Source organism: Roseovarius sp. E0-M6, assembly GCF_037083845.1.
In the GTDB taxonomy this organism is placed as follows: domain Bacteria; phylum Pseudomonadota; class Alphaproteobacteria; order Rhodobacterales; family Rhodobacteraceae; genus Roseovarius.
Window position 1 is genome coordinate 170,648 of sequence record NZ_JBAPLA010000003.1, and the last position, 187,273, is coordinate 357,920.

The window sequence follows — 187,273 nt, forward strand, 5'->3', positions numbered from 1 at the left end:
GGCGAGGGGCTTGCGCTTGGAGGGCGGTTGCCGAAGGGCATGGGCGCGGATCGAATCGTGGCGTTTCTGGGTGTTCCTGCCGCTACGGCGGACACGGAGCAATCGGCGGTCGCCAATCCCGAACTTGAAGGTGTTTTGACCCGCCTCAAAGGTTGGCTGCCCGAGATGGACCGCATGGAGCTGAAGAACGGTGAAAATGGATTGTCTCTTGTGGTCGAATTGCTACCGGGGACCGATGAACCGCTGATCGCCGAGGCGCTTGGCGATCTCGATATACACAGCCTGACACTCCGGACCAGTGGACGGGAGGTGCCCGAAGGTGCGCGCCGCACCAATGCCGCGACCGGGCTGGAGGAGATATTCGTCGCGGGCTACTGGCTTCCCGATCTCCGGTTCGAGGCCACGATCGCCACTTGTGACAAACAGGCGGGCGATGTGCTTGGGGCGAACCGGATCAATTTTCTGACCGGATCGGCGCGGCTTGGGCCGAAATCCATGCGGGCGATCAACGCGATGGCGGCGGTAATTCGCACCTGCACGCAAAAGGCGGGGTTGAGGGCGTTGCTGGGTGGACATACCGACAATACCGGCGATGACGGCCGCAACATGCTTCTGAGCCTCGAGCGGGCCGAGGCCGTGCGCGACGAGCTGGTGGCGCGCGGTGTGCCACGTACCGCGCTCAGTGCCGAAGGCTACGGGGCGTCTCGGCCCATCGCGGATAACGAGATCGAGGCTGGCCGCGCCGCGAACCGGCGCACAACAATCGAGTGGTCGCAATAACCAAGTCGCGCAAACCGCGCAGGAAAGGAACGGACAATGTTCAAGGAATGGGGTTTCCTGATCAGCGAGATGATGGCGCTTTTGATCCTTGCCGCCCTTATCGGTCTGTTGGCCGGATGGATCATCTGGGGCCGGCGCAAACCGGATGATCACGGGCAGGGCGCTGTGGCGCGGCTGAGTGGCGATCTTGAGGCGTGCCGCGTCTCCAACCGCGAGAAGGACCGTAAGATTGATGAACTGGAGCGCAAGCTTCAGAGCAGCACCACAAAGATCATGTCCGCCGCCGCCGCTCTGGTCGAAGGCGAGGAGATCGAATTCGACGACACCACCGACCAAGAGGCGGGCGGGGCGACAGAGGGCACCAAGCCCGAAACCCTTAGCGCGCCGCGCGAAGAGGGGCCCGATGATCTCAAGAAAATCCGTGGTATCGGCCCCAAGCTCGAGGCGTTGTGCCACCGGCTCGGCTTTTATCATTTCGATCAGATCGCGGGCTGGAGTGACGACGAGATCGCTTGGGTTGATGCCAACCTCGTAGGGTTCAAGGGGCGTGTCACACGCGACGACTGGGTCGCGCAGGCACGGCATCTGGCCGAGGGCGGTGAAACAGACTTCTCCAAGCGGGTCGACGAAGGTGACATTTACTGACGCCGCGTCAGGCTTGGAGTGAGATCTTACTCGTGGGCCTTATGGCTTTCGGCAAAAGCGGCCTGTTGGTCCGGAGTGGCCTCGGTCTGATAGGTCGATTTCCACTCATCCATGCTCATGCCATAGAAAATTTCGCGCGCTTCCATCTTGTCCATGTCGATGCCGCGGGCGTTCGCCGCCTCCTGATACCAGCGACTCAGGCAATTGCGGCAGAACCCGGTGAGGTTCATCATGTCGATGTTCTGCACATCCGTCCGGTCTTCCATCAGGTGCTGACGCAGGCGGCGAAAGGCCGCCGCTTCGAGTTCCATGCGGGTCTGTTCATCCATGTCCGGCTGCTCCTTTGTCTTGCTGGTTACAACATGCGCTTGAGGTAGGGTTGGTTCAAGTCCGTGAGGCGAACCGTCAGGCTTCCGACATCCGGGAGATGGTGCAAGAGAGTGTCGAGGATCATCTGTGCAAGCTCCTCTCGTGTGGCGTCGTCCCGTCCGGGCAGCAGCAAGAGCGTGGCGTGAGCAAAGCTTTGCGGCTCGACCCCGATACGAGACGCGGTCGCGGTGATGGTGCGGACACGCACGGTGTCCGGTCCGCTGACCGAAGGGTGGTCGGCAAAGGCCTGCCAAAGCCTGTCGCAGAGCCCTTGCAGATCGTGGCTTTGGTTCAGCCCGGCGGAATGTTCGATGACGATATGCGGCATGGCTTGGCTTCCTGATTTCTGGAGCAATAGCACCGTATCGGCACCGGAGGTGCAATCGCAATCTGGTGGAACGGCTGTCTGCTACACCCCGGCGGCCTGTGCGGCCTCTTCAAGCAGGGGCGCAAGCCGTCGGGCCCAAGCGATCTGATCGCTGTCGTTCGAGATCAGATCGTTGCGCACCTCGATCAAGGTGTTGGGGCGCTGATAGGCGAGGGCATGACGCGCGATGGCGTCGCCGGGAAGGTGCCCGGTGTAGGGCTCATTGTCGCCGACACAAAGATCGCTCTCTTGCCTCAGCCGCACCAGAAGGGGCCGGGCAAGGCGTGTGTCCGTCGCATAGAGCACGCCCACATGCCACGGGCGTTCAGGGCGACCGCGGAATTGCCGTGTGAAACTGTGAACCGAGAGGATGATCGTATCCGCGCGCCGGGCCGCAAGACGGGCCAGCGCCGAATGGTAAGGCCGGTAAAGCGTATTGAGCCGCATGTCGCGGTCTGTGGTGTCGAGATGCCTGTTTGCCGGAATGACCGTGCCGTCATAGAGCTTCATCACAAGGGTGGGATCGTCTTCCCCCCGGTTCGGGTCAATGACGAGACGTGAGAAATCCGCGGATATGACAGGCCCATCTAGTGCCTTGCCAAGCGCGCGGGCCAGTCCGAGCGCGCCCACGTCATAAGCTATATGGCGCGCCATGTCCTCGGCGGCGAGGCCAAGATCGCCACCGTTGACAAAAGACGGAACCGCGTTTGTCGCATGGTCACAGGTCACGAGCCAGCGCGACGGCCGGTCCGACCCGTCGATATGATAGGGTTGGTAGGTCATGAAATTCTCGTCCTTGACCCTGATCTATTGTGTGCGAGACAGAAGCGCAACAAATGGTCCCCCCGTAGCCGAGGGGCGCAAGAGGGACTCGCATTTCGTTAGCGTTAACGCTATCACGGATGAAAAAGGGAAAGGCGCGTATGAGACGACATCGCAACGTCAAGATCGTGGCAACGTTAGGCCCGGCATCCGAAACCTACGACATGATCCGCGCCCTGCACGAGGCCGGCGCGGATGTGTTTCGCCTTAACATGAGCCACGGCGACCACGACGGTATCCGCGAGAAACATCGCATCATCCGTCAGGTTGAACGCGATCTGGAAAGCCCGATCGCGATCCTTGCCGATTTGCAGGGTCCGAAGCTTCGGGTGGGCGTGTTTGCGAATGGCGAGGAAGAGCTTGAGGCCGGCGCGACCTTCCGCATGGATCTTGATCCTGCCGAGGGAAACTCCGAGCGGGTCTGTCTGCCGCACCCCGAGATTTTTCAGGCGCTTGAGCCGGGTGCGGGGCTTTTGGTCAATGACGGGAAGATTCGTCTCAAGGTGCGCGATTGCGGTGAGGATTTCGCCGAATGCGACGTCGTGACCGGCGGCACGATCTCCAACCGCAAGGGCGTGAACGTTCCCGATGTCGAACTTCCGCTTGCGGCGCTATCGGAGAAGGATCGCAAGGATCTTGAGTTCGTGTGCCAATTGGGGATCGACTGGCTCGCGCTGAGCTTTGTGCAGCGGCCCGAGGATGTGATCGAGGCCCGCGAACTTGCCGCGGGGCGGGCCGCGATCCTGTCGAAGATCGAGAAACCTTCGGCCGTGTCGCGATTCTCCGGCATTCTCGCGGCGTCGGACGGAATCATGGTCGCGCGCGGCGATCTGGGTGTCGAGCTTCCGGTTCAGAATGTCCCGCCGATCCAGAAACGCCTTGTGCGGAACTGCCGGGCGGCGGCCAAGCCGGTGATCGTGGCCACGCAGATGCTCGAGTCCATGATCGAAAGTCCGATGCCGACCCGGGCCGAGGTCAGCGACGTGGCAACCGCGATCTACGAAGGTGCCGACGCGATCATGCTTTCGGCGGAATCCGCGGCAGGCGATTACCCCATCGAAGCGGTGACCACGATGGACAACGTGGCCCGCGAGGTCGAGAACGATCCGACCTATACCCAAATTATCGAAGCCAGCCGCCGCGCACAGCGCAACACGGTGGCCGACGGGATTGTCGCCGCCGCGCGTGAGATTGCGGAAACCACGGATATCAAGGCGATCTGTTGTTTCACGCAAAGCGGGACGACCGCTTTGTTGACCGCGCGTGAGCGACCGCGTGTGCCGATTATCGCGATGACATCGCTGCGGGGCACGGCACGGCAACTCGCGCTGAGCTGGGGTGTGAACTGTGTGATGACCGAGGAGCTGACGCGCTTCAAGATGGCGGTGGTGCATGCCGCCCGCGCCGCGCGCAGTCAGGGTTATGCCAGCGCGCTTGATCAGATCGTGGTAACGGCGGGCGTGCCGTTCAACGTTCCGGGCACGACGAATATCCTGCGCGTCGCCCCGTGTCAGGAAAGTTTGATATATTCCACAGACCCGGGTTAAATAGGCGCTACCACCAAAGCGTTTCGTCTTTAACCTGAGGCATCAGCGAAAGGCGAAACCTGAGCAACGCCTGAATGTCGCGCTGCGTTTCGTGAAAATCTGTGACACAGGTTTTTAGCGAAACGTGTTAGCCAATGCGAAGGGGACCGCATGCTGAATACGGATATCGCCATCGTGACCGGGCTGGTGCTTTTGGTTCTGTCCATTCCCGCGATCTTTTCCGCCTTTTCCGAAGGGCGTGCGCCCCGGGTCGCCGCCGTGGTGATGATCGCGGGCGGGAGCCTTGTCGTTTGGGCCTTTAGCCAGAAACCGGGTGGCTTTGACCTTGCCGAAATCCCCAACGCCATCGTGCGGGTCGTGGCGATGTTCGTGAACTGAGCCAAGGGGCGGGCACCGGCGGTTTTCCCTTGCACCGGACCCCGCCTGCGCCTATACGGCGGCTCTCATCCGCGCGGCCGGCCAATGTGGCATGCCGAGTCGTGCGCAATACGACCGACCAGATGAAGGAGCCGGAAATGCCCAAGATGAAGACAAAGTCGAGCTGCAAGAAGCGGTTCAAGGTGACGGCCTCGGGCCGGATCAAGGCCGGACAGGCGGGCAAGCGCCACGGCATGATCAAACGCAGCAACAAGTTCATTCGTGACGCCCGCGGCACGACCATCCTGTCCAAGGCTGATGAGCAGATCATTAAGCCTATGATGCCCTATTCGCGCTGAGGAGGATGTAAGAGATGTCTCGAGTCAAAAGCGGAACAGTCACCCACGCCCGTCACAAGAAGATCGTCAAGGCCGCCAAAGGCTACTATGGCCGTCGCAAGAACACCTTCAAGGTGGCGACCCAAGCCGTCGACAAGGCGAACCAATACGCCACGCGCGACCGCAAGAATCGCAAGCGCAATTTCCGCGCGCTGTGGATTCAGCGGATCAATGCCGCAGTGCGCAGCCACGACGAATCGCTGACCTATTCGCGGTTCATTAACGGCCTGTCGCTCGCCGGGATCGAAGTGGACCGCAAGGTTCTGGCCGATCTTGCCGTGCACGAGCCCGCAGCGTTCGGCGCGATCGTCGATCAGGCGAAATCGGCGCTTCCGGCCTGAGAGCCAGCGCAGTAAGTTTTGAAAGGTCCGGTCGGTTCGCCGTCCGGGCCTTTTTCGTGCGAGAGCCAAGAGCGCGGTGTGACGCATGCGCCGGTGCGGGGCGAAACTCTCGGGCGTGGTGGGAAATGGTGCTGCTTGAAAGAGAGAACTTGAACTCTCTTTTCGAGACACTGCAAGAGTGGGAACGCCATCTCGCGTATTTAGACCTTGACGGTCTGGAGCGCGACCATGACGAAACTGACACATAAATTCAATAACTTAGAGGGATACGCCCCTCCTGCTGAAAAACCGGATACCAAAAAACCGACGCCGTTTTCGCTGCGCCTGAGCTTCGATGAGCGGGCGCGGCTTGAGCAGGATGCCTCCGGCATGGCGCTCGGGGCGTATATTCGTGACCGCCTGTTCGGCGACGATGCTGCGCCGCGTCAGACGCGCGGGCATTTTCCGGTCAAGGATTATGCCGCGCTTGGACGGGTTCTGGCGGCGCTTGGCCAGTCGCGGCTTTCGAATAACCTCAATCAGCTCGCCAAGGCGGTGAACACAGGCTCGCTGCCCGTCACGCCGGAGACCGAAACCGATCTGCGGCAGGCATGCAAGGATGTGCAGGCGATGCGGCGCGATCTGCTGATCGCGCTCGGCCTGCACGAGACGGGATCAGCCTCCAAAGCTGGACCGGAGCTGAGACCATGATCCTCAAGGCCAAAGAACGCGGCGGCGGGGCGCAGCTCGCCCGTTACCTGCTTTCGATGCGGGACAACGATCATGTTGAGTTGCACGAGGTTCGCGGCTTCGTCGGCGATGACCTGCTGTCCGCCTTCCGCGAAGTCGATGCCATCGCCAAAGGCACGCGCTGCGAGAACTATCTGTTCTCGACCAGCCTGAACCCACCTGGCGGCGAAACCGTCACAACCTCCGATTTCGAGAGTGCCGCCGATGAGGTCGAGCGCAAACTCGGGCTCAACGGCCAACCCCGCGCCATTGTCTTCCATGAGAAAGACGGGCGGCGGCACGCGCATGTTGTCTGGTCGCGCATTGATGCCGACCGGATGCGGGCGATCAACCTGCCGCACTACAAGATGCGCCTGCGGGACGTGTCGCGCGATCTGTTCCGCAGCCATGGCTGGGAAATGCCGAAGGGCCTGCGTGACTGGCAGGAGCGCGATCCGCTTGGCTACACGCGCGAGGAATGGCAGCAAGCGCGGCGCGTTGGGCTCGATCCCAAACACATAAAGGCACTGTTTCAGGAAAGCTGGAACCGCTCGGATTCCGGCACAGCTTTTGCCCAAGCGCTCAAGGAACGCGGCTTCATGCTCGCGCGCGGTGATCGGCGTGGCTTTGTCGCTGTCGATTATCGCGGTGAAGTCTACGCGGTCGCGCGGCGAGCGGGCGTGAAGACGAAGGATGTGGCAGCACGTCTCGGCGATCCCGAAGCCTTTCCTTCGGTCGATGAAGTCCGCACCTATGTCGCAGCCCGCATGTCGGAACGGATCAAGGGTTTCATCCGGCAAGCGGAACTGGAAGCCGGACAGGGCCGCAAGGCGCTGGAAGCCGAACGCTCCGAACTGGCCAATCGGCACCGACAGGCGCGGCAAGCGCAGAAAGACGCGCAGGAAAAGCGCTGGATCGCCGAAACCAATGCGCGGGCGGCACGGCTGCCGCGCGGGATTTCCGGCCTCTGGCAGCGTCTGACCGGCAAGTACAGCAAGATCAAGGAGCGCAATGAGCGCGAAGCCTGGGCCGCGCTCGTGCGCGACCGCGCCGAACGTGACAGCCTGATCGCCAGCCAGCTCGACGAGCGCCGCGCGCTGCAAGAGCGGATTCGGGAACAGCGCGAACGGCAGCAGGCCGATCTGCTCCTGCTGCGCGAGGATGTCGTCCGCTATCAGGATATGGCCCTGCCGGAGCGCGAGCCGCAACGGCGCGAGCCCGATCCCGATCCCGAACGCGAAGACCGCAAGCGGCAGCGTCGCCGCGACCGAGGGCGGGATCGCGGATTTGAACGATAGAGAAAAGAAAGGAAAAACAATGGATGAGTTCATCTGCATTGTCTTCGTGCCGCGCCGTGTCCTGACGCTGTACGAGGCTGTTTACGCGTATCCGAAAGATGTGTGCGATATGGCCGAAGAGGACATACGGCTTGCCGATGAGGCAAGTGAAAGCGAGCACTACGACGCGCAGGACTTCATGTACATGTATGAAAATCAGGACATGTGCGGGGCGATCAAAGTCATCGTCGTCGATGATCCATCACTCGACCGCTTGCAATGCGTATTTCCCGAAAATTTGAACTGAAACGCCGCCCTCGATGAAGGGCGGCGTTCAGGATGGGTTGGCGGCATCAAACGGTTGCCGCGCCCTCGCACTGGTACAGGACGTCATGACCGAGGGGGCCGCAGTCGCGCCAGCGTTCGTCATGGATCGATGTCTCTTTTGCGATCTGGATGGCGGCGTCCTCGTCGTCGGCCTCGATGATGATGTTGTGCACGATATATTCGCCGCGTGAGATGATGTAGCGTGGCATGGCCTTTTCCTTTCCTTGCATGATTTGAGTGAGAAGCGGGGCGCGCTCATGCGCGCCCGTTTTCCTCTTTGTTCTGGTGATCCGGCCCGTCGAGGGGCTGGCGCAGGACTATGCGGCCATTGATCGGCACCGTTTCGAGCTGGAGGGTGTAGCCCTTGTCGTCTTTGTGCCGCCAGGCCGCTCCGACCTTGTTCCAGTACGATTTCTCGCCCTTGTCGATGACGTGCCAGGCCAGAAAGTTCGGCGCGTTGTACTGCGGGGTTTCAGATTTTTTCTGTGTGCGTGCCATGATGGTTCTCCTTTGGTTTGTGGTTGGCTCGTTACGCCATTCCGCAAGACCGGACGAAGAAGGCACGGCGTCATTTCCAACACGGTCCGGCTCTGCCGGAGTGGTGCGGGCAGGATATTGATGGCGGGCCGCGTGCGGTCAGGAAGTCAGGCGTTCCCAAAAACGAGCCGACCGCGATCCAAAGAGCGTTCATCGCACGGGCATCACATGAGCTGAGACCCAAGCGATCAAGGTGCTCCCTCTTTCCTCTGGCGACCGTCCTGCGGTGCTTCCGAGAATTCAGTTCTGGCAGAAAGGGCCACACTCGGCGGCCAAGGCTATAAGCCTGCTCCACTGCGTTGCGCCCTCCAACGATGTTTGGCGGTGTCCGCGCGGGCCGCTCCCTGCGTCGTCCTGATCCCGAAAAGACCTGGATAGGCCGGGTCTCGAAGAGGAAAAGGAGGATCACATGATCACGCTTCTCACCATGCAAGAGCTGCACGGCTTGACCGCTCAGGAACTCGGCGAACTGCATCAACTTTTTTCGATGCTGCTGATCGAAACCGAACCGGATACGCCGGACCGCCGCAACATCCTGGCGACACTCGAAAATATCGAACGCGCCATGGGCCATCAGGCCAGACCGGCGGCGCGGTCGCGCTGCAAGCCCTGACGTGCCGCGCAGCCCGCCAGCGGCGGGCTGCGCTCTGGCGGGCGTTCAAAGTGGCCAAGAAACCGGCCACAGAACCGGCCATTATGACGGCCATAAACTTGCTGACATGCAATCTAAACGCATGCTATGATTGAGAAACATGAACCGTGGAAGCTGCCATGAAAGCGGCCAAAATCGAGGATACATGACGCTACGGGATGATAAAGAGACGATAGGCTTGTTCGAGCCGCTGATGGTCAGCGAAGGCTCTCCGCACAGGGGCGAACTCAATGATCTTGCTCTCGATTTGGCCGCGCGCGCCGCTGCCTTCCGCAGCAGCCTGCCCGATCAGGTTGCAGCGGCGCTGGCCACGCTCATCCGATCCATGAATTGCTATTACAGCAATCTGATCGAAGGCCACAACACGCACCCTGTCGATATCGAGCGCGCCCTGCATGACGATTACAGCGCCGATCCCGAAAAGCGCGACCTCCAACTCGAAGCCAAGGCGCATATTGCCGTCCAGAAATGGATCGATGACGGCGGACTGACGGAGCCGCCAACATCACCGGCGATGATCAGCGAGATTCACCGGCGGTTCTGTGAATTGCTGCCCGAAGACCTGCTCTATGTAGAAATGCCGAGTACCGGCGAACGCATCCGCGTTGTGGCAGGCGAACTCAGGAAACGGGATGTGGTGGTAGGCCGCCACGTCGCGATCAGTCCAGGCGCGGTTCCGCGCTTCCTTGACCGTCTTGATCAAGCCTACCGCAAAGCGGGCCGAATCGAGGCGATCCTCGCATCGGCGTGCGCGCATCACCGGCTGTTGTGGGTTCACCCGTTTCTGGATGGCAACGGGCGCGTCGCGCGCCTCATGTCCTATGCCATGCTGCGCGATTCTCTGAACACCGGCGGGCTCTGGTCGGTCGCGCGCGGCCTTGCCCGCAATGAAGCGGCCTACAAGAAGCACTTGCAGGCCTGCGACGAGCCAAGGCGCGGCGACCGTGACGGGCGCGGCACGCTCAGCGAAGCGGCGCTCGCATCCTTCGCCAAATTCTTCCTGCAAACCTGCATCGATCAGGTTGAATTCATGGAAGGTCTGATGAAGCCGGACCGACTGCGTGACCGGATCATGATTTGGGCGGAAGAAGAAATCCGTGGCGGGCGGCTCCCCCCGAAATCCGACGCGGTTTTGCGCGCGATCCTTTATGAAGGCGAGCTCCCGCGCGGCGCGGTGGCCGACATTCTGGGCGCGAGCGACCGAACGGCGCGGCGCGTAACCTCGGCGCTGATCGAAGCGGGCGCGCTGACATCGGAAAGCTCGCGCGCGCCCTTGGTTCTGGCATTTCCGGCAACGCTTGCGGGGCGCTGGATGCCTGGCTTATTCCCCGAACAGTGAGCACCTGCCTGTTCATCATCTGATATGCGGAAATGCCAAATTTGCCTATCAATAGATAGGCAGTTCGCGGCTGGCCTCGCGGCCAGCCGCGAAATTTTTCCACCGCTAGAACAGCGATAGCTGCGCGCCGTTCCAGCCGGTTTGCGCGGCCTCGTGGTCGAGCCATGCCGTGACAAAGGCCACCGCGCCGCCGTAGTCGGCGACATGGCCGCAGGGCAGAAAATTCGATCGGTAGCCGGTTTCGGTGACGGGAAGCGGCAGGCGGCCTACGCTGCGCAGCTCGACATGATCGCTCATGCCGAATTTTTCCGGCGTGAAGGTGATCTCGATATCGATTCCGCGCCATGTGATGTTGTGCTTTTCCATGGGTCAGCCCTCCTTGCGGGCAGAGCCGCCGCTTACGCGGCGACTCCTTCCTGCTGCTCGGGTTCCTCGATGACCGGCTGCAAGCCGTGCAGGAAATCCGCTGCACGCTGCGCATGGGCGGCGGCGCTGAAAATCGCCCGCTTGTCATCGCGCAGCACCTTGAGCCAGCTCTGGATATAGGCGGCATGATCGGTGCCAGGCTCCGGCGTCAGGCTCAGATCGGCACAAAGGAACGCTGCGCCCAGCTCGGCGACCAGCTCTTCGCGGGCGTAGCCTTCATCGCCCCACCGCTTGCGCCCGAATTCACGATCAAGGCGGCTTTCGTGCTTCGTCCAGTGGGTCAGCTCGTGCGCCAAGGTCGCATAGTAGGCTTCAGGGCTGCGGAAGCTCTCGAAATGCGGCATCTGCACATGATCTGTCCCGCCGTTATAATAAGCCCTGTTCCCGCCGCTGCGGATATCCGCGCCCGTGGCGGCAAAGAATTCCTCGGCATGGTCGATCCGCTGCGCGGGATCGATGACAGGCTCGGGCTTGGTGTAGAAGTGCTCGGGCAGCCCTTCGATCTGCTCGACGTTAAAGACGCTGTAGCCCTTCATGAAGGGGATTTTGCGCTCTTCCTCGCTGCCGTCGTCCTGCTCTTCGGTCTTGGTGATGGTGTTGGCATAAACGACCAGATTGCCGCGCTCGCCCTTGCGCACATGCGCGCCCAGTTCCTTGGCTTGGCGGTAGGTCATCCAGAACGGCGACAGATAGCCGCCTTCCATGGCCGCGCCCCAGAGCATCAGGACGTTGATTCCGTTATAGGGCATGCCGTTATGGCGCAGCGGCTTGATGATCCGCCCGTCCATGTTTCCGGCTGACCATGGCTTGTGCCATGTCAGCTCGCCTTGCTCCAGATCGGCAATGATCTTGTCTGTAACTTTCTGGTAAATGTCCTGTTTCATTGGCTTTTCCTCCTTTTTCCTAAGCCGGTTGCACATGCAACCGGACTAGGCCCGCGCCAATGAGCGGGGGGAGACCGTCCAGACCGCAGACAGCGGTGGGGGATCACCCGTCCTGCACAAGCGAAGCGCGGAAGGATGGGGAGACCGCTGACTGCGCCCGCAGCAAATGCGAAGGGCTTGGTCTTGACGGAGGACGGGGCCGCAGGCCCCAAACAAAAGAGGAAAGTCAGCCCGCCAGGGCTGGCATCAGATCAGCGCAAGGGATGGAAGCCGAATGGCCGAGACCGCCACAGGCGGGCTCGGTTCACGACAGCCCGACCCGACGGGGTGCGCCACGAAGATGGGCATAAATCTCCGTTATCATTGAAAAATCATATACCGTAGGTATCATGAAGCGGTAGAGCAGAAAGGTATTATCGTGAAAGCAGGCCCCGTTACCGTCAGACAACTTCTTGAAAACCGCCAGCGATTTTGCGTGCCGATTTATCAGCGCCACTACGTTTGGACGCGGGATAAGCAGTGGGAGCCATTTTGGAATGATGTGCGCACAAAAGCCATTGAGCGCCTTAACGGTCGGGAGCGTCGCTTTTCACACTTTATGGGCGCGGTTGTACTAGAAGCGCGTGGCTCTGCCTCTTCACGCCAGGTGACATCTTTTCAGGTTGTTGATGGCCAGCAAAGGCTAACCACTTTTCAGCTCTATCTCGCTGCGGCCAGAGACTACGTGTCACATCCCGCGTGATTGTATGGTCGTTTCTTGAAGAGCCCTGGTTTCTGCCGATGCCAGTCCTTAAGGGCGTCGATGGGCGTTCGGCCTTTCAGCACGGATTGCGGGAGCTGGCCGTTGTAGAGGCGGACGTAGCGCAGGATCGTCTGTTCGAGATCCTCGCCTGATCGGAAGCGGTGGCTTTGCAGGACATTCTCGATCCGGCCGTTGAAGCGCTCGACCATGCCGTTCGTCTGCGGCCGCATCGGCGGCGCGAGGCGGTGCTCGATCCCGAGATCGGCGCAGAGGCGGTCGAAGTCGTGATTGCCGGTGGCAGCACGCTTGCGCAGGCCGAACAGCCGGTCGGTGAACTCCTTGCCATTGTCCGTGAGAACACGGGTGATCTTCATCGGCGCGGCGCGCTCGAGGTCCCGCAGAAAGCGCCGCGCGTTGGCCGCCGTCTTCGCCGGGTAGATCCGGACGAAAACCCAGCGGGTGGCGCGATCGATCGCCACGAAGAGGTAGCGACGCCGCTCCTCGTCGGCCATCTGCGGCAGGTATTTCACGTCGATGTGGATGTAGCCGGGCTCGTAGGCCTTGAAGGCCTTGTGTGTCGGCTTCGGCGCCTTCGGCTTCAGGTCCTGTAAGGATAAGACGAAGAGGAAGAACCGATGAACATTCTCGAACTCAAAAAACACTGGATCGATGGCGAGCCGTGCCTCCAGACACGCGGGAACAGCGCGCGCATCAAAGCGGCGCACCGGCTGCCATCGAGCGGATACGAGATGCGAATTTCTATCTGGCTGATTGCCGTCTTTCTGGCTGCGGTCACGCTGATCACGCATTACGCGCCGGAGCGCGCCGCCGAACCGGATGAAAACTTCCTTCTGGCGCAAGCGGCCTTTGTCGTGATGGCGCTCTCGAACGCCTTCGACGCGCTGGCGGCAGTCGCACGTGCCGATGTGACGAACGTGCCGCTCGAAAACCTGCGTGGCTGGTTGTTCGCGCTCTACTGGATCGGCGGTGCGATCCTCGTCCTGGAACTCGGCCTGTTCGATCTGTTCACATGGCTGGTCAATCGCGAGCACGTCACGATCATCATCGACGAAGACGATGATGAGGTCAGCGTCCGGCACAGCGTCTTTCGCTCGAAGTTTGTGGCGCGATCTGCCGTCGAAGACGTGCTGATCCTGCCCAATCACCGCAGGGGCCATGATGTGATGATCCAGCACGAAGGCGGTCTGCTCCGTGTTGCCAGTGTCTACGGCGATCTGACGCGGCCCACGCTGATCAAGCGCAGCATTGAACGCGCGCTCTACGCGCGCGGATCAATTCAGAGCGAGGCGGACTGGCGCGGACTCAGACGGAGAGAAACGGGCTAGGTCGCGCTCAATGCGGCTTTGCAGCAAGGAAATAACCCGCCTCTTTTTGCGGAAATCCCGAAAAATCGGGTAAAATAAAAAGAGGTGTTGGAATGAAGAACTTAGATCGGAGAGACCGATGAAATACGATACCGGTGCCAACAACACCTCAACAATATTCGAAGCCTTTTCGGCTTCGGCGCGCCCGACGCTTACCGTCGATGTCGCCAGATATCAGGCATATCTGGACGGGTCAGACCTGACGCCGGAACAGAAGGAAGAGGTTCTACAAGCCGTTTGGAGCATCGTGATGACGTTCGTCGAGCTCGGCTACGGCGTCCACCCGCTGCAAGAAGCCTGTGGAAAAGATGACGAGGCGGAAAGTCCGTCTCCCGCTCGGGCCTTCGATAAGGTAATATCGGAGGATCACAACACAGATAAACCCTTTGAGAAGCCTGATCCGCCAGGCAAGCCGGAGGCTAAATGACTCATAAAAACAATCATAAAGAGGATATGCGCGCCGTCATCTACTGCCGCGTGTCCAGCACGCGGCAGAAAACCGAAGGCGGCGGGCTCGACAGTCAGGAGCACCGCTGCCGCCAGTACGCGGCGGCGCAAGGCTACGATGTCGAAGCCGTGTTCCCCGACGATGCCTCCGGCGGCGGCGATTTCATCAAGCGGCCAGGCATGGTCGCGCTGCTGAGTTTTCTCGATGCGCAGCCGGACAAGAAATACGTGGTCATATTCGATGACCTCAAGCGCTTCGCGCGAGATACGGAGTTTCACATCAAGCTGCGCCGCGAGTTTCTTACACGCGGCGCAAAGATCGAATGCCTGAATTTCAAGCTCGACGATACGCCGGAAGGCAAATTCGTCGAGACAATCTTTGCCGCGCAAGGCGAGCTTGAGCGCGAGCAGAACCGGCGGCAGGTGATTCAGAAAATGCTGGCGCGCGTGGAGAAAGGCTATTGGGTCTTTCATGCCCCTGTGGGGTATCGGTACGCATCGGACCGCACACACGGCAAACTGCTTGTGCGGGACGAGCCGCTTGCCTCTATCGTTCAGGAAGCGCTGGAGGGATTTGCCAACGGACGCTTTAATTCGCAAGCCGAGGTAAAGCGTTTTTTGGAGGCAAAGCCTGAGTTCCCCAAGGATTTACCAAACGGTGAAATCCGCTTCTGGAAGATCACAAAAATACTCACCCGTTCGACGTATGCGGGCTATATCGAGGTTCCCAAATGGAACGTGGGCCTGCGCAAGGGGCATCATGAGCCGCTTATCAGTTGGGACACGTTCGAGCGCATACAGGAAAACCTCAAGGAAGGCGCACGGCCAGCGGCCCGCAAGGATATCAACGCTGATTTCCCGCTGCGCGGCTTCGTGGCGTGCGATGACTGCGGCATGCCGATGACGGCTGCCTGGTCGAAGGGCTGCCGCCGTCACTACCCCTATTATCTCTGCGACACGCGCGGCTGCCCGTCGAAGCGGAAATCCATCGCGCGCGCCAAGATCGAGGACGGGTTCGCCGAGATTCTGAGAAATCTACAGCCGAGCCGCGAACTTTTCGAGCTCGCGAGGGCGATGTTCAAGGATGCCTGGAACATGCGCATGACCGAGGCTGAAAGCACCAAGAGGGCGCTGGAGAAGCAATGCAAGGACGCTGAGGCGCAGATCGAGGGTCTGCTTGACCGGATCGTCGATGCGTCAAGCCCTACGGTCGTGACGGCCTATGAGAAGCGCATTGCCAAGCTGGAACGGGAGAAGATCAGACTCGCTGATCGCGCCAGCCAAATCCTGCCGCCGAAGGGAAGGTTTGAAGAGTTTATCGAACTATCGCTCGAATTTCTGGCAAGGCCTTGGAATATCTACGAAAATGGAAGCCTGACCATGAAGCAAACGGTGCTTCGTTTGGCTTTTCCTGAGCCCCTGCGATACTCACGGGAAAACGGTTATCGAACTATAGAAACCGCCTTTCCCTTCAAGGTGTTAGCGGGAATCTGTAACCAAAAAAGCGAGATGGTGCTGCTGGGGAGGATTGAACTCCCGACCTCACCCTTACCAAGGGTGCGCTCTACCACTGAGCTACAGCAGCACGGGTGGTGCGGCTGATAGCCCCAAACACCGACCCGCGCAACCCTAATCTGGACCCCTTTTCACACCTGCTGTAGAGAGGATGGCATGAACGTCCGGAACGAAAAAAATACCAAGGGCCCTGTGGCCAAAACCCGTGAGGACAGGCTCAAGGCCGCGCTCAAGGCAAACCTTGCGCGGCGCAAGGCGCAGGCCCGGGCACGGTCCGGACCGACCAAAACGAACGAGCAGAAAAAAGGTTGAACGAATGGACAGTATCGTGGTGACGGGCAACGGCCCGCTGTCGGGGGAAATACCGATCGCAGGAGCCAAGAACGCGTGCCTCGCGCTCATGCCTGCAACGCTTCTGAGCGAGGAGCCGCTGACGCTCACCAATGCGCCGCGCCTGTCGGATATCAAGACGATGGCCGAATTGCTGCGCTCGCTCGGGGCCGAGGTCACGACGATGCAGGACGGGCAGGTTTTGGCCATGTCGAGCCATGATCTCGATAATCATGTCGCCGACTATGACATCGTGCGCAAGATGCGTGCCTCGAACCTTGTTCTGGGGCCCATGCTGGCGCGGTTGGGTCATGCGGTCGTGTCGCTTCCGGGGGGCTGTGCGATCGGTGCGCGCCCCATGGATCTGCATATTCACGGGCTGGAAAAGCTGGGCGCCGAGATCGACCTGCGGGACGGCTATTTGCATGCCAAGGCGCCGGGCGGGCTCAAGGGTGCTGATATCGAGTTCAATTTCGCGTCGGTCGGAGCGACGGAAAATGTGATGATGGCCGCGACGCTGGCCCGTGGCACGACGGTTCTGCGCAATGCCGCACGTGAGCCCGAGATCGTGGACCTTGCCGACTGCCTGCGCAAGATGGGCGCCCGCATCGACGGCGACGGCACAAGTGAGATCAAGATAGACGGGGTCGAGCGGCTTCATGGCGCGACGCATCCCGTGGTCGCGGACCGGATCGAGCTTGGAACCTATATGCTGGCGCCGGCGATCTGCGGGGGTGAGGTTGAATGCCTTGGCGGGCGCCGCGACCTGCTCAATGCGTTCTGCGACAAGCTTGAAGCCGCCGGGGTGGAGGTGACGGAAACCGCCCGGGGCCTGAAGGTGGCACGAAAGAATGGCCGCATTCAAGCGGTTGATGTCACGACCGAGCCTTTCCCGGGCTTTCCCACCGATCTTCAGGCGCAGTTCATGGCGCTCATGTGCACCGCCGAGGGCACGAGTGTTCTGGAAGAAAAGATTTTCGAGAACCGTTTCATGCACGCCCCGGAATTGACCCGGATGGGAGCCGATATAGATGTTCAGGGAGGCACCGCACAGGTGTCGGGGGTTGAGCGGCTCAAGGGGGCGCCGGTGATGGCGACCGACCTGAGGGCGAGTGTGTCGCTGATACTGGCCGGGCTGGCGGCGGAGGGCGACACAGTTGTAAACCGTGTTTACCACCTTGACCGTGGATATGAACGGGTGGAGGAAAAGCTGCGCGCGGTGGGGGCCAAGATCGAAAGGGTGACGGGCTCATGAGCGAACAGGACGCCAAATTCGAGGAAGGGCGCGAGGCGCCGCTGAACCTTGGGGCTTGGGACGCCGATGACCTCAAGGTGCTGTCGGCATTGGCCCAAGACGCGGTTTTCCCGGTCAGCGAGATGAGCTGGCGCGCGGGTGAACGGCGTTTCGCACTTCTTATCAACCGGTTCCGCTGGGAGGATGCAGGCCGGTCGCGGCATGCGCCCGAGCGTGTGCAATCGGTTCTGGTGGTCGAAAATGTCTTGGGTGTGTCGAGCCATGGGATAGACCGGCAGGACAAGGATTTGATCCTGTCTCTTCTTTCCGTGACCTTCGAGCCGGGAGAGGACGGAACCGGCCATGTGAGTCTGACGCTGGCGGGTGATGGCGCCATCCGGCTGTCGGTTGAGGCGCTGGAGGTCAATCTGCGCGATGTGACCCGGCCCTATGCGGCCCCGTCACGCAAGATCCCGGATCATGGTGCGTGATGCGGGTGACTTTGGATATTTAAAGCAAGAAGAAAGATCGGGATGCCAGTATTTCTTGATGCCGGGGCGGCCGGGTTCGAGGCGGAGTTTGCCGCGCTTCTAACCTCGAAGCGTGAAGATTCAGTAGATGTGAACGATGCGGTGACGGCGATCATCGCGGATGTCCGGGCGCGCGGCGACGCGGCGTTGATCGAGTTGACCGAGCGGTTTGACCGTATGTCGCTAGCGCCCGAGGGTTTGCGGTTTTCCGAGGCGGAGATTGACGCTTTGGTGGCGCAAGTGCCAGCGGAGGAGCGCGCGGCGCTGGAATTGGCCGCTGAGCGCATCCGCGCCTATCACGCGCGCCAGATGCCCGAGAACGCGAGCTGGACCGATGAAACCGGGGCCAGGCTGGGCTGGCGCTGGGGCCCGGTGGGGGCGGCTGGGCTTTATGTGCCCGGCGGGCTGGCCTCGTACCCGTCCTCGGTCTTGATGAACGCGATCCCGGCCAAGGTGGCAGGTGTCGCACGTCTTGCCATGACGGTGCCGACGCCTGATGGCGAGGCCAACCCTTTGGTTCTTCTGGCGGCGCGTCTTGCGGGCGTGGACGAGGTGTATCGGGTTGGCGGCGCTCAGGCGGTGGCCGCGCTTGCCTATGGCACCGAGAGCATCGCGCCGGTGGACAAGATCACCGGACCCGGAAACGCCTATGTCGCAGCGGCCAAGCGGCAGGTCTTTGGCAAGGTGGGGATCGACATGATCGCAGGCCCATCCGAGATTCTTGTCATCGCGGACAACACTGCGGACCCCGATTGGGTTGCGCTCGATATGTTGAGCCAGGCTGAGCATGATGAAAGCGCCCAGTCGATCCTGATCACCGATGACGCGGCCATGGCCGAGGCCGTGACGAACGCGATCGAACGGCACCTTCAAACACTGGAGCGGCGCGACATCGCGGGCCGGAGCTGGCGGGATTTCGGGGCGGTCATCACCGTCCCCGACCTCGTGACCGCTGTGCATCTGTCTGACCGGATCGCGCCCGAGCATCTTGAGCTTTGCGTGGCAGAGGCCGATGCCCTCGCCGAAAAGATCACCCACGCCGGCGCGATCTTTGTCGGGTCGTGGACACCCGAGGCGATCGGGGATTACGTGGGCGGGCCGAACCATGTGTTGCCCACCGCGCGCTCGGCGCGGTTTTCCTCGGGGCTCAATGTGCTCGATTTTCTCAAGCGCACGACGCTTGCCCGCATGACGCCCGAAGCGCTGCGCGCCATAGGGCCTGCGGCCGAGACATTGGCGCGGTCCGAAGGTCTCGGGGCACATGGGCTTAGCGTGCGGGCACGTCTCGAGAGATTGAACGAATGAGCGCGGCAGGCATCGTGGGCATTGCCCCGCCCGCCCCGCTGCGCTAGGCACGGATCAATCAAGTTGCGAGACCCGATATGAGCCGGATTAGCCATATAGAGCTGGACGATTCCAACCTGCCGCCGCCCACGCCCGAGATCGAGCAGGAGCGCAAGGTCGCTATGTATGACCTGATGGAGGAAAACACCTTCGTTCTGCCCGAGCGTGAGGGGCGCGAGGTGCCCGAAGGCCCCTATCATCTGGGCTTGTCGATCCGGGACAAGCGGCTTGTCTTTGACGTCAAGAGCGAGGATGCAAGCCCCGCCGCCGAATTTCACCTGTCGCTGAGCCCCTTCCGACAGGTCGTCAAGGATTACTGGGCGATTTGCGAAAGCTATTTCGACGCGGTCAAGAACCTTGCCCCGGCGCAGATCGAAACCATCGACATGGCGCGGCGCGGTATCCACAACGAGGGCGCCCGTGTGCTCGAGGAGCGGCTCGAAGGTAAGGCTGAGATCGATAACGACACGGCCCGACGCCTGTTCACCCTTATCTGTGTCCTGCATTTCGGAGGCTGACCGGATGGCCGAGGACCTGCCGCAATCAGTGCTCTTCTGCTGTGATCACAACGCGGTACGGTCGCCGATGGCCGAAGGCATCATGAAACGGCTTTATGGCACCGGCACCTATGTTCAGTCGGCAGGGGTCAAAAGCGATCTGGACATCGACGGGTTTTCCATCGCCGTGTGCGAGGAAATCGGGGTCGAGCTGTCGCGTCACCGCGTCCGCAGTTTCGACGAGATGGAGCAGTGGGGCGACGATCTTGGGTCTTTCGACGTTGTGGTCGCGCTTAGTCCGGCAAGCCAGCGGCGCGCGCTGGAGCTGACACGCTGGTATCATCTCGACGTGATCTATTGGCCGATCATGGACCCCACAGGCCTTGGCGAAGGGCGCGAAGCCAAGCTGGCCGCCTATCGCCAGACCCGTGACCAAATCATCAAACACCTTACCGACCGGTGGGGAGAGCCGCAGGAGCCGCTATGAGCGAGACCGTCAAAGCCTATTTCGCCGCCTTCAATCGTGGTGACATCGAGGGTATGCTCGACTGTCTGTCCGAGGATGTGGCCCATCACGTCAACGAAGGCGAAGTGCGCATGGGCAAGGAAAAGTTTCGGGCGTTTTGCGCGCATATGAGCCGAACTTACCGAGAAGAGCTGACCGATATGGTGATTTTCGAGGCCGAAAGTGGCACGCGCGCGGCGGCGGAATTCATTGTCAACGGCACCTATCTTGAGACCGACGAAGGGCTGCCCGAGGCGCGCGGACAGAATTATCGCTTGCCTGCCGGGTCATTCTTTTCGCTTGAAAACGGCAAGATCACCCGCGTCGTGACCTATTACAACCTTGCGGATTGGCTTCGGCAGGTGTCATGATCCGGGTTGAGCGACTTGAAGGTGAGGCGCTGTCGGCGGCGCTTGGTGATGTTGCTCGCCTGCGTATCGAGGTGTTTCGCAAATGGCCGTATCTATATGACGGGGACGCGGAATACGAGGCACGCTATCTTCAGACCTATCGCGACAGCGCGGATGCGATCCTTGTCGGCGCGTTTGACGGTGCGCGGCTTGTGGGCGCGTCTACCGGCACGCCAATGGAGGATCACGCCGATGATTTCGCGGCGGCCTTTGCAGGTCAGGATATTCCCCTCAGCGATATTTTCTACTGCGCAGAGAGTGTGCTTTTGCCTGAATACCGGGGTCAGGGGCTTGGCCATGCTTTCTTTGACGCGCGCGAGGCGCATGCCCGCGATCTGGGACGGACATATTCGGCGTTTTGCGGCGTCGTGCGCCCTATGGATCACCCGCTGAGACCGGAGGGATACCGCCCGCTTGATGCGTTCTGGCGCAAGCGTGGTTACACACCGGTCGAGGGTGCCGTGGCGCAGTTTCGGTGGAAAGACATAGATCAGTCGCACGAGACCGATCATACACTGCAATTCTGGATGCGCCGCTTGTGAGGGTGTCAGCAATGCCGCCCAGATCTTGGGCCTGAGTGTGAGCCTGTCAGATATGCGAAATCAATGAGTTCGAGCGGGCCGCGCGAATTTGAGTGCGCGCGTGCGACGCCTGAAATGCTTTAACGGCAATAGGCGCCGCTGCGATAGCGGGCGGTGTCGAAATGAAAATGATCAAGATGATGTCTGTCGGCCTTGGGACCGAGGACCGTGCCGAACGGCCCACAGGCGGTGCGGTGCATGTCGCGCATCATTTTCCCGTAGGTGCGGCTGTTCCAATGTTTGAGCACGGAAACTTCGGTGCCGTCACGTAGATAGAGGCCAGAGATGTCTATGGCGCGCCCCTTGCCATGCTCTGACAGTTTCGCCCCGCGTCTGTTGTTGCGGGTGCGGCAGGAATAATGAGCGGCCACCTTGATCTTGGCCACGCCGCCGCCATGTCGTCCGACCGAAGGCTTGAGGCCGGCATCCACCCAATGTTTCAACCGCTTGGCGGTATTGCAGTCCATGACAGACTGTTTGCTGAGGGCCACGCCGCTGACCGAGCGGATGCTGACGGCGTTTTCAATCCCGCAGCCGTTGATATGGCCGGTGACGCGGCCAACCGGTTTGCCCTGAATGGCAAGATCGCCGCAGACTGCGCCCTTTTTGCGGGTTTGTCTGATGATGCGAGCTTCCTTGGTGACCTTGCCCGAGCGGAGAAGCGGACGCAGCGATTTGAAAAGCCCGCCGCCTCCTGTGCTGCTGGCTTGGGGTTTCGAAGCCGCGCCGGGCCGGTCGAGATTGGCGGGGCGGGCCGCCTCGGTGTTACGGGCACTTGCGGTGGTCTGTGTCGCTGGGGCCTGGGCCGTCTTTTGGGTTACCTGCGTGGTGGTGGCATCTTTGCGCCTGACCGGTCGCGCGTGGGGGCGCAAGCTGATGACCTTGGTGGTCGCTGTGCCGATAGCTTGGGTGGCGGCGGGCCGGGGCACAGGGCGCAGGGACGTATCGGGCGCCTTGGCGAGGGCCGGGAGGGCCGCCACGAGCCCCGCACACAGAAGCAGCGCGCGCATCACCGCTTGCCTCGGGGGGCGCGGCCGAAGTCGGGCGCATCGGTGTCCTGCCCGGCCTCAATGATGCCGCGGCGGATCGCGCGGGTATGAGTGAAATACTCGTGGAGGTGATCCCCGTCACCGGTGCGGATCGCGCGTTGCAGCGCGAAAAGCTCTTCGGTGAAGCGACCCAGGATTTCGAGGGTCGCTTCCTTGTTGGTCAGGAAGACATCGCGCCACATTGTCGGATCGCTCGCGGCGATACGCGTGAAATCCCTGAACCCTGCTGCCGAATACTTGATCACTTCGCTATCCGTAACCCGCCGCAGATCATCCGCGACGCCCACCATCGTGTAGGCGATAAGGTGCGGTGTATGGGACGTGACCGCAAGCACGAGGTCGTGGTGATCGGCATCCATCCGCTCGGTGTTTGATCCAAGCGCCTTCCAGAAGGCTTCGAGCCGGGTGACCGCGTCTTCATCGCTGTCGGGTTCGGGCACGATAAGACACCAGCGATTGTCGAAGAGTTCGGCAAAGCCCGAGCCGGGCCCTGATTGCTCGGTTCCGGCAAGCGGGTGCGCGGGCACGAAATGAACGCCGTCAGGAATATGCGGAGCCACAGCGTCGATCACGGCGCGTTTGACCGATCCGACATCGCTTACGGTGGCGCCGGGTTTCAGAACGGGTGAAATATCGGCGGCCACGTCACCCATCGCGCAGACGGGGACGCAAAGCACCACGAGGTCGGCACCTTCGCAGGCTTCACGCGCGCTTTCGCAGACACGATCGCACAGGCCGATCTCGCGCGCGATGGCGCGTGTTTCGTCCGAGCGGGCGAAGCCCGTCACCTCACCTGCGATGCCCGCGCGCTTGATTGCCCAGAACATCGACGACGCGATGAGGCCCAGCCCGATCAGCGCCACCCTGTCATAGATGACGCTCATCCCACCGCCCCCATGAATTTGCCGATGGCGTGGGCCACCCGACGGCAACTTGCCTCGTCTCCCACGGTGATGCGCAGGCAATGGGGCAGCTTGTAGCCGCCGACCCGCCGCACGATGATCCCTTCGGATTTCAGATGCTCGTCGCAGGCTTCGGCCTGTGATTGGCGGGCAAAGCGCGCCAGTATGAAATTCGCGGTGGAAGTGTCCGACGGCACGCCATGTTCGGCCAGTGCCTCGGCCAACCACGCGCGCAGGCGGGTGTTGTCCGTGCGGCATTTGTCGGCCCAGTCGGTGTCAAGCACCGCAACCTCGGCGGCGGCAAGGGCCGGTGTGCCAAGGTTGAAAGGACCGCGCACGCGGTTCAGCACGTCGATCACGTGCGATGGACCATAGCCCCAGCCGATACGCAGGCCACCCAGACCGTAAAGCTTGGAGAAGGTGCGCGTCATGATCACGTTCTCGCGCCGGTCAACGAGGGACGCGCCACCGTCGTAGCCCTCGACGTATTCTGCATAAGCGCCATCCAGAACCAGAAGCACATGGGGCGGCAGCGCCTCGGCCAGTCTCGCGACTTCGCCCTCACCGATCATGGTCCCGGTGGGGTTGTTGGGATTGGCGATGAACACAAGGCGTGTGGTATCGGTTACGGCCTCGAGGATCGCATCGACATCGGTCACGCGTTCGCGCTCGGGCACCTCGACGGGTGTGGCGCCCGCCGCAAGCGCGCTGATGCGATACATGGCAAATCCGTGCTCGGTATGGATCACCTCGGTGCCCGGACCGGCATAGGCCTGACAGAGAAAGGCGATCACTTCGTCGCTGCCGGCGCCACAGATGATCCGTTTGGGATCGAGGTGATGCACCTTGGCGATGGCCGTGCGCAGCGAAGAATGATCGGAAGACGGGTAGCGGTGCAGATCATAGACCGCCTTGGCATAGGCATCGCGGGCCTTGTCGCTGGGTCCGAAGGGGTTCTCATTCGAGCTGAGCTTTACGGCGTTCGCGATGCCCGCGACATGGCTGGCGCCACCTTCGTATAGCGCGATCTCCATGATGCCCGGTTGTGGCGTGATCTGTGTCATGTCCAATCCCCCTCGGGGTGTTCTAAAGCGTTTCGCGAAAAACCTGAATCACAAAATTTTCGCGAAACGCGGCGCGACATTCAGGCGTTGAACGCGTTTCGCCTTTCTCTGATGTCTCAGGTTAAAGGCGAAGCACTTTAGTGGCACATTGGGCCTGTGCGAAAGCCCGAGTGCGCGTTCTGCCATGCCGGACCGCAAGAAAAAGGGCCGCGGCGGTTTTCCGTCGCGGCCCTCGGCAGAACAGCCTCGTGGGCTTAGTTCTGCGCGTAGAATTCGATGACGAGGTTCGGTTCCATCATCACCGGATAGGGTACATCGCTCAGGCCCGGTGTGCGGACGAATGTGGCCGTCATCTTGGAATGATCGGCATCGATATAATCGGGCACATCACGCTCGGGCAGCTGCGTGGCCTCAAGGATCGACGCCATCTGCTTGGAGCGGTCGCGCACCTCGATCACGTCACCCTCTTTCACGCGGTAGGAGGGGATGTTCACGATCTGGCCGTTCACGCGCACGTGCTTGTGGTTCACGAACTGGCGTGCGGCAAAGACGGTCGCCACGAACTTTGCGCGATAGACCACGGCGTCGAGGCGGCGCTCGAGCAGACCGATGAGGTTTTCACCGGTGTCACCCGTCACACGCTCGGCCTCGGCATAGATGCGGCGGAACTGTTTCTCGGTCAGGTCGCCGTAATAGCCCTTGAGTTTCTGCTTGGCGCGCAGTTGCAGGCCGAAATCCGACATCTTGGCCTTGCGGCGTGCGCCGTGCTGGCCGGGGCCACTTTCGCGGCGGTTTACGGGGGATTTGGGGCGGCCCCAGATGTTTTCGCCCATCCGGCGGTCGATCTTGTATTTGGCAGCGGTGCGTTTCGTCACGGCTGATCTCCTTCGTTCAGGTTTCGAAGGGCGTTGTCCTCTCTACCGGATTTTGCCGGAGCGACAGGGTTCCCCTTGCGGGGTCCACCAACACCAATGAAGCCGCGCTTATACAGGCAAAAGGGGCCGAGTCAACACCCGGCCCTCGCTTTGATTTCAAGATATTGCCCCGCGGGTCAGGCCGCCTCGTGCGCCCAGATCGCAGCCTCGGAATTGGACAGGCAGCGGCGGGCGAAACTGCCATATGTCTGGGGTTCGTATTCCAGCGCCGGAAAGCGCGAGAGAAGCCTTTGCCGATCCTCCTCGGCCAGCGTTGAAAACGCGGCTGATGCGGGGTGGAAGCTTTCGGTTTCCACGCCATTGGCCCAGATCACCTGATGGCGGGGCAGCAGGAGATGGATATAAGTCACCTCACGCACCGCCAGATCGACGGCGATCGTGTCCTTGTTGACAAGATCCTTGGCCGAGACCAGCACCTCGTCGGTGTTAAAGAGGGCGCGTGCCACGTCGCCCTGAACCAGCATCCGATGTTCCGGGCTGACCAGAAGCTCTTCGTCGGGGCGTTCGATGCCAAGCGCACCGGCCCGGACGCGAATTGGCCGCAGTTTGGGCATCGCAAAAAGCCGTGCGCCGGTCATGCGGCGGCTTCCGATCCACTGAATTTCGTCGTTGCCGTTATCCTTGGTGTTGACGCGGTCGCCTTCGCGCAGTTCCTCGACAAGGCGCGGTCCGTCCGGCGTTTCGATGCGGGTGCCCGGAGTGAAACATATGACGCCGCCTGTGGCAGGGCCGGTGGAGGGGGCGTGCACATTGTCCAGACTATGATGCACGACCCACATTTCGCGGTCCCTCGGAGGCATCTCGTCGTGGAACATCAAGAGCGGGGGCGAGCCGTTGCCCACTTCGATCACGGTGATCGTATAGCTTTGCGCCCCATCGGTCACGACGAAGCCGTGATCGAGCAGTGGCTCTTCTATCGCTATGTCCGAAATTCCTTTTTTGCCGGTCAGGGCCGCGCCCACAAGTTGCCTGACCATCCGGGCCGCGCGCATGCGCGTGCCCACACCATTGTCTGCCTTTTCCAGTCGCAAGACTGTGTTCGGTCCATCCACCCGCACGGTTTCCCCGTGCCAGGCCCATGTTGCCCCAACTGCAATCGTGCCGAGTCCTTCTGCCGGGAACCCGTCCACATCCGTCTGCGACCAAGATATGACAAACGTGCCTCGAAAGCCCGTTTTCATGCCTGCTCTATCCTGCCGTTTATTCTTTTTATGTGCGAAGGTTACCAGACGCTCTTCATTCTGCAAGCGTCGTGGTCAAGTGCAATTTTCAAAATTTAAGATTGATGCGCAGAGAACCCACTATCTGATTGTCGCGCTGCCCCTTGAATTCTTTGCCAAGCCAAGTGAGGCCATAGAAAAACCGATGACCCTTGCGGGTTTGATGGTGCAGGCCTGCCCGCATCCGGGACCGCCAGTCGGTAAGCTGCAAACCCCGGTCGGAGGGAAGGAATTCGCTGTGGGTGACCTTGGCGACGTCTCCGCCAATGACGAACCCGGCGCCATGCCCTTCGGTGAAGGTGGTGCGATAGCGATGCCCGGTCACGGGATCGCGCACCAGAAGTTCGTTCTGGCCCGTGCGTCCGAAACTGAAATCCGCGCCCACACGCACGAAGGTTTCGACCCCGGCGCGCCCCTCGACATAAGGGCGAAGCGTGGCGGTGGATCCGCCAAATCGCAGAACCTGGCCCATCTCGGCAACGACTGTCGGATTGATGTCGTCACCAATTTGCCCGGCGCGGGTCTGCGATGTCACATCGAAACCGCCCAGAACCGAATGAAGCCCGTCCTGAAAATCATCAAGACCCGTCTGCGGCCCGGTGAAGACAAGGTCACCGCCAAGCGCGAATTCGGTCGCGCCCTTGCGGTGATGGGTGTGCAGCCCGATTGAGAGCGTCCCGGCAAAGGGGCGGTCGCCCGGAGCGGGAAAGCTCAGGTTCTCGGGCGCGATTATTTCGCCGTTGATGCGCAGTTCGAGGATTTGGCCGAACCGTTCGGGCAATGCGCCCGTCCATTCCGGCCCCCAGACATGGCTTGCAGCGAGCGAGCCGGTGCGCCAGCGGTCGCGCCTGTCGAATAACAGATCGTTCGTGACGAGGCGGCCATAGCCAAGGTTTACCCGGTCTTGGGCGGCGACGCTCTGCGATGAAAGAAGAGTGACCGTCAGAACGGCGGCGAGAAGGCGATGCATGTAGTCCAGATTCCCTGCGAAAGCGCCCCCCGGCACGGAAGGGATACCAAGTGAATCCGACGCAATTCCAGCCCGCACATGGCCGAAATGCGAAATTTCCGAGGGCAGCGATGCTTTTTTGACACCGTCAGGGGCGCAGGATCGGCCCCGGTTCGGTCTGGGTGAGAACTTCTGCCCCGTCCGGTCCCAGAAGCACGGTGTTGGAGACAAAGAAGTTGCCGCGCCCGGTTTCAGTGAACCACGACATGAGGTGAAAGCACATGCCTTCGGTCATTACCAGATCGGAATCATGCCGCAGGCCGGTCACGCGCGGCCCGCCTGTCCAACTTGGTGGAAAGCCGATCCCCACGAGATAACCGCAATGATGGCGGCGGTAATGCGACAGGCCGGCGGCGTCGACCACATCCTGCCACCCCTGATAGACGTCCCGCGCCAGCGCGCCGGGGCGCAGTGCGCCCAGAGCACCCGCGAAAGCGGATTTGCTCAGTTCGGCCATGGCCGCATCGTCATCGCGGATTGATCCAATAGTGACGAGTCGCCCCATCGGCGCATTATACCGAGCGACGCATCCTGCCACCTCAAGGAAAACCGCCCCGGTATGGGTGCCGGTGCCCCAGCTTGTGTGTTCTTCGGCCATGCGCCATGCGGGCCGAATGAAAGGTCCGAACCCCGGAGGTGTGCCGCCCGCGCGGGTCATGGCGGCAAGGCATTCGGCGGCGACATCCGTCTCTTGCGCGCCGTCGTGGATTGCCGCGATGGCGGCCTGTGTTCCGGCGTCGGAGGCGCGCGCGGCCGCGCGCATCAGTGTTTGTTCCGCCGGAGATTTCACCAGACGGAGTGCATCGACCAGCCCCGAGGCATCCACCCATGAGGCGACGGGCAGTTGCGACAAGAGGGCGGCACCCAGAGCATAAGAGAACCCCGAAGACGCGCCTTCATAGCCAATCTGATCACGCAAGAGGGTCTGACCGAAATGCCGGACCATCGCCTCAACCACGGTTTCGGAATCGCTATGGCCGACGAAATGGGCGTTGCGCACCTGATTGGCGATGGCCACCTGCTCCATCGCGCGGGTAAAAAGCACCGGTTCGCCCTCTTGCGGAATGGCGAGGACATGTGGCGCGAAATATCCCCAGTGATCGAGACCGCAGAGGTAAAAGATATTTTCCGGCGCACTCAGAAACAGGAGATCGAGCCCATGGGCGGCCATATCCTGTCGCACAGCGGTAAGGCGTGCCGCGAGTTCGGCGTCGGTGAAAGGGTTGGAATGCATGTCTTGACCCGCGAATGACGGCTGTTGACCGTGACCCTGCACGCAGACATCCCCCCTGCCAAGAGTTTTCATCGCATCAGCGCAGCCGCAGGACAGGTGCAGTGGCAATGGGGGCGGGGCCCAGCCAGATACGGCCACCACGCAGTGTCAGCGGTACATCGAGCGTGTTGGGATTGCCCGCAAGCTGCGAAAGCATGCCCAGCCCGTCCCCGATCGGCCCGACAAGGCGTTCGGGCAGGGCGCCCGAATTGCGCGCCAGTTCAAGAATATCACGCCAGTTTCGGGCCTTGACCATCACTTCGCCGGTGGGAATGCCCTGTGCGTCGACAGCGACTGTGCCTGCAAGCGCAAGGCGCAACGAGCCCCATGTCGCCTCGGCGGACTTGATCTCGATCCAGCGCGGCTGGGGGCGCGAGTCTTCTATGGCAGACATATCCCATGGTTTGTCGAAAAGAACGGTCATGTCCACGCGCACCGCGCCCAGCGTGTCCGGTAGGCGGCCCTTGGGATCAAGCTTGCGCTGCCAGTCGGCACCGGGTTCGAGACCTTGTGCCGAAAGCCCGAGGCGATAGCGCGGGGCGTCTTCGATCGGTGTCTGCTCGGCGGCGAGCGACAGGGCGCTGATGCGGGTCGTCGCCCCGGTCTCGACGTCTGTTATGGCCAGCGCGTCGGCTGTCAGGCTGAGCACGTCGAGCGCGAGATCGGTTTGCGGTTCCACCTTGAGGCTGGCGCGCATGTCTTCACTTGAAATGTCGTATTTGGCTTCTGGCGTGGCGATCCGCTGTGTTTCGGGCCAAACTGCGATGACGTGGTTGGGCCGATAGCTGAGTGCCAGAACCTGAAACATCGGCGCGGTCCAGGCCAGCCCGGTTTCGGGATCGGCAAGGTGCAGATCTTCGAATCCCGCATCGAAGCGGCTTGGAAAGCCGCGCACGCGCATATCGCTGTAATCTGCGACCCAGCCTTCGGCGCGGCGTTCCTCGAACCACGTTTCAAAGCTTGTTTCGGCGGCTTCGGAGCCGATGAACCAATAGCCGCCCCAAAGAAGCGCGCCGATAATCAGAACCGAGAATATGAATCTCATTGGGGTGCCCCTTTTACCGCCTGCCGTGATCGTGTTTATAGGGCCCCGACGGCAAGGAACAGGGGCGAAGGGGGCAAGAATTTGACGATGTGGGTGTTCGGCTATGGATCGCTGGTATGGAATCCCGGTTTCGACATCGAGGAACGGGTGATCGCCACGCTGCCGGGGTATGAGCGGAGTTTCTGCATGCGCTCGGTCCACCATCGGGGCACCGACGAAACCCCCGGCCTCGTGCTTGCGCTGGACGCCCACCGGACGGAATTCTGCGTGGGTGTCGGATTGCGCGTCGCCGAGACGAACGAGGCCGACGTGCTTGCCTATCTGCGCGAACGCGAGCTGGTCTCGTCGGCCTATCTTGAGAAGGTGCTGCCGCTTGATCTTCATGACGGGCGGCAAGTCGAGGCGGTGACCTACGTGGTGGATGCCAAACATGAACAATATTGCGGCGGCGTGGCGTTGGAAGAGCAGGCGCGCATCATCGCCAAGGCGGTTGGCGGGCGTGGTCCGAACACCGAATATCTTTACAACACCGTCGCGCATCTGGTCGAACTTGGAATCCGCGACCCGGACCTTGAGTGGCTTGTTGAACGCGTGAAGCAGATCGCGGCATAAGCCCTTTCAATGCATGTCGCTTGCGCGTAGTCTGCGCGCAATGAATAACCGTGTCGGGAGCGTCCAGATGGACCAGCCGGACCGCGAGGTCGAGCCGCAGTTTTCAACACCCGTCCGGCAGATCGTGCTGATGCTGATCGTGCTGGGCCTGACGGGATTCGGTGCCTTCGTGGCGCTGCCCCGAGTGCTGCCTGTGTTTCAGGCCAATCCGTTCCTCAACGGCTTTATCATTTTCGTCTTTTTCATCGGGGTCGTGGCCTGTTTCTGGCAGGTGTTTCAGCTTATCGGCTCGGTCCGGTGGATCGAAGATTTCGCGGCCCAGCGGCCGGGCCATGAGGTTGTGAAAGCACCACAGCTTCTGGCCCCGCTGGCCAGCCTGCTCCGGCAGCGGAGCGCGCGGCGGATGCAGATCGCCCAAAGCTCGGCCCGGTCGATCCTCGATTCGGTTGCGCAACGCATCGACGAGGTGCGCGAGATCACGCGCTATATCGTCAACATGCTGATCTTTCTTGGCCTTTTGGGCACGTTCTATGGCCTTGCCACGACCGTTCCCGCGGTGGTCGACACGATCCGCAGCCTTGCCCCGCAAGAGGGAGAAGGCGGCGTCGAGGTGTTCAACCGGCTTATGACAGGGCTCGAGGCGCAGCTTGGCGGGATGGGTGTGGCGTTTGCCTCGTCGCTTCTGGGGCTTGCCGGATCGCTTGTGGTGGGTCTTTTGGAACTGTTCGCAAGCCATGGGCAAAACAGGTTCTACCGCGAGCTTGAGGAATGGATGTCCACGATCACCCGCGTGGGTTTCGCCGGCGGCGAGGGTGAGGGAACGGCCGAACAGAACATGCTGGGCGGCATGGCCGACATCATGACCGAGCAGATGGAATCGCTTGGTCAAATGCTGACGCAATCCGACGTGAGCCGCGCCATGGTGGATGAGAAGCTTGGCACGCTGGCCGACGCGGTGGAACGACTGACCGACCGTCTGAGTGATGGACGCCCCGAGACAGAGGCGCTCATGCGGGTGGCGGAAGGGCAGCAAGCCCTTATCGAACGGCTCGATGTGCAGGCCGGGGAAATCGGTGGCGCGGGGCTTGATGCCGAAAGCCGGATGCGGCTGCGGTCGATTGATGTGCAGATGCTTCGCATCCTCGAGGAAATCAGCGCGGGCCGGCAGGAAACGATGACGGAGTTGCGCACCGATCTGAACGCGCTCATGCGGATGCTGGGTGATCGGCGCGGCGTGATGCGCGAGGGGGGAGGCCCGCAGGATGTGCCGCGCGGGCCGGAGCGGTAGCCATGGCGCTTTCGCGGCGAACCGGACAAAGGTTTCAGGCGTCGATCTGGCCGGGCTTCGTGGATGCGATGACCGGGCTTCTGCTTGTTCTCATGTTCGTGCTGACGATCTTCATGGTGGTGCAGTTCGTGTTGCGCGAGACGATCACGGGTCAGGCCAGCCGGCTTGATGAGCTGTCCAACGAAATCGCCGCGCTGAGCCAGGCGCTGGGTCTGGAGCAGGATCGCAACGCGACCCTGACGGAGCGGGTGGGCGCGCTTACCACCACGTTGAGCGATGCGCGCGAGAAGCAGGAGGCACAGGCCAACCGGATTGCACTTCTTGAGGGGGAGCGCAACGCGCAGGCCGAGGCGCTTGAGGCCGCGTCGGCGCGGATCGCCAGCTTTGAGGATCAGGTTGCGAGCCTTCTGGCAGAGCGTGAGAGCAACCTTGGCACGATCGCCGAACTGGAGGACACGCGCGAAACGCTGATGAGTGAGCAGGAGCAACTGCAACTGGCGCTGGCGGGGCTTCGCGACGAGGTGGATGAACAGGCCGAGGCCGCGCGCCTGGCTGCTGCAAAGCGCGAGGCGCTTGAGGCGCTCGTGGCGGATCTGCGTGCGGACAATGCCGAGGCACAGGACGCACAACAGGCCCTGACGGAACAGGTCGATGCGCTTGAGACCGACCTGAGCGAGGAAGAGGCGTTGCGCCTGGCCGAGATGGCGGCGGCGGAAGCGTTGCGCGACAAGCTTGCCAATGCGCAAAGCGAGTTGAGCGCCATGACGCTCGCGCTTGAGCAGGAGCGAAAGCGTGCCGAAGAGACGCTGACCCTTTTGGCCGCCGCAGAAACGGCGCGCGACGATCTGGATGATCAGCTTTTGTCCGCATTGCTGGCCACCGAAGAGCGCGAGGCGCGCATTTCGGCGCTTCAGGCCGACCTCGAGGCGGCGGACGCACGGGTTGAGACACTTGAGCAAGCAAGCGCGGGGCGCGAGGTGTTGCGCGAAGACCTGCAAGCCGCGCTTGCTGCTGTGGAAGAGCGTGACGCGGCCATCGAAGCCCTGCGCGCCAAGTTGTCGGACGCCGAGAGCAGCTATTCGGAAACGCTTGATACGCAAGCGCAGCTTGAGGCCGAGATCGAAGCGTTGCGCGGCGAGTTGAGCCGTGCGCGTGGTGATCTGGACAGCCGGGATTCGACCATTGCCGCCTTGCGTGAAAGCTTGGCCGAAGCCGAGACCGGTTATTCCGAGACGCTGGACGAGCAATCACAGCTCAGGGCGGAACTGGACAGTCTGCGCAATGCGCTGGTCGAGCGTGAAGACGAACTGGCTTCGGTGAAGGCCCGTCTGGCCGAGGCGCTGGCGTCGGCGGAGCAACTGAGCATGTCGGAAGACGAGGTTCGTGATGCGCTCAAGGCCGCACTGGCGGCCAAGCTCGCGGCGGAACAGGAGGCCGAGACGCGCATGAGCGAGGCCGAGGAGCGCGCGGCCCTTCTGAGCAAGGCCCGCGAGGCCCTGGCCGAACAGGAGGCGATGACCGAGGAGGCACAGCGAGAGCAGGCCCTTCTCAATCAGCAGGTCAGGGCGCTGCGAGAGCAACTGGGCGAGTTGCAGGCGCTTTTGGATGATGCGGTCGCGCGGGAGGCCGCTTCGGACGTTCAGCTCGATTCCCTGGGTAAGGATCTTAACGTGGCGCTGGCGCGGCTTGCATCCGAGGAGAAAAAGCGCCGCGAGTTGCAGGAGGAAAAGGCCGCTCTTGCCGAAGAGAAGGCGGCCCTTGCCGAGGAAAAAGCCGAGCTTCTGGAAGAGCAGGCCAAGGATCTTGAAAGATACCGTTCGGAATTCTTCGGGCGTTTGCGCGATCTTCTGGACACTCAGGAAGGTATCAGGATCGAGGGCGACCGCTTTGTCTTTTCTTCCGAAGTGCTCTTTGCTCCCGGTCAGGCGACGCTGTCGAACGCAGGCAAGAACGAGATCGCCAAGGTGGCCGAAATCCTGCGCAACGTGGCGGATGAAATTCCGCCCGAGATCGATTGGGTGATCCGGGTCGACGGACATACCGACGATGTGCCCATTCGCAATTCATCCGAGTTCGAGGACAACTGGGAATTGAGCCAAGCACGTGCCCTGTCGGTCGTGCGCTACATGATCAATTTCCTTGGTATTCCGCCTGAACGCCTGTCGGCCAACGGGTTTGGGCAGTATCAGCCGGTCAACACCGCAGACACGGCTGCGGCGCGGGCACAGAACCGGCGGATCGAGCTTAAACTTACCGAAAAGTAACGCGTTTCGCCCCGCGTGAAAAAGATCGCAACATGTGCAATGACATAAGCGATTACCTGCGCGCGGGTTGCTCAAGACGCTTTCGGTTTTCACCGTCTCGCGCTACCATTCCATCGAGGCACAGGTCACGAGGAAGGGCCAGGGCATGAGATATTATCGTATAGTCGGCGCCGCAGTGGGCGCCATTCTGAGTTGCGCGACCCCGGCATCGGCGCAGGCCACCCCGCAAGCTGTCGACAGTTCGCTGCGACCCACGGCACGGCCCGTCACTGACGCCGAAACCGTCAGTCGGTCAGGGGTGACACTTGTTTCGCTTTCGGCGGTGCGGCCCGTGCTGCGCCCCGCCAATACGGTCGCGGCAGGCATGGCGGTCGAGGCATCGGTCAGCAATCAAGGCTTTGCCAACTGGATCAGGGGGTTTCGGGGCCGCGCCCTTTCGACGGGTATTTCGGCCCGCACCTTCGACCGTGCGTTTCGGGGTATTCAATACAATACAAGCGTGGTTCGAAAGGACCGCAACCAATCGGAGTTCACCAAGCAGATATGGGAGTATCTGGATTTTGCCGTCTCGCCCAGCAGGGTGACCAACGGACGCAAAATGGTGCGCAAATATGGTCGAACGCTGAATCGTATCGAGGCGCATTACGGTGTCGACAAGGAGGTCGTGACGGCGATCTGGGGCATGGAAAGTGCCTATGGCGCGCGTCGTGGCGACACCCCCCTGATCGAGGCTCTGGCAACGCTGGCTTATGATGGGCGGCGCGGTCGGTTCTTTGAAAAACAGCTGGTCGCCGCGCTCAAGATCCTGGAGGCGGGTGATGTGGCGCCGCGTTCGATGACCGGGTCATGGGCCGGGGCGATGGGACATACGCAGTTCATCCCTACGTCGTATCTTGCTTATGCGGTGGATTTCACCGGCGATGGCAAGCGCGATATCTGGTCTGAGAACCCGACCGATGCGCTGGCGTCGACCGCCGCGTATCTCAAGCGGTTCGGCTGGCGCAAAGGTCAGCCTTGGGGGGTCGAAGTGTTGCTTCCGGCCGGGTTCAACAACGCGCGCGCAACCCGAAAACTGCGCCAGAATCCGGCGGCCTGGGCCGCCGAGGGTGTGGTGGGGATCGACGGGCGCCCGGTGCCGAATTTCGGACCTGGCTCGATCCTGTTGCCTGCGGGCACACAGGGTGCGGCCTTCATGATCTTCCATAATTTCGGGGTGATCGAACGCTATAACAAGGCGGATGCCTATGTGATCGGCGTGGGCCACCTTGCGGACCGGATCAAGGGCGGGCCACCGATTCAGGCAAGCTGGCCACGGCAATACGAGTCAACAAGCGATCGGGAAAAGAAGGAAATTCAACTCCTTCTGAAGCGTAAGGGGTTCGGCGTCACCACGGTCGATGGCGTCGTCGGGCCCGAGACGACCCAAGCCATTCGCGCCTATCAGAAGTCGCGTGGCCTGACGCGGGATGGATATCCGTCCAAGCAGTTGCTGAAGGATTTGCGCCGGCGCTGAACACGGCCCCGGCGCAGTCTATCACGCAGTCTGTCACACCGAACTGCCTGCGCACAAACCTTCCAGAACAGCCTCTTCCGCAGTGCGGGGCGCGAGGCAATCACCGATACCGGTGACATCGAAGGATGCGCCGTCAAGCGCGTCGAGAAGGCCGCTGCTGGCGTCCTGCCCATGGGCGGCGACGAGCGTGTCGATGCCTTCGAAAATCATCGGCTCACCGCTGGCGACATGCTGAAGATAAACGGTGTCGCCGTCGGCACCATAAAGCCGAGCATAAGGCACCACGGTGACACCAAGCCGCGTGGCCCGGGCAAGCATCGTGTCACGCACGTAGGATTGCAGCGCCTCGCCCGCCATGGTGCCGGTCACCGCCAGTGTCACCGAGCGGCCCTCGGAGGCGAGTTGTTCGGCAAGGCCGAGCCCTGTCCAGTCGCCGCGCCAGTCGGAGATCAGCACCGATCCGCCCACATTCGCCGCGCCGCGCAACACCTGCCATGCGGTCAGAAAATGGGTGCTGTCGTCGATTTCGGCAGTGGGAACACGCGGGGTGCCGCCAGTGGCGACGATCACCGCATCGGGGGCCATTGCGGTCAGCGTTTCGAGGGTTGCTTCGGTGTTGAGCCGCACCTCGACGCCCGCGCACTCCATCTCGTGCGAGAGGTTGGTGATGATGCCGCCGAATTCGGCGCGGCCAGGAAGAAGCTGTGCCAGAAGCGCCTGACCGCCAAGCTGTGATCCGGCCTCGAGCAAGGTCACTTCGTGACCCCGCGCCGCCGCGACCGCCGCAGCCTTCATCCCGCCGGGGCCGCCGCCCACGACGACAACCCGGCGCGGCGTCTGGGCGGGATCAAGCGCGCCATATCGAAGTTCGCGCCCGGTTTCGGGGTGCTGAATGCAGGAAATCGGCACGCCCTTGTGAAAATGGCCGATGCAGGCCTGATTGCACGCGATGCATGCGCGGATATCGTCAAGTCGCCCCTCGCTGGCCTTGGCGGGCATGGCCGGGTCACAAATAAGCGCGCGGGTCATGCCGCACATATCGGCCTCACCCCGGGCGAGCACGGCTTCGGCATCCTGCGGTTGATTGATGCGCCCAGTAAGGATGACAGGCAGGTCCGTGGCCTCCTTGACGCGCTGTGAGAAGCTTCGGGGATAGCCCGGCTCGAAATACATGGGCGGTGCGATGTGGATCGCGCCACCGATCGTCGCCGAAGTCCCGGCGGCAATACTGACATAATCGAGGTAAGGCGCCGCGCGGGTGATCACCCTGAGAACCTCGCCTGCGTCCATGCCCGTCTCGTCATGTTCTTCGCCGGTGGTGCGCAGGCCCACGACGAAGCCCTGTCCCGTGGCCGCGCGGACGGCATCGAGCACTTCAAGCAGGAAGCGCGCGCGCCCGTCGAGATCACCGCCATAGTCGTCCGAGCGAAGATTGACCTCGGGATTCAGGAACTGGGCGGGCAGATATCCGTGGCTTGCCACGATTTCGACCCCGTCGAGCCCGGCCTCCTGCATTCTGCGGGCGGCATCGGCATAGCCTGACACGAATTCGTTAATCATCTTCACCGACAGCGCACGGGGCATCGTATGGAACCGTTCACTGGGTACGGCCGAGGGGGCATAGGCCACAGGCAAGGTGCCGTCGGAGGTCTCCATGATCTCGCGGCCGGGGTGGAAAAGCTGGGCCACGATGCGCGCGCCATGGTCATGGACTGTGTCGGCCAAGCGGCGGAAACCGGGAATGCAGTCATCATCGGTGCCCATGAGCACATGGCTGGTGTAACGGGCGGAATCGTGGATACCCGTGACCTGGCTGACGATAAGCCCGACGCCGCCCTTGGCCCGCGCGGCGTGATAGGCGATGAGTGCATCGCTCACGTGACCGTCATGCGCGAGAACAGTGTCGTGGCCGGTCGAGACGATCCGGTTGCGAATCTCGATACCGCCCAGTTGGAGAGGCTGCATGAGGCGGGCGGGTGCCGCAGGGGCGGCGCTGGCGTGATCTGGCGTTGTCATCCGGCGAGGTTAACCAGAGGAGCGCGGAAACTGGAAGCCCCTGCCGCAGGTGCGCCGGCAGAAGGCGGCCAAGATAATGAAAATTATTGGAAAAACTTCGCCACGCAGGGGCCGCCGGCAAAGCAGGTATGCGCTTGTTCAAGCTGTTCCGCCGTTGGATCGGCAAAGCCGTCACCGCCACAGGGCCCTAGGGTGAATCGAAACTCCCCTTCCGTGTTTCGGGCAAGGAACGCAAGATAGTCCGTGCCTGTCTTGGCCCCCGCGCACCACGGCCCCGCGCAGCGAAGATCGAGTGTCAGATCCGTGGCGAAGTCACGCGTAAACCCCTTATTTCCAAGGGATTTACCAACGAAATGCGCCGGAATTTCCGTGCTTTGCGGGGTGCTGGCCTGATTGGCGGGATCAACCGTTGGAACCAAGCCCTGATCAAAGCTGAGGGTGCCGTGTACGACCACATAGCGGGTGTCTTGGGCGTCGAGACGTTGATACGTGTCGGTGACGCTGTGAGGCAGACAGGACAGGCCCGCAACCGGTGTCGCCACGAGGCCCAAAGCGGTGATTATACACAGGTTTTTCAGGATCATAGCTTGGCTGCGAAATCTTCGAGGACATGGGCATACACCTCGCGTTTGAAGGGAACGATCGCGTCAATGAGATGCTCCGGTGCCAACCACTTCCAAGCTGAAAATTCCGGGTGATCGGTGGCGATGTTCACATCCGCATCTGCGCCCCGAAATCGCATGAGAAACCATGTCTGCTCTTGCCCGCGAAAACGCCCTTTCCAGAGTTTCGGCACAAGGTCATGTGGTAGATCATAGCGCACGGTTTCGCGGGTTTGTGCCTCGATATCAACGAGATGAGCGGTGATGCCGGTTTCTTCCCAAAGCTCCCGAAGGGCGGCGTCTCGGGCGGTTTCACCGGGATCAACGCCACCTTGCGGCATCTGCCAGGCGTTGGCTTGATTGTCGAGCCGTTGACCCACAAAGACATGACCGTCCGTGTTGGCGAGCATGACGCCAACACAGGGACGATAGGGCAGGCGGGCGATATCTTCGGGGGTCATGGCGATCCTCGGGTCGGGTGCGGCACTGTCCTGGCCAGAGATAGGCGTTTTGCGCCGTGTGATCCAGAGGCAGCGCGGCGTGGCAGGTCGGTGCTGAGTGCCGAAAGAAGGCCCACCGCGACGAATCAGCCATTAACGCCAGTAAAACAAGGGAAACGGCGTGTCGGCATCCACGTCGGCATTCACGTCGGTATTACGTCGGTGCGAAATGTCAGGCAGATGCAGGGTAACGGGGCGCGCGGTGCTTTAATGGGCAGCAAGGCTGTCCCGTTACGCGAAAATCTGTGGTCCGGGTTTTTCGCGAAACGGCTAAAGAGATGACCGAGCCTGAAATGCCACCGACCCGGCGGGGGGCGGTGGCATGCCTGATCGTTACTTGATCTCGTTCAGGGCGGAGAGACCGCGCAGAACGTCGATGGCATAAGCCAATTGGTAGTCTTCGTCGCGCAGCTTGGCCGCCTCTTCGGCGCGCTCGCGATCTTCTTCGATCTGGCGGATCTCATCCTCGGTCAGGCTGTCATTGTCGAGGCTCCCGCGGAGGTCGGACTCCGAGCGCAAAGGGCGCAGCGGGCTCTCGCCTTCGTCCTCATCCTCTTCTTCGGTGCGGCGCGGTTGCGGCACGAGAATGTCCGGAGAAACACCAAGCGCCTGAATCGAGCGGCCCGAGGGCGTGTAGTAGCGTGCGGTGGTGAGGCGCATCGCCCCGTCGCCCCGCAGCGGCATTACCGTCTGGACCGAGCCTTTGCCAAAGCTTTTGGTGCCCACGACCACGGCGCGCCGGTGATCCTGAAGTGCGCCTGCGACGATTTCGGAGGCCGAGGCCGAGCCACCGTTGATCAGAACGACAACGGGTTTGCCATCGGCCAGATCGCCGGGGCTGGCATTGAAGCGTTCACCATCCTGAGGATCGCGGCCACGGGTCGAGACGATTTCGCCCGCATCGAGAAAGGCATCGGACACCTTGATCGCCTGGGTCAGAAGGCCGCCCGGATTGTTGCGCAGGTCGAGCACGACGCCATTGACCGCATCCCAGCCACCAGCCGCTTCGACCTGTTCCTCGAGCCCTTCCTTGAGGTTGGGGAAGGTGTTGTCGTTGAAGGTGGTAACGCGCAGCACGACGGTGTTCTGTTCGGTGCGGGCGCGCACGGCGGTCAGTTCGATCGTGTCGCGGATGATCGAGACATCGAACGGGTCTTCGCCCTCGCGCACGACGGTGACGATGATCTCGGAGCCGACGGGGCCGCGCATGAGATCCACCGCCTCGTTGAGGGTGAGGCCCAGAACGCTTTCGCCATCGACATGCGTGATGAAATCACCGGCTTCGATGCCTGCGTTGTCGGCGGGGGTGCCGTCGATGGGTGAGACGACCTTGACGAAGCCTTCTTCCTGCGTGACCTCGATGCCGAGGCCGCCGAACTCACCGCGGGTTTGTTCCTGCATCGCGGCGGCGTCATCCGGGGGCAGATAGCTTGAGTGCGGGTCGAGCGACGTGAGCATGCCGTTGATCGCGGCTTCGATCAGTTCGCCCTCGTCCACGTCCTCGACATATTGGACGCGGATGCGTTCGAAAATGTCGCCGAAAAGGTCGAGCTGTTCGTAGACATTGGTGTTCTTTTCGGCCTCTTGGGCCAGAAGCGGGGCGGCAACCTGTGTGGTCACGACCACCCCGGCCAGTGTTCCGGCCATGGCGGCCATCAGGAATTTCTTCATCGCGCACTCATCCTTTGTCTGTTCTGAACCAGTTTTCGGGGTCCACCGGTTCGTTCTGCTCTCGTATTTCAATATAAAGCGTTTCGGACCATTCTGAACCCGTCTGTCCATCCGTGCCCGGCAAAATTCCGTCGGCATCTGCACCGGTCCCGCCCATAAGCCCGACAGGGCTACCGCCGGGGAGGACCTCTCCGGCCTCACCATAGACCACATCGAGCCCGGCCAAAACCAGGAGAAGCCCGGCTTGTGGTTCAAGAATTGCCACGTTTCCGTAATCGAGAAGCGGCCCGGCATAGCGCAGCGTGGCTGCGGTGGGCGTCGTGACGAGGGCGTTTGGCGGCGTGGCGACAATTAGGCCCGGGCGGGTGATGCCGGCGGCGTCGGCCTCGCCTGCGCGGCGCAGGATGCGGCCTTGCACGGGGAGGTTCAGCGCGCCCTTGCGGTCGGAGATGTCAGGAAGCGAGCCGGGCACTTCGCCGACCGCGATCTGGCTGAGGCCCGAGGCAAACCCTTCGAGCGATTCGGTTCCGGCGATGAGCAGGGCGGTCTTGACCGGGTCTTCGGAAAAGCGGCGCGGCAGATCGGTGCGGTCGGCGATGGCCTGACTGAGTTCGATGCGGGCAGTTTGGGCACCGCTCAGGCCGTCGCGCAGGGTTTGGGCCGCGCTTTCCTGAAGGGCGCGCAGCACCGCGAGATCCGAGAGCTTGGCGCGCAGGGAGTCGATCTCGGAGTTGAGGGCCGGGGTCACATCGGCGAGGATCATGCCCGACCGCGCGGTGCCCAAAGGGCCGGAGGGATGCAGAAGCAGCACCGGCGAAGGCGCACTGGCCATGGATTGAAGGATGCCGAGAAGTTGGCTGATTTCGGCCTCGGAGGCGGCCAGATCACGCGACAAAGCCTGTTCGCGCACGGATGCCCGGCGCAGGCCGTCGCGCATCGCCTCAAGCCCGTCTTCGTAGGCGCGTACGGTTTCGGTCAGGGCCTTGACCCGATTGCGCGCGCCGTCGGCCTTGTCGAGCGCCCGCGAGGCGTTTTCGAGCGCCAGCGCGGCTTTGCGCGCAGCCTCGGCGGCGTCGGTCGCCTGAGCGTGGGCGGGTGTCGTCGCGAGGAACAGCAGCGCGCAGAGCGACAGCAAAGCGGCTTGCGAAAAACCTGTGACACAGATTTGCGCGGCCCGCTTTATGAGTGTTCCGCGCCTCATGACAGCAGGCTGTTCCCTGTCATCTCGGGCGGCTGGTCGAGCCCCATGAGCGCCAGCACGGTCGGTGCCAGATCAGCAAGCCGCCCGGAGCGGAGCGTTGCGCCGGGCGGTCCGCCCGTGAGGATCACCGGAACGGGGTTGGTGGTGTGGGCCGTGTGGGGCAGGCCGGTGTCGGGATGTGTCATCACTTCGCAATTGCCGTGATCGGCGGTCACGATCATCGCGCCGCCCGCCGCCTCGAGCGCCGTAAGCGCGCGCCCCAGCCCCCGATCGACCGCGGCACACGCGGTGATCGCGGCATCAAGATCGCCCGTATGGCCGACCATGTCGGGGTTGGCATAATTCACCACGATGAAATCGTAGCCGTCGTCGATGGCCCCCACAAGGTGATCAGTGACCTCATCCGCCGACATTTCGGGGCGCAGGTCATAGGTGGCCACGTGCGGGGATGGGGCCATGTAGCGGTCTTCGCCCGCCACGGGACGTTCACGCCCGCCATTGAGGAAGAAGGTCACATGGGGGTATTTTTCGGTTTCGGCGATGTGGAATTGCCGCAGACCGTGTGCGGCGATCCATTGCGACAGGGTGTTTTCCGGCGCCTCATCGGGAAAGATGCAGTCCATATAGGCGGTGTGGCGGCGCGAATATTCGGTAAAGCCCGAGACGATGGCGAAGCGTGGTCGGGGCCCGGTTTCGAAGTCGTCGAACTCGGGGTCGGCGAAACTGGCGAGGATTTCGCGCGCGCGGTCCGCGCGGAAGTTAAGGCACAGGATGCCGTCGCCGTCCTGCATGCCACGATAATCGCCCAGAACACGGGGTTTGATGAACTCGTCGGTGCGGCCCTTGCCATAGGCGTTGGCGATGGCCTCGGCGGCGGTTTCAGCGGTATAGCCGCGCGCGTTCACGAGGGCGTCGAAAGCGAGGCTGACACGGTCCCAGCGGTTGTCACGGTCCATGGCGTAATAGCGCCCCGAGACGGTTGCGATGAACGCGCCTTCGGGCAGGGAGCGGCGCAATTCCTCGAGATAGGTTTCGGCCGAGATCTGTGCCACGTCGCGCCCGTCGGTGAAGGCATGGATGGCCACGGGCACGCCCTGCGCGGTGAGCGCCTCGGCGGTGACGATCATGTGGTCGAGATGGCTGTGGACACCGCCATCCGAGAGCACGCCCAGAAGATGCGCCGTGCCGCCCGATGCCTTTAGACTGTCGATGAAGCGCAGAATGCCCGGTAGCGAGCCGAAGGCCCCGGTTTCGATGGCCCGGTCGATGCGGCGCAAATCCATTTCCACGACGCGGCCTGCGCCGATATTCATGTGGCCCACCTCGGAATTGCCCATCTGCCCGGCGGGCAGGCCCACGTCATGCCCATGAGTGAGCAGCGTGGCGTTGGGGCAGGAGGCCATGAGCCGGTCGAAATTCGGCGTTTCGGCAAGGAATGGCGCGTTCGCCTCGGTCCGGTCGGAGAGACCCCAGCCGTCGAGGATACACAGCACAACGGGTTTGGGGGTGGTCATTCGCGATTCCTGCCTCGTGGTTTTGTGGCCCTTCTACAGTGTCATGCGGGTGGGGTGAACCGCGTTAACGGTAACGATACCGTAACGGTGCGGGAAAGACGCGTCCTGCGCAGGGCCTGCGATCAAGGAGGGCATCACACACGATGATAAGGAGATCCGGCGAGGATTGATGCGGCGCGATAAAGCTGTTCGGCAAGCATCACGCGCGCTAGCATGTGGGGCCAGACCATCGCGCCGAACGAGAGTTTGAAATCGGCGCGGTCGCGCAGTGCCGGGGCGAGCCCGTCGGCGCCGCCAATCACGAAGGCCACATCGCCGCGCGCGGCATCGCGCCACCCGGCGAGGCGGTCGGAAAATTGCGGAGACGTCAGAAGTTTGCCGCGTTCATCAAGTGCGACGATGACGGCACCTGTGGGGAGCGCGCGCTCCAGAAGCGCGGCTTCGGCTGTCATGCCGCCGCCCTTCTTGTCCTCAACCTCAAGCAGGTTTGATGGGCCGAGGCCCAAGGCCCGCCCGGTGCGGTCGAACCGGGTGAGATAGTCGTCGATCAGTGCGCGTTCAGGGCCGGAGCGAAGCCGGCCCACAGCGCAGATATGCACGCGCATCCCGCGTCAGGACGCGGATGCGGGCTGTTTGTCCGCCGGGAGCCACATTTTTTCGAGTTGATAGAACTCGCGCACTTCGGGGCGGAACACGTGAACGATCACGTCACCGGTGTCGATCAGCACCCAGTCGCCTGTATCCTTGCCCTCGACCCGCGCCGCGACCGACAGGTCCGACTTGAGCCGCGCGACAAGCTTTTCTGCGATGGCCGAGACCTGCCGCGAGGAACGCCCCGAGCAAATGACCATGTAATCGCCGATGGCCGATTTGCCGCGCAGGTCCACCTGCACGATATCCTCGGCCTTGTCGTCGGAGAGTGAGGAAAGAATGCGCGCAAGCTGAGTGTCGCTGTCCGCCTTGTTGCGGGCCGGCATCTCGGCGCGGTTTGGCGCGGCAGGGGCCGCTTGGGTCGTCATGGACAGAGCAGTGTCCTCCTTGGTTGGGCACCTGTCAAAGCCCCGGTGCCGGGCCTGAGTCGAAGGTAGCCACTGGCGCGTGTCATTTCAATGAATGGCTGCGGAGGTGGCGCAGTTTTGCGCAATCTGTGTCACAGCGGTATGTCAGTCGGTGGGAAGGTCCGGCGCCCTGTCGCCCGTTGCGGAATTGAGGTGGCGCACTTCGCGTTGAGGGAAGGGGATAGAAATATTGTTTTCTTGGAACGCGTCCCACAGCGCGAGATACACATTGCCGCGAATATTGGTGAGTCCGCCGGTCGGATCGGTGATCCAGAACCGCAGGATGTAATCCACGGAACTGTCGCCAAAGCCGACGATGTGACAGACGGCGGGTTTCGAGGTCAGAACCCTGTCCACCCCCTTGGCCGCGTCGATCGCGATGCGCCGCACCTCGTGCGGGTCGTCGCCATAGGCGACGCCAAAGAAGATATCCAGCCGGACAAAATCGTTGGAATGGGACCAGTTGACCACCTGACCGGTGATCAGATCCTCGTTCGGAATGAGGTATTCCTTGCCGTCGCGCGTGGTGATCGACACATAGCGCGCCCCAAGCGAATTGATCCAGCCGAACGTGTCGCCGATGGATATCACGTCACCCGGCTTGATCGATTTGTCCAGCAGGATGATCACCCCCGAGACGAGGTTCGACACGACCTTTTGCAGGCCGAAGCCGAGGCCCACGCCGATGGCGCCCGACAACACCGCAAGCCCCGTGAGATCGACCCCGACCGCGCGCAGCCCGATGAAGAAGGCCGCGCCATAAAGCAGGATTTGCAACACCTTGAGCACAAGTTCCTGCATCGAGGGCGATATGTCTTTGTTGCGGCGGATGCGGGCGGATGTGCCCCGGGAAACCACACGCGCAAGGAAGATCAGCAGGCCGATGATCACGAGGCCCTGAAACACCGTCCATAGCGAAAAGCGCGTTTCTCCGAAGGTGATCGCGGCACTGTCGAGGAGATCGCGCGCCTCGTCAGTGAGATTGAGGATCATCAGCGTCGCCCATGTCCAGCCCACGTAACGCACCATTTTGCGAAGGAAGGGGTTCGCGATGAGCCGGGTGAGAATGGCGATCACCAGCCATACCAAGGCGAGGCTTCCCGCGATGGCGAGCAGGTAGGAGCGGCTTGGCCACGTCACCTCGCGCATGATCCAGACCACGGACCATGTTATCAGCACCACGAAAATAAGCCGCAGTCGGCGGTGCAGGATCACAAGAACGCGGATGCGCCATTTGGGCCAGCCCGCGCGCGTGCGCATCCAAGCGTGCAAGCGCGGCCCGAGCAGGTGGCGCAGAAGATGCGCGACACCGAATATGCCGACGAAAATCACGAGCTGATAGACGTTCCAGGGGCGCATCAGCCCCTCGACGAGGTTTTGCGCCTCGCTCCAGAGTGTGAACGCGATCTCTTGGGCGTTTTGCGCCAGATTTTCGGGGTTTACCGCTTCGGTGATGTCGATTGCATCTTCTTCCATGGGGTCAAGAGTGCACCGGGGTGCCGGGAACCGCAAGCCTTGGACGGGTGGACAAGCGCCGGAGATTGCGCTGTGCTTGGCGGCGCAAGCCGAAAGGAAACAGGCCCATGACCACAGCCCTTGTCACCCACGATGCCGCCATGCACCACGTCAATCCCGCGGGCCACCCCGAGCAGGTGGCGCGGATATCCCATGTCCTTTCTGCACTTGAGGGTAAGGATATGCTCAGGGTTCGGGCGCCGTTGGCCGCCGAAGATGATCTTCTACGCGTTCATCCGCGCGCGCATCTTGAGGCGCTGAGGTCGGCGGCCCCGACCGAAGGCTTTGCTCAGATCGACGGGGATACGTTTATGTCGCCCGGCACACTCGAGGCCGCGACACGAGCGGTGGGCGGCGCGGTGCAGGCGGTAGACATGATAATTGCGGAAGAGGTGCGCAATGCGTTCATCGCGATGCGCCCGCCGGGGCATCACGCGGAACGCGAAACCGCGATGGGCTTTTGCTATTTCGGAACGGTGGCGGCGGCGGTGAGGCATGCGCTGAATCATCATGGGCTTGAGCGCGTGGCGGTGGTGGATTTCGACGTGCATCACGGGAACGGCACACAGGACCTTCTGGAGGAGGATGCGCGGGTGTTCTTCGCCTCGTCCCACCAAAGCCCGCTTTTCCCCGGCACCGGGGCCGCGGATGACACCGGCCCGCACGGCACGGTGATGAACGTGCCGCTTTCATCGGGCACGGCAGGGCAGGAGTTCCGCCAGCTTTGGGACCGCGAGATTTTGCCTGCGGTGGCGGCGCATGACCCCGAGATGATTTTCATCTCGGCGGGGTTCGATGCGCACCGCGATGATCCGCTGGCCTCGCTCAACCTGACGGAGGCGGATTTTGCATGGGTGACAGAGGCGATCTGTGAGTTGGCAAGCACGCAGTGCGCCGGGCGCGTGATGTCGAGCCTTGAAGGGGGCTATGACCTTGATGCGTTGGGCCGGAGTGTGGCCGCCCATGCGGACGCGCTCATCTCGGCGGGTGCCAAAACAGGATGATCCAAGTCAGTGGCGTGGGCCGGGGCGCGCGGAGTTTTGATGGTTTTTTGCCGAATAAATTATTCTGAGTAAAAAAGTCAGATTGACTTATCTGATAAAATAAATCAGAAATTGAGTCGTCAAGCCAAACCGCCGTTGCGCGGATCAGCCCGACCCGAAATTGACCAGAGCGCGCAGATCTTTCTGGGCTGCGCCGATCAAGGGGACGTCAGATGGGATGCCACCGCGCTGACCGATTGGAGACGCTGGCCTGTGCCTTCGAAGAGGCGCCCGTGTGCCTTGCGCTCGAGCAGGTGCTCGACCGTCTCGACGCTCCGCAGCGACAAAGGGATGTCCACGCCATGATGATCAAGCAGAACACCACGCCGCCTGTCGAAAGCTATCCGGTTTACAAGGCGACGGACCTGACCGAGGGCCGCGATCAGGCCCGGATTCAGCTTGGCGATCAGCTTTATACCCTGCGCATCACCCGCGCGGGCAAACTTATCCTCACCAAGTAAAAACCAGCGTGCGAAGGCCACTCAAATGATTGTCTGCCATTGTCAGAACATCACCAGCGGCGAGATTAACGCCGCAATAGACTGGATGCGGGCGGCGGATAGCGCCGCCCTCATAACGCCGGGCCGCATCTATCACGCGCTTGGCAAGCAAGCGGATTGTGGCGGATGCATGCCCCTTTTTCTGGCCACCATGCGCAAGAATGTTAATCTGGAAGTTCCAATGGATTTGCGCGGCCTTCGGGCGGCGCCTACACAGGAAAACCAATATGCAAGGCGACAAGAAAGTCATTGAATACCTGAACCGCGCATTGCGTAGCGAGCTTACCGCGATCAGCCAGTATTGGACCCATTACAAGCTTCAGGAGGATTGGGGCCTTGGCCACATGGCCAAGAAAAGCCGCGAGGAAAGCATCGAAGAGATGAACCACGCCGACAAGCTGATCGAGCGGATCATCTTCCTTGAGGGGCATCCGAACCTGCAAAAGCTCGATCCGCTACGCATCGGACAGACGCCCAAGGAAACGCTGGAATGCGATCTGGCCGCCGAGATGGAGGCCCGCGCGCTCTATACCGAGGCGCGCGAATACTGCGAGAGCGTCAGCGACCACACGTCAAAGGACCTGTTCGACCAGCTTCTTTATGATGAGGAGGGGCATATCGACTTTCTCGAGACGCAGCTCGACCTCATGGAGCGGCTGGGCGAACAGAACTACGCGCTGGCCAACGTCACGAAGATGGACGAGGGCGAGTAGACCTGCCGACGGCTTGTTGCCGGATGCGCCGCGATCAGGACGCGCCCGTCGCGTTCTCGGCAATCATGGCGATCATTTCGAACATCACCGCAGCAGCGGTCAGGGCCGTAATGTTGTTGGGGCTGTCCTTGGTCGGCATCATGCAGACCACGTCGCCGCCCACGATGTTGAGCCCGCGAGCAGCGCGAAGGATGCCCACCGCCTCGTCGATGTCGAACCCTTTCTCGCCGGGTTCCAGATTGGACACGGCGGGGGCCACTGTGGGATCGAGGCAGTCGAGATCAAAGGTGATGTAGACCGGCCTGCCGCCCAAAACGTCGCGCGTTTGCGCCACCACATCGGCGAGGCCGCGCTTGCGGAATTCCTTCATCGTGACGACGTTATAGCCGTAATCGTAGGAGGGTTGCAGCCAGTCGAGGCTGCGCGGATGGCCACGCAGACCGATCTGCATCGAGCGTGTCGGATCCACCTGCCCCTGATCGGCGAGGTAGGCGCCCCAATGGGCTGCGGATTTCTCGGCCCCGAGGAAGTGATCGACCTTGGTGAACACATCTGTGTGGGCATCAAGGTGCAGGAAACTCACGGGTTCGCCGCCTGCGATCTTGCCGCCGCCGAGGGCCTGAACGATGCCGCCGGTGATTGAATGATCGCCGCCGATCGACACGGGCCGTGCGCCCGCCGCGTCGATTTCGCGATAGAATTCGGTGATCCGCGCGATGCAATCCTCGTTGTCATTGGCCCGAGGGAAGGGCACGTCGCCCACATCCGCGATTTTGGCGGTGTTCCATGGGTCGATCTGAAAGTCCATATGCACGCGCCGTTGCACCGCCGAGACGTGGCGCAGGGCCCGAGGGCCCAGATGCTGATCACGCTCGGTGGTGCCGTTGCCGGTGGAATGGGGGACGCCGACAAGGGCGATGTCCTGTCCTTCGGCGTCTGTGTGGGGCGCGCGGAACATGGTGGGAATGCCCCACCAATACAGATTGTCCATCATGGATTTCTGATAGGGGTCGGTCATGTTGGCCTCCTCTCGCCGCTGGATTCGTCACTTGATTTGAATGTGAACTTCACGATGACGCAAGAGGCCCGGCGCGATCAGAGCGCGCCGGGGCCAGAGCGATCAGTCTTTCTGATCCTCGCGGCGGAAGGCGCCCTGCACGATCCGGTCCATCACCATGGCGAGGAACAGGATGGCGAAGCCGGCAAGCAGGCCCGGCCCCTTGGCCGCATATTGCAGCGCCTCGAGGATTTCCTTGCCAAGGCCGCCGCCCCCGATGAGCGAGATGATCACGACCATCGAGAGGCACATGAGGATCGTCTGGTTCACGCCGGTCATGATCGACGGTAGCGCGAGGGGGATTTCCACGTCTTTGAGAAGTTGCCAGCGCGACGCGCCGAAGGCGACCGCGGCCTCCTTGATGCTGTCGGGCACGCCGCGCATGCCGAGCGCGGTCAGGCGGATCACCGGCGGCATGCCAAAGATGATCGTGGCGAGGATGCCCGGCGGGTTTCCGGTTCCGAAGAAGGCGATGACCGGGATGAGGTAGACGAAGGCTGGCAATGTCTGCATCAGGTCCAGCACCGGTTCGGCGGCCTTGTAGGCGCGGCGCGATTTGCCGAACCAGATACCCAGCGGAATGCCGATCACCACGCACAGGATCACAGCGGCCCCGACAAGGGCCACGGTCTCCATTGCGACAGCCCAGTAGCCCAGAACGGCGACATAGGCCATCGATGCGATGGTGAAGATCGCCACGCGCGGCCCGGCGGCGCGCCATGCGGTCACCGCGATCACCAGCATCACCACCGGCCAGGGCGAGCCGTTGAGCGCGAGTGTGAGCGCATCGAGCACGCCACGGACGCCGGCGACAATGCCGTCGAACACGTCACCCCCTGCGGCGGCCGCGGCGTCGATGCGGTTTTCCATCCACGAGGCAAGCACAGAGAAGATCGTGCCGTTGCCTTCGCCCATGATAAGCTCGGACACGCGGTTTTCAGGGAAGGCATCCAGCAGCGGGAGTGAGCCGCTCACGGTGAATTTATAGACGATGAGCGGGCCGATCAGCGCTGTCAGAATCGCGCCAAGCACCGTGTTGCGCGTGGTGCGGCCGTTTTCAGTGGTCTCGGGGTCAATACGCCAGTTGGAATATTGTTTTTCGTAAATCCGGTTGCCATAAAGCCCCTGGATCACCTTGAATGCGGCAAGCATGATCAGCCCGGTAATCATGATCCCCATCGCTTCGGCCTGTGCCGCCTGTGCCTTTTGCATAGTGCCTTCGGCGGCCTTGCCGATATTCTCGGCCAGCTTGGTGAAGCGGTCCACGTCGGCCTGTTCGGTGGCCTCGGTCGCGCGCTGCATCAGTTCATCGGCGCGGTCCTGTTGCCGGGCGGCCCGGTCCATCAGGTCGGCGCCCGGATTGCCCCATGCCCCGCGTCCGATCTGAACCCAGGCGATGATTTCGAGGATCAGAAAAGCCCAGAACATGCCCCAGATGGCCCGGCTCGCGGCCCAGAACGGTCCGAGGATCGCGGCCCACATGTTGAAGGTGCGTGGCACAAGGCCGGTTGTGTCATGTATCTTGTGGAACGCCTGAACGTAATAGTCGCCATTCGGCCCCGCGAAATCGCGAATCGAGGCGTCGAGCGTCACTTGGTCCACCTCGATATCCGATGCCGCGGTGACTTTCATTTCCGTGGATGGATCACTCATCTTTGCCCCCCTGAATGCCGCGGAGCAGGCGCGCCTTGTCGACAACCCCTACATCCTGACCGTTTTCCGTGATGATCACCGGTGAATAGGTGCCCACCGACAGGTCGATCAACTGATCGAGATCGGCGTTTTCATCGGCCCGTGGCGCATCGTCGAGCGACCGGTCGTCTTTGGCGCGGAACGCGTCGATCGGCTCCATGATCGAATGCGCCTTGACCAGTTTGAGTTTCGAGATGCCCTGAACGAATTCGCGCACGTAATCATCGGCCGGTTCCATGACGATCTGTTCGGGTGTACCGATCTGAACGATCACCCCGTCCTTCATGATCGCGATGCGATGGCCGATGCGAATCGCCTCGTCGAGGTCATGGGTGATGAAGAGCGTGGTCTTCTTGAGTTGCGCCACGAGCGCCTTGAACTGATCCTGCAATTGCAGGCGAATAAGAGGGTCCAGCGCCGAGAAGGGCTCGTCCATCAGGAGGATTTCGGGGTCGGAGGCAAGCGCGCGGGCGATGCCCACACGCTGTTGCATGCCGCCCGAAAGCTCTTTGGGCAGGCGGTCCTCATAGCCGGTGAGGTCGACAAGGCCGAGGGCGTGATCCGATACAGCCCAGCGTTTCGATTTTGAGACCTTACGGATTTCGAGAGGGTAGCCGACATTGTCGCGAACCGACCGATGCGGCATCAGCGCCATATGCTGAAAGACCATCCCGATCTGTTGCGCGCGGATGCGACGTAGTTCGGTCTCGGAGATCGCCGACACGTCCTGACCCAGAATTTCGATCGAGCCCGCCGTGGGTTCGATCAGGCGGTTCACGTGGCGCACAAGGGTCGATTTACCGGACCCTGACAATCCCATGATACAGAAGATTTCACCTCTCGGCACCTCGAAGCTGGCGCCTTGGACGCCCACAACGCAGCCAAAGCGCGAGAGCACTTCGGGCTTGCCGATCCCTTCCTCCTTGACGGCGGCCATGGCCTCTTTGGCGCGTTCGCCAAAGATTTTCCAGACATCCGTAAGCTTGACGACTGTTTCGCTCATACCTGTCCCTTATGATTCAAATCAGGCCGCCGGAACGCCCGGCGGCCTGCGGTCAGTCCCAATTTCGCGGTGTGCGGCTCAATCGGTCAGCCATCCTAGAACCTGATCTTCGTTGACCGCCACCCATTCGCGGGCGTATGCAAGTGGCTCTTGCTTGTCGATCACGAGAGCATGGGTCATCGCGGACACGGTTTCGGTGTCGAGGTCCACATTGCCAAGCATGCGCGCAACTTCCGGGTAGTCCTGTTCAAGCGACTTGGCGAAATGCACATGCAGATAGGCCAGATCCCAGGCGCTTCCGGCGTCGGACTTCTCGAGCCAGTCGGGATCATCGGTAGGCTGAACCACCTTCCATGCCGTCGCATAATGCTCGGGCTCTTTGAGAATCTGCATATCATGCAGCGCGAATACATAGTGCGGCGTGTAGCAGAAGCCCGCCCACGGGTCGCCTGCCTTGATCGCGTTGTCGAGATTGGCATAGGCCACGGTTTCGTCGATCTCGGTCAGGTCCATGGTCTGATCGTAGCCATAGGATTTGGCACGGATCTTCTCGACCACGGTCGACGCCCAGCCGGGGGCTCCGATCCACAATTCGCCCTGACCGTCGCCGTTGCTGTCAAAGAGGGCGGCAACATCGGGGTTGGTCAGATCTTCGATTGTGGTGATGCCATGTTCGTCCGCCGTGGCCTGATCCACGCACATGCCCTGAAACGACTCGACGCCATTGGGGTTCATGACGACCGTCCCTTTGTCCTTGACGAAGGTGTCATGCAGGTTCTGTTGATTGGGCATCCAGACTTCGGGGTGGACGTGCATCGATCCGCTGTCCATCGCTTCGAAGACGATGGGATTTGTGCCGTTCTGAAGCTCGACCTCGAGACCAAGATTGTCCTCGATGGCCACTTTCATGATATGGGCCGTTGCGTTCACCGAAGGCCAGTTCGGCACGCCGATCACGATGTCCGCAGCCATTGCGGGCGCGGCAAGCGCCATGGCTGTACCGGTCATCAATGCGGTAAGTTTCTTCATTTCGTTCTCCCGTTGGTGTTTTGACATACCGGTTCGGAGACCCTGACCGGGCGTCCTTCCGGATCCTGTTCGTTTTCTGGTCTGGTTTTGCTCCGGTCCCAGTCTGTGGCAATCATACTATTGCGACGCGGCGATCTTGCGCTGACGTTAAGACAAGCACAGTATCATTGCGCCTCGCAAGTCTCTCAGGTCGAGAATTAAGTGAAAAGCGAAATGTTTCGCACGTAAAATGCGATATTTTCGAATTGTTAAAGCGGCTCTTCACTCTTTCCGAACGAAATGGGCAAAGGGTGGTCGGAGAGCGCAGACTCAGGGCGAAGCCGCTTTGCCCGCCGCGCTGATCGTGTTGACGAGTGCATCGAACCAGTTCCAGTTCGCTGCGGCGGTGTCGTTCACGATGAGGTTCTTTTTGCGAAGAAAGACTGGCCCGTTGAGCACATGCAGCGCGCCACTTTGAACATACGTATCCGCCAGCGCGCGCGGCAGATACGCCGATCCGCCGCGGTCCAAAAGGAATTGCAGCGCCCACCACGAGCTGTCGAAGCTGATCCGTGCGATCCCCGCGTCATGGTAAGCTTCGCCGTGCTGTCGGCGGTATTCTTCGCCGTGATCAACAAAGACATAGAGGGGATCGCCATCGATTGCCGCATCGGGCCGGTCTGAATAAAGGACCAGTTCTTCCGGGGGGAGGGGGTGGATCGTCTGATTGCCGCGCAGGATGGCATCATAGGTCAGGATCACGTCGACCTGCCCGGACGCGAGCCAATTTTCGAGATCGCGCCCGCTGCCCTGAAGCACGGAAACGGCCATGTCCGGGTGCCCCGAGACGACCCCGTCAAAAAATGCACGGCCCGGGCCGTGCCAAAGTTCGCGGTCGCATCCGAAGGTGCAGACCGAACTGAGCCCCGCCGGGAGCGCCGTTTCATATTGCGCTTGCCGCCAGAGGCCGGTCATGATCCGCGCATACCGCAAAAGCTTGGTGCCCGCAGGGGTCAATGTGATCCCCGATTTCTGTCGATTGAGAAGAATCTGGCCCAACGCCTCTTCCAGCGTTTTGAGCCGGGCGGTGACGGTGGATTGCGTCACGTGAAGCTTTTGCGAGGCGCGCACGAGGCTCCCGGTTTCGACAATCGCGATAAATGTGCGCAGGGATGTAATATTCATTCACTCACCATATTCGGGTTTTTCGAACTTTTAGCGCAAAACAATTCGTTTTCAAGAATTGTAATTCTGTGACAGCTTGCCCTGGATGGCAGGCGAGATTTCAGCATCAGGGAGACCACTCATGACACATTCTTATCAGATGCTAATCGATGGCGCGTGGGTCGACGCCTCGGATGGGGGGCAGTTCGAAACCCGCAATCCCGCCACCAATGAAATCTGGGCCAAAGTGCCCGAAGCGACCGCCGAGGACGTGGACCGTGCAGTGCGCGCCGCACATGAGGCTTATCTGAATGGCCCATGGTCGCGCCTGTCTGCGACACAGCGCGGCCATTGTTTGCGGCGTCTTGCCGATCTGTTGGCCGAACATTCCGAAAGGCTGGGCGCGATCGAGACACGTGATACCGGCAAACTTTTCGCGGAAACCCGGTGGCAAGCGAAATACATCAGCGAATTCTTTCATTTCTACGCCGGTGCGGCAGACAAGATCCATGGTGAAACGCTTCCCATAGACAAGCCCGACATGTTCGTGTTCACCAACCGCGAGCCGCTGGGCGTGATTGCCGCGGTGGTTCCCTGGAACTCCCAGCTATTTCTGTCAGCGGTGAAAATCGGACCTGCCCTTGCGGCTGGCAACTCGGTGGTTCTGAAGCTTTCGGAACACGCGCCGGCGGTGATCCTTGAATTCGGTAAACTCATCGCCGAGGCGGGCATTCCCGACGGGGTGGTCAACCTTGTCACCGGGCATGGCGAACCGTGCGGCAAGACGCTCACGTCGCATCCGCTGGTGGCGCGCATCTCGTTCACGGGTGGGCCGGTTGCGGCGCGGCATGTGCTGATGAATTCGACCAGCAATTTCGCCGAAGTCAGTCTTGAGCTGGGCGGCAAATCGCCCTTCATTGTCTTTGACGATGCCGATATCGAAAGCGCGGTCAATGGGTCGGTATCGGGCATTTTCGCGGCTTCCGGACAAAGCTGTGTGGCGGGGTCGCGTCTGATCGTGCACGAGGATGTCGCGGACGCCTTTCTTGAGCGCATGACCGAGATCGCCGGGTCGGTGAAGATTGGCGACCCAATGGCCGAGGAGACGCAGATGGGCCCGCTCTGTACCGTGGGTCAGATCGAAAACATCGAGGCCAACGTGGCCCGCGCAGTCGCAGAAGGCGGCACGGTGCTGTGCGGTGGCAAGCGTGCCGAGGGCGCGGGCAGCGACATGTTCTATGAACCGACGATCATTGATTGTCCGCGCCCGGACCTGACCATCGTCGACACCGAGCTTTTCGGTCCGGTTTTGAGTGTGCTGCGCTTTCGCACCGAGGAGGAGGCACTGCGGCTTGCCAATGATACCGAGCATGGGCTTGCCGCTGGCATCTTCACCCGTGACAGCGCCCGCGCCCTTAGGATGAGCCGGGCAGTGCGCGCCGGCATCGTCTGGGTCAACACCTATCGTGCGGTGTCACCCATCGCCGAATTCGGCGGCATGAAAAACTCGGGCTATGGCCGCGAGAGCGGTTTCCAAGCGGTTTACGACTACACCCGGCCCAAGACCGTGTGGATGAATACGTCTTCGGACCCGCTGGGTAGCCAGTTCGTGTCCCGTTGAGCCAAAGGAGGATAACATGAAATTTCATATTGCGATCAATCTGGAACGCATGAGCGCCGAGACCGACATGAAGGTGGTGCGCGATCATACGCTTGAAATGGTGCAAATGGCCGAAGAGGCGGGGTTCGAGATTGCCTGGGCCGCAGAACATCACGCACTTGAGATGACGATCGCGCCGAACCCTTTCCAGATTCTGACATGGTGGGGTGAACACACGGAGACGATCCGCCTTGGCATCGGCGTGGTCAACGCCGCATATTGGCATCCCATCAACCTTGCCGGTGAGGCCGCGATGCTTGACCTGCTGAGCGATGGACGACTGGAATTCGGGATCGGCTCGGGGGCTTATCAGCGCGAATTCGACCGGATGAAGCCCGGTCTCGATCAAAGGGACAGCTGGCGCTACATGCAAGAAATGCTGCCCGTGGTGCAGGCGCTCTGGAAGGGCGACTATGCTCATGAGGGTGAGTTCTGGCAGTTCCCGACCGCCACGTCATGCCCCAAGCCTGTGCAGGACGAGGTGCCCATATGGGTCGCGGCACGGGCGCCCATCACGTTCGACTATGCTGTCGAGCATGGTTGCAACATCATGAGCTGGCCCCTGACCATGCCGATGGCCGAGGCCGAGACCTATCGCCAGCGTCTTGACGCTGCAATCGCCAAGCACGGCAAGGGGTATGACGGCACGTGGTCGCTGATGCGGCACACAGCCGTCTATGACAACGAAGACGACCGGAAGGCCGCGATGGACAGTATTCGCGGTGTGCTCGCGCAGTTCGGCAACCTGATGATGAAGTCGGGCGAGGTGGTGAACGGCTTCCCCGAGCCGGTGCCGCTCGAGAGTCTTGAGGGGAACGCGCGGGTCGATCCTCAGATGCTTGAGGAGAACCTGATGTTCGGAGATCCCGACACGGTGATCGAAAAGCTGAAGAGCTACGAGGCGCTGGGTGTCGATGCCTTCATCTATTACGCGTCCATGGGAATGGACATGGAGCAGCAAAAACGCTCGCTGCAACTCTTCATAGACCGGGTCATGCCCGCATTCGCCGAAAAGGAGCTGGTTCATGCCGGTTGAAATCCGCCGCACGCTGACGCTTGTTCAGACCACGCACAAGGAAGGCTGGAAAGAGGTCGCCGAACCCACAACATTGGTGACGGCGATGGCGATCATCGCGAACCCGTGGTTTGGCCGCGGCCATGTCGAGGACATGTCGCCCGAGATCAGGGAGCAGGGGCCGGTTCTTGGCAAAATGCTGACCGAGATGCTGCTGACCGTGACGGGTGACCGGCTTGAGGGATGCGGCAAGGCCAGCGTGGTGGGCATGGGCGGTGAGATCGAACATGCGCAGGCGCTCACGCACACACTGTGGTTCGGAAATCAGTTCCGCGAGGCGATCAACGCCAAGTCCTATCTTGCCTTCACCAACACGCGCGGCGCGGCGGGCACATCGATGATGATCCCGCTGATGGACAAGGACGATGGCGGACGGCGCTCGCATTATCAGACGATCCACACCACCGTGCCGGATGCGCCCGCCGATGACGAGATCATCGTGGCGCTGGGGGCGTCGATCGGCGGGCATCCCAACCACCGGATCGGAGATCGGTATACCGATCTCGAGGAGATGGGGCGCGATGTGGACAACCCGGCAGGAGTATAAAGCGATGCGGAGGGTTTCCGACGCTCGGGCAACCGGCATTCGGTCGGGGGCAGGTGTCCCATGCCGATGAGCGAGACAGGCACCGCCTATGATCTTGCCGGGCCGGACGGGGCGCCGGTGGTGGTGCTGATCCACGGGCTGGGGCTCACTCGTCAGAGCACATGGGATGAGATCGCGCCAGTGCTGGCGCGGCGGTTTCGCGTGCTGAGCTACGATCTGCCGGGGCATGGCGAAAGCGCGTTGCCCGAGGGCGAGGTCAGCCTGAGCACGCTTGCCGCGCAGCTTGTCGCGCTGATGGACGAGTTGGGGATCGGGCGTGCCGCCTTGGTGGGGTTTTCTCTGGGCGGGATGATCAACCGGCGCGTGGCGATGGACCATCCTGACCGGGTGAGCGCGCTGGCCATCCTCAATTCGCCGCATGAGCGCGGCGAGGCGCAGCAGCGCCTTGTGGAGGAGCGCGCGCGCGCCACGGACGAGGGCGGACCGGCGGCAACCATCGACGCGACGCTGGAACGCTGGTTCACCGATGGATTCCGCCGCGATCATCCCCGAACGGTGGCGGCGGTGCGCGAGGTCGTTCTGGCCAATGATCACCGGAATTATGCCCGCCACCGTCAGGTGCTGGCCGAGGGCGTGGTCGAACTGATCCGGCCAAACCCGCCGCTGAGCCATCCCGCGCTGGTGATGACCTGCGAGCATGACAGCGGATCAACCCCGGCCATGAGCTGGGGCATCGCGGGCGAGATGACCGAGGCCGACGTGGTGATCGTGCCGGACCTTCAGCATCTGGGCCTGATCGAACAGCCGGAGCTTTTCTCGGGGCCGGTGACGGATTTCCTGCAACGGGTGACATAGACGGGCCGCCCGCGCATTGGACCGGGCTCTGCGGCAAGGAACAAACCCCGGGCGGTGCCCGGGAGAGGTATGAGACGACTGAACAAGGGACGCGCAATATGACAAAGAAGATGACAGGCGGACAGGCGGCGGTCGAGGCATTGAGGGCAGAGGGGACATCGCATGTTTTCGGCCTGATCGGCTCGGCCACGATGGAAATGTTCGATGCGCTTTACGATGCGGAGGATATCAATTTCATCGGTGTCCATGATGAGCGGACCGGCACCCACATGGCCGACGGCTTTGCGAGGATGAGCGGCGAGGCGGGGGTGATCCTTGCCGGACAGAACGGGCCCGGCGTGACCAACCTCGTCACCGGACTGGCGCAGGCGCGCGCGGCCTATTCGCCGGTCGTGGCCATTGGCGGTGCGCTGGCCTCGGGGCATCGCTATCGTGACGCGTTTCAGGAGGTCGATCAGGACGCGCTTTTCCGGCCGGTCACCAAGAAAACATGGACCGCGACGGGGGCGGACCGCGTGCCCGAGATGTTCCGCGAGGCCTTCCGCGAGGCGATGGCGCCACGGCGCGGGCCGGTGATGCTGAACCTGCCGCGCGACGTGCTTGCCGCCGAGGCGGAGTATGAGCCGTTGCAAACCCGCGATCAGTATCGCCCCTACGTGGCGCCGGGTGCTGCGCCGCAGGCCGTAGCGCAGGCTGCCGACATGCTGAGCAAGGCGCGTCAGCCAGTGATCATCGCGGGCGGCGGCATCAAGAATACCGATGGCGCAGGACCCTGCCTTTCGCTGGCCGAGGCGCTGAACTGTCCGGTGGTCACCTCGCCCGGCCATGGTGACGCGCTGCCGTTCGATCATCCGCTTAACGCGGGCCAGATGGGGCCGCGCGGCAATATCGTGGCCTCGCGGCTGGTGAAGGAGGCCGATGTCATCCTTGCGCTGGGCACGCGGGTGGGCTTCAACGCCACCTTCTACAGCTATGACAACATCAACCGCGATGCGCAGATCATCCATGTCGAGCTTGAGCCGACGGCGATCGGGCGATATTTCCCTGCCGCGCTTGGCGTTCTGGCGGATGCGCCTACCGCCGCCACCCAGATCCGAGAGGCCGTGGAGCGGATCAACGACCGGGCCGTTGCCGATGCGTGGACAGAAGGCTTCAAATCCGAGCGCGCGGCCTATCTGGCGAAACGCGACGCGGAGGCGCAGGTGGACGCGATGCCGATCCATCCATCGGGTCTTTTCAAGACGTTGCGCGACGTGATGCCTCGTGATGCCGCGGTGACGATGGATGCGGGCACGCTTTGTCTTCAGGCGACCGATGCGCTGAACTACTACCATCCGCGCAGCCTGTTCACGCCGCTGGATTTCGGGCTTGTCGGGTTCTCGTTCGCCGCCGGTCTGGGCGTGAAACTGGCCGCGCCGGACCGTCCGGTGATCAGCCTGATGGGCGATGGCGGCTTCGGCATGACCGTGTCCGAGCTTTCGACGGCGGTGGACTATGGCATCAACACCGTCACGGTGGTGATGAACAACCGCTGTTGGGGCGCCGAGAAAGCCTATCAGCGTGACTTCTTCGGTGAGCGGTATATCGGGGCCAACATCTCTAGCCCGCCGTTCGACAAGCTGGCCGAGCTTTACGGGGCCAAGGGCTATAAGGCGACGACGCTTGATGAGATGGCGCAGGCCATTGAGGATGCGCTGGACTGTGGCAAGCCTGCCGTGATCGACACTGACGTTGATCCGGCGGCGCTCTATTCCTTCCGCAGAGACAGCTTCAAGCACAGGGGAGGATAAGCGATGAGCCCCGCATCCTGGCCATCACCGGTCTTGTGAAAAAGCCGGTTGACCGCCGCGAACGCAACTTCCCGAAGGAGGTCACATGACCGAAAAGACCTATCCCGCCACCGAGGCACAGCGCGAGACCGATGACTGGAACCCGATGTGGGATGCGCTGGCCGAGACCGATCCCGATTATCTCGAAGCGTTTCTGGCGTTTCGCGCCGTGCCCCAGAAACAGGGGCCGCTGCCGCAGAAGACCAAGGAGTTGATATTCATCGCGATCAATGCGGCCACCACGCATCTCTGGGGGCCCGGCGTGCGGCGCCATATCCAGAACGCGTTACGCGAAAGCGCAACCCGCGAAGAAATCATGGAAGTTCTGCAACTCACCTCGATCATCGGTATTCACTCCATCGCGCTTGGTATGCCGATCCTCAACGAGGAAGTGGAAAAGTTCGAGGGCTGAACCGGGTCTGTGCGACCTTGCCGTTCGTCGCGTTCGCGTGCCAATCTGCGCTGCGCAGGGTGAGGGCGAAAGACATGCAGATACAACAGATTGAAACGGTCGTGATCAACGGCAAGATCGCGACGATGCAGGCGCCGGGGCAATTCGCGCAAGCCATGGCCATCGCTCAGGGGCGTATCGTGGCGATGGGCACAACCGACGAAATCCGCGCTTTTGCCCCGGCTGCGCGGGTGATCGACTGTGGCGGGCGCACTGTCATTCCGGGCTTTATCGACAGCCATTGCCACCCGGATATGCACGGCGCACGACTTGGCCGATGGGTTGATCTGGGTGAGGAAGAATTCACCCGTGACACGCTTTTGACCCGGATCGCGCGCGACATCGGAAATCAGCCTGCGGAAAAGTGGTTTGTTGGCTTCGGCTATGACGATACGCGGATGGGCGGCTATCCGACGTTAACCGAGTTGGATGCCGCAGCACCCGCGAACCCGGTCTTCCTTTATCGTCGTGACGGACATCTGGGGATTGCAAACAGTGCCGCGATGGCGGCGACGGGATATACCGAGGACAGCCCCGACCCGGATTTTGGTAAGCTCGATCGTGATCCTGTGACCGGGGCGCTTACCGGGCTTTTGCGGGAAACGGCGGCGCATGCGGTCGTGAACGTCATTCAGGACAGCTACACGCCCGATCAGTTTGCCAGCGGCCTTGTTCAGGTTCTTGACCGGTTCGCGAGCTATGGCATCACCTCGGTTCATAACTCTCTGGCGTCGACCAACGGGATTGTCGCCTATCAGAAAATGCGCGAGGCGGGCGATCTCGCGTTGCGGGTAGGGCTTTTGGCCTCGGGGCGTGAGGATGATCTTATTGCGGCGATTATCCGTGCCGGTTGGCGCACGGGTATGGGTGATGAATGGTTGCGCCTGACGGGTGTCGAATGGTGCCCGGATTGCAGCACATCGGGGCGCACGGCGGCCTATTACACGCCCTATGTCGGCCAGAAGGTGCTGGGAGAGCCCGCGGACAACCGGGGTATGCTTCTCTATGAACAGGATGATTTCAACGCGCGGGTCTCGCAGGCCCATGCCGCCGGCCTTCTGGTGGGGGCCGATGGGGTCGGGGACCGGGGCATCGACTTTGTCCTAGATGGGTTTCAGGCCGCACTGGAGGCGCATCCGCGTGCGGATCATCGGATGCGGGTCGAACATTGTTGTAACGTGACGCCCTCCATACTCAAGCGTCTGGTGGAGATGCGGGTGATCTGCTCATCGGCGACCGGGTTCGCCTATGATCTGGGCGATGCCTATATCGCCAATCGCGGCGCCGAGGCGATGCGCCACATGTGGCCGCACCGCGACATGATCGACGCAGGCGTCATCGCGCCGGGCCATTCCGACACGCCCGTGTGCCATCCCAACCCGATGCGCGGCATCCACGCCATGGTCAATCGTGTCACATCAAGCGGGGCCAGCCTTGATGCCTCGCAGGCGGTCACGGTTCACGAGGCGCTTGAGGCCTATACCACGCTGGGCGCTTTTGCAGGGCGTGAGGAGCATCTCAAGGGGCGTCTCCTTCCCGGGATGCTGGCCGATTTCGCGGTGCTTGATCGCGATATATTCACTTGCCCCGCTGCCGACCTTTACGCGGTCGGGGTCACATCCACCTATGTTGGCGGGGCTGCCGTGCATGGCGGGCTTTGAGGCGCGGGGGGCCTGCGCCCTCCGTGTCACTCCTCGATATCGGTGAATTCGTAGTTCAGCCTTTTCATGACCTGCTCGTAATTCCACAACAGCTTGGATTGTTTGTTCGCTCCCATCCAGATCGAGGCGACGGCATAGCTGTAGGCATCCTGTTCCGGTAATTCAGACAAGCGCATGCCTTTCTTGACGTATGAGGCGATACGAGTGCCTTCGACCTGTTCGGCCGCCACTTCGATTTCGGCGCGTGAGGGCGCGCGCGATACGGTCGCGTCATTGAAGAACACACGATAGAAGAATTCCGCCGCCACATTCTCGGGCCCTTCACCGCTGGGCATGTCCGGCGCGCGGCCAAGGCCCACATCCACGGTAATCTGTTGGTGGCTCACCCCATCGACCATTTCGAACAGGTCGCAATGCGACTGGGCGATGCGGGTGTTGATCTCAAGCAGCCAGATCTTGTTTTGCACCTCGTCCCAGTAAAATTCGATATTGAAGCCCGCATTGTCGTAGCCGATATGCGCCATGACCTTTTTGGTGATCTCGTTCATGGTCTCTTGCACCCGGCGTGGCAGGGTGGAAGGGTAGAGGTAGTAGAAAAAGCTGAGCACTTGTGGATAGCGGATTGAATCCACCGTGCCGTAGGGCACGACCTCGCCATCCTTCACATAGCCCTCGACCGTGCATTGGCGTCCGCCGATGACCTGTTCGGCCATGCAGTAATGACCCTCGATCGCCTTGATGTCGTCGGGCAGATCGGCCTGATCAAGCACGTAGTTGAAGGGTTCGGAAATCTGGCTGATCTCGGCGCGGAAGGCGGCGATCGCATAGTCGAAATCCTCGGGGCTATCGATGCGAAAGCCGAGACGCGAGCCCGAGGATTTGATCGGTTTCACGAAGAACGGAAAGCGCAGATCGGCCTCACCAATCCTTGAGAGCGCATCGTCATCAAACGGGTCAAAAGCGGTGAATTTCGGGACATGTTCGGGGATCACCTCGGCCATGACCTTGCGCGACCAGTATTTATGCTCGCATTTCAACAAGCTTTCGAGGGAGGCGTTGCGTGTTCCGTATTTCTTGCAAAGAAGCGGCAACATGGTGGAAACCGGGAAATCGATATAGCCCACGATCGCGTCGATGGAGCCATCGAAGGCGTCAAGCGTCGCCTCGGCGTCCCTGAGCATGGCGGGAATATCGAATTCCTGCGTCTCCGAGACTTCCTCGGGGGTCAGCAGCGGGTGGAACGCGACGTCTTCGCATCCCCTGAGCCGCGTCAGACGTTCTGCGTTAAGGTCATTCAATCCGACAACGAAAATGTTCTTGGTCATGAGCCGATCCTAACTTTTCAGGTCGATTTGTTGGTTTTGTGGTGTAGGTCGCGCGTGTTCGCCGGATCAGGCTTTGGCCAAATCCGCCTGCACCGGGAAGCTGCGGCCCTTCAGTCGCTCGGTCGCGCCAGCGATGTCATCCACGAGCAGCAGGAGAAAATCACCGGGCTGCGCATCCTTGATCGCCTGTGCCACGGCCTCTTCCTCGTTCATGATGGTTTTGACGTCGCAGCCGTCACCGCCTGACGCGGCCCCCTCCTGAATCAGCTTGGCGGTCTCGCCTTCCTTGCGGCCGCGCGCGTCGGATTCGTAGACGTAAACGACGTCGCACATCCGGGCCAACTGTGCCCCGAGCGCAGCGAGGTCTTCGTCCCGCCGGTTGCCCGGTGCGGTGGCGACACCGATTTTGCGCTGTTGTCCCAACCCTTGCACAAGCGGTTCCAACGCCTTGAGCGCGGGAACGTTGTGACCGTAGTCGATCAGGCATTTGACGCCATCGGCCTCGAAATAGTTGGTTCGGCCCGGCATCTGTGCCGGCGTCGGGTGGAAACTCAGAAGCCCCGCGCGAATATCGTCGATCTCGATTCCATGGGCGAGGGCGACCGCCGTGGCGGCCATTGCGTTCTCAACATTGAAGGGCGCGTGCCCTTCGAATGAAATCGGCACATCATTCACATCGACCACGTCGACAACGACCTTGCCGCGCAGGAGGACGATCCGCCCGTTCTTGACGGTCACGACCATGCGCTTTTCGCTCAGGTGATCCTGAAGGGCGGGGGTGTCGGCATTCATGGTGAAATAGATGATCTCACCGCGGGCCCAATAGGTACCCTGATCCATCACGAGGGGGTCATCGGCGTTGAGAACGCAGTATCCCCCCTCTCTCTTGACGGCATCGACCACCACGGTCTTGCAGCGTGCCAGTTCATCCAGCGTGTGAATGTCACGCTCGCCCAGATGATCGGAGGCGATATTGAGAAGAACACCCACATCGCATTCATCAAAGCCAAGGCCCCGGCGCATGATGCCGCCGCGCGCGACTTCGAGCACGGCATGCTCGACCGTTGGTTCGCGCAGCACGGCCTGAGCCGCCGCCGGCCCGGAATAGTCGCCGCGCAGGATCACATGATTGTCGATCTCCACCGTGCCGGTGCAGCCCATGCCCACAGAATAGCCCGACTGCCGCAGGATATGCGTCGTCAGGCGCGTTGTCGTGGTCTTGCCGTTGGTACCGGTGATCGCGGTGATCGGGATGCGGCCATTGTCGGTCGGGTCGGGGAACAACATATCGACCACATGCTCGCCCACCGGCCTTGGGGTGCCGTGGGTGGGTGCCATGTGCATCCGGAACCCCGGACCGGCGTTAACTTCGACCACGCCCGCCGATTGCTGATCGAGCGGCTTGGTCAGCGTCTCGGCCAGCAGGTCGATTCCGATCACGTCCAGCCCCACGTGACGCGCGATCCGCTCCATCGCGAAGCGGATATCGGGATGCACCTCGTCGGTCAGATCGGTTGCTGTCCCGCCGGTCGAGATATTGGCCGTGGACTTGAGAAAGACCATCTCACCTTCGGGCGGCACAGAATCGAGAGTAAGCCCCGCCTGTTCGAGCATGCGGTTGGTTTGTTCATCAACATGGATTTGGGTCAGAAGGTTTTCGTGACCGACGCCGCGCCGAGGATCTTCGTTCGCCTTGTCGATGAGACTCTGGATGGTCGATTTGCCATCACCGGTGACATGCGCGGGGCGGCGGCGCGCGGCCGCGACAAGCTTACCGCCAACGACGAGAATCCGGTGATCTTCACCCTTGATATAACTTTCGACGATCACTGCGCCGGAGTCGTCGCGCACCCGGGCCAAAGCCGCGTCATATCCTGATTTCAGATCTTCCGACGTGGCGATGTTGGTGGTCACACCCCGCCCGTGATTGCCGGCCAGCGGCTTGGTCACGACCGGCCAGCCGATCCACTCGGCGGCCTGCGTCACCTCGTCCCAAGAATAGCATGTGTAACCTTGCGGCACTGCGATACCCGCATCGCCCAGTATCTGTTTGGTCCAGTCTTTGTCATCGGCGATGGAGTGGCCGATAATGCCGGATTTGTCTGTCACAGTGGCCTGAAAGCGACGTTGTTTCACACCATGTCCCAGCTGGGTGTAACTGGTGCCTTCGGTCAGGTTGTTCCACGGAATGTTGCGCGCCTTGGCAGCGTCGACGATTGATCCGGTTGACGGGCCGAGCGCATTGGCGTCGCGGACTTCTTTCAGGTGCTCGACGATCGGACCTAGGTCGACGTAATCACCGTCATAGAGCTTTTGCACGATCTCGACCGCAGCTTCGCCTGCCGCAAGGCCGGTCGCCTCGTCGCGGTAGCGGTAGACAACATGGTAGATGCCCTTTTCATAGCTGTCCACGGTCTTGCCGTAGCCCACCGAGAGCCCGACCATGTTTTGCAGTTCGATGGCCACGTGTTCGACCATGTGGCCCGCATAGGTGCCGTTTTGCACCCGTTGCAAGAACCCTCCGGGCTCTCCGACCGAGCAGCGATGCTCGTGAATGGTCGGGATCACGGCTTCTAGTTTTTCGGCGATTCCAGGGACTTTGTCACTCGGTCGGTCTTCAAGTTCCGCGATGTCGAGCCGCATGTAGATGGCTTGGTAACGGCTATAATAGTTCGGCCCGCGCAGTGCACGGTGCTCAAGTATACGCATTCCTTTGCTCCAGGCTGTTCGCCCTGAGCTCGTTGCGTCCCAGGACACGCCGGTCCGACAAACAGTATTGGTTCCCGTCGACCAGCGCATGCATAACGACGTTGTGGGCGCTTACCGCCTCGCCGTCTGCAAGTTCGAATACATTGGAACCGGTCATGCCGGAACTGTCAACGAGGATAACGTGTCCGGGCCCGAAAGCGTAAATTGTGTCGTCTTCGAAGAGAACCGCGGCATCTTCGCCAAGCCCAACGCCAAGATATTCGGGATTTGTTGCGCCGACTTCCATCAGACGAGAGAATCGTCCGCGCTCAAGAAAGTGCGTGTCGATGATCACCCCCTCGATCAGACCGAAACCCGCCGTCATCTTGACCGCGCCCTTGCGCAGCGAATCCGTCGCGTGTCCGCCATAGACCATCGTGGTGGACTGACAGGCCGCGCCGGCGCTCGTTCCGGCGATGACCGCGCCCTCCTCGTGGCGTTTGCGGATCGCGGTCAGCGCCTCGGAGCCGCCAAAGATACTTGTCAGGCGCATCTGATCGCCGCCGGAGATAAAAATCACATCGCTTTGCGAAATCATCTTCAGCATCTCAGCGTCTATGACGTCTTCCCGATTCCGGATGCGGATGTGCTTGACCTTACCGGCGCCCAGACGGTCGAAGACGTCCTTATACTCGGCGAATACATCGTCGGGGATGCTGCTGGCGGTCGTGATGACCCCGACGCGCGGGGTTTCAATTCCGCTGAACTCCATAACCCGGCGCAAGATGGCGCTGTCCGACACTTTGTCTTCGGCGCCGCCGATGGCAATCAACTTGCCAATTGGCTTGGGTTGAATGAGCATATTCATAGAGCTTCTCCGAGCGTCAGTGATGCAAACTACATATTGTGGAAGCTATCATGTGGTAAACAAGATTGTTAGCGGCTCGACACTGACAATTCAGCAATGGTATCGCAACGTCACACTTGGCTGCCATGGACAACGCGCGCCTTGGCCGATCGTCGGTAGCCCCCCAGACTTCAGAAAAGGGACACCCAATGGCGGACGGATTCGTTTTGGCGATACATGGGGGCGCAGGGGTCAAGCCGCGCCCCGATATGACCGATAAGCAGGAGGCCGCGTACCATTCCGCATTGGCGCGCGTTCTCGACGCAGGCAAAGAGGTGCTTGCTTCGGACGGCTCCGCGCTTGATGCCGTTTCCGCAGCCGTCACCATGCTGGAAAATGAACCGCTCTTCAACGCGGGGTATGGCGCGGTGTTTACGCGTGAGGGCACGCATGAAATGGACGCGGCGATCATGGATGGCTGCACCCGTGCGGCCGGGGCCGTTGCTGGCATCTCCGGGGTTCGCAATCCCGTGCATCTGGCCCGGGCCGTGATGGAACGGACCGACCACGTGATGATGATCGGAGAGGGCGCTTTGAGCATTGCGCGCGACGCCGGCCTCGCCTTTGAGGATGACGCGTATTTCTTCACGCAGGAGCGGTGGGACAGCCTTCAGGATACCTTGCGGATGGAGGCGGAAGGGCGGCTTGACGATGATCCGTCGCGTCGCCATGGCACGGTGGGTGCGGTGGCGCGCGACCGCGCAGGAAACCTTGCCGCCGCCACCTCAACCGGCGGTATGACGGCCAAGCGATCGGGACGGGTTGGCGACAGTCCGATCATCGGAGCCGGCACACTTGCCGACAATGCGACCTGTGCCATCTCGGCTACTGGCGACGGTGAGGCATTTATCCGACTGTCCGTCGCCCAAGAGATTGCGGCGCGGATGCGTCTTGCCGGGCTATCGCTCGATGAGGCCGCCAGTCAGGTCGTTATGAACGATCTGACCGAAATCGGTGGCACAGGCGGGCTTGTCGCTGTGGGGCGGGACGGCTCCGTCGCGCTGCCTTTCAATTGCGAAGGCATGTATCGTGGCTGGAGTGTCGAAGGCCATGAGACAAAGACGGCAATCTACTGAAAGCGTCCGGGAAGCCGAATGCAGAAGATCAGGTAGACCGTGCAGGGCGACACGGGGTCAGGGTGAATGCCGATGCTAATAGGCTAAAGGGAACGCGGACTGCTGGCCTTTGGTGTTGAGGCGTGGCCCAGCTTACATCCGGTGGGTCAGCCGCCGTGTGTAAGATGACTGCTTTGCTATTGTGCCTCGCTGACCTAAGATTACACCCAAGCCCTGTGCCGGAACAGGGCATATGATCGGATTGGCAACCACATGTCCATTTGGAAGCAGCTTCTGGTAATCGCCGTGCTGGCGGGGCTGGGCTATGGCGGATACGAGGGGTATCAACGTTACGTTGTCGCCACCTCTCCGCAGGCAGACAATAGCGGCCGCCCCGCGGCGCGGCCCGGAACCGTGGAAATGACCGCGGCAGAAGTTCGGACATTGAGCGAAACCATCGAAGCCGTCGGAACGACCCGCGCGCGTCAATCCATCGAGATAGTCCCCGAAGCCAGCGGTAGGATCGAGGATATTAACTTTGCGCCCGGACAGCATGTCGAGCAAGGCGCAATCCTTGTTCAGCTTGACGATACCATCGCCCGGGCCGACATGACCGAGGCCAAGGCCAGACTTCTGGAGCGCAACCGGATGCTTGAGCGCATGACGCAGCTTCGGGGGTCCAACGCGGTGTCCGAAGCCGGTCTGGAAGAGGCCACGGCCCGGCTCGCCGAAGCGCAAGCGCAGCTTGACCGTGCCGATCAGCGGCTTGACGTGCGGACCATTCGAGCGCCGTTTGCTGGCGTGGTCGGGTTGTCCGAGGTCGATCAAGGAGCCCGGGTGACCGCGGGCACGCTGATTACCCGGCTCGACGATCTTTCCGAGGTTGAAGTGGAGTTCTCACTTCCCGAAACTCTGTTCGCCGAGGTCAGGATCGGCCAGAAAATCACCGCGAGCAGCGTCGCCTTTCCGGGGCGGCAGTTCGAGGGCCGGATAGAGGCGGTCGACAGTCGTATAGATCCAATCAGCAGAGCGTTCCGCACACGCGCGATTATTCCAAACCCGGATGGCACGTTGCCGGCGGGCATGTTTCTTTCGCTGGACCTGACTCTTTCGCAGACCGATCGCATCGTAGTGCCGGACGAGGCCATCATTTTTCAGGCCGCCGAAACCTATGTCTTCACTGTCGAAGAGGGCAAGGCACGGCGCGTCGTCGTGAGAACCGGTCAGCGTCAGAACGGCTTTGTCGCCATTATGGACGGCCTGAACAAAGGTGACGAGGTCATTGTTCGGGGGCTGCACCGGGTGCGCGATGGTGGCGCGGTCGAACCTCTGGAGAGCCCTGATACGTCATCCGCGGACGCGGAGAGCGGATCATGACACTTTCAGACATTTCGGTCCGCCGCCCTGTTCTGGCGGCGGTGGCGAGCTTGCTGTTGATCGTTTTCGGCATCACGGCACTGAAGAATATTCCGGTCCGCGAACTGCCGGATGTCGATAATGCGGTGGTCACGATTACGACCACATATCGCGGTGCGGCGCCCGAGGTGATCGACACGGATATCACCGAAACCGTCGAAGGGGCGGTCGCCTCGATTTCAGGTGTCCGTTCGATCAGTTCGGAAAGCCGGCAGGGCCGGTCGCGTGTCACCATAGAATTCGAGGCCGGTCGCGATGTGGACGTGGCGGCCAACGACGTGCGCGATGCGGTGGGACGCGTGCGCGACGACCTGCCCGAGGAAGCCGATTCACCGGAGGTCGAGAAAAGCGATGCCGATGCCGACCCGGTGATGCGCCTCGCGGTTGTGTCCGACCGGATGACCACGGCCGAAATCTCAGACTACCTTGATCGGTTCATCGTCGATCGTTTGGCCACGCTCGATGGGGTTGCCAACCTGCGTATCTATGGCGAACGCGCCTTCGCGGTGCGTATCTGGCTTGACCGCCGGGCGCTGGCCGCCCGCAAGCTGACCGTGGCCGATATCCAGAGCGCGCTTCAGCGAAACAATGTCGAATTGCCAGCCGGGGAGGTGACGTCGACCAACCGGCAATTGACCGTGCGGCTTAATAGCCGACTCAAGAGTGTCGAGGATTTCCGGGAAGTCGTTCTCGACCGGGTGGCTGGATTTCCTGTCAGGCTGGGTGACGTGGCGCGGGTCGAGCCCGGGGTGGCGGAGGAGACCACCGTCGTGCGCAGCGACGGGCGCGATGCCGTGGGTATGGCGGTGCAGCGGCAAAGCCAATCGAACACCTTGCAAATTTCCCAGGCCGTGCGTGCGGAGGTCGCCAAGATCACCCCGACCCTGCCCGAGGGGATGGAGCTTTTGATCAGTTCGGACGACGCGCTTTTCGTCGGAGCCTCGATCCGTGAGGTGGTCACGGCCTTGCTGATCTCGCTGGGATTGGTGGTTTGGGTGATCCTTGTTTTCCTGCGCTCGTTTCGTGCGACACTTATTCCGACCATCACCATACCGGTTTCGCTTATCGGTGCGTTCGTGTTGATCGGCGCTTGGGGCTTTTCGCTCAATACGCTCACGCTGTTGGCGCTGCTCCTTGCCATCGGGCTTGTCGTGGATGATGCCATCGTGGTGCTGGAAAACATTCAGCGTCGGATTGAAAATGGCGAAACCCCGCTTGTTGCCGCGCTGAAGGGCGCGCGGCAGGTGACGTTCGCGGTCTTGGCCACCTCGGTCACGCTGATTGCGGTCTTTGTGCCGCTTTCATTTATGCCCGGACAGGTCGGCCGGCTGTTCATCGAATTTGGCTGGGTCATGGCGGGCACGGTTGCGATTTCCACTTTCGTCGCGCTGACCGCCTGTCCGGCGCTTGCCTCGAAGGTCTTGAGCAAGGGCAGTGGCACCGTGCCCGAAGACACCGATAGCCCGCGTGGTCCGGTCCAGCGCGGCTATGCCGCCCTGCTGCACAAGGCCCTGCGGATGCCGGTCGTCGTGCTTGCAATCGGCATCGTGGTAACCGGTAGCGCCGCGTTTTTCTATTCCTCGCTGCCGCGTGAACTGGCCCCCCGCGAAGACCGCGGAGTGGCCTTTGTTCCACTGACAGCGCCTCAGGGAAGCACGGTGGAATATACGGACCGTTCCGCGCAGCAGGTCGAAGCGCTGCTCAAACCGTTGCGCGACGAGGGGGTCATCGAAACCGTCTTTACCTTCACTGGCTGGGGCAACCGGGCCTGGCGGTCCTTCGTCGTCTTCAGGCTTGCCCCATGGGAGGACCGCACGATGAGCGCGAATGAGGTCGCTCGTTGGGTTGCGCCGAAAATGAACCAGGTGACGATCGCGCGGGGATTTCCGATCACGCCTGCCGGACTGGGCTTGCGGGGCAACTCGACACCGGTTCGTGTCGTTGTGAGTGGCCCTGATTTCGATAGCGTCAAGGATTGGTCCATTGCCCTTCTCGACCGGGCCGACGGTATCGAGGGGCTGGTGAATCCCGAAATCAATTTCGAACAGAATCTGCCACAGCTCGAGGTTCGCATAGATCGCGAACGCGCCGATGATCTTGGAATCTCGATCGAGACAATCGCCTCGACGATGCAAGCGATGCTCGCCTCGCGGCAGGTCACCACCTTCGTCAGCCGTGGTCGCGAATATCCGGTCATTCTTCAGGCCGAAGAACGCGACCGGCGGTCGGCCTCGGATATCGACAACATCTATATCCGCTCAAGCGACAGCGACACGCTCGTGCCTCTGGGCGCGCTGGTTTCAATGCAGGAAAACGCCGCCGCTCCTTCGCTGCGCCGGTTCGACCGTTTGCCCTCGATCCAACTCTCGGGGGCGCTTGCTCCGGGCGCCGATCTCGGGTCTGTTCTGGGTCAGCTCGAGGATATGGCGACGGAAATCATACCGGCAGCCGGTAAGCTTGGCTACGAGGGCCAATCGCGGACGTTCAAGGATACTTCGGCCGGGGCCAACGCAGTTTTCGCCATGGCGCTTTTGATTGTTTTTCTGGTGCTTGCCGCACAATTCGAAAGCTTCATGCATCCGGTCATCATCCTGTTGACCGTGCCCGCAGGGGTCGCGGGAGCGATCTATGCCATGGCCGCGGCGGGGCTTTCGCTCAATGTTTACAGCCAGATCGGGATCATTCTGTTGATAGGGCTGGTGGCCAAGAACGGCATCTTGATTGTCGAGTTCGCCAACCAATTGCGCGACGAGGGAAAATCGGTGCGTGATGCGGTGATCCTTGCCTCTGTGCTGCGGCTACGCCCGATCCTGATGACGGTGCTGTCAACAATGCTCGGGGCCCTGCCGCTTGTGTTGGCCACGGGTGCGGGTGCCGAAAGCCGTTATGCGATAGGTATGGTGATCATTGCCGGCCTTGCCATGTCCGCAAGTCTGATGCTGGTCGTGACGCCGGTCCTTTATGATCTTCTCGCCCGGTTCACCAAACCGCGTGGCGCGGTCGAAATGGCGCTTGAGCGTGAACTGAACATGGCCAAGTGAGCGCGGCCATGGCGCACCCCATGTGTTGGGCCAGGGCTGAGATTTGTCAAAGGTAAGGCATGACGCCGCCAGTCATCATGCCAAGCCTTTGAGCCCTAGCGTGTTGAGGGCGCTTGGTCATGATCCTGTCACGGCTTTGATGCGGGCATTTTCATGTAAAAGACGAAGCGGTTGGTTTCCTCGATTTTCGTATATCGGTTGAGAATATTGGGCCAGGCGGGATCTTCTGCCATGAAGTCGGCCCAGGAGAACCCCGGCGTGTCGATATAACCAGTGCTAAGGTCGAAGACGAGCAGGTCGGGACGGGCCCCAGCTATGTCCGCGATGTTGTCCGTACGGTTCATTGCTGCGATGGCTTGGAGCCGGGCACAGCTGTCGGGTGCGCGGGTGCAATCTGTAACGGCAAGGCGGTTCATGGCCCCGGGCACGAGCCAGTTCGTTGGGTAGCGGCTTACCCATCTGGCGCCGCTCGCGATGGCTGCGGATGGACCGGCGTAAACGTGGGAACTCAGCACCATCAGGCTGTCCACCTTGCCTTGCTCCTGTGCCACCCGGGCGATCTCCTGCGCGGGATAGTTTCGGTAGAAGCCCCGTTCGATGTTCATGCCGATCAGCCCGGCAACGACGATCAAGGCGGCAATCGCGGCGGAATTGGGCCGCGTGCTTCTGAGGATCACGAAATAGCAGGCGATGATCGCAAAGGCGCGAAAGGGAAGGGCATGATAACTGAAGCCGGTTCCCTGAATGACATAAGAACTCAGCCCAGCCAGCGCCACGACGGCGAACAAGGCGGCGTCCTGCCACTGACGCAGACCGCCTAAGGCCGCCACAACCACGGCCAGCGCCACCAGTATCAGCTCGACACGGATCGAGTGAAGCACGCTATCGAAGGGCGCGCCATAGGCACCATAGACCTCCTGTGCGACAGGCACGATATGCGAGAGGTAGGACGGGTGCAGCAGCGCGACGAACCCGACATAACTGAGCCCGACCGCCAGAAAGGTCAGGTTGCTCGCCGAAATGAACGGCCGCAGCGACCGTTGACGCACCGCTAGCAGCACCGTCACCATTAGCGGGAACAGCACGAAATGCGGTTTGAGACAGATCCCCAATGCGGCCACCATCGCGCGGCTGATCCGCCGTTTGAGTGGTGCCAGGGTCGCGGCCAACTCGCCCAGCAACCAAGGCAGGGTAAGGATAATCATCACATGCTCGCGCTGACCAAAATGTTTGAGTGCGGGCATAGCCAACGCCGCGGCCAAACCCCCTATCAAGAGCAGGCGACGGGAGGTTGAGAAGCCAAGCTCGTCGCGCGCGATTACGCTGCACCATTGGAGGATCAGGAAGATCAGAAGCGCCAGAGCCAGATATTCACCGTTGCTGTCGCTGATCCCGAACAAATCGGCGAGCCCTATTGCGGGCAAGGTGAAATAGAAATTGAGCGGCGGATTTACTTCAACGAGACCGGTATAAAGCGCGGCACCGCCGAGCCATTCACGCGTGGCAACCAGATACCAAGCGGTGTCGTGATTGATCATTCGCCCCCAAAACAGCGCCAGAATGCCAAGCGCCAGCGCCCCGGACACCCCCACCCCCAGCCAATCTGTCTGCTCCGGTTTCGCCGTCGCTTCGAAAACCCAGAACTTGAGCGCCACATAGGTCGTCACGGGCACCAGAACCGCGACAGCCGCTATGGCAGGGCCAAAACCCAACTCCAGTCTGGTATCAATCAGAAAGACTGCGCCGCTACTTATCGTAAGCCCGACAAGTGCGACGATCACGAAACGCAGAAACTGAAACCCCGGATTCAGCGATACGCGGAATGTGCAATGCGCATGGCCTATATAAGAGAAAAGAAGCGCACTGGCGAAGCCTGCGAAATTTGCCTGAAGTGGGGGTGTTCCCAAGACGCCATGCATCAGCATCGCGATGACGACATGCACAAGGGTGGCCACACCGCCAACACCAACAAAGCGGATGAGCTGTCCGAGCATGAGCGGGTTAGGCCTTTTCGAGAACTGCGGCGAGCGACAGGCCGAATGGCATGCGCACATGGCCGAGCAGATGACGCTCGAAGCCGAAGACACGGGTCAGCACCGCATTTACCCACGCGGGAGGCAAGCGGTCGTCGGGCACCTTGCTTCTCGTCAATTTCTTGACGGCACGCGCGGCCACTGCCAGCGGAAAGAGGAACGTGTTGAAATAGCTGCTATGGCTGACTTTCAACCCGGCTTTCTTGGCTGCTTCGGAAAGACTTGCGCGTGTGTAGCGCCGGAAATGGTGGTGACGCTCGTCATGTGTCGACCAAAGCAGAGGGAAGGCAGGAACGGTCACGATTATCTTGCCGCCCTCACCAAGGCGTTCAGACAGGGCGGCAAGGGACGCCTCGTCAGCCTCGACATGTTCGAGCACGTCGAACAAGCCAATAAGATCATATCTCTGGTTGCCGAAGGGCACGTCTTCGGGCAGAGCGCCAAAACGGATATCGAGCCCCGACTTACCTTTTGCCGCATGCCGTGCGCCATCGTCGAATTCGAACGCGTCGACATTGCCGAAATCGCTCAGCATCGCAAGGTTGCCGCCGCTGCCGCAACCGGCTTCGAGGATCGCGGCATCGGTTTTGCCCGCCAATACCGGCTTAAGAAGCGAGGCGATGATCGCCCGGCGTGCGGTGAACCACCAATGTCGGGATTCGAGTTCGTTCATGCGGTCATAAACACTGCGTTCCATCTCAGACCTCCGTTTCGGTCGAGGGGTGCAGCGAGCGGATGATATAGACCGGCCGCTGACGCACTTCGGTATAAATGCGTCCGATATATTCGCCGATGATGCCCAGAGCGAACATGTTCATGCCGCCGAACACGAGGATCAGGATCAGGGTTGACGCATAGCCCGGGACATCGACACCGAACAAAAGTGTGTTGCCGAGGATTACGGCGGAATAGGCCAGCGACACAAGCGCCATGAAGATGCCGAAATAAGTCCAGATCCGAAGCGGCACCGTGGTAGACGCGAAGATGCCGTCAAGGGCGAGCTTCCAGAGTTTCCAGTAGGACCAACGGGTTTCGCCTGCGGCCCGGGCCGGACGTTCATAGGTGATTTCCTCGGCCTCGAATCCGACCCAAGAGAACAGCGCCTTGTTGAACCGCGACCGTTCACCAAGCTGGCAGATCGCTTGCACGACCTCGCGGTCGAACAGGCGGAAATCCCCTACGCCCCGGGGGATCGGCTGTTCGGCGAGGGTGTTGAACACACGATAAAAAGCATTTGCGGTGGCCTTTTTCAGCCAACTGTCGCCGGGGCGCCGAGCACGGCACGCGTTGACCACTTTGGCCCCGTCACGCCAGCGCGCGATCATCTCAACGATCACTTCGGGTGGATCCTGCAGATCGACATCGAGCGGGATAACCGCCGCGCCCTTTGCGTGGCACATACCGGCGTAAAGCGCGGCTTCCTTGCCGAAATTGCGTGACAGATTGATCAGTGAGATATCGCTGCGGCACGACGCGGCGGACAGGATCAGCCTTTCGGTGGCGTCACGGCTTCCGTCGTTGACGAACAGGATGTCAAACTTGACCCCGGTTGCGATGCCGTTGACGACCGGGCTCACCTTGTCGAGGAACGGCTGAATGCTCTCTTCTTCGTTATAGACGGGAACAATCAAGGTAACCGTGCGTGTGGAGCAAGAGCCAGGAGTCGCCTTTTGCTCTTCCGAGAACGGGATGATGTTATTCAAGCTCATTGTAATGGGCCATTCTAATCCTTGGTTCAGTCATGACCTGTATTGAAGGTTTCTCGAATGGCGAAATTATGGCCTGCACGGAACGATCATAAGTTAAATCACATACAAACCGACAATTCAGGCCACTCCAAAGGCAGTTACCACGCCTGTTTGTAACGTCAGTGTTGTGCCGTCGAAATGAAAGCCAAAGTGTTGCTCGGTCGGGTTTGCGCGGATGTTTCGGGTCGGGGCGAAACGCCCTACTCATCCCGCTCAGGATGCCAGTATCGCTGCATCATCAGATAAGTGAAGGACGCGGACCACGTGATCGCAAGGAAACCGTTCAGGGATTCGATCCCGGCGAGCAGGCGCAACAGACCTTTGGGATAGACGTCTCCCACCCCGAGGGTCGTGTAGCTGGTGATCGAGAAGTAGAAGAAGTCGAGCACCCCCTCCACGAACTCGCCCTCGATGCTTCCAAAGCCGGGGCGTTCATGCAGAGCCGCAAAGGCGATGGCATAGAGGCCGATCTCAACAAGGTGCGCGGCGAGGCAGGCAAGGATGACGACCAGAACGCCCTGTCGCGGCCGGATGGGCAAATGCCGGATGAGGCGACCCGTCATGCGCAACACTTCATAGTGAACCAAGACAGTTGTGCAGATCAGCAGTGTTCCAACCACAAGGATGATCAGTATGTTCATTCCGCTTCAACCTTCCGGGGCAATTTTCAACTCAGGTTTATCCATGGCGCTTGTGGCACAGGGTGCCTTGCCGTCCCTGCATTGGCAATCGCGCGAGGCAGTTGGCGGGGGATTGATTTGTTCGCAGGCGATATTGTGCGCTCCGAGGTTGGATGAATTGCGCTTTTGACCGGCAGGCGGCGCAGCTCGTGATCAACCCCGTTTCGTTTTGCCGAACATCTCATCCCCGAATAAAGGCATTTTGCAACCACGGCGACCGCCACCATTCATCGCGTAGCGTGTGCATTTATTTCGCGTCCAACGCCCGTGACCCTTCGGCGTTCCGCGCACCGATAAGGCGGTTTGAGCCCAAACATCCCTGAAGAGCCAAGCTGACCCTCGCGCGGGGTGGGCTTGTCAAAGCGGGGGAAGGATGGCAGTCATCTCCACACTTACCTTCCCGGGGATAACGAAACCATGCGTGCCGGACTTATCCTGCTTTGTCTGGCTTATGTGCTGAGTCAGTTCTTTCGTGCATTCCTCGCGGTTTTGGGGGAGGCGCTGGAGCGTGATGTGGGCGCGGGACCCGGCGATCTGGCGCTTGCCTCGGGGCTGTGGTTCGCTGTCTTTGCCGCGATGCAGCCTTTTGTGGGCTGGGCGCTTGACAGGGTGGGCCCGCGACGCACGGCGTCGACCCTTCTACTGCTGGGCGGGGGCGGCGGCGCCGCGCTTTTTGCCGTGGCGGCGACCCCGGTGCATGTCAGCGTTGCCATGGCGCTGATCGGGGTGGGGTGTTCGCCGGTGTTGATGGCGGCCTATTACATCATCGCGCGGCAGTTCGGGCCGGCGCAGTTCGCCACGTTGGCCGCTGTGATGCTGGGTGTCGGGTCACTGGGAAACCTTGTGGCATCCTGGCCAATGGCGTGGGCCACCGAGACGTTCGGCTGGCGCATCGCGCTTGGCGGGTTGTCGGTGATATCGGTGGCATGCGCTCTTGGCATCTGGATCGTGGTGCGCGACCCCGAGAAAGTGACCGACGGCACACGCGGGTCGATCCTCGATCTGTTGCGGATGCGCGCGCTTTGGCCGATTTTTGCGTTGATGTTCGTGGCATACGCGCCCACGGCGGCAATCCGGGGGCTGTGGATCGGGCCTTACCTGTCGGACGTTCACGGCCTGAGCACGGTCCAGATTGGGCAGGCAACGCTGGCGATGGGGGTGGCGATGATCGCGGGAACCTTCATAATAGGGCCGTTGGACCGGGTTTTCGGCACGCAGAAATGGGTGTGTTTCGGCGCCAATCTGGCCTGTGGTCTGTTGTGCTTGATTCTGGCGCTGAGCGTTGGGGCGGGGGCTGGGCTTTCGATCGTTCTATGCGCGTTGATCGGGCTGTCGGGCGCATCGTTTCCGGTCGTGATCGCACATGCGCGAAGCTTCATCTCGCCGGCGCTGGCGGGGCGGGGGGTGACGCTGATGAACCTGTTCGGGATCGGCGGTGCGGGCCTGATCCAGTTCGGAACGGCGCCACTTCATGTGGCGGTGCAGGCGGATTACAGCACGCAAGGAGCCTATGCCGCGCTTTTCGCCTTTTTCGGAATCATCGCCCTGACCGGCACGCTGATCTATCTCTGGAGTGGTGACCACGCCCGGTGATCGGCCCCCTTTCCTCTGCCTCCCGATAGGGGTATGAGGCGCGCAACCAACCCCTAGCAAGCGGGAGTGAACAAAATGGGTTACAAGGTCGTCATCGCAGGCGCCACGGGCAACGTGGGTCGTGAAATGCTCAACATTCTGGCGGAACGCGAGTTCCCGGTCGATGAGATCGTGGCGCTTGCCAGCCGCAGGTCTCTCGGGTCCGAGGTAAGCTTTGGCGACCAGACGTTGAAGACCAAGGATCTTGATACGTTCGACTTTACCGGGTGGGATATCGCGCTTTTCGCCATCGGATCGGAGGCGACACAGAAATATGCGCCTCTCGCTGCGAAAGCGGGCTGTGTGGTGATCGATAACTCGTCGCTCTATCGCTACGACCCTGACGTGCCGCTTGTCGTGCCCGAGTGCAACCCCGAGGCGGTCGAGGGCTATGCCAAGAAAAACATCATCGCGAATCCCAATTGTTCCACCGCGCAGATGGTTGTCGCGCTCAAGCCGTTGCATGACCGTGCCCGGATCAAGCGGGTGGTCGTGAGCACCTATCAGTCGGTCAGCGGTGCGGGCAAGGAGGGGATGGACGAGCTTTGGGATCAGACCAAGGCCGTTTACAATCCGACTTCGGAAGTGCCGCCCTCGAAGTTCCCGAAAGACATCGCCTTCAACGTCATTCCACATATAGACGTCTTCATGGAAGACGGCTCGACCAAGGAAGAGTGGAAGATGGTGGTCGAGACCAAGAAGATCGTGGACCCCGCGATCAAAGTCACGGCAACCTGTGTGAGGGTGCCGGTGTTTGTGGGCCATTCCGAGGCAATCAATATCGAGTTCGAGGAGTTCCTCGATGAGGACGAGGCCCGCGACATCCTGCGCGAAAGCCCCGGTATCATGGTGATCGACAAGCGTGAGACGGGTGGCTACGTGACGCCCAAGGAATGCGTCGGAGATTTCGCCACCTTCATCAGCCGCATTCGTCAGGATCCGACCATCGAAAACGGGCTGAACCTGTGGTGCGTCAGTGACAACCTCCGCAAGGGCGCCGCGCTTAACGCCGTGCAGATCGCCGAGACACTGGGTAAGCGGGTTTTGAAGAAGGGGTGAGGCGCGCAACCGCGGCCTTGATTCCCGCGCTTGGCTAGATCTGATTGTCGGTAAAGGCGTTCAAGACGCCATGCCGCTCGGTGCCCTGCCGTTTTCGGCCCAGTCCCGCCCGCATAGGGTGAAAACGGGCAGGATGCTGCGTATGCGGTGCGGCGCGCTTGCATATCGCGCGGGTAGCGCGAAACAATACAGGTGATAGTTCATGGAGGATTTCACATGCGCGCTTTGCCTGCACTCTTGGCCGTTTTTCCCACGCTTCTCTGGGCCGAAGACATTCCGCTGGCGTCCGATGTCAACGCCGTTACCCTTTATCCGCAAGGTGGAAGAGTGGAGCGTCAGGCCGCGTTCGAGATACCGACGGGGCAGCATGATCTGATCCTGCTTGATCTGCCGCGCAACACCGATCTGAGTTCGGTGCGGGTGTCGGTGAATGGCGCGACATTGGGTGCGGTTACGGCGCGGCGCGATTATGTGCCGCCGCGCGACGAAACGAAATCGGCCGAGATCGAAGCCGCCGAGGCGCGGGTTGAGCGGTTGGAGGGCGAATTACGCGATGCAAAGAGCGAAATACGTCGCATTCGTCTTGCTCAGGAAGCCGCGGAGGCGCGGGTCGCGTTCTTGTCCGCGCTGGGTGAGGGCGATGGCGTCGCGCAGATGGACGTCGCCGCGCTGCGGGATCTGTCGCAGATGATCGGAGAGGAGACACTTGCCGCCAAGGAAGCCGCGCACGAAGCGACGCTTCGGGCGGACGCCGCCGAGCGCGACCTCAAGGACATACGGGAAGACTTGCAGAAAGCGCGCGAGGCGCTGGCGGCGCTTGTGCCTCAGGACACGCCGCGCGCCATGCTTGCCGTGTCCGTCAGCACGCCGGAGCCGGCCACCGGCGAGGTGACACTAAGCTACAGTGTCGCGCAGGCGGCTTGGTCGCCTGTCTATGACATGCGGCTTGAACGGGAGAGCGGCGCGCTCGGTATCGAGCGTGGCGCATTCATTTCGCAGTCGACGGGCGAGAATTGGGAGAATGTCGCGCTGACCCTTTCGACGGTGCGCCCATCCGAACAAACCGCCCCGTCGCAGGTGCATCCGTGGCGACGTTGGATTGAGGACGAGCAGAAGGCCAAGCGCGCGGAGAGCTATGGGTCGGTCAGTGACGTGCAATTGGAGCCATCCTATTCCGAAGAGCGCAAGGCAAGCGCCGCCGAGCCGATGCCCGTCATTCAGGCGGATGCGCGCTATGATGGGCTGTCGGTGACTTACAGTTATCCCGAGCGGATTTCGCTGGCTTCGGACGCGGACCGGGTGCGTATCGCACTTGGCCAGCTTGAGACAGAGACCGAAATCTATGCCCGTGCCGTGCCGCTGGCGGATCGCACGGCCTTCCTTATGGCGGATATGACGAATGAGACTGGTGAGCTCATTCTGCCGGGCGAGGTGATGAAATATCTGGGCGAGCGGTTCGTGGGGCGTGGTTTTACTGATCTTGTACCGGTGGGGGCCGAGACGGATATCGCCTTTGGACCGATCGAGGGGCTGCGCCTCAAGCGACAGGTCGAGGAGCGCCAAGAAGGTGATCGGGGTGTGATCAGCCGATCAAACGACCTGAATGAAAAAGTGCGGATCGAGGTGGAGAATCTGACGGGCCGTGATTGGCCTGTGCGGCTGACTGATCGGGTGCCCTATTCCGAGCAGGAGGGCCTTGAGATCGAATGGGACGCCGACCCCATGCCCGATACACGCGATGTCGAGGGAGAGCGCGGCATACTGGAATGGCGGTTCGATGTGGCTGCGGGCGCGACGCGGGTGATAACGCTTGAACAATGGCTGGAGTGGCCGGAAGGCAAGGTCTTGCGTTAGGGCCTTGGGGCCCGCGCGATCCATGGCTGACCTGGCGCACGCGGAGAAAGCCGTGGGAGGTTCCGCCGGACGGAGACTGCGTTAGAACCGTTCGGCGCGCAGCACTTCGCAATCAGTGACACAGACCACGCCGATATGCCGCTCGACCACCGTGAAAGCCGCGTCGAGCAGCGTGTCAAGCCGGTCGGGCCGGATGATGCAAATGACCTGCACCATGCCGCTGGCGCGGCTGACCTGCCCGGCGCGGCTCCATTCCCCAGAGCGACCCGACCCACCCAGCACGGGCAGGATGGTATATCCCGTGACCCCCGCGTCGCTGAGGGCGGTGGTAAGGCGGGACTCCATGACCTTTTCAATGGTGATTTCGACGCGCTTGGCAAGGTGGGTCTGCATAGGTCAGCCTCCGGTCGCGGATACGGCGAGCGCAAGGTAAAGCGGGATGCCGATGGTGAGGTTGAAAGGAAACGTCACGCCGAGCGAGAGCGTGAGATAGATCGATGGATTGGCCTCGGGGAGGGCCACGCGCATGGCTGCCGGAACGGCGATATAGCTGGCCGAGGCGGCAAGGGTCATGAGCAGGAGCGCACCGCCGGTCGAAAGGCCAAGCACGAGTGCGCAGGCCAGCCCCGCAAAGCTTCCCAGACACGGCATCAGGATGCCGAAGGCAATGGCGCCCGGTCCCAGTGCCTCGCGCCCCTGCCGCATACCGCGCCCCGCAACAAGGCCCATGTCGAGCAGGAAAAGGCAGAGCACGCCCTTGAAAGGCGCGACGATGAAGGCATCGATCTCGGCAAGACCCTCGGGGCCGGTGATCCAGCCGATGAGAAACGCCCCCACCAACAGCACGATAGAGCCGTTGAGCAGGATTTCATGCCAGAGGTCCGCGCCCATGCTCCGCCCGTCCGAGCCGCGCGAAACGAGCCAGAGCGCCGATAGGATGGCGGGCGCTTCCATCGCGGCGGCCACGGCGACCATGTAACCTTCGGATGCGATGCCGCGACTTTCCAGGATCGAGGTGGCGGCAACGAAGGTCACGATGGAGATTGAGCCGTAATGCCCGGCGACAGCCGCGGCGTCGAGCGTGCTCATCCGGGACATCAAGCGCAGAAGCGCGAAGGCGAGGAACGGCAGCAGTGCCGAAAGCGCGATGCCGGCGAGCAGAGAAAAGCCGAGCCGGGCGTCAATGCCGTGATCGGCCACGCTGACCCCGCCTTTGAAGCCGATGGCGAAAAGCAGGTAGATCGAAAGCCCCTTGGCCACGGCCTCGGGTATCGAAAGGTCGGACCGGGCGAGCGCGGCGGCCAGCCCAAGAGCGAAAGAAAGCACAATCGGCGAGACGATGTTGGAGGCCGCGAGGGCAAGAATTTCGGGCATGGTGGGATCGTTTCTGTGATGGTGTCAGACGGGGCTGAAGTTTTTGTTTTCGGCGCTGTAATGCTGAACCTGACCTTCGCCGATATCGAGCCAGATACCGTGCAGAGTAAGCCGGCCGGATTCGACTTCGGAGGCGACGAACGGGAAGGTCATCAGGTTTCCGAGTGAGACAAGCACCGCTTCTTTTTCGAGGGCGCGGGCCTGTTCGTCGACCCCGTCGATGTCCTTCACGCGGGAATAGGCGGGGCGTAGGATATCCATCCAACGGCCCACGAAGCTGGTTTTCTCCTCAAGCGCCGGGGCGTTGCCCGAGCACATGTCAAGGCACCCTTTGACGCCCCCGCAACTGGAGTGCCCCATGACGATCACGTGCGCCACCTTGAGCGCGGTTACCGCGTATTCGATCGCGGCGGAGGTGCCGTGCTGACCGCCATCGGTTTCGTAGGGGGGCACGAGGTTGGCGATGTTGCGGTGAATGAAGAATTCCCCCTGATCGGCCCCAAAGATGGATGTCACCTGCACGCGGCTGTCACAACAGGAGATGATCATCGCGCGCGGATGCTGCCCCTCTTCGGCAAGGCGGCGATACCAGCTTTGATTGTCGGAATAACTGGTCGCCTTCCAGCCATGATAGCGCTGAACGAGATAGGAGGGCAGGGGACGGGCGTTTTGCATCGGGCCTCTCCGGGGCTGATTTCGTGAAGACGTGGCTGTGAATAGACGGAATTCGCCAAGAATTCGAGAGAGAATCTGGAGACGCCGCAACCTTTTGGGAACATGCCTGCGCGATGATGCCGCTTGCTTCCGGGGGTAAAACAAACGGGTGAGAGACGTGGAACAGGTAACAATGCTCAAGCAGAACGAGGTCGTGCATCTCGATTCCGATCAGCTTGAAAAATTATTCGAACAATTGGGCGAGGCGGGGGCCGAGGATGTGGTGTGCCGCGCGCTTGAGGAACTGGCGGTGCGGTTGACACATGCCGAGCGATGCTGGCGGGAGGGGGGGCATGGGGACATGCGAAAATCGACCCGCAGCCTCGTCGCCATTGCCGAACAGATCGGGATGAACACGCTGGCGCGGGTTGCGATGGATGTGATCGTTTGTGTGGACCGGGGTGATCAGATTGCCGTGGCCGCGACCCTGACGCGGTTGATCAGGATCGGCGAACGCTCACTGAGCGAAATCTGGGATTTGCAGGACCTTACACTCTGAACGACGGGCATTTCGCCTTTGGGCTTGCAGCCAGCGAACGCGTGGATAGGCTGCGATCCATCAGTCCTGTCCCGAAAGGCCCGGCCCATGCCTCCGAATTTCGCTTCGCCAGATTCCAATGCCATTCCCGTACACGTGATTGAGGCCAATGCGCTGAAGTCGTGGTGCGACGGGCAGGAGGATCGCGTCGCGGCATGGGTCAAGAGCGCGGGTTTCAAGGCCGGACTCGGTGCGATGCTGATGATCCCCGACGAGGACGGAGCGCTTTTGATGGTGCTGGCCGGATATGGAGATGCGCACGCGCGCCAGCGTGGGCGTTTTCACCTTGCGCAGGTGGCGGCAGCCCTTCCCGAAGGGACCTACAGCCTTGAGGGGTTGGATGCGACGCTTCGGGCCGAAGAGGCATTGGGCTGGCTTCTGGCCGGTTATGCCTTTGACAGATACGCCGAGCAATCGCGCGCGACGGCCCGGCTGACGCCGCCAGAGGGTGTCGATATCGCTCGGGTCGAGGCGATGGCAGCGGGTGAGATGCTCACCCGCGATCTGATCAACACGCCGGCCGAGGATATGGGGCCAAACGCGCTCGAGGCCGCGTGCCGCGACCTTGCACAGGCGCATGGAGCCGATATCGCGGTGACAGCGGGCGATGATCTTATGACCGAGAATTTCCCGCTTATTCATACGGTTGGACGCGCCTCGGACGAGGCGCCGCGCTTGATCGACATGAGCTGGGGTGACGAGGGCCCGCGCCTGACGCTGGTGGGTAAGGGAGTTTGCTTTGATACCGGGGGCCTGAATCTCAAGCCCGGAAGCTCGATGGGGCTGATGAAAAAGGACATGGGCGGGGCCGCCACAGTGCTGGGGCTTGCGCAGATGATCATGGCGTTGGGTCTGAAACTCAGGCTGCGGGTGCTGATCCCAGCGGTCGAAAACGCGGTGGCGGGCAATGCCTTTCGTCCCGGGGATATTTTCACGTCGCGAAAGGGCCTGAGTGTCGAAATCAATAACACTGACGCCGAGGGGCGGCTTGTGCTGGCGGATGCGCTGAGCCTTGGAGAAGAGGACGCCCCCGACCTGATGGTGTCGATGGCGACGCTGACCGGCGCGGCGCGTGTCGCGCTTGGCCCGGATATTGCGCCTTACTACACCGATGCCGATGCCGATGCCGCGGCGTTGGAACAGGCGTCGCGCGCGGTGGCCGATCCGGTCTGGCGGCTTCCGTTTCACGCGCCTTATGAGGCGATGATCGAGCCGGGCATCGCCGATCTGGACAACGCGCCCAAGGGCGGGTTCGCCGGATCTATCACCGCCGCGCTTTTCCTGCGGCGGTTTGCCGGTGAAGCGCGCTATATGCATTTCGATATCTACGGCTGGACCCCGAGCGCGGCACCGGCGCGGCCCAAAGGCGGCGTGGGGATGGGCGCGCGGGCCCTTTTGATGGCGTTGCCCGGGCTGCTGAACCTTTGATGGACACGCGGATCACTCCCTTCAACGGACAGGTCGCACATGTGTCATTGCGCGGCCAGGTGGACGCCAAGACATTCACCGAGGGGACGCCCGCCATGGTGGTGGCCGAGGTGGCCGATCTCGTCTCGGAACCGCTGAATGGCGGCCTGTTGCGGCAGCTGGTTCTGGGGGAGCGGATGACCGTGCTTGATCAGCGCGATGGGCATGCCTTTGTGATGGCCGACCGGGATGGATATGTCGGCTGGATCGGAACCTTCAATATAGAAGAAGCGCCGTGCGAAGACGCGACGCACGTGGTTTCGGCACAGGCCACGCATCAATATGGCACGCCGGATATCAAGAGCGCGCGCAGGTCATGGGATGTCTCGATCGGGTCGCGCCTGCGCGTAGTGCGGCAGGTGGGAGCGTTTTGCGCGGTAACGTGGCCCGTCCTGTCGGCTCTGGTCGATGCCGAGGACGCGCCAAACTGCTATGTGCCGACCGTGCATCTGCGCCCTCTGGACGTCCTCGAAACCGATCCGGTCACGGTGGCCGAACGGCTGTTCCATGTACCCTATCTCTGGGGTGGCAATTCGGCCCGGGGGATCGACTGTTCGGGGCTCGTGCAGTTGGGGTGCCTGATGTGCGGCATTCCCTGTCCCGGGGACAGCGACATGCAGGAGTCCGCGCTTGGGACTGACCTTCCTGAGGATGCGCCGCTTATGCGAGGTGATCTTTTGTTCTGGCAGGGGCATGTGGGCTGGGTGGCCGGGCCCGACCTTCTGTTGCATGCGAATGCGCATCACATGGCCGTCGCGTATGAACCTTTGACAGAGGCGATCAATAGGATCGAGGCGCAGGGCGATGGCCCGGTGACATCTAGAAAACGTCTGGGAGGACTGAAATGAGCGACGAATTTTTTCACCCCGTGTCGGGCTTTGATCTTCCGCGTTTCGCGGGTGTGCCGACCTTCATGCGCCTGCCGCATGTGCCGCAGGGCCATGACCGGTGGGGCGACGTTCAGATCGGCCTGATCGGCGTGCCGTGGGACAGCGGCACGACGAACCGCCCCGGCCCGCGACATGGCCCGCGGCAGCTTCGCGATGCCTCTACCATGATGCGCGCCCAACACGCGGTGAGCGGGGTTCGCCCGTTCGAGCGCGCGCGCTGTGCCGATCTGGGTGATGTGGGACCGAACCCGGCCGATATCATGGACAGCATGGAGCGGATCACCGCCTTTTATGACGATGTTGTCGCAGAAGGTATCCTGCCACTGACAGCGGGAGGCGATCATCTGACCTCTCTGCCTGTGCTGCGGTCAGTGGCCAAAAACGGGCCCGTCGGAATGATCCATTTCGACAGCCACACGGACCTGTTTCACAGTTATTTTGGTGGCACGATGTACACGCATGGCACGCCGTTTCGGCGGGCGGTCGAGGAAGGGCTGCTTGATCCCAAGCGCGTCGTGCAAATCGGTCTGCGCGGGACAATGTACGACACCGAGGACCGAGATTTTGCCAAGGCGAACGGTATCCGCCTGATCCTGATCGAAGAATTTCATGCCCGCGGGGTCGAGGATGTCATGGCCGAAGCGCGCGAGATCGCAGGAGATGGCGATACTTACGTGAGTTATGACATCGACTTTGTCGATCCGACCTTTGCCCCGGGCACCGGCACACCCGAAGTGGGTGGGCCCAATTCCTATCAGGCGTTGCAGGTCTGCCGCGAATTGGAGGGTGTCAAGATTGTCGGTGCCGACATGGTCGAAGTGTCACCGCCTTTCGACGCGAGCGGCGGCACGGCGTTTCTTGGCGTATCTGTGATGTTTGAAATCCTGTGCATCATGGCGGCGCAAGTGTCGGAGCGCGCGGGTTAATCCGGGTTTCGCCCGGTATAGATCACGAGCCGCGCGGGAACCGCAATCCCCGCATCGCTGCGGTAGCCTTCAAGCGCCGTGGCGATAGCTTTGGTGATGGCGCGGCGATCCTCGTCCGTGCCGCCCTTTTCGGCAAGAGTGCGTGACGCGGGCCCAAGAGTGGCGGCGAAATCCGCTGCGTCTTGGACGTCTTGTGGCGGGATGAGATCGACTTCGACCGGGGTGCCTGCCACGTCGCTCCATCCGGCGCGCGACAGGACGCCGGTGACCCGCTCAATATCTTTGAAGGCGGTCGGACCGGGGGCGTTCTCGGGAAGTGGAGAGGGTCGTCCAAGCCGGTCGATCGCGGCCATGAACGGGATTTGGAACCACGGGTTCGCGGGCATCCCCTGCCAGCAGATCATCGCAAGGCGCGCGCCGGGCCGTGCCGCGCGGCGCAGGTTTGCAAAGGCCGCGACCGGATCATCGAAAAACATGACACCAAACCGCGAAAACAGCAGATCATATTGCCGCGTGAACTCATACGACTGTGCATCTGCGTGTAGAAAATCGACATTCGCTGCGGTGACGCGCTCACGCGCAAGCGCAAGAAGTGTGGATGAGATGTCGATCGCTGTGACGTGTCCGTGTGCGTCCACCATCTCCGAAAGGCGCGCGGTGCTTGCGCCCGTCCCGCAGCCAATGTCGAGGACATCTTCGCCTCTGCCGGGCCGGGCCGCGCTGAGCGCCGCGTCAAGCACGTTCGCCATGAGCGTGTCGAGCGCATCCTTGTGCGTCACCCATTTGCGGCCCGCCTCGGATTGCCAGTAGTCGGCCTGCTCGGTGTTTACGATGGACATGAGCGCCCTTTCATTCAACCGCCCTAATGAGCTTGCGTTCAAGCACGCGGAGCACTGATTTGAGATCGTGACCGCGTTTGAGGATGCGCCCATCCATACCAAGCACAGCATATTGTCCCTGCTTGCCGCGCAGTTTGGGGCGTTTTTCGATCCGGTAAAGCGGGTTTTCAGCGGAGCGTCTAAAGACCGAGAACACCGCCACCTCACGGAGGCAGGAGATGCCGTAATCGCGCCATTCGCCTGCCGCCACCATGCGACCGTAGAGCGACAGGATCACCGACAATTCGGTGCGGTGAAAGGCGACCTGCTCATCGCCGCCCGGTCCCGGAACGGGGCTGTGAGACTGAAATGTCATGGCGTCAGATTTGCGGCAAACGGATTGTTTGGCAAGGGAAATCGGTGTCAGGCCACCTTGGCCGGTGGTGGCGTCTCAAGCCGCGCCTTGCGTCGTGTCAATGCCAGCCCGGTCCAAATGCCTAGACCGGTCAGCGCATAGGCCGCGAGAATGGTCTGCATCTGGGGATAGCTCAGGCTCCCGGTGCCCGAGCCGTAGCCGGAGGCGAGATAGAGCGAGACAGCAAAGAGAATGCGCGCAAAGAAGCTTTGTAGCGAAATGTATGTCGCACGCGAGGCGCTGGCGAGGGCGGGCTGAATACGGGCGAGGATGAAAGGTTTGGACAATGCGTCGGGCACCATTCGCAGGAAAAGAAGCGCGATCACGATCGGCGCGTTCGACAGTGCCAGCGCCCCGGTGAGAGCGATCTGCATCCCGAAGGCCAGAAGCAGCATCGACCCGAGACTGAGCCGTTCCCGAAGGGATGGTGCGAGGAGCGACATCAAGAGCGAAAGGCACATCATCAGCGTCGTGACAATGCCGCTCACAAATGGCGCGTCGGCGTCAAGGTCGCGTGCGGCAAGTGCCTCTTCGATGAAGGGCTGGCCGAATACGAACGGGATATGGCTGAATCCGTACATGACGATGCTGAGTACAAAGAGCCAACGCAAGGCGGGTTGAGCGAAGGTTGCGCGAAGCGTGTCGAGACGCGCCAGTTCGGCCCCTTCGGGAAAATCGGTCATATCGAGGTCGGGATCGTGAAAGCGCAGAACGATGAAGAACATCGCCGCGAAGGCCAACGCGCTGGCATAGAAAGGCAAGACCGGAGCGATCAAGGCTATAGACCCGCCGAGTACCGCCGAGGTTGCCAGAGCTACGAAGGAAAAGCGCCATGCGCGCAGTTCCTGACGTTCGACTTCATCCGCGCGTCCCGACGCGTGGAGGGATTCGTAGAGCAGCGCCGTATCCGTGCCCGAGGCAAAGGCCATCCCGGCCCCCAGAAGCGCCTGCGCCAGCGCGAAAGCGGCAAAACTATCGCCAAAGGCGATGAGCAGCATGGATGCAAAACTGAAAGCACCCGACGCCAGAAGCGTGACGCGCCGCCCGAGCCGGTCAGACATGTAGCCAGACGGCACTTCGAGCGCGGTGGTCGCCACATCGTAGATCGCATATAGCAAGATCGCCTCGGCCGCCGAGAGCCGCGACTGAAAGAAGAGAAACCACATCGCTTGCCAGAAAAGCAGGTTCTGGCAGAGCTTGAACCACGGGTAGAGCGCCACGGTGCGCACAGCCGGGTGGGGGGCCTCGGGGGTGTCGGTCACGGGGTCGGTGCTGCCTGTCTTGCGATCTGGGTGGCGTCCGGTTTGTCCGCCGAGCCTAGACCGTTTTACCCAGAAGCGGAAACCCGGTTTTGTCGGCCACTGCGGAATGACCGAAAAGCGGGATCAGCGCAGTACCGCCCCGAGGGCCATGGCTCCGGCGGCCTGCACCGGGTCGATGACGGCAATGCCTAGGTGATCCTCGAGGGCGGCGCGGCGTGGGGCAAAGCCCGCGCAGCCCAGAACGAGCGCCCCGGCACCGCGGGCCCTCAGGGATTCTCCGAGTTTCAGAGTCGCATCAAAGACTTCATCATCATGGCCCGTCGCCTCGGCCGAGACGTTATCGAGCGGCAATTCGCCCGCAAGCCTTGCTTCGACGCCCATCTGGCGAATGCGCAGCCGGTGGCGCGCGACCGACGCAGGCCCAAGCGCCACGATGCCGAAGAGATCGGCGCGCGCCATCGCGGTCAGGATGCCCGCCTCCATGAGGCCAAGCACCGGCTGTGTCACCCGAGAGCGCAAAAGATCGAGACCGGGATCGGAGAAACAGGCAGTAACATAGGCGGCGCAATCGGGCCGCGCGCAGGCTGCTGCGGCCACATCGAGCGCGGCTTGTGCGACATCCGTGGCGCTGGCGATGGTGGCCGGTCCGGCCTCGATCCGGGTTGCTTCGAATGTTGGGCCATGGGCCAACGCAAGGGGCGCAAGCGCGTCGGTGATACCTTGGGTTACGGCGCGTGACGAGTTGGGGTTGATAAACAGAATAGGTCCGGTCATTCCCCGGCCTCAGCACGCATGAGAGATGTTTCCTTGACCGGGATTCCAGCCCTCCCCGAGAGGTTTACCCGATCGCGTGCGACAAAGCGGCCCTGTCCCGGTTTGGCGTGTAGCGTTCCATCGGCGACGATCACCTCGCCACGTGTCATCATCAATTCGGGCACGCCGGTCAACTCAAGCCCCTCGAACGGGGTATAATCCATGTTGTCGTGCTGATCGGCCAATGTAACGGTGCGCGTCGCTTCGGGGTTCCAGATCGCGATATCGGCATCCATGCCGGGGGCGATCCGGCCTTTCTTGGTCATGCCGAAAATGCGCGCTGCGTTGGCTGAACTCAGTGCCGCGAAATCCTCGAGCGAGATCCGCCCCTTAATGACGCCCTCGGAAAAAAGCCATGGCAGGCGGGCGGCGATGCCGGGCATGCCGTTGGCGATCTTGGGATAGGGGGCATCCGCGCCGTGCATCAGCTTTCCTGTCTCGTCAAAACGGTAGGGCGCATGGTCGGAACTCACGCTATCGAAAGTGCCCGCGCGGATGTGCCGCCAAAGCGCCTCTTGGGTGTCGTGATCGCGCACGGGGGGCGAACAGATGTATTTCGCGCCCTCCATGCCGGGGCGGTCGAGATCGTCACGGGTGAGCGCAAGGTATTGGGGGCACGTCTCGGCAAAGAGCTTTGCTCCTTCGAGCCGCGCTTTCTGAACGAGTTCGGCGCCCCCCTCGGTCGAGACGTGAACGATGAAGAGCGGCGCATCGGTGAGCCGGGCAAGCGAAATGGCACGGTTGATCGCCTCTTCCTCGGCCAGTTCGGGGCGGGAAATGGCGTGATACTTGGGCGCGGTCATGCCACGCGCCGCAAGCTTGGCGTTCATCCATTTGACCATGTCGTTGTTTTCGGCATGGACCATCGTGAGGGCGCCATTTTCGCGGGCCACGTCGAGAATGCTAAGCATTCCGGCATCGCCAAGGTTCATGAGGTCGTAGGTCATGAACACCTTGAGCGATGTGATCCCGCGCGCAAAGGCTGTGGGCAGGCCGCGTGTCAGCACGTCTTCGGTGGGGTCCGAGACGATGAGGTGGTAGGAGTAGTCAATGACCGAGCTTTTCGACCGCTCATCATAGGTGGCGATCACATTTTCGATGCTTTGTCCGCGGTGTTGGGCCGCGAAAGGCACAAAGCAGGTGTTTCCGCCGAAGGCTGCGGAGATCGAGCCGGAGCGGTAATCGTCGGCTGACATGACACCCGCAGAGCTTTCTTGTGCGATATGTGCATGTGCTTCGATTCCACCGGGCATGACGAGCCGCCCGCCCGCGTCGATCCGGCGCCCGCCGCCTTCGAGCCTCTCGGCGAGCGCGGCGATGCGACCCTCGGTGATACCGAGGTCGCCGTGAAACGTGCCGCCGGGTGTGACGATCGTGCCGTCGTGAATGACCGTGTCGAATATCATGATACGGTGTCCCTGTTGAGATCGCGTGCCTTGAGATCGCGAGCATCCTGCATCTGATACCAGCGTGCAAGCATGTCCGCGCCCATCGGTGCAAGTGGGCGGAAGGGCACGGGAGAGAAGGGTAGATCGTCGAAGGCTGTGCCCGCCTGTGCCTCACCAAGCATCCGTCGGGCGAGCTTGGTGCCGAAGTATAAGCTTCGCGTTACACCCGAACCGCAGTAACCGCCCGCCATCCAAACACCGTCATGGTGCCCCAGATGCGGGGAATGGTCTTTGGTATAGGCGATCTGACCCGACCACACATGTGAAAAGGGCGAGCCGTGTAGCTGTGGGAAGACCCGAGTTATGGCGTGCCGGAAGGCTTTTTGCCGTGCTTCGAGAGGCATCCCGCCCGCCCCGAACCGCCCCCCGAAGATAAAGGATCTGCCGTCCGGTGTGGGCCGATACCACATGAAGACGCGCCCGGTTTCGCCGTGCATCCGCAACTTGGGAGAAAGCTCCGCCATCAGCCCGGGAGAGAGGGGGCCGATGGCGGAGGCGCCGGTTTCAATGGGTACGATCCGGCGGCTAAGGGCGCGTGTGCGCCCGTCCGAGTATCCGTTGGTGGCGAGCACGATCTCGCGGGCGGTGAGCGTGCCAAGATCGGTTCGAAGGCTGAGGCCCGTGGCTTCGCGATTTATGCCCGTCACGGCGCAAGGGGCGAAAATGGTGACACCTGCGTCAAGCGCGCGGCGCGTCAGTCCGGCCACCAGCTTGCGAGGGTGTACTCCGCCGTCACGGTGATAAACGTTGCCGCCGCAATAGAAATCGCTTCCGATTTCGGTGTGCTGATCGGCGGCGGGCACGACATGGCAGGGCAGGTTTATATTTTTTGACAACCAATCGCATTCGTGGGCCGATGCTTCGTACTGAGCGGGTGTGCGCGCGCCGCGAAATCGGCCTGTGAGGTGCAGGTCACAGTCGATCTGTTCGGAGGTGACAAAGTCCTCGAGATGGTCGAGCGCGTGCAACCCTTCGCGCAGGATATCCTTGGCGCGGTCTTCGCCATATGCCTTTCTGAGGCCGGTGATGCCAAGCTTGTGCAGGCCCGGACCGATCATACCGCCATTGCGCGACGAGGCGCCGTATCCCAGAGATGCGGCCTCGAACAGGGCAACCTTCCGGCCCCCGCGCGCCAGATGAAGCGCGACAGAGAGGCCGGTGAACCCACCGCCGACCACGGCGACATCGACGCGGTCGGGAAGATCGGGCGTGCCGGGAGCTGGTGGTTGAACGGAATGGTCGTGCCAATAGATACGTTCGCCTGGAAAGGGCATTGTGATGAGTTTCCTTAGCGGAGTGTCCAGTTGTCGGCGTTGTGCGCGGTTGGAAAGCGCGCTTCGAGGCCAAGTTCGGAAATGCGCTCGACGCTTGCCTCGAACAAGGTGCGCGAGACCGGCATACGGTCCGGCGTCAGCGCCACGCAGCGTAATGTCTCTTCGCGGTCGCTGTAAGCAGTGAACAGATTTCGGAGATCCTGCACCGCATCCGTGTCAGAGATATCAATGCGCAGATCATAGGCGTCGATGCCGTGCTCACCCGTGACGCGCAATGCCGAAGACCGGAGCGGGCCCAGCACTTCGCCACCGGCATCGCGGCCTGCCTCGAGCGCGCGCATCAGTTTTTCCGCGAGGGGCGCATTCGGGGCGGCATCGAACGCCGCGGACATGCGGGCCGGCACATCGTCATTGTCGAGGATGTTGCCAAGCGCCAGACAGTTCTGGCCGGCGCTGTGGGCATAGATCGAATACATCCGTCTGCCGTGATAGGCCGCCGCCCGGCCACGCGCATCCAGAACTCCGATTTGCCGCCAATCGATATGTTCGGTCGAGGCGCAGACGCGGGCGAGAACATCCTGTGCCGCTTCTCCCTTTTGCAGGAGAGACAGGCCGAAATCTCCAAGCCGGCTGTCGGTGCGGTGTTGCGACAGCATCGCGCCCTTGCCATGGGCGAGCCGCACACAGCGATTGCCGACAGCAAGGTCCGAGGTGGTGATCGCGGCGCCGAAAGCTCCGGTGCGCGCGCAGCGTCCGATGATCGAGAATGTCACGGTGATAGCTCCTTTGCTGTCAGACGGTGTCGCGGGTTGGCAGGGGAACGCCCGGCTCGCCCTTGGCGAAACGATCCCACATGGCATCGGTAGCCGCCTGACCTTCGGCCACGGTTGCCGCCTCGTCCATTGTTGTAAGCTGGCGGTCGCGCATGAGAAAGCGACCGGCGACCATCGTGTCGGTAACAAGGCCGGGATGACCGTAGTGGACCAGATTGGACACGGCCGACAGGCGGGGCGCCATGGCCGGTGTGGCAAGATCGAAGACCGCGAGATCGGCACACATGCCCGGCGCGATATGGCCGATGCCGTCGTGATCGAGCGCGCGGGCCGCATTGACCGTCACATAGTTGAACACGTCCGGCGGCGCCGGGCTGACCGCGCGGCCATAGGCGCCGCGATGCAGGACGAGCGCGGTTTTCATGGCGTGGAACATGTCCTCGGTCATGTTGTCCGTGCCAAGCGAGATGGGAATCCCGTTGTCGAGGATCGCGCGCATCGGAAGCGGGTGCGGGCCCTTGGCCGACATCGAGGCCGGGCAATGCACGAGGCGTGTGCCGGTCTCGGCGAGGGTTTCGACATCGCGTTCGGTGCAGAATGTCCAGTGAACCGCCAGAAGATCCTCGCCCAGGAAGTCGTTCCGCGCGAGGTATTCGGTCGAGGTGCAGCCGTGCAGCTTCTCGACCTGTTCTTTTTCCGAGATGATCTGACTGAGGTGAACGGTGCGGCGCAGGCCGTGGCGGTGCGCAAGGTCATTCAACTGGCCCAGCATCCAGGGGCTGCAATTGTCGGGGGCGTGTGCGGCGATCATCACGCGAACGCGGTCATCCTCGGTTCCGTGAAACCGTTCGATCAGGTCGCGGGTGCGGGTGAGAAAAGTCTCGCCCCAGTCGCGGTCAAAGCGGTAGGTGCCGCGCCCGACCTCGGTCGTGACGGCATCCGCACAGCTTTCGGCCAGCCAGAGCCGCAGGCCGGTTCCGATCATCGCGGGCGCGTAATCGGCCACATGGCGCAGGGGGTCCACCATCGTGGTGGTTCCCGAGCGGATGGCCTCGGCGCAGGCGAGGCGGGCAATGGCCGACCGCTCGGCAGGTTCGAGAAGGTAGGAGGCGGGGACCATGTACTGATAGACAAGGTTGCCCTCGATGTCCTCGACAGTGCCGCGCAGCACCAGCAGAACCGCATGTGTGTGGCTGTTGATGAGGCCCGGGCTGATGAGACGGTCTGTCATGTCCACCGGCTCGAATGTCTCGAACTCGGAGCCTTCGACCTGTTCACGAATGGCCACGATGCGACCATTTTCGACGGCGATGTCGCCTTTGCGCAGGGTTGGCACGCCACTTTCATGGGCGATATGCAGCCCGTTCCTGAGAAGATAGCGGTCGTTCATGCCCGAAGAGCCCGATTGCGGAAAATGGCAATAGCGGTCGCAACGAGGGTCAGCAGTACGAGCATTGTGGCCACCGATGCGATGGTCGGATCGATACTTTCCTGAATGCCTTCCCAGATTTTCTTGGGCAGGGTCGAGACGTTGCGCACAGTGATGAAGAGCACGCCCACGATTTCATCGAAACTTACGATAAAGGCGAAGATCGCACCGGTGATCATGCCCGGATAGGCTGCTGGCATAACCACTTGCCAAGAGGTTTGCCAGACCGAGGCGCCGAGGCTTCGGGCGGCCTGAGGGATGCGGCGATCGAGATTGGCAAGCGCGGCGAAGACCGAAATCGAGACATAGGGCAAGGCCAGAAGCGTATGCGCGAGAATGACCCCGCCATGCGTGTCGATCAGCCCGAGCGTCACCCAGAACCTGTAGAACCCGAGCGATTGCACCACGGGCGGCACGAGGATCGGGGTGATGAGAATCCAGCGCGCGACTGTCGAGGCGCGGTTCGATAGATACCAGCAGCCGATGGCGAATGTCGTGCCGAGGGCCGTGGCGCAAGCGGCCACCACGAGGCCAACCCAGATGCTTGTCCACGTCGCTGCGAGCCAGCGCGGATCTTTGAAATACGCGGCGTAGTGCTGAAGCGAGAGTTCTTCCTTAGGCAGCCCGATGTAGCTCGTGTCGGTGAGCGACACTGGGATGACGACAAGGATCGGCAACAGCAGGAAGGCCAGCACCATCCATGCAAGCGTCATGAAGAAAATACGGAAAGCGGAGGTGCGCATCAGTTTCTCTCCAGAAGGGCGCTGCGCAGGTTCACGAAGCGCGCGGCGACGAGGATTACAAGGGCCGTCAGGACCAATAGAGCGACCGAGAGCGCCGAGCCGAGACCCCAATTCAGGAACTCCTGAATCTGGTAGGTGATGTATTCCGAGATCATCAGAACGCGGCCACCACCAAGCAGGGCGGGCGTGATGTAGAAACCCAGAGACAGCACGAATACGAGAAGGGCACCGGACATGACGCCGGGCAGAGTCTGAGGGAAGTAGACCTTCCTGAACGCGGTCAGTTCGCTTGCCCCGAGGCCACGGGCCGCATCGACATAGGCGGGGGATATGCCGCGCATGTTGGCCATGATCGGCAGAACGGCAAAAGGCAGCATGACGTGGATCATCGCGAGAATAACGCCGAATTCATTGTGCATGAGCTTGAGTGGTGCGTCGATGATCCCTGCGCCGCGCAACGTGTCATTTACGATGCCCGAGCGACCGAGCAACACGATCCAGCTGAACGAGCGGATAAGAACGGAGACCCAGAATGGCAGCAGCACAAGGGCAACCATCAACGGTTTGACCCGCCGGGCGAAGTTCGAGATGACATAGGCCACCGAGTAACCCAGAATGAGGCAACCTATCGTGGTCAGGAGGGCGATGCGGAAGGTGATCACGAAACTTGTTGTGACCGCGCTCGACTCGAACATGCGCGTGTAGTTGTCCAGCCCAAGCGCCGGTTCGGTCACGGAAATCTGCCAAATGCCTATAAGCGGCCAGATGTAGAAGACGATCATGATGGCCAGTGCGGGCAGCACCAGAAACCAGTATCTCCAGGTGTCGGACAAGCGTGGCATGTCACCTCCGGGTGGAACAAACAGGGCGGAAATGTCCGGCGACCGAGCGGAAACCCGGTCGCCAGTCAAGGTGGCCGATCAGTTGATCAAGGCGTCCACATACATCTCTTCTGCGCGAATCTGGTTCTTGGCATACCATTCGTCGTTGTAGAAGATTTGCTGGGCAAGGTTCTCGGGGCTCGACGGGTTGTATTTCTGAAGCTCGGCGGGCACCAGTTCGGCCGCTTGCGGGTTGGCCGGGCCCGACCCGATCATCTCGAGCCACTGAACCTGAAGCTCGGGGTCTTGCGCGTGAGCGATGAATTTCATCGCTTCGTCACTGCCGGCGGGATTGTTGTTGGGCACGACCCAAACGCCCGGTGCGATCACGCCGCCTTTGAAGCTGACCTCGAAGCTGCCGTCTTCCATCTGTTCGCGGAGCAGGTGGGCACGTGTCGACCAGATGTTGCCGATGGCAACTTCTTCCTGAAGGAAGAGGTTCTGGCTCGCACTGCCCGAGCCCCAGACGATGATGTTCTCGCGAAGCTGGCGGAACTTGTCGATGCCCGCCTTGAGGCCGTCCTCGGTGTTCAGCACGTCATAGACCTCCTCGGGGGCGACGCCCTGTGCCATGGTGGCGGACTCAAGCATGCCGCGCACTGATTTGCGGAAGGTGCGCATGCCGGGGAAATCCTTGGTGTTCCAGACATCTTCCCACGATTGTGGCGCGTTGCCGCCCAGAAGCTTGGGGTTCGAGGCCATCACGTAGGAATAGACGTAATTGCCCACGCCGTGGCTATAGGCGGCTTGATCGAGCACTTTGGATTTATCTACAATATCGTAGTTGATGGGCTGAATGACGCCCTGTTCCGTCAGGATAAGGGCCGTGCCCATACCGCTGTCGCACACGTCCCAGACAACTGCACCGCTTTCGACCATCGCGCGGATTTTGCCGCCGGAGGGGCCCGAGCCGTCAACCGTGACGGGGATGCCGGTTTCCTTCGTATAGGTATCGGCCATAACTTCCTGAAGCACTTCGGACGCGCGCCCGCCCCAGTTTACGACGACGATTTCGTTGGCTTGTGCCATCGCCTTGCTGCCAAGGGCGGGCAGGATGCCGAGTGCGGCCATCGCCGATAGGAAGCCGCGGCGCGTCAACCGGCCTTCGCGATATTTGTGGGCTGCGATCTCGGCCATGTCGGCCTTGACCTCGTGGTCGGTGGTGTCTTGAAAGTCAGTCATTTTCTTCGCTCCTCCTTGCGGGATTTGAGGCCGGGTGCCATGATTTCACGGCCATGAAGACGTGAGCCCGCAGGCTCACGCCGATCTTGTGTCAGGGTCGAGAACGACACAGGCGTCTCGGTCCCAGCCGATGCTGACCGGCAGGCCGGCCCGGGGTGTGACGCCCGTTTTCCATGTGGGTTGCGACACCATGAGCGTGCCCAGCGTTTCCTGATCGACGAGCACCTGACAGCGTTCGCCAAGATAGCTGACTTGCCGCACGGTCGCGGCAAGCATTTCCTGCCCCGGTTCGGCGAGACGGATGCGTTCGGGGCGCAAGGCCAGCTCAAGCGTGTCCTCGGGGCGTTTTGCCTCGGGGAGCGCGACCGGAAACTCCGCGGTGCCGATCGTACAAGTGGCCGCATCTCGGTTTTGATCCTTTACCGGTAGGGTCATGAAATTTGACTTGCCGAGGAAATCCGCGACGAACCGTGTGCGCGGCTTGTTATAAAGATTTTCGGGCCGACCTTCCTGCTGAATGCGGCCATCTCGCAGGATGACCACGCGGTCCGACATCGAGAGCGCCTCGTCCTGATCGTGGGTGACATAGATGAACGTGACACCGAGCCGGTCATGCAGAGATTTCAACTCCCATTGCAGATCGGCGCGCAGTTTCTTGTCCAATGCCGAGAGCGGCTCATCGAGCAAAAGAACCTGCGGCTCAAACGAGAGGGCGCGAGCCAGCGCAATGCGCTGTTGTTGACCGCCGGAAAGCTGGGTTGGCATCCGGTCCGCGAACTCCTCCATCTGAACCAGCGCGAGACATTCGGCGACGCGCGTGGCGATCTCGGATTTCGGACGTTTGCGCACCTTGAGCGGGAACGCGATATTGTCGCGCACGCTCATCGTCGGGAACAGTGCGTAGCCTTGAAAAACCATGCCGAAGTCGCGATGTTCGGGGGGTTCTGAGGAAATGTCGCGACCACGCAGATTGATCCGTCCCTCGGTAAGCGGGGCGAACCCGGCGATGGCCGACAGCAACGTCGTTTTGCCCGAACCCGAGGGGCCGAGCAGTGTCAGAAACTCGCCATCCTCAACGTCGAGCTGCACATCGTCGAGCGCCCGGACATCGGCATAGCGTTTTGTTGCGTTGCGAATCGTAAGTATAGGATCGGACATTTTGGCGCGTCAGTCTCATTGATAGCGGGAGGCGCAAAAGTGGCGCCGGTTCCCTATGGAAAGCACAGCCGATCACCTGCCTGAAATAAAAAACAGGCCCATATGAATAATTTCAAATTATATTCAGGGGTGATGCGTGGCCCCAGGCAATTGAAGCCTCTCGGAGACAAAGGCGCGAAAGAATTGCTGAAATTCGAGCGTGACCTTCGAAGTCGGGAAGAGATTCGATGTCGCCGAGTGCGCCTCGATGGGAAGTGATGTATCGAGTGGCCGTACCGCGATCTCGTCCATGTCGTTGCCTGCGAGAACGAAACTGTCCACCAAGGCCACGCCGAGGCCGTGGCGCACCAGCTCAAGCGCGGCGATGGTATGGCGAACTTCAAACGAATAACGTCTTTCAAGCCCTTGGGCCGAAAAGGCGGCGTCGATCATCCGGCCCATCGGCGTTTCCGCCGAGTAGGACACGTGGGAAACGTGGTTGAGGTCGGCCAGACGGACGCGATCAGCCAAAGCCAGTTCGTGATCGCGCGGACAGATGCAGACCAGTGCGCCTTGTGCAATGGGTCGCACTGCAAGGGCGGAGTGTCGAAGTTGGCTGATGGTCAGTCCAAGTTCGACCTGCCCGCTGACCAGCCGGTTTGCGATCTGATCGGTGTGACCCAGATCAACTGAGATGCGCAATTTGGGCCGGTTTTTCGTAAAGGCGGCAAGGACGCGGGGCAGGATGATCTGGCCAAGTGACGGGGTTGCGGCCACACTGAGACGACCAATCTGACCGCCGCGAATCTCGTCTATGATGGTCGAGATGCGGTTCTGCTGCATAAAGAGGTGCTGAGCCTCCTGCGCGATATGACGCGCCTCGGGCGTGGGCACAAGCCGCCCATGTTCGCGCTGAAACAGGGGGAAACCGACGAGGGATTCGATATGCCGGATCATGTTGCTTACGGCGGGCTGGCTGACCGAAAGCAGTTCGGCGGCCTTGGCAGTGGTGCCAAGTTCAATCACAGCACACATGACTTCAAGTTGTCGCGCGTTGATCAAGTGGATAACCTATCATTATTGAGGTGGCTGAAAAATTTATTTCACACTGATAGAGGCGCTGTCTAGCAATTTAAGAAACGAGCCATCAGGAGACGATTATGCCACGACGCGAGGTTTTCGCCGTTGCCCAGCTTGGGCCCATTCATCTGGCGGATACGAAGGATGCGGTGGTCGCGCGATTGATCGAAATGCTGCGTGAGGCAAAGGGGCGTGGTGCGGGATGGGTCACGTTTCCCGAACTGGCACTGACCACATTTTTCCCCCGCTATCTGTATGACGCCCCCGAGGACTACGATGTCTTTTTTGAAGAGGGTCTGCCATCACCCGCCATGGTGCCGCTCTTTGAGGAGGCGCGGCAGTTGGGCGTAGGGTTTTACCTTGGATATGCCGAAAAGGTCGAACAGGACGGACGCACCCGGCGGTTCAATACTTCGGTGCTTGTCGGTCCGGATGGTAAAATCCTTGGGCAATACCGCAAGATCCATCTGCCGGGCACGAAAGAGCCGATCGGCGACCCGGAGTTCGAGCACCTTGAGAAACGCTATTTCGAGGTCGGTGACCTTGGCTTTCCCACCTTCGCGACACCATCGGGCCGGGTCGGCATGTGCATCTGTAATGATCGCCGTTGGCCGGAAACCTTTCGCGTGATGGCCCTTCAAGGGGCCGAGATTTTCATGCTCGGCTACAACACACCCACGCGTAACATCCATCACGCCGAGCCCGCGCACCTACGCGAGTTCCATCACAGTTTGAGCCTTCAGTCAGCGGCGTATCAGAACGCATCATGGGTCATGGCGGCGGCAAAATGCGGCGCTGAGGACGGTTTTGCGATGATCGGCGGATCAATGATCGTGGCGCCGACCGGTGAGGTGGTCACTCGGGCCACCTCCGAGGAGGACGAGGTGATCACCTATGACTGCGATCTTGATCTGGGCGCTTATCTGCGGCGTACGGTGTTCGATTTCGCCCGCCATCGCCGGATTGAGCACTACGGGCTGATCACGCAGCAGACCGGAATCGAGGTGCCGAAATGACCTATTCACTGGCAGGGCGATGTCCTGAGACAGGGCAGATCGGCTATGCCGTGGCGACATCATCGGTCTGTGTGGGCGCGCGCGTCGGAACGGTAACGTCCGAGTGTGTGATCTTCTCGCAGGCGCGCACCGATCCGCGCCTTCACGAGGTAGGGCTGCGCGCGTGGCCCGGTGCCGCCGGGGATGCGCAGACCGTAGTGGATGCCATGTGTGCGGCCGCGACAGCGCCGCACTGGCGTCAGTTGGGCGTTTTACCCGCCGAAGGTGCGGCGGCGCACCATACGGGTGCGTCTTGTTTGTCACATTGTGGTGCCGAAACGGGCGCGCATTCGCTTGCGCTTGGCAACTTTCTGGGCAGCGATCGGGTTCTTGGTGCGATGATCGAAAGGTTCGAGAAGGCCGGCGGGTCATTGGCCGAGCGCCTGTTGGCCGGGATGCGTGCCGGAGAGTCGGCAGGGAGCGAGAAAGAGCCCCTGCAATCCGCCGCGCTGGTGGTGATGGGGGCGAAAAACCTTAGGGACGTTGATCTACGAGTCGATTTCGACGCTGATCCGCTGTCTGCTATGGGGGGTCTTTTGGCCGACTGGCTTCCAAAGGCTGCGGCCTATCGCGTCCGTGCGCTCGATCCCGATAATGCGCCCTCATCGGCTGAGGTCGAAAGCCGCTAGGATGCATGTGTCAGCCGCACCAGATGCGGGTGATCACGCCATCCTCATCAATATCGATATTGAGCCGGTCAGGCCGGTGATCCATCGTCACCGCGCTGTTTGGCGGGATAATACGCACCGGCCGGTCGGGATCTGTGAAATCATGAGCCTCATGCGGGGTTCCGACGGCGGAGTGATAGCCCGCCGCGTCGCAGCTGTCTTTGGCCTCCACGGCATCCTCCTCACTGGGTTGGCAGGCCGGGGCGATTGTGAGAGCGACAATTGCCGCGACGATCATGCGCATGGGCACCTCCGGGAACATATCCGGGCAGAGATTGAACCGGGTGGAACGAATTGCAACCACACGCGCGATGCGCATTGAAACCGCGCGATATTTCGCCCAAAGTCGGCATGTCGAAAACAAGGGAGGGATGCAGGATGCGCACAAGAGCCGCCGTGGCCGTTGAGGCCGGGAAACCGATGGAAATCATGGAAGTGAACCTCGAAGGCCCGAAGGCCGGTGAGGTTTTGGTCGAGATCAAGGCGACGGGCCTTTGCCACACTGACGACTTTACCCTTTCGGGGGCGGACCCGGAGGGTGCGTTTCCCGCGATCCTGGGCCATGAGGGCGCAGGTGTCGTGGTCGAGCTGGGCGAGGGGGTCACCTCGCTTGAGGTCGGGGATCATGTCATCCCCCTCTACACGCCCGAATGCCGCGAGTGTGAATACTGCCTCAACCCCAAGACCAACCTGTGTCAGGCGGTTCGCTCTACGCAAGGTCAAGGCGTGATGCCCGACGGCACGAGCAGGTTTTCGATGCTCGATGGCACGCCGATCTTGCATTACATGGGGTGCTCGACTTTTTCCAATCACACGGTCCTTCCCGAAATTGCGCTGGCAAAGGTGCGCAAGGACGCGCCCTTTGACAAGATTTGCTACATTGGTTGCGGGGTCACCACCGGAATCGGCGCGGTGATCAACACTGCCAAGGTCGAAATCGGCAGCCGCGCCATCGTGTTCGGGTTGGGGGGTATCGGCCTCAATGTCATTCAGGGTCTGCGGCTTGCTGGCGCGGATCAGATCGTGGGGGTCGACCTCAATCCCGGAAAGAAAGAGATGGCCGACAGGTTCGGTATGACGGATTTTGTCAACCCCGACGACGTCGATGGCGATCTGGTGGCGCATCTGGTCGAACTGACTGGTGGTGGCGCGGACTATACCTTCGATGCGACAGGCAACGTGGGCGTTATGCGCACCGCACTTGAGGCCGCCCATAAGGGTTGGGGAGAGAGCGTCATCATCGGCGTGGCCCCGGCGGGCGCCGAAATCAGCACGCGTCCCTTTCAGCTTGTCACTGGCCGGGTCTGGCGGGGGACCGCATTCGGTGGGGCACGTGGGCGCACGGATGTTCCGAAGATCGTTGACTGGTACATGGACGGCAAGATCGACATCGATCCGATGATCACCCACACCATGCCGTTGGACGATATCAACAAGGGGTTTGACCTCATGCATTCGGGCGAAAGCATCCGGTCGGTCGTCCTGTATTAAGCATCACACAGCGCTGGGCGAAACGCCCGGTCCGAGGGAAGCCGCACACGCATTGTGCGGCTTTTCGCGTTGATGGGAAGGAAGCAGGCCATATGTTGGCCCCAAGGAACAAAACGAACCAAGGAGACGCAGCATGAGCGAAGACACATACGAACCACCCAAGGTCTGGACATGGGACAAGGAAAACGGAGGCGCCTTCGCTTCGACCAATCGGCCCATCGCGGGACCAACCCATGACAAGGACTTGCCGGTAGGTGAGCACCCCTTTCAGCTTTATTCGCTCGCGACGCCCAACGGTGTGAAGGTGAACGTGATGTTCGAGGAGCTTCTGTCAGCGGGTTTTGATGCCGAGTATGACGCGTGGCTTATCGATATCGGGGAGGGCGATCAGGTTGGCAGCGGCTTTGTCGATATCAATCCCAACTCCAAGATTCCCGCCATGGTGGATCGTAGCGGCCCCGAGCCGGTGCGGGTCTTTGAAAGCGGTTCGATTCTGATGCATCTGGCCGAGAAATTCGGTGCGTTCCTGCCCGCAAGCGGCGCGGCTCGGACCGAGGTTATCAACTGGCTCATGTGGCAGATGGGCAGCGCGCCCTATCTTGGTGGCGGGTTCGGGCATTTCTATGCCTATGCGCCCGAGAAATACGAATATCCGATCAATCGTTTCGCCATGGAGGCCAAGCGTCAGCTTGACGTGCTGGACCGCGAACTGGCCGACAAGGAGTGGATCGCGGGGGATGAGTATTCGATCGCCGACATGGCGATCTGGCCCTGGTATGGCAATCTTGCGCTGGGGCGTGCCTATGGCGAAGCGGCGACGTTCCTGAGCACGCATGAATACGAGAATGTGATGGCCTGGGCCAAGCGGATCGACGCGCGTCCAGCAGTGGCGCGCGGGCGCATGGTCAACCGTTCCTTTGGGGAACCCGAAAAACAGCTGCGTGAACGGCACGCGGCGTCGGATTTTGACACCAAGACCCAAGACAAAATCGGCGGCGACGACTGAACCCGGGCTGCTGTGCGGAGGGCATGGGCAGAATGCGCCTTTCGTCCCGCCGCGCGTTGAGGCATTGTCAGCGCAAAAGGAGTTGCCCATGTCCGACAATGCCCCGCTTCTCGCTGTGCTGATAGATGCCGACAACACGTCGCCCAAATGGACGCAGGCCATCTTTGACGAGATCGCAGGGATGGGAGAGGCGTCGGTCCGACGGTGTTACGGCGATTTCTCTTCTCAGCAGATGAGCGGCTGGAACCGCGTTCAGGCCGAGTTCGGCCTTGTCCCGCATCATTCGCCCGCCAACACCGTGGGTAAGAACGCCAGCGACATCGCGCTTGTCATTGACGCGATGGACCTGATGCATTCGAGCCGTTTCAACGGGTTTGTCCTTGTCTCCTCGGACAGCGATTTCACCCGCCTAGCCAGTCGGTTGCGGGAACAGGGGCTCAATGTTTTCGGGATCGGCGCGCGCAAGACGCCCGAAGCTTTCCGCAAGGCGTGCAAGCGGTTCATCTATCTGGAAAACCTTAGTGGCGCGCCCGAAACCGAAACCAAGGCCGCCGGTAAGAACTTGAACGAAGCCCGTGATCTTCTGTTCAAGGCGATGGACAGTCTCGATCAGGATGGGGACTGGTATGCGCTGGGCCGCCTTGGTCAGCAGGTCACCGCCGCGACCCCCGATTTCGACACGCGCAGCTATGGTCACAAGAAGCTGAGTGACCTCGTTGCGGCGATCAAGGTTCTGGAAACCAAACGCGAGAACAACCAACTGATGGTGCGCCGCAGGGATTAAGGCGCGCGTGACGGGGTCTGTGCCCGTCTTTTGGGTATCGGAAACCAGAAAGAAGCCGTTACCTGTGCAGCTTCTTTCCGGTACTGGCGCGTTTCGCGAAGAACCTGAGACATAGTTCTTCTTGAAGCGCTTTAAACTACCCTGAAAAGCAGTGCCTCTCGGTGGTCCAGATCAGTTCAGAAGCCCTGCGTGTCGCAGGGCGTCATCCACGAGGGATTTCGTCCCGTCGGTAAGCGGCAAGAGCGGCGTGCGCACCTCATCCGAGCAAAGACCAAGACGGGACATTGCGTATTTCGCGCCGCAAAGCCCCGGTTCGGTAAAGATCGCCTGATGTAGCGGCATGAGCCGGTCTTGGATCTCAAGTGCCTCGGCATAGTCGCCGCGCAGGGTTGCCTCCTGCAACTCCGCACAGAGCTTTGGCGCAGCATTCGCCGTGACCGAAATGCAGCCAATACCGCCTTGCGCATTGAAGCCGTGCGCGGTGGCGTCTTCGCCTGAAATCTGCACAAAGTCCTTGCCGCAGGTGATCCGTTGCGCACAGACCCGTGCGAGATCGCCGGTGGCATCCTTGACGCCGATGATGCGCGGCAGCTTTGCCAGCTCACCCATGGTCACGGGTAACATATCAACAACCGAGCGGCCGGGGATATTATAGATCACGATGGGCAGGTCGCAGGCGTCGTGCAATGTCTTGAAATGGGCATAAAGCCCCGCCTGTGTCGGTTTGTTGTAATACGGCGTCACGACGAGCGCGGCATCCGCGCCCACCGATTTCGCATGTTCCATAAAACGCAGAGATTCGGCGGTGTTATTGCTTCCGGCACCGGCAATGACGGGAATGCGCCCTGCCACCGCTTCGACCACCACTCTGACAACCTCTTCGTGCTCTTCATGGCTGAGAGTGGAGCTTTCGCCGGTTGTGCCAACCGGAACGAGCCCATGGCTACCTTGGTCGACATGCCAGTCAACGAGGTGTTTGAGCGTATCAATATCCGGCGCGCCGTTCTTGAACGGCGTGACCAGGGCAGGTAGTGAACCTTTTAGCATGACACGCTCCTTTCATTTGTCATGGCGGGCGGAGGGCCCGGTGGTGGATGCGCCCCGCCCGGCGGGATGCCGCCCATGCCCGAAAGACGGAGAATGGACGCACGCCGAGTGTGCGCATAGGCTGCGCCCGTCTATCATGTGCCGGGCCACAAAATGCAAGCTGTGAAACGAGTGATACTTGGTGTTTTCCTGACCATAGCAGCCCCTGTGGCTGTGCCGGCGCAGGACACCAAGGAGATAAGGCCACGCCCACTTGTCAGCGCATTGGAAGCGATGCGTGCCGGCCGATGGGATCGCGCGTCGGCGCTCGCGGCGCGCGCCGGGCCGGTGGCCGAAACGTTGATCGACTGGCACCGGCTGCGCGCCGGATTGGGCAGCCCGCAGGAGGTTCTGGAATTTCTCGAAGAGCATGGCGATTGGCCGGGGCTTGACCGTCTTCGCGCGAATGCCGAGCCCGCTTTCGAAGAGGCGACTGATGCCGAGGTTCTCACCTTTTTTAGGGGATGGCGCCCGGAGACGGGCGAAGGGGCACTTCGTCTGGCCCACGCTTTGATGGCGGTGGGCCAAACAGGCGAGGCACAGGCCGGATTGGTTCTGGCGTGGCGCACGCTTGATCTGACCACTCAGGAACATGATAAATTCCTTGCTCGCCATGGGGACTTGCTGAAACCGCATCATGGCGCGCGGCTTGACATGGCACAGTGGCGCGGGCTCAAAGATGCCGCGCTCATGCGGCAGCTTGTTCCCGAAGATCAACAGGCGCTGGCCGATCTGCGAGACGCGGTCAAGGCGGGCGAGGATGGTCTTGTGGCGAAACTCGAAGCATTGCCCGAGGCGCTTCGTGCGGATCCGCTTTTGTCGTTCCGGCGGTTTGAGCGGCTGATCGACGGGAACGATTACGAGAATGCAATCGCCTTGATGATAGCGCAAAGCCGAACCGACGTAGGCTTGGGTCTGCCCGAGCGGTGGTCGAACTGGCGGCGCATTCTGACGCGGCGTATGATGCGCGAGGACGAGTACGAGATCGCCTATGAGCTGGCGGCGCTGCACGGGCTGATCGGGGGCGGGGCCTTTGCCGATCTTGAGTGGCTCGCGGGGTATATCGCGCTGAGCCATCTCGACGAGCCTGAGCTGGCGCGGGATCATTTCCAGCGCCTGAGCGCGGCGGTCCGGTCGCCTATCTCGCGCGGGCGGGCAGGTTACTGGGTCGGGCGGGCGCAGGAGGCATTGGGCGATCCGGACGCAGTCCAGGTGGCCTATGAGGAGGCTGCGGAACACGCGACAAGCTTTTATGGCATACTTGCCGCGGAACGGGCCGGAATTGCGCTTCCCGATACGTTGGCCGGGGCCGAGGACTATTCTGACTGGCGTCAGGCCGACTTCGCCAACGGAGATCTCTTCAAGGCCGGCCAACTGGCGCGCGCGGCGGGGCAATCATGGCTGGCCGAACAGTTTTTCACCCATCTGGCCGAGGGTCTGGACCGAAACGGCGTCGGGCAGCTTGGTCAGGCGCTCGCGGATATGGGGGAACCGCATTTGCAGGTGATGGTCGGCAAGCGCGCGGCGCGGGACACGGTTGTCGCCGAGGCGCCCTATTACGCACTGCATCCGATGAAGGACATGGACCTTCCGATCAATATGGAGATGGCGCTGGCCATTGCACGTCGCGAGAGCGAATTTGATCACCTTGTCCGCAGTGGTGCCGGGGCCGAAGGGCTGATGCAGCTCATGCCCGGGACGGGACGAGAGGTAGCCGGTCGCACGGGCACCGAGTATAGCCGGCTCAAGGTGCAGACCGACTGGCGCTACAATGCCGAACTGGGGTCGGCGTATCTTGCACAGATGGCCGAACGGTTCGGCGGAAACGTGGTGCTGGTGTCGGTGGCCTATAACGCGGGGCCGCATCGCGCGGAGCGTTGGATCGAGCAGTTCGGCGATCCGCGTGCCCCGGACGTCGATGTAGTGGACTGGATCGAACAAATCCCGTTCCGTGAGACGCGAAATTATGTGCAGCGTGTGACCGAGAGCCTGCCCGTTTATCGCGCCCGGTTGGGGCACAGGCCACACCCGCAGCCGTTCACCGACGAGTTGAAGGGGGCGAGTCTCACGTCTGGGCTCAAGGGCATCGACTGACCTTGAGGTAACGGCGGGATGTTGCGCAAGCTATCAAGCTGGTCTTCGGGGTCGAAATGTTAACACCTTGGCAGGCAGCCAACGAGATAAGAGGAGGTCTTTGATGATCGTGAGACATTTGGGCGATGTTCTGGGCACGGATGCGCATGTCAAGGGCGAGGCGTTCGAGAGCCGACGGATGCTTTTGGCGCAGGATGGCGTGGGGTACTCGTTGCACGATACTCAGGTGCGCGAGGGAACCGAACAGCGTTTGCATTACAAGAACCACGTTGAAAGCAATTACGTCACCGCCGGCGAAGGAGAGGTGGAGAACCTCGTAACCGGTGAGGTGTTTCCCCTTGGGCCCGGGTCACTTTACGTTCTGGACCGCAACGAGCCGCATCTTTTGCGTGCATTGCGCGGTGATATGCGGATCGTTTGCGTCTTCACTCCCGCACTGACGGGTCGCGAAGTGCATGATGCCGACGGAAGCTATGGCTTGCCTGACGACGTCAGCGAGAGATAGCGCGCGGCGGCAAGGCCGGCACGCCGTCCTGTGGCCAAGCAGGCGGTCAGAAGGTAACCGCCTGTTGGCGCCTCCCAGTCAAGCATCTCGCCCGCAGCGAAAGTGCCGGGGCGGGTGCGAAGCATGAGGTTTTTGTCCAGTGCATCGAAGCGCAGCCCGCCAGCCGTCGATATAGCCTCGTCAAGCGGGCGAGGGCCGTCGTGAGAGATTGGCAGGGCCTTGAGCAGCGGTGCGAGATCATCGGGTAAAGGGCGTGCGCATTCCATCAAAAGCGCGATTTTTGCAGGATCAAGGCGCAGGGTCTTGCGGAGATGGTTGCTGAGGCTCGTCTTGCCGCGAGGCCGCGAAAGACGCTGGCGTATGGTCTCTTCATCGAGATCAGGCAGAAGATCAAGGTTGAGCGGAGCTCCACCGCGCAGCGCAGCAGAGACCGCGTAGATGCCGCCGCCTTCTATGCCATGGCTTGAGATCACGATCTCGCCACGCGATCTGGTGGCCCCAGCAAGGAGGGCCAACCCCTTGATCGGCGTGCCTAAATGGCGGTGCATATGATCGGACCACGCAACACGAAACCCCATGTTGGCTGGCTTGAAGGGCGCAACCTGTTCCGGCAGATAAGCCGCCCATGCCCCGTCTGAGCCGAGCCGTGACCAACTGGCTCCGCCGCAGGCCAGAACCGTCACAGCCGGTTCAACGCACACAATACCCTCGGGCGTGTCAAACCGGCAGGTTGCACCCTCAAAGCCGGTCCAGCGCCAACGGGTAAGGAGCGTCACCCCCTGATCCGCAAGTCGCGCGAGCCAGGCGCGCAGCAGTGGAGACGCCTTCATCGCCTTGGGAAACACGCGCCCGGTGGAGCCGGTAAAGAGCGGCTGACCCAACCCTTCGGCCCATTCCGTCACAGCCTTCGGCCCGAATTCGTCTAGGCTTTGACCAAGGGCATCGCGGGCGCCGCCATAAGCCGCGAGAAAATCTGAAAGAGGTTCTGCCTTGGTCAGGTTCAGTCCGGACTTGCCCGCCATAAGCAGCTTGCGCGCAGGCGAGGGCATGGCTTCGGCCACTGTCACGGCATGACCGGCCTGCGACAGCATATCCGCCGCCATGAGGCCCGCAGGCCCGGCCCCGATGACAAGCGCTTGGGTCATGCGGCGGGGGGCAGCCCCTTGTGATGCACGACGCGCTGCGGGAAGGGTATCTCGATGTCGTGTTCCTTGAGAGCGTTCCATATGGCGAAGAGCACCTGCGGGGTGAAGCGGTTCTTACCGTCATCTATGCCATTGACCCAGAATTCCACCGCGAATTCCACCCCGCTGTCGCCAAAGGCGCGCAACTCGCAATCCGGGCGGTCGGGCTCCTGCAGGACGAAGGGTAATTTGGCCACCGCCTCTTCGATGAGTGCCGGGACAATGTTGATATCCGTGTCGTACGAGACTGAAAACGGCGCCTCATAGCGGTTCGCGCTGCCCTGATCGGAATAGTTGACGACGCGGGTGGTGATGAAATCCTCGTTCGGGACAACGATCCAGCGGCCATCGAAAGTTTCCAGGATCATGGCGCGCGCCGTGGTCTTAACGATGGTTCCGGCCTCGCCATTGTCCAGTTCGACATAGTCACCCACGGTCGCCTGACCTTCCAGAAGCAGGATGACACCCGAGATGAAATTCGAGGCGATCTTTTGCAGACCAAAGCCGAGACCGACGCCAATTGCCCCACCAAGCACCGCGAGGGAGGTGAGCGAAATTCCGAGGATGTTCATCAGCACGAGGAAGGCCGCACCGAAGATCACGATCTCGGCCACCTTGGCGGCCAGTTGGCGGGTGGCCGGGCGCATCTCCTCTTGCGACTGGATATAGCTCGTCGATCTTTCATTGGACCAGCGCCCGAGCCAGAATATGAGACCGCCCGCCACTATTGCCCGCAGCAGCCAGAGAAGGTCGAAGGACATGTTTCCCAGCGGGATCACAGTGGCCTCAAGCCGTTCGGAAACCGGGCCGATGAGCCCCACCGCATAGAGAGCGGCGATAGGGATCAGGACATAATTCCCGAGCAGTTTCAGAAACGGTTCGGTGAAGATGTCACGAACGAGAATACGCACCGCGAGGAACAAGAACACGCGCTTGCCGAAGGCAATCACAGCACCAGACCCGAAGAGCGAACGTGTGACACCTTCGCCCAGCCCGGTAAACACATAGGCAAGAAGCGGCAGTAGCAAGGGCAAGAAGATCAATACGAAATTCCGCAGGCGCGCCACGACGTTGGTCTGATCCGGGGGCGGGGCCAAAAGCCGGGTCAGCGGTCCGCGCAGCCTGCGGCTGATCACCAGAGCCAGAAGATAGGCCGCGAGCAAAAGCGCGAATTGGGTCCAGGCCGCGGGGCTGAGCAGCCACCCCTCGGCCACCTCCCACCCTTGTTTTGCGTAAACTATGGCTTGGCGCACGATCTCCGGCTGGTTTTCCATGCTAAATTCCTTGTCGTTGACCTCACCGCCGGGGAGGCATCGAAACCTGCGCAATTGGCTGCGTTGCGCATTCCGGTTTTCGCGCTGTCGGCGGGTTGAGATAAATCTTTATGTCGGTCTCAAATGTCCTATCTGCCTCTCATGCCCGCAAGATGCCCGGTGATCAAGTGAGCGACGCGCAAAACCCGAATTGTCCCTTGTGCGGGCGGCCCATTACGCCCGAGGCGCGTCAAAGCCTGCACCATCTTGTGCCCAAGCTCAAAGGCGGGAAAGGTGGCCCGGTCGTGCGCCTGCATCAGATTTGCCATAACGAGATCCACGCGACCCTGACCGAAGCCGAGCTTGCGCGGGATTATGACACACCCGAGAAACTCAGGGCGCATCCCCGTTTGGCAAGATTCATACGTTGGGTGGTCAAGCGCCCGCCGGAGTTTCATTCGAAGACGCCGGGGCGGCGACGCGCGCGGTAGATCGGGTCAAGCCGCGTGGCCGTGTCGCGCGTTTTGGCCAAGTGGAGCATCCCAAGACTGTCACCGGCGCGACAGCATTGCGAGACGTATAAGCGTCCGTTCCACAAGCGGCATGTCCGGGGCGGAACGCCCTGCCGAGCGCAAGGTGAGGTCAGTTTCAAAAAGTAGCGACAACGCCTGTTCGAGCCGGACCGCCCCCCAGCCCTGTGCCTGTCTTTGCATGCGGTCACGCCGTGGCCCGAAGACGGGGGGGCGCACCCGCGCGATCCCCTGAGAGGGGCCGCCGGGATCGGAGGCCGCCGCGTAAAGCGTGCGGAAGTGTCGTGTCGCGGCGATGCAAAGGCCCACCGGTTGTACCCCTTGCGCGCGCAGCCGTTTCATCACCGGGCCGATTTCGCCGGTGCGGCCCTCGGCCACGATGTTGAGCACATCGTCAAGCTCGGCCTCGGTGGAGGCGGGGGCGCATTGAGCGATATCTTCTGAGGAAAGCGGTGTGTCGTCGCCAAGCTTATAGAGCGCGACTTTCGTAAGGGTCTGACGAAAGTCCCCCGGATCAAGCGTGCGGGCGAGCGCGGTGAGATCGACCATGGCATCGCCCGAGATGTCGCTGAGGCCGGATTTCTTCAGCTCAGCCTCGATTTCCGAGCGTGAGGGCGGATCGTCGTAGATCGCGGTGGCATAGGCGTTGGGATGGTTTTCGAACGCCTTGCGAATCTTGGACGCGGGTTTGAGTTGTCCGGCGGTGACGACAATCTGAGCGTCGCCCTCGCGCCAGTCATCGAGCGCATTAAGGATGGCCGGGGCGGCGGTGTCTGTTGCGTCCTCGACGAAAGCCACGCGCGGTCCGGGAAAGAAGCCTTGCGCCTTGATGGCATCCAGAAGGGCGGCGGGGGATTTGCGCAGATCCGACGCGGGCAGGCGGGTAAGGCGCATCTCCTCTTCGCCGGCGGGCCCGATCAGGGCAGCAATCACTTCCTGACGGCGGAGCGCCACACGCATCGTATCGGCGCCGTAGATCAACAGGCCGGTGCGGCCCGACTCGGGCCGGGCGAAATAGCCGGGCGCGTCGCGCGGCGACAGCTTCATGAGGCCGGAGGCGTCAGCGCGGCGGTGAGGCGCGTGGTCACATCGTTCGCAAGAACGGTCATCAGCCGGGCCCGGGCGTCACGCTGAGCGGCCTGTGTCGCGACGGTGGTGCCCGAGGCCGAGTAGCCGGTGAAATTGCGCGTCTTGCCCGACGTCACCACCGCGCCCGTGGACAGGTCCCGCAGTGCATAGGTCACATCGCCGATGATATTGTAGCGCGTGTTGACGTTATTGGCCGATATGGCCACCGCATCTTCGCGCAGGGTGATGGCGTAGGACAGGCCATAGCGGTCCTCGGCGGCCCGGCCAAGCCGTTCTTCCATGCTGCGGACGAACAGGAAATCCGCGCGCGTCTTGGGATCGTCGAGGCGCACAGCATCCAGTAGAGCCGCGCCGCCGCCACCCGGCGCATAGACAGGCGAGAATCCACACCCGGCAAGCCCAAAGACGGCGAGGGCAGTAAGCGTGAATTGACGGCGATTATATGACAACATTGACGATCCGTCCGGGGACGACGATGACCTTCTTGGGCGCGGCCCCGTCCATCGCCCTTTGCACAGCTTCCAATGCCAGCGCCGCTTTTTCAACCTCGGACTTCGACATGTCGACCGGCACGCTGATTTCTGCGCGCCGCTTGCCGTTGACCTGAACCGGGAGTGTGACGGTATCAGAGACAAGCATCGCGTCATCGGCAATGGGCCAAGGGGCGGCGGTGATCAGTCCCTCGTGACCCAGCAGGTGCCAAAGCTCTTCGGCAAGATGTGGCGTCATGGGGGCCATCAATTGCGCCAGCGCAGTTGCGGCCTGACGTTTGGCATCAGCGCCTGCGTTGCTCTTGGCGAGTGTGTTGGTGAAGGCATAAAGCTTGGCGATAGCCGCATTGAAACCAAAGCTTTCCACACCTCCCGTGACTTCGTGGATGGTCCTGTGCATCTCGCGCAGAAGGGTCTCATCGGCTTCGGGCGTGCCGGTGCCGGTGTCCTGCACGAGCGCGTCTACAATCCGGTATACGCGGGTCAGGTGCTTGTGCGCCGCCTCGGCGCCCGACGCGGTCCATTCCACGTCGCGCTCGGGCGGGCTGTCGGACAGCACGAACCAGCGCGCGGTGTCCGCGCCGAACGCGCCGATGATGTTCACCGGATCGACCACGTTCTTCTTGGACTTCGACATCTTGGCCGAGGGGATAACTTTAAGTTTTGGGTCCTCTGCACCAACTTGGTCATCAATGTAGTGTACATCCCAGAGGTCTCGCAGCTTAGATGTATCAGAAGGATCAACGCTTCGTTGTAAAACGAAACTACGAAGCAATGCTACCGGCTCTCCTTCATATTCAAAGCGACACACTTCTTCTGGAAAATAGAACTTTGCGCGAGAACCCTTTGCCTCTTCGTTCATCTCCGCGCCCAAATACATCTCGTGCGTGACCATGCCTTGGGTGAAAAGCGCATCGAACGGCTCGCGCGCCTTTTCGGGCAAATGGCCGCAGATATGCATCGCCCGCGCGAAGAAGCGCGAGTAAAGCAGATGCAGGATCGCGTGTTCGATGCCGCCGATATACTGGTCCACGTTCATCCAGTAGGCCGCGTCCTCCATCACCGTGGGGGTGTCGGCACGGGGCGCGGTGAAACGGGCATAGTACCACGAGCTGTCCACGAACGTGTCCATCGTGTCCGTCTCGCGCCGGGCGGGGGCGCCACAGGCGGGGCAGGCGCAGTCGCGCCAGCTTGGGTGGCGATCCAGCGGGTTGCCGGGGATGGAAAAGTCGATCGGGTTGCCATCCTCGTCATAGGGCAGCTCGATGGGCAGGTTTTTCTTTTTCTCGGGCACCACGCCGCAGGCGTCGCAATGCACCACCGGAATGGGACAGCCCCAATAGCGTTGACGACTAAGGCCCCAATCGCGCAGGCGGAACTTGGTGACGCCTTGCCCCACGCCATTTGCCTCACAGAAATCAATCGCGGCGTCGATGGCCGCGAGGCCCGTCTGCTCGGTATCGCCGGCAAACCCGCGCACATAGATAACCGTTTCGGTCTTGGGAGGGACATAAGCCTCGCCGCCATCCTCGGGCAAGGGGAAGCCCTCGTTCTCTGCGGGAGCAAAGGTCGAGATGACGGGCAGGTCGTATTTGCGCGCAAAATCCAAGTCACGCTGATCATGCGCAGGACAGCCGAAGATCGCGCCGGTGCCGTAATCCATCAGGATGAAATTGGCGATGTAGACGGGCAATTCCCACGCATTATCAAACGGATGACGGCAGGTGAGGCCGGTGTCAAAGCCCAGCTTCTCGGCCTTTTCCAGCGCCTCTTCGGTGGTGCCGCCGCGCCGCGCCTCGGCGCAGAATTCGGCCACATCCGCGCGCTCGCGCTCAAGCTGGCGCGCAAGCGGATGATCGGGCGAGATGCCGATGAACGACGCCCCCAGAAGCGTGTCGGGCCGGGTGGTGTAGACTTCGACCCGGTCATGTCCGTCGGGGCCGTCATTCAGGCCGAAGGCGAATTGCAGCCCGCGCGATTTTCCGATCCAGTTCTCCTGCATCGTGCGGACCTTGGCGGGCCAGTCGTCAAGGCTGTCGAGGGCTTCCAGCAATTCTTCGGAAAAATCCGAAATCCGGAAAAACCACTGAGTGAGTTCGCGCCGCTCCACCTCGGCGCCCGAACGCCAGCCGCGGCCGTTCTCGACCTGCTCATTGGCCAGAACGGTCATATCCACCGGGTCCCAGTTGACCACCGCGTTCTTGCGATAGACCAGCCCCTTTTCGAGGAAATCAAGGAAAAGCGCCTGTTGCTGGCCGTAATATTCGGGGTCGCAGGTGGCGAATTCGCGGCTCCAGTCGATGGAGAGACCCAGAGGCTTCATCTGCGCACGCATGTCGGCGATATTGCCGTAGGTCCAGTCCTTGGGGTGGCCGCCCGAGGCCATCGCCGCGTTCTCGGCGGGCATCCCAAAGGCATCCCAGCCCATTGGATGCAGAACACTGTGGCCAGTGGCGATCTTGTGGCGCGCGATCACGTCGCCCATCGTATAGTTGCGCACATGACCCATGTGGATGCGCCCCGACGGATAAGGAAACATCTCGAGGACGTAATATTTCGGCCTGTCGGCGGAACGCGTGGCGCGGAAAAGCCCGGCCTCGTCCCACGCTTTTTGCCACTTCGCTTCGATCTCGGCTGCGGAATAGGCCATTGTCCCTTGCCCTTTCGCTTGGATTCCCGGTGTTGTGAAGCGTGATAGGCGGCGTGGCGCGCGGGGTCCAGTGGGAAGGCGCGCTTTTCAGGGCGCGCGCACCCGCCTATAGTCCTGCAAAAAGACGAACACATCGCGGGGCAGTATGAAAATCCTATTCATTCATCAGAATTTTCCCGGCCAGTTCAAGCATCTGGCGCCTGCGTTGGCGCAGGAGGGGCATGAGTGCCGGGCCTTGACGCTCAGGGTGGACGAGGCGACGGATTGGCGCGGGGTCGAGGTGCTTCCCTATACACTTCCCGAGCGTAAGCGGCAGGCAGTGCATCCATGGCTTGTCGATCTTGATACCAAGGTGACACGGGGCGAGGCGTGCTGGCGGGCCGCGCGCGCCCTGCGGACGGAGGGGTATGTGCCCGATCTTATCCTTGCTCACCCCGGATGGGGCGAATCGCTGTTCCTTCGCGACCTATGGCCCGAAGCACGGCTGGGGCTTTACTGTGAACTCTATCACGAAGCGGGTTATCCCCATTTGGAGTTCGATCCCGAGTTCCCTTCGCGAGAGCCCGAGATCAATCCGATGCGCATTCGCCTTAAGAATCTCAATAATCACCTGCATTTTCCAGCGGCCCAAGCGGGCATCAGCCCTACGCGATTTCAGGCGGACACCTTCCCCCCCGAATTTCGGGATCGGATCACCGTGGCCCATGACGGAATCGACACCGCGTTTTCCCGACCCGATCCGGATGTGATCCTCACACTCAAGGGCCATGCCCCCTTCACCCGCAAGGACGAGATCATCACCTTCGTCAATCGCAACCTCGAACCTTATCGCGGGTATCACGTATTCATGCGGACGCTGCCGCGGCTTTTGCAACAGCGGCCCAAAGCGCGGGTCATCATCATCGGTGGCGACGAGGTGAGCTATGGCGCGCAGCCCCCCAAGGGCAAAACGTGGAAACAGATTTTCCGCGAGGAGGTGAGGCCCGACATACCCGACGCCGATTGGGCGCGCGTGCATTTTCTTGGGCGGGTTCCCCATGCACAGTTCACGCGGGTGCTACAGTTGTCACGGGTGCATGTCTACCTGACCTACCCCTTCGTGCTGAGTTGGAGCTTGATGGAGGCGATGGCCTGCGAGGCCGCAATCGTGGCGAGCGACACGGCACCGGTGCGCGAGGTTATCCGCGAGGATGAGACTGGCCGACTTGTCGATTTCTTCGACCGTGACGCGCTGGTGGCGACGATCGGCGAATTGCTGGATGATGCGGAGGCGCGGGCGCGTCTTGGACGGGCGGCCCGGCAACTCATGGTGGAAGACTATGATCTGGCCACCGTGTGTCTGCCACGGCAGTTGGCTTGGGTGCATGCCCTGATGAAACTTCCGCTTGAGCCCGCGGCGCGTGCGTGACGCGCCGGCGTTGTTGCGGGCCTTGGTGCGGTATTAGTAGCGTCCGGCCTGAATACGCAGCTCACGGGCCCGCGACAGGATCGCGTCCTCGACGGCACGCCGCGTTTCGGCGCTGACGGCGTTGCCGCCACGGGTCTGAAGCGCGACATTGAGGGACCTGGCATCAAGCGCGGGATCGCTGATCAGAACCGTCGCACGATAGGAGGTGCCTCCGCCGGGCGGTGTGCCATAGCCGGTCGAGATGACGCCGGTGAAGGGATCGGCGGCCTGTATCGGCAGGAAGTCGAGCACGTCGAGAGACGCTGTCCAGAGAAAGCGGTTGACCTTGACAGGATTTTTGCCCGTGCGAAATGCATCGAAGAGCGAGGAGCCACTGCTCACCCGGCTTTTTGCCTCGCGCCCGGATTTCACGGTATAGGCGTCCGGATTGGTCGGGCCGATCTTGTCACGGCTGCACCCGGCAACAAGTGTCGCGCAGATCAAAGCAAGCAACACGGTTTTCAAAGGTGAAAAAGTCATTTGGTCGTCCGCTATAGCCTCTCATCCCTACTACCGGCCAGCGCGGCGTGGAGCAAGGCGTTAATGCAGATTGCTCATCGCCGCGCCTATTCCGCGATTGAAAGACGCCCGGCATAAGGCCAGATTGGGCGCCAATGTAACGGTTTGGGAAAAGGTGGATTGGACATGGGGTTGAAAGAGATCAGGGACGAGATTGCCCGCGCCGAGACAGAGGCAGGGCGCGAGGCGGGGTCGGTAACACTGATTGCCGTGTCCAAAAAGCAGCCCGATGCACGTGTCGAGGCGGTCCTTGAGGAGGGGCACCGTGTCTTTGGAGAGAATCGGGTGCAGGAGGCGGCGGACAAGTGGCCGGCCTTCCGCGAAAAATTCGATGATATCGAATTGCATATCATCGGCCCGCTTCAAACCAACAAGGTGCGTCAGGCGATGGGACTGGCGCAGGCGATTCATTCGGTGGATCGGCCCAAGCTTGCCCGGGCGATCGCCCGCATCGCACAGGAGGAGGGCCATTGCCCCGACCTCTTCGTACAGGTCAACACCGGTGAGGAAGATCAGAAAGCAGGCGTCATGCCCGGTGAAACTGACGCGTTTGTGGAAGAGTGCCGGGGTCTTGATCTGCCTGTGCGTGGGCTGATGTGTATCCCGCCGGTGGACGAAGACCCGAGCCTTCATTTCGCGCTTTTGGCCAAGATCGCGGCCCGCAACGGTCTTGCAGGATTGTCGATGGGCATGAGCGGCGATTTCGCGCGCGCGATCGCGCTCGGGGCCACGCATGTGCGTGTGGGGTCAGCGATCTTCGGAGAGCGTCCGACGCGGGGCTGATGATCCTTGATCCAATGTGCTAGCCACGCACGATGAGGCGTGCGCCGGGTGCGATGCGCGTTGCGATATCGCGAAGGTGGTCGGGGCGGAACGCCACACATCCGGCGGTCGGATAGCCCGGCCGGCGCCATTGATGCAGGAAAATGCACGACCCGTGTCCGGGCGTCGCCGCTGGCCAGTTCCAGTCCGTTACCAGCACGAGATCATAGAGCGGATCGGCGCGGCGCATCGCCTCATAGCTATAGGGGTGAGGCATCTGGGCGCGCGTGTTGTAAGCCGGATCGGCGCTGTCATCCGACCAGATATCACGCGGGTCGATGGGTGTGGCCCAAGGTGCCGGGCGCGCCAAACGATCGGGGCGATAATACATCGCCACGATGCGGTGCGCGCCGGCGGGTGTCGCCATGTCACCCTCGCGCTTGTCCGTGCGGATGCCGCCCGCGCCGATCGTGCAGGGATAATGCCGCCCCATGAAGCGCACGCCGCGCGGTGTCAGAACAAGATCCCACGGCGTCATAACGAGGCCTCGGGGCGAAAGGCGTCGGGGATCGTGTCCCGTCCTTCCAGAACGAGATCGGCCATGACCTGTGCCACCTTGGGGGCCATGCCGAAGCCGATCTTGAATCCGCCGTTTGCGATGTAGTCACCGGGATGGAGCGGGTGCGCCCCGAGCATCGGCGCACGCGAGCGGCTGCGCGGGCGCACGCCAGCCCAACGCTCAATCACCCGCGCGCCGCGCAAAAGGGGCACCGCCTTCATCGCGCGGTCGATCACATCGTCAAGCTGAGCATCCGTGGCGGTTGGATCGTCATAGTCGCGTTCCGAGGTTGAGCCGATGGCGGTGGTGCCATCGGCATGAGGCACGATATGAAGCCCCTCCGCGAACAGCTGTGGCTTGTCATGCGCGTCAAAATGAAGAAGCGCGCCCTGGCCCTTGACGCCATTGCCGATGGTCTTGCCGAAATGCGTGCTAAGCGCGGTCAGATCGGCGATGCCAGTGGCGTGAACCACCCGCCCTTTTGTGGTGCCATCGGGTGCAACCTCGCCACCGCGCGCCCGAATCGCGGCCGCCAGTGTCGCACAGGCGCGGCGCGGATGCAGCCGCGCGCTGAGAGTGTCGTGGATCACATGGCCGCTTGGGGAGTGCGGGGCCCAGAGCATGTGATCCGCAGGCACAACGCGCCATGTCGCGGCATCGCCCCAGAGCGTGCGCGCGCTCTCCTCTCGGGTGCGGGCCAGATCGAGGGCTGCCCTGTCGCCAATCGGCTGCACCCGGCCGAGCCGCCCATAGCCCGGGTTTACTCCGCCCGCCGCAGTCACTTCGTGCCAGAAGGCTTCGGCCATGAGCAGGCTGTCGAGTTGAAACTGTTTCTTGTCGTTCCAGTTCTCGGGCACATGCGGCGCAAGCGCACCCACGATACCGCCCGAGGCCCCCGCGCCGGGGCCGCCCGGGTCGATCACCCGGACGCGTGCGCCCCGCACCATGCAGGTCCACGCGATCGAAAGCCCGAATATGCCGGCGCCGAGCACTGTCACGTCTGGCATTGCCAATATGCGCCCCTCCTTGCATGGTCGCCGCGTTCCCTGACCTTTCTAGAGGATGTCACGATGCGGGGCCAGATGGCAGAGCTTGAATGGCGAGATGGCGTTGTGCCGGTCTCGACCCGGTTCGACGACCCATATTTCAGTCTGGAAAACGGGTTGGCGGAAACGCGACACGTCTTTCTTGCGGGCAATCGCCTTCCCGCGCGCTTTCGCGATGGTTTTCACGTCGCCGAATTGGGCTTTGGGACGGGGCTCAACGTGCTCACACTTGCGCTTGAATGGGCCCGGAGCGGACCAAAGGGACGGCTGCGGGTGACATCGTTCGAAGCTTTCCCGATACAGGCCGACGAAATGGCGCGTGCGCTTGCCGCGTTCCCAGAATTGTCGGAAATCGCGCCCCACCTGATCGCGCCGTGGCGCAGTGGAGAGCGCGAGATCAGGTTGCCCGGCGGCGTGGAACTGCAAGTGATCGAAGGCGACGCGCGGCTGCGGCTTGGCCCTTGGGACGGATGCGCGGATGCCTGGTTTCTGGATGGGTTTTCACCTGCGAAAAACCCCGAACTATGGGGCGCTGACCTGATGGCCGCAGTGGGCGAGCATACTGCGCCCGGCGGCACTGTCGCCACTTATACCGCTGCGGGTTTCGTCCGGCGCGGGCTGACGGAGGCCGGGTTTGAAGTCACCCGCGCGCAAGGCTATGGCCGTAAACGGCACATGACCGTGGCAAGAAAGGCCGACCCGGAATGACTGAACAAAATACTCGGCTCGGTATCCTGCTCATGGTGGCGACGACATTCGTTTTCGCGGTGCAGGACGGGATTTCGAAGCATCTTGCGAGTGAGTACAACGTCTACATGGTGGTCATGGTCCGCTATTGGTTCTTTGCCGCTTTCGTCATGAGCGTGGCCTCGCGGCAGGCGGGTGGTCTACGTGCGGCGGCCCGCACTGAGCAGCCGTTTCTTCAGACCTTCCGTGCGCTTTTGCTGGTCTCTGAAATCTGCGTCATGATCTACGGTTTCACGCTGTTGGGCCTGATTGAGGCACATGCGGTCTTTGCCTCGTATCCACTTCTTGTGGCGGCCTTGTCGGGGCCTGTTCTGGGCGAATATGTGGGTTGGCGGCGCTGGACCGCGATAGGGGCCGGCTTTGTCGGGATTCTCATCATACTCAAGCCCGGCCTGGGTGTGTTCGATCCGGCGGCCATGGTGGCGCTCACGGCGGCGTTGATGTTTGCGCTTTACGGCCTGCTCACTCGCTATGCGGCGAGGCGCGACAAGACGGCAACTTCATTCTTCTGGACCGGTACTGTCGGGGCGCTTGGGATGACTGCCGTAGGCATGTGGTTCTGGGAAACGATGATTGCACAGGACTGGGCATGGATGGCGGTGCTTTGTGTCACCGGCGCATTGGGGCACTACACCCTGATCAAGTGCTATGAGGTGGCCGAGGCAAGCGCGGTGCAGCCCTTTGCCTATCTTCAGCTTGTCTTTGCCAGTGCGCTCGGTCTGTTCGTCTTTGGAGAGGCGCTCGAGGCGAATGTGGTTCTCGGAGCCGTGATCGTTGTCGCGGCCGGTCTTTTCACCCTTTGGCGCGCCCGGGTCGCGGCCTGAACCCATGGTCAGGTGCTTGAGAAGGTTCCTGTCTCCGGGCTGCGACATGTTCGCGCCCGCAGGCGGAAATCCTTGTCTTGAATAGGATCGCGAAGCTATCAATAGTAACCATCGAGAAGCTGCCACCACCGATCTCATGTATAACAGCCTGAAAGGATATGTCGCACCGGTCTGGTGGCGGGGCTGTGCACTTTCGTCGCGCTTCGGGCTATCGCGCAACCGCTCAGCATGGCTGCGCCTGAGCTGCGGCTGATCCGCGCAACTACGTAGGTAGTAGAACTTCGCTGGACGGCGAATCAATCTTTTCGGCCAGAAGGGTGGCTGGCGCGGTCGCCGGCTCGCGCTTGAACTTGGAGCATCTATTTATCAGAATCTGAACAGGGTTCAGATGCCAACCGACAGGACGCTCACGCTTGGCTGGCAGAAGGCCTTCTGACTGTTGTTGGAGCAGAGGGCGGACCCTATGGGCCGCCCTCTGGCAACACTTACATCGTGAGGTTGGGGATGATCTGTTTCTTGCGGCTCATGACGCCGGGCAGAACGACGGTATCGCCCTCGACCGTGGTATCAAATGACTTCTCGGCGATGGTCTTGACCGTCTCGTTGGGGACCAGAAGCGTGGCTTCCTCGTTGAGGATATCCACGACGAAAAGCAAAACGTGATCGACACCATCCTCGCTGGCTACGGTCTGCATCGCCTGCATCAGGCTGTCCTTACGTTCGAGCACCATGCGCGGCGCGGTGGTTTCAAGCACGGACACCCGAAGCTTAGTCTCGTCCATGGCGAATTCCTTGCTGTCCATGCGCAAAAGCTCGGCATCCGAAAAGTCCGAAACATCTGACTTGGCGGCGAACATCTCGGCGGCATAGTCTGCCATGTCGAGGTTGAGATCCTTGGCCAGACGTTCCGCCGTTGCCTGGTCATGTGGCGTCGTGGTGGGCGAGCGAAATTCGAGCGTATCGCTGAGAATGCAGGTGAGCGCCGCGCCCTTCATGCCTTTGGGCATTTTTTCGTATGCCTCGTCGCTCATCAGGTCGAGCATGATCGTCGCCGTGCAGGCCAGAGGTCGCAGCGTGATGTCGAGGGGCGCGCGCGTTTCGATGCCGCCGACAAGACGGTGATGGTCGATGATCGCCCGCACGTCGGCGCTGTTGATGTTCTCGGGAAGCTCGGCGGGGTTATTGGTATCCACGATCACGCAGGGCTGATCGTCCTTCACGTCAGCGATGACCGTGGGCTTCGGCAGATCCCAGTATTTCAGCATAAAGGCCGCTTCGGTATTGGGTTCGCCCAGAAGGGCTGGCTCGGCATCCTCGCCTTCGATTTCATTGAGATACCATGCCCAGAGAATGGGCGATCCGGTGGAATCGGTGTCGGGTGATTTGTGGCCGAAAACGAGAGTGGTCATGATCTGGAATGTCCTTGGCTTGCACGAATTTCGGAGGCCTTATAGGCGCGCAACCGGGACTTGTCACGGGGGCGCGTGACAGCGACACTGGCAACCATGAAAACAGGCTGTGAAACTGACCTTTATGCGCCCGTTAAGGCGTTTCTCGAAGCGCTTGGTTATGAGGTCAAGGGCGAGATCGGTGCCGCCGATGTCGTGGCCGTGCGTGGCGCCGATCCACTCTTGATCGTCGAACTCAAGACGCGGTTCTCGCTCACGCTTCTTCAGCAGGCTGTGGCGCGGCAGGCAGTGACCGAAACAATCTATGTGGCTGTGCCGCGCTGGTCGGGGCGTGCGGGCTGGCGGGCATTCAAGGGTAATCTCGGACTTTGCAGAAGGCTGGGCCTGGGGGTGATGACGGTGCAGGACGACGGCACCGTTGAGGTGCATGCCGATCCTGGCCCGTTCCGCCCGCGCCGCTCCACCAAGAAGGAGACCGCGCTCAGGGCCGAGTTCGCGGCGCGGCTGGGCGATACCGCAGCAGGTGGCACGCGGGGGCGGGTGATGACCTCTTATCGGCAGGATGCGATGCGCGTCGCGGCGTATCTGGTCGCGGCAGGCGAGGCGCGGGGCGCCGATATTGCGCGCGACACTGGGGTCGCAAGGGCCACGTCGATCATGGCGGATAATCACTATGGCTGGTTCGAGCGGGTCCGGCGCGGTGTCTACACATTAAGCACCGCGGGCGCGGTGGCGAATGACGGTGCCGTTACGGAGCAAACGGAAGGCGCGTGATAGAAAACCCCTTCTTGGCCAGAAGGTTCAGCACGCCGGTTTCACCCGGAAGATGCGCCGCCCCCACAGCCACAAAGGCATCGCCCGAGAAATCATTGCCCGTCATGCGGCGCACCCAATCGCGGTTTCGTCCGTCAAGGAGTGCGGTTTCGAATGTGGCGAAATCCTCGGCCGCGGTTGGGCCGCCGTGTTCCAGCGACATCTTGCGCGAAAATTCCCACAAAAGCGCCGTGTCCTGCGACAGATATCGCACCTTCATCGTATGGGCGAGGTCATCGGGATCAATGTCGAAATAAAAAAAGAGCCTCAGCATGTCGAGCTGTTTTTCCTGTGGAAACGTATCCAGCAGGCCCAGGATTTCGACTGCATCCTCAAGTGAGCGGCTGGGATTGCCGTTGGCGGCGGCGCGCATGCCGATCAACTCGTCGATGCCCTTGGCCTCCAGAACACCGCTGCGGGCCTCGCATGGGCCAATACCAAGCATCATGGCGGCCCAGATCGGTTTGAAACGGCTGGCGATAATGGGCGGAATCTGACGGGCGCGAAACTCATCCGCGAGCTTTTCCCAATCCTCGTCGCCCAGAAGGTCGATGAGGGTCGGTCCGGATGTGAGAAACATAAGCGAAGGGTCTTCTGCCATGCGGGCCTGAAGTGCCTTGGCATCGGCATTCGACACCTCGAGCCAGACAGTGTCGGCCGCGTCGATCAACGGGGTGAGCGCCGCAAGATGCGCGTCGGTGTCATCGTGACGGAAATGGTAGGTGCCAAAGATCGTGATGCGCGTATCGCCGCGCACGGCGTGCCACAAAAGCCCCTCGCCATACGGCGCGCGGGCCGCCCGACCCACAAGTCGCGCGCGTTCGTGTTCAGGCAGGGCCTTGATAAGGTCCGTGCCTTCACAGGCGGCCGAAGCAGGCAGCAGGAAGGACACAAGGAGCCACGCCGCCGCAAGAACCGTGTGGGCTAAACTTTTCAATATGCAACGCATCGGCAAATCTGTCCTGTCATGAGGCTGAGGTTGCACGGTGCCCCGGAGCGGGCGCGATGACAACCGTCCGCGTGCCGCATCAGCCCGGATCGCGCCAGCGGTTGACGATCGGATAACGCCGGTCGAGCCAGAACGCCCGCTTGGTCAGGCGCGGGCCCGGGGCCGACTGGAACCGTTTGTATTCGCTGATGTGGAGCAGATGCTCGACCCTGCGGGCCACCTCGCGGTCAAAGCCGGCTGCGACGCAATCGGCGATGCTGCCATCCTCATCGACCAGAATATTGAGGATGGCGTCAAGATCGGGATAATCAGGCAGCGAATCACTGTCCTTCTGGTCCTCGCGCAGTTCGGCTGTGGGCGGTTTGTTGATGATGCGGGGGGGGATCACCTCGCCTGTCGGGCCCATCATCCAGTCGCGGTGATTGGCGTTGCGCCAGCGGCAGGTCTCGAACACGCGGGTTTTATACATGTCCTTGATCGGATTATAGCCGCCGGCCATGTCTCCGTAGATGGTGGCATAACCCACGGCCACCTCCGATTTGTTGCCGGTGGTCAAAAGCATTTCTCCGAACTTGTTCGACAAGGCCATGAGCAGCAGACCCCGCAGGCGCGACTGTATGTTCTCCTCGGTAAGGTCGGGTTCGGTCCCCTCAAAGAGCGGCGCAAGCGTGTGGGTGATCGCCGCGCGCCCCTCGGATATCGGCACGAAATCATAGCGACAGCCAAGGTTTTCGGCCACGGCCTTGGCATCGTCGAGCGACGCCTGAGATGTATACTCGGAGGGCAGCATCACACATCGCACATTGTCAGGGCCAAGCGCATCGGCGGCGATGGTGGCCACAATCGCGCTGTCTATGCCGCCCGAGAGGCCGAGCAGCACCTTCTTGAACCCGGTCTTCGCCATGTAGTCCCGCAAGGCGAGGGTCATGACGTGATAGTCCTGTTCCCATTCGCCGGGCAGGTGCGCGCGCTCGCCCGGCTCTGCGTACCAGCCGTCTTTGCCACGCACCATGTCGAGATGGGCGATCGCCTCTTGGAAAAGTGGCATCTGAAGTGCCAACTCACCGCCGGGGTTGAGCACGAAGCTCCCGCCGTCGAAAACCTGATCGTCCTGCCCGCCCACAAGGTTGAGATAGATGAGCGGCAGGCCGGTCTCTATCACTCGGGACACCATAAGGTTCAGGCGCGTATCCATCTTGCCGCGGTAATAAGGCGATCCATTGGGAACCAGAAGAAATTCGGCACCGGTTTCGGCGAGTGTTTCAGGCACGTCCTCGTGCCATGCGTCTTCGCAAATGGGGCTGCCGATTCGCACACCGTCAAGCGCGAAAGGCCCGCCGACAGGCGCGGACGCATAAAGGCGCTCTTCGTCGAAAACTGTCTCATTGGGGAGGTGATGCTTGAGCACCCGGCGCACCACCTTGCCGCCCGACAGGATGTGATAAGCGTTGAAAAGCTCGGCCCCTTCGATCCACGGCCCGCCTATCGCGAGCGCGGGACCATCGGCACAATCGGCGGCCAACCTGTCAATCGCATCGAACGCGTGCTGATGGAAGGCGGGCTTCATCACAAGGTCCTGCGTATTATAGCCTGTGATGAACATTTCGGGCAGTGCGACAAGATCGGCCCCCGCCGCGCGGCCCTCTTCCCATGCGGTCCGCGCTTTTGCGGAGTTGCCGTCGATGTCGCCGACGGTGGCGTTGAGCTGGGCCAATGTCAGGCGGAAGCGGTCGGGCATCGCGGGCTCTCCGGTCGGCGGAATTGGTCTGTGATTACCGGCTTGCTCCGGCGAGGGAAAGCCGAATTCGGAAAAGTCCGTTGTCACGGGGGGATGTGTCCACTAAATTTCGCGTCACTCGTGCGTGGGGTCGCGGGCAATCGGGCAGTCGGGGCTAGTTTGAATGAAAAATTCAGTGACAGGTGCATGGATGCGGGGCGCGATCATCGTGCTTGGCCTTGGCATGGCGAACATCGGCCATGCACAGGACAGCGAAGTGCGCACCAAGCAATATGACGATGGCGGCGTTTACGAGGGCACGTTCAAGAACGGCCTTCAGCACGGCACCGGCACCTACACGCTGCCCAACGGGTATACCTATACCGGTGACTGGGTCGAGGGCGAGATTCGCGGCACCGGGGTTGCCCGGTTTCCCAACGGATCGGTCTATGAGGGCGAATTCGTCGCAGGCAAGCCCAACGGCGTAGGCAAGATCACCTTTACCGATGGCGGCACCTACGAGGGCACGTGGGAAGATGGCAAGATCACCGGCGAGGGTGTGGCCAACTATGCCAATGGCGTGCGCTACGAGGGCGGCTTTTCGAACGCCATGCACAGCGGGCGTGGCACGATGTCGTCACCCAACGGCTATGTCTACGAGGGCGATTGGGTTGCGGGCGTCAAGGATGGTGAGGCCACGATCACCTACCCCGACGGTGCCGTCTATGAGGGCGAGGTCCAGAAAGGTGCGCGGCACGGTCAGGGCAAACTGACCATGCCGGACGGCCTGATCTATGAGGGGCTCTGGAAAGATGGCCAGATAGATGGTGAAGGCACGCTCACGCAGCCCAACGGCGATGTCTATGAAGGTGATCTGGTGAACGGCAAGCGCGAAGGCGAAGGCACGGTCACCTATTCCAACGGAGATGTCTACGAAGGCGAATTCCGCGACGACAAGCGCCACGGGATGGGCACCTTCACCGGCACTGACGGCTACAAGTATACCGGCACTTGGGTTGAAGGGCAGATCTCGGGCGAGGGGCGTGTGACGTATCCTGACGGCTCGGTCTATGAGGGTGAATTCGCCAATGATCTGGCCAATGGCATGGGCAAGATCACCTATCCCGACGGGGCCACCTATGAGGGGCAATGGGTCGATGGCGTGATCGAGGGGGAGGGGCGTGCGACCTACCCCAACGGGCTTGTTTATGAAGGGAGTTTCGAGAACGCCCGCAACCATGGTTTCGGCACGATGACTTATGCCGATGGCTATCGCTACGAAGGCAATTGGGTCGATGGCCAGCGCGAGGGCGATGGCGTGGCGACCTATCCCGATGGCACGGTCTATACGGGTGAGTTCGAAGACGGGCAGCGCCACGGTCAAGGCGAGATCATCATGCCCGACGGATTTTCCTACACTGGCGAGTGGCAGGAGGGCGAAATCAACGGCGAAGGCGTCGCGACCTATGCCAATGGCGATGTGTATGTCGGCAATTTCCGCAATGGCAAGCGTCAGGGTGAGGGCACTATGCGCTATGCTACGGGCGAAGAGGTGAGCGGCACATGGGTCGAGGGTGAGCCGGACGCGGAAACGCTGGTGACGACCGGCGGTGCGGCCGTGCCTGACCTACGCGACGAGGCGGGAGAAGCGGCGGACGGCGAGGCCGGCGTGGAAACGGCAGAGCCGCCAGAAGGAGAAGAGGCCACGGATAATGCCGCCGATACGTCGGTGCCCGACCTGCGCGACGACGAGGGAGAGGCGGCGGAGTAAGAGAACCGTTCGAATTTTCTTTGTCTTCGGCGAGAGTATCGTCGCCGAAAAGAAGACCGGGCAGGAGCGGGCAACGCGCCTTGGTGCCTAGACCACCTCGCCCTTGTCCAGCCGGTCGAGGATGCGTGCGGCCCCGTCGCGCACGGCATCGTGGCGTTCCGCGCCCATCCGGTCCCACGTGGCATACATCGTTCCCATGCGCGGGTTCCTTGCGAACCTGTCGCGGTGACGGTCGAGGAAATCCCAGTAAAGCAGGTTGAAAGGGCAGGCGTTCTCGCCGGTTTTGTCCTTTACGCTATACTCACATGAGGCGCAGTAATCCGACATCCGATCAATGTAAGAGCCTGAACTGACATAAGGTTTCGATGCGATCACACCACCGTCGGCCCATTGGCTCATTCCGATGGTGTTCGGGGCCTCAACCCATTCATAGGCATCGACATAAACGGCCAGATACCATTCATGAAGCTGATGCGGGTCCACACCGGCCAGCAGGGCGAAATTGCCGGTAATCATCAGCCGCTGAATGTGGTGGGCGTAGCCGTCTTCACGGGTCTGCGCGACGGCATGGCCGACACAGTTCATCCGCGTTTCTCCGCCCCAATACAGCCAAGGCAGGTCGCGGCTATGGTTCAGCGCATTTTGGTGCGGATACTCAGGCCCTTCGCGCATATAAAGGCCCCGCACATATTCGCGCCAGCCGATGATCTGGCGGATATAACCCTCGGCCGAGTTGATGGGCACCCGGCCATCTTTCCATTCCTTTTCGACACGCTGACACACTTCGAGCGGCGAAAGCAGCCCGAGATTGATGTAGGGCGAGAGGAGCGAATGGTTGAGGAACCTGTCATCGCAGAGCATCGCATCCTGATAATCGCCGAACTCTGGCAACTGATACCTTGCGAAATGATCCAGCGCGCGCAGCGCGTCGGGGCGGGTGACGGCAAAGTGAAACGGGCGCAACGCGCCGAAATTCTTCCCGAAGCGGGCTTCGACAAGGCTCAGCACCTCTTCGGTAACGTCGTCGGGGGTGAATTGCATCGGTTGGCTGCGCAGCAAGTCGGGCTGTGCTGTCTTGCGATTGTCATGGTCGAAGTTCCACTTGCCGCCTGCGGGCGCGCCGTCGTCCATCAGAAGGCCCGTCTTGCGCCGCATCTCGCGATAGAAATATTCCATGCGCAGGCTTTTGCGCCCTTTGGCCCAGTCATCGAATTCTGTTGGGCTCGCGACAAAGCGATCATCAGGTAGCATGCTCAGGGTGAGCGGCGCGTTGTTCAGCGCCTCGATCAGGCGCCATTCGCCGGGGGTGGTGGCCAGAACCTCGGTCGTGTCATATTCCTCGGCACGGCGCATCAGTTCGCCCACGATCGAGCGGGTGGCGCCCGCGTCATCAAGGTGGGTATAGGCAACGGTCCAGCCGTGTTTTTTCAGCGCCATGGCGAAATGACGCATCGCCGACAGGACAAGGGCGATCTTCTTGGGGTGATGTGCCACATAGCCGGTTTCGTCCGTCACCTCGGCCATGACGACAATATCGCGCGTTTTATCGGCCTTGCGCAAGGCCGCGACATCCATTGAAAGCTGATCCCCGAGCACCAGAATGAGGCGGCTCACCATGTCACCTTTTTGCCGGCCCAATCAAAGAATTGCCCCGTGTCGTTGGGCGTCAACCCTTCGAGAATGTCAATAAGATTGGCCGCCGCTTCCGGTGGTTCCACCGCCGGGTGCCGGCCAAGATATTTCGACGTGAGATCGGTCGCCACCGTGCCGGGATGCAACGCCACGCAGATCGACTGTTTGTGACTTCGGCCAAGTTCAATGGCGGCGGTATGGATCATCTGATTGAGTGCCGCCTTGGCCGTGCGATAACTGTACCAACCGCCGATGCCATTGTCTCCGATTGAGCCAACCCGCGCCGAAAGTGCGGCAAAGATCGCGCGGCGGTCACGCGGGAGCAGGTGCTGCGCATGCTTGAGAACCATCGAAGGGCCGATGCAATTCACCATGAATTGATCGCGCATCGCATCTGGCGTGACCTGATCGAGCGCCTTTTCCGGTTCGGCTCCGTTCACGACCAGCGCGCCGGTTGTGACGAAAACAAGATCAAAGGGCCCGTCCAGCGCCGTGAGGGTCCGTCGAACACTGTCCTCGTCGGTGATATCGAGTCCGTCGTCACTGCGAGAGAGGGTTGTGACGCGGGTTCCGGCCTCGCGCAGGTGCGACGTGATCGCGTGACCGATCCCGCCCGTGGCGCCTATGATGAGTGCATGTTCCATGGCGGATGATCTAGCGGTGTCTGCACGGGGATCAATATCGGATCAGATTGCCCCTTTTCATTTGATCCATGCTGCGTATAGTCGCAGCCATGACACGCAATGGGCATATCGCAGACTGCGCACACGGCACCAAACGCCGGACCCGTCCGCTTGCCCTGTTGATCCTAAGCCGCCTCTGAGCGTGCCGTTCTCCGGCGCGACCGCTCAGGGGATGTGCCATTTCGCGCCAGAAGCTTAGGACACGAACAAAGAGACCAGCCATGACCAAGATTGATACGCATAAGACCTCTCCTGTCGGAGAGAAGGACAAGGTCGTCATTTTCGACACCACGCTGCGCGACGGGGAACAAAGCCCGGGCGCCACGATGACCCACGAAGAAAAGCTCGAGATCGCGGGGCTTCTTGATGAGATGGGCGTCGATATCATCGAGGCCGGATTCCCCATCGCCTCAGAGGGCGATTTCCGGGCGGTGAACGAAATCGCGAAACAGTCGGAACAGTCGGTGATCTGTGGCCTTGCGCGCGCGCAATTCAAGGATATCGACCGATGCTGGGAGGCGGTGAAGGATGCCAGACGTCCGCGCATCCACACATTTATCGGAACCTCGCCGCTGCACCGGGCCATTCCGGACCTGACGCAGGACGAAATGGCCGAACGTATACACGAAACAGTGACGCATGCCCGCAACCTCTGTGACAACGTGCAATGGTCGCCCATGGATGCCACCCGCACCGAATGGGACTATCTCAAGCGCGTGGTCGAAATCGCGATCAAGGCGGGCGCGACGACGATCAACATCCCCGACACGGTGGGCTATACCGCCCCGGTGGAAAGCGCCGATCTGATCCGCCGCCTGATCAACGAGGTGCCGGGTGCCGATGAGATCGTCTTTGCCACGCATTGCCATAACGATCTGGGCATGGCGACGGCCAATAGTCTGGCGGCTGTGGCGGGTGGCGCGCGTCAGATCGAATGCACGATCAACGGCCTTGGCGAACGTGCGGGCAATACTGCGCTGGAAGAGGTCGTCATGGCGATGAAGGTGCGCGGTGACATCATGCCCTATCGCACCGGCATCGACACGACGAAGATCATGCACATCTCGCGCCGGGTCGCTGCTGTGTCAGGCTTCAACGTGCAATTCAACAAGGCGATTGTTGGCAAGAACGCCTTTGCGCACGAATCCGGCATCCACCAAGACGGGATGCTCAAGAACGCCGAGACGTTCGAGATCATGCGTCCCGAGGATGTGGGCATGACCGGCACGTCGCTGCCTCTGGGTAAGCATTCGGGTCGCGCCGCGCTTCGCGCCAAGCTCAAGGATCTGGGGCACGACGTCGGTGAGAACCAGCTCAAGGATGTTTTTGTCCGGTTCAAGGATCTCGCCGACCGCAAGAAGGAAGTCTATGACGAGGATATCCTCGCTCTGGTGCAAACCGCAGGCGATGCGGAGACACATCTGGACCTCATCAACCTCAAGGTCGTATGCGGCACCGGTCCCGCGGAAGCCGTGATCGAGATGGACGTGGAAGGTGCCGAGAAGACCGCGACCGCACAGGGCGACGGCCCGGTGGACGCGACGTTCAAGGCCGTGCGTGAATGCTATCCCAACGATGCCAAGCTTCAGCTTTATCAGGTGAACGCCGTGACCGAAGGCACCGATGCGCAGGCCACGGTCAGCGTGAGGCTCGAGGAAGATGGCAAGATCGCGACCGGCCAATCGGCCGACACCGACACTGTTGTCGCTTCGGCGCGGGCCTATATTCATGCGCTGAACCGTCTGATTACGCGGCGTGGCAAATCCGGGGGCGACGTGCCTGAAGTCAGCTACAAAGACCTGACCTGAGAGGTTATTGCGTGCGCCGTTCGTTTCATCAGGTGCCAACGGCGCGCGCAATGTTTCAGGCGTGAACCACGGTTCCCACCAGCAGGCAGACAGCCGCCATGGCCGAAGCCGCAGTGCGCAAATGATTCAACCTTGTCCATCTCCGTGCGTAGACGCGCCAATAGTCGCGCGCCTCTGTGCTGTCGGTGGGTAAGGCTTCAAGGTGATTGTTCATCGGCACATTGCCCAGAAGGGTGACGGCGAATGTTCCCATCATATAAATGACGGCGCCCGCGACGAACCAATCCCGTGATGGGCCTTCGATCGCCAGCCACGCATAGGCGGCAAGCCCGGTCATGACTGGCACCAGCAGAAGCAACCCCGTCACGAAAGCCGATCTGAGCACTTTGCGATTGATGACCTGCATCGCCTCGAGGCCCGAATTTGGCCGCGCCGCAGTCAGGGATCGCATGATGAAATCCGAAAACGCCAGAAAGACGCCTGCGACCAAAGCGGTGGTGACCGCAGTGGCCCCGAAAAGAAACTGGATAAGAATGTCTGACATGAAAGTATCTCCTTTGAGATCGTGTGTTGTGATGGCTGCAAGGCTCAAGCGGCCTTTCGACCCATTGTATGTGCGCGTTCGATCCATGTCCCGAGGCGCTGCGGATTGGCGAGCTTGACCGAGCCCAGTTGCACGATTTTGCGCATCCGGATGCCGACGAAGCCCAACACCTGATTGCGCAGGACGCGGCGCCCGGGCTTGCGGTAAAGTATAGTGTCCAGGAGGGGCGGTGTGTCCGACGTGATCAGCGCGTCCGCCGTGCGCCCCTTGAGAAGCTTGTCCCAGCCCATGCCGCGCTCGTGATACTTGAAGGCAAATCCCGAGCTTAGCGCCCGGTCGAGCACGGCCTTTGCCCGCGCCGGCATCGCACCCCACCAGTAGGGGTGAACGATCATTACATGATCGCACCAGGCCAGCGCCTCTTGCCAAGCGATCAGGTCGGACTCGAGCGGACTGTGCTTTGCAACTTCGGTAGAGCCGTTGAAATCCATATCGGCAAGGTCGAGACGGCGGATATCGGCGCCTTCGCTTCGCGCGCCAGCTTCATACGCGTCGGCCAGCGCGGCACAAAGTGATGCGGGTTTGGGATGAGCCACCCAGATGAAAATTTTCCGAGACATTATGTGATTCCTTTTGCTTGACACTGTGTAAATTGACAGCGTGACAAGTGAACGTTAATTGACACTATGTCAAGTCAAGAACCAAATACCCGCACACGCATCCTCGAAGCCACTTGGGCGCTCTTGGATTCCAATCCCGGCGTGGCTGCACGCATGTCGGACATCGCTCGGCAAGCAGGGGTGAGCCGGCAGGCACTCTATCTGCACTTTCCCAACCGCACCGAGTTATTCATCGCCACGACCAAGTTTCAGGATGAGGCGTTCAACGTCGAAGAGCGATTGCGGCCAAGCCGATCGGCACAGACAGGGCTGGAGCGCCTTGATGCCTGGGTCGAGGCGTGGGGCAGCTATATTCCCAAGATATACGGCGTGGCCAAAACCCTGAGGGTAATGGCCGAAACCGATGCCGATGCGTCCCGTGCGTGGCACGAAAGGATGCAGGACATGCGCGAAGGCTGTGCCGCCGCGGTGAGAGCTCTGGCCGCCGATGGCACACTCGTGCAGGATCATGACGAGACCGGGGCAACGGATATTCTCTGGACAATGCTGTCGATTGACAACTGGGAGGCGCTGACGCGCGACTGCGGCTGGTCGCAGGATCGCTATCTTGCGCACCTTCGCAAGCTCGCTATCCAAGTGCTGACGCGCGTCTGAAAAGGCAGGGTTCCTGTCGATTGGCGCAGGTAAGGCCCATAGCGTCGTATTGCACCCTTCCGGACGCGCGCCTATAGGCAATAGCGAGCACGCGAACTGTCTTTGCCGGAGAGAACCCATGTCGAACGATCAACTGGAAACCGCCATCGAAGCCGCCTGGGATGCGCGCGACACGATCACATCTTCTACCGGGGGTGAGACCCGCGAGGCGATCGAGGACACGCTCAATGCACTCGACAGCGGCAAGCTGCGCGTTGCAGAGCCCGGAACCGATGGTCAGTGGCACGTGAACCAGTGGGCCAAGAAGGCCGTGCTCTTGGGGTTCCGCATCAAGGATATGGAGCTTCAACCCGGCGGTCCGCAAGGTGGCGGCTGGTGGGACAAGGTGGACAGCAAGTTCGCCGGCTGGGGCGAGAACGAATGGCGCGCTGCGGGGTTTCGGGCCGTTCCGAACTGCATCGTGCGCAAATCGGCCTTTATCGCGCCAGGAGTAGTTCTCATGCCGTCCTTTGTGAACCTCGGCGCTTATGTGGATGAAGGCTCCATGGTTGATACATGGGCCACGGTGGGCTCTTGCGCGCAGATCGGCAAGAACGTGCACCTGTCGGGCGGTGTTGGCATCGGGGGCGTGCTTGAGCCCATGCAGGCCGGCCCAACGATTATCGAGGACAACTGCTTTATCGGCGCACGCTCCGAGGTGGTCGAGGGCTGTATCGTGCGCAAGGGCTCCGTGCTGGGCATGGGTGTCTATATCGGCAAGTCCACCAAGATCGTGGATCGCGAGACGGGTGAAGTGATGTATGGCGAGGTGCCATCGGGCTCTGTCGTGGTCTCGGGCTCGATGCCATCGAAGAATGGCGTGAATCTCTATTGCGCCGTCATCGTGAAACGGGTGGACGAGCAGACCCTCGCCAAGACTTCGATCAACGAGCTTTTGCGCGACTGATCACCAGACATGAGGATGCGCGCCGGTGATGGCTCGCGCCTCAAACGATGTGGCGCGCGGCAGGGCTGGGGACATGTGCTGATGTGCGACGAACGGGTCAGGCCCGGGCAATGCGCGGCACAGAGCGGCGGGAATGTGAAGCATGTCCAGCCCTGCACATGTCACCCAAAGCCCGTTGACACGGATCATGGCGGAACGGTCCAGCAGAGCGCAGCTATATTGCATCCACGCGCCCGTCGCCCCGCTTCGCACGCTGGTCCCGTTGATCAGGTCGCCCGCGCCGAAGATCGCGGCGGACCGACCGCAGGCTTGCTCGGCGCGCCAGCCTTCGAACAACAGTTCCTGTCGGCGCGATAGGCGCAATGCGGCACAGGCGCCGAAAACCCCTGTCCCGATTTCGACGGGTGCCCAGTCACCCAGAGCACGAACGCGAATTGTGAGCATGGCACGCAGCGGCATCGCCTCATTATCGCGCGTGACAAGGCAATCGCCCGGCGTAAGCTGATCGGTCGAGCGCGGACCCTCCGGCGTGGGAAGGGGCATCGTGCTATCCAGTGCGGGCAGCCGGGCCAACACCCGATGGGCAAGGTCGGGCGATTGCGCGGCGTCGATATGCAACCCCCCCGATACCTCCGGGGCGGATGGCGACAGGCCATTGCCAAGATGGGTCAGCGGGCGGTCCGAGGGCATCCGCGTCGCACCTCCTGTGATTTTCATGTTTTGAAATTTGCCACAACCGCTCAAAATTTTTCCTTAACTAAGATCGAAGCGGCGGCCAAAACTGGCGTCGCGGCGCCTTGAAATAAGAAAAATTGATATGATCCTGTGAGGGTCGGTGCCGCCGCGCTGGCCTGACTAATGTATGGAACCAGCCCGGAGGAACGAGGTTGCGATCCTGATGACACATATCATTTGCGCCTGCCCGCTGGCATGATCGGCGGTCTGTCCCTTGTCTGGCTCCTGACCGTCTTTGCGGTGGCGGCGGCGGTTGCCGTGGCGGCCTCGGTCCGTGCGACCGCGCTTGCGGATATCATTGCCGACCGGACCCGATTGGGTGAGGCGATGGTGGGTGGTCTCCTTCTGGGTGGCGCGACATCGCTCGCGGGGGTGGTGGTCTCGGTCAGCGCCGCGAGCGGCGGAGATGCGTCGTTCGCGGTTTCGAACGCTGTGGGCGGCATTGCCGCACAGACGCTGTTTTTGGCCTTCGCCGATACCTTGCACAAGAATGCAAACCTTGAGCACGCGGCAGCGGAGCCCGCAAACCTGTTTCAGGCGGTGATGTTGTTGATCCTGCTGAGCCTTCCCATCGCCGCCATCGCCGGGCCGGACATCGCCTATTTCGGGGTCCATCCCGTATCGATCATCATGTTCCTCGTCTATCTCTATGGGGTGCACCTGTCTTCGCAAGTCAGCGATCAGCCAATGTGGCGGCCGGTGGAAACACATGAAACCCGCCACGACGAACCCGAGGACGCCACCGAGGCGCAGAAATCCGCGCGGCGCCCGGCGATGATCTTTGTCGCGCTGGTTGCGGTAATGGGGCTTTCCGGCTGGATCATCAGTCAGGTCGGAGCAACCTTCATCGCGCGCTATGGCCTGTCGTCATCGCTCGTCGGGGCGCTTATGACGGCTGTCATCACCTCGCTGCCTGAACTTGTCACCACGTTGGTGGCCGTGCGCCGGGGTGCGCTTCAGCTTGCTGTGGGCGGAATCATCGGTGGCAACACGTTCGACACGCTGTTTCTTGTGGCGTCTGATGTGGCTTATCGCGATGGTTCGATCTTTGAGGCGGCCACCCAGAATGATCTTTACTGGCTGGCGACCGGGATGCTCATGACGGCGATCCTTCTGGGCGGGCTGATCTTGCGTCAACGCAACGGGCCGGGGCGGATCGGCATCGAAAGCGTGTTGATCATGGCGGTCTACGCCTGTGCGGTCGGGGTGGAAATCGCAGGACTTCAAGGTTGACACCCTAGCGGCTTGGCCCGAAAGAGTGGCCATGGCCAAGGAACGCAAACAGCAGGTATTCACTCTCGCCGTCGAGATCGGTCGCAAAGCCGGTGATGGCCTTCCAGACGGCGCAACCGGTGCGGCTCTGGTGGTCTATGCCTCTGGCGTGGACGAAGCCGAAGCGGTGCGCGAAACCGTGGCGATCCTCAAACAGGCGGACACAGCGCCGCTGGATGTGACGGGCTATGGCACCCTTGAAGAGCGCGAGGCCGAAGGCCATGAAATCCCCGACGAAGAGCGGGCCTTGATGGCCCGTGCGTTGGACGAAAACGCGGTGATCGTCGCGCAGGTCACGCCCTTTACCGACTGACTTCACGCTTGTCAGGCGGCGTTTGCCCGCGCTAGCGTGATCGCTTCGAACGGTTTGAGCACGGGTGACACGGGCCGTGCGTGTTCCGGCAGCCGGGCCTGACTGCAATGGGCCAGAACACTTTCGGACAAAGCCTTGGGATTGCGGCGCAGCCGCCCGATATACAGGCTTTCAAGTTGGCAGCCGTCCACCATCACCGCCTTGTGCGCCGGCAACAGGATGTGATGATAGGTCACGACATCTCCGGTTTTGACCACGAAGGCGGAACTGTCGTTGACAAGATGCCGCGCGGGAACAAGCACGGAGCTTGTGGCGAACATGTAATCCACTTGCGATCCGGACATCACGAGCCTTTGATGAGGGGCAACGTGAGTATCACGGTTGAGGCCAAAAAATGGCGCCCGTAGGCGTATGGGCCGGAACGTGCCGCGTGCGGGCACCGTAAGGCGCACGGTCTGAAGCACGGGCACGATATCACCATCGGCCGTGCAAACCGTATCCCCCCTGCGCAGACATGCGGCGGGCACCGGCCCCGAAGGGGTGGCCACGGGAACCGACGCACAAAGCCCCGGCAGCGGGCCTGTCGGATGCACGTGATCGGCCATCGCCACGAAGACGACCTCGCTGTCCATGTCGATGGGCGCGCCGGGCCGTGCGAGCCGTCGCATGTCCGCGAAAGGAAGCGGATGCGCGCGCGGCAGGTATCGTGTCACGGTCTGACCATTGTCCAACCGCTCAAGACTTAGCCTTGCCCAGCTTTTTTCGCAGTCCCAACAATAGGTTATGCGCACCAGATCGGCCCGCGCGTCATGCCCGTGGTCAAGGGTCGCGTGCAACATGTCCGCACCGACATTCTGAGCGAGCGTTATGCCGCCACGCGGCAGCGCCCTGAGAGAGAACCCGCCATCGAAAGGATGAGCGTGACGGAAAGCCAAAAGCGTTTGCGGCCTCGAAAGCTCGGAAAAGCGCGTCTCGATCATGATCGTGCCACGCCGGACCACGGCATTGTCAGGCGGGTCAAGCCGATCCTGATCCGACGCTCCCAGCCCCGCAGTGGCGAACGCGCCGCCGGCATGGTCGGAGAGTGCGATCCAGACCATCCCGCTCAGGCCGCCCGTGTAAGCGAGGGCGAGATAAGCGCCGCCTCAAAGCGTTTCAGTGTGCGCCGGGCCGCGGGACTGTAGCCTGCGCCGGTGGCCGGGTCGATCTCCGGGAAAAGCATGCAGATTTCATCAACGATTTCGGCTTCGAAACTATTTGCGAACTGGGGCCCCGGCAGAAAGCTCTCGGTCTCGAGTTCTTCGGAATAGACCACCTCGTGTTGATCGAACAGAATATGCACATAATCCACCATGCCACCTTCGACGGGCCGGATCGTCGTGTCGTTCACCAGATCGCGCGCGGCAATGAGGACCTCATCCTCGCCAAAGAGCAATTCGGCCAGCGCGTCGCGAATAAGAACCCGGTGCAGCGGAGAGAGGAAGAGGCGGCCATGCTGTCCCAACGTGTTGGGCGCGAAATGGATCGGTGCGAAATCGCCACGGGCAGGCACGCGGCGTTCCCCGATCCAGCGTAGGGGTTGTGGCCCGCGATCACGGGTGATCACCATGTCGCCGGGTTCCAGCGTTTCGATGGGCACATCGCCGTCAGGCGTACGAATCCGTGTTCCCGCCACAAAGCAGGGCACCGAGTCGACCAAGACGAACCCGGTATCACTCTGGCCGGTTTGGTTGCTGGCTTCATAGGTGAAGTTGAATTCTTCGGTGTCGCCGTCCCCGATCAGGGTGAGTGTGCCATTGAAATTAAGCTGCACAGTCTGTCCGGTCGAAAGCGTCACGCTGTCGCCGGGGCCGACTGCCTGATTGTTGATATGCGTGATCACCAAAGAGCCGTTGCCGCTTCCGTTGTTGACGTCGTTGGCCAGCACGTCAATCATCTTGGACCCATCGGGATCGAGCCGGGTTTCGTCGTCATTGGCGATGAGGGTGGTCTGAACACTGTCCGCGGCGATAAGCAGTGTGGAGTCGTAATTGGTGTCGTTGACGTCGGCAATTCCGATACGAAGCGAGTTCACGACGCCATCGTTGACGGGCATTGTCGTCGTCAGTTTGACGGTAAACCCGTCCATTTCGGTATTGTATTGATCGCCGGTGTTGTCGATGAAAAGATTCTGGTTGGCCCCGGCGTTGAGGTTGTTGGGATCGACATCGCCATCGCCGATTGACAGTTCGACCTGGCTACCATTCACCCAGACGCCGACGAAATCCTGAAAGGCGCCATTGGCATATTCGGGATACTCCTCCGAGGCGAAGACGAATTGCATCGTCATCAGATCACCATTCGGGACGAAATCCACATCCAGATAGGAGGCGTCATAGGTGCTCGTGCCCGCAGCGGCGTTGAAGTCCGGGTTGTTGTTCTCACCGCTGGATCTGGTTGTTGTGCTGCCGCTTTCGTTCGATTGCCAGCGGTTGTTGTTGGTGAACCCCCGCAAATCGCCGGTCGAGAACATCACGCCGCTGTCGCCGGGGGTCACTCCGGGCGAAATCGCATCGCCATCGGTGAAGATGCCCGAACTGTCGCGATCACCGCTGTAGGAGGCGTTCACAACGGTGGCGCCCGCGCCGAAAATTTCCTGCGCCATTTCGTTCGCGCTGGCAAAGCGGTCGATGGGAAGTTCTCTGCCTGCAACCATGGCTCTTGCTCTCCGACCTCGTGCCGAAGACAGCGCAACAGAAATATGTCACGCGCAGTGGTGCGCGCGAAAATGGGCAAATATTCAGAGCCCGCTCGATATTGGCCTTTGCGGCCAGCCTGTTACCCTGCCTCGGGTGTTATAGTTTTGCCTCAATTTAGCCAAGTTTCAGCCTCTTGGGGCAAATTTCTCATCCAATGCGAATCGTTGTGGCGGGCTGTGGCACTTTTGCTTGCCTCAGGCGTCGTGGCCGTCGCGGGCGTCGAGATTGCGGGAGGTCGCAAAAGCGGATAGGTCCGGGCGCGCAGCATTGAAAAGAAGGTGGACCGCCAATGACCACATCGCCCACGGATCCCGTCGATCTGACCGCGCAGCTTGTCCGCTGTGCCTCGGTCACACCCGAAGAGGGCGGCGCGCTCACGCTTTTGCAGAAGATGCTGAAAGAGGCCGGCTTCGACTGCACCCGCGTGGACCGCGCCGGTGTCGCCAATCTCTTTGCCCGGTGGGGGCCAAAGGGGGCGGCGCGGACATTCGGCTTCAACGGTCACACGGACGTGGTGCCTGTGGGCGATGCGACTGCCTGGAGTGTCGATCCGTTCGGGGCCGAGATGCGGGACGGCTTTCTCTGGGGGCGTGGGGCGACGGATATGAAATCGGGCGTCGCGGCCTTCGTGGCCGCCGCGATTGATCTGGTGCGCGAGGCCCCGCCCGAGGCCGGCGCCCTGATCATCGCGATCACCGGGGACGAAGAGGGCGATGCGTTTGACGGGACAAGCGCGATTCTGGACTGGATGGAGGGCACCGGCGAGGCGATGACCCATTGTCTTGTGGGCGAACCCACCTGTCCGGACCGCATGGGCGAGATGATCAAGATCGGCAGGCGCGGATCGATGTCGGCCTGGATCACCGTGACGGGCGAACAGGGCCATTCCGCCTATCCGCATCGCGCGAACAACCCGCTGCCCGCGATGGCGCGGCTGGTGGACCGGCTGTCGTCACACCGGCTGGATGAGGGGACCGGACATTTCGACCCTTCGACACTGGCCGTTGTGACCGTCGACACCGGAAATCCGACGACGAATGTCATCCCCGCCGAGGTGCGCGCCACCATCAACATCCGCTTCAACGATGCGCATAGCGGCAAGAGCCTGAGCGCGTGGTTGCAAGAGCATCTTGATCGCATCGCCGCGGAATTCGGGGTCACTGCGACGATGACCATAAAGATAAGTGGTGAATCATTCCTTACCCCGCCGGGTGCGCTGTCGGATCTTGTGGCCAAGGCGGTCGAGGCCGAATGCGGCGTGACGCCGGTTTTGTCCACGTCGGGCGGCACATCGGACGCGAGGTTCATCCGCGATCATTGCCCCGTGGTTGAGTTTGGCCTTGTTGGGCGCACGATGCACCAAGTGGACGAGCGGGTTGAGATTGATCAGATCACGCAACTCAAGGCGGTTTATACACGTATTCTGCGCGATTACTTCGACTGACGCCACATGCGGGATCAGTTATACATAATGCTCAAAGAGCCGCGTCCCGGCCGCGTGAAAACAAGGTTGGGCCAGGATATTGGCATGGTGGGTGCGGCGTGGTGGTTCCGCCATCAGGTGCGCCGCCTGCTGCGCGAGGTGCAAGACCCCCGCTGGGACGTGACACTGGCCGTGGCGCCCGACCGGGCCATCAGCGCCCGCGTCTGGCCCGCGCAATTGCGGCGGGTGCCGCAGGGCGCGGGCGATCTTGGCGACCGGATGGGCCGCGTTCTGCGCAGCGCGCCACCGGGGCCGACCTGTGTGATCGGTGGCGACGTGCCGGGCGTGCGCAAGCACCATATCGCCAGGGCTTTCAAGGCGTTGGGCGCAAGTGACGCGGTGTTCGGGCCGGCCGAGGACGGGGGATATTGGCTGATCGGTCTCAAGCGTGTGCGCCCCGTGCCAGCCCAACTTTTCAACGGGGTGCGATGGTCGAGCGCACATGCGCTTGAGGATACGATCGCCACGCTGGATGGGCAGTCCTATGCGCTGATCGACAGGTTGCGCGATGTGGATGACGCCCGCGATCTGGCGGGCGTCACCCCATGAGCAGCCGAGCATATTGAACGGGCCATGCGCGCTCAGAGTTCGATGGGGTCCATCACCTCGGGTTCGATCACGGTCACGTTCGGCAGAGCTTTGATCAGCTCTTCGGCGGTCTGTTCGAGCACCGGGAACGTGCGGTAGTGGCATGGGATCACTGTCTTGAAATCAAAGAAGGTTTTCGCGGCATAGGCGGCGCGGCGCATGTCCATCGTGAAGTGACCTCCGGCGCAGAGGATGCCAATGTCGGGATGATGAAGATCGTTGAAAACCTGCATGTCTGCCATGACATCGGTATCGCCCGAAACATAGATCGTCCGGCCTTCTCCGGCGATCATGAAGCCGCATTCGGTGCCCGGCACGTTGGGGCCATCGGCGCCCGCAAAGCTGGTGGAATGAGTGGCGTGAACCATGGTCACGGAGACGTCTCCGATGGACACGGTGCCGCCCTTGTTGAAGCCGATAACCTCAATGTTTTCAGTGCTTTCCCAATGTGACATAAGATCGAACTGCCCGACCACCGTGAGGCCCTTTTGCTTGGCAAGGGTGAGGGTGTCGGAGACGTGATCGAAATGGGCATGGGTGAGCAGGATATGAGTGGCCCCCTTGGTGGCGGCGTCATGTTGGGCCGCGTCCAACATTGGATTGTCGGTGAGCCAAGGATCAACGAGCAGGATTTCCCCCGCGATTTCAAGGCGGAACGAGGCGTGGCCGAGCCATGTGATACGCATGTTTTTTCCTTCCTTAGGGTATGTGTTTGGACCAAAGGATAGGGCGCGCGGGGACGTCGGGCAAACAAAGGTTAACACGGTGCCCGCCACGTCGGTATTACGTCGGTATCATGTCTGTATCGCGTCGGCACCGAACGAGTCGGGCCAATCGTAAACCCAGCGTGCGCTCCGAGCGCCCCCGGACCGGCAAAAACCGTCGCAGCGGGGCGGGCAGGGCGCTTGCGGGCGGGCGCGCGGGACGTTAAACGCGGGGCCGGGATATGCCGGGAGAGAAACTACATGTCGATTGACACCGAAACCGCCGCCCGCGTGGCCAAGCTTGCCCGAATTCGGGTCGAGGACGAGGCGCTGCCCGCACTGGCAGAAGAGTTCAACACCATCCTCGGCTTCATCGAGCAGTTGAACGAGGTGGACGTGAGCGGCGTCGAGCCGATGACGAGCGTGACGCCGATGCGTCTCAAGCGGCGCGAAGACGAGGTGACGGACGGGCATCAGCAGGACAAGGTTCTGTCAAACGCGCCCGACGCGCGGGAAGGTTTTTTTGCAGTGCCGAAGGTGGTCGAGTGATGGACAAGCTGAACGGATTGAACATTGCCACGGCCCGTGACGCGCTGCGCAACGGCGAGGTGACGGCGGTCGAGTTGACCGAGGCATGCCTAGAGGCCGCGGGGGGCGCGAGCGCGCTGGGCGCCTTCGTACACAACACCCCCGAGCTTGCACGCGAGCAGGCGAAGGCAGCCGATGAGCGGCTGAAGGCGGGTGACGCGCCCGCCATGTGTGGCATTCCGCTTGGCATCAAGGATCTTTTCTGCACCAAGGGCGTGCCAAGTCAGGCCGCGTCGCGGATTCTTGACGGGTTCTGGCCGGAATACGAATCAACGGTGACGCAAAAGCTTTTCGATGCGGGTGCGGTCATGCTGGGCAAGCTCAACATGGACGAGTTCGCCATGGGCAGCAGCAACGAGACAAGCACCTATGGCAACGCGGTCAATCCGTGGCGGCGCGGCAATGACGATACGGCACTGACGCCGGGTGGATCGTCCGGCGGATCGGCGAGCGCGGTCGCCGCCGATCTGTGCCTTGGCGCGACAGGCACCGACACGGGCGGGTCGATCCGGCAGCCGGCGGCCTTTACCGGCATTACTGGCATCAAGCCCACCTATGGGCGCTGTTCCCGCTGGGGCATTGTCGCCTTCGCCTCGTCGCTCGATCAGGCGGGGCCGATGACCAAGACCGTGCGCGATGCGGCGATCATGCTTGGGGCGATGTGCGGTCACGACCCGAAGGACAGCACCAGCGCCGACCTGCCGGTGCCCGATTTTGAAGCAATGCTCACGGGGGACATTCGGGGCAAGGTGATTGGCATTCCGCGCGAATACCACATGCAGGGCATGCCCGAGGAGATCGACGCGCTTTGGCAGCGGGGCCGCGAAATGATGCGCGACGCCGGAGCGGAGATACGCGAAATCAGCCTTCCGCATACGAAATACGCGCTGCCCGCCTATTACGTGATCGCGCCGGCCGAGGCGTCTTCGAACCTCGCGCGGTATGACGGGGTGCGGTATGGCCATCGGGCCCGGCTCGAGGCCGGGGACGGCATCACCGAGATGTATGAGAAGACCCGCGCCGAAGGCTTTGGCGCGGAGGTGCAACGCCGCGTGATGGTGGGCACCTATGTGCTCTCGGCCGGGTTCTATGACGCCTATTACAACCGCGCCCGCAAGGTGCGCGCGCTGATCAAGCGCGATTTCGACGAGGCCTTTGCAGCCGGGGTCGATGCGATCCTGACGCCGGCCACGCCGAGCGCGGCCTTCGGGCTTGGCGAGATGACCGAGGCCGATCCGGTGCAGATGTACCTCAACGATGTCTTTACGGTGACGGTGAACCTTGCGGGGCTTCCGGGCATCTCGGTGCCGACCGGCCTTGATCGGCAGGGTCTGCCGCTGGGTCTGCAACTGATCGGGCGTCCTTGGGAAGAGGGTGAGTTGCTGAATTGTGCCTATGCGCTGGAAGACGCGGCGGGATTTGTGGAAAAGCCCGCGAAATGGTGGTAAAGCCGCGCGGACGGGGCCAGAGTCCCGGTGCAGTGAAAGGCATTTGAGCGATATGCGACACGTATTTGCCGGGCTGACGGTTCTGGCCCTTGCGGCCTGTGGGCCATCCATCCCCGAGAGCGGAACGCCCGATATGGGCAGTGGCGTCGGGTTCGAGGATTACGACAGCTATGAGACGCGTCAGGCGCGCCGCGACGCGGCTCTGGCGGGGACTGGCGCGGTGCCGCCCGAAGAGACGATGGGCAACGAGAGCGTTCCCGGCGGCGAAGGCAGCGGCAATGGAAGTGTTGCCGAAGATACGCTTGCGGCGCTGGACGCGACGGACCGCAAGCGGGCCGAGGCAAATTCCGGGGAGGTGCCGCTTGAAGCCGATCCGTCGAACCCGGCACCGGCCGTCACCAACAGTGTCGGCATCAGCCAGGAAAACGATTTCGATGCGGTGGGCGCGCAACGTTCGATCGAGAGTGACAAGGCGCGTATCGAAGCCAACCGCGCACAATACGAGGTGATCCAGCCAAAGGCGCTTCCGGCGCGGTCTGGCGGTTCGGGGCCGAACATCGTGGCCTATGCGCTTGAGACCAAGCACCCGGTAGGCACACAGGTTCACCGCCGTCTCAATATCGGGAGCGGCAACCGTTATGCGCGCAACTGTGCGCAATACCCTTCGCCCGACAAGGCGCAGGAAGCCTTTTTGTCGAGCGGCGGACCGTCGCGCGACCGAAAGGGGCTTGACCCCGATGGGGATGGCTATGCTTGCGGCTGGGATCCTACACCCTTCCGTCAGGCCGTGGGTGGCTGAGCCCGGTCAGGACGGGCTGCCGGCGTCGATGATCCGGCTGCCATCGCCCAATCAGGGCGCGCGCAGAGGTGGGCCGCCCGAGGCGGTCATTGACACGATCATCGTGCATTTCACCAACATGGCGACCGCCGAGGCGGCGGTGGAGCGGTTATGCTGTCCCGAGGCCGGTGTGTCGTGCCATTACGTGATCGCCGAGGATGGCCGCATCTGGCAACTGGTCGAGGAAACGGCCCGTGCGCATCATGCGGGGCTGGGCGGTTGGGGCCGGATCGCCGAGGACATGAACAGCCACAGCATCGGTATCGAGCTTGCCAATCGCGGCGACGTGCCCTTTCCCGACCCGCAGATGCAGATGCTCGAGCGGGTGGTGCGCGGCCTGTTGAACCGGTGGCGCATTCCGCCGGAGCGGGTGATCGGGCATTCGGACATGGCGCCGAATCGCAAGGACGATCCAGGCCCGCGCTTTGACTGGCGGAGGCTTGCGCGGCAAGGGCTGGCCGTTTGGCCGGATGCGCGCGCACCGGGCGATGACGATCTGGCGACGTTTCGAGAGCTGGCGGAAGCTGTCGGATACAGGCCCGATTTCTCGGATGAGGATGTGCTGAGGGCTGTTCGCTTGCGGTTTCGCCCATGGGCGCGGGGGCCGCTGGAGGCCGGGGATTTAGCCGTGCTCAAGGATATGGCAACGCGGTTTCCCGTTGACCGGAGGGGTGTGCGCACCTAGATGGAGTGTGCGCGGAGGGGCGGATGGCCGCGGCGCGTGCGTGACAGGTGAAATGTCGAACGGGCTGCTTACGTGCTTTTTCCAAGGGAAAAACACTCTCGCAGCGGACGCGATTTTTGACCTGTCAAGAATGCGCGTCGAGGAAAGTCCGGACTCCACAAGGCGACGGTGCCGGGTAACGCCCGGCCGGGGCAACCCGAGGGAAAGCGCCACAGAAAAGAAACCACCCCTGTCCGCAGGGGCCAGGGTGAAACGGTGGGGTAAGAGCCCACCGCGGGACGGGCAACCGGACCGGCATGGCAAGCCCCACCGGGAGCAATGCCGAATAGGGATCGCGCGCGGGGTCAAACCCGCAGGCCGCCTTGGCCCAGCAGATCCGGGTAGGCAGCTTGAGGCGCGCAGGCAACTGCGGGTCCAGAAGAATGGTCATCTCCCGGGGCTTCGCGCCCCGGTGACAGAATCCGGCTTATAGCCCCTCCGCGCAATAGTATCCCCTTTTGGTTGCCTGATGCGCGGCGTTTGCGCGAACATTCAGGGGGGCCACCCCGTTGCGACCGGCCTTTGACGCATATTAAAGTAGGGCGCCGCTTAGAGACCGGAACCGCGACAAGGACCTATGCCACGCTCCAAACCAGACCGAGAAGCATAGGTTTGCCGGCTGTAAAATAGGTCATTGTAAATGACCTATATTTGGTCTACGGGGCGCTCTCACGGTCAGGAGCTTGTCATTGCTTTATCAACTCGCTTACATAAGTCGGTCCCAATCTCCGTTAGATCAGGCGACACTGTCCGATATCTTGGACGTGTCCCGGCGCAACAACGCGAGAGACGGGATTACCGGTGTTCTCATGTATCATGACGAACTTTTCTTTCAGGTTCTGGAGGGGCCGAAAGCCGAAGTCGATAAGTGTTATTTCGACCGCATTTATCACGACCCCCGTCACACCAACCTATCTCTCACGTGGTGCGATTTCGCCGAAAGCCGGGGTTTCTCGGACTGGAAGATGGGATATGCCGGGCCCGATGAAATTGGTCGATATACGAAGAATTCGTTTCAGTCCTTGGATCAAATGAAGAGTGACGACGGCCTGAACGTTGCCAATAAAGAGATCGCGTTGATGCTTGCCAAGGCGATGTATGAAGACTTTCAAAGAAACAGGTGATCAAGGTCACTCTGTCCCGAGGGTCAAAAAACAGGCCGTTAATGCAGCGATTCATCGACCTGACGTGTTTTGAAGCGACGCTGAGACGCGGATTTTCATACGACGCGACGACCGATCCGCCCATTGCAGAGGTTTCGACTTTAGTCTGAGCCGCGCGTTGACGCGGACAGGGTTCGGGCTGTGGTGCTTTTCCCGGCCATGGCGATGAGAAAGGCTGTTGACTCGGGGCGCCATCCCTTTAAAAGGCGGGCTTCACGAAGGATTTCACGGGCGGTGATACCGCCTGTTGCAGGAGAGCACTCATGGCGAAGCCGACGACCATCAAGATCCGTCTGAACTCGACCGCAGGCACGGGCCATTTCTATGTGACCAAGAAGAACGCCCGCACCATGACCGAGAAAATGACCATCCGCAAATACGACCCCGTTGCGCGGAAGCATGTCGAATACAAGGAAGGCAAGATCAAGTAAGATCGGCCTGATCCAGACGTTTGAAAAGCCGCGCTATGCCAGCGCGGCTTTTTCGTTTTTTGGGGGAGTGACATCCATGGAAAATGAAAACCGATGCGCGTTCTGCGGAATCGCAGACGGGGTGTTCTCGGCCTGCCGGGTCTGGGAGGACCCGGAGTTTCTGGTGTTTCTGGATCGCAATCCGATCCGACCGGGCCATATGCAGCTGATTACGAAAGCTCACTATTCCTATTTTGACGATCTGCCTACCCCTTTGGCGAGCGGGTTCATCGCAGCGGGGCAGATGTTGGCGCGCAGGTTGAAGGCCATCTACGAGGTGACGCGCGTCGGCTTTGTTTGCACGGGGGGTGATATTGCGCATTGCCACGCTCATATCGTGCCGCTGCATGAGAAAACAGACGTCACGTCGCTTAGGTATTTCGAGGACGGCATACTCCTTCCGACCGCTCGCCCTGCTCCGACACTGGATGAGCTGGAGCAAGAGGCGCGAAAGCTTCGGTGAACTGCGAGATGCCTTTTCCGTGCGGGATAAGGCGCGTAGCGCCGCAGCGCGATCGCCGGGCTGCACCCACGGCGCGGCGACGAGCGGCTGGGGGCTATGGGCGGCTTGCCTTTGGTGTTTGCTTCGCCGCGCGGAATCGGGGGTAGCGCCGCCGCGCATCGTCATGCTGAAAGCATGCCTCCGTCGGATCGCCGCATCCACGACCCGGCGACGCGCGGTTTCGAGGGCGACTGGCGTAGGGGACGTTCCTCCGTGGAGGCGGGATGCTGTTTTCACGCAGCGTTTCGCGAAAACGCCTTCACGCCGCTCAGTTCGGGACGATCCGCGCGTTCTTGAGGATGGCGGCCTGCCAGGTTTCGGGGTCGGTCACCGGCTCGAGCGTGCCGCGCAGGGTCATGCGCTGACCATCCTCGAAGCTGGGGATGTCAGTCTCGAGCAGCACCTGAAGGTTGCCACCATGGTCGAGGCTGCCGCAGAAGGGGCAGAGGCCCATGTCGGACACAAGGATGATGTCCTGAACCGTATCGCCGGGGATGCGGGGCACCGCGTAGCCCGTGATCTCGACCTCGATGGCGCCGTCCCGCAGTTCGGTGGGGAAGGTCTTTTTCACCTCGTAGGTGGTGTCGGTCACGGTTTCGGAAATGTCGATCTGCTTGAGCAGGGACCATGTGTCGGTGCCAGCGTGGCCCGACTGGGCGAGAACGCCAAGGGCTGTGGCGGAGAGCAGGACGTGTTTGGTGCTCATGGTGAGGCTCCGGTCAAATAGGTTTGATCGCAGTATGCGCATTCCGGCGTGTCTGTGAATCATTTTTGGGCCGCCTTGCGGATTGTTGCCAACAGGTGGCCAGCCGTTTCCGCAGCGAAAAAGGGCCGATCGCGAGGACCGGCCCAGACTCATACCCTTGGAAAAGGGATGGATTATTCGCGTGCGCCCAACAGGTTCAGCAGCATCATGAACATGTTGATGAAGTCGAGATAGAGGCGCAGGGCGCCCATGATGGCAGCCTTGCCCAGCCATTCGCTGTCGCCGTGATGCGCATGCGCCAGATACTCATTCTTGATCGACTGCGTGTCATACGCCGTCAGGCCCGCAAAGATCAGGACACCGAGGATCGAGATCGCGAACATGATCGCGGGGGAGCCGAGAAAGATGTTGATGATCGACGCCACGATGAGGCCGATCACACCCATGATCAGGAACGAGCCCCAGCCCGAAATATCCTTCTTCGTGGTGTAACCCCAGAGCGAGAGACCCGCGAAGGCCACAGAGGTGGTCAGGAAGACCTGCGCAATCGAGAAGTCGGTGAAGACGACGAAGATATAGCTGATCGAGACGCCCATCACGGCGGCGAAGGCGTAGAAAAAGAGCTGTGCCGCCGCATAGCTGAGCTTGTTGATCACCGCGCCAAAGGCGAAGACCATGATCAGCGGTGCGAACATCACGATCCAGCGGGTAATCCCGGTAAAGAGCGTTTCCATCATCGCCGCGTTGTTACCAACAGCCCATGCCGTCAGGAACGTCAGCAACATGCCCACGGACATGGTGCCGTAGACCTTGTTCATGTGGGCGCGAAGCCCCTGATCAACCTGTGCGGTGCGCGTGCCGGCACCGGCGCGGATTGTGTCAAATTCAGCCATTCAAGCCTCCGAAATGTGGACCTATCCGCCCGGACCGGGCGGTTTGCATCCAATATCGGTCACGGGCCCCCATAATTCAAGAGTTTCAGACGGTTTGGGCCGTTAAAATGCGTCGGGCCTGTCCGGTGATGTCAGATGTCCCAGAACGGGCGGCGGGCCTCGCGGAGGGCCTCGCGGCGGGACAGGCCGATATCGCGGAGCGCCTCATCGGAGAGCCGTGCAAGGCGCCGCCGTTCGCGCAGCACCGCAAGACGCGCGGTGAGCGAGATTTGGCGGTGCCGGGAGGGGGCGGGGCAAGTCGCGTTGCGGGTGAGGGTTGTCATGATCAAATCCTTTCGTTTCTCTGATGGGTTGGTTCTGGTTCATTTTATCTGTTGATATATCTGGAGCATCTGTCATCATTATGAAAACGAATGTTTGAAATGATCTACATCATGATTGGTGATATATGAGAAATCTGGATATGACGACGCTACGCTCGTTCGTGGCGGTTGCGGATCAGGGCGGTGTGACGCGCGCCGCGGTGGCGCTCAATCTCACGCAGTCGGCGGTCAGTATGCAGCTCAAGCGGCTTGAGGATTTACTCGGCATTGCGCTCTTTGATCGCACGGCGCGGCGTATCGCGCTTACCGGCTCGGGCGAGCAGCTTCTCAGTTATGCGCGGCGTCTGGTGGCGCTCAATGACGAGGCGGTGGGGCGGCTTACCGACGAGGTTTACGAGGGCGAGATCACGCTGGGCGTGCCGCATGACATTGTCTATCCGGTTATTCCGCGCGTGCTCAAGACCTTCAACAGCATGTTTCCGCGGGTGAAGGTGCGGCTTCGCTCTTCGAGCACCGTGTCGCTTCATGAGGCGATGCGAAAAGGAGAGGTCGATGTGATCCTGACCACCGAGGCGAAGACATCCGAGGATGGCGAGACGCTAACTGAAATGCCGCTCAGGTGGACGGGGTCCATTGGCGGTCAGGCGTGGAAGAAGCGCCCGCTTCGGTTGGCGTTCTGTTCGTTCTGTATCTTCCGGCCCATCGTTCTGCGCGAACTGGATGCGGCGGGAATCGACTGGGAACTTGCCGTCGAGAGCGATGATGATCGCGCTGTGGAGGCGCTTGTGAGTGCCGATCTTGCGGTTGGGGCGTTACTTGAGGATAGCATTCCGCGCCATCTTGAGGCGTTGCCTGCGTCTTGTGACCTGCCCCATCTCGGAAGTCAGAAGATCAACCTTTATCACAGGCGCAAGGAGCGCGACGCGGTGACCGCCGAGCTTCTGGGGATGTTGCGGCAAGGCTTTGCACAGCCCGCAGCGGCGCCGCTGGCCGAGCTTATCCGGGAGGCGTGATCACCACCTTGCCGGTGGATTTCCGGGTGCGGAGCAATTCGAGCCCCTCATCGGCGCGGTCGAGCGGCAGGATGTGGCTCACATGCGGTTTGATGCGGCCCGCGGTGAACAAGTCCATGAGGGTGGCAAGGCTGTCGGTCACGACATGCGGGGCAAAGCGCAGGTAGCCGCCCCAGTAGAGCCCCATAACGGTGAGGTTCTTGACCAGCAGGTGATTGGCCGGAATCTGGGGAACATCGCCGCTGGCAAAGCCGATGGGCAGGAGGCGCGCTTCGGGGTTGCAGGCGCGGAACGCGGCCTTGAACTGATCGCCGCCGACAGGATCATAGACCACATCCGCGCCGCCCAGATCGCGGACGGCTGTGCGGATGTCGTCGGTTTCGGCGTCGATCAAATGGTCGGCCCCGGCAGCGCGGGCGACCGCAAGCTTGTCCTGACCGCGCGCGCAGGCGATCACGGTGGCGCCCATCGCCTTGCCGATTTCGACCGCGGTGAGGCCAACGCCGCCCGCCGCACCCAACACGAGGAGGTTTTCGCCCGGTTGCAGCCGTGCCTTGTAATCCAGCGCGAGATGGCTCGTGCCGTAAGCGATCTGAAAGGCGGCAGCCTCGGCAAAGCCCATCGCGTCAGGCAACAGGACCGCACGTTCAACCGGAAAACAGCCCTGTTCGGCAAGCCCGCCCTGACCCGAGAAGACCGCGATCCTGGTGCCCGGTGCCGGCCCTTCGGTGTCTGGTCCCACCTCTTCGACGGTGCCCGCGACCTCCATGCCGAGGGTGAAGGGGGGGTCGGGTGTGTCCTGATATTTTCCGTCTGCCATGAGCAGGTCCGCGAAATTCAGACCACAGGCCGCGATCCGAACGTGCATCTCGCCTTGGGCGGGGGCGGGGCAATCCACCTTCCGCAGGGCCGGGGGAGACGCGAATCCAGTAACTTGAAAGGCGTGCATGTGTCTTGTTCCTCCGGGATTTCGGAACCTTGGCTGCAGCGTTATGTGCCTGAAACGCGCCTGAAAGTATAGCCGCAGGACGGTCGCGGCGACAGAAAATGCGGACTGAATGGCGTTCTCGCTATAATTGTTTCAAATTTGACCAAATACCTTCTCGGATGACGGAAAAGTGTGTAGGTTCCCAGCAGCCGTCACTTTTTGGTGTGCATCAGTTCGATGCAGTAAAGGGAACGTTCCGCCGGGAACTTTTGGCGGCGCCGGATGGAACGATGAACAGGGAGCAACAGGATGCCTCATCCAGTGGACGTGCATGTAGGAAAGCGGATCCGCCATCGCAGGTGGCTTGTCGGCATGACACAACAGCAGCTTGCCGAAAGTGTCGGAATCAAGTTTCAGCAAATCCAGAAATACGAAACTGGCGCAAATCGCGTCAGCGCCTCGCGGCTTTGGGATATCGCCGGGTCGATGGACGTCGATATCAGCTTTTTCTTCGAGGGGCTTGAACGTCAGGCGAATGCGGATGGGGCTGCGGCACCGGGCGATCTCATGGGCGACAAGGAGGCCCTCGATCTCGTGCGGTCCTACTACGCGATCCCCGAGAATCAGCGCCGCCGCCTGTTTGAACTTGCGCGGGTGCTGAGCGACGTCGCTTGAGCCGGACCGGCGTTCGGGCTAGCAAGGTCTGACAGCAAGACCTTGGAGGGCCGGCGCCGTGGATACCGATGACATCATTGTAACCGCCCATGCGCTGGCTGATGCCTCGCGCGGGGCGGTGCTTCCGCATTTCCGCAAGGATGGGCTGAGCGCCGACAACAAGGAAACATGCGGGTTCGATCCCGTCACTGAGGCCGATCGCGCCGCTGAACGCGCGATGCGTGAAATCCTTGGCAAGCGGCGCCCGGATGACGGAATCCTTGGCGAGGAATACGGCGCAACCTCAGGCAGAAGCGGCCTGACCTGGGTGCTTGATCCCATAGATGGCACGCGCGGCTTTCTCTCGGGCACGCCGACATGGGGCGTTCTGATCGCCGTTTCGCAGCCCGAGGGACCTATCTATGGGCTGATTGATCAGCCCTATATCGCAGAGCGGTTCGAGGGGGGCTTTGGCCGCGCCTCGATGCGCGGGCCGCAGGGCGAAATGCCGCTCAAGACGCGGGGTGACCGCCCGCTTGCCGAGGCCATTCTTTTCAGCACCTTTCCCGATCCTGGCACCCAGCCCGAGGCGCATGCCTTTCGCGCGGTGGCCAAAGAGGCGCGCCTGACGCGCTATGGGATGGATTGCTATGCTTATGCGCTTATTGCGGCGGGACAGATCGATCTGGTGATCGAGACCGAGTTGCAGCCATATGATATTCAGGCGCCAATCGCGGTGATCGAGGCGGCAGGCGGTATCGTGACCGACTGGCACGGGTATCCGGCCCATGCCGGTGGCAGCGTCGTTGCCGCCGCGAGCCGGCGACAGCACGATGAGGCGCTAGAAATCCTGTCACAGGTGGAACGGAGCAAGCCGGAGTAGAGGTTATGAAAATCGTAGCGAGCCTGACCCTGATGACCTGCGTGACACTGATGGCTTGTGGGCCGGATGACGGCCCCATTGTGGCGCAAGCGCCCACACAAAGCACTCAGGACAGCCCGCAGACCGGCTCCGTCACTCTGACACGCGATGCGCTTTCGCGGATCAACGACTACCGCGCGCAGGCCGATGCCGCCTTTCTGAAGGCAAGCCCGACCTTGGCGTCGGTGGCGCGCGCCCATGCGACTGATCTGTTCACCACGGGCAGTTTCAGCCACACCGGACCCGACGGCAGCAGCGTGGGGGACCGGGCACGGCGCGCGGGCTATGGTTTCTGCTATATCGCAGAGAACATCGCGCAGGGCCCGCAGACCATCGAAGAGGTGCTTTCGGGGTGGATGTTTTCGCCCGGACACCGGCGCAACATGCTCAACCCGCAGGCCGAAGACGTGGGCCTTGCCCGGCGCGGCGGCCTTTGGGTCATGGTGCTTGGCCGGAGCGGGTGTTGACGCTGGAACATGGCGCGCGCGACCTGTCTTTTGGGGATATAATCCAGCTTTAAAACAAGCTACATCTTGCGCAATGAGCGGCGTTTGAGTGACGGGGGGCGTATGACCGAGTTCGACGATCAGGAACAGCCGGAGTCCGAGCCGGACGAGAACGCCTATGCGCTCAACCCGCAGTCCATCGCACGGATCATGTATGCGGTGGACATACAGGACCGCGAGCAGCTTTGGGCGGAAATGGAGCCCCTGCACGCCGCCGATATCGCCGACCTTCTCGAACAGCTCAACGCCTTTGACCGTCGTCGGCTGATCGATCTCTATGGCACCGAGTTCGATGGCGATGTGCTGACCGAACTGGACGAGTCGATCCGGGAAGAGGTTCTCAATATCCTCAACCCGGAAGTGCTTGCCGAAGCGGTTCGCGACCTCGATTCCGATGATGTCGTCGACCTTGTCGAAGATCTCGAGGCAGAGCGGCAGGAAGCGATCCTCGGGGTGCTCGAGGACAGTGACCGGGTCGCGGTCAAGCAATCGCTGACCTATCCGGAATATTCCGCCGGCCGCCTGATGCAGCGTGAAGTGGTGATGGCGCCCGAACACTGGAACGTGGGCGAGGCCATCGACTATCTGCGCAATCAGGAGGATCTGCCGGATCAGTTTTATCACATCGTGATGGTCGATCCCAAGCTGCGGCCAGTCGGCAATGTAACGCTGGGCAAGTTGATGGCGTCGCGGCGCGAGGTTCTTCTGAGCACCTTGGCGGAAGAGACGTTTCACACCATCCCCGTCACCCAGGACGAGGGTGACGTGGCCTATGCCTTCAACCAATATCACCTGATCTCGGCGCCGGTGGTGGACGAAAACGACCGCCTTGTCGGGGTGATCACCATTGATGACGCCATGGTCGTGCTGGACGAAGAGCACGAAGAGGACATCATGCGGCTTGCCGGGGTTGGCGAAGGCAGGTTGAACGACAACATCGTCGAGACCACGAAACAACGCTTTCCGTGGCTTGCGGTGAACCTCGTGACGGCAATCTTGGCCTCGTTGGTCATCTCGATGTTCGAGGCCACGATCGCGCAGTTCGTGGCGCTTGCGGTTCTGATGCCCATCGTTGCGTCGATGGGTGGCAATGCCGGGACGCAAAGCTTGACCGTGGCGGTGCGGGCCATCGCGACCAAGGACTTGACCGGGCGCAATGTCTGGCGGGTGATCCGCCGTGAGGTGCTTGTGGGTTTGGTGAACGGGGTGGCCTTTGCCGTGGTGATGGGCATCATCGGCGTGGCATGGTTCGGCGGTCCGCAGCTTGGCTATGTGATCGGGGTGGCGATGGTGGTCAACCTCGTGGTTGCGGGCTTTGCCGGCACCGTGATCCCGGTTCTGCTGCAACGGATGGGTGTCGATCCGGCGCTGGCCTCGGGCGCGTTCGTGACGACAGTGACGGACGTGGTGGGTTTCTTCGTCTTCCTCGGGCTTGCGGCGATATGGCTGCTATGAGCGATCTGGCACAGATCAAGGCCGAGGCGCGCAAAGCCGCCTTCGCGCGGCGCAAGGCGGCGCATCAGATGGCGGCTCCGGGTGCGGCGGGGCGGTTGTCTGAGGTGCTGGCGGGGTATCGCGGCGTGCCGCTGGCGGGATACATGCCGATCCGCACCGAGATTGATCCGTTGCCCGCGATGGCCGAGGCGGCGACCCATGGCCCTGTTGGCGTGCCGGTGATAGAAGGTGAGGGTCGACCGCTGAAATTCTCGCGGTGGGAGCCGGGATGCCCGCTTCGTGAGGGGCCGTTCGGCGCAATGATCCCCGAGCAGGACGATTTCTTCGAGCCCGAGATCCTGATCGTGCCGCTGGTTGCCTTTGACCGGTCGGGCGGGCGGTTGGGCTATGGGGGGGGGTTCTATGACCGCACGCTCGAGCTTTTGCGGCAGCGTCGGCCAACATTGGCCGTGGGCTTTGCTTATGGGGCTCAGGAGGCGGCGGCGCTGCCGCTCGAGCCGACGGATCAGGCGCTTGACCTGCTGGTGACCGAGCGCGAGGTGATCACCTTCGGAAGGGCAGTGGATGGCGGAGCATGAATATACGGCGCGTGTGACATGGACCGGCAACCGGGGCGAGGGCACGTCGCATTACCGGGCCTATGACCGGAGCTGGAATGTCGAGACGCCGGGCAAGCCGGTGATCCACTGTTCGAACGATCCGCTATTGGGCGGCGATCCGGGGCTGCACAACCCCGAAGACATGCTGATCGCCGCACTTTCGGCCTGTCACATGCTGTGGTTCCTGCACTACGCGAGCGATGCCGGTATTGCCGTGCAGGCCTATAGTGACGATCCACAAGCGGTGGGCGAGACCGACGCCGATGGCGCGAGTCGATTTCTTCGGGTCACCTTGCGGCCGCGTATCATGGTGCCCCAAGGCACTGATCTGACGCGCGCCGACGCGCTTCATGGCGAGGTTCACAAGGTCTGTTTCATCGCGCGGTCGGTGAATTTCCCGGTAGAGGTCAAGGCGCGGTATCGGATCAGTGGCGCGGGCTAAAGCGTTTCGCCTTTAACCTGAGACATCAGCGAAAGGCGAAACGCGTGCAACGCCTGAATGTTGCGCTGCGTTTCGCGCAAATCTGTGATTCAGGTTTTTCGCGAAACGCTTTAAGGACACAGGTGATGAATGTTTGAAGAACATTGAACCGCAAGGGGTTTCAATGTTCTCCAAAATATTCATGATCCAACGTCTGACGCGGGCTCAGACCTCTGCCGCGATCTTGCGCAGTTCAAATTTCTGAATCTTGCCGGTCGAGGTTTTGGGAAGATCCTGAAACACCACGCGTTTGGGCGCCTTGAAGCTGGCCAATCGTTCGCGGGCGAAGGCGATGAGCGTGGCCTCGTCCGCCTTGGAGCCGTCTTTGAGTTCGACGAAGGCACAAGGCACTTCCCCCCATTTGTCATCGGGTTTGGCCACAACAGCACAGAGCAGCACCTCGGGGTGCTTCATCATTGCGCCTTCGATTTCGATGGACGAGATGTTCTCGCCGCCCGAAATGATGATGTCCTTGGCGCGGTCGGCAATCGTCAGATAGCCGTCGGGATGTTGAAAGGCGATATCGCCCGAGTGGAAATAACCGCCCTTGAACGCCTCGGCGGTGGCCTCGGGGTTCTTGAGATAACCTTTCATGACCGCGTTGCCCCGGATCATGATTTCGCCTTGGGTCTGGCCATCCATGGGCACCTGCTCCATCGTGTCGGGGTCCATCGCGGTGATGTCCTCCATCATCGGCATGAGGATGCCGGTGCGGGCCTTGATGGCATAGCGTTCGTCATCGGGAAGATTGTCCCAGGCCGCGTGCCAGAGGCATTCGGTGACATGACCATAAGTCTCGGTGAGCCCATAGACCTGACAGACTTCGAAGCCCAGCGGCTCGATCGCGGCGAGTGTGGCGGCGGGCGGCGGTGCGCCTGCGGTGAAGGTCTGTACGATATGGTCGAATTCGCGCCGCTCTTCGGGTTTTGCGTTCACGATCATGTTGAGCACGATGGGTGCGCCGCCGAAATGCGTTACCCCCTCGTCGGCGATCGCATCATAGATCGCCTTGGCCGTGACGTCGCGACAGCACACGACCGTGCCGCCCAGCATCGGCATGAGCCAGACATGGTTCCAGTTGTTGCAATGAAACAGCGGCACGATGGTCAGATACCGGGGATAGCGCGGCAGTTGCCAGCTTACCACCGTGCCCATCGTCATCAGATAGGCGCCGCGATGGTGACAGACCACGCCTTTGGGCCGTCCCGTGGTGCCGGAGGTATAGTTGAGCGCGAGGCTTTCCCATTCATCTTCGGGCATCACCCATGCAAATCCGGGGTCAGCCTCGGCGAGTAGGGTTTCGTAATCTCTGTGCCTGCCGCTCGGGCTGTGGCCGACCTGCGTGTCGGGCACTTCGATGAGGATGGGCGAGGGGCCCGGCATGAGCTCGACCGCCGCTTCCGCAAGACCGAGCAATTGCGTATCGACAAGCACCGCCTTGGAGCCGCCATGATCGAGGATATAGGCGACGGTGTCGGCCTCGAGCCGGGTATTGATCGTGTTGAGAACCGCTCCGCAGGCGGGGACGCCAAAATGCGCCTCGGCATGGGCGGGGAGGTTGGGCAGTATCGTCGATACCACGTCGCCCGGAGCGATACCCAGAGCCGCCAGCCCCGAAGCAAGCCGGGTGCAGCGCTCATGGTAGGTGCGGTAACTGTGGCGGATGTCGCCATAAACAACCGCATCATAATCGGGAAAGACATGCGCGGCGCGCTGCAAATGCGATAAGGGGGTGAGCGGAACGAAATTCGCCTCGCATTTGTCCAGCCCCGTTTCATCCTTCATCCAGCCCATAGACATCCTCCCGTGATTCTCGGCCGACGCGGTTGTGTGACAATATTGAGTTTCGACAATGCGTCAAATTCCAAAATGTCAGACATATTGGATTTCTTGATGGGTCTGACGGAGCGGGAAATGCGAGACCGGCCATTTATGGATGATGAAACGCCGGGATCATAGCTGTAGACTGTGGGCATGATCATCTCACCCGGCCGCAATTACATCTTCGTGCATAGCCCCAAGACCGGGGGCACCGCGCTGAGCCTTGCGCTTGAGGACCGGGCGATGAAGGACGATATCCTGATCGGGGACACCCCCAAGGCGCGGCGGCGCAAGGGCAGGCTCAGGGGGGGCACGGCGCGGGGCCGGCTTTGGAAACATGCGACGCTTGCCGATATCGAGGGATTGGTGAGCGAGACCTTTATCGACACGGCTTTCGTGGTGACATTGGTGCGAAACCCGTGGGACCGGATGGTAAGCTATTATCACTGGCTACGCGCGCAGGGATTTGATCATCCGGCGGTGCATCTCGCGCGGCGGCTGAGTTTTTCGGAATTCTTGCATCATCCACAAACGCGGGCCTCATTCGCGGCGAACCCCTATGAGAAATACGTGACAACCTCGGCGGGACAGGAACGGTGCAGCCTATATATACGGCTTGAGCATTTCGCACGCGATGCCGCGCCGTTCGAGGCGCATCTTGGATTTGGCATCGACCTGCCCGAGACGAACCGGTCAGAGCGGCGGCGTGATTTCCAAAGCTACTATGCGGCGCATGACGCCGATTGTGTCGCCGAGATCTGTGCGGCGGACATTGCCCGATTTGGATACGGGTTTGACGATGATTTTCGGAAACTTTGAGGCCAATTTATCTAGTATTGTCGCGTTCCGATGATCAGTGCCGGATTGTGGCCGCAATCAGACCCTTTAGCGGCCTCGAATCGCCCGGAAAATGAAGCTGTTGCTCAAGATTCGGCAGAACGCCGTCACACCTAGGGGATGAAATGATGTTTGGAGGACGCACACCCCTCTATGGGGCGCGGGAGGGAATACGAGAGAGGCGCCGACAGGGAGACGGCAATCTGCGCCGTATGTCGGGACTCGTGTTCGGAACTCGGGTGGCCACGCCGAGCGGTTGGCGACCCGCGGAAGGGCTGGTGGCCGGTGACTGGGTTTTGACATTCGACAATGGCATGCAGCGCGTCACGCAGGTGGATCATGAGCTGGTCTGGACCGGTGAACGGCGTTGCCCGCGCGAATTCCGGATGCTGGACATTCCGGCCGGGCTTTGTGGCAACCACGCGTGCCTTCGGCTCATGCCGGAACAATGCGTCATGGTTGAAAGCGACGCTGCCGAGATGTTGTTAGGTGACCCGTTCAGCATCGTGCCGGCACGCGCGCTTGAGGTGCTGCCAGACGTGACACGGGTGCCGGTGGATGCGCAGAGTATGTGTGTCACCTTGCGTTTCGCAACTGCGCAGGTGGCCTTTTCAGAGGCGGGTGCGATGTATCTTTGTCCCGGCTCGGGCGATATCACTGACGCATCGGCGGGCGACGATGGGTATCGGGCGCTTCCGATCGAGGAGGCGCGCGTGATCGTAACCGGACTTACCCGGCCCGCCGCCCAAAGAACCGCGGGCTGCTGTCCAGCGGCGTAGGTTTCGAAAGTGCGCGCCCATGCCTTGAGCTTTGGATAGACGGGCCACGCGAAACGCGCGGCCCGTTTTACAATCTGGCTCAGGCTGCGGATTTCTCGTCCGAGAAGCGCCCATAGAACGTCTGTCCCTTGTCGGCCATCTCGCGCAGGAGCGCGGGAGTGGCGAAGCGGGGGCCGAACTCTTCGGTCAGCTGGTCGCACCGTTCGGCGGCGTATGGTGTGCCGATGATGTCGAGCCACGAGAACGGGCCGCCGGACCAAGGGGCAAAACCCCATGCGAGGATCGCACCGACATCGCCTTCGCGGATGTCTTCGAGCACGCCTTCCTCGAGTGCGCGCACCGCCTCGAGCACCTGTGCGAACATCAGCCGATGCTGCACGGTGATCAGGTCAGGCTGATCTTCGGACAGGGGGTATTTCTCGGCGAGGCCGTGCCAATAGCCCTGCCGCTTGCCTTTCTCGTCGTAGTCGAAGAACCCGGCATTGGATTTACGCCCCAGACGGCCTTCGCCTTCCATCCAGAAGATGATCTCGTCCACGGCCTCATCTGGGTAGTCGTCACCCATCGCGGCCTTCGTGGCGCGGGCGATCTTGGCCCCCAGATCGATCGAGGTCTCATCCACCAGTTGCAGCGGCCCGACGGGGAAACCGAGCTGCCGTGCCGCATTGTCGATAAGCGCGGGCGCTACGCCCTCGCCCACCATGCGCAGGCCTTCGTTGATATAGGGGATGATGCAGCGGTTGCAGTAGAAGAACCGCGCGTCATTCACCACGATGGGCGTCTTGCGGATTTGCCGCACGTAATCGAGCGCCTTGGCCACGGCGCGCGGGCCGGTCTGCTGACCCTTGATGATTTCGACCAGCATCATTTTCTCGACCGGCGAGAAGAAGTGAATGCCGATGAAATTTTCCGGCGTGTCGCTCGCTTTGGCCAGTTCGGTGATCGGCAGGGTCGAGGTGTTGGTGGCGAAGATGCAGTCGGGGCCGACATGCTTGAGCACGTCCTTCGTGACCTCGGCCTTGACGCCCACGTCCTCGAACACCGCCTCGATGATCAGGTCACAGCCCTTGAGCGCCGAATACTCGGTGGTGGCGGTGATCTGAGCGAGGGTCTTTTCCTTTTTCTCTTCGGTCGCCTTGCCGCGCTTGATGCCCTTGTCCATGTAATCGGCGGTGTAGGATTTGCCGCGGTCGGCGGCGTCCTGTTTCTGGTCGATGAGCACGACCTCCATGCCCGCCATGGCCGAGACAAGCGCGATCCCTGCGCCCATCATGCCGGCCCCCATGACGCCGACCTTTTTCACGGTCTGGTCCGGTGCGTCAGGACGGTTGGCGCCTTTCTCGAGCGCCTCCTTGTTGATGAAGAGCGAGCGGATCATCGCGGTGGACGACGGGTTCATCAGAACGTTGGTGAACCAGCGGGCCTCGATCTTGAGCGCAGTGTCGAAGGGCACGAGCGCGCCTTCATAAACCGCACTCAGCAATGCCTTGGCCGCCGGGAACGCGCCTTGGGTCTTGCCATTCACCATGGCGCTGGCGCCTACGAAGGTCATGAACCCCGCTGGGTGGAACGGCTCACCGCCGGGCATCTTATAGCCTTTTTCGTCCCACGGCTTGACGATGGAAGGTTCGCTCAGAACCCATTCGCGCGCCTTGTCGATGAGGTCGTCCGGGGCCGTGACCTCGTGAACCAGCCCGGCTTGCTTGGCCTTTTTCGGGTCGGAAAGCTTGCCTTCGAGAAGGAAGGGCGACGCGGCCATCGCACCCATCATCCGGGCAAGCCGCGTGGTGCCGCCCATGCCGGGAAAGATACCGATCATGATTTCGGGCAGGCCGATCTTGGCCTTGGGATTGTCGGCGGCAAAGATCCGGTGACAGGCCAGCGGAATTTCGAATCCGATGCCAAGCGCGGTGCCGGGCAGACAGCAGGCGATGGGCTTGCCGCCCTTGTTCTTGTCGTCCATGCCGCCGCGTTCGATCTTGCGCAGGATGCCGTGGGTCTGCATCAGACCATCCATCAGGCCCTTTGCCGGATTGTCGCCGGCGCTTTCCTTCATCTTGGCAATGACGTTGAGGTCCATGCCGCCCGCGAAGGTGCCCTCCTTGCCCGAGGTGATGATGATGCCCTTGACGGCCTCATCGGCCAGCGCGTCATCAATGAGGCCGTCCAGCACGGGCCAAGCCTCCATGCTCATGACGTTCATAGACTTGCCAACAGTGTCCCAGGTGATGATCGCGACGCCATCGGCGCCTTTTTCCATGGTGAAATCGGTCATGTCTTTTGTCTCCCTTGCGCGCGTCATACGCGCTCGATGATGGTGGCCGCGCCCATGCCGGACGCGATGCAGAGCGTGGCGAGGCCCACTTCCTTGTCCTGACGCTCAAGCTCGTCCAGCAGCGTGCCGATGATGATCGCCCCGGTGGCCCCCAGCGGGTGACCCATCGCGATCGAGCCGCCATTGGGGTTGACCAGCGCGGGGTCCACGTCGAAGGCCTGCATGAAGCGCAACACCACAGAGGCAAAGGCCTCGTTCACCTCGAAGAGGTCGATATCGCCGATCTTCATGCCGCTGTCGGCGAGGATCTTGTGCGTGGCGGGCACAGGCCCGGTCAGCATGATCGTTGGATCGGTGCCGATCTTGGCGGTCTGACGGATGCGTGCGCGGGGCTTGAGACCCCATTTCTCACCGAACGCCTTCGAGCCGACCAGAACACCGGCCGAGCCGTCGACGATGCCCGAAGAGTTGCCCGCGTGGTGGATGTGGCTAACCTTCTCCAGATGTGGATATCTGAGTTTGGCCACCGCGTCGAAGCCCGGCATCACCTCACCCATCTGCTGAAACGACGCGTTGAGCGATCCGAGGGCCTGCATGTCGGTGCCGGGGCGCATGTATTCGTCGTGGTCGAGAATGGTCAGACCATTTTGATCTTTGACCTCGATGATGGATTTCGCGAACCGCTTATCATCCCACGCGGCCTTGGCGCGTTTCTGGCTTTCGACGGCAAGCGCGTCGGCTTGATCGCGGGTGAAGCCGTATTCCGTTGCGATGATGTCCGCCGAGATGCCCTGCGGCACGAAATAGGTCTCCATCGCGACCGACGGATCGACGGCGATCGCCGCGCCGTCACTGCCCATGGGCACGCGGCCCATCATCTCGACGCCCCCGGCGATATAGCCGTCACCCGCGCCGCCCATCACCTGGTTCGCGGCGAGGTTCACGGCCTCCATGCCCGAGGCACAGAAGCGGTTGATGGCAAGGCCGGGGATGCTTTCATCAAGCTCGGAGGCCAGCACGGCAGTCCGTGCAAGGCAGCCGCCCTGTTCCTTCACTTGGGTCACGTTGCCCCAGATCACATCCTCGACCGCGTGCCCCTCAAGACCGTTGCGGTCCTTCAGCGCATTGAGCACCTCGGTCGAAAGCTTCACGGCGGTCACCTCGTGCAGCGCGCCGTCCTTGCGGCCCTTGCCGCGCGGCGTGCGCACGGTGTCATAGATATAGGCGTCGGTCATGTCGGTCTCCTTCGTTCACGCGCGGTCAGCGGGGCTGCCGGGCATCAGGTCATAGGGATGTTTCCAGCCGGGCAGGCCCTCGATGTTCGAGAGCCACCGGTCGATTTCGGGCCAGTCCTTGCGGTCGAAGCCGAAAGGCTCGGGGTAGAAAAGATAGCCACAGCAACTCAGATCGGCATTGGTGATCGCGTCGCCCACGATCCAGTCGCGCCCGGCCAGATGCGCGTCGAGCGCGGCGTAGGCGGCCTTGAGCCGGCCCTGCATGAAGCCGATCACCTCCGACGGGCGCTTCTCCTTGGGCAGGAAGTTTAACAGGAACCGCGTCATTCCGGCCTGAGAGCTCAGCTTGTGATTGTCCCAGAACATCCAGCGCATCACCTCGCGCGCCTCTTGCGGTGTTTCGCCCCCGAATTTCGCCGTTTTTTCAGTGATATACATCTGCATGACGCCGGATTGCGTCAAGGTGACGTCGCCGTCCACAAGCACCGGCACCTCGCCCATCACATTGATCTGTCGGAACGAATCGCCGCGGGTCTCGCCGCCGAAGAAATCGACGAAAACAGGCGCCCAGTCGAGGCCCGCCAATTCCAGCGCCAGCGCCGCCTTGTAGGCGTTGCCGCTCTCGCCGAAGCAGTGGAGTTTGATGGTCATGGCGTGGCTCCCGGTTGCAAGTTTGGGTTTGAGTATTTCTGGAAAGATGAAGCCTGTCGGGATTCACCGCTCGTTAAGTTTAATGCGCTTTGATGGCAGATGCGGAACAGGCTGGAGAGCCGATGGCCGTGAAAGGTGAAGCCCTGTTCCGGTGCCTGATGCCGATTGGCCCGCGCATCGGGCAGGGTGGACCTGCGCCGTTCATCTTTCCCGAGATACTCCCGCCGGAGGCATCCGGCATCGGCGATATGCGCCTTCGGCCTGATCATCACAGCGCCCTCGCGATCAGTTCCTTCATAATCTCGTTGGTGCCGCCATAGATACGCTGCACCCGCGCATCGGCCCACATCTCGGCCACGGCATATTCCTGCATATAGCCATAGCCGCCATGCAGTTGCAGACATTCGTCGAGCACGTCGCATTGCGTGTCGGTGAGCCAATATTTGGCCATCGCGGCCTTTTCCACGCTAAGCCGGCCCTCCAGATGCTCCGAGATGCAAGCATCGAGAAAGGCCCGAGCGATTTCGGCCTTGGTCGCGCATTCGGCCAGTTTGAAACGGGTGTTCTGGAATTGCATGAGCGTGCCGCCGAACGCCTCGCGCGATTGGCAATACGCGATGGTGCGCGCCACTGCGCCTTCGAGCGCGCCCACCGCGCCGCAGCCGATGATCAGACGCTCCTGCGGCAGTTGCTCCATCATCTGATAGAAGCCGCGCCCCTCGGCCTGACCGAGGATGTTTTCGGGCGGGATTTCGACATCGTCGAAGAAAAGTTCGGACGTGTCGGCGGCGTGACAGCCCACCTTTTCAAGGTTGCGGCCGCGTGCGAAGCCCTCGGCCCCGTCGGTTTCCACCACAGCGAGCGAGATACCCTTGGCGCCGGCCTTGGGATCGGTCTTGGCGGCCACGACGATCAGGTCGGCATGCTGACCGTTGGTGATGAACGTCTTTTGACCCGAGAGGCGGTAGGCGTTGCCATCTCGCAGGGCCCGTGTCTTCAGCCCCTGCAAATCAGATCCGGCCCCCGGTTCGGTCATCGCGAGCGCGCCGACCATCTCGCCCGAGACCATTTTGGGAAGCCAGCGCTTTTTCTGATCCTCGGAGCCATAGGCGAGGATGTAATGCGCCACGATACCCGAATGGATCGGGTTGCCCCAGCTTGCGAGGTTGGCGCGGCTTTGTTCCATGCAGATCACCGCTTCGTGGCCGAAATCGCCGCCTGCGCCGCCGTATTCCTCGGGGATCGAAGGACAGAGCAGGCCCAGCGCCCCAGCTTGGTTCCAGATGTCGCGGTCCATCTCGCCCGCCTTGCGCCAGCGGTCGAAATGCGGGGCCCATTCGGTCTCGATGAAGGAGCGCGCCATGTCGGCGAGCATCCGGTGCTCGTCTGTCATCCAACTGGTGGTCATTTCTTCCGCGCCTCCAGGTCGGAGTTGAAGATCCGCAGGCGGTGGCCGAACGTATCCTCGTCGATCACGCTATCGAAGTTTTCGAAAAGGAAGGACAGGGCTTCGCCCTCATCGAGGCCGGCCTCTTGGGAAAACCGGCGCAAGCGGCGATAGCCGTCCTCGGTCATCGCCACGTTGAAGCGGCGGGTCAGGCGAAAGCGTTTCGGCATCTGCGGTCCTCCCTCCGTAGGGTGGGCAATCCTGCCCACCGCGCCTTCAGAACTGGTCGGCCTCAAGCGCCATGACCGGGTCCGCGCCGCTTTCGATGCGGGCAAGGTGCATGGATGTGGCCGGCAGGCGGCGGGTCATGTAGTAGCGCGCTGTGGCGAGCTTGGTGTGATAGAAGTCCGGGTCGTCGGCACCTTCGGCGAGGGCCTCATGGGCCGCCTTGGCCATCTGTGCCCACATGAGCCCAAGGCAGACATGGCCGAAGAGATGCATGAAGTCGTTGGACCCCGAGAGGGCCGCGTTCGGGTTCTTCATGCCATTCTGCATGAAGAACATCCCGGCGGACTGAAGGTCTTTCGACGCTGTCTTGAGCGGGTCCACGAATTCGACCATTGCTTCGTTGTCGCCATGGGTCTTGCAGAACTCCTTGACCATGTCGAAGAAGGCCATGACATGCTTGCCGCCGTCCTGTGCGAGCTTGCGGCCCACGAGGTCGAGCGCCTGCACGCCGTTGGCACCTTCGTAGATCATGGCGATGCGGGCGTCGCGGGTGAACTGCGACATGCCCCATTCCTCGATATAGCCGTGGCCGCCGTAAACCTGCTGGGCCTGCACCGTCATGTCGTAGCCTTCATCGGTGAGGAAGCCTTTGATCACGGGGGTGAGCAGGCTGACCATGCCTTCGGCCGCCTCGTCGCCGCCGCGATGCGACTGGTCGATCATCTGCGATCCCCAAAGCAGGAACGCGCGCGCGCCTTCGGTAAAGCTTTTCTGATCCATGAGGTTGCGGCGGATGTCGGGATGCACGATCAGCGGATCGGCGGGGCCGTCGGGATTTTCCGTGCCGGTCACCGCGCGGCCCTGAAGCCGGTCCTTCGCATAGTCGACCGCATTCTGATAGGCGACTTCCGCCTGCGCCACGCCCTGCATGCCGACGCCGATGCGGGCTTCGTTCATCATGGTGAACATGGCGCGCATGCCCTTGTGCTCCTGTCCCAGAAGCCAGCCTTTCGCGCCGTCATAGTTCATCACACAGGTGGAATTGCCGTGAATGCCCATCTTGTCTTCGATCTTGCCGCAGGTCACGCCGTTGCGATCGCCGAGGCTGCCATCCTCGTTCACGATGAATTTCGGCACGATGAAGAGAGACACACCCTTGATCCCCTCGGGGCCGCCGGGGATCTTGGCCAGCACGAGATGGATGATGTTCTCGGCCATATCGTGTTCGCCCGAGGAGATGAAAATCTTCTGGCCGGTGATGGCATAGGAACCGTCATCCTGTGGTTCGGCCTTGGTGCGCATGAGCCCGAGATCGGTGCCGCAATGCGGCTCGGTCAGGTTCATAGTGCCGGTCCATTCACAGGAGGCCATGTTGGGCAGGTACTTCGCCTTCTGCTCGTCGGTGCCATGGGCGAGGATGGCCGAGGCCGCGCCGTGTGTCAGGCCCTGATACATGGTGAACGCCTGATTGGCGCCCGAGAACATCTCGCCCACTGCGGTGCCGAGGATATAGGGCATGTATTGCCCGCCATATTCCTCGGGCAGGTCAAGCGCGGTCCAACCACCTTCACGCACCTGATCAAAGGCCGCCTTGAACCCCTTGGGCGTGCGCACCACGCCATTTTCAAGAACGCATCCTTCGGTGTCACCAACGACGTTCAGCGGCTCCAGAACCTCGGAGGCGAGTTTGCCCGCTTCTTCGAGCACGGCGGAGGTGAAATCGCGGTCCAGTTCGGCATAGCCCGGGGTCGCGTCGGTCGAGACCTTGAGCATGTCGTGCAGGATGAATTGCATATCCTTGGTGGGGGCGGTGTAACGTGGCATCGCTTGTATCCTCTGTTGGCTTATTCGGCGGCTTTTTTGTCGGGGTTGATCGAGGCGAGGAGTTTGCCCGCCCAATCCATCTGATCGCGCAGTTCGACGATGGCCTGATCCAGTTCGTCGCGCTGTGCCTCCATCGCGGCGAGACGTTCGCCCGCAATCGAGAGCGTTTCCTTCATTTGTGTATATTGCTGATCGCCGGTGTCATAGAGATCGAGCAACTGGCGGATTTCCTCAAGGCTGAAGCCAAAGCGCTTGCCGCGCAGGATCAGCTTGAGCCGGGCGCGGTCACGCCGCGAGAAAAGACGCTTCTGGCCTTCGCGATGCGGCGACAGAAGTTCTTTTTGTTCATAGAAGCGAAGGGTGCGTGGCGTCACGTCGAACGCGTTGCACATTTCGCGAATTGTCATCAACTCTTTGTCCATATCGGGTTTCCTGTCTTCGTGGTCATCACCACGGATTCGGATTTGATCCGAGCATAGCGTAGCGATTGACGTTTACGTAAGTGCTACGTTGCGTCAATTTCAACCCGTCCAGCGGCAAGAGACATTTGGCGACCACGCTCAAGGCGTTGAAGGCGCGTGAAATGACGCCGGATAAAAAATTCGTGAGCCCGCGCGGAACCCGGCGTGTGATTTCGTGTTGGTGGCCCGTAGTGAGATTTTAATCCGTAATGGAGGTACAAATGAAACGTCTTCTGACAACAGCAGCCACAGCCCTCGTGCTGGGCAGCGCGGCTTATGCCGACAACCATGGCGCGATGAGTGGCTACACTTACAACGCCGAAACGGATTTCTATGCGTCCGACCTGATTGGTATGGACGTTTATCGCAGCGACAGAGACATGGCGCCTCAGACCGAAATCAACGCAGAAGCCGTTGGCGACTGGGACAACATCGGTGAGATCAATGACCTGATCGTAAGTAACGATGGCGAAGTTCAGTTTGCCATCGTCGGCGTTGGCGGGTTTCTTGGCATCGGTGAGAAATCCGTCGCGGTCAAGATGGATAACATCAAGGTTCTTCACGAAAAAGGCGAGGGTGACGGTCGTTACCTTCTGGTCGCTCTTTCGCAAGAGCAGCTAGAGGATGCGCCGAGTTTCGAGCGTGAGGGCGACATGATGAATGGCGCCGACACCGAAGGCAACATGGACACCGACACCGAAGGTGACATGGACAACGCCGAGATGAATTCCGATCAGAATGCGTCGGATATGTCGGACGAAGAGATGGCTCAAGCCGATACTGAGACCGAGCAATCGTCCGAGAACATGGGCGACGAGGCCGAGCAGTCGATGCAAGCGACCGACGACACAGAGGCTGCAACGACCCGGCCGCTTCTTGCCCGTCCGAATGTCCAGCGTGAAGGCTATGCCGAAGTGACCGAGGTTGACGAACTGACGTCCGATGCGCTGGTGGGCCAAGCGGTCTATGGCGAAAATGATGACAGCGTCGGTGAAATCGGGAACCTGCTTCTTGATGACGCGGGCAATGTCGACAGGGCCGTGATCAATGTCGGGGGCTTCCTCGGGCTTGGTGAAAAGCCGATCGCCGTGACCTTCGACGAGCTGCAAATCCTTCGCGATGGCGGTGGCGATCTGCGCGTCTACATCGACTCGACCGAAGATCAGCTTGAAGAGCAGCCTGAATACGAAGGCTAAAGCGTTTCGCCTTTAACCTGAGACATCAGCAAAAGGCAAAACGCGTGCGACGTATGGATGTTGTGCTGCGTTTCGCGAAAATCTGTGATTCAGGTTTTTCGCGAAACGCTTTAAGTCTCTGACGAGTTGACTATTGTGAGTATGAGGGGGGCGGTCGCATAAGCGGCCGCCCTTTTCTGTCCCAAGCCGATACCGCCGCGTCGCTCTTTATGAAGGTTTGCCGGGCTAAGGCCGGATCAGGCGGTCACTTCTTGGCCAGTTCTTGCGCCACGCTGTCGCGCATCTCCTTGAGTTCCGTCATAGCCTCGGCCAGTTGCGCGTGTTGTTTCGCGAGGTCGTCAAGCTGACGATCTGCGAGTTCGATCCAGCTTTGCATCTGTGCCTCGGTCCCTTCGTTCTCGTAAATCAGGAGCCATTGCCGGATGTCCTCGAGTGAAAAGCCCCATTTGCGACCGCGCAGGATCAGTGTCATGCGCGCACGTTCGCGCGGACCATAAAAACGGGTCCGTCCTTCGCGTTGCGGCTGGAGCAGTTCAATATACTCGTAATACCGCAGCGTACGCGGAGTCACGTCAAACGTGGCGCACATTTCCTTGAGGCTCAGGCGTGTTTCGGACATGACGGTCATCCGGTGGACAAACGGTTGAGTTACCCCCTCAGCCTGCCCGATTTCGCGGCTTGAATAAAGCCCCGGCGGGAACCGCCCCGGTTTCGACTGGAACAGGCGGTTGCACGCACCTAGGGTGAGGCCCATAACAGCGAAGCCATATCTGAGAGCCAGTGTAATGAGCGAAACCGACAGCCCCGACGCCCGGCTTGAGAAGGCGCGCAAGTTTTTTTCGGCGCTGCCCCATGCGGTTGCATTGGGTATGGAGCCCGAGGAAATGGGCGATGGCGTGGCCGTCATGACGATGCCGTGGCGTGAAGATCTTGTGGGCGATCCCGAAACCGGCGTGATCCATGGCGGCGCGGTCAGCGCACTTATGGATACAGCCTGCGGCGCGGCGGCGATGAGCCATCCCGATCTGTTGGGGGCCACAGCGACCATCGGGTTGCGCATCGATTATATGCGCCCTGCCACACCGCGCGCCACGGTCCGCGTGCGGGCGGAATGCCATCACATCACGCGCAGCGTGGCCTTTGTCCGGGCCACCGCATCGGATGGCGATACCGACCGCCCCGTCGCAACCGCCACCGGAACCTTTACCGTGGAGGGCAAATCATGAGTGCCGCGAAACGCCCCGAGCCCGTGCAAGTGGTCAAGCAGCGTCGCGATGCCGCCCTTGCCGCGCTTGTCGGTGGTGTCCCCTATATCCGGTTTCTCGGGATCGAGTTCGACCGGCGGGGCGACGAACTGACGGCGCTGATGCCATTTGACGACAAACTGATCGGCAACCCCCTTTTGCCAGCGCTGCATGGCGGCGCAACCGCGGCCTTTCTTGAGACGACAGCGATCATCGGGCTGAGTTGGGCAACGCTTTGGCCCCGGATCGAAAGCGGTGAGGTCGATGCCGACGCGATGGCGCACGGGTCAATCCCGCGACTGCCCCGGACCATCGACTTCACCGTCGATTACCTGCGCTCGGGCCTGCCGCGTGACGCCTATGCGCGCGCCCGTGTCACCCGGTCGGGACGGCGCTATGGCTCGGTCCATGTCGAGGCATGGCAGGACAATCGCGACCGGCCTTTCGCGCAGGCACAGGGCCATTTCCTGATGCCGCGGCAGGATGGCTGAACCCGCCCGTCCGATCACGCATGGGCGGGTCGCGCGGATCGCTTTTCCCATCGTGCTCTCGAACGCCACCGTGCCCATTCTGGGTGTGGTGGATACCGGCGTGGTGGGACAGCTGGGCGAGGCGGCGCCCATTGGTGCGGTCGGCGTCGGGGCGATCATCCTCACTGCGATCTACTGGATCTTCGGGTTCCTGCGGATGGGCACCACGGGCCTAACCAGTCAGGCGCAAGGGGCCGGACGCACAGGCGAGGTGGCGGCGATGCTGACCCGCGCGCTGATGATCGGGCTCAGCGCGGGGGTGGTGATCATCGCGTTGCAATGGCCGCTTTTCTGGGGGGCGTTTCGTGTCTCACCCGCCAGCGCCGAGGTCGAGGGGCTGGCGCGTGACTATATGGGCATCCGGGTCTGGAGCGCCCCCGCGATGATCGCGCTTTACGGCATCACCGGCTGGCTCGTGGCGCTTGAGCGGACCGGCGCCGTATTGATGCTTCAGGTCTGGATGAACGGGCTCAACATCGTGCTTGATCTGTGGTTCGTGCTTGGGCTTGGTTGGGGCGTCGAAGGCGTGGCGCTGGCGACGTTCCTCGCGGAATGGAGCGGTCTGGCGCTTGGTTTCTGGCTGTGCCGCGACGCGTTTCGCGTGCCGGCGTGGCGCGACTGGCCGCGGGTCTTCGATGCGCAGGCGCTGGCGAACATGGCGGCTGTGAACCGCGATATACTGCTCCGGTCGCTCATGGTGCAGGCGATTTTCGTGTCCTTCCTCTTGCTCGGGGGGCATTTCGGGGATGTCACGCTGGCGGCCAATCAGGTGCTCATGCAATTCCTGAGCGTGACCGCCTATGCGATGGACGGTTTCGCCTTCGCCGCCGAGGCGCTTGTCGGACAGGCGATGGGCGCGCGCGACCGACCAAGGCTTCGCCGTGCCGCGATCGTGTCGTCGCAATGGGCCTTCGGATCGAACCTCCTGCTGGCGCTTGGTTTTGCGCTTGCGGGTGGCATGATCATCGACATCATGACGACCGCCCCCGAGGTGCGGGCCGAGGCGCGCATATACCTGAGTTACATGGTGGCCGCGCCGATCTTGGGGTTGGCGGCGTGGCTTCTGGACGGGATTTTCATCGGGGCCACCCGTGCCGCCGACATGCGCAATATGATGGCGGTGAGCCTTTTGGTGTATGCGTTGGCGGCTCTGGCGCTGGTGCCGGTGATGGGCAATCACGGTCTTTGGATGGCACTTTTGATCAGTTTCGTCGCGCGTGGCGTGACACTTGGCCTGCGGTATCCCGCGCTTGAGCGGGGGGCGGAATAAAGCGTTTCGCCTTTAATCTGAGACATCAGCGAAAGGCGAAACGCGCAACGCCTGACTGTCGCGCTGCGTTTCACGAAAATCTGTGGTCCGGGTTTTTAGCGATACGTTTTAGTCTGTCACTCCTCCGTGCGCAGACGTGACTTCTGAACCAGCCAGATAGTCAGGAGCGGGGCCGCAACCGACACCCCTGCCACCACCATGAGAAGCACGCCAAGCTGGGAATAGTCGGCTTGGGTGATCACCTTGTCGCTGGCATCCCGCACCTCGCGGCTTACGATGAACACCTCGTTCAGGTAGCGTGTCAGCAGCGCCGCCGCCGACAGCGCCAGATTGGTGAAGGACGCCATGACCGCAAAGAACGTGGCCTTGAGTTCGCGCGGCGCGGAGCGGGCGATCCAGGCCAGCATCGGAATCATCGCGATCTGACCCAGCGGGCTTTCGGCGGCGGTGTCGAGGATCGCGATAAAGCGCGCATCCACCACCCCTTCGGTCAGGGCCGCGGTCCATTCATGCAGCCCGTAGTAGAGCCCGATATTGGGTAGCGCCAACAATCCTGCGGCAAGGGTCAGCATGACCACGATCCAGACGATCCGGCGTTCGGCCATGAGCGGGCGAAGCACGAGCAAGCCCACCAGTGTCAGCGCCGAGGTGATCAGCGACAGAACCGAGAGAAACTGTTGATCGAAGCCAAGAACGTCGATGTTGAACCATGTCAGCCCCTCGCCCGGGAGCGGCACGGCCCGAAACACGAATATGATGATCGCGGTGCCGATCAGCGTTCGGGCCTGCGCCCGGGTCAGCACAGAAACAAGTTGCCGCATGAGCAAAAGCACCACGGCCATCGAGCCGGCAAAGATGATCTCCTGACCGTAGGGGACGCCGCCAAGGCCAATGGCAAGGGTCAGCATGAGAAACAGCGCGCCACCGATGAAATACCACGGGTTCGCGCGGGTCTGGGGCACGACCCCCTCGCGAAGCTCGGCTATCGCGGTGTCGCTTAGCCCGGCGGTTCGCATGTGGTGCAGCGCGCGCCGTTTCTGCCACGCGGCGAGAGCGACGCCAGAGACCGAGATCACCGGAATGGCCAGCGCACCGGTATAGATCGAAGCATAGATATCGGCCTTCTGAGCCGCGTTCAGGCTCTCGATTCCCGAAAACATCGCGATGTTCACAAGTGCCACCACCACCGTGCCACCGATCAGCGCGAACCGGCCCAGCGTCTGCATGGTGGTGTGCATGACCTTGGCATCGTGATCGCTGATTGGTGTGCCATCGGCCTCGCAGAGCGGCACCGCGTCGATTGACATGGCATCGGCGACCGCATCCTGAACGACCAGTCCACAGGGGCTGAGGATGAAGCTTGTGGCATACCAAAGCTCAAGCGGCATCAGGGCCGTCATCGCGTCGGGCCGAGTCATCACGAGCACCATGATCCCCACGCTGAGCGCGATCAGTGAAGCCCCGAACCAGACAAGATATCCCTTCCAGCGCCAGATGAGATCGACAAGATGCCCGAGCGGCATCTTTAGCGCCCAGGGTAGACCAGCCCAGAACGCGAGCGCAGCCACCTCGGCGGCGGTGAAGTCCAAGTAATCCTTTACGAAAAATGTACCCACAATCAGCGTCAGGCCCGAGCAGCCTGCCGCGAAATAGACCATGAGCGGCGGCAGGTAAGACCAGCGCATCTGCCGCGCGAGATCGACAAAGATCGCATCGATCCAGCCAGCCACGCGCGGCATTTATGCGCGCCCCCCGTCTGTCACAGGATGTCCAGAACCGCCTCGGGCGGGCGGCCTATCGCCGCCTTATCAGCCCTGAGAACCACGGGCCGCTCGATCAGCTTGGGGTTGGCGGCCATGGCGGCAAAAAGCACCGCGTCAGGATCGGTTGGTGACAGACCCAGCTCGCGAAAGAGCGCCTCGCCGCGGCGGATGAGGTCTATGGTCCCCACGCTCAGCCGTGCCGCCACGTCGCGCAACTCCGCCTCGGACGGGGTGTCTGTGAGGTAGAGGCGGACCACTGGCGCCGCGCCCCTTTCGGTCAGAATGGCCAGTGTCTGACGCGATTTAGAACAGCGCGGGTTGTGCCAGATCACCGTGCTCACAACCACGCCTCCCGGCCGGTGCCCACGGCATCGGCAACCGTTTCGAACCCGTCCGCCACGAGAAGTGTGTGCAGACCGTGGGCAATGCGCGACCCGAGGCCAAGACCGCCATAAACGAGCGCCGAGTAAAGCTGCACCGCGCTCGCGCCTGCGAGGATCTTGTCATAGGCGTCCTGTGCCGATCCGACACCGCCCACACCGATGAGCGGCATCGCCCCGTCGGTCAGTTGTGAAAGCCGCGCCAGAACCTGTGTCGATCGGTTGAAAAGCGGTTTGCCCGACAGCCCGCCAGCCTCATCGCGGTCGGCACTGGTCAGGCCCTCGCGTCTTAGCGTCGTGTTGGTGGCGATGATCGCGGCGATACCGCCTGTCTGTGCCACCTCGACCAGCTCCTTGAGCTCCGACGGCTCGAGATCCGGTGCGATCTTGAGAAAGACAGGCAGATCGGCGCGCACATCGTCACGCGCCGCCATCACCCCGGTCAGAAGCCGTGACAGCGCTTCGGGCCCTTGCAGGTCGCACAGCTTCTCAGTGTTAGGGGAGGAGACGTTGACCGTCGCGAAATCGAGCCATTCGCCGCAATGCGCCAGAACTTTCGCGTAATCCTCGGCCCGGTCTGCGCTGTCCTTGTTGGCCCCGAGGTTGAGGCCGATTACGGCGTCGTCGCGGCGCTGAACAAGGCGCGGCAACACGGCCTCCATCCCGTCATTATTGAAGCCGAACCGGTTGATGACCGCCCTGTCTTCGGATAGCCGGAAGAGGCGCGGCCGGGGGTTGCCGGGTTGGGGGCGTGGCGTCACCGCACCCACTTCGACAAAGCCGAACCCCGCGCGCGTCAGCGGGCCGAGCGCCTCGGCGTTCTTGTCGAACCCGGCGGCAAGGCCGACCGGATTAGGCAGCGCGATCCCCGCCAGATCGCAGGCAAGGCGTGACGAGGTGACAGGCCCGGGTTCGGGCGCGAATCCGGCCTTGATCGCGCGCATGGCCCAATCATGAGCGGTTTCGGGTTCGAGCCGATGCAGAAGGCGCAGCCCCAGCCGCTCGACGACGCTCATTCGAGACCTGCGGGAAACTGATGCACGCCATCCACCAGCGGCAAAGGCTGTGCCCAGACCACATCGGACAGGCGCAGTTCGCGGTAGAGATGCGGAAATTCCTGTCCGCCGCGTGACACCTCCCATCGAAGGGCCTCGCTCAGCTGCTCGCTTTCGGAGGCAATGAGCATCAGGTCACTGACCCCTGCGAAATGTTTCGCGGCGGTATCCGGAGCCTGCGCCACGGTCGAAAAATGAATATAGCCATCCGCCACATCCACCGGGGCGCCATCGCTTTGGCCTTCGGCGCGCAGCGCCTGCCATTCCGATTTGCGCAATATTTTGAGAATGATCATGTCCGGCTTGATGCCCCGCCGCCAGTGACGGGTCAAGCGCCTTGCATGCTTTCTTCTTGCCTTCAATATCCTGGGGGAGGCCGGGAAACCGCGCTTGGCGGTTCCGCGGTCGGGGGCAAAGCCCCCCATCACCCGACACTCAGCCCCAACGCACCACGGCCATCGCGATGCGCGCGCCATAGCGACGGGCGGTTTCAAGGTCGCAACTCTCCACCATCTGTGACTTGTTGCGCGACGAGGAGGCGGTAAGCCCGAGCCAGCTTCCGCCCGCGTTGATGCCGGGATGGTCGTGCCGGACGGGGGCGCCGATTTCCTGTTGACCGATCCAGATCATGCCCATCTGCGCAGCGTAGACCGACAGCCGCATCAGCGTGGCCAGCTTGTCGCCCGCGGGGAAAGTGGCCACGGTCAGGCCGCCTGCGATCTTGTTGGCCCAGACCTGATCGACCCAGCCTTCGGAGGCCTCTTCGAGGAACGCCTCGAAACGCGCGGGGACCGAGCCCATGTAGGTCGGACAGGCAAAAAGGATGGCCGGCGCCGCGTGCAAATGCTGCCATTCCGCGCTGGTCATTCTTTCAACGTCGATCAGCGTGGCGGCGCCTCCGGCCGCTTCAGCGCCGTGCGCCACTTCCTGAGCCAGAACCTTGGTATGGCCGTGGCCGGTGAAATAAGGGATGGCGATGGGCGCGCGTGGTATCATGGCCGCAACGCTGGCACAGTGCGCGCAACCTGCCAAGGCCATCTGTGCCGTGTGGCCCGTTTGCGCAGGTCGGGATTGCTCGGACCACGGCGATAAAAATCCGCGATTCCGCTTTTGGCAAAACGCTTTATGCTGACCGGCAGGAGGACCGTTTCCAAATGAGCAAGGTGCGCGACCAATACGAGGCCTATCCCTATCCCGCCCGCGATCCCGCCGACGAAGCCAAGCGCCTGATCATCGGATCGCCGTCGCATCCGCTTGAGTTGGATCATTTTCTTTATGGTGGTCAACGCGATTGGTCGGTGCCGCTTCGTGCGCTTGTGGCGGGTGGGGGCACGGGGGACGGACTTGTCCAGTTGGCGCAGCTTCTGAGCGACGCGGGCCGGCCATACGAGATCACCTACCTTGATCTGTCCACAGCATCGCGCCGCAGCGCCGAGGCACGGGCCGAGGCGCGGGGCCTTGCGGGGATCACCTTCGTGACCGGGTCTCTTCTGGAGGCTGCCGATCTGGGGCGGTTCGATTATATAGACTGTTGCGGCGTCCTTCATCATTTGCCCGACCCACCAGCAGGGTTTCGCGCGCTGCGCGCCGCGCTGGCCGAGGGGGGCGGTATGGGCATGATGGTCTATGCGCCCTATGGCCGCTCTGGCGTTTACCCGTTGCAGGAGGCGTTCGGTGCGCTTTTGGGAGATCAGCCGACTGAGACGCGCCTGAAGGCTGCGCGCGCGATCATGGCGCGCCTGCCCGAAGGGCATCCCTTCCGCCGCAACCCGAATGTCGGCGATCATCGCGACAGTGACGCGGGGTTCTATGATCTGTTGCTGCACAGTCGGGACCGGGCCTATCGCGTTGACGAACTGGCTTCGGTACTCGAGGCGACGGACTGGGAGCTCAGCGGTTTCGTGATGGAGGCGCAATACGACCTTGGGCGCTTCGTCGACACGATGCCCGACGCGCTGACGGCGATCGAACGCATGGCGCTGGCTGAAAAGCTGAGTGGGATCATCAAAACGCATACCGCCTACGTGGTAGCCAAAAGCAGCGGCACGCGGCCCGCACGCGGCCGCAACCGGGCGCTCATCCCGCATCTCAAAGGGGCGGAGCCCGCCGCTCTTGGCCGCGCTATCGGGTCGGGTCAGGTGCCCAAGCTCACGCTGAACGGTCTTGGCGCCGAATTGCGTCTGCCGCGTGAGGCGGGACGCCTGATCGCGGCCATCGACGGTCGGCGTAGTCTTTCAGATATTGCACAGGCGACAGGGGCGGACCCCATCGGGTTCGGGGCGCTTTGGACCCGGATCGAGCGCGCACTCGAGCCTTGGGGGCTTCTGCTTTATTCCCGGTTGCTGGTGTGATCACATGTGCGGACGTTTCGCAATCACCCTTCCGACCGATGCGATGGCGCGGCTTTTCGCGGCGCGCCCCGCGAATGGCCTGCCCAAGGTGCCGAATGTCGATGTGCGACCAACGACGGATGTGCATGTCGTGGTCTCAGGTGAGGACGACCGCCGCCTTGTGGCGATGCGCTGGGGCTTTGTTCCGCATTGGGCAACGTCGCTTTCGGATGGACCGCTTTTGATCAATGCGCGCGCCGAAACCATTGCCGAAAAGCCCGCCTTTCGCGAGGCCGCCCGCCAGCGTCGCTGTCTGATCCCGGCAAGCTGGTTCTATGAATGGACCGGTGAAAAAGGGCACAAGCAGCCATGGAAGATTGCGCCGGTCGGGGAGGGGCCTCTGGCGCTCGCCGGTATCTGGCAAGGCTGGGGGGCGGGTGGGGACCGGGTGGCCACCTGCGCCATCGTAACCTGCGCTGCCAATGACGCGCTGCAAGCGTTGCATCACCGTATGCCGGTGGTGATCGGCGCGGAGGACTGGCCGCTATGGCTGGGAGAGGCAGGGCATGGCGCGGCGCGGCTCATGGTGCCCGCATCCAACGGCGTTTTGAATTTCGAGAAGACCGACCTTGTCTAAAGCGTTTCGCCTTTAAACTGAAACATCAGCAAAGCAAAACGCGTGCGACGTATGGATGTTGCGCTGCGTTTCGCGAAACGCTTTAAACTGCGCGGCAGGCAGCGATTTAGAACAAAGGGCCGGTAGGCTGTAAGTGATCCCTGCCAAGCGTCGGTCAGGCGCGCAGCAGGATCGCATCAAGCCAACGGGTTGGCAGAGAGCGTTTGAGCGTTCCCATCAGATAGGTCGGTGTCGTCACGTAATAGCGCGCCCGCGGGCGCCGGGCTTCGACCGCGTGGATGAGTTTTCTGGTGACCGCCGAGGCCGGCAACTCGAAGCTGTCGGGGCCTGTGCTGTTATAGAGCCGGTGACGCAGCTTTGCATAATCTTCGGCGCGTGCGGCGTTTTCCCAATCGATCCAGCGTTCGAAATGCGGAATGGCGTTTTCGCGTATTTTCGAGGTGACGGGTCCGGGTTCGATCAGGCTGACCTCTATGCCGGTGCCGTGCATTTCGATACGGAGCGTATCCGTCAGCCCTTCGACTGCGAATTTCGTGGCATTATAGGCGCCGCGCCATGGCATCGTGACAAAGCCCAGCACCGACGAACATTGAACGATTCGCCCGTGCCCCTGTGCGCGCATGACCGGCAGGACCGCGCGAGTGAGGCTGTGCCAGCCGAAAAAATTCGCCTCGAAAATGGCGCGCAGCGCGTCGGTGGGCAGATCCTCGACCAGACCGGGATTGGCGAAAGCGCCATTGTTGAACAGCGCATCAAGACGCCCGTCCGTGGCGGTCAGCACGTCATTGAGCCCGGCTGTGATGCTCGGCTCGTCCTGATAATCAATCCGTGGCGCATCAAAGCCCTCGGCGCGTAGCCGATCACAATCCGCCGAATCGCGGCAGGAGGCGAAAACGCGCCAGCCGCGCGCCCTGAGCCCGTGGGCTGCATCGTATCCGATGCCCGACGAACAGCCGGTGATGAGAATGCACTTGTCTGTCATGGCGGCGACCATGCTGTGATCCACCGCGGGAGGCAATGAAATTCAGTTACCCGCTGCTCAGCAGCCAATCGGCCATATAGCCGGTGAGACCCGTTTCTTGGACACGCAGCCGAAGCCAGCCATTTCCCATATCCTCGAGCACCTGCACCTTGGTGCCCTCGTCCAACTGGTCGACGCTCTCATACCTTATGCCGGGACCGGCGCGCATGTTGACCAAGTTGCCGGTCACTTTGCGCAAATCTGTCGGTGTACTGTCGGCGATGATCACTTTCGTGATCTCCGTGGCGCTTGATGCGGTGTTTGTCACATCGCTCTCACTCGTGTCGGACGTGACCGTTTGCTGTTCGATTTCAAGAGCATGACCCAAGGCCCCGAACCCACGCTGACCGGTCGAGTTGGCAAGCGTGAGCTGCACATTGTCACGCGACTGTTGGGCAAGCTCTTCGAGGCCGATCACGGCGCGGGTCACTGTTTTGGTTTGCGTTTTCTTGGTCTTTGATGGTGTTTCGACCCCTGAGGTCGAGGCCGACCGGGTCCGAGACACGTCTTCATCTTTTTCCCGCTCAAGCGCGGTGGCCACGGCGGCATCAATCGCGGCATCGTCGCCTGATTGCCCGGCAGAAGCCTGAACGATCTCTACATCGGGAAGGCGCTCTGCGCTTGGTTCGGCCTGCGGTGCCTGCTGTGTTTCGGGGGCGGCATCGGTCGTTGCAACCCGAAGATCGGTGTCGCCTGCCTTGTTGCGCTCACGTTGCATATGGGCCTGAAGGGAGTTTTCGTCGGGACGATACTCGGCTCCGCCGCTCAGTTCATAGAACGCGAAACCCAAAAACCCGAAACTGACTAGAATGAAGCGCCACATGCGATCCCCCTGACACTGGCCGCCGCACCACGTGAGACGGTTACACAATACACGATTCGCGACCCTCCCTTGTGGGAATTCCGCGAAACTTTCCCCGAAGCGGCTTTACGGTAGCTTCGACCGTGGCTATCAGAAGCGCCATGAGCGACCTTCTGGATGATCCCGACAAGACCCCTGACGAGGTGACCGAGCCACTGCGCCGCGCGATCGGAGAGCGGTATCTTACCTATGCCCTCTCGACGATCATGCACCGGGCATTGCCGGACGCGCGGGACGGGTTGAAGCCCGTTCATCGCCGTATCCTATATGCAATGCGTGAACTGCGGCTGGGTTCCACCGGTGGCTTCCGAAAATCCGCGAAAATCTCGGGCGACGTGATGGGGAACTATCACCCCCACGGCGATGCGGCGATCTATGACGCGATGGCGCGGCTGGCTCAGGATTTCGCCGTGCGCTATCCGCTTGTGGACGGGCAGGGCAATTTCGGCAATATCGACGGCGATAATCCCGCCGCCCCGCGTTATACCGAGGCCCGCATGACAGCGGTTGCCGAGGCGATGCTTGAGGGGCTGGCCGAAAACGCGGTTGATTACCGCGAAAACTATGATGGAACCCTGACCGAACCTGTCGTCCTTCCGGCGGCGTTTCCCAACCTTCTGGCAAACGGATCGTCGGGCATCGCGGTGGGGATGGCCACCAATATACCGCCGCACAATATCGGTGAGCTTGTGGAGGCCTGCCTGCATCTTATCGATACGCCCGATTGCCGGGATGACACGCTTTTGAATTATGTGAAGGGCCCCGATTTCCCAACGGGAGGCGTCATTGTCGAGCCGCGCGAGAACATCGCGCAGGCTTATCGCACCGGGCGCGGTGCGTTCCGGCTTCGCTGTCGCTGGGAAGTCGAGGATCTGGGCCGGGGCCAATGGCAAATCGTGGTCACGGAAATTCCGTATCAGGTGCAGAAATCCAAACTGGTCGAGAAGCTGGCCGAGGTGATCCAGACCAAGAAAGTGCCGATCCTTGCCGATATCCGCGACGAGAGCGCGGATGATGTGCGGATGATCCTTGAACCGCGGTCAAAGAACGTGGACCCCGAGGTTCTGATGGGGATGCTTTATCGCAACTCTGATCTGGAAGTCCGGTTCTCGCTCAATATGAACGTGCTGGTGGACGGCGTCACACCCAAGGTCTGTTCCATGAAGGAGGTGTTGCGCGCCTTCCTAGATTTCCGGCGCGACGTGTTGAAAAGGCGTTCACGGCACCGGATGGCCAAGATCGACCACCGGCTCGAAGTGCTTCAGGGGCTGATCACCGCATTTGTGAACCTTGACCGCGTGATCGAAATCATTCGCTATGATGACGATCCCAAAGCGGCCCTCATGTATGAGGATTGGAGCACGCCGCATCAATCGACCCTGAGCCGCGCGATGGACGAAAGCGCCTATCACTCGCCGCTGAAAGGGGTGGATGTCTCCGCGCTCACGCTGATGGCGGACGAAGCGGCGGCGGCCACCGGCATCCTTGCCGAGAGCGCGCCCGAACGTCAGGTGCCCCACAGCTTCGAGGGCCGGGAAAACGGGCTTTCGGATGTGCAGGCCGAAGCGATCCTCAACATGCGTCTGCGCAGTTTGCGACGGCTTGAGGAAGAGGCGCTGGTGAAAGAGCGTGATCAGTTGATGAAAGAGCGCGCCGGGCTTGAGGATCTGCTCGAGGAAGAGCAGCTGCAATGGACGGCGATCGCGGATCAGCTCCGAGAGATCAGGAAAACCTTCGGCAAGGGCTATACCCTCGATGGTCGCAATGTCGGTGCCCGTCGCACCACCTTTGCCGAGGCGGGCGAAGTCGAGGATGTGCCTCTAGAAGCGATGATCGACCGCGAGCCGATCACAGTGGTGTGCAGCCAGATGGGCTGGATCAGGGCGATGACGGGGCATATCGACCTCGGGCGCGAGCTCAAGTTCAAGGATGGCGATGGGCCGCGCTTCATGTTCCATGCCGAGACCACCGACCGGCTTTTGGTCTTTGGCACGAACGGGCGGTTCTATACCCTGTCGGCCGCGAACCTGCCGGGCGGACGGGGTATGGGCGAGCCGCTGCGCCTGATCGTGGATTTGCCCAACGATGCGGGGATCGTGGATCTGTTCATTCACCGTCCGGGCCGCAAGCTTCTGGTGGCGTCTTCGGCGGGCGATGGGTTCATCGTCGGCGAGGACGAGGTGATCGCTCAGACCCGCAGTGGCAAACAGGTGTTGAACGTGCGTGGCGATGCCCGTGCCAAGGTCTGTGAACCGGTATCGGGCGACCACGTGGCGGTTGTGGGTGAAAACCGCAAGGTGCTGGTTTTTGCGCTGTCAGAGCTTCCCGAAATGGGGAGAGGTAAGGGGGTTAGGTTGCAAAAGTACAAGGATGGTGGCCTGTCTGATGCAACGACCTTTGCGCTGGAAGACGGGCTGAGCTGGCGTGACCCGGCGGGTCGTACGCGCACCGAAACCGATCTGGCCGAATGGACGGGCAAACGCGCGGGCACGGGCCGGATGGCGCCACGCGGATTCCCTCGGGACAATCGGTTCACCTGAAGGCGCGGCACGCCTGTATTCGGGTGGTTATTGCCTGACCTAAGCAGGCGGCGTCATGTGAACGCGCACCGACGCGATACCGACGTGAATGCCGACGTGAATACCGACGTTCCGTGCGCCGCGTTAACCGACCTCTTCGGCAGTCAGCCAAACACCGCCTTCGGGGCGCAGGGTGAGGATCATCACGGGCTTCGGGTCGCGCCCCGGAACAGGCCGGAACCGAAAGCGCGCAAGCAGTGTGGCGAGGATGATCACCGCCTCCTGCAATGCGAAACTGGCGCCGATACAGATGCGCGGCCCATCTCCGAAGGGCAGGTAGGCATAGCGGTCCACCGACTTGCGGTCTGCAAATCGTCCGGGATCAAACAGGTCCGGGTCGTTCCAGAGCAAGTGACTGCGATGTAAGGCATAAATCGGGATAATTACCGTGTCGCCGGGCCGCACCTCGCGCCCACAGAGCGTGTCGGCGGCCTGTGCCGTACGCGAGATCATGCCCGCAGGTGGATAGAGGCGCAGCGCCTCATCGGCGATTTGACGGATGAAGGGTAGGCGCTCGACGTCTTTGCCGGTGGCGGGCCCGTCAAGCACCGCTTGTGCCTCGGCGCGGGCGCGGTCCTGCACGTCCTGATCGAACGCACAGAGATAGAGCGACCACGCCAACGTGAGCGCGGTCGTCTCGTGCCCCGCAACAATGAAGGTAAGCAGGTTGTCTCGCAACTCCGCAGTATTCATTTTACGTTTTGTTTCAGGGTCTTCGCCGGAAAGTAGCAAGTCGAGTAAATCCGGCACACCCTCCGGTCCTCGGGCGCGGCGCTCCTCCACGGCGGTATCCGCCACCGCCTTCATCTGGCGCAACTGGGCGCCCGAACTGGCGCGCGCGGGGCGTGGCACCCAATCGGGAAACCCGAGTATATCGAACAGCGAGATTTTGCCCGCTGCTGAAATGTAATGGTCGATGGCGCGGTGCACGCCCTCGGGATCAAACGTGTCTCCGCCCGAAAAGGTTACATCGCTGATCACGTCGAAGGTGGTGCGCACCATGTCTTCGGCCACGTCCACGGCGCGCGGTCCCGCGTCTGCGATACGGTTCGCCGATCGGTCGGCGGCGGCGGTCATCATGGGCGCGAGGTTCATCACGTTGCGATGCGAAAACGCGGGCGCGGCGGCGCGTCGCTGCCAGCGCCAATGCGCGCCTTCAGCGATAAACAGCGACTCGCCTATCGCCGGTTTCAGTAGATTCTTGGTGACGATGGATTTTGGATAATTGTCCACCTCTTCCAGAAGGATGCGGCGGATCGCGCCGGGGTCCATCACCATGTGCCACCGCTTGCCGGTCCGGCCCGAGACCATCGGCTGACGGGTGGCGAGATCGGGTATGATCGACAAGACATTGGCCCGCGCCGCGCGCAACGAGCCGAGGATGCCCATCGGTTCGGTCACGAGAGGGACACGGACGGGTGTTGCTGCGGTCATGGGCGGCGCTTCCATTTGTGGCGCAAGGGTTGTGTCAGATATAGGCCCTTGACCGCGTTGGGGCAAATCGTTGCGCGCCGCGTTGCCCTGCGCTATCGGTGAACGGTCACTGCCGGGCTTGGGGGCCTTTGATCTTATGCTGCGTTTCATTCTGACGATCTTCGCCGTGCTGTCTCTGGCGGCTTGCACCAATCCCAACGACCTTGACCGCACGCCTGTGGAACTCGGGGCATTCGGATTGGGCCACAATGTGGTGGTCGCGCCGAACCTGACCAAGGGCCCGGCATCGCGCGAAGCCAGCAAGGAGGAGTGGATCGCCGCGATGGAAAAGGCCGTACAAGAGCGGTTCAGTCGCTACGAGGGTGACAAGCTTTATCATCTCGGTATCGCGGTCGAAGGCTATGTGCTGGCTGTTCCCGGTGTGCCGGTGGTCGCATCTCCGAAGTCGGCCCTGATCATCAACGTCACCGTATGGGACGACGCCGCGCAGAAGAAGCTGAACGATGAGCCGGAAACTATTACGGTGGTCGAGACGATTTCAGGCGAGACGATGATCGGCTCGGGCCTGACGCAATCGAAGGAAACGCAGATCGAGAATCTGAGCCGGAACGCCGCCAAGCTTATCCAGAACTGGCTGAGACGGCAGTATCTGAACGAGGGGTGGTTCAAGCCCGGAAATGAGGCCTGAGCGGCGCGACGATGCATAACGTTGCCACGCCGGCGCCCCTATGGTCTGGGCGCTCAGGCAGCCCATGAAACTTTGAGGGCGGAACGGGCGACAACGCATCGAGTGGCTTGATTTTCGATCGGCAACGCACTAAACGGCGCGCGGAAAGAGCAACAGGGGTGATCGCCCCGCAACAATAAGGTGCCCGGAATATGGCAAAGGAAAAGTTTGACCGTTCTAAACCGCACGTGAACATCGGGACGGTTGGTCACGTTGACCACGGCAAGACGACGCTGACGGCGGCGATCACGAAGTATTTTGGTGATTTCCGTGCATATGACCAGATCGACGGCGCGCCCGAGGAAAAGGCGCGCGGGATCACCATCTCGACCGCGCACGTGGAATACGAGACCGAAGNCGACGGCGCGCCCGAGGAAAAGGCGCGCGGGATCACCATCTCGACCGCGCACGTGGAATACGAGACCGAAGCGCGTCACTATGCGCATGTCGACTGCCCCGGGCACGCCGACTATGTGAAGAACATGATCACCGGCGCCGCGCAGATGGACGGCGCGATCCTCGTGGTGAACGCGGCCGACGGCCCGATGCCCCAGACCCGTGAGCACATCCTGCTGGCCCGTCAGGTTGGCGTGCCCGCGCTGGTTGTGTTCATGAACAAGGTCGACCAGGTCGATGACGAGGAGCTGCTCGAGCTGGTCGAGATGGAAATCCGCGAGCTTCTGAGTTCGTATGACTTCCCCGGCGACGACATTCCGATCGTTGCGGGCTCGGCTCTGGCGGCGATGAACGGCGACAACCCCGAGATCGGCGAAGAGAAGATCCGTGAGCTGATGGCGGCGGTCGACGACTATATCCCGACGCCCGAGCGTGCGGTGGATCAGCCCTTCCTGATGCCGATCGAGGACGTGTTCTCGATTTCCGGCCGCGGCACGGTTGTGACCGGCCGTGTCGAGCGTGGCGTTGTGAACGTGGGCGACGAGCTTGAAATCGTCGGCAT

The 187,273-nt window shown here is 61.5% G+C and carries 187 protein-coding genes, 1 tRNA gene, 1 other RNA gene and 2 pseudogenes (1 of these 191 only partly in view); 95 read left to right on the top strand and 96 right to left on the bottom strand.

The window, feature by feature from the left end; translation table 11 throughout:
- Positions 1-780, top strand: partial view of an OmpA family protein gene (locus V8359_RS10625; protein WP_336428818.1) — the 3' portion only. Its footprint begins 657 nt before the window's first position; only the last 780 of its 1,437 coding nucleotides appear in the window; the start codon falls outside the window, past its left edge; the stop codon is at positions 778-780.
- Between the two features lie 36 nt (positions 781-816).
- A complete protein-coding gene (locus V8359_RS10630) occupies positions 817-1,425 on the top strand; it encodes a hypothetical protein (RefSeq protein ID WP_336428819.1) in 609 nt (202 codons plus the stop codon).
- A 26-nt stretch (positions 1,426-1,451) separates the two neighbouring features.
- On the opposite strand, the gene V8359_RS10635 is transcribed toward V8359_RS10630, so the two are convergent.
- The 3 genes from V8359_RS10635 to V8359_RS10645 all read right to left on the bottom strand — a co-directional run bounded on the left by V8359_RS10635 (position 1,452) and on the right by V8359_RS10645 (position 2,944).
- The gene (locus V8359_RS10635; protein WP_336428820.1) at positions 1,452-1,754 is read right to left on the bottom strand and encodes a DUF1244 domain-containing protein; all 303 of its coding nucleotides are present in this window, start codon (positions 1,752-1,754) and stop codon (positions 1,452-1,454) included.
- A 26-nt stretch (positions 1,755-1,780) separates the two neighbouring features.
- Complete coding sequence (locus V8359_RS10640; RefSeq protein WP_336428822.1) at positions 1,781-2,122, bottom strand: 5-carboxymethyl-2-hydroxymuconate Delta-isomerase; 342 nt, start codon at positions 2,120-2,122, stop codon at positions 1,781-1,783.
- 81 nt (positions 2,123-2,203) lie between these two features.
- Positions 2,204-2,944: an N-formylglutamate amidohydrolase gene (locus V8359_RS10645; RefSeq protein WP_336428823.1), complete on the bottom strand. Its 741-nt coding sequence runs from the start codon at positions 2,942-2,944 to the stop codon at positions 2,204-2,206.
- 140 nt (positions 2,945-3,084) lie between these two features.
- Between V8359_RS10645 and pyk the strand changes: the two genes are divergently transcribed.
- The 7 genes from pyk to V8359_RS10680 all read left to right on the top strand — a co-directional run bounded on the left by pyk (position 3,085) and on the right by V8359_RS10680 (position 7,918).
- Positions 3,085-4,530, top strand: a complete 1,446-nt coding sequence (gene pyk / locus V8359_RS10650) for a pyruvate kinase (protein WP_336428824.1) — start codon at positions 3,085-3,087, stop codon at positions 4,528-4,530.
- A gap of 150 nt (positions 4,531-4,680) precedes the next feature.
- Complete coding sequence (locus tag V8359_RS10655; protein WP_336428825.1) at positions 4,681-4,908, top strand: hypothetical protein; 228 nt, start codon at positions 4,681-4,683, stop codon at positions 4,906-4,908.
- A gap of 137 nt (positions 4,909-5,045) precedes the next feature.
- Entirely contained in the window at positions 5,046-5,246 is a 201-nt protein-coding gene (gene rpmI, locus V8359_RS10660; protein ID WP_336428827.1) for a 50S ribosomal protein L35, read from the top strand.
- Positions 5,247-5,260: 14 nt separating this feature from the next.
- On the top strand, positions 5,261-5,626 hold the full coding sequence (gene rplT / locus V8359_RS10665; RefSeq protein WP_336428829.1) for a 50S ribosomal protein L20: 366 nt from the start codon (positions 5,261-5,263) through the stop codon (positions 5,624-5,626).
- Between the two features lie 228 nt (positions 5,627-5,854).
- Complete coding sequence (locus tag V8359_RS10670) at positions 5,855-6,316, top strand: hypothetical protein (protein ID WP_336428831.1); 462 nt, start codon at positions 5,855-5,857, stop codon at positions 6,314-6,316.
- Positions 6,313-7,632 (top strand): relaxase/mobilization nuclease domain-containing protein, encoded by a 1,320-nt coding sequence (locus V8359_RS10675; RefSeq protein WP_336428832.1) that lies wholly within the window; start codon positions 6,313-6,315, stop codon positions 7,630-7,632. The genes V8359_RS10670 and V8359_RS10675 overlap by 4 nt, the downstream gene beginning before the upstream one ends.
- A gap of 19 nt (positions 7,633-7,651) precedes the next feature.
- Positions 7,652-7,918 (top strand): hypothetical protein, encoded by a 267-nt coding sequence (locus V8359_RS10680; protein ID WP_336428833.1) that lies wholly within the window; start codon positions 7,652-7,654, stop codon positions 7,916-7,918.
- 46 nt (positions 7,919-7,964) lie between these two features.
- On the opposite strand, the gene V8359_RS10685 is transcribed toward V8359_RS10680, so the two are convergent.
- Together V8359_RS10685 and V8359_RS10690 are read right to left on the bottom strand one after the other, a co-directional pair.
- Positions 7,965-8,147: a hypothetical protein gene (locus V8359_RS10685; RefSeq protein ID WP_336428834.1), complete on the bottom strand. Its 183-nt coding sequence runs from the start codon at positions 8,145-8,147 to the stop codon at positions 7,965-7,967.
- 46 nt (positions 8,148-8,193) lie between these two features.
- Positions 8,194-8,436, bottom strand: a complete 243-nt coding sequence (locus V8359_RS10690) for a hypothetical protein (protein WP_336428835.1) — start codon at positions 8,434-8,436, stop codon at positions 8,194-8,196.
- Between the two features lie 448 nt (positions 8,437-8,884).
- On the opposite strand from V8359_RS10690, the gene V8359_RS10695 reads away from it, so the two are divergent.
- Positions 8,885-9,088, top strand: coding sequence for a hypothetical protein (locus V8359_RS10695; RefSeq protein WP_336428837.1), 204 nt, complete (start codon positions 8,885-8,887; stop codon positions 9,086-9,088).
- 184 nt (positions 9,089-9,272) lie between these two features.
- The gene (locus tag V8359_RS10700) at positions 9,273-10,466 is read left to right on the top strand and encodes a Fic family protein (protein ID WP_336428838.1); all 1,194 of its coding nucleotides are present in this window, start codon (positions 9,273-9,275) and stop codon (positions 10,464-10,466) included.
- A gap of 105 nt (positions 10,467-10,571) precedes the next feature.
- Here the strand turns inward: V8359_RS10700 and V8359_RS10705 are convergent, their stop codons facing one another.
- Both V8359_RS10705 and V8359_RS10710 read right to left on the bottom strand, forming a co-directional pair.
- Positions 10,572-10,832 carry a hypothetical protein gene (locus V8359_RS10705; protein WP_336428840.1) on the bottom strand — a complete coding sequence of 87 codons (261 nt, stop codon included), beginning with the start codon at positions 10,830-10,832 and terminating at the stop codon, positions 10,572-10,574.
- A gap of 32 nt (positions 10,833-10,864) precedes the next feature.
- Complete coding sequence (locus V8359_RS10710) at positions 10,865-11,776, bottom strand: ArdC family protein (protein ID WP_336428842.1); 912 nt, start codon at positions 11,774-11,776, stop codon at positions 10,865-10,867.
- Positions 11,777-12,194: 418 nt separating this feature from the next.
- On the opposite strand from V8359_RS10710, the gene V8359_RS10715 reads away from it, so the two are divergent.
- The gene (locus V8359_RS10715; protein WP_336428844.1) at positions 12,195-12,518 is read left to right on the top strand and encodes a DUF262 domain-containing protein; all 324 of its coding nucleotides are present in this window, start codon (positions 12,195-12,197) and stop codon (positions 12,516-12,518) included.
- On the opposite strand, the pseudogene V8359_RS10720 reads toward V8359_RS10715, so the two are convergent.
- Positions 12,497-13,132, bottom strand: a pseudogene (locus tag V8359_RS10720) (DDE-type integrase/transposase/recombinase); the annotation flags it as partial. The gene V8359_RS10715 and the pseudogene V8359_RS10720 sit on opposite strands and share 22 nt — an antisense overlap.
- Positions 13,133-13,267: 135 nt before the next feature.
- Here V8359_RS10720 and V8359_RS10725 point away from each other — a divergent pair.
- From V8359_RS10725 to V8359_RS10735, 3 genes and pseudogenes are all read left to right on the top strand, one after another.
- Entirely contained in the window at positions 13,268-13,864 is a 597-nt protein-coding gene (locus V8359_RS10725) for a hypothetical protein (protein WP_336428846.1), read from the top strand.
- 118 nt (positions 13,865-13,982) lie between these two features.
- On the top strand, positions 13,983-14,330 hold the full coding sequence (locus V8359_RS10730) for a hypothetical protein (protein ID WP_336428847.1): 348 nt from the start codon (positions 13,983-13,985) through the stop codon (positions 14,328-14,330).
- A 26-nt stretch (positions 14,331-14,356) separates the two neighbouring features.
- Positions 14,357-15,313: pseudogene (locus V8359_RS10735) on the top strand (recombinase family protein); the annotation flags it as partial.
- A gap of 547 nt (positions 15,314-15,860) precedes the next feature.
- On the opposite strand, the gene V8359_RS10740 reads toward V8359_RS10735, so the two are convergent.
- Positions 15,861-15,935: transfer RNA gene (locus V8359_RS10740), tRNA-Thr, on the bottom strand.
- A gap of 86 nt (positions 15,936-16,021) precedes the next feature.
- Between V8359_RS10740 and V8359_RS10745 the strand changes: the two genes are divergently transcribed.
- The 8 genes from V8359_RS10745 (at position 16,022) to V8359_RS10780 (ending at position 21,257) form a co-directional block, all read left to right on the top strand.
- Entirely contained in the window at positions 16,022-16,177 is a 156-nt protein-coding gene (locus tag V8359_RS10745) for a hypothetical protein (protein WP_336428848.1), read from the top strand.
- Positions 16,178-16,181: 4 nt separating this feature from the next.
- Positions 16,182-17,450, top strand: a complete 1,269-nt coding sequence (murA, locus tag V8359_RS10750) for a UDP-N-acetylglucosamine 1-carboxyvinyltransferase (RefSeq protein ID WP_336428849.1) — start codon at positions 16,182-16,184, stop codon at positions 17,448-17,450.
- The gene (locus V8359_RS10755) at positions 17,447-17,920 is read left to right on the top strand and encodes a DUF2948 family protein (RefSeq protein ID WP_336428850.1); all 474 of its coding nucleotides are present in this window, start codon (positions 17,447-17,449) and stop codon (positions 17,918-17,920) included. The genes murA and V8359_RS10755 overlap by 4 nt, the downstream gene beginning before the upstream one ends.
- A gap of 42 nt (positions 17,921-17,962) precedes the next feature.
- The gene (gene hisD / locus V8359_RS10760) at positions 17,963-19,264 is read left to right on the top strand and encodes a histidinol dehydrogenase (protein WP_336428851.1); all 1,302 of its coding nucleotides are present in this window, start codon (positions 17,963-17,965) and stop codon (positions 19,262-19,264) included.
- A gap of 77 nt (positions 19,265-19,341) precedes the next feature.
- Complete coding sequence (locus tag V8359_RS10765; protein ID WP_336428852.1) at positions 19,342-19,821, top strand: UPF0262 family protein; 480 nt, start codon at positions 19,342-19,344, stop codon at positions 19,819-19,821.
- 4 nt (positions 19,822-19,825) lie between these two features.
- Positions 19,826-20,287, top strand: coding sequence for an arsenate-mycothiol transferase ArsC (locus V8359_RS10770; RefSeq protein ID WP_336428853.1), 462 nt, complete (start codon positions 19,826-19,828; stop codon positions 20,285-20,287).
- Complete coding sequence (locus V8359_RS10775) at positions 20,284-20,676, top strand: ketosteroid isomerase-related protein (protein WP_336428855.1); 393 nt, start codon at positions 20,284-20,286, stop codon at positions 20,674-20,676. The genes V8359_RS10770 and V8359_RS10775 overlap by 4 nt, the downstream gene beginning before the upstream one ends.
- A complete protein-coding gene (locus tag V8359_RS10780) occupies positions 20,673-21,257 on the top strand; it encodes a GNAT family N-acetyltransferase (RefSeq protein WP_336428856.1) in 585 nt (194 codons plus the stop codon). The genes V8359_RS10775 and V8359_RS10780 overlap by 4 nt, the downstream gene beginning before the upstream one ends.
- Positions 21,258-21,376: 119 nt before the next feature.
- Here V8359_RS10780 and V8359_RS10785 read toward each other — a convergent pair whose 3' ends face one another.
- The 8 genes from V8359_RS10785 to V8359_RS10820 form a co-directional block, all read right to left on the bottom strand.
- Positions 21,377-22,306: an extensin family protein gene (locus V8359_RS10785; RefSeq protein WP_336428857.1), complete on the bottom strand. Its 930-nt coding sequence runs from the start codon at positions 22,304-22,306 to the stop codon at positions 21,377-21,379.
- Positions 22,306-23,229: a prephenate/arogenate dehydrogenase family protein gene (locus V8359_RS10790; RefSeq protein WP_336428858.1), complete on the bottom strand. Its 924-nt coding sequence runs from the start codon at positions 23,227-23,229 to the stop codon at positions 22,306-22,308. The genes V8359_RS10785 and V8359_RS10790 overlap by 1 nt, the downstream gene beginning before the upstream one ends.
- A complete protein-coding gene (hisC, locus tag V8359_RS10795; protein WP_336428859.1) occupies positions 23,226-24,311 on the bottom strand; it encodes a histidinol-phosphate transaminase in 1,086 nt (361 codons plus the stop codon). Before hisC ends, V8359_RS10790 begins: the two co-directional genes overlap by 4 nt.
- A 254-nt stretch (positions 24,312-24,565) precedes the next feature.
- A complete protein-coding gene (gene rpsD, locus V8359_RS10800) occupies positions 24,566-25,186 on the bottom strand; it encodes a 30S ribosomal protein S4 (protein WP_336428860.1) in 621 nt (206 codons plus the stop codon).
- A 176-nt stretch (positions 25,187-25,362) separates the two neighbouring features.
- Positions 25,363-26,427 carry a Hint domain-containing protein gene (locus V8359_RS10805; RefSeq protein WP_336428861.1) on the bottom strand — a complete coding sequence of 355 codons (1,065 nt, stop codon included), beginning with the start codon at positions 26,425-26,427 and terminating at the stop codon, positions 25,363-25,365.
- A gap of 88 nt (positions 26,428-26,515) precedes the next feature.
- On the bottom strand, positions 26,516-27,436 hold the full coding sequence (locus tag V8359_RS10810) for a lipid A-modifier LpxR family protein (RefSeq protein ID WP_336428862.1): 921 nt from the start codon (positions 27,434-27,436) through the stop codon (positions 26,516-26,518).
- A 127-nt stretch (positions 27,437-27,563) separates the two neighbouring features.
- Positions 27,564-28,709: a M24 family metallopeptidase gene (locus V8359_RS10815; protein WP_336428863.1), complete on the bottom strand. Its 1,146-nt coding sequence runs from the start codon at positions 28,707-28,709 to the stop codon at positions 27,564-27,566.
- 76 nt (positions 28,710-28,785) lie between these two features.
- Positions 28,786-29,793, bottom strand: a complete 1,008-nt coding sequence (locus V8359_RS10820) for a DUF2125 domain-containing protein (RefSeq protein ID WP_336428865.1) — start codon at positions 29,791-29,793, stop codon at positions 28,786-28,788.
- 87 nt (positions 29,794-29,880) lie between these two features.
- On the opposite strand from V8359_RS10820, the gene V8359_RS10825 reads away from it, so the two are divergent.
- The 4 genes from V8359_RS10825 (at position 29,881) to V8359_RS10840 (ending at position 35,470) form a co-directional block, all read left to right on the top strand.
- Positions 29,881-30,405: a gamma-glutamylcyclotransferase gene (locus V8359_RS10825; protein ID WP_336429046.1), complete on the top strand. Its 525-nt coding sequence runs from the start codon at positions 29,881-29,883 to the stop codon at positions 30,403-30,405.
- Between the two features lie 67 nt (positions 30,406-30,472).
- Positions 30,473-31,693 (top strand): biopolymer transporter ExbB, encoded by a 1,221-nt coding sequence (locus V8359_RS10830; protein WP_336428866.1) that lies wholly within the window; start codon positions 30,473-30,475, stop codon positions 31,691-31,693.
- A 2-nt stretch (positions 31,694-31,695) separates the two neighbouring features.
- On the top strand, positions 31,696-33,957 hold the full coding sequence (locus tag V8359_RS10835; protein WP_336428868.1) for a peptidoglycan -binding protein: 2,262 nt from the start codon (positions 31,696-31,698) through the stop codon (positions 33,955-33,957).
- Positions 33,958-34,102: 145 nt separating this feature from the next.
- Positions 34,103-35,470, top strand: coding sequence for a lytic murein transglycosylase (locus tag V8359_RS10840; RefSeq protein WP_336428869.1), 1,368 nt, complete (start codon positions 34,103-34,105; stop codon positions 35,468-35,470).
- Positions 35,471-35,503: 33 nt separating this feature from the next.
- On the opposite strand, the gene V8359_RS10845 is transcribed toward V8359_RS10840, so the two are convergent.
- The 9 genes from V8359_RS10845 to V8359_RS10885 form a co-directional block, all read right to left on the bottom strand.
- On the bottom strand, positions 35,504-37,486 hold the full coding sequence (locus tag V8359_RS10845) for an oxidoreductase (protein ID WP_336428870.1): 1,983 nt from the start codon (positions 37,484-37,486) through the stop codon (positions 35,504-35,506).
- An 83-nt stretch (positions 37,487-37,569) separates the two neighbouring features.
- Entirely contained in the window at positions 37,570-38,070 is a 501-nt protein-coding gene (locus tag V8359_RS10850; protein ID WP_336428871.1) for a hypothetical protein, read from the bottom strand.
- Entirely contained in the window at positions 38,067-38,549 is a 483-nt protein-coding gene (locus V8359_RS10855) for an RNA pyrophosphohydrolase (RefSeq protein ID WP_336428872.1), read from the bottom strand. Before V8359_RS10855 ends, V8359_RS10850 begins: the two co-directional genes overlap by 4 nt.
- Before the next feature lie 372 nt (positions 38,550-38,921).
- A complete protein-coding gene (locus tag V8359_RS10860; RefSeq protein ID WP_336428873.1) occupies positions 38,922-40,259 on the bottom strand; it encodes a S41 family peptidase in 1,338 nt (445 codons plus the stop codon).
- A 7-nt stretch (positions 40,260-40,266) separates the two neighbouring features.
- Positions 40,267-41,460 (bottom strand): murein hydrolase activator EnvC family protein, encoded by a 1,194-nt coding sequence (locus V8359_RS10865; protein ID WP_336428874.1) that lies wholly within the window; start codon positions 41,458-41,460, stop codon positions 40,267-40,269.
- Positions 41,457-42,974, bottom strand: coding sequence for a 2,3-bisphosphoglycerate-independent phosphoglycerate mutase (gene gpmI / locus V8359_RS10870; protein ID WP_336428875.1), 1,518 nt, complete (start codon positions 42,972-42,974; stop codon positions 41,457-41,459). Before gpmI ends, V8359_RS10865 begins: the two co-directional genes overlap by 4 nt.
- A 134-nt stretch (positions 42,975-43,108) precedes the next feature.
- Positions 43,109-43,579 (bottom strand): 23S rRNA (pseudouridine(1915)-N(3))-methyltransferase RlmH, encoded by a 471-nt coding sequence (gene rlmH, locus V8359_RS10875; protein ID WP_336428876.1) that lies wholly within the window; start codon positions 43,577-43,579, stop codon positions 43,109-43,111.
- Positions 43,580-43,585: 6 nt separating this feature from the next.
- On the bottom strand, positions 43,586-43,951 hold the full coding sequence (gene rsfS / locus V8359_RS10880) for a ribosome silencing factor (protein ID WP_336429047.1): 366 nt from the start codon (positions 43,949-43,951) through the stop codon (positions 43,586-43,588).
- A 186-nt stretch (positions 43,952-44,137) separates the two neighbouring features.
- Positions 44,138-45,508 (bottom strand): mechanosensitive ion channel family protein, encoded by a 1,371-nt coding sequence (locus V8359_RS10885; RefSeq protein ID WP_336428877.1) that lies wholly within the window; start codon positions 45,506-45,508, stop codon positions 44,138-44,140.
- A 107-nt stretch (positions 45,509-45,615) separates the two neighbouring features.
- On the opposite strand from V8359_RS10885, the gene V8359_RS10890 reads away from it, so the two are divergent.
- The 4 genes from V8359_RS10890 (at position 45,616) to bfr (ending at position 47,803) form a co-directional block, all read left to right on the top strand.
- Positions 45,616-46,551: a histone deacetylase family protein gene (locus V8359_RS10890; RefSeq protein ID WP_336428879.1), complete on the top strand. Its 936-nt coding sequence runs from the start codon at positions 45,616-45,618 to the stop codon at positions 46,549-46,551.
- 344 nt (positions 46,552-46,895) lie between these two features.
- Positions 46,896-47,051: a hemin uptake protein HemP gene (gene hemP / locus V8359_RS10895; protein ID WP_442970362.1), complete on the top strand. Its 156-nt coding sequence runs from the start codon at positions 46,896-46,898 to the stop codon at positions 47,049-47,051.
- Between the two features lie 85 nt (positions 47,052-47,136).
- Positions 47,137-47,343, top strand: a complete 207-nt coding sequence (locus V8359_RS10900) for a (2Fe-2S)-binding protein (protein WP_336429051.1) — start codon at positions 47,137-47,139, stop codon at positions 47,341-47,343.
- On the top strand, positions 47,318-47,803 hold the full coding sequence (gene bfr, locus V8359_RS10905) for a bacterioferritin (protein WP_336428880.1): 486 nt from the start codon (positions 47,318-47,320) through the stop codon (positions 47,801-47,803). The genes V8359_RS10900 and bfr overlap by 26 nt, the downstream gene beginning before the upstream one ends.
- 34 nt (positions 47,804-47,837) lie before the next feature.
- Here the strand turns inward: bfr and V8359_RS10910 are convergent, their stop codons facing one another.
- From V8359_RS10910 to V8359_RS10930, 5 genes are all read right to left on the bottom strand, one after another.
- The gene (locus tag V8359_RS10910) at positions 47,838-48,821 is read right to left on the bottom strand and encodes an arginase family protein (RefSeq protein ID WP_336428881.1); all 984 of its coding nucleotides are present in this window, start codon (positions 48,819-48,821) and stop codon (positions 47,838-47,840) included.
- A 102-nt stretch (positions 48,822-48,923) separates the two neighbouring features.
- Entirely contained in the window at positions 48,924-50,513 is a 1,590-nt protein-coding gene (locus V8359_RS10915; protein WP_336428882.1) for an ABC transporter permease, read from the bottom strand.
- Complete coding sequence (locus V8359_RS10920; protein ID WP_336428883.1) at positions 50,506-51,555, bottom strand: quaternary amine ABC transporter ATP-binding protein; 1,050 nt, start codon at positions 51,553-51,555, stop codon at positions 50,506-50,508. Before V8359_RS10920 ends, V8359_RS10915 begins: the two co-directional genes overlap by 8 nt.
- Positions 51,556-51,633: 78 nt before the next feature.
- Positions 51,634-52,584: an ABC transporter substrate-binding protein gene (locus V8359_RS10925; protein WP_336428884.1), complete on the bottom strand. Its 951-nt coding sequence runs from the start codon at positions 52,582-52,584 to the stop codon at positions 51,634-51,636.
- Positions 52,585-52,893: 309 nt separating this feature from the next.
- The gene (locus V8359_RS10930; RefSeq protein WP_336428885.1) at positions 52,894-53,748 is read right to left on the bottom strand and encodes a LysR family transcriptional regulator; all 855 of its coding nucleotides are present in this window, start codon (positions 53,746-53,748) and stop codon (positions 52,894-52,896) included.
- 121 nt (positions 53,749-53,869) lie between these two features.
- Here V8359_RS10930 and V8359_RS10935 point away from each other — a divergent pair, with 121 nt between their 5' ends.
- The 7 genes from V8359_RS10935 to V8359_RS10965 all read left to right on the top strand — a co-directional run bounded on the left by V8359_RS10935 (position 53,870) and on the right by V8359_RS10965 (position 61,805).
- Positions 53,870-55,348: an aldehyde dehydrogenase gene (locus V8359_RS10935; protein ID WP_336428886.1), complete on the top strand. Its 1,479-nt coding sequence runs from the start codon at positions 53,870-53,872 to the stop codon at positions 55,346-55,348.
- Positions 55,349-55,364: 16 nt separating this feature from the next.
- Positions 55,365-56,423: an LLM class flavin-dependent oxidoreductase gene (locus V8359_RS10940; protein WP_336428887.1), complete on the top strand. Its 1,059-nt coding sequence runs from the start codon at positions 55,365-55,367 to the stop codon at positions 56,421-56,423.
- Positions 56,413-57,009 carry an amino acid synthesis family protein gene (locus V8359_RS10945; RefSeq protein WP_336428888.1) on the top strand — a complete coding sequence of 199 codons (597 nt, stop codon included), beginning with the start codon at positions 56,413-56,415 and terminating at the stop codon, positions 57,007-57,009. Before V8359_RS10940 ends, V8359_RS10945 begins: the two co-directional genes overlap by 11 nt.
- Before the next feature lie 66 nt (positions 57,010-57,075).
- The gene (locus V8359_RS10950; protein WP_336428889.1) at positions 57,076-57,864 is read left to right on the top strand and encodes an alpha/beta fold hydrolase; all 789 of its coding nucleotides are present in this window, start codon (positions 57,076-57,078) and stop codon (positions 57,862-57,864) included.
- A 98-nt stretch (positions 57,865-57,962) separates the two neighbouring features.
- Entirely contained in the window at positions 57,963-59,654 is a 1,692-nt protein-coding gene (locus tag V8359_RS10955; protein ID WP_336428890.1) for a thiamine pyrophosphate-binding protein, read from the top strand.
- A gap of 85 nt (positions 59,655-59,739) precedes the next feature.
- A complete protein-coding gene (locus tag V8359_RS10960; RefSeq protein ID WP_336428891.1) occupies positions 59,740-60,105 on the top strand; it encodes a carboxymuconolactone decarboxylase family protein in 366 nt (121 codons plus the stop codon).
- A gap of 74 nt (positions 60,106-60,179) precedes the next feature.
- A complete protein-coding gene (locus V8359_RS10965) occupies positions 60,180-61,805 on the top strand; it encodes an amidohydrolase (protein WP_336428893.1) in 1,626 nt (541 codons plus the stop codon).
- 26 nt (positions 61,806-61,831) lie between these two features.
- Here the strand turns inward: V8359_RS10965 and V8359_RS10970 are convergent, their stop codons facing one another.
- The 3 genes from V8359_RS10970 to V8359_RS10980 form a co-directional block, all read right to left on the bottom strand.
- The gene (locus V8359_RS10970) at positions 61,832-63,130 is read right to left on the bottom strand and encodes an ATP-grasp domain-containing protein (protein ID WP_336428894.1); all 1,299 of its coding nucleotides are present in this window, start codon (positions 63,128-63,130) and stop codon (positions 61,832-61,834) included.
- A gap of 66 nt (positions 63,131-63,196) precedes the next feature.
- Positions 63,197-65,839, bottom strand: coding sequence for a cyanophycin synthetase (gene cphA / locus V8359_RS10975; RefSeq protein WP_336428896.1), 2,643 nt, complete (start codon positions 65,837-65,839; stop codon positions 63,197-63,199).
- Entirely contained in the window at positions 65,826-66,686 is an 861-nt protein-coding gene (locus V8359_RS10980) for a cyanophycinase (RefSeq protein WP_336428897.1), read from the bottom strand. Before V8359_RS10980 ends, cphA begins: the two co-directional genes overlap by 14 nt.
- 188 nt (positions 66,687-66,874) lie before the next feature.
- On the opposite strand from V8359_RS10980, the gene V8359_RS10985 reads away from it, so the two are divergent.
- From V8359_RS10985 to V8359_RS10995, 3 genes are all read left to right on the top strand, one after another.
- Entirely contained in the window at positions 66,875-67,801 is a 927-nt protein-coding gene (locus V8359_RS10985; RefSeq protein WP_336428898.1) for an isoaspartyl peptidase/L-asparaginase family protein, read from the top strand.
- 252 nt (positions 67,802-68,053) lie between these two features.
- The gene (locus V8359_RS10990; RefSeq protein WP_336428899.1) at positions 68,054-69,157 is read left to right on the top strand and encodes an efflux RND transporter periplasmic adaptor subunit; all 1,104 of its coding nucleotides are present in this window, start codon (positions 68,054-68,056) and stop codon (positions 69,155-69,157) included.
- A complete protein-coding gene (locus V8359_RS10995; protein ID WP_336428900.1) occupies positions 69,154-72,237 on the top strand; it encodes an efflux RND transporter permease subunit in 3,084 nt (1,027 codons plus the stop codon). The genes V8359_RS10990 and V8359_RS10995 overlap by 4 nt, the downstream gene beginning before the upstream one ends.
- Before the next feature lie 128 nt (positions 72,238-72,365).
- Here V8359_RS10995 and V8359_RS11000 read toward each other — a convergent pair whose 3' ends face one another.
- The 4 genes from V8359_RS11000 to V8359_RS11015 all read right to left on the bottom strand — a co-directional run bounded on the left by V8359_RS11000 (position 72,366) and on the right by V8359_RS11015 (position 76,659).
- Positions 72,366-74,231 carry a GtrA family protein gene (locus V8359_RS11000; protein WP_336428901.1) on the bottom strand — a complete coding sequence of 622 codons (1,866 nt, stop codon included), beginning with the start codon at positions 74,229-74,231 and terminating at the stop codon, positions 72,366-72,368.
- A 7-nt stretch (positions 74,232-74,238) separates the two neighbouring features.
- Positions 74,239-74,967 carry a class I SAM-dependent methyltransferase gene (locus V8359_RS11005; RefSeq protein ID WP_336428902.1) on the bottom strand — a complete coding sequence of 243 codons (729 nt, stop codon included), beginning with the start codon at positions 74,965-74,967 and terminating at the stop codon, positions 74,239-74,241.
- A gap of 1 nt (position 74,968) precedes the next feature.
- Entirely contained in the window at positions 74,969-75,979 is a 1,011-nt protein-coding gene (locus V8359_RS11010; RefSeq protein WP_336428904.1) for a glycosyltransferase family 2 protein, read from the bottom strand.
- A 239-nt stretch (positions 75,980-76,218) separates the two neighbouring features.
- Complete coding sequence (locus V8359_RS11015; RefSeq protein ID WP_336428905.1) at positions 76,219-76,659, bottom strand: ion channel; 441 nt, start codon at positions 76,657-76,659, stop codon at positions 76,219-76,221.
- 456 nt (positions 76,660-77,115) lie between these two features.
- Here V8359_RS11015 and V8359_RS11020 point away from each other — a divergent pair, with 456 nt between their 5' ends.
- The 3 genes from V8359_RS11020 to V8359_RS11030 all read left to right on the top strand — a co-directional run bounded on the left by V8359_RS11020 (position 77,116) and on the right by V8359_RS11030 (position 81,243).
- Positions 77,116-78,291 (top strand): MFS transporter, encoded by a 1,176-nt coding sequence (locus V8359_RS11020; protein ID WP_336428906.1) that lies wholly within the window; start codon positions 77,116-77,118, stop codon positions 78,289-78,291.
- Between the two features lie 75 nt (positions 78,292-78,366).
- Complete coding sequence (locus V8359_RS11025; RefSeq protein WP_336428907.1) at positions 78,367-79,389, top strand: aspartate-semialdehyde dehydrogenase; 1,023 nt, start codon at positions 78,367-78,369, stop codon at positions 79,387-79,389.
- Between the two features lie 216 nt (positions 79,390-79,605).
- Positions 79,606-81,243, top strand: coding sequence for a mucoidy inhibitor MuiA family protein (locus tag V8359_RS11030; protein ID WP_336428908.1), 1,638 nt, complete (start codon positions 79,606-79,608; stop codon positions 81,241-81,243).
- 81 nt (positions 81,244-81,324) lie between these two features.
- Here V8359_RS11030 and V8359_RS11035 read toward each other — a convergent pair whose 3' ends face one another.
- From V8359_RS11035 to V8359_RS11045, 3 genes are read right to left on the bottom strand one after another with little or no spacing between them, the layout of a single operon-like run.
- Positions 81,325-81,636, bottom strand: coding sequence for a P-II family nitrogen regulator (locus V8359_RS11035; protein ID WP_336428909.1), 312 nt, complete (start codon positions 81,634-81,636; stop codon positions 81,325-81,327).
- A gap of 3 nt (positions 81,637-81,639) precedes the next feature.
- Complete coding sequence (locus V8359_RS11040) at positions 81,640-82,617, bottom strand: sodium-dependent bicarbonate transport family permease (RefSeq protein ID WP_336428911.1); 978 nt, start codon at positions 82,615-82,617, stop codon at positions 81,640-81,642.
- A 24-nt stretch (positions 82,618-82,641) separates the two neighbouring features.
- A complete protein-coding gene (locus V8359_RS11045) occupies positions 82,642-83,292 on the bottom strand; it encodes a carbonic anhydrase (RefSeq protein ID WP_336428912.1) in 651 nt (216 codons plus the stop codon).
- Positions 83,293-83,449: 157 nt separating this feature from the next.
- Between V8359_RS11045 and V8359_RS11050 the strand changes: the two genes are divergently transcribed.
- From V8359_RS11050 to speB, 4 genes are all read left to right on the top strand, one after another.
- Complete coding sequence (locus V8359_RS11050) at positions 83,450-83,830, top strand: hypothetical protein (RefSeq protein ID WP_336428914.1); 381 nt, start codon at positions 83,450-83,452, stop codon at positions 83,828-83,830.
- 87 nt (positions 83,831-83,917) lie between these two features.
- Positions 83,918-85,297, top strand: a complete 1,380-nt coding sequence (locus V8359_RS11055; RefSeq protein ID WP_336428915.1) for a leucyl aminopeptidase family protein — start codon at positions 83,918-83,920, stop codon at positions 85,295-85,297.
- Positions 85,297-86,184 carry a C40 family peptidase gene (locus V8359_RS11060; protein ID WP_336428917.1) on the top strand — a complete coding sequence of 296 codons (888 nt, stop codon included), beginning with the start codon at positions 85,297-85,299 and terminating at the stop codon, positions 86,182-86,184. The genes V8359_RS11055 and V8359_RS11060 overlap by 1 nt, the downstream gene beginning before the upstream one ends.
- Positions 86,181-87,152 carry an agmatinase gene (gene speB / locus V8359_RS11065; RefSeq protein ID WP_336428918.1) on the top strand — a complete coding sequence of 324 codons (972 nt, stop codon included), beginning with the start codon at positions 86,181-86,183 and terminating at the stop codon, positions 87,150-87,152. Before V8359_RS11060 ends, speB begins: the two co-directional genes overlap by 4 nt.
- Here speB and V8359_RS11070 read toward each other — a convergent pair.
- The 13 genes from V8359_RS11070 to V8359_RS11130 form a co-directional block, all read right to left on the bottom strand.
- A complete protein-coding gene (locus V8359_RS11070; protein WP_336428919.1) occupies positions 87,149-87,991 on the bottom strand; it encodes a class I SAM-dependent methyltransferase in 843 nt (280 codons plus the stop codon). The two genes, speB and V8359_RS11070, sit on opposite strands and share 4 nt — an antisense overlap.
- Positions 87,992-88,001: 10 nt before the next feature.
- Positions 88,002-88,346, bottom strand: a complete 345-nt coding sequence (locus tag V8359_RS11075; protein ID WP_336428920.1) for a DUF2794 domain-containing protein — start codon at positions 88,344-88,346, stop codon at positions 88,002-88,004.
- 47 nt (positions 88,347-88,393) lie between these two features.
- Positions 88,394-89,647 (bottom strand): MFS transporter, encoded by a 1,254-nt coding sequence (locus V8359_RS11080; protein WP_336428922.1) that lies wholly within the window; start codon positions 89,645-89,647, stop codon positions 88,394-88,396.
- Between the two features lie 123 nt (positions 89,648-89,770).
- Positions 89,771-90,421 (bottom strand): aspartate/glutamate racemase family protein, encoded by a 651-nt coding sequence (locus V8359_RS11085; RefSeq protein ID WP_336428923.1) that lies wholly within the window; start codon positions 90,419-90,421, stop codon positions 89,771-89,773.
- Positions 90,418-91,866 carry a dihydropyrimidinase gene (gene hydA / locus V8359_RS11090; RefSeq protein ID WP_336428924.1) on the bottom strand — a complete coding sequence of 483 codons (1,449 nt, stop codon included), beginning with the start codon at positions 91,864-91,866 and terminating at the stop codon, positions 90,418-90,420. Before hydA ends, V8359_RS11085 begins: the two co-directional genes overlap by 4 nt.
- On the bottom strand, positions 91,863-93,182 hold the full coding sequence (locus V8359_RS11095) for an NAD(P)/FAD-dependent oxidoreductase (protein WP_336428926.1): 1,320 nt from the start codon (positions 93,180-93,182) through the stop codon (positions 91,863-91,865). The genes hydA and V8359_RS11095 overlap by 4 nt, the downstream gene beginning before the upstream one ends.
- A 14-nt stretch (positions 93,183-93,196) precedes the next feature.
- Complete coding sequence (locus V8359_RS11100) at positions 93,197-93,955, bottom strand: DUF1028 domain-containing protein (protein WP_336428927.1); 759 nt, start codon at positions 93,953-93,955, stop codon at positions 93,197-93,199.
- Positions 93,956-93,974: 19 nt separating this feature from the next.
- Positions 93,975-95,345, bottom strand: a complete 1,371-nt coding sequence (locus V8359_RS11105; protein WP_336428928.1) for an amidohydrolase family protein — start codon at positions 95,343-95,345, stop codon at positions 93,975-93,977.
- Positions 95,342-96,127 carry an ABC transporter permease gene (locus tag V8359_RS11110; RefSeq protein ID WP_336428929.1) on the bottom strand — a complete coding sequence of 262 codons (786 nt, stop codon included), beginning with the start codon at positions 96,125-96,127 and terminating at the stop codon, positions 95,342-95,344. Before V8359_RS11110 ends, V8359_RS11105 begins: the two co-directional genes overlap by 4 nt.
- Positions 96,127-96,969 carry an ABC transporter permease gene (locus V8359_RS11115; protein WP_336428930.1) on the bottom strand — a complete coding sequence of 281 codons (843 nt, stop codon included), beginning with the start codon at positions 96,967-96,969 and terminating at the stop codon, positions 96,127-96,129. The genes V8359_RS11110 and V8359_RS11115 overlap by 1 nt, the downstream gene beginning before the upstream one ends.
- Positions 96,970-97,047: 78 nt before the next feature.
- Positions 97,048-98,190, bottom strand: coding sequence for an extracellular solute-binding protein (locus V8359_RS11120; RefSeq protein ID WP_336428931.1), 1,143 nt, complete (start codon positions 98,188-98,190; stop codon positions 97,048-97,050).
- Between the two features lie 75 nt (positions 98,191-98,265).
- Entirely contained in the window at positions 98,266-99,348 is a 1,083-nt protein-coding gene (locus V8359_RS11125; protein WP_336428932.1) for an ABC transporter ATP-binding protein, read from the bottom strand.
- A gap of 123 nt (positions 99,349-99,471) precedes the next feature.
- The gene (locus tag V8359_RS11130; RefSeq protein ID WP_336428933.1) at positions 99,472-100,389 is read right to left on the bottom strand and encodes a LysR family transcriptional regulator; all 918 of its coding nucleotides are present in this window, start codon (positions 100,387-100,389) and stop codon (positions 99,472-99,474) included.
- A 98-nt stretch (positions 100,390-100,487) separates the two neighbouring features.
- Here V8359_RS11130 and V8359_RS11135 point away from each other — a divergent pair, with 98 nt between their 5' ends.
- Both V8359_RS11135 and V8359_RS11140 read left to right on the top strand, forming a co-directional pair.
- Positions 100,488-101,423: an N-carbamoyl-D-amino-acid hydrolase gene (locus V8359_RS11135; protein ID WP_336428935.1), complete on the top strand. Its 936-nt coding sequence runs from the start codon at positions 100,488-100,490 to the stop codon at positions 101,421-101,423.
- A complete protein-coding gene (locus tag V8359_RS11140; RefSeq protein ID WP_336428936.1) occupies positions 101,420-102,091 on the top strand; it encodes a DUF1028 domain-containing protein in 672 nt (223 codons plus the stop codon). The genes V8359_RS11135 and V8359_RS11140 overlap by 4 nt, the downstream gene beginning before the upstream one ends.
- A 10-nt stretch (positions 102,092-102,101) precedes the next feature.
- Here the strand turns inward: V8359_RS11140 and V8359_RS11145 are convergent, their stop codons facing one another.
- A complete protein-coding gene (locus V8359_RS11145) occupies positions 102,102-102,374 on the bottom strand; it encodes an I78 family peptidase inhibitor (RefSeq protein ID WP_336428937.1) in 273 nt (90 codons plus the stop codon).
- Positions 102,375-102,508: 134 nt separating this feature from the next.
- Between V8359_RS11145 and V8359_RS11150 the strand changes: the two genes are divergently transcribed.
- From V8359_RS11150 to V8359_RS11160, 3 genes are all read left to right on the top strand, one after another.
- Complete coding sequence (locus V8359_RS11150; protein WP_336428939.1) at positions 102,509-103,621, top strand: S-(hydroxymethyl)glutathione dehydrogenase/class III alcohol dehydrogenase; 1,113 nt, start codon at positions 102,509-102,511, stop codon at positions 103,619-103,621.
- Between the two features lie 133 nt (positions 103,622-103,754).
- The gene (gene yghU / locus V8359_RS11155) at positions 103,755-104,627 is read left to right on the top strand and encodes a glutathione-dependent disulfide-bond oxidoreductase (protein ID WP_336428940.1); all 873 of its coding nucleotides are present in this window, start codon (positions 103,755-103,757) and stop codon (positions 104,625-104,627) included.
- Positions 104,628-104,715: 88 nt separating this feature from the next.
- The gene (locus V8359_RS11160; protein ID WP_336428941.1) at positions 104,716-105,411 is read left to right on the top strand and encodes an NYN domain-containing protein; all 696 of its coding nucleotides are present in this window, start codon (positions 104,716-104,718) and stop codon (positions 105,409-105,411) included.
- A gap of 171 nt (positions 105,412-105,582) precedes the next feature.
- On the opposite strand, the gene dapA is transcribed toward V8359_RS11160, so the two are convergent.
- Entirely contained in the window at positions 105,583-106,458 is an 876-nt protein-coding gene (gene dapA / locus V8359_RS11165) for a 4-hydroxy-tetrahydrodipicolinate synthase (RefSeq protein ID WP_336428942.1), read from the bottom strand.
- Positions 106,459-106,611: 153 nt separating this feature from the next.
- On the opposite strand from dapA, the gene V8359_RS11170 reads away from it, so the two are divergent.
- Together V8359_RS11170 and V8359_RS11175 are read left to right on the top strand one after the other, a co-directional pair.
- Positions 106,612-108,591 (top strand): lytic transglycosylase domain-containing protein, encoded by a 1,980-nt coding sequence (locus V8359_RS11170; protein ID WP_336428943.1) that lies wholly within the window; start codon positions 106,612-106,614, stop codon positions 108,589-108,591.
- Positions 108,592-108,694: 103 nt separating this feature from the next.
- On the top strand, positions 108,695-109,096 hold the full coding sequence (locus tag V8359_RS11175) for an ectoine synthase (protein WP_336428944.1): 402 nt from the start codon (positions 108,695-108,697) through the stop codon (positions 109,094-109,096).
- Here the strand turns inward: V8359_RS11175 and V8359_RS11180 are convergent.
- Both V8359_RS11180 and V8359_RS11185 read right to left on the bottom strand, forming a co-directional pair.
- Positions 109,063-110,241, bottom strand: a complete 1,179-nt coding sequence (locus V8359_RS11180; RefSeq protein WP_336428946.1) for a TIGR03862 family flavoprotein — start codon at positions 110,239-110,241, stop codon at positions 109,063-109,065. The genes V8359_RS11175 and V8359_RS11180 overlap by 34 nt on opposite strands.
- A complete protein-coding gene (locus V8359_RS11185) occupies positions 110,238-111,554 on the bottom strand; it encodes a mechanosensitive ion channel family protein (protein WP_336428947.1) in 1,317 nt (438 codons plus the stop codon). Before V8359_RS11185 ends, V8359_RS11180 begins: the two co-directional genes overlap by 4 nt.
- 152 nt (positions 111,555-111,706) lie before the next feature.
- On the opposite strand from V8359_RS11185, the gene V8359_RS11190 reads away from it, so the two are divergent.
- On the top strand, positions 111,707-112,024 hold the full coding sequence (locus V8359_RS11190; protein WP_442970359.1) for an HNH endonuclease: 318 nt from the start codon (positions 111,707-111,709) through the stop codon (positions 112,022-112,024).
- A 60-nt stretch (positions 112,025-112,084) separates the two neighbouring features.
- Here V8359_RS11190 and holA read toward each other — a convergent pair whose 3' ends face one another.
- The 3 genes from holA to leuS are packed head-to-tail and all read right to left on the bottom strand — an operon-like array spanning position 112,085 to position 116,293.
- A complete protein-coding gene (gene holA / locus V8359_RS11195; RefSeq protein WP_336428949.1) occupies positions 112,085-113,110 on the bottom strand; it encodes a DNA polymerase III subunit delta in 1,026 nt (341 codons plus the stop codon).
- Positions 113,107-113,604 (bottom strand): LPS assembly lipoprotein LptE, encoded by a 498-nt coding sequence (gene lptE / locus V8359_RS11200; protein ID WP_336428951.1) that lies wholly within the window; start codon positions 113,602-113,604, stop codon positions 113,107-113,109. Before lptE ends, holA begins: the two co-directional genes overlap by 4 nt.
- Positions 113,591-116,293 (bottom strand): leucine--tRNA ligase, encoded by a 2,703-nt coding sequence (leuS, locus tag V8359_RS11205; protein ID WP_336428952.1) that lies wholly within the window; start codon positions 116,291-116,293, stop codon positions 113,591-113,593. Before leuS ends, lptE begins: the two co-directional genes overlap by 14 nt.
- Before the next feature lie 145 nt (positions 116,294-116,438).
- Here leuS and V8359_RS11210 point away from each other — a divergent pair, with 145 nt between their 5' ends.
- Positions 116,439-117,701 carry a glycosyltransferase gene (locus tag V8359_RS11210; RefSeq protein ID WP_336428953.1) on the top strand — a complete coding sequence of 421 codons (1,263 nt, stop codon included), beginning with the start codon at positions 116,439-116,441 and terminating at the stop codon, positions 117,699-117,701.
- 33 nt (positions 117,702-117,734) lie between these two features.
- Here V8359_RS11210 and V8359_RS11215 read toward each other — a convergent pair whose 3' ends face one another.
- Positions 117,735-118,220 (bottom strand): DUF3576 domain-containing protein, encoded by a 486-nt coding sequence (locus tag V8359_RS11215; RefSeq protein ID WP_336428954.1) that lies wholly within the window; start codon positions 118,218-118,220, stop codon positions 117,735-117,737.
- A gap of 165 nt (positions 118,221-118,385) precedes the next feature.
- Between V8359_RS11215 and V8359_RS11220 the strand changes: the two genes are divergently transcribed.
- On the top strand, positions 118,386-119,042 hold the full coding sequence (locus V8359_RS11220; protein WP_336428955.1) for a YggS family pyridoxal phosphate-dependent enzyme: 657 nt from the start codon (positions 118,386-118,388) through the stop codon (positions 119,040-119,042).
- Between the two features lie 19 nt (positions 119,043-119,061).
- Here V8359_RS11220 and V8359_RS11225 read toward each other — a convergent pair whose 3' ends face one another.
- On the bottom strand, positions 119,062-119,559 hold the full coding sequence (locus V8359_RS11225) for a L,D-transpeptidase family protein (RefSeq protein WP_336428956.1): 498 nt from the start codon (positions 119,557-119,559) through the stop codon (positions 119,062-119,064).
- Positions 119,556-120,587: an NAD(P)/FAD-dependent oxidoreductase gene (locus V8359_RS11230; protein WP_336428958.1), complete on the bottom strand. Its 1,032-nt coding sequence runs from the start codon at positions 120,585-120,587 to the stop codon at positions 119,556-119,558. The genes V8359_RS11225 and V8359_RS11230 overlap by 4 nt, the downstream gene beginning before the upstream one ends.
- A gap of 63 nt (positions 120,588-120,650) precedes the next feature.
- Here V8359_RS11230 and mnmD point away from each other — a divergent pair, with 63 nt between their 5' ends.
- Positions 120,651-121,334, top strand: coding sequence for a tRNA (5-methylaminomethyl-2-thiouridine)(34)-methyltransferase MnmD (gene mnmD / locus V8359_RS11235; RefSeq protein WP_336428959.1), 684 nt, complete (start codon positions 120,651-120,653; stop codon positions 121,332-121,334).
- Positions 121,331-122,197 (top strand): DMT family transporter, encoded by an 867-nt coding sequence (locus V8359_RS11240; RefSeq protein WP_336428960.1) that lies wholly within the window; start codon positions 121,331-121,333, stop codon positions 122,195-122,197. Before mnmD ends, V8359_RS11240 begins: the two co-directional genes overlap by 4 nt.
- A 485-nt stretch (positions 122,198-122,682) precedes the next feature.
- On the opposite strand, the gene V8359_RS11245 is transcribed toward V8359_RS11240, so the two are convergent.
- The gene (locus V8359_RS11245; RefSeq protein WP_336428961.1) at positions 122,683-123,606 is read right to left on the bottom strand and encodes a manganese-dependent inorganic pyrophosphatase; all 924 of its coding nucleotides are present in this window, start codon (positions 123,604-123,606) and stop codon (positions 122,683-122,685) included.
- 96 nt (positions 123,607-123,702) lie between these two features.
- Here V8359_RS11245 and V8359_RS11250 point away from each other — a divergent pair, with 96 nt between their 5' ends.
- Positions 123,703-124,380, top strand: a complete 678-nt coding sequence (locus V8359_RS11250) for a DUF2161 domain-containing phosphodiesterase (RefSeq protein ID WP_442970363.1) — start codon at positions 123,703-123,705, stop codon at positions 124,378-124,380.
- Here V8359_RS11250 and V8359_RS11255 read toward each other — a convergent pair.
- On the bottom strand, positions 124,355-125,356 hold the full coding sequence (locus V8359_RS11255) for a TraB/GumN family protein (protein WP_336428965.1): 1,002 nt from the start codon (positions 125,354-125,356) through the stop codon (positions 124,355-124,357). The two genes, V8359_RS11250 and V8359_RS11255, sit on opposite strands and share 26 nt — an antisense overlap.
- A gap of 91 nt (positions 125,357-125,447) precedes the next feature.
- Positions 125,448-127,106 (bottom strand): NAD+ synthase, encoded by a 1,659-nt coding sequence (locus V8359_RS11260; protein WP_336428966.1) that lies wholly within the window; start codon positions 127,104-127,106, stop codon positions 125,448-125,450.
- Positions 127,107-127,329: 223 nt separating this feature from the next.
- On the opposite strand from V8359_RS11260, the gene V8359_RS11265 reads away from it, so the two are divergent.
- Positions 127,330-128,856, top strand: coding sequence for an MORN repeat-containing protein (locus tag V8359_RS11265; RefSeq protein WP_336429052.1), 1,527 nt, complete (start codon positions 127,330-127,332; stop codon positions 128,854-128,856).
- An 87-nt stretch (positions 128,857-128,943) separates the two neighbouring features.
- Here the strand turns inward: V8359_RS11265 and V8359_RS11270 are convergent, their stop codons facing one another.
- Both V8359_RS11270 and V8359_RS11275 read right to left on the bottom strand, forming a co-directional pair.
- Positions 128,944-130,473, bottom strand: a complete 1,530-nt coding sequence (locus V8359_RS11270; protein ID WP_336428968.1) for a cryptochrome/photolyase family protein — start codon at positions 130,471-130,473, stop codon at positions 128,944-128,946.
- On the bottom strand, positions 130,467-131,132 hold the full coding sequence (locus V8359_RS11275; RefSeq protein ID WP_336428969.1) for an SDR family NAD(P)-dependent oxidoreductase: 666 nt from the start codon (positions 131,130-131,132) through the stop codon (positions 130,467-130,469). The genes V8359_RS11270 and V8359_RS11275 overlap by 7 nt, the downstream gene beginning before the upstream one ends.
- A gap of 260 nt (positions 131,133-131,392) precedes the next feature.
- On the opposite strand from V8359_RS11275, the gene V8359_RS11280 reads away from it, so the two are divergent.
- Positions 131,393-132,979, top strand: a complete 1,587-nt coding sequence (locus V8359_RS11280; protein WP_336428970.1) for a 2-isopropylmalate synthase — start codon at positions 131,393-131,395, stop codon at positions 132,977-132,979.
- A 55-nt stretch (positions 132,980-133,034) separates the two neighbouring features.
- Here the strand turns inward: V8359_RS11280 and V8359_RS11285 are convergent, their stop codons facing one another.
- Together V8359_RS11285 and V8359_RS11290 are read right to left on the bottom strand one after the other, a co-directional pair.
- Positions 133,035-133,523: an anthrone oxygenase family protein gene (locus V8359_RS11285; RefSeq protein WP_336428971.1), complete on the bottom strand. Its 489-nt coding sequence runs from the start codon at positions 133,521-133,523 to the stop codon at positions 133,035-133,037.
- Positions 133,524-133,567: 44 nt separating this feature from the next.
- On the bottom strand, positions 133,568-134,143 hold the full coding sequence (locus V8359_RS11290; RefSeq protein WP_336428972.1) for an NAD(P)H-dependent oxidoreductase: 576 nt from the start codon (positions 134,141-134,143) through the stop codon (positions 133,568-133,570).
- A 66-nt stretch (positions 134,144-134,209) separates the two neighbouring features.
- Between V8359_RS11290 and V8359_RS11295 the strand changes: the two genes are divergently transcribed.
- Both V8359_RS11295 and dapD read left to right on the top strand, forming a co-directional pair.
- A complete protein-coding gene (locus V8359_RS11295) occupies positions 134,210-134,797 on the top strand; it encodes a TetR/AcrR family transcriptional regulator (RefSeq protein WP_336428973.1) in 588 nt (195 codons plus the stop codon).
- A gap of 118 nt (positions 134,798-134,915) precedes the next feature.
- A complete protein-coding gene (dapD, locus tag V8359_RS11300) occupies positions 134,916-135,743 on the top strand; it encodes a 2,3,4,5-tetrahydropyridine-2,6-dicarboxylate N-succinyltransferase (protein ID WP_336428974.1) in 828 nt (275 codons plus the stop codon).
- Here the strand turns inward: dapD and V8359_RS11305 are convergent, their stop codons facing one another.
- Positions 135,744-136,460, bottom strand: coding sequence for a Hint domain-containing protein (locus tag V8359_RS11305; protein WP_336428975.1), 717 nt, complete (start codon positions 136,458-136,460; stop codon positions 135,744-135,746).
- 213 nt (positions 136,461-136,673) lie between these two features.
- Between V8359_RS11305 and V8359_RS11310 the strand changes: the two genes are divergently transcribed.
- Entirely contained in the window at positions 136,674-137,711 is a 1,038-nt protein-coding gene (locus tag V8359_RS11310; RefSeq protein ID WP_336429053.1) for a sodium:calcium antiporter, read from the top strand.
- Positions 137,712-137,742: 31 nt separating this feature from the next.
- Complete coding sequence (locus V8359_RS11315) at positions 137,743-138,063, top strand: hypothetical protein (protein WP_336428976.1); 321 nt, start codon at positions 137,743-137,745, stop codon at positions 138,061-138,063.
- Positions 138,064-138,074: 11 nt separating this feature from the next.
- On the opposite strand, the gene V8359_RS11320 is transcribed toward V8359_RS11315, so the two are convergent.
- Positions 138,075-139,163, bottom strand: coding sequence for a Hint domain-containing protein (locus V8359_RS11320; protein ID WP_336428977.1), 1,089 nt, complete (start codon positions 139,161-139,163; stop codon positions 138,075-138,077).
- 5 nt (positions 139,164-139,168) lie between these two features.
- Positions 139,169-140,758, bottom strand: a complete 1,590-nt coding sequence (locus V8359_RS11325; RefSeq protein ID WP_336428978.1) for a Hint domain-containing protein — start codon at positions 140,756-140,758, stop codon at positions 139,169-139,171.
- Between the two features lie 332 nt (positions 140,759-141,090).
- On the opposite strand from V8359_RS11325, the gene dapE reads away from it, so the two are divergent.
- Together dapE and V8359_RS11335 are read left to right on the top strand one after the other, a co-directional pair.
- Positions 141,091-142,245, top strand: a complete 1,155-nt coding sequence (dapE, locus tag V8359_RS11330; protein WP_336428980.1) for a succinyl-diaminopimelate desuccinylase — start codon at positions 141,091-141,093, stop codon at positions 142,243-142,245.
- A 6-nt stretch (positions 142,246-142,251) separates the two neighbouring features.
- Positions 142,252-142,833, top strand: coding sequence for a TIGR04282 family arsenosugar biosynthesis glycosyltransferase (locus V8359_RS11335; protein ID WP_336428981.1), 582 nt, complete (start codon positions 142,252-142,254; stop codon positions 142,831-142,833).
- Positions 142,834-142,865: 32 nt separating this feature from the next.
- Here V8359_RS11335 and V8359_RS11340 read toward each other — a convergent pair whose 3' ends face one another.
- Positions 142,866-143,558 (bottom strand): metal-dependent hydrolase, encoded by a 693-nt coding sequence (locus V8359_RS11340; protein WP_336428982.1) that lies wholly within the window; start codon positions 143,556-143,558, stop codon positions 142,866-142,868.
- A gap of 279 nt (positions 143,559-143,837) precedes the next feature.
- Between V8359_RS11340 and gatC the strand changes: the two genes are divergently transcribed.
- The 8 genes from gatC to V8359_RS11380 all read left to right on the top strand — a co-directional run bounded on the left by gatC (position 143,838) and on the right by V8359_RS11380 (position 149,270).
- On the top strand, positions 143,838-144,125 hold the full coding sequence (gene gatC, locus V8359_RS11345) for an Asp-tRNA(Asn)/Glu-tRNA(Gln) amidotransferase subunit GatC (protein WP_336428983.1): 288 nt from the start codon (positions 143,838-143,840) through the stop codon (positions 144,123-144,125).
- Positions 144,125-145,612 (top strand): Asp-tRNA(Asn)/Glu-tRNA(Gln) amidotransferase subunit GatA, encoded by a 1,488-nt coding sequence (gene gatA, locus V8359_RS11350; RefSeq protein ID WP_336428984.1) that lies wholly within the window; start codon positions 144,125-144,127, stop codon positions 145,610-145,612. The genes gatC and gatA overlap by 1 nt, the downstream gene beginning before the upstream one ends.
- A 52-nt stretch (positions 145,613-145,664) precedes the next feature.
- Positions 145,665-146,411, top strand: coding sequence for a hypothetical protein (locus V8359_RS11355; RefSeq protein WP_336428985.1), 747 nt, complete (start codon positions 145,665-145,667; stop codon positions 146,409-146,411).
- A 28-nt stretch (positions 146,412-146,439) separates the two neighbouring features.
- Positions 146,440-147,135 (top strand): N-acetylmuramoyl-L-alanine amidase, encoded by a 696-nt coding sequence (locus tag V8359_RS11360; protein WP_442970364.1) that lies wholly within the window; start codon positions 146,440-146,442, stop codon positions 147,133-147,135.
- Positions 147,136-147,238: 103 nt separating this feature from the next.
- An RNA gene (gene rnpB, locus V8359_RS11365) (RNase P RNA component class A) lies at positions 147,239-147,620 on the top strand.
- A gap of 243 nt (positions 147,621-147,863) precedes the next feature.
- The gene (locus V8359_RS11370; RefSeq protein WP_336428988.1) at positions 147,864-148,298 is read left to right on the top strand and encodes a BLUF domain-containing protein; all 435 of its coding nucleotides are present in this window, start codon (positions 147,864-147,866) and stop codon (positions 148,296-148,298) included.
- Positions 148,299-148,600: 302 nt separating this feature from the next.
- Positions 148,601-148,768: a 50S ribosomal protein L33 gene (rpmG, locus tag V8359_RS11375; protein WP_010441901.1), complete on the top strand. Its 168-nt coding sequence runs from the start codon at positions 148,601-148,603 to the stop codon at positions 148,766-148,768.
- 76 nt (positions 148,769-148,844) lie between these two features.
- The gene (locus V8359_RS11380; RefSeq protein ID WP_336428994.1) at positions 148,845-149,270 is read left to right on the top strand and encodes an HIT family protein; all 426 of its coding nucleotides are present in this window, start codon (positions 148,845-148,847) and stop codon (positions 149,268-149,270) included.
- Positions 149,271-149,577: 307 nt separating this feature from the next.
- On the opposite strand, the gene V8359_RS11385 is transcribed toward V8359_RS11380, so the two are convergent.
- From V8359_RS11385 to V8359_RS11395, 3 genes are all read right to left on the bottom strand, one after another.
- On the bottom strand, positions 149,578-150,015 hold the full coding sequence (locus V8359_RS11385) for a hypothetical protein (protein ID WP_336428996.1): 438 nt from the start codon (positions 150,013-150,015) through the stop codon (positions 149,578-149,580).
- A gap of 173 nt (positions 150,016-150,188) precedes the next feature.
- On the bottom strand, positions 150,189-150,908 hold the full coding sequence (locus V8359_RS11390; protein ID WP_336428998.1) for a Bax inhibitor-1/YccA family protein: 720 nt from the start codon (positions 150,906-150,908) through the stop codon (positions 150,189-150,191).
- Positions 150,909-151,039: 131 nt separating this feature from the next.
- Entirely contained in the window at positions 151,040-151,231 is a 192-nt protein-coding gene (locus tag V8359_RS11395) for a DUF1127 domain-containing protein (RefSeq protein WP_336428999.1), read from the bottom strand.
- Positions 151,232-151,356: 125 nt separating this feature from the next.
- On the opposite strand from V8359_RS11395, the gene V8359_RS11400 reads away from it, so the two are divergent.
- Positions 151,357-152,244 (top strand): LysR family transcriptional regulator, encoded by an 888-nt coding sequence (locus V8359_RS11400; RefSeq protein WP_336429000.1) that lies wholly within the window; start codon positions 151,357-151,359, stop codon positions 152,242-152,244.
- Here the strand turns inward: V8359_RS11400 and V8359_RS11405 are convergent.
- Positions 152,228-153,193 (bottom strand): NADPH:quinone oxidoreductase family protein, encoded by a 966-nt coding sequence (locus V8359_RS11405; RefSeq protein WP_336429002.1) that lies wholly within the window; start codon positions 153,191-153,193, stop codon positions 152,228-152,230. The two genes, V8359_RS11400 and V8359_RS11405, sit on opposite strands and share 17 nt — an antisense overlap.
- Before the next feature lie 288 nt (positions 153,194-153,481).
- Between V8359_RS11405 and V8359_RS11410 the strand changes: the two genes are divergently transcribed.
- From V8359_RS11410 to V8359_RS11435, 6 genes are all read left to right on the top strand, one after another.
- Positions 153,482-153,847, top strand: coding sequence for a helix-turn-helix domain-containing protein (locus V8359_RS11410; protein ID WP_336429004.1), 366 nt, complete (start codon positions 153,482-153,484; stop codon positions 153,845-153,847).
- Positions 153,848-153,905: 58 nt separating this feature from the next.
- The gene (locus V8359_RS11415) at positions 153,906-154,709 is read left to right on the top strand and encodes an inositol monophosphatase family protein (RefSeq protein WP_336429005.1); all 804 of its coding nucleotides are present in this window, start codon (positions 153,906-153,908) and stop codon (positions 154,707-154,709) included.
- A gap of 5 nt (positions 154,710-154,714) precedes the next feature.
- Positions 154,715-155,215, top strand: coding sequence for a CAP domain-containing protein (locus V8359_RS11420; protein WP_336429006.1), 501 nt, complete (start codon positions 154,715-154,717; stop codon positions 155,213-155,215).
- Positions 155,216-155,317: 102 nt separating this feature from the next.
- Complete coding sequence (mgtE, locus tag V8359_RS11425) at positions 155,318-156,709, top strand: magnesium transporter (protein ID WP_336429007.1); 1,392 nt, start codon at positions 155,318-155,320, stop codon at positions 156,707-156,709.
- Positions 156,706-157,287, top strand: coding sequence for a 5-formyltetrahydrofolate cyclo-ligase (locus V8359_RS11430; RefSeq protein WP_336429008.1), 582 nt, complete (start codon positions 156,706-156,708; stop codon positions 157,285-157,287). Before mgtE ends, V8359_RS11430 begins: the two co-directional genes overlap by 4 nt.
- Positions 157,274-157,750 carry an OsmC family protein gene (locus V8359_RS11435; RefSeq protein WP_336429009.1) on the top strand — a complete coding sequence of 159 codons (477 nt, stop codon included), beginning with the start codon at positions 157,274-157,276 and terminating at the stop codon, positions 157,748-157,750. The genes V8359_RS11430 and V8359_RS11435 overlap by 14 nt, the downstream gene beginning before the upstream one ends.
- A 204-nt stretch (positions 157,751-157,954) precedes the next feature.
- On the opposite strand, the gene V8359_RS11440 is transcribed toward V8359_RS11435, so the two are convergent.
- Positions 157,955-159,583, bottom strand: a complete 1,629-nt coding sequence (locus V8359_RS11440; protein ID WP_336429010.1) for an AMP-binding protein — start codon at positions 159,581-159,583, stop codon at positions 157,955-157,957.
- A 180-nt stretch (positions 159,584-159,763) separates the two neighbouring features.
- On the opposite strand from V8359_RS11440, the gene V8359_RS11445 reads away from it, so the two are divergent.
- The gene (locus V8359_RS11445) at positions 159,764-160,429 is read left to right on the top strand and encodes a Type II secretory pathway, pullulanase PulA (RefSeq protein ID WP_336429011.1); all 666 of its coding nucleotides are present in this window, start codon (positions 159,764-159,766) and stop codon (positions 160,427-160,429) included.
- A gap of 143 nt (positions 160,430-160,572) precedes the next feature.
- Entirely contained in the window at positions 160,573-161,226 is a 654-nt protein-coding gene (locus V8359_RS11450; protein ID WP_336429012.1) for a Hint domain-containing protein, read from the top strand.
- Between the two features lie 79 nt (positions 161,227-161,305).
- Here V8359_RS11450 and V8359_RS11455 read toward each other — a convergent pair whose 3' ends face one another.
- The 7 genes from V8359_RS11455 to V8359_RS11485 all read right to left on the bottom strand — a co-directional run bounded on the left by V8359_RS11455 (position 161,306) and on the right by V8359_RS11485 (position 169,248).
- Positions 161,306-163,501, bottom strand: a complete 2,196-nt coding sequence (locus tag V8359_RS11455; protein ID WP_336429013.1) for a 3-hydroxyacyl-CoA dehydrogenase NAD-binding domain-containing protein — start codon at positions 163,499-163,501, stop codon at positions 161,306-161,308.
- A gap of 23 nt (positions 163,502-163,524) precedes the next feature.
- Positions 163,525-164,736 (bottom strand): acetyl-CoA C-acetyltransferase, encoded by a 1,212-nt coding sequence (locus V8359_RS11460; RefSeq protein ID WP_336429014.1) that lies wholly within the window; start codon positions 164,734-164,736, stop codon positions 163,525-163,527.
- Between the two features lie 15 nt (positions 164,737-164,751).
- Entirely contained in the window at positions 164,752-165,387 is a 636-nt protein-coding gene (locus V8359_RS11465; RefSeq protein WP_336429015.1) for a glutathione S-transferase family protein, read from the bottom strand.
- Between the two features lie 268 nt (positions 165,388-165,655).
- Entirely contained in the window at positions 165,656-166,795 is a 1,140-nt protein-coding gene (locus tag V8359_RS11470; protein ID WP_336429016.1) for an acyl-CoA dehydrogenase family protein, read from the bottom strand.
- The gene (locus V8359_RS11475) at positions 166,792-167,004 is read right to left on the bottom strand and encodes a hypothetical protein (RefSeq protein WP_336429018.1); all 213 of its coding nucleotides are present in this window, start codon (positions 167,002-167,004) and stop codon (positions 166,792-166,794) included. Before V8359_RS11475 ends, V8359_RS11470 begins: the two co-directional genes overlap by 4 nt.
- A gap of 46 nt (positions 167,005-167,050) precedes the next feature.
- Complete coding sequence (locus V8359_RS11480; protein WP_336429019.1) at positions 167,051-168,826, bottom strand: acyl-CoA dehydrogenase C-terminal domain-containing protein; 1,776 nt, start codon at positions 168,824-168,826, stop codon at positions 167,051-167,053.
- 20 nt (positions 168,827-168,846) lie between these two features.
- Positions 168,847-169,248: a MerR family transcriptional regulator gene (locus V8359_RS11485; protein WP_336429020.1), complete on the bottom strand. Its 402-nt coding sequence runs from the start codon at positions 169,246-169,248 to the stop codon at positions 168,847-168,849.
- A 260-nt stretch (positions 169,249-169,508) separates the two neighbouring features.
- Between V8359_RS11485 and V8359_RS11490 the strand changes: the two genes are divergently transcribed.
- The gene (locus tag V8359_RS11490; protein WP_336429021.1) at positions 169,509-170,483 is read left to right on the top strand and encodes a PRC-barrel domain-containing protein; all 975 of its coding nucleotides are present in this window, start codon (positions 169,509-169,511) and stop codon (positions 170,481-170,483) included.
- A 244-nt stretch (positions 170,484-170,727) separates the two neighbouring features.
- Here V8359_RS11490 and V8359_RS11495 read toward each other — a convergent pair whose 3' ends face one another.
- The gene (locus V8359_RS11495; RefSeq protein WP_336429022.1) at positions 170,728-171,102 is read right to left on the bottom strand and encodes a MerR family transcriptional regulator; all 375 of its coding nucleotides are present in this window, start codon (positions 171,100-171,102) and stop codon (positions 170,728-170,730) included.
- A 166-nt stretch (positions 171,103-171,268) separates the two neighbouring features.
- Between V8359_RS11495 and V8359_RS11500 the strand changes: the two genes are divergently transcribed.
- The 3 genes from V8359_RS11500 to V8359_RS11510 are packed head-to-tail and all read left to right on the top strand — an operon-like array spanning position 171,269 to position 173,527.
- Complete coding sequence (locus V8359_RS11500) at positions 171,269-171,709, top strand: PaaI family thioesterase (RefSeq protein WP_336429023.1); 441 nt, start codon at positions 171,269-171,271, stop codon at positions 171,707-171,709.
- Complete coding sequence (locus tag V8359_RS11505) at positions 171,706-172,218, top strand: PaaI family thioesterase (RefSeq protein WP_336429024.1); 513 nt, start codon at positions 171,706-171,708, stop codon at positions 172,216-172,218. Before V8359_RS11500 ends, V8359_RS11505 begins: the two co-directional genes overlap by 4 nt.
- A complete protein-coding gene (locus V8359_RS11510; RefSeq protein WP_336429025.1) occupies positions 172,211-173,527 on the top strand; it encodes an MATE family efflux transporter in 1,317 nt (438 codons plus the stop codon). Before V8359_RS11505 ends, V8359_RS11510 begins: the two co-directional genes overlap by 8 nt.
- Before the next feature lie 116 nt (positions 173,528-173,643).
- On the opposite strand, the gene V8359_RS11515 is transcribed toward V8359_RS11510, so the two are convergent.
- From V8359_RS11515 to V8359_RS11535, 5 genes are all read right to left on the bottom strand, one after another.
- Positions 173,644-175,266, bottom strand: coding sequence for a hypothetical protein (locus tag V8359_RS11515; protein WP_336429026.1), 1,623 nt, complete (start codon positions 175,264-175,266; stop codon positions 173,644-173,646).
- A gap of 20 nt (positions 175,267-175,286) precedes the next feature.
- Complete coding sequence (gene arsC, locus V8359_RS11520; RefSeq protein ID WP_336429028.1) at positions 175,287-175,631, bottom strand: arsenate reductase (glutaredoxin); 345 nt, start codon at positions 175,629-175,631, stop codon at positions 175,287-175,289.
- The gene (locus V8359_RS11525; RefSeq protein WP_336429029.1) at positions 175,628-176,686 is read right to left on the bottom strand and encodes a quinone-dependent dihydroorotate dehydrogenase; all 1,059 of its coding nucleotides are present in this window, start codon (positions 176,684-176,686) and stop codon (positions 175,628-175,630) included. The genes arsC and V8359_RS11525 overlap by 4 nt, the downstream gene beginning before the upstream one ends.
- Positions 176,683-177,021, bottom strand: coding sequence for a DUF952 domain-containing protein (locus V8359_RS11530; RefSeq protein ID WP_336429030.1), 339 nt, complete (start codon positions 177,019-177,021; stop codon positions 176,683-176,685). Before V8359_RS11530 ends, V8359_RS11525 begins: the two co-directional genes overlap by 4 nt.
- Before the next feature lie 139 nt (positions 177,022-177,160).
- Positions 177,161-177,721, bottom strand: a complete 561-nt coding sequence (locus V8359_RS11535) for a flavodoxin family protein (protein ID WP_336429031.1) — start codon at positions 177,719-177,721, stop codon at positions 177,161-177,163.
- Between the two features lie 158 nt (positions 177,722-177,879).
- Between V8359_RS11535 and V8359_RS11540 the strand changes: the two genes are divergently transcribed.
- Both V8359_RS11540 and V8359_RS11545 read left to right on the top strand, forming a co-directional pair.
- Complete coding sequence (locus V8359_RS11540; RefSeq protein ID WP_336429032.1) at positions 177,880-179,076, top strand: class I SAM-dependent methyltransferase; 1,197 nt, start codon at positions 177,880-177,882, stop codon at positions 179,074-179,076.
- A 4-nt stretch (positions 179,077-179,080) separates the two neighbouring features.
- Positions 179,081-179,692, top strand: coding sequence for an SOS response-associated peptidase (locus V8359_RS11545; protein WP_336429033.1), 612 nt, complete (start codon positions 179,081-179,083; stop codon positions 179,690-179,692).
- A gap of 154 nt (positions 179,693-179,846) precedes the next feature.
- On the opposite strand, the gene V8359_RS11550 is transcribed toward V8359_RS11545, so the two are convergent.
- A complete protein-coding gene (locus tag V8359_RS11550) occupies positions 179,847-180,674 on the bottom strand; it encodes an SDR family oxidoreductase (protein ID WP_336429034.1) in 828 nt (275 codons plus the stop codon).
- A gap of 46 nt (positions 180,675-180,720) precedes the next feature.
- A complete protein-coding gene (locus tag V8359_RS11555) occupies positions 180,721-181,536 on the bottom strand; it encodes an SH3 domain-containing protein (RefSeq protein WP_336429035.1) in 816 nt (271 codons plus the stop codon).
- 140 nt (positions 181,537-181,676) lie between these two features.
- Here V8359_RS11555 and V8359_RS11560 point away from each other — a divergent pair, with 140 nt between their 5' ends.
- Positions 181,677-184,115 (top strand): DNA topoisomerase IV subunit A, encoded by a 2,439-nt coding sequence (locus tag V8359_RS11560; protein ID WP_336429036.1) that lies wholly within the window; start codon positions 181,677-181,679, stop codon positions 184,113-184,115.
- A gap of 123 nt (positions 184,116-184,238) precedes the next feature.
- Here V8359_RS11560 and V8359_RS11565 read toward each other — a convergent pair whose 3' ends face one another.
- Complete coding sequence (locus tag V8359_RS11565; RefSeq protein ID WP_336429037.1) at positions 184,239-185,588, bottom strand: cytochrome P450; 1,350 nt, start codon at positions 185,586-185,588, stop codon at positions 184,239-184,241.
- Between the two features lie 136 nt (positions 185,589-185,724).
- Here V8359_RS11565 and V8359_RS11570 point away from each other — a divergent pair, with 136 nt between their 5' ends.
- On the top strand, positions 185,725-186,276 hold the full coding sequence (locus V8359_RS11570; protein WP_336429038.1) for a hypothetical protein: 552 nt from the start codon (positions 185,725-185,727) through the stop codon (positions 186,274-186,276).
- A 191-nt stretch (positions 186,277-186,467) separates the two neighbouring features.
- A partial coding sequence (locus tag V8359_RS11575) for a GTP-binding protein (protein ID WP_336429039.1) occupies positions 186,468-187,273 on the top strand: 806 nt, incomplete at its 3' end.

Coding starts and splice junctions, on each gene's coding strand:
- V8359_RS10630 (WP_336428819.1), top strand. CDS start 817: ATGTTCAAGGAATGGGGTTTCCTGATCAGCGAGATGATGGCGCTTTTG.
- V8359_RS10635 (WP_336428820.1), bottom strand. CDS start 1,754: ATGGATGAACAGACCCGCATGGAACTCGAAGCGGCGGCCTTTCGCCGC.
- V8359_RS10640 (WP_336428822.1), bottom strand. CDS start 2,122: ATGCCGCATATCGTCATCGAACATTCCGCCGGGCTGAACCAAAGCCAC.
- V8359_RS10645 (WP_336428823.1), bottom strand. CDS start 2,944: ATGACCTACCAACCCTATCATATCGACGGGTCGGACCGGCCGTCGCGC.
- pyk (WP_336428824.1), top strand. CDS start 3,085: ATGAGACGACATCGCAACGTCAAGATCGTGGCAACGTTAGGCCCGGCA.
- V8359_RS10655 (WP_336428825.1), top strand. CDS start 4,681: ATGCTGAATACGGATATCGCCATCGTGACCGGGCTGGTGCTTTTGGTT.
- rpmI (WP_336428827.1), top strand. CDS start 5,046: ATGCCCAAGATGAAGACAAAGTCGAGCTGCAAGAAGCGGTTCAAGGTG.
- rplT (WP_336428829.1), top strand. CDS start 5,261: ATGTCTCGAGTCAAAAGCGGAACAGTCACCCACGCCCGTCACAAGAAG.
- V8359_RS10670 (WP_336428831.1), top strand. CDS start 5,855: ATGACGAAACTGACACATAAATTCAATAACTTAGAGGGATACGCCCCT.
- V8359_RS10675 (WP_336428832.1), top strand. CDS start 6,313: ATGATCCTCAAGGCCAAAGAACGCGGCGGCGGGGCGCAGCTCGCCCGT.
- V8359_RS10680 (WP_336428833.1), top strand. CDS start 7,652: ATGGATGAGTTCATCTGCATTGTCTTCGTGCCGCGCCGTGTCCTGACG.
- V8359_RS10685 (WP_336428834.1), bottom strand. CDS start 8,147: ATGCCACGCTACATCATCTCACGCGGCGAATATATCGTGCACAACATC.
- V8359_RS10690 (WP_336428835.1), bottom strand. CDS start 8,436: ATGGCACGCACACAGAAAAAATCTGAAACCCCGCAGTACAACGCGCCG.
- V8359_RS10695 (WP_336428837.1), top strand. CDS start 8,885: ATGATCACGCTTCTCACCATGCAAGAGCTGCACGGCTTGACCGCTCAG.
- V8359_RS10700 (WP_336428838.1), top strand. CDS start 9,273: ATGACGCTACGGGATGATAAAGAGACGATAGGCTTGTTCGAGCCGCTG.
- V8359_RS10705 (WP_336428840.1), bottom strand. CDS start 10,832: ATGGAAAAGCACAACATCACATGGCGCGGAATCGATATCGAGATCACC.
- V8359_RS10710 (WP_336428842.1), bottom strand. CDS start 11,776: ATGAAACAGGACATTTACCAGAAAGTTACAGACAAGATCATTGCCGAT.
- V8359_RS10725 (WP_336428846.1), top strand. CDS start 13,268: ATGCGAATTTCTATCTGGCTGATTGCCGTCTTTCTGGCTGCGGTCACG.
- V8359_RS10730 (WP_336428847.1), top strand. CDS start 13,983: ATGAAATACGATACCGGTGCCAACAACACCTCAACAATATTCGAAGCC.
- V8359_RS10745 (WP_336428848.1), top strand. CDS start 16,022: ATGAACGTCCGGAACGAAAAAAATACCAAGGGCCCTGTGGCCAAAACC.
- murA (WP_336428849.1), top strand. CDS start 16,182: ATGGACAGTATCGTGGTGACGGGCAACGGCCCGCTGTCGGGGGAAATA.
- V8359_RS10755 (WP_336428850.1), top strand. CDS start 17,447: ATGAGCGAACAGGACGCCAAATTCGAGGAAGGGCGCGAGGCGCCGCTG.
- hisD (WP_336428851.1), top strand. CDS start 17,963: ATGCCAGTATTTCTTGATGCCGGGGCGGCCGGGTTCGAGGCGGAGTTT.
- V8359_RS10765 (WP_336428852.1), top strand. CDS start 19,342: ATGAGCCGGATTAGCCATATAGAGCTGGACGATTCCAACCTGCCGCCG.
- V8359_RS10770 (WP_336428853.1), top strand. CDS start 19,826: ATGGCCGAGGACCTGCCGCAATCAGTGCTCTTCTGCTGTGATCACAAC.
- V8359_RS10775 (WP_336428855.1), top strand. CDS start 20,284: ATGAGCGAGACCGTCAAAGCCTATTTCGCCGCCTTCAATCGTGGTGAC.
- V8359_RS10780 (WP_336428856.1), top strand. CDS start 20,673: ATGATCCGGGTTGAGCGACTTGAAGGTGAGGCGCTGTCGGCGGCGCTT.
- V8359_RS10785 (WP_336428857.1), bottom strand. CDS start 22,306: ATGCGCGCGCTGCTTCTGTGTGCGGGGCTCGTGGCGGCCCTCCCGGCC.
- V8359_RS10790 (WP_336428858.1), bottom strand. CDS start 23,229: ATGAGCGTCATCTATGACAGGGTGGCGCTGATCGGGCTGGGCCTCATC.
- hisC (WP_336428859.1), bottom strand. CDS start 24,311: ATGACACAGATCACGCCACAACCGGGCATCATGGAGATCGCGCTATAC.
- V8359_RS10805 (WP_336428861.1), bottom strand. CDS start 26,427: ATGAAAACGGGCTTTCGAGGCACGTTTGTCATATCTTGGTCGCAGACG.
- V8359_RS10810 (WP_336428862.1), bottom strand. CDS start 27,436: ATGCATCGCCTTCTCGCCGCCGTTCTGACGGTCACTCTTCTTTCATCG.
- V8359_RS10815 (WP_336428863.1), bottom strand. CDS start 28,709: ATGCATTCCAACCCTTTCACCGACGCCGAACTCGCGGCACGCCTTACC.
- V8359_RS10820 (WP_336428865.1), bottom strand. CDS start 29,793: ATGAGATTCATATTCTCGGTTCTGATTATCGGCGCGCTTCTTTGGGGC.
- V8359_RS10825 (WP_336429046.1), top strand. CDS start 29,881: ATGTGGGTGTTCGGCTATGGATCGCTGGTATGGAATCCCGGTTTCGAC.
- V8359_RS10830 (WP_336428866.1), top strand. CDS start 30,473: ATGGACCAGCCGGACCGCGAGGTCGAGCCGCAGTTTTCAACACCCGTC.
- V8359_RS10835 (WP_336428868.1), top strand. CDS start 31,696: ATGGCGCTTTCGCGGCGAACCGGACAAAGGTTTCAGGCGTCGATCTGG.
- V8359_RS10840 (WP_336428869.1), top strand. CDS start 34,103: ATGAGATATTATCGTATAGTCGGCGCCGCAGTGGGCGCCATTCTGAGT.
- V8359_RS10845 (WP_336428870.1), bottom strand. CDS start 37,486: ATGACAACGCCAGATCACGCCAGCGCCGCCCCTGCGGCACCCGCCCGC.
- V8359_RS10850 (WP_336428871.1), bottom strand. CDS start 38,070: ATGATCCTGAAAAACCTGTGTATAATCACCGCTTTGGGCCTCGTGGCG.
- V8359_RS10855 (WP_336428872.1), bottom strand. CDS start 38,549: ATGACCCCCGAAGATATCGCCCGCCTGCCCTATCGTCCCTGTGTTGGC.
- V8359_RS10860 (WP_336428873.1), bottom strand. CDS start 40,259: ATGAAGAAATTCCTGATGGCCGCCATGGCCGGAACACTGGCCGGGGTG.
- V8359_RS10865 (WP_336428874.1), bottom strand. CDS start 41,460: ATGAGGCGCGGAACACTCATAAAGCGGGCCGCGCAAATCTGTGTCACA.
- gpmI (WP_336428875.1), bottom strand. CDS start 42,974: ATGACCACCCCCAAACCCGTTGTGCTGTGTATCCTCGACGGCTGGGGT.
- rlmH (WP_336428876.1), bottom strand. CDS start 43,579: ATGCGCGTGCATATCTGCGCTGTGGGCCGGCTTCGCTCCGGCCCTGAA.
- rsfS (WP_336429047.1), bottom strand. CDS start 43,951: ATGCCGGCCCGCAACAAGGCGGACAGCGACACTCAGCTTGCGCGCATT.
- V8359_RS10885 (WP_336428877.1), bottom strand. CDS start 45,508: ATGGAAGAAGATGCAATCGACATCACCGAAGCGGTAAACCCCGAAAAT.
- V8359_RS10890 (WP_336428879.1), top strand. CDS start 45,616: ATGACCACAGCCCTTGTCACCCACGATGCCGCCATGCACCACGTCAAT.
- hemP (WP_442970362.1), top strand. CDS start 46,896: ATGATCAAGCAGAACACCACGCCGCCTGTCGAAAGCTATCCGGTTTAC.
- V8359_RS10900 (WP_336429051.1), top strand. CDS start 47,137: ATGCGGGCGGCGGATAGCGCCGCCCTCATAACGCCGGGCCGCATCTAT.
- bfr (WP_336428880.1), top strand. CDS start 47,318: ATGCAAGGCGACAAGAAAGTCATTGAATACCTGAACCGCGCATTGCGT.
- V8359_RS10910 (WP_336428881.1), bottom strand. CDS start 48,821: ATGACCGACCCCTATCAGAAATCCATGATGGACAATCTGTATTGGTGG.
- V8359_RS10915 (WP_336428882.1), bottom strand. CDS start 50,513: ATGAGTGATCCATCCACGGAAATGAAAGTCACCGCGGCATCGGATATC.
- V8359_RS10920 (WP_336428883.1), bottom strand. CDS start 51,555: ATGAGCGAAACAGTCGTCAAGCTTACGGATGTCTGGAAAATCTTTGGC.
- V8359_RS10925 (WP_336428884.1), bottom strand. CDS start 52,584: ATGAAGAAACTTACCGCATTGATGACCGGTACAGCCATGGCGCTTGCC.
- V8359_RS10930 (WP_336428885.1), bottom strand. CDS start 53,748: ATGAATATTACATCCCTGCGCACATTTATCGCGATTGTCGAAACCGGG.
- V8359_RS10935 (WP_336428886.1), top strand. CDS start 53,870: ATGACACATTCTTATCAGATGCTAATCGATGGCGCGTGGGTCGACGCC.
- V8359_RS10940 (WP_336428887.1), top strand. CDS start 55,365: ATGAAATTTCATATTGCGATCAATCTGGAACGCATGAGCGCCGAGACC.
- V8359_RS10945 (WP_336428888.1), top strand. CDS start 56,413: ATGCCGGTTGAAATCCGCCGCACGCTGACGCTTGTTCAGACCACGCAC.
- V8359_RS10950 (WP_336428889.1), top strand. CDS start 57,076: ATGAGCGAGACAGGCACCGCCTATGATCTTGCCGGGCCGGACGGGGCG.
- V8359_RS10955 (WP_336428890.1), top strand. CDS start 57,963: ATGACAAAGAAGATGACAGGCGGACAGGCGGCGGTCGAGGCATTGAGG.
- V8359_RS10960 (WP_336428891.1), top strand. CDS start 59,740: ATGACCGAAAAGACCTATCCCGCCACCGAGGCACAGCGCGAGACCGAT.
- V8359_RS10965 (WP_336428893.1), top strand. CDS start 60,180: ATGCAGATACAACAGATTGAAACGGTCGTGATCAACGGCAAGATCGCG.
- V8359_RS10970 (WP_336428894.1), bottom strand. CDS start 63,130: ATGACCAAGAACATTTTCGTTGTCGGATTGAATGACCTTAACGCAGAA.
- cphA (WP_336428896.1), bottom strand. CDS start 65,839: ATGCGTATACTTGAGCACCGTGCACTGCGCGGGCCGAACTATTATAGC.
- V8359_RS10980 (WP_336428897.1), bottom strand. CDS start 66,686: ATGAATATGCTCATTCAACCCAAGCCAATTGGCAAGTTGATTGCCATC.
- V8359_RS10985 (WP_336428898.1), top strand. CDS start 66,875: ATGGCGGACGGATTCGTTTTGGCGATACATGGGGGCGCAGGGGTCAAG.
- V8359_RS10990 (WP_336428899.1), top strand. CDS start 68,054: ATGTCCATTTGGAAGCAGCTTCTGGTAATCGCCGTGCTGGCGGGGCTG.
- V8359_RS10995 (WP_336428900.1), top strand. CDS start 69,154: ATGACACTTTCAGACATTTCGGTCCGCCGCCCTGTTCTGGCGGCGGTG.
- V8359_RS11000 (WP_336428901.1), bottom strand. CDS start 74,231: ATGCTCGGACAGCTCATCCGCTTTGTTGGTGTTGGCGGTGTGGCCACC.
- V8359_RS11005 (WP_336428902.1), bottom strand. CDS start 74,967: ATGGAACGCAGTGTTTATGACCGCATGAACGAACTCGAATCCCGACAT.
- V8359_RS11010 (WP_336428904.1), bottom strand. CDS start 75,979: ATGAGCTTGAATAACATCATCCCGTTCTCGGAAGAGCAAAAGGCGACT.
- V8359_RS11015 (WP_336428905.1), bottom strand. CDS start 76,659: ATGAACATACTGATCATCCTTGTGGTTGGAACACTGCTGATCTGCACA.
- V8359_RS11020 (WP_336428906.1), top strand. CDS start 77,116: ATGCGTGCCGGACTTATCCTGCTTTGTCTGGCTTATGTGCTGAGTCAG.
- V8359_RS11025 (WP_336428907.1), top strand. CDS start 78,367: ATGGGTTACAAGGTCGTCATCGCAGGCGCCACGGGCAACGTGGGTCGT.
- V8359_RS11030 (WP_336428908.1), top strand. CDS start 79,606: ATGCGCGCTTTGCCTGCACTCTTGGCCGTTTTTCCCACGCTTCTCTGG.
- V8359_RS11035 (WP_336428909.1), bottom strand. CDS start 81,636: ATGCAGACCCACCTTGCCAAGCGCGTCGAAATCACCATTGAAAAGGTC.
- V8359_RS11040 (WP_336428911.1), bottom strand. CDS start 82,617: ATGCCCGAAATTCTTGCCCTCGCGGCCTCCAACATCGTCTCGCCGATT.
- V8359_RS11045 (WP_336428912.1), bottom strand. CDS start 83,292: ATGCAAAACGCCCGTCCCCTGCCCTCCTATCTCGTTCAGCGCTATCAT.
- V8359_RS11055 (WP_336428915.1), top strand. CDS start 83,918: ATGCCTCCGAATTTCGCTTCGCCAGATTCCAATGCCATTCCCGTACAC.
- V8359_RS11060 (WP_336428917.1), top strand. CDS start 85,297: ATGGACACGCGGATCACTCCCTTCAACGGACAGGTCGCACATGTGTCA.
- speB (WP_336428918.1), top strand. CDS start 86,181: ATGAGCGACGAATTTTTTCACCCCGTGTCGGGCTTTGATCTTCCGCGT.
- V8359_RS11070 (WP_336428919.1), bottom strand. CDS start 87,991: ATGTCCATCGTAAACACCGAGCAGGCCGACTACTGGCAATCCGAGGCG.
- V8359_RS11075 (WP_336428920.1), bottom strand. CDS start 88,346: ATGACATTTCAGTCTCACAGCCCCGTTCCGGGACCGGGCGGCGATGAG.
- V8359_RS11085 (WP_336428923.1), bottom strand. CDS start 90,421: ATGACCGGACCTATTCTGTTTATCAACCCCAACTCGTCACGCGCCGTA.
- hydA (WP_336428924.1), bottom strand. CDS start 91,866: ATGATATTCGACACGGTCATTCACGACGGCACGATCGTCACACCCGGC.
- V8359_RS11095 (WP_336428926.1), bottom strand. CDS start 93,182: ATGCCCTTTCCAGGCGAACGTATCTATTGGCACGACCATTCCGTTCAA.
- V8359_RS11105 (WP_336428928.1), bottom strand. CDS start 95,345: ATGAACGACCGCTATCTTCTCAGGAACGGGCTGCATATCGCCCATGAA.
- V8359_RS11110 (WP_336428929.1), bottom strand. CDS start 96,127: ATGCGCACCTCCGCTTTCCGTATTTTCTTCATGACGCTTGCATGGATG.
- V8359_RS11115 (WP_336428930.1), bottom strand. CDS start 96,969: ATGCCACGCTTGTCCGACACCTGGAGATACTGGTTTCTGGTGCTGCCC.
- V8359_RS11120 (WP_336428931.1), bottom strand. CDS start 98,190: ATGACTGACTTTCAAGACACCACCGACCACGAGGTCAAGGCCGACATG.
- V8359_RS11125 (WP_336428932.1), bottom strand. CDS start 99,348: ATGTCCGATCCTATACTTACGATTCGCAACGCAACAAAACGCTATGCC.
- V8359_RS11135 (WP_336428935.1), top strand. CDS start 100,488: ATGCCACGACGCGAGGTTTTCGCCGTTGCCCAGCTTGGGCCCATTCAT.
- V8359_RS11140 (WP_336428936.1), top strand. CDS start 101,420: ATGACCTATTCACTGGCAGGGCGATGTCCTGAGACAGGGCAGATCGGC.
- V8359_RS11145 (WP_336428937.1), bottom strand. CDS start 102,374: ATGCGCATGATCGTCGCGGCAATTGTCGCTCTCACAATCGCCCCGGCC.
- V8359_RS11150 (WP_336428939.1), top strand. CDS start 102,509: ATGCGCACAAGAGCCGCCGTGGCCGTTGAGGCCGGGAAACCGATGGAA.
- yghU (WP_336428940.1), top strand. CDS start 103,755: ATGAGCGAAGACACATACGAACCACCCAAGGTCTGGACATGGGACAAG.
- V8359_RS11160 (WP_336428941.1), top strand. CDS start 104,716: ATGTCCGACAATGCCCCGCTTCTCGCTGTGCTGATAGATGCCGACAAC.
- dapA (WP_336428942.1), bottom strand. CDS start 106,458: ATGCTAAAAGGTTCACTACCTGCCCTGGTCACGCCGTTCAAGAACGGC.
- V8359_RS11170 (WP_336428943.1), top strand. CDS start 106,612: ATGCAAGCTGTGAAACGAGTGATACTTGGTGTTTTCCTGACCATAGCA.
- V8359_RS11175 (WP_336428944.1), top strand. CDS start 108,695: ATGATCGTGAGACATTTGGGCGATGTTCTGGGCACGGATGCGCATGTC.
- V8359_RS11180 (WP_336428946.1), bottom strand. CDS start 110,241: ATGACCCAAGCGCTTGTCATCGGGGCCGGGCCTGCGGGCCTCATGGCG.
- V8359_RS11185 (WP_336428947.1), bottom strand. CDS start 111,554: ATGGAAAACCAGCCGGAGATCGTGCGCCAAGCCATAGTTTACGCAAAA.
- V8359_RS11190 (WP_442970359.1), top strand. CDS start 111,707: ATGCCCGGTGATCAAGTGAGCGACGCGCAAAACCCGAATTGTCCCTTG.
- holA (WP_336428949.1), bottom strand. CDS start 113,110: ATGAAGCTGTCGCCGCGCGACGCGCCCGGCTATTTCGCCCGGCCCGAG.
- lptE (WP_336428951.1), bottom strand. CDS start 113,604: ATGTTGTCATATAATCGCCGTCAATTCACGCTTACTGCCCTCGCCGTC.
- leuS (WP_336428952.1), bottom strand. CDS start 116,293: ATGGCCTATTCCGCAGCCGAGATCGAAGCGAAGTGGCAAAAAGCGTGG.
- V8359_RS11210 (WP_336428953.1), top strand. CDS start 116,439: ATGAAAATCCTATTCATTCATCAGAATTTTCCCGGCCAGTTCAAGCAT.
- V8359_RS11215 (WP_336428954.1), bottom strand. CDS start 118,220: ATGACTTTTTCACCTTTGAAAACCGTGTTGCTTGCTTTGATCTGCGCG.
- V8359_RS11220 (WP_336428955.1), top strand. CDS start 118,386: ATGGGGTTGAAAGAGATCAGGGACGAGATTGCCCGCGCCGAGACAGAG.
- V8359_RS11225 (WP_336428956.1), bottom strand. CDS start 119,559: ATGACGCCGTGGGATCTTGTTCTGACACCGCGCGGCGTGCGCTTCATG.
- V8359_RS11230 (WP_336428958.1), bottom strand. CDS start 120,587: ATGCCAGACGTGACAGTGCTCGGCGCCGGCATATTCGGGCTTTCGATC.
- mnmD (WP_336428959.1), top strand. CDS start 120,651: ATGCGGGGCCAGATGGCAGAGCTTGAATGGCGAGATGGCGTTGTGCCG.
- V8359_RS11240 (WP_336428960.1), top strand. CDS start 121,331: ATGACTGAACAAAATACTCGGCTCGGTATCCTGCTCATGGTGGCGACG.
- V8359_RS11245 (WP_336428961.1), bottom strand. CDS start 123,606: ATGACCACTCTCGTTTTCGGCCACAAATCACCCGACACCGATTCCACC.
- V8359_RS11250 (WP_442970363.1), top strand. CDS start 123,703: ATGAAAACAGGCTGTGAAACTGACCTTTATGCGCCCGTTAAGGCGTTT.
- V8359_RS11260 (WP_336428966.1), bottom strand. CDS start 127,106: ATGCCCGACCGCTTCCGCCTGACATTGGCCCAGCTCAACGCCACCGTC.
- V8359_RS11265 (WP_336429052.1), top strand. CDS start 127,330: ATGGCGAACATCGGCCATGCACAGGACAGCGAAGTGCGCACCAAGCAA.
- V8359_RS11270 (WP_336428968.1), bottom strand. CDS start 130,473: ATGGTGAGCCGCCTCATTCTGGTGCTCGGGGATCAGCTTTCAATGGAT.
- V8359_RS11275 (WP_336428969.1), bottom strand. CDS start 131,132: ATGGAACATGCACTCATCATAGGCGCCACGGGCGGGATCGGTCACGCG.
- V8359_RS11280 (WP_336428970.1), top strand. CDS start 131,393: ATGACCAAGATTGATACGCATAAGACCTCTCCTGTCGGAGAGAAGGAC.
- V8359_RS11285 (WP_336428971.1), bottom strand. CDS start 133,523: ATGTCAGACATTCTTATCCAGTTTCTTTTCGGGGCCACTGCGGTCACC.
- V8359_RS11290 (WP_336428972.1), bottom strand. CDS start 134,143: ATGTCTCGGAAAATTTTCATCTGGGTGGCTCATCCCAAACCCGCATCA.
- V8359_RS11295 (WP_336428973.1), top strand. CDS start 134,210: ATGTCAAGTCAAGAACCAAATACCCGCACACGCATCCTCGAAGCCACT.
- dapD (WP_336428974.1), top strand. CDS start 134,916: ATGTCGAACGATCAACTGGAAACCGCCATCGAAGCCGCCTGGGATGCG.
- V8359_RS11305 (WP_336428975.1), bottom strand. CDS start 136,460: ATGAAAATCACAGGAGGTGCGACGCGGATGCCCTCGGACCGCCCGCTG.
- V8359_RS11310 (WP_336429053.1), top strand. CDS start 136,674: ATGATCGGCGGTCTGTCCCTTGTCTGGCTCCTGACCGTCTTTGCGGTG.
- V8359_RS11315 (WP_336428976.1), top strand. CDS start 137,743: ATGGCCAAGGAACGCAAACAGCAGGTATTCACTCTCGCCGTCGAGATC.
- V8359_RS11320 (WP_336428977.1), bottom strand. CDS start 139,163: ATGGTCTGGATCGCACTCTCCGACCATGCCGGCGGCGCGTTCGCCACT.
- V8359_RS11325 (WP_336428978.1), bottom strand. CDS start 140,758: ATGGTTGCAGGCAGAGAACTTCCCATCGACCGCTTTGCCAGCGCGAAC.
- dapE (WP_336428980.1), top strand. CDS start 141,091: ATGACCACATCGCCCACGGATCCCGTCGATCTGACCGCGCAGCTTGTC.
- V8359_RS11335 (WP_336428981.1), top strand. CDS start 142,252: ATGCGGGATCAGTTATACATAATGCTCAAAGAGCCGCGTCCCGGCCGC.
- V8359_RS11340 (WP_336428982.1), bottom strand. CDS start 143,558: ATGCGTATCACATGGCTCGGCCACGCCTCGTTCCGCCTTGAAATCGCG.
- gatC (WP_336428983.1), top strand. CDS start 143,838: ATGTCGATTGACACCGAAACCGCCGCCCGCGTGGCCAAGCTTGCCCGA.
- gatA (WP_336428984.1), top strand. CDS start 144,125: ATGGACAAGCTGAACGGATTGAACATTGCCACGGCCCGTGACGCGCTG.
- V8359_RS11355 (WP_336428985.1), top strand. CDS start 145,665: ATGCGACACGTATTTGCCGGGCTGACGGTTCTGGCCCTTGCGGCCTGT.
- V8359_RS11360 (WP_442970364.1), top strand. CDS start 146,440: ATGATCCGGCTGCCATCGCCCAATCAGGGCGCGCGCAGAGGTGGGCCG.
- rpmG (WP_010441901.1), top strand. CDS start 148,601: ATGGCGAAGCCGACGACCATCAAGATCCGTCTGAACTCGACCGCAGGC.
- V8359_RS11380 (WP_336428994.1), top strand. CDS start 148,845: ATGGAAAATGAAAACCGATGCGCGTTCTGCGGAATCGCAGACGGGGTG.
- V8359_RS11385 (WP_336428996.1), bottom strand. CDS start 150,015: ATGAGCACCAAACACGTCCTGCTCTCCGCCACAGCCCTTGGCGTTCTC.
- V8359_RS11390 (WP_336428998.1), bottom strand. CDS start 150,908: ATGGCTGAATTTGACACAATCCGCGCCGGTGCCGGCACGCGCACCGCA.
- V8359_RS11395 (WP_336428999.1), bottom strand. CDS start 151,231: ATGACAACCCTCACCCGCAACGCGACTTGCCCCGCCCCCTCCCGGCAC.
- V8359_RS11400 (WP_336429000.1), top strand. CDS start 151,357: ATGAGAAATCTGGATATGACGACGCTACGCTCGTTCGTGGCGGTTGCG.
- V8359_RS11405 (WP_336429002.1), bottom strand. CDS start 153,193: ATGCACGCCTTTCAAGTTACTGGATTCGCGTCTCCCCCGGCCCTGCGG.
- V8359_RS11410 (WP_336429004.1), top strand. CDS start 153,482: ATGCCTCATCCAGTGGACGTGCATGTAGGAAAGCGGATCCGCCATCGC.
- V8359_RS11420 (WP_336429006.1), top strand. CDS start 154,715: ATGAAAATCGTAGCGAGCCTGACCCTGATGACCTGCGTGACACTGATG.
- mgtE (WP_336429007.1), top strand. CDS start 155,318: ATGACCGAGTTCGACGATCAGGAACAGCCGGAGTCCGAGCCGGACGAG.
- V8359_RS11430 (WP_336429008.1), top strand. CDS start 156,706: ATGAGCGATCTGGCACAGATCAAGGCCGAGGCGCGCAAAGCCGCCTTC.
- V8359_RS11435 (WP_336429009.1), top strand. CDS start 157,274: ATGGCGGAGCATGAATATACGGCGCGTGTGACATGGACCGGCAACCGG.
- V8359_RS11440 (WP_336429010.1), bottom strand. CDS start 159,583: ATGGGCTGGATGAAGGATGAAACGGGGCTGGACAAATGCGAGGCGAAT.
- V8359_RS11445 (WP_336429011.1), top strand. CDS start 159,764: ATGATCATCTCACCCGGCCGCAATTACATCTTCGTGCATAGCCCCAAG.
- V8359_RS11450 (WP_336429012.1), top strand. CDS start 160,573: ATGATGTTTGGAGGACGCACACCCCTCTATGGGGCGCGGGAGGGAATA.
- V8359_RS11455 (WP_336429013.1), bottom strand. CDS start 163,501: ATGACCGATTTCACCATGGAAAAAGGCGCCGATGGCGTCGCGATCATC.
- V8359_RS11460 (WP_336429014.1), bottom strand. CDS start 164,736: ATGACCGACGCCTATATCTATGACACCGTGCGCACGCCGCGCGGCAAG.
- V8359_RS11465 (WP_336429015.1), bottom strand. CDS start 165,387: ATGACCATCAAACTCCACTGCTTCGGCGAGAGCGGCAACGCCTACAAG.
- V8359_RS11470 (WP_336429016.1), bottom strand. CDS start 166,795: ATGACCACCAGTTGGATGACAGACGAGCACCGGATGCTCGCCGACATG.
- V8359_RS11475 (WP_336429018.1), bottom strand. CDS start 167,004: ATGCCGAAACGCTTTCGCCTGACCCGCCGCTTCAACGTGGCGATGACC.
- V8359_RS11480 (WP_336429019.1), bottom strand. CDS start 168,826: ATGCCACGTTACACCGCCCCCACCAAGGATATGCAATTCATCCTGCAC.
- V8359_RS11485 (WP_336429020.1), bottom strand. CDS start 169,248: ATGGACAAAGAGTTGATGACAATTCGCGAAATGTGCAACGCGTTCGAC.
- V8359_RS11490 (WP_336429021.1), top strand. CDS start 169,509: ATGAAACGTCTTCTGACAACAGCAGCCACAGCCCTCGTGCTGGGCAGC.
- V8359_RS11495 (WP_336429022.1), bottom strand. CDS start 171,102: ATGTCCGAAACACGCCTGAGCCTCAAGGAAATGTGCGCCACGTTTGAC.
- V8359_RS11500 (WP_336429023.1), top strand. CDS start 171,269: ATGAGCGAAACCGACAGCCCCGACGCCCGGCTTGAGAAGGCGCGCAAG.
- V8359_RS11505 (WP_336429024.1), top strand. CDS start 171,706: ATGAGTGCCGCGAAACGCCCCGAGCCCGTGCAAGTGGTCAAGCAGCGT.
- V8359_RS11510 (WP_336429025.1), top strand. CDS start 172,211: ATGGCTGAACCCGCCCGTCCGATCACGCATGGGCGGGTCGCGCGGATC.
- V8359_RS11515 (WP_336429026.1), bottom strand. CDS start 175,266: ATGCCGCGCGTGGCTGGCTGGATCGATGCGATCTTTGTCGATCTCGCG.
- V8359_RS11525 (WP_336429029.1), bottom strand. CDS start 176,686: ATGAGCGTCGTCGAGCGGCTGGGGCTGCGCCTTCTGCATCGGCTCGAA.
- V8359_RS11530 (WP_336429030.1), bottom strand. CDS start 177,021: ATGATCATTCTCAAAATATTGCGCAAATCGGAATGGCAGGCGCTGCGC.
- V8359_RS11535 (WP_336429031.1), bottom strand. CDS start 177,721: ATGATACCACGCGCGCCCATCGCCATCCCTTATTTCACCGGCCACGGC.
- V8359_RS11540 (WP_336429032.1), top strand. CDS start 177,880: ATGAGCAAGGTGCGCGACCAATACGAGGCCTATCCCTATCCCGCCCGC.
- V8359_RS11545 (WP_336429033.1), top strand. CDS start 179,081: ATGTGCGGACGTTTCGCAATCACCCTTCCGACCGATGCGATGGCGCGG.
- V8359_RS11550 (WP_336429034.1), bottom strand. CDS start 180,674: ATGACAGACAAGTGCATTCTCATCACCGGCTGTTCGTCGGGCATCGGA.
- V8359_RS11555 (WP_336429035.1), bottom strand. CDS start 181,536: ATGTGGCGCTTCATTCTAGTCAGTTTCGGGTTTTTGGGTTTCGCGTTC.
- V8359_RS11560 (WP_336429036.1), top strand. CDS start 181,677: ATGAGCGACCTTCTGGATGATCCCGACAAGACCCCTGACGAGGTGACC.
- V8359_RS11565 (WP_336429037.1), bottom strand. CDS start 185,588: ATGACCGCAGCAACACCCGTCCGTGTCCCTCTCGTGACCGAACCGATG.
- V8359_RS11570 (WP_336429038.1), top strand. CDS start 185,725: ATGCTGCGTTTCATTCTGACGATCTTCGCCGTGCTGTCTCTGGCGGCT.